This is a genomic window from Aeromonas sp. 602396, from assembly GCF_049173735.1.
Classification (GTDB): domain Bacteria; phylum Pseudomonadota; class Gammaproteobacteria; order Enterobacterales; family Aeromonadaceae; genus Aeromonas; species Aeromonas veronii_A.
On sequence record NZ_JAAKSD010000002.1, the window covers coordinates 173,015 to 403,700 of the forward strand.

Sequence of the window (230,686 nt, forward strand, 5' to 3'; positions counted from 1 at the left end):
CCGGCCTGGAGGTTGACGCTCTTGGGCATGGCTTGAGGCAGCTTGCTCATCGCCTGTGCATAGGCAAGGTCGAATCCGTCCGGTGCCGTACCATCCAGAGCAAGGGCAAAAGGGTAGTCGGTCAGGATGCAGACGTTACTGCAGGTTGAAAGGCGTAACGTGCCGGTCAGCGCCTTGCGGTTGCCATGGCCAAGGCTGATGGGAAAGGTTACGGCCTGCTGATACCCCTGGGTCGACATGCCGCTGACCGCGAATCGCTCTGGCACTGGCCAGTGCCATTGTTGAGTGAGTTTGGGATCATCCCAGAGAATTTCAGGGGCAATTCCCCCTTCACCCGGGTTTTGCCAATAGGTTTTCCAGCCGGACTCGAGTGCCAGACTGAGCAGCACCCGGGGCTGTGCCGGATCCCGGCTATCTGCTTGCAGCCGGATTTGTGCGTGATCGTTGCGGGGGCTGGTGAGCCAGCCGGTATCGCTGGCCAATCCGATGGATTGCCACAGCAGGCTGCCCAGCAAGAGGGCAGTCTTGAAGATGTTTGACATGGTGTTGTCTCTTGAAAATGAAAGTCAGGGTTGTTTAAGCCGCGACTGACTCATTCTCGCCAGACACAAAGGGTGAGATGAAGCCGCCGTTCTGGCGGGGAGATATTTCTGGGTGGGGGGAGGGGGGGCGAGCAACGGGGCAGTGGTGCCAGCAGGGCGATCAGGAATGCGATGGCAAAGAAGAGCTGTTCGGCGCATTGCACGCTGGCGGCACTGAGCCACTTGCCGTTGAGCTGGCAACTGCCGGGTTGCGGCGTTGCTGCGCGGCCATCCTCATCGACATCGACATCGATGGCGGAGGATGGGACGGTCAGCATATGGCAGCCAGCGGCTATCTCCAGCTGAGCCAGCCTGGTCAGCGGCTGGAGTGCACAATTGAGCAGCAGAATGCAGACCAGCAGCAGGAGTCTTGTCGCCACGCGTTGTCGCAAAATCATGTTGCTCCTGCCCTCTTGGAATGGGGCACATCCTATCGATCAATGACAGCCCGGGCAAGCCGGTCGGATGAAGCCCCGTTTCTTGCAACCGGTGAGTCGCCACGTTTGCCCTCGTAGCTGGCCGAGTACCGAGCGTGCTGGCCAGATCAGTCTGCCAATGCTCCGGACAAGGGGGGAGTCGTTCAGCTGCCAATCGCCGATAATGCCCCGCGCATTCCGGCGGTCAGGGCCAACAGCCCCCTCGAGCCCTGAATGGAAATGGGTATATGGGATCCATGCCGCGACGAGGAAGGCCGGGTTGGAGATGGTTCATTTGGTGCAAGATCATCTCTTTAGGTCGTCAAAAATTGAAAGCGTTTTCAGAAATCCTTTTCAATTGTGATCCGCTTCAAAGCTTTTTAATACGTCAACCTCTAGCATTGGCCCCACGAATTAGGGGCTAGCGCTCCCGATTTTCCCGCTGTGGGAGGTAACCGGATGATCCGGCTATTTCCTTCGTTACTTTCGACGGTCATCATGGATGGCCGTTTTTTTTTGAGTTATTTCACGGTAAAGGGTCGAGCCGCTGGCGCTTTACCGTTAAAATTCCGCTTTTGCACTTGCCCGTGAGTCTTGATGTCTGCGTCCACCCTCTCTTCGGATAGTTATGCCCTGCTCGCCACCCTGCAATTGCAGCGCGTTGCCAGTACCCGTTTGCTGCAAGAACAACTGGCGATAGGCCATGCCCTGATCGATAAACTGACCCGACTGCAGGATGCTGGGCTGGTCAGATTGCGCGGGGAGCAGCAGTGGAGCCTGACCGCCGAGGGGACGCTGGCGCTGATCCTGGGGGTGCGTGCCGGTCTTTGCCCGGCGCCGGACTGGAGCCGGGTGCCCTCATTGACCGGGCAGGATCTCACCCATGCGGTGGTGCGCGAGCTCTGCCGCGGCAAGGCGGGGGAGATCCCGACCTATTTCTCGGCCAGCGATCTGCTGACCCTGCTCGATACCCCGGACGCTCACCAGTTGCTGGCGGGCTCCAGCCCCGCCTGGCAGCAACTGTTGCTGGAGCACTTCTCGCTGCAACTCTTGCTCGATGCCCCCTATGAAGAGCGCTGGCCGCTGGCCAATGCGCTGGTGCGCTGCGCTCCCGAGGTGCAGGCCCGGGCCAAAGCGTTCGAGGCGGAGTGGCGCTGGCTCTGCGGGGATGGCGAGAGCACATCGCCAACCGGCGAGGACCAGGATGCCGCCCCCGGCTGGCCAGCCCTGCAGGCACTGGCCCAGCAGAGCCAGAGCGGCCCGCTTGGCGAGCGGCTGCTCACCGCGCTGGGCCAGTGGCAGGCAACCGATGAGGGCGAGGCGGGCCAGTGGCCCCGTTCATTCAGCGCCCTGCTCTGGCTTGGCTGGTTGCAGCAGGCCGATCCCGTCATCGCCAGCGAACAGCGCAAGAAGTGGCAGCGCAGCCTGACTGGTCAGTTCCCCCTGCTTGCCGACCTGCTCAGCCAGTGGGCGGGGGATCGCCACGGTCAGGCGGTCGGCCTGTTCGATACTTTGCAACTGCCGGTAGAGGAGCTCCACTGGGGCTATCTCTGGCTCGATCTCTGCGCGCTGGCCCGTCACGGTGCCCAGAGCCCGCAGGTGGCCATGTTGCACAAGTGGGATCTCTCCCATCTGCTCGATGCCGAGCCCCATCATCGCCTTATGGCATTTTGTCAGGATCTGCTGCGTATCTTGTTGGGCGAGGCGGCCAAAGGGGCGCCCTTGTGCCAACTGCGCGGCAGTGAGGAGAGTGCGCAAGAGGGCTGTGACGAGCAGGATGATGACGGGGACGAGGATAAAACCGCGGCCTCTGCCAGCTGGCTCAACTGGTTGCAGGGGCTGGGACGCTCCAGTGGCGTACGCAAGCCGCAGGAGCGGTTGGTGTGGCTGCTCCATGCTGACGGCCCCGAGCTGGAGTGCAAGATCCAGAAACTCAGTACCAAGGGGGAGTGGACGGCGGGCCGCCGGGTCGATCCGGCCTTGCTCTCCACCCAGTATGCCGCCATGCTCGACGAGCATGACTGGGCAGTGGTGCGCACCCTGCCGCGGGTGATGGGACGCTTGCCCCGGGATGTCTGGGCGCCGCTGGCCGATCACCCCCGCCTGTTCAACGCCAAGGGGCAGAAGCTGCAGCTCGCCATCACGGCGCCGCTGCTGCAGATTATCGCGACCGAAGAGGGGATGAGTGCCTTGCTGATCCCAGATGCAGCCGCCCGCGGGGCCCATATCATGCCGCTGGCGCAGGATCTGTGGCAGCTGATCCTCACCCCGCAGCCGCTGCTCGACCGCTTGCCTGCGCTCGAATCCATCCCGCTGCTGCCCGCCGAGGGGCTGGCCGAGCTGCAACGCACCCTGGACGCTATTCCCGAGCTGCCCTGGCACAGTCAGGTTGCGGGGCTTAGCGGCAACGCCGAACTGGCTCCCTGGCCGGGCATTCCTTCGGTGCAACTGGATTGGCAGGATGGCCAGCTGTCGGTCAAGCTGGTGACCCGCTTTGAGGATCTGCCGCCCCAGCCCCTTGGCAAGGGGGAGGCGATCGTGCGGCAGGGGATCAAGGCGTACCACTATTGGCAGCGGGATCTCGCGGCCGAGAAGCTGCAGGCCCAGCTACTGCGCAATCAACTCCCCATCGGCCTGCCCGGCAGCGAGTGGCTGCTGCAGGGGGAACAGGCGCTGGCGCTGGTCAATGCCCTGCCCGAGCTGGTGGATACCGGTGTGGTCATTCACTGGCATCAGGACAGCGCTCGCCTCAAGAGCCTTGATGAAGCTGCTCTGAGCCTGCGCATCGAGCGGCGGCAGGACTGGTTCCAGGTCGAAGGGGCACTGGCGCTTGATGAGCACCAGATCCTCGATCTGCGCCTTATTCTGCGCCAGATGACCCCGGGGCAGCGCACCGTTCAGCTCGACGAGAAGACCAGCCTGATGCTGAGCGACAAGCTGGTGGAGCGGCTCACCATGCTGGGGGCCATGCTCGATGAAGAGCAGCGCATCAACAACAAGCTGGCCTATCCCCTGACTCGCCTGCTCTCGGTCATTACCACCGAAGGGGATGCGGCGTGGCAATCCCTGCAGCAGGAGTGGCAGCAGGAGGTCGATTGCCCGGACGAGCTGCTTACCTCCCTGCGGGACTATCAGAAAGAGGGGGTGCGCTGGATGGCGACCCTGGCCCATCACGGCTTTGGTGCCTGTCTGGCCGATGACATGGGTCTGGGCAAGACGCTGCAGGCGCTGATTGTGTTGCGCATGCGCCAGCACCTTGGCCCTGCGCTGGTGGTGGTGCCCAAGTCAGTGGTCACCAACTGGCAGGAGGAGGTGGCCCGTTTCGCCCCCGAGCTTGATGTGGTGGTGTTCGAGAACCCGGCCGAGCGGGAGGGGATTATTCGCGAGGCCAAGGCCGGTCAGGTGATCCTCATCAACTACGGCATGCTCGGCAGCCTGGCGGAGGCGCTCAAGTCCCGCCGATGGTCTTCCATGGTGCTCGATGAGGCGCAGCAGATCAAAAATGCCGGTACCCAGCGCGCCAAGCTGCTGTTCCAGCTCGACGGCGATTTTCGCCTCGCCCTCTCCGGCACTCCCATCGAGAACAATCTGGGGGAGCTGTGGAGCCTCTTCACCTTTATCAACCCGGGGCTGCTCGGCAGCCTTGGCGAGTTCAAGCGTCGTTTTGGCAAGGCGGTCAAGGATCCCCAGCACATGGCGCTGCTGCGTGCAGTGATCAGCCCCTTTATCCTGCGTCGTCTCAAGCAACAGGTGCTGACCGAGCTGCCGGACAAGACCGAGATCATCCACCACATCAGCCTCTCCCCCGAAGAGCGCCAGCTCTACGAGGCGACCCGGCGGGAAGTGGTGCAGCAGGTGCAAAGCGCCGATGGCCGCGCCTTGATGCATGTGCTGAGTGGCCTGACCCGGCTGCGCCGCCTCTGCTGCTCGCCGGAGCTGGTGATGCCCGAGTGGTCGCAGACCAGCAGCAAGCTGGACGAGGCGATGGCCCTGCTGGAAGAGGCGATCGACGGCGGTCATCGGGTGCTGGTGTTCAGCCAGTTCGTCGACCTGCTGAGTCTGTTGCGGGCCCGCATCGAGCAGAAATCTTGGGATTATTGTTATCTGGATGGCGGCTGTTCGGCCAAGGCGCGGCAGGACTCCATCCTGCGTTTTCGCCACGAGGAGGTGCCGCTGTTCCTCATCAGCCTCAAGGCGGGGGGGACCGGCCTCAACCTCACCCAGGCCGATACCGTGCTGCACCTCGATCCCTGGTGGAACCCGGCGGTGGAAGATCAGGCGAGCGATCGGGCGCACCGGATGGGTCAGACCCAGCCGGTGACCGTGTACCGGCTGGTGTGCGAGCAGACGGTGGAGGAGAAGATTGTCGCCCTGCACGACGAGAAGCGGGCGCTGGCCGATGGCCTGCTGAGCGGCCAGTCCGAGGTGCGCGGGCTGGATGTGGAGAGTCTGCGGGCCCTGCTGATGGGCTGATTGGCGACGCCGCCTTTCATATCGGCTATCGATACAGAAAAGGGGAGAACATCCAGAGATGTTCTCCCCTTTCTTATTTGGGATGCAGATGCGGAATTCGTTGTTTATCGCGGCAAGGCGGCCCGGTTATCCCAGATCCAGTCACCCCTGATAGAGATAGAGGTGCAGCCGCTCGATGATGGGCTCGCCGCCAATCTTGCGATCTCGCCGCGCCTGCCGGCTCTTGGGGGGATAGTTGCCCAGATGGGTGACTGCAGGCGGGGTATCCGAACAGAGCAAAAGTGGCAGGCTCGCCTTGATCTGCTGCTTGCGCGGGGTGCGCTCCAGCCAGAGCAGGTTGATCATCGGGTGGGTCTTGACCGGGCGGCGGATCCGCAGCTCGGCATCGGCGGGCAGACGGCGAATGTCGTAGACCTCCTGATCCACCATCTTGCTCCACTCCTCGTTGTTGGAGAGGGCCGGTATGTAGCGGCGGCTGCGCTCCAGCATCTCAAGCACCTGCTCGCGACTGAGGCGATTGATGGTCTGCTTGTCGGCCCAGGTAAAGCCGAGGGATTGCAGCTCTCCCGCCAGCAGGGTCAGTTTGCGGTAGACCTGCAAGGTGATCACCCCTGGCAGAGCGGTATGTACCAGCTCGAACTTCTCGTCCCGTCCCCCCGCCTGCTGCACCAGCGCCTTGAAATCGAGCTTCTGCTGGTTGGTTTGGTCGATCAGCGGTTGCAGCAAGGAGGCTGCGGCGGCAGGAAAGCGCAACCAGCCGGGCAGCCGGTGAGTCGCCTTGGTGGAGCAGCCGGGGCGGGCGCAGTGATCCCGATAGGCGGCGAGGGTGGCCGCCAACGCGGTTTCACCGTTGAGATAGCCCACCTCAATTTGCTCGATCGGGTCGTGCTCTTCCCCCTGTGCAACCGGGGGGAGTGGATATACATGGGCCTCCTGCAGCTCGAGCTGGCCGAGCAGGGTGGCCAGCTGATCCAGAGAGGCTTCAATGGCGGCCATCTGTTGACGCAGGGCGGCGGTCGGGGTAAAGGTATCCATCGATGATCCTGTGGTCTGACCCGCTGTTGACGACATCAGGTATGACATTGCTGCGGGTAGCAAAACTACTGTATAAATAAACATACCAGCATGCGGTTGGAGTGCCAAGAGGCACTTTGAGGAGGGGGCAATGTGCGCCTCTGAATGGGGATGTGGTAATGGTTTTATTTATGTTTCAGGGTGTTAAATAAAGATCACTGTAAGATCATTAAATTAACAATCACGTGTAGCTCCGCTGTTGCCAGCTGTTCACACCTTGTCCATCCCTGCATATGTAAAGCAGTAAAATGCATATATAGATGGGTGCCATGCAGCACAATATGCTGTGCGACTCTGCTGGCCAACTGTTAAAATAATTATTTGTTTAAAATCAAAGCGTTAAAATTAAATCCTGCCGTTTTTAGACATTAGATTTACTAATGTAACGTATCAAAATTCGTCAATTGAGTCGGCCCTGCTCCCTGACTAAGCTTTGCGCATCAAATAAAGCCCAGTGCGTAAACAAATATTCAGAGGAGCCACATCATGGCCAACATGGCTTATACCGAAACCGGTTACCAGCATTCCAGCCAATTGAATCTGGTTGCTCGCGTTAAAATGACCGTTCTGACCTGGCTGGAACGCAGCCGCAGCCGTCGCCAGCTCTCCGAGCTGCCCGAGTACCTGCTCAAAGACATCGGCCTGAACGAAGCTGACCGTTATCAAGAGACCACCAAGCCGTTCTGGCGTGGTTGATCTACCGGGCATGGATGCCTTGTTTTTCTGCTGAGTCGTTTGCTGTTCTTCCCCTGTGGGGACCAACTGCCAGGTCTGTTATTGTCTGTTTTATCTCCCCCCGTTTTCCCCCTGTTATTTGTTGATCCTTTTTCCTCTCCTCTTTATTCCACATCGCTACTGTCATTGCTGTCATCGTTCGATTGTTATCACACTTGTATCGTTAATGTTTGAATTTGTTTAAAAATGATTTTAAGCCACGATGCCTTGCGTATAATCCGGCCATAGTATTACAGAGCGAGAGGGTGAGACGGATGATTCCCCAGCACGATTTTTTGGCCTTGACCCGCAGCCATGAGTGGCAGCTTGAGCCCTTTGAATTTGCCCTGCCCGATGGTGCGCGGGTCTGCGTCTGGGATACGGGCGTGCTTTGTCTGGAGCCTGCCAGCGGCGCGGGCGGCCAGCCGGGAGGGCGCAAGGATATCGTCCTCTCCTGCGGTATTCACGGCAACGAGACCGCTCCCATCGAGATCTGCAACCAGCTGCTGAGTCGTCTGCTCTCAGGCGAGCTGAGCGCCCGTCATCGGGTGCTGTTCCTGTTTGGCAATCCGGCGGCGATGAATCTGGGGCTGCGGGAGGTGGAGGAGAACATGAACCGGCTCTTCTCCGGAGCACACAGCAAGGGGGAGGGGCTCTGCAATCGGGAGCGGATCCGCGCCATGCGCCTCGAGCAGTATGTTAGCCGCTTCTTTGCCGATCCGGCTCGTCCCCGTTACCACTACGATCTGCACACCGCCATTCGCGGTTCGCGCCACGAGAAGTTCGCCGTCTACCCCTTTCCCCACGAGCGGCCCCACTGCCGCGAGCAGGTGCAGTTCCTCGGCGCCTGCGGGGTGCGCACCATTCTGCTCTCCGCCAGCCCGACCACGACCTTCAGCTACTACAGCTCCCGCCAGCATGGGGCCCATGCCTTTACGGTGGAGCTGGGCAAGGTACGGCCATTTGGTGAGAACGATATGACCCGCTTTATCGAAACCCGGCAGGCACTGCAGGAGCTGGTCACTCAGGATGAAGTGGCACTGGAGCCGTGGCGGGCGGACGATTTCACCCTGTTTGCCATCGATCGGGTGATCACCAAAAAATCGGAGCAGTTTCGCTTTCTATTCGCCAGCGATGTGGACAACTTCACCGAATTTCCGCAAGGGTTCGTGTTGGCCGAGGATGGTGAGCTGCGCTACACGGTCGAGAAGCCGCGTGAGGCGGTGGTCTTCCCCAATGCCAACGTGGCGATCGGTCAACGCACCGTGCTGATGGTGGTGCCGACAAGGCTCTGGGAATAGCGGTGATAGCTTAGCCTGCAGAGCGGTGAGACATCCGCAGGTGGCGCCAAGCCATTGTTTTAGTCGGCGGCTCAGACACAGCGGTTAGCCGCAGTAATAAAAAACGGGGCCAGTCAGATGACTAGCCCCGTTTTTTATCGGGTTCAAGCGGTGAGGCTTAGGTGTTGTTCTTCACAAACAGAGTCAGCTCCTGACCGGGCTTGAGGTAATCCCCTTTATCCAGCTGGTTCCAGCGCATCACATCGTTGATGGCCACCTGGAAGCGAGCCGCGATGGAGGAGATGGAGTCGCCACGACGAACCTGATACACCATCGATTTGTCGCTCTTCTTCCCTTGCTTGGGATAGACCACCAGCTTCATGCCTGGCTTGAGCGCCGACTTGGCATTCAGACCATTCCACTTGGCGAGCTCTTCGTGGGAGACACCGTGCGCCTGGCTGATGCTCCACAGGTTGTCACCCGAGCGCACCTTGTAACTGACCTTGGCCTTCTGGCTGCTGCCACGGCTTGCCAGCTGCTGCGGTTTGCTGGCGGAGCTGGCCTTGCTGCTGACCTGACCATGGGTCGGGATCACCAGTTGTTGACCGCGACGCAGGTTGTTGCTGCGCAGATTGTTGGCCAGTTTCAGCTCGCTCACGCTGACGCCGTGATTCTGGGCGATGCGCGACAGAGTATCGCCACTGGTGACCTGATAGGAGCGGGTACGAATACGCTCGCTCTTGGGCAGATCAGCTAGTGCCAGCTCCAGGGTATCGGCATACTCCACCGGTACCAGCAGGCGGTAAGGGCCACGGGGCGACATCACGCCACGGCTCAGGGCTGGATTGACCTCCTTGAGCTGTGACGTGCGCAGACCTGCCAGTTGGGCGGCCACGTTCAGATCAATCTGACTGCCAGTCTCAACCACACGCAGCTTAGGCTCGTTGGCGAGCACCGGCAACTGGATATTGTACTTGTCCGCATTGCTGATCATGTCAGCCATGGCGAGGATCTTAGGCACATACATCCGGGTTTCGCGCGGCAGATCGAGCGACCAGTAGTCGGTCGGCTTGCCTGCGCGCTGATTACGCTGGATGGCGTTGCGCACCCGGCCTTCACCGGCATTGTAGGCGGCCAGCGTTTGCAGCCAGTCACCGTCAAAGAAGCGGTTCAGGTATTCCAGATAGTCGAGCGCCGCATTGGTGGAGGCCAGCACATCGCGCCGTCCATCATACCAGTTGTCGTGGCGCAGACCGAAGTTTCTGCCTGTCGCTGGCACAAACTGCCAGAGTCCGACGGCATTGCTGCGGGATCGGGCATGAGGATCAAACATGCTCTCGATCATCGGGACAGTAATAAGCTCCATTGGCAGCTCACGCCGTTCAATCTCCTCTACCATCAGATAGAGGTAGGGTTCAGCCCGGCTGGCAATGGTCGCCAGATGCTTATCATTGCGCAACAGCCACTCACGTTGCTGGCGGATGCGCGGGTTGTCCGGAGTTTCCAGTTGCATATCATCGCTGATACGCACCCACAGATTGTCCGTCTCTTCCATTTCATCCAGTTGTTCATCGCCAAACAGGAAATGGGAAGAGTGTTTTTTATGCGCTTTTTTCTTGACCTGGGGGGACTTGATCGGCTCGATTGCCGTTAGCGCCCGGTCATCCTGATGGCTCAGGTTTTGGCAGCCGCTGAGCAACAGCGCTGCCAATAAGGCCGTTCGTACCTTCATCTCGTTCCGGTCATTTTTGGGAAAAACAGCCCGCATCATAAGGGGCAATGGCCCCCTGATCAAGGTTTGTTCAAAAAACGTCCTTCCACTGACGCAAGATGGTGAAGGTATCTACCGGATTTTCCACGCATTTTAGCCCCTTCTTTTCAGCAGAAAATTTTACCGAATCGAGCTCGCAGCGCAGAAAAACATTAAACTTGCGTTCATCCTCCAGCCGGGTGGGCAGGCTTGGCAGCCCTTGTTGCCGCAGTTTGCTGATCAGTCCGATCTGATCACGGATCGCCGGATTGTCCGGTTCAACTGCATAGGCAAAGCGCAGGTTGGAGAGTGTGTACTCATGGGCGCAGTAGATCAGGGTCTCGTCGGGCAGGGCGGCAAGGCGCTGTAACGAGTGGTACATCTGTTCCGGCGTCCCTTCAAACAGGCGGCCACAACCGGCCGAGAAGAGGGTATCGCCACAAAAGAGCATGCCGTTACCATAGTAAGCGATATGGCCACGGGTGTGCCCGGGCACATGGATTACCTCGAGGGCGAGGCCGTGCCAGTTGATCTGATCACCATCTTCGAGCCACTGGCCATGATGATCCGGCATGGGGTCAAGTTTGGGGCCATACAGTCTCGCGTGGGGGAAGTGCTCGAGCAATGTGCTGACGCCTCCCACATGGTCATGATGGTGGTGGGTGAGCAAGATGGCATCAAGCACGAGATCCAGTGCCGAGAGCCGCTCCAGCACGGGGGCGGCATCGCCCGGATCGACAACCAGACAGTGATTTTCGTGTCTAATCAACCAGATGTAATTGTCATTAAAGGCTGGAACTGTGATCACTGGATACATGAGTCTGCTTCTCTTTAGGGAGGGTATCTTATATAACAGGATGGCGTTCGAAACCGCGAGTTGAACCCTATTATGCAGGTGGCACGTACCGAACAACAAATCGAGATCCCGACCAGCTGGTCAGCGCTGCCTATGGGTGACTGGGTGGCGGCCGAGATCCAGGAGCGGCTCGACAGATGGTGCCCCAACTTGTTCGGGTATCACTTGCTCAAGGTCGGAGCCCTGAGCGCCGAGCTCTCCTGCAAATGTTCATCCATTCGTCATCAGGTGGGTGTCGCGCCTGAGGGACGACTGCTGGACATCTATGGCGATCCCCTCGAGCTGCCGGTGCGAACCGGCAGCGTCGATGCCTGTCTGCTGGCTCACTGCCTCGATTTCTCCGCCGATCCCCATCAGGTATTGCGTGAAGCCGAAAGGGTGCTGACCGATGATGGCTGGCTCATCATCAGTGGTTACAATCCGGTGAGTCTGGTGGGAGTTGGCCACTGTATCCCTTTTTTACGGCGCAAGTTGCCCTGGTCTGCTCGGATGTTTACCCCTGGGCGGGTGACGGACTGGCTGCATCTATTGGGGTGTGAAGTGATGTTTGACGAGCGTTTCGGTTACTCGTTTATGGGTAAACAGAGCTGGCACAGCTGGTGGCGGGAGAGTATCGGGCGGGATTATTGCAAGGCGTTTGCGTCGGTATACGTGATTGCTGCCCGTAAACGGCGTTTTCCACTGATCCCGGTGCGGCGGCGCTGGCAACTGCCAAAGTCCCTCGCCACACCGGGCATGGCCCGTCAGGGCTGGTAACCGGTATCCTCGGCCAGATCCTTGCCGCAGGCGGCATCTCTGGCCAACTCGTCGCACCGTTCGTTCTCCGGATGGCCGGAGTGGCCCTTTACCCAGAGCCACTCAATCTGGTGGCGACCCACTTCTGCATCCAACTCCTTCCAGAGATCGACGTTCTTGACCGGTTGACGATTGGCGGTCATCCACCCCTTCTTTTTCCAGCCGATGATCCACTGGGTGATCCCCTGGCGCACATATTGGCTATCGGTGGTGAGGCGCACCTTGCAGGGCTCGTTGAGGGTTCGAAGCCCCATGATGGCTGCCATCAGCTCCATCCGGTTATTGGTGGTCAACTTGAATCCGGCGGAAATTTCCTTGCGGTGCTTGCCGTAGACCATCACGGCCCCGTAACCACCCGGGCCCGGATTGCCGAGGCAGGAGCCGTCGGTATAGACATCAATCTGTTTTAACATGAGCAATCAATCTGTTTTAACATGAGGCTTGGGGTAAACTAGCGAGTAAGTAAAGCCGAAGTTTGACATAGATTGGATCATGAACACACCCCAACTGAATCGCCAGATCATTCTGGATACTGAAACCACAGGTATGAATACGGCGGGCGGCCCTGTCTATCTGGGGCACCGCATTATCGAAATCGGCTGTGTGGAGGTGATCAACCGCAAGCTGACCGGTAACCACTATCACGTCTATATCAAGCCTGATCGTCTGGTCGACCCGGAAGCGATCCAGGTGCACGGTATCACCGACGAGTTTCTGCGTGACAAACCGTCGTTCAGCCAGATCGCCGACGAGTTCCTCGAGTTCATCCGCGGCGCCGAACTGATCGCCCACAACGCGCCGTTTGACGTGAGCTTCATGGACTACGAGTTCAGCAAGCTCGGACTCAACTTCAAAACGGCGGATATCTGCACCATCACAGATACCCTGGCGATGGCGCGGGATCTCTTCCCCGGCAAGCGCAACAACCTGGATGTGCTGTGCGATCGTTACGGTATCGACAACTCCCACCGTACCCTGCACGGGGCTTTGCTCGATGCGGAGATCCTGGCGGACGTCTACCTGCTGATGACCGGCGGCCAGACCAAACTCAATCTGGCCACCGAAAGCAACGAAAACGAAAGCAATCAGGACACCAGTATTCGTCGGTTAGAGAGCAACCGACCCGCCCTCAAGGTGGTGCGTGCCAGTGCCGAGGTTCAGGCCCTGCACGAGGCGAGACTGGATCTGGTACAGAAAAAGGGAGGAAGTTGTCTGTGGCGGCAATGAGCAAGTGGTGTGCCGGTCTGCTGTTGTTGCTCTCGCTGGGGGCGATGGCGACCGAGGTATTTGCCCCTTCCGATATTCCGCTGCTGGATAACCGCTTTCGCATCGATTACGGCGTGAAGGAGATCACCTTCATCATCAAGCGCAAGCCGGGCACCCCGTCCGTGATCCTGGTTCGCCCCGATGGCAGCAAGCTTTACGTGGGCAAGGTCAAACCCGCAGATGTGGGTTGGCTGGCGCTGCCGGAGCATGATCTCATTACCCTGCGCAATCCCATGCCGGGCCCCTGGCAGGCGATTGGCGAGGTGGATCCCGACAACCGGGTGCGCATTCTCTCCGATATCCGGCTCGATATCGCCGCCCTGCCGATGCAGCTCTATCAGGGGGAGGTGGTCAAGCTCAAGGCGTGGTTGCTGATCAATGGTCAGCCGCCGAAAGATAAATACTATCTCTCTGATCTTGGCATGACCGTCAAGCTGCAATCGTTCAGCGATGCCGATAAGAAAGAGGTCGTGCTGGATCAAGTACTTGGCCACTATCGCGATGATGGCAAGGGGCTCGACGAAGTGCCGGGCGATGGCATCATGACGGCGGAAGTGACGCTGCATGATATTCCCGGTGGCAAGTACCGCGCCATGTTCAGCACGGGCAATCAGGTTTTTGTCCGTGCCCGTTATCAGGATGTTCTGCTTTACCCCTATCCGTTCAGCTATAACTTGTCGCCGCCTTCGGATGAGCTGGGTGCCAAGCTCTCACTGCTAATCGACCGTGATGAGCTGGATCCCGCCTCCGTGGTGGTCAAGGGGAGTGTGACCAGCAATGTGGGCGGCCTCTACGAGTTCAGCGAGACCGCCAGCGACCCCAAGCTTGATATCGATCTCTCCAACATCAAGGAGGTCGGTCAGCATGAGGTGAAAGCAACCCTCTATGGCACCACTCGCCTCGGCCGTGAGCTGAAAATCGAGTTGCCGGTGAAAACCTTCAATGTCTTCCCGCCACCGCCGCCTCCTGTAGAGGTGATGTCGGCCGCCGCTCAGGCCTCCAGCGCCGAGTCTACCGAAGAGCAGCCTGAAGAGGGAATGGGGTGGCTACTTTGGGTTCTGGTTGGGGGTGGGGTACTACTGGTGTTGCTGGGAGGCGCAGGTTTTGTGGTGATGCAAAAACGGCGTGCTTTTAAACGTGCGCTAGCAGCAGCTCAGGCTGAAAATCAACAAAACGGCCAACCGGCAGCCAAGCTAGATCTCAACTTGCCAGAGCAGTAGCCCAGACTCGGGAAAAACGATACACCAGAGAGAAGAAACCGCCCTCGATAAGCAGGGCGGTTTTTTTAGCTCGACCCCTTAGGATAAGGGATTGGCAGCAATCAGTGATCGCCGATATAGACATCCTTGTTCTGCTCGCGGATTTCGAGGAACTTGTCCAGATTGGCCATCATCAGCTCGACCAACTGGGGGTCGAAATGCTGCCCCTTCTCCTCTTCAATCAGGGCCAGCACCTTGTCCAGCGGCCATGCTTTCTTGTAGCAGCGATCCGAACCCAGGGCATCGAACACATCGGCCAGTGCCACGATCCGTCCTTCCAGTGGGATATCGGCCCCCTTCAAACCGCGGGGATAACCGCTGCCATTCCACTTCTCATGGTGATTGCCTGCTATGGTGGCGCCAATCTGGAACAACGCCAGATCGCTGCCGGAGAGCATATCCTGACCGAGTTGGGCATGAGTTTTCATGATCTCCCACTCTTCCGGGGTCAGCTTGCCCGGTTTGTGCAAAATGGCATCGGGAATCCCCACCTTGCCAATGTCGTGCAGTGGTGAGGCCCGTTTAACCAGCTCGCTCTGCTCTTCGCTCATCCCCAGCAGATGGCAGAAAAGCTCGGTGTAGAGCGCGACCCGTTTGACGTGTAACCCTGACTCCTTGGAGCGGGTTTCGACCAGTTCGCCGATGCGATAGATGATCTCCCGCTGGTTGTCGGCGATCACCTCGTTGAGCCGGATATTTTCCAGTGCCACTATGATGTTTTCGGTAAACAGGGTCAGCAGGCTGGTATCGATCTGACTGAGCTGGCGAGTGGTCTCGATATGAAACAACAGGTGGTGGCGCGGGTTTTGGCAGTAGAGCACCATCTGGTTGGTGTTGTAGATATTGCAGCCCCGGGTCATGGCCTGACGCAGTATCTCGGGTGCCTCTGTCAACCGCACCGGGGGATGACCTGGCAGCAGGGGCTCCAGCAGTTGATCCTTCACTTCGTAGGCATATTGTTTTACATCGTAAATCTGGGTCTCTCCCAGATGGAGCAGGGCGCTCAGCTGCTCTTGGGCGCCTTCGACAAACTGACGCAGCGCCCGTTTCTCAAAGATCCCCTTGGAGGCTTCGATGACTTTTTCCAGCCCTTGCCGGTTGCTTTCCAGGGTGCGGATATCCCGATAGGAGCGCAGGCTGGCCCGCAGCAGGGTGCGCAGCTTCTGGGAGGTGAGCTCGGTTTTATCCTTGTAGTCGTTGATGTCGTAGTTGGTCACCACGTCATCTTCCGGCGCTTGGCCGGGTTGGCCGGTACGCAGCACGATGCGTACCATCTTGTTTTGCTGCTCTTCACGGACATATTTGACAACATCAAGACCGGCGTGATCGACCTCCATCACCACGTCCAGCAGCAGCAGTGCAACATCCGGGGTGGTGGCCAGCAATTTTTTTGCCTCTGCAGCCGAATAGGCATGCAGAAACTCGATGGGACGATTGTCAAACTCGAATTTGTTTAAAGTGATCTTGGTGATGCGATGCACTTCCGGTTCATCGTCAACAATCATCACCCTCCAGCCTGCTTGCTGCGCGTCGGGGAGGGAGAGCTCGTCATCATCAATAATCAGGATCTGGTCATCCATCATACAATCCTGTTTGGCATCCTGTGCTTACATTAACTGCTTCACTAAGGATAGGAAACTTATTGAGAAATAAAATTTGATCTCGAAAAACTATGGTCGAAATAGGCAAATGGAACCCTGCGTGACAGTGTTGTTGTCCGGCTGCTTTCTTCGTCCAATCATGGGACTAGCGTGCATAAGCCCGTTTCTCTGTTCGGGGGCTGATGGTAGTGATTAGTGATGTTTGAGCCGGATAGACGAGAAATAATCGCATTTGATAGTGATTCCCATTTGTGTGTAGCATAGGCAACACACTCAACGAGGAGCCTCATTGTGTCCCCATCTCTGCCTCCCAATCGTCCCCGTCTGCTGACTGTCAAAGCCATTACCCAGATCACCCCTCATTTGCGTCGTATCACCTTTGGTGGCAGCGAACTGGCTGACTATCCCTTCACCTGCGGTGGGGCCCATATCAAGGTGATGCTGGCCCAGCCCCATCAGGTAGAGCCGGTGCTGCCTGCAATGACCCCGAGCGGCCCGCGCTGGAGTGACCCGGCTGACAAGCCGGTGATCCGCACCTACACCATCCGCGCGTTTCGCCGTGATGAGCAGGAAATTGATATCGACTTCGTGCTGCACGGTGACGGCGGGCCCGCCAGCGCCTTTGCTACCCATGCCAAGCCGGGAGAGAAGGTAATCCTCTCCGGGCCGGGTGGTCCCAACCCTATGCTGCAACCGGCCGATCACTACTGTCTGGTAGGGGATCTCACCGCCTTGCCCGCCATCATGGCGATGTGCGAGGTGATGCCTGCCGATGCCAGAGGGGAAATTGCGATTCTGGTGCCGGATCAGGCCGATGCTCAGCCGTTGACGCTGCCGGTCGGGGTGCGCTGTCACTGGTTTGTCGGCGAGCCCGAGTCCAGCGGCCTGCTGGAGCATGTGATTGCTCTGCCGCTGGTGCGCGATGGTGGCTTCTTCTGGCTGGGTGGGGAAGAGGCGCTGGTGCTGCCGCTGCGCCGCCATTTTCGCTCTGTGCTCGAGGTGGATCGCCAGTCGCTCTACGCCGTGCCGTACTGGCGCCGGGGCAAGAGTGAAGAGGCCTATCACCAGACTCGCCACGATGTGATGGATAATTAAGCGGATGCGAAAGAATACCTGATTCACTCTTGCAAATAAAAATGATTTGCATTTAGTATTGCGCCGTCCCGATGTCAGTCGGTACGGCGCTTTTGTTATTGATGGCTGCGAGTGGCATAGCACAACGCAGGGCCTGCCGTAATGCACTGATGTTCGGGGTGATGGGGCATGGACGACTGTTCATGCCAATGAACTCCATCACTTTGCACCGGGTCTGGCGAGGTCAGACAGGGATGTCGGTGGTGTTGGCCTTGGTTGTTTTATGTGGAGTGTTGATGATGCGTACATCATCCCGACGATTTGCAGTGCATCCGCTGGTGTTGTCCCTTTTTGCCCTGCCAGTTCTGGCCCAAGGGACTGCGCCTGTCACCGTTCATGAAACTATGGTGGTGACGGCGAGTAAAACCCGGCACAGCGAGCTGACCGCCCCGGCCAGCGTCTCTGTGGTGACTCGGGCCGAGCTCGACAAGCTCAATGTCAATGACCTCACCGGCGCTCTGAAACAGTTGCCGGGGGTCAATATCAGCCCTGCTACCAGCTACGGCCGCAGCGAGATCAAGTTGCGCGGGCTGGAGGGGGATTACACCCTGTTGCTGGTCAATGGCCGGCGTATCAGCTCCCGCGATGCTCTTACCTCCGGTTATGGCAATGATTTCGATCTCTCTGCCATCCCCATGGCGGCCATCGAGCGTATCGAAGTGATCCGTGGCCCCATCTCCTCCCTCTACGGTGCCGATGCGCTGGGTGGGGTGGTCAATGTCATCTTGCGCCAACCCGGGGAGAAGACCGAAGCGGCTGCCACCTATACCTTCAGCGACCCCACCGATGGTCACGGCGGGGATATCAACAAGGCGAGTGCCTATGTGGGCGGGGCACTGATCGACAACAAACTGCTGGCCAACCTGGTGGTGGAAGGGAACCACCGGGACGCCTGGCAGAGCGAGCAGAGCATCAACCCCAAGGCCGATGCCATCGAGCAGCGTGAAAAGCTGGGGATCCTCTCCAACGTCAAATGGCTGATCGACGATCGTCAGGATCTGGATGTGGGGATGAACTACGCCAAAGACGATCGGGAGGCCCACTGGAACAACTACGGCCAGACGCCGCGCAATATCCAGCAGATGGAGCGACTGGGGCTCAATGCCACCCATGTCGGCCGTTGGGATCAGTTCGACAGCCGGGTCGGCTATGCCTTCGAGCAGGTTGATCTCTTTGATGACTCCGAACTGATGACGGCGCTGAGCAAGACCAGCGGCGATGTGAGCCAGACCAACCACACCTTTGATGGCCAGCTGAGCGGCAATCTGGGCAGCCACCTGCTGACCAGCGGTGCCGAGTACCGCATCACCGAACTCAAGCATAATGTCAACCTCAAGGGGGGCGATGTCAGCGTCAACCAGAGCGCGCTCTATCTGCAGGATGAGTTTGGCTTTGGCGATCTGGCGTTGACCCTGAGTGGCCGAGTCGATCACCACGAGACCTATGGCACCGAGTTCAGCCCCCGCGGTTATGCCCTCTACAGCCTGACTGACAACTGGGTGGTCAAGGGCGGCATTGGCAAGGCATTCAAGGCGCCGACCATTGCCCAGTCCAACCCGGATTATGCCGTAGCCGCCTGTCGCGGTCGCTGCGCCGTAGTGGGCAACCCGGATCTGAAGCCGGAAACCGCCGTCAGCTACGAGCTGGGCACCGCCTATGATGGTTCGTTCTGGGGCGCCGGGGTTACCGCCTTCCACAACGATATCAAGGACAAGATCCAGAGCGAGGCATGGACCTCCACCTGGCGTCCGGCGGTGATGACCTATCAGAACGTCAGCAAGGCCCGCATCAAGGGGGTGGAGCTGAGCGGCTGGTTTGATATCACCGATGCCCTGACCCTCTCCAGCAACGTCACCCTGATCGACGCGGAGGACAAGACCAGCGGCAAGGATCTCTATCGGACGCCGGAGCATACCGGCAACGCCAAGCTGGAGTGGCAGGTCGTCGAGAGCCTGAGTACCCAGCTCGGCTGGAACTACACCGGCAGCCAGATCCTTCCGGTTCCGCGCATGAGCGGCACCACCTATGAGACCACCGCCGGATTCCACACCCTGGATATCGGGGCAGTCTGGAACGCCACTCGGGCACTGGATCTGAAGTTCGGGCTCAACAACCTGACCAATACCAAGCGTGACTGGGTTGCCACCGAGGCCGATCAGATCCTCGACGGGCGCACTGTCTATGCCGGTGTGGCCTACAAGATGTAGTGGCTGAGCGGGAGCCCGCACTGGCGGGCTTCCGCTGTTGCCACGGTATCACCTCGGATGACGGCTTTTGTGTCAACAAGATGGCATTGCAATCATAAGGAGTTAAAGGGTGTTTAGAGACCAGACCTCGCTGTTCTGGCTGGGATTATTCCTCCTGTTCATACTGCTTTCTCTCTCGCTCGCCACCGGTGCGGGTGTTTATGGTGCCCGCGAGGTGTTCGGCTACCTGATGGGTGACGCGCCTTGGGCGAGTGACGAGAAGCTCGCCATGGTGCTCAATACCTTGCGACTGCCGCGCACCCTCTGCGCCATGGTGGTCGGCGCCTCTTTATCTCTGGCGGCCTCCTTGTTGCAGAGCGCGACCCGCAATCCGCTGGCGGAGCCCGGTCTGCTCGGGGTCAACGCCGGGGCCGTCTTTGCGCTGGTGGTGGGGCTCACCTGGTTCGGGGTGGAGTCCGCCTACGGCTATCTGCTCTGGGCCGGCCTCGGCGCGCTGCTCGGCAACGTGATTGTGCTGGGGCTAGGCATGATGATTGGCCGCTCCAACCCCCTCAAGCTCATTCTGGTCGGGGTGGCGCTCTCCGCCACCTTCGGCGGGCTCTCCAGCTTTCTGCTGCTCTCCAACAAGATGGTGCTGGATCAGTACCGCTTCTGGAACCTCGGCTCCCTGTCGGCGGCCAATCTCGATGCCATCATAGCCGTACAGCCCTTCGTGCTGGGGGCGTTTGTCATCACCCTGCTGCTCTGTCGCCAGCTGACCCTGATGCAGATGGGGGACAGTCAGGCCCAGGCGCTGGGGATCCGCCCAAACCGGGTGCGAATTGGCGTGCTGCTGGCCGCCACCCTGTTTACCGCCAGTGCCATCGCCATCGCCGGCCCTATCGGCTTTGTCGGCTTTCTGGCCGCCTACTGTGGCCGATTGGTGGAGCCGGTGAAGCTGTCGGTGCAGGTCTGTTTCTCCGCCCTGTTCGGCATGCTGTTTCTGCTGTTGGCCGACATTCTGGCGCGCTGGCTGATCCAGCCGTTCGAGCTGCCCAACGGGGTCATTCTGGCCCTGATCGGTGCACCTGTGCTGATCGCCATCGTCCACCGCGGGGGCTTTCGTACCCTGCTGACCGTCAAGTGAGGGGTTGATGCGCATACCTACCGATATGCTCTGCCTGCGGGCCGGTAACCGCTCTTTGCTGCTCCATCTGCCGAGCTGGCGCTGGCTGGCTCTGCTGGCCATGGCGTTGCTGGCCCTGGCTCTGCTGGCCCTGAGCGTTGGCGGCGGCAAGCTCGGCTTTGCCGGGGTGGTCAACACCCTGATGGGGGAGGGGACGCGGCTTGAGCAGCTCACCCTGTTCAAGATCCGGCTGCCGCGCATCCTTGGGGTGGTGGTGGCGGGGGCTGCAATGGGGCTCTCAGGCTGTCTGGTGCAGACGCTGGTGCGCAACCGGCTGGCCACACCCGACTTGGTGGGGGTCAACAACGGCGCCTCTCTGGCCATCATCATCTTCTCCCTCTATCTGACCGTGGGCAGCTGGCCCTGGTGGGCGGCCCCCATCGGCGCCATCTTCGCGGCGCTGGTGCTCTATGCCCTCTGCCGCAAACCGGGTGAGCAGGGCTATCTGTTCGTGGTGATCGGTATCGGCCTCTCCGAGCTGTTCGAGGCGCTCGGCCAGTTTGTGATGTCCACTCAGGCCCTGCTGCACCTGAGCTCCCTCTATTTGTGGAATATGGGCAGCTTTATCGCCGTGGGTTACAGCACCATCACCCCCATCGCCATCCTGTTGCTGCTGCTCTGCCCGTGGATCGTCTATCTCTCCCGCTCGCTGGCGGTGCTGCGCTTTGGCCCCGAGATGGCCAGAGGGCTTGGCGTCAACGGCGATCGGGTGCAATTGGGCATTCTGGCCCAGGCCATTCTGGTGGCGGCGCTCGGCACCGCCATCGGCGGCCCCGTGGTCTTTATCGCCATGGCGGCCCCCATTCTTGCCTCCTGGCTGGTAAAAGACCGGGTGGTGCCGCTCTGGCTGGCGGCACTCAGCGGCGCCCTGCTGCTGCTTGCCAGTGATACCCTGGTTCGGGGGCTGGCCAGCCCCCACGAGGTGGCGACCGGTATCATGACCCGCATTCTCGGTGGCCTGTTGCTGCTGTTTCTTCTCGTTAACGATCGCCAGAGGGCTGACTGATGACGCTCACCGTAAATCGCCTCCACTTCGCCTATCAGCAGACTCCCATCCTGCGGGACATCTCCTTCAGCGTGCCGAGGGGCAAGCTGGTGGGGATCGTCGGCCCCAACGGCTGCGGCAAATCGACCCTGCTCAAGCTGCTATCTGGCCAGATGAAAGCCCAACGCGGCGAGATCCTGCTCAAAGGCAAGCCGCTTGCCAGCTACCCCATGAAGGGGCTGGCGCGGGAGCTCGCCTATCTGCCCCAGCGGCCCACCCTGCCTGCCGGCATTCTGGTGGAGCAGCTGGTGCAGTATGGCCGTCACCCTCATCAGGGCTGGTTCAATCAGTGGGGTGAGGAGGATGCCCGCATGGTGCGTATTGCCTGCGAGCGAATGCAGCTTGAGGGGATCTGGCAGCAGAGCGCTGCGTCCCTCTCCGGCGGGCAGGCACAGCGGGCGTGGCTGGCGATGATCCTGGCGCAGGACAGCGACATGGTGCTGCTCGACGAGCCCACCAGCGCCCTCGATATCGGTCACCAGACCGAGGTGATGGAGGCGATCCATCGCATCACCGCCGAGGGCAAAACCGTGCTGCTGGTGATCCACGATCTGGCGATGGCGGCCCGCTACTGTGACGAGCTGATCGCCATCGGCGAGGGGACCGTTGCCGCCATGGGCCCGGCCCGGGAGGTGGTGACCAAGTCCTTGATCGACCGGCTCTACCAGACCAGTGTCGACATTCTGCATGCCCCCGGCGACGGGGCGCCCATTATCGTGCCCCGTCGCCACGAACATGGCCGTGCCCTGCGTTCGGCGAGTTGAGTCATATGGGCCTGCTCTGTGGGCCCACCGAGTGTATTCACGCGGCCGATTATCCGGGCCGTGCAACGAGAAGGAGTGAAATGATGAAGCGTTTTGCCGCCCTGGCAGCAGCCATCCTGATGCTGGCCGCGCCGCAGGTTCAGGCGCAGGAGATGCGTGAAGTGACCGATGCGTTTGGCCAGAAGGTGCAGGTGCCAGCCCAGCCAATGCGGGTGGTGGTGCTGAGCGAGCTCGAACTCGACAGCACCCTGACCCTGGGGCTGACCCCCATCGGCGCCGTCAATGGCCGTGGTCAACCCACCTTGCCCCGCTATTTGCTGAACAAGGCGGGCATGGGTATCCAGGTGATCGGCGATCTCGACAGCCCCAATCTGGAGTCGCTGATTGCGCTGGAGCCCGACCTTATCCTGACCGGCCAGACCCGTCCCGAGCTGCTGACCTTGCTGGGGGAGATCGCGCCGACCGTGGTGACCAGCAAGTGGGGTGAACCGTGGCAGGATAGCTTCCGCCGCACCGCTCACACCCTCAACCGCGACCAGCAAGGGGATACTTTCTTGCTGCAGTATGCCGAGCGGTTGACTCAGGCCCGCAGCAAGCTGGCCAAGCATCAGGGGGAGAGCATCAGCATAGTGCGCTGGAACCCCAAGGGGCCGAGCTTTATGTATCAGGGCACCTTTGCCAGCAGCGTAGTGGAGTCGATGGGGCTGGTACGCCCAAGCAAGCAGCAGGGGACTGGCGCACCCCACTCACCGGCGCTGAGTCTGGAGTCCCTCAACCTGCTGGATGCTGACTGGCTGGTGGTCGGCACTCTGAGCGCCAGCGGTGATGCGGTGGATGCCATGCGTCAGGCGGAGCAGACCCCGGCGTTCCAGCAACTGCCGGTGATCAAGGCCAAGCGCTTTGGCGCCGTTGACGGGTCGCTCTGGACCTCCAGCGGCGGCCCGCAGGCGGCCCTTAAGGTGATCGAGGATGTGGAGCAGTTGCTGGCAACCCGCAGCTGAACGAGCGCGTTATCTGAGGGATGAAATCTGTGCGAATGAACCACAGATAGAGTATCTATCTGTGGTTCATTAATGTGGATGTTAATTTCTTTTATTGGCTCATTCGCAAAAGAGTGCTTTCGTTTATTGATTAATGTGTGAATTGCTGCACGTTCTGGGTACGAGCCTCGCGGTATGGCTTTTGTCGCCCCCGTTTTTCCGTATGGTATGAGCGTTTATTGGGTCAAGGGTTAATTGCTGCTTGTTCCCGTTAAGTGCTTGCTACCAAAGAGGAATCTAAATGAACGAGAGTCGACGTAGAGTCACCCTGGGGCTGTTGAGTACCCCCCTGGTCGCCACCCTCACCGGCTGCAACAGCAGCAATGACAGCCAGGGGAGTGCGGCGGATTTTCGCACCACCCTGACCGACCGGCTGAGCGCCGAGCTGCACGACGAGCAGACGGCCCGCCAGCTGGCCCCCTTCATCGAGGAGGCCTGCTTCAACATGACCCCGTCCCGGGTCGCCATCGACCAGGCCCACTGCGTCATCGCCTTTGCCTTCGGCAACCGCCCCAACGCCTCGGGCAACCCGGATGAACTGGCCGAGCCCGGCCCCATGAACGAGGCTCTGGCTGCCTGCTGTGCGGCCCTCTATCGGCAAAAGCCAGTGCCCATGTACGTGCAATGGGAGATTGCCCGCTTCCTCGACTCGGCCCGCTATTCGGACATTCCAGCCCGGGATGTCATCTCCATCGAGCCTTACTGGGATAATGAAGGCAAGCTGGTCTACCTCAGCACGGACGGCGTGGTGGAGGCCATCGTCAGGGATTATGCCGGCGGAGATGCCGCCGCCCTTGGCACGGCGGCCGTTATCGGTCACCGCGACCACGTCAAGCGCTGCATCATCACCTGCCGTGCCCGCAAGGTGGCGAGCCATGCCCCGGAGGGGATCGAACTGCCCGTCTGGTACGACGAGCAATCCGATCAACCCTGGACCCGTCGCCGCGACCTCTATGTGCTGCAGGATATCTCGGTTCAGTTGATGGGGGTGGCGCAGGCCAACATAGCCCAAGCCTATCCGAACGGCTGAGGAGGCCGCTCGGCGGATGGTGCAATAACAGAAAACGGCGGGATGATCCCGCCGTTTTTTTTTTGAAATGACTCTGATTACTGTTTCTGGATAGTGGTTACGGTTAGCTTGCCGTCCGGGTTCTCGGCGTGAAAGCGCACCGCATCCCCCACCTTCAGATCCTTGAGCAGGGCCGGATCGGCCACCCGAAAGACCATGGTCATCGCCGGCATCTTGAGGTTGTCGATCGCCTCGTGCTTGATACCGACCTTGCCGTTGGCCGCGTCGATGCGGCTGATGACCCCCTGGGTCATCGCCATCTCGCCCATCTCGTTCATGCCTTCCATCTGGCTCATCTGGCCCATGTCGTGGCCTGCATGGTTCATCATCTCTTCGGCTTGCAGGTTGGTGTGGGTGGCAAGGCCAAGCAGCAGGGTCAGGGTCAGCGTCTTGTAGTTCATGGTGTTTCCTCGTCGTTGATTCAGATTCTTGGTTGTCAAAAAGGGCGCTGCCACCGGGTTAGCCGGCGGGTTGGTGCTCGGTCGCGCCCAGGTGCCGGCTGCGCCACAGGTAGTAGGCGGCGGGCAGCACCAAGAGGGTCAGCACCAGCGCGCTCACCATGCCGCCGATCATGGGGGCGGCGATGCGCTGCATCACCTCGGATCCGGTGCCGTGGCTCCACATGATGGGCAAGAGGCCAGCGATGATGGTGACCACCGTCATCATCTTGGGGCGCAGGCGCAGGGCGGCGCCGTGGATCACCGCCCGGTGCAGACCCGCCTTGTCCGGCTTGCCACTGGCCACCAGGTCATCCCAGGCATGGTTGAGGTAGACCAGCATCAAGACGCCGGTCTCTACCGCCACCCCCGCCAGAGCGATAAAGCCCACCCCGACCGCCACCGAGAGGTTGAAGTCGAGCAGCCAGAGGGTCCAGATCCCCCCCACCACCGCCAGCGGCAAGGTGGTGAGAATGAGCAGCACCTCCTGAACGCGGCGAAACGCCAGATAGAGCAGCAGCACGATAATGGCGACCGTCAGCGGCACCACGTAGGCGAGGCGCGCCTTGGCCCGTTCCATGTACTCGTATTGGCCAGACCAGGTGAGGGCGTAGCCCGCCGGCAGCACCAGCTGCTTGCCCACCTCGGCTTTGGCCTCATCGACGAAGGAGCCGATATCGCGGCCGCGAATATCGACGTAGACCCAGCCGTTGAGCCGCGCGTTTTCACTGCGCAGCATGGGGGCTTCATCGCTGATGTAGACCTGGGCTACATCCGCCAGCGCGATGCGAGCGCCACTTGGCGTGACCACCGGCAGCAGCTCCAAGCTGGCTACAGAATCGCGATAGCTCTGGGGGTAGCGCAGGTTGATGGGATAGCGTTCGCGCCCCTCGATGGTTTGGCCCACCTCCATGCCGCCCACTGCGGTGGCGAGCACCGCCTGTACATCGGCGATGTTGAGGCCATAGCGGGCCGCTTTGAGCCGGTCGATATCTACCTTGACGTAGCGGCCACCCGCCACCCGCTCGGCGTAGACCGATGAGGCGCCCTCTACCTTGCCAACGATCTGTTCGAGCTGTTGGCCGAGTTGCTGGATCACCTTGAGATCCGGCCCCGCTATCTTGATGCCGACCGGGGTCTTGATACCGGTGGCAAGCATGTCGATGCGGGTCTTGATGGGGGGCACCCAGGCGTTGGTGAGGCCGGGGAAGCGGATGAGGGAGTCGAGCTCCTCTTTCAGCTTCTCCGGGGTCATGCCGGGGCGCCACTGATCCCGGGGCTTGAGCTGGATGCTGGTCTCCATCATCACCAGATCGGCAGGGTCGGTGGCGGTTTCGGCGCGCCCCGCCTTGCCGAACACGTTCTGCACCTCGGGTACGGTACGAATGAGCTTGTCGGTCTGCTGCAAAATCTCCCGCGCCTTGCCCACCGAGATATTGGCTGCGGTGGTGGGCATATACATGATGTCCCCCTCGTCCAGCGGCGGAATGAACTCGGAGCCCAGGTACTTGAGCGGCCAGAAGCCCGCCACCGTGACCACGGCGGCGATGGCCAGGGTGGTTTTCGGGCGGGCCAAGACGGCTTTGAGCAGCGGCACATAGCCCTGGCTTAGCCAGCGGTTCAGCGGGTTGGCTTGCTCCGCCAGCACCTTGCCACGGATGAAGTAACCCATGATCACCGGCACCAGCGTGATGGCGAGCGCGGCAGCCGCCGCCATGGCATAGGTCTTGGTGAAGGCGAGGGGGTGGAACATCCGCCCCTCCTGCGCCTCCAGCGCAAACACCGGCAGGAAGCTGATGGTGATGATCAGCAGGGAGAAGAAGATGGCAGGCCCCACTTCGATGCTCGCCTCTGTGATGATGCGCCAGCGGTTCTTGTCGGTGAGCGCCTCCTGCTCCATGTGTTTGTGGACGTTCTCGATCATCACGATGGCGCCATCCACCATGGCGCCGATGGCGATGGCGATGCCCCCCAGCGACATGATGTTGGCGTTGATCCCCTGCAGGTGCATCACGATAAAGGCCACCAGAATGGCGATGGGCAGGGTAATGACCACCACCAGTGACGAGCGCAGGTGGAACAGGAAGGCGAGGCAGACCAGCACCACCACGGCGAACTCCTCCAGCAGCTTGCCGGAGAGGTTATCGATGGCGCGCTGGATAAGGTCGGAGCGATCGTAGACGGTGACCACCTCCACCCCCTCCGGCAGGCTGCTCTTCAGCTGAGCGAGCCGCGCCTTGACCCCGTCGATGGTGTGCTGAGCATTCTCGCCATAGCGCATGACGATAATGCCGCCCACCACTTCCCCTTCGCCATTGAGCTCGGCCAGGCCGCGCCGGCTCTGGGGCCCGGTGACCACATCCGCCACGTCGCCCAGCAGCAGCGGGGCGCCGCGCACATTGGTGCCGAGCGGGATCTGCTTCAGATCCTCGACGCTCTTGAGATAGCCGTTGGAGCGCACCATGTACTCCGCTTCCGCCATCTCGATGACGGAGGCGCCGGTCTCCTGATTGCCCTGCTTGATGGCGGTCTCGATAAGGGAGAGCGGGATGCCGTAGGCGCGCAGTTTGTCCGGGTCGACCCGCACCTGATACTGGCGCACCATGCCGCCCACGGTGGCAACTTCGGAGACCCCGTCCACCGTCTGCAACTCGTACTTGAGGAACCAGTTCTGCAGCGAGGTGAGCTGGCTGAGGTCATGCTTGCCGGTTCTGTCCACCAACGCGTACTGATAGACCCAGCCCACCCCGGTGGCATCGGGGCCGAGCTGGGGACGGGCGGAGGCGGGCAGGTTGGGGGCGACCTGGCTCAAATACTCCAGCACCCGGGCACGGGCCCAGTAGAGGTCGGTGTTGTCGTCAAACAGCACATAGACGAAGGAGTCGCCGAAGAAGGAGTAGCCGCGCACCGTGGTGGCCCCCGGCACCGCCAGCATGGCGGTGGTGAGCGGGTAGGTCACCTGATCCTCCACCACCTGGGGCGCCTGGCCTGGATAGGAGGTCTTGATGATCACCTGCACGTCGGAGAGATCCGGCAGGGCGTCCACCGGGGTTTGCTTGACCGACCAGAGCCCCCAGGCGGTGAGCATGAGGGTCAATAGCAGCACCAGAAAGCGGTTGCCCACGGACCAGCGAATAATCGAGGGGATCATGGTTGGGCTCCTTGCTCATTGGGTGCAGAGAGCGGAGAGCGGTTGCCTGTCAGGCAGCGAATGATGGAAGGGATCATGATTTCTTCTCCACCTCGGGCATCGCCATCTGATGCTGGCTATGGTCCATGTCTTCCATCTTCTCCATCTCATCTGCCGCAGGCTTGGCGGTGTCACCGCTTGCCGGCGTTTGCTGCTGATGGATGGTGGTGATGCGGTACTCATCCCCCTCCTGCATCACCTGCAGATGGAGGGGCTGTCCCTCGACCAGCTTGCTGATGTCGACTCCTTCGGCGACGGTAAATTCCATCTCCATGGCGGGCCACTGCCACTCGGGGATGGGTTGGTGGGAGACCATCAGGGTACGGTTGGACAGATCGATGCTTTCAACCTCGCCCTGGGTCCATACCTGGGCAGGGCGCACTGCCGTCATACGCTGGAAGTCTGAATCGATGGCCGACTCGGAGTCGAGCAGGAACTGGGCCGAGCTGACGATGTTATCCCCCGCCTCTACCCCTTCCTTGATGGCCACCTTGTCGCCAAACTGGGGACCCAGAGTGACGGCCACCGACTTGAAGCTGCCATCCCCCAGCGCCAGCACCAGCCGGTCCTGGCTGCCGGTACGGATCACCGCTTCGCTCGGCACCACCGGTTGCGGCTCTCCCTTGCCCGCCTGAATCGTCACCTTGGCGAACATATTGGGTTTCAAAAACTCGTCCGGGTTGGCGAAGCGCAGGCGCACCTTGAGGGTACGGGTGGTGGCATCCAGAGTCGGGTAGAGGTAATCGACCCGGCCCTGCCAGTGGCGGCCGGGGGCGTAGTCGAGGGTCATGGTGACCGGATCCCCCACCTTCAGCTGGGCGGCCTGGCGCTCGAACACCTCGGCACTCACCCACACCTGCTTGAGGGTGCTGATGTTAAAGAGGGCCGCGGCGGGCTCCACATACTGGCCTTCGCGCACCTTCAGCTCGGAGACATAACCGCTGCTGGGGGCATAGATACGCACCGTCTCCTGCACCTGACGGGTGCGCTTGAGGGCCGCTATCTGATCTGCCGGTACCTGCAGGGACTTGAGCTTGCCTTCGGCGGCGCGCAGCAGCAGCGGGTTGGCAGTGTTGAGGGCCAGCAGGTATTCGTGCTGGGCGTTGACCAGATCCGGGGCGTAGAGCTCGTAAATAAGGCTCCCCTTGCTCACCTGCTGCCCTTCGCTCTTGATGGCGAGGGTGCGGATCCAGCCCGCCATGCGGGCGTTGACCGCCTCCAGCTTGTCCTCGTCATAGCCGACGTAGCCCACCGTCTCGATCTGCTGGTGGATAGGGAGCTTCTCCACCTTGGCAAGCCGCACCCCCAGGTTCTGCTGGATCTCGGGGCTGATGGTGACGGTGCCCGGTGAGCCGCCCTGTTTTTCCTCATAGACGGGGATAAAGTCCATCCCCATGTTGTCCTTGGCCGGGGCATTGCGCTTGTCGCGCGGATCCATGGGGTTGACCCAGTAGAGCGGCGTCTTCTCCTTGGCCACGGTGCTAGCAGTGGTCTGTTTGGCAGCCCAGTAGCCGCCACCGGCGCCGAGGGCCAGCAGCAGGGCTGATACCAGCAGTTTCTGGCTCATCGCACACCCCCACTTAGTGGCAGGGTGGCAAAGTTCTTGGCGGCGATAAGGCCGGTAACAGGGACAAGTGACATCATATCTCTTCTCTTGTGCAGGCCGCCGGATCGGAGATGGACAAGGCATCACCTAAGGGATTGGCGGCAAACGGGGCGCAGCTGTATCAGCGCGCACGGCTCCCAGTGAGCGGGCCGGTTTGGCCGGGGCACAGGGTCAGGCAAGGCGGCAGGAGACGGGCAAGCCGAGGCTTGCCGCTGCCGCAAGAGAAGATCTTTCTAGTGTCGCAGCACCGACAACATCAGGTGTCGGCGCGGCCAGGAGGGGGGATGGGTACCGCGTGATCGCAGGAAGGGATCCCGCAACCAGTTATCAAGCAGTGCAGTTGCGAAGTTACTGCCAAGTAGCAGGGGGAAGATCAGCAGGGCGACCAATACACCCAGCAGAGCTATCGCGCCGAAGGAGAGGGCATTGACGCCGGTCTGCATCTGGCACTCATCGCCCATGGCCGACCCCTCGTCTCCCTGATGGCAGGAGAGGGCCATGGTATCGCTCGGGTGAGACATTGCGGGCATCGCATGAGAGCTCTCGCCATCCGCCATCGCCATGGATGAATCCAACATCACCATTGGCAGGGGGCTGCTTTGGGTCGTCTCGGAGGAGAGGGGAGAACCATGCCAGCTGATGCAGAGAGTCAGATTGCACACGAGCAGCAGCGCCAGCAATAGCCGGGCTAGCAGGGCAGAGGGCAATCTTGTCGCAAGCTGGGTGAGTGACAATCCGGTCATCCTTCAGGATCTGGTATCCAGACTCTAAACCTTGCTTCTGGGAGAAGGTCAAGGCGAGGGCTGGCGCTGTTGTTGCAGATAGATGTCGCTGTATTTCTCCAGCAGCTGATCTATCCACTGCCTCATGCCCGGCGCTTGCAGCATGGGTTCCAGCTGTTCGAGGGTGCCAAGATGGGGAGATTGTAGTGAAACAGAAATATAGAGCTCACCGCGCTGCAGTGGCCACTGCAGATCAACCATTCCGCTGCTCGGGTAATTTTCGCTCAAAAACAGGCGACCGGAAGAGCGGCCATAGGGAACGAAGTCGACCCGGTCACTGGCCAGCAGGCCAAATACCTGCTTGAGGGAGTTGACCCTGTAGATGCGGGTATTTGCTTGCAAAAAATCATCCATTTCGCTGCCAAGGCTGACGCCTATCATCATGGCTCCCCGCAGTCCGGTCAGATCCTCCCGTCGCTGCAGCAAGCGGCTGCCGGGTTGGCGCACGAACACCGCCATGTCATTGATGGCCATGGGCGTTCGGGTAAAGCGGGAGTAGTGTGCTCTCTCTTCGTTGCGCAGCGCACAGATATTGATGTCGACCTCTCCTTTCGCCACTTTCTGCTGACAGCGGGCCCAGGGGCCCACATAGGAGAGATCCACATTGAAACCCAACCGTTGATAGAGGGTACTGACTACTTCGGCACAAACGCCGATGATCTTGCCATCGCTCAGCCAGTTCCAGGGGGGATAATCGTGATGACCACAGGCGGAGAGGGTAGTGGTCGTCAAGGTCGTCGCGAGCCAGAGCTGAGCCAGCATATCCGGATCCTGTGCAAAAAAGTCTCGATGTGTGTCATTGAAGCACACCGCAGACAAAAAAATACCCCCGCACGGGCGGGGGTAGTTTGTTATCGGTGGAACGCCCGTGGAGAGCGTTACGGCTTGGCGCGCTTTTCCGACCCTTTCATGATGAGGCGGAAGAAGAGCGGGATAAAGAAGATGGCGATAAAGGTGGCCGCCAGCATGCCGCCGATCACCGGCCAGCCGAGAGCGTGACGGCTTGCGGCACCAGCGCCGCTGGAGGTGACCAGCGGCACACAGCCGAGGATGAAGGCCAGCGAGGTCATCACGATGGGACGGAAACGCAGGCGCGCCGCCTCCAGTGCCGACTCGATGAGGCTCATCCCCTCTTCGTGCTTCATCACCGCGAACTCCACAATCAGTATGGCGTTCTTGGCGGCAAGACCCACCAGGGTCACCAGCCCGATCTGGAAGTAGACGTTGTTGGTGAGTCCTACCAGCCAGGTGGCCAGCAGGGCGCCGAACAGGGCGAACGGTACGGCTGTGATCACCGCAAACGGCAGGCTCCAGCGTTCGTACTGGGCTGCCAGGATGAGGAAGATCATCACAATACCGAAGCCGAACGCCATGCCTGCGCTACCGGCAGAGGCCTTCTCCTGATAGGCGGAACCGGTCCACTCCAGCTTGGCATCGTTGCCAAGGGTACTGTTGGCCACCTCTTCCAGTGCGGCGATCGCCTGACCCGAACTGTAGCCGGGTGCCGGCTGTGCCATGATCTTGGCTGCCTGGAAGATGTTGAAACGCTCTACCAGCTCGGGGCCAGTGGCATCACGGACCGTCACCAGGCTGCTGAGCGGGATCATCTCGCCGGTGTTGGAGCGCACGTAGACGTTGCGGATATCGCTCTTCTTGGCGCGGTAGTCCGCTTCGGACTGCAACTGTACCCGGTAGGTTCGGCCAAACTGGTTGAAGTCGTTGACATAGACCTGACCGAAGGTGGCCTGCATGGTGTCGAACACCGCATTGATCGGCAGCCCCAGCGCCTTGGCTTTCTCGCGATCCAGGTCGAGATAGACCTGCGGCACATTGGCACGGAATGTGGTTGTGACACTGGCAAACTCGGGGCGCTCCTTGGCGGCGGCGAGGAAGCGCTGTACTTCGCCCGAAAACTCCTGGGCACTGCCGGAACCCCGGTTTTGCAGGTAGCCTTCCAGTCCGCCGGTGGTGGACATTCCCTGGATGGGGGGCGGGTTGAAGGAGGCAACAAAGCCGTCAGCCAGCCCCATCAGGCTCATCCCCTGCAGAGTTTTGGCCAGCTCGAAGGAGTCCTGGCCTGTCCCCTTGCGCTCGCTCCAGTCCTTCAGGGTAATGAAGGTGAGACCGCTGTTGCTGATGATGGCGTTGGAGAGGATGTCGAAGCCCGAGAAAGTGATCACATCCTTCACATTGGGATTGGCCATGGCGAGCTTGTCGAACTGATCCGCCACTGCCTGTGTCCGGCTCATGGCGGCGGCATCCGGCAGCATGACGGCGGAGATGAGGTAGCCCTGATCTTCGTTCGGTACCAGCTCGCCCGGCACTTTCAGGAAGAGACCGTAGATGGAGAGCAGCAGTACGGCGATGATGGCAAAAGCGACCCCCACCCGACGGTTCAGGAAGGCCACACCCCGTACATAGCCGCGGGTCAGCTGGTCAAATTTATCGTTGAACCAGACGAAGAAACGGGCCGGTTTGTGATGTCCCTCTTTCAGCAACACGGCGCACAAGGCCGGAGAGAGAGTCAGAGCCACCAGACCGGAGATGGCCACCGAGACCGCGACCGTGATGGCGAACTGCTTGTACATCACCCCTGTCATGCCACCCATAAAGGCGACCGGCAGGAACACGGCGCAAAGCACCAGCACGATGGCGACCACCGGACCTGAGACCTCCTGCATGGCGAGGATGGCAGCCTCTTTGGGCGAACATTTCTTCTCGCTCATGATCCGCTCGACGTTCTCGAGCACCACGATGGCGTCATCCACCACGATACCGATGGCGAGCACCATGCCGAACAGGGTCAGCAGGTTGATGGAGAAACCGAGCACCAGCATGCCGGCGAAGGTCCCGATGAGCGACACTGGCACCGCGATACAGGGGATCAGGGTGGCGCGGAAGTTCTGCAGGAACAGGTAGACTACCACGAACACCAGCACGATCGCCTCGAACAGGGTGTGTACCACCTCTTCGATGGAGATCTTCACAAACTCTGTGGTGTCGTAGGGGATCTGGTACTCGATATCCTGCGGAAAGCGCTCCTTGAGCCGCTCCATGGTGGTGTGCACCGCATCGGCGACTGCTACGGCGTTGGCACCGGGCTGCAGATAGGTAGCGATACCGATGGCCGGTTTGCCGTTGGCGCGGGCCACCAGATCATAATCCTTGCCCCCCAGCTCGACCCGGGCGACATCGCGGACCCGGATCTTGGAGCCATCGGGCATGGAGCGAACTATGATGTTCTGGAACTCTTTCACATCTTCAAGGCGACCCTTGGTCTGCACCGTGTAGGTGAAGTCGATGGGGGTCGAGGTGGGCTGAGCGCCGATCTTGCCTGCCGCAAACTGGGTGTTCTGCTCGCGGATGGCGCTAATCACATCACTCGGGGTGAGTTCGAGCTGGGCCAGTCGATCCGGCCGCAACCAGATGCGCATCGCATAGTCGGTACCGCCAAACAGAGTGGTATCACCGATGCCGGGAATCCGCTTGAGCTCGTCGATGATGTTGAGCAGGGCATAGTTTGACAGATAGGTGGTATCAAACGAGCCGTTCGGCGACTGGAGGGTGACCACCTGCAGGATGGAGGTCGATTTCTTCTTGACCGTTACCCCCTGCTTTTTCACCTCTTCCGGCAGCTGGGCCATGGCGGCCGATACCCGGTTGTTGACGTTGATGGTGGCCTGATCCGGATCTGTGCCGATCTCGAAGTAGACGTTGAGGTTCATCTGGCCGTTGGAGGCCGAACCCGATTGCATATAGATCATCCGCTCGACGCCGTTGATCTGCTGCTCCAGCGGTGCGGCGACAGTCTGGGAGATCACCTCCGGAGTGGCCCCCGGATAGAAAGCGGTCACCGAGACCACCGGCGGGGTGATCTGGGGGTACTGCTCGATGGGAAGCGAGCGCATTGCCGCCAATCCGCCCAGCACGATAATGATGGAAATCACGCTGGCGAAGATGGGACGCTCGATAAAAAACCTGGAAAACATACGAGCTCCTTACTTGGCCGCTGAGTGGCTGACCATCTTGGCGGTGATGGCTTTCATCTCGTCGGCAGAGACAGGTTTCACCACGCTGCCGGGGCGAGCCTTCATCAAGCCTTCGACGATGTAACGGTCACCGGCATTGAGGCCGCTGTCGATCAGCACCCCCTCGGAGACCACCGGGCCCAGTTTGACCGGACGGGGGATCACCTTGTTCTCGGCATCGACCACCATCACCATGCGGTCAGCCTGGGACTGGACGATAGCGCGGGGCGGCACCACTATGGCATTCTTGCGGGTGCCCAGATCGATGGTCATACGGACAAACTGGCCGGGCAGCAGCACGCCGTCCTTGTTATCGAAGATGGCGCGGGCACGGATGGTGCCGGTCTGGGGATCGACCCGGTTGTCGGAGAAGTTGAGCTTGCCCGCTTGTGGGTAGACAGAACCATCGGCCAGGCGGATATGGGTGCGCCAGTTGGTGGCGTCCTTGGCTTCAATGGTCCCTCTCTTGACCGAGTTCTCGAAATCGAGGCGATCCTGCTCCGAGTAGGAGAAGTTGACGTAGAGCGGATCAAACTGGGTGATGGTAGTGAGCAGGCCGTTGTCGCCACTGGTGGAGATAAGGCTCCCCTCGGACTGGGAGCTCTTGCTCGCCATGCCGTTGATGGGGGCAGTGACCTTGGTATAGCTGAGGTTGAGCTCGGCCTCCTTCACCTTGGCCTGAGCGGCCTGATGGCTGGCGATGGCCGCTTCATAGTTGGCGATGGTGTCGTCATAGTCCTTGCGGCTTACCACCTGGCGCTTGAAGAGGGGAATGATGCGATCCCGATCGGCGCGAGCCTTGTTGAGTCTGGCCTGCTCCTGGGCCAGGGTGCCTTTGGCCTGCTCCAGCGCCACCTTGTAGGGCTCGGGGTCGATCAGGAACAGTTGCTGGCCGGCGGTAACCGGTTGGCCTTCTACATAAGTGCGCTTGAGCAGGATGCCACTGACCCGGGAGCGCACATCGATCTCGCGAAAACCGGCGGTCTCTCCCACCATCTCGGTGGTGAGCGGCACATCGGTCAGCTTGACCTCGGCGACCACCACAGGGACGGCGGGCATGCTCTGTGCCGTCTGGGTCGTCTCGCCGCCACAGGCGCTCAGACCACTGATCAGCGCCAGGGTCAGCAAGCTGCGTTTGTAAACCTCTCTTCCTGCATTGGGCACCTTCATCATCACACTCCTGTTGGATCGATTTCGGCTGCTGCGTTCAGCATGTTTCTCCATACACATCATTAACTTCATGATTAAAAAAACAACTTATTTATGATTGGAATGGGAGATGATAGGGCGGCAACCTTGAACACAACCTTCTCAAAGTGGCAATTAGGGTTGCCGATTGACGAAAAAAGTCTGACTTTTCCGATTTGGGCGGGGGGCTTCGGGGATGTTCATCCCGGGCCCGGGCTCTTCGTAACCGTATCACGCCAGCCACTCCTTGCTGCAAAAAATAAGGTGCCATAAGGCACCTTGTCTGGATGAGGTTTTTACGCCCTTTTATCGCAGGCAACCGCGAGCCGCTTCACAGTTTACGAATTCGTCGCGGCTCATCGGTTAATCTTGCGCCGTGTCAGGCGAAGCAGGCCCAGATGGGGGCGTGGTCGGAGGGTTTCTCGATGCCGCGCAGCTCGTAGTCGATACCAGTCTCGGTCACGCTGTCCTTGAGGGCGTCCGAGGCCATGATGAGGTCGATGCGCAGGCCGCGGTTCTCGTCAAAGCCCTTGGAGCGGTAGTCAAACCAGGAGAAACGCTCGCACTCGGTGGGATTGGCGGCGCGGAAGGTGTCGGTCAGGCCGAACCCTTTCAGTCGCTCCATCCATTCGCGCTCGATGGGCAGGAAGGAGCACTTGCCATCCCGCAGCCAGCGTTTGCGGTTCGCCTCGCCGATGCCGATGTCGAGATCGGTGGGGGAGATATTCATATCCCCGATCAGCACCAGCTGGTCGTCCGGGGTGTGGTTGATCTCGAGGTAGTGCTGCAGATCCTCGTAGAACTTCTGCTTGGCCGGGAACTTGGTCTCGTGATCCTGACTTTCACCCTGCGGGAAGTAGCCGTTCATCACCTTGATGAGAGAGCCGTCTTCACGTTCGAAGGTGGCCATGATCATCCGGCGCTGGGCCTCTTCATCATCGGTGGGGAAGCCTTTCTCCACCTTGACCGGCTTCTGCTTGCTCATGATGGCCACCCCGTAGTGGGCCTTCTGGCCGTGAAACTCCACGTGATAGCCCATGGCCTCCACATCGGCCAGCGGGAAGGCTTCATCGTGCACCTTGATCTCCTGCAGGCCGATCACATCGGGTTGGTGCTTGTCGATGATGGCTTGCAGCTGGTGCAGGCGGGCGCGCAGGCCGTTGATATTGAAAGAGATGATCTTCATGTCCGGGATGCTCATGTCATTTTTATAAGTGGCTATTGGACTAGGAATCGGCGGTGGATGCAAGTTCGGGGCGCGGGTCAGCACCAGTGGCCGACCCGCTTGGCAGGGAGAGGCGTCAGCGGGTCATCTTTTTGACGAATACCACCACAAACAGCGCCAGCGTGAAGCTGCCGGTAAAGGCTTCGAAGGCGGCAAAGATCCTGGAGAGCCCGACCGGAGTGAAGTCGCCGTACCCCAACGTGGTGAAGGTGACCACGCTGTAGTAGAGGCATTCGAGCAGGAAGATGGCGTTCTCTTCAAGGGGCGCCTCTGGTCGATAGATAAGGTAGTTACCCGCGAAGTTGAGGCCGCAGAAGAAGTAAAAAATGCTGCAGATAAAGATGAGCAGCAGAGAGAAGAGCACCACCCTCATCGGGGCCTCGCCATAGCCGCAGAAGAGATCGACCACCCAGGAGGTAAAACGCTGGGTCGACCAGAACGGCAGTTGCAGGCGGCGCATGGTGAGCTCCTGCTGGATATAGTTGCCGGACATGGTGAAGATCCCCTGCGCCTCGGAGGCTTTGCGCAGATCCCGGTAGGTCTCTTCCGCCTCCTTGAACCAGATGCGCGCCTGTTTGGGATCCCGTTCGCGGCGCCCCTTGCGATCCTGCATCACCCGTTTGCCGGTCTGCATGTTGTCGAGCCGGGTGTTGTGCCAGCGGATGCCGAGCAGGTTGACGTCATCGAGGGTGGCGCACTGGAGGTTGGCATCACTGAGATCGGCTTTCATCAGGCTGCCGCCCTTCATGCGCAGGCCGTAGAGGTGACCACCGCGCAGGTTGGCGCGATAGAGGTTGCACTGCTCCAGCAAAAATCCCTGATCGGACTCCTTGTTGACCAGATTGAGGCCCGCCAGATTGGCCCGTGACAGCTGCAGGCCGTGGCAGAGTCCGCCAGCGCGAACGTACTGTTCAAGCGCCTCGGCGGTGTGGGCTTCCTGATGGGTATGGTGGGGATCATGCCAGTGGCAGAGATCGTGCTCGCCAGCCTCTTCACTGCAGTGGCGGCCATCGGCCACCAGATAACGACACATCGCCATCTTCGTTTCCCTCGCATTGCCGAACTGGTTTCAGCATAGGCGGGGAAAAGGGGGCACGGCGGCGTCTTAGCTGAACTGGTTGAACTCCTGGCGCAGCTTGCGAAAACGCTCCTGCTGGGCCGGGTTGAGGGGGATGCCGTCGAGCACCTCCAGGGTCTCCTTGCATTCGGCACCAAACTCCGGGCTCTTGCGGTTTTTCTGCATCAGTTGCAGCAACACCTGGATCTTGTTGAGGGCGGCACCGGTATTGGCGGGCGCGCGGCGCAGGGCCTCGCGGAAGTGACCGAGTGCCTGTTCAAGCTCCCCGGCCTGATAGGCCTTGATCCCCAGATCGTTGAGCTGCTGGTAGCGCTGACGCCGCTCCAGTACCGTCTTGTCATCCCGGGTTGCCTGAATACAGGTGGTGAGCAGCCGGTCTTCGTCCTCCGCCAGCAGGCTCTGCAGGCTCTCGGCGTACTCAAACTCGCCGAGCTGGTAGAGGGCGAGGATGGTTTCGCCAAGCAGGGCGGGGGGCATGGTGGCCGGTTCGTCGAGCCAGTTCTGGTTGGCGCGATAGAGCATCTTCTTGCCCTTGAGCAGCTCGCCCAGCGCGATCTGTACCCGAGCCTGACAGATCTGCTCGAACACCGGGTAGTTGAACTCCGACATCATCAGCGAATCGCGGATGCGCGACAGGGCAGAATTGACCTGCTTTTGCAGGTTGGCGATGTGGTAGCTGTCGTTGCTGTTGAGGGCGTAGAGGGTCAGGGTCTGGATATAGGCCCCCAGATAGTGGGGGGTGCGGTGAATGGAGTTGCGGGACAGGTCGATCAGCGACAGCAACACATCCTTGGCCTGGGCATAGTCGTGGCGCAGCAGGCACACCTCCGCCAGTCGGCGGGAGAGTTGCACCGACTGGGGGGAGATGTCCACCGCCCGCCTGAGCTCCTGCTGCGCCTGCTCGTCATTGCCGAGGGCGAGTTGGGATTCCGCCAGCCAGAGGTGAGCTTCCACCATCAGCGGGGTATTTTTGAGGGTCGCCTGCAGATGGCTGACCGCCTCTTCATGGAGCCCCAGAGTGTTGCACGCCTTGCCCAGCGTCAGGCGGGCCCAGCTGTTCTCCTGGCCGGCCAGCAGCTGGCGCATCAAGGCGCGAGCCTCCTGTGCTTCACCCAACTTGAGGTGGGTATCGGCCTGCAAGCAGCGGCAGTAGTTGGCAAAACGGGGCACCGCATCGGCTCGCTCGGCACAGGCGGTAATGAGAGCCTGGAAGTTGTTGTCGGCCAGGGCGGTGAATACCGGTGCCAGGGCATGACGCCGGGCGAGGGCGCGTCTGAGGCGAAACGAGAACTGCTCCTGGGAGAAGGGCTTCATCAGGTACTCGTCGGGCTCGGCCTCCAGCGCACTCAGCACCATGGCGCGGGAGCTGTCGCTGCTCACCATTATCACCACGCTCTGGGGCGGGATCAGGCTCTGGTCACGCAGACTCTCCAGCAACTGGCGGCCATTTTCGCCGACCCCGAGATCGTAATCGATGAGATAGATGTCGAAGCTGCCCTTCTGGCAGCGACGCCGTGCATCCTCGGCGGTATTGGAGTAGGTAATGTTGCTGATACCCAGATTGATCAGCATCGCCTTCATCATCACCTGAAACGAGCGCTGCTCATTGACCATCAGAATGCGTTGGGGCTTGGCAGGGCTCTTCTTTTCTGACGCGTTTTCCGGTGTCTGCATTGTTCTGGGTCGAGGCGCTACGGGTTGATGGGAGAAAGTGTGCCACCAAAGCGTGTCAAGTGGCAATCAATGTGCTTTTGTCACGCAACTTTCAGTTTCCATGTCACGCTCTGTGCCTGGTGGCCAGGGCGATGTGGTTGATCCATATCAAATAAAGCTCAGATGGGGTGGCAGCACGCGGCACACTTTTTAGACTGATAGAGGGGGCAAAGACAAGCCTCGGTCACATATAGGCCCCATCAGGCAGGTATCAGGGCCTGCCTCTGTCAGTCCATGAATCACGGAGGGATCAGAGATGAGTTTGCTACCAAGCCGTACCAGTCTGTTCGATGACCTGTTTCGCGATATGGCGTCCGGCTTCTATATTCGCCCCTTGCACGGGGACCCCTTGCCGAGCCAGATCAGGCTGGATTTGAAGGAGAGTGATGGCAACTATGTGCTGCAAGCCGAGTTGCCGGGGGTTGCCAAAGAGGACATCCATGTGGATATCCATGGTAAACAGGTGACGCTGAAAGCGGAGATCCGCCAGTTTGACAGCCAGAACAAGGATGAGCGAACACTGCGCAGTGAACGCTATTTTGGCAGTGTTTCACGCACTCTGGAGTTGCCGGTCGAGGTGGCGCTGGACAAGGTCAGCGCCAGGTTCGAGAACGGTATCCTCACGTTGCAACTGCCCAAGCAGGTGGAAACGCCAGCCCCTCACCGGGTGACCATCGAATAGCCCGTGACAAGTTCATCATCAACCGTAATGAGAAGGCCCCGTTATCGGGGCCTTCTGTTTATCAGTGCTTTTCTGTCGGTTGCTTCGCCAGATAGTGGGCGAATTGGGGCGTGTACTTGGCCTTGAACCCCTGTTCGGTCTTGATGATGAGATAGACCGCCAGCTTGTGCTGTTTGGCAAATGCCATACCCGCTTCGGGCCCCATCACCATCAGCGCGGTATCGAGGGCGTCAGCCTCAAGCGCGGTCGGGGTGATCACGCTGGCGGAGACCAGCTTGTGGGTGACCGGCTGGCCGGTGGCAGGATCGATGATATGGGAGTAACGCTGGCCATCCAGCTCGTAGTAGTTGCGATAGCTGCCTGCGGTGCTGAGCGCCATACCGTTGGGGATGACGATATCGGAAAACGCTCCCGGCTGATCGGAAGGTTCGACGATGGCCACTCTCCACGGTGAACCCTTGCTGTTGTGGCCCTTGCTGCGCACTGCACCGGCCACTTCGATCAGGTAGTTGTGTACCCCCTTGCTCTCGAGCAGGGCGGCGATTTCATCCGATGCCGCCCCTTCGCCCAGAGTGGATAGGTCGAGATAGAGATCCGGGATCGTTTTTTCGAGCAGGAAGTGATCCCCTTGCGGGGTCAGGGTCAGCTTGTCGATGCCCACCTTGTGGCGGGCGGCGGCGATGGCCGCCTCATCGGGTCGCTTGACCGGCCGTTTGTCCGGGCCAAAGCCCCACAGATTGACCAGAGGCCCCACGGTCACATCCAGCTTGCCGTTGGTCAGTTTACCGGCATCCATCCCCTGTTGGACTATGATGGCCATGGCGGGCGGGATGGCGAACGGGATATTGGCGGGCCCCTGATTGAAACGGGAGATGAGCGAACCCGGATCGTAGGTGGAGATCTCCTTGTTCATCCGGGCCAGCAGGCTCTCAACATCGCTTTTGAGGGCGGGCTCCCCACCCGGGTAGCTATCGCTCAGGGTTACCACATAGTAGGTGCCCATGGTCTTGCCCTGAATACGGGTCTGGGCTGGCGGGGTAGGCTGGCAGCCGGTCAGCGCCAGCAGCAGGGTTAGCAGCAGGCCGCGCAGGGCCGCCACGGGGGTCATCGCAATCATCCGGCGCTCTCATCTGGAGAAGGTTCATATCGGGGCGCTAGCTTAGCCAAGGGGCGCTCGCCGGGCGAGCCCTGATAGGGGCAATCGGGGGGAAAAGGGCAGAAAAAATTAAACATTTTTGAACCTGTGGCTGGAGCGGGTCGTATCGTCCATCCGTGAGGGAGATAGTGGCGAGTAGAGCACCGTCTGGTGACCTAGCCCGCAGCTTTGGCCAAAACCCATCGCCGATTGAAAACAATTGAGTAAAATGAAGGTCGATTTAGACGGCATCTTTGCGAAGCGTTCACCGTATCCGCCAAGTCGTTGCCATCCATTGCCAATCAAAGGAGAAGATGATGAAAAAGGCGATTACCCTGCTGTTTCTGAGTACTCTGGCTGCCCCGGTTCTGGCGGATGAGTGTGCACTGGTCATCGAAGGCAATGATGCCATGCAGTACAATCTCAAAGAGATGAGCGTTCCGGCCACCTGCAAAGAGGTGACGGTCACTCTGAACCATACCGGCAAGCTGCCTGTGACCGCCATGGGCCATAACTGGGTGCTGTCCAGCACCGCAGACTATCAGACTGTGGCGACGGCGGGGATGAGCGCCGGGGCCGAGAACGGCTATCTGCCCAAGGATGATCCCCGCGTGCTGGCGCATACCAAGCTGATCGGCGGTGGCGAGAGCAGCAGCGTCACCTTCAAGACCGACGGTCTGGCGGGCAAGGATCTCACCTTCTTCTGCTCCTTCCCCGGCCACTTCGCCATGATGAAGGGCTCCTTCAAGGTCAACTAAGGTGCTGAGCGGCATCGAGCCGGTTGCCTCAATAGAAAAAGCCGGGATTTCCCGGCTTTTTCATATCTGTCGCTTGTTGTGGCGTGGCATGACTGCGTACAGCCGACTTTCGCGTTATTTGGCCTGCAGGGTAAAGAAGGCGATGGTGGTCTTCTTCTGGCATTCGAAGTGAATGCTCTCTTCACCGGTCACCACCAGCGTCTCGTTGATGGCCACCTCTTTGCCCTGCACGGTCAGCTGGCCGCTCAGCAGGTGACAGAGGTAGGTCTTCCCAGGCTCGAGGGTCAGGGTCAGCGGGAAGGGGAGGTTCAGCACCCGCACGTTGGCGCTGATGCGAGCCGGATGGTAGATAAGCCCCAGATCGGTCACCTCTTTTTTCAGCAACTCGCAGTGGGTCTCCTCGTCGCCGCTAAAGTGCGCCGCCTCGAAGGTGGCGTAGGGGTGGCCGTTGAGCACAAAGCCAGCCCCGCTTACCGGCAGCAAAATGCGCTGATAGCCGGGAAAGGGGGAGAAGGAGCCCGCGCTCTTGATGGGGGCCGAGCTCAGTCGATAGTCAAAGTCGAGTTTGGCAAGGCTGCTCCCCTTGGGGGAGATGAGGATCTGGCTGGTTGTGCCCTGCTGGTTTTTCCAGGGCATCTTCTGGTGGTCAGACTCTTTAATCAGGGTGATCACGGGCACTTCCTCACGATAAAAAACGCAGGGAGCCGGGGACATCAACCCCGGCTCCCTGATAGAGATTGGCGATGGTAAAGGCGATCAGCCCTGACCATCCAGTGCGGCCAGCCGCGCTTCCATGGCGGCGAGACGACTCTTGAGCTCGCTCACCTCCTGCTCCAGCTCGCTCAGGCGGTCGGCGGCAGGGGAGGCATAGGCAGCCGCAGGAGCGGCATTCATCATCGCCTGAATATCCACCTCACCGCTGAACAGGTGGGCGTAGCGGGATTCGCGCTTGCCCGGCTCGCGCGGCAGCTTGACCACGTAGGGGCCACGCTCGATGAGTTGGGTCAGCACCGCATCCACCTCGGTGACATCATCGAAACTGCAGAGGCGGTTGGTGCGCGAGCGCAGCTCCCCCGGTGTTTGCGGGCCGCGCAGCAGCAGCTCGCAGATGATGCCGAGCTCCTGGGCATCGAATTTCAGTTCACCAAACTCGGTGTTGCAGAATCTGTGCTGGTAGCGGGGGACCCGGGCATTGAAACCGGCAGTGTTGACTACCAGGCGTCGGCGGATCAGCTCGTCCACCACGGCGCGGATATCGAGCTCGGCCAGATCCAGTACCGGCTCGCGGTTGCTCTTCTGGTTGCAGGCGTTGACCAGCGCATTGAGGGAGAGGGGATATTGATCCGGGGTGCAGATCTCTTTTTCAATCAGACACCCGATGACACGGGCCTCCAGTGGGCCAAGTACTAACTCCATTTCCTACTCCCTAGCAAATCGCGATATCAAGAGCCCCCTATCTTAGTCATGCCCCGCACCGCGTCCAGTTTTGCGCGCCATTTTTGCGAGCTAATCAGAGGGTTGGCGAAAGGCTCGCCAACGCCGGAGGTCTCTGTTTTTAGCGCTGCCCCTGATAGAAGCGCGCCTTGTCGGCATACATGGCGTCATCCGCCACCCGGCTCAGCTCCGCCAGCGGGGTCTGGTCGCTGCTGCTCCAGCCGATGGCAAAACGCAGCGGGAAGCTATGCTCCCCATGTTGCACGATGGCGTGCTGCTGGCTTGCTTCCAACCTGCCTGCCAGCTGCTGGCAGGCGAGGTGATCCGCCTCTGCCAGCAGCACGAATTCGTCTCCTCCCATTCTGAATATGCTCTCATTCTGTCGGCACAGCGTGCGCAGTAGTCGTGCCATCTGGATCAGCAGGGCGTCGCCCGCCTCGTGCCCATACTGGTCGTTGGTGCGCTTGAGGCCGTTGAGGTCGAGCATGAAGAGGGCGAGGTGACGCTCCGGATGGCGCGCCAGCACAGCCTGATAGTGATGGAACATCTCTTCGAACGCCTGGCGGTTGGGCAGGCCGGTGAGGTTGTCGGTGCGGGCGACCCGTGCCAGTTCATCGGTAAAGAGTCGCCCCTCGATGCCCACCGCCAGTTGCTTGGCAAACAGCCGCAAGATAGCCCTGTCCTCCGACTCCAGCCCTTCGGCGCTCACCATCAGATAGCCAAACAGCACGCCACTCTGGCTGCCGGGCAGGGTCATGATCTTCCAGAGTGCGTTATCCCACTGGCATTCGGAGTGTTTGACCTCCTCATCCATCAGTTGGGTCAGCTTCTCCTGCAGGGCATCCCGCAAGGGAGCATCGACCCCCTGGGTCAGGGAGTAGTGGGGCTGGCCATCGCGGCGGATCACCAGCCCCCAGCGGTGACCGGGATAGAGCTGGGAGAGCTGCAACAGGGCGGAGCTGGCCAGCTCGGCAATATCGATATCCAGCTGCTGGTGCAGACCGAACTGCAACCAGGATTGCAGGATATGGCGGCTGCGCTCCTCCCGGCTCAGGGCCGAGCGCAGGGCGGTCGTTTGCGAGGCAACCTCTTGCTCCAGTTCGTCGTTGAAGCCGAGCAGCCGCTGGTTGAAGGCCTCTTTCTCGCTATTGGCCTGCTGCAGCTGTTCATTTTGTTGATAGAGCGCCCGCACCTGATCCGAGATGGTGCTGGCCATCTCCTGTAGCAACTGGCGCACCTCGTCGTACTCCACAAAGCGCAGCGGTGCCTGCCGTTGCTGGTAGTTGCCCTTGCCATAGCTGCGCACCAGCGCGGCCAGCGAGCGCAGCGGTCGGGTTAGCCAGCGGGTGAGCCAGACGCAGCCGATGGCCACCAGCAGCAACATAACGGCGATGCTGACGGTCAGCAACTGCTGGGATTTATTGAGCTCGCTGACCCTGTCATTGCTGTAGCTGTAGAGGATGATGGTGGGGGTGATCTCCTGCTCCAGCTGGGGCCAGCCAATGGCCAGGGGCTGCGCCATCTTGCTTGGCTCCCTGTCATCCATGGCGTTGGCGCTCTGGTGAGCCCCTTCGTAGAGACGGTTCTCGCCCTGGGAGATCACCAGATATTCGCTCCCCTTGAGATAGGGTTCCAGCAACTGGGCCATCTGCCGCCAGGGGAGAATGGCCATCACGAAGCCGGAAGGGGTCTGCATCACCCCTGCGCGCTGGTGGTTGCGATAGATGGGGGCTACCAGCGCCAGCCCGCCGCTGCGGTTTTGCTCCATGTCGTCGACCAGCACGGGATCATCGACGGGCAGCAGCAGATGCTTGCCCTGTTTTGCCTCGCGGGTCTTGCCCCAGGCCATCAGCTGCGGCATCAGGTTGCTCGACTCGAGGTGGGAGGCCTGGCCATTGATGTACTCCACCACCAACCCCTTGTCATCGATGAGGTAGGCCGAGGTGAGCAGGCTGTTGGATTTGACAAAGGTGGCCAGCGCCAGCCGGGCATGGCTGGAGAAGAGAAAGTTGTCGAGGGCCTGGTGGAGTACCCGATCCTGGCTGAGCTGATTGAGCTGGGTGCCGATCAGCTCGCTGCGAAAGCGGGCCTCGCGGGTCATGCTGGTGAGGGCTCGCTCCAGCTGCGACTGCTCGCTCTGGGCGATGATCTGGTGCTGGCGGATCAGCAGCACAGTGCTGGCCAGCAGTGCCGGCAGCAGGGCGACGGTGAACAGGATGATGATGAGGGTCGGGCCGAGCCGAAAGGTGCGATGTTTCATGGTGTTTTGACCTGCCGGTACTGCTGATCGGCCAGCTGCTGCATATAGTGGGCGGTGTCGGCGGCACGGATCCCCTCTTTAAAGCGCTCGAACCCTTTCTCCATCGCTTGCCAGGCGATGGACATGGCGCTGTCGGAGGGCATGGGGGTACTGAGGGTGAACTGTTCCAGCAGCACTTTTTCCTGAGGCGTGGGACGGCGGCTGATGGCGGTAAAAGCCTGCTGATTGACCGGCAGCAGCGCCCCCTGATGATAGATGAACTGCTGAATATCCTGACGCTGGATAAAGGCCATCAGTGCCTTGATGACGGGTTTCCGATCCTCATCATCCATCGCCCAGCGGGAGGCTCCCATCACGTAGGCGCCGCTCATGGAGTGCATGGGATGGCTTTGCCAGCGGGGCAGTAGGGCAACGCCCAGCTTATCCCCCATGTTCTTCACCAGATCGTTGAAGGCCCAGTCCCCATTGATGAGGTAGGCGCTCTTGCCCTCATTGAAGCGGGCGAGGGCGGTGTCATAGTCGCACTCGGGATCGACCCACTGTTCGCTGGCGACGGTGCGGTAGGCCTCCAGTGCCTGCACCATGGCCGGGCTGTCGAGGGTGATGCGCCCTTCGGTCACCGGCGAGCCGCCAAAGGTGTGTAAAAAGGCGGCGAAGTAGTACATGTCGTGATAGGGCCAGCTGACGGGGTCGACCCCCTTGGCCTTTAGGGTCGGGGTGATAGCTGTCAGTTGCTGCCATTGGGTCACCGGAGTCGAGACCAGCGCCTTGTTGTAAAACAGCATCAGATGGTTGCCCTGCATCATGGGCATGCCCCAGCGTTGCCTATCCAGGGTGACATAACGCAAGGCACTGGCCATCAATGAGGGGGAAAACCACTCGGCCGGGAGGGGGGCGAGGGTCATCTGGCGATAGAGGCCGATAAAATCGGAGGGGATCAGCATCAGATCGGGCAGTCCCCTGGCCTGAGCTGCCAGCAGGAGATCCGCCTTGATCTTGCCCGGCTCAATCTGGGTGACCCGTACTCTGTGGTTCCCCTCCTGATTGAAGCGGGCGATCACGTCGTCGATCACGTAACCAGCCTGCTGGGAGTGCCACAGCTCCAGTTCAGGCTCCTGAGCCTGCAGGGGGTGGCTCAATGCGAACAGGCAAAGCAGCAAGAGATGATAAAAAGATCGTTTTCTGCTCATGTTATCATCACCGTTATTCCCTGAATTCCAAGGAAAAAATGTAACAAACTACCGGCAAGATCGGTAGGCTCGGGTGTCAACTAATTGACTGAAACAACAAAAAGCCCGGCGCGTGGGCCGGGCTGGGGGATAAATTGCTTATCCGCATATTCTTCGAGGCATCTATTGTGGATGTTGTTTGAGGATGTCGTATATCTCCTCTTTCAGTTTGAGTTTCTGTTTTTTCAGATCTCTCACCTCGGCGCTATAGTCGCTGGCGTGATGCTTTTCCAACTTTCTAATCTCCGCATCCAGGTCGTTGTGCAAGTCAAACTTCTTCTGGAAATGGACATCACTGCTCTTCAGTTTCGAGATGAGTTCTCTGTACTCTGGGAACATGTAATGGAGCCTCCTTGGTTTCGTTTGATTGTGCCTGTAAGACCAAAGCTACCCCTTAGTGCCGGGGATAAATGTGATCCTGATCGGATTTGGGGGCAATGATTTAGGGTATTCGGCGGGATATTTATAACTTGTTGAATCAAAACAAGATAAGTGATTTATCAATCTGAATGGTGAGCCAAACTGTGCGACAAGTCACAACAGGGGCAGTGTTGGCGTGAGGGTGCAGGATCAAAAAAGGGGCCGAGTGGCCCCTTTTTATGGATGCAGGCAACGTTACTCTTTATCTTCGTCCGCCTGCTCTTTTTTCTTTTTCTTCTCGGGCCGCGGCTTGCCATCGCGGTGGATCACCTTGCCCGCCTCAAAGCCAATCTGGGCCGCCAGCTCCTCCAGATCCGCCGACTTGGCCTGATCCCCGATGGCGTAGCGATAGTTGGCGATGGAGAGCTTTTCGGCCACCGGCGTGCCCGGGACGATAGGCTCGCGCCAGCCCTGGCCGATGTGGGCCACCAGGGTGCCGTTCATCAACAGCTCGCCGACGATCTCCTGGGCCGGATTGCCCTTGCCGTAGGTGAGACCCTGCGGGTGCTTCTTGCCGACCAGCGGCTCGTTGCTGGCGGGGATCAGCTTGGTGCGGATCAGCCACTTGGGATTTTTGGTGTTGCCCACCGCCTTGCCGGTCTGGTACTCGTTGATCTTGATGGTCTTGATCATCTGGGCCATGAAATCCTTGGTCAGCGCCTTCTGGGCCTCGCTGCTCTCATCGATAACGATAGGGGCCACATACCAGGTCATGGTGGCTTGAGTCTTGGGGGCTGCAGACGCGGTTTGCGCCATGGCCAGAGGGCTGAGCAGCAGGGCAGTCAGCAAGAGTCCGATTTTCTTCATTCTGATTCCGCTTATGTTTCAACTAGGATTTTGTTTTGCCAGCGACGACTGCGCCAGCGCCAGAACATGGCCAGACCGCGAACCCACTCGTCGCAGGCGAGCGCCAGCCAGATGCCTACCAGTCCATAGCCCTGCATGATACCAAGGAAATAGGAAAGGGGTACGGCAATTCCCCACATGGAGAGCAGTGCCATGTAGAGGGGGAAGCGGGCATCACCCGTCGCGCGCAGGGCGTTGATCACCACCAGATTGAAGGTGCGGCCTGGCTCGAGGATGAGGCTGATGAGAAAGAGCTGTGCCACCTGGGTGATGATGTCGGGGTCATCGGTAAAGAGGCTGATGATGGTTCGGCCATTAAGCGCCGCCGCCACGGCGATGACGCAGGTGACCGCGAGCCCGAGCTTGAGGCTCTTGAGCAGCTGTTGATAGGCACGGTCGAACTGTCTGGCGCCCGCCAGATGGCCGATGATGATCTCGTTGCCAAGGCCGATGGAGAGGCCAAACAGCAGGATGAACAGGCAGATCTGGAAGAAGTAGGACTGGGTTGCCAGCGCCTTGTCCCCCAGCAGGCCGACAAAAGCGGTCACTACCATGAACTGCAGCATCCAGGAGAGGTTCTCGCCGGCGGCAGGCAGGCCGATATGGAGCACCTTGCCCAGCATCTCCCGGCTGGGGTGAACGATGTCGCGGATCTTGAGGTGAATGCCGGTTTTGCGGGCCACCAGCCAGACCAGCATCACCACGCCAACCAGACGCCCGGCCACGGTGCTGATGGCAACCCCCGCCACGCCCATCTGGGGCAGGCCGAACCAGCCGTAGAGCAGCAGCAGGTTGCCGACGAAGGTGATGAGGTTGACGATCAGGGTCACATACATCGCCTGACGGGTGTGGCCGTGAGCGCGCAGGGTGGCTGCCAGACAGAGGGCTGCCGCTTCCGGCAACAGGCAGAGACCGATGATCTGCAAGTAAAGCGTCCCGTCGCTCATCAGGTTGGCAGGCAGGTTCATCAGCGCCAGCATGGTGCTGGCCCCCGCCATCACGCCAATGGCGGCCACCAGACCGATCAGCAGGTTGAAGCCGATGGCGGTGTGGATCACCACCCGACTCTTCTCCCGATCGCCCGCCCCCAGATACTGGGTGATCACCACGCTGGTACCGATACTGACGAAGCTGAACAATGTGATGGCGAGATCGAACACCTGATTGCCGACCGCCAGCGCGGCCACTCCCTGATAGGAGACGTGACCCACCATGAAGGTGTTGAGGGCACCGGTCAGAAAGTGCAGGGCGAGATCGATAAAGAGCGGCCAGGTCAGCGCAAAGAGCGTGCCCGGGCCTGCGTGGGATTGAGATTGCATGGCATGTCCAACAGCTGGGAGGGCACGGGGGAGTGTCCTCTGGGGGCGCATTTAACACCAAGGCCAAGGCCGGTGCAATCCTTGTGCAGGATTGCACCGGCCAGGGGGTCAGGCCAAGGGATCAGGCAGGCGTGGCGCCCGCCTCCTGTTCGCTTGGCAGGGTGAGGCGCGCCGAGTCGGGCAGGGCATCATCCTGCGGCCAATTCGAGCGGATGGCATCTGTGGTGCTCTCCACCACCGCATCATCCTTGAACACCGGCTCGCGGTAGCAGCGGGTCAGGCGCAGCGCCTGATACATGTCGGGGCAGAGGATGATCCCCTCATCGCCCACCCGTACGCCTGCCTGCTTTAGCCAGTGGGTCATCTGGCCGTGGCGACCCGCCATCACCATATGGATGCCGCGCCGTTTCAGCTCCTTGTGCAGCTCCCCCACCATGCTCATCACGCTGATGTCCTGATGGGTGAAGCAGGCAACCGCATCGATCACCAGACACTTGGGGGCTCGGGGATCCTGTACCAGCAGGGCCAGCACCCGGCGCTTGAAGTAGGGAGCGTTGAAGTAGGTGAGCGGCGAGTTGAAGCGATAGACCAGAATACCCGGGATCGCCTTGGCCTGTTCGTTGTCCCCCAGGGTGCGCACCACCCCCTCGTCATCCATGCCAAGCAGCTGGTCGGTGGGGCGCATCACATTGCGCAGGAACTGGAACAAGCCCAGCAACACGGCGAGGGTGATCCCAGGGATTACCCCCATGGTGAGCACGCTGATAAAGGTGACCAGCGCCAGCCAGAAGGCGGATCGATCGGAGTGGCGCAGGGCCCAGAGACCGCGAAAATCGGTGAGCGACAGAGAGGCCATCACCAGCACCACCCCGAGGGCGGCAGTGGGTATATATTTGAGCGGCGCCGTCAGATAGAAGGTGATGAGGGCGATCACCGCCGCAGCGATGATGGAGACCAGCTGGCTCTTGCCGCCGTTGGCGTCGTTGACCGCAGTGCGCGAATCCGCGCCGCTGATGGCGAAACCCTGAGAGACAGCGGAGGCGAGGTTGGCCATGCCGAGCGCCCGGAACTCCTTGTCTGCGTCGATTTCGTAGCCGTTCTTGGCGGCAAAGCTGCGGGCGGTCAGCATCATGGAGACGAAGCTCACCATGGCGAGGTTAAGGGCGGGCAGCACCAGCTCCCGCATCAGACCGGGGGGAAATTCCGGCATCTGGAATGCGGGCAGGCCGGAGCCCACCGTCCCCAGGGTGGCGATATCAAACTGGCCGAGATTAAAGCCCCACACCAGCGCAGCGGTCACCACCATGGCCACCATGGAGGAGGGCCATGCCGGTTTGTAGCGCTTGGCCAGCAGCAGTGTGAGCAGGGCTACCAGACTCATGGCCAGGGTCGGCAGATGGGTCTGGGTGATATAGGTGGCCCCGCTGGCGATCCGCTCGATGAGGTAACGTTCGCTGAAGGTGAAGCCGAAGATCTTGGAGAGCTGGCCCACCATGATGGTGATAGCCACACCATTGAGCAGCCCCATCAGGATGGGGCGGGAGAGAAAGTCCGCCAGCACTCCCAGCTTGAAGCGGCTGGCAATCAGGCACCAGAAGCCGGTCATGGCGGTCATGGTCATCACCAGTTGCCAGTGACGGGTGGGGTCGCCTGCGGCTAGCGGCGTCACCACGGCGGCGATGACCGCACAGGTGGCGGCATCGGGGCCGACAATCAGCTGGCGGGAGGTGCCAAACAGGGCGTAGACCAGCATGGGCAGGATGCAGGAGTAGAGACCGACGATGGCACCTACCCCGGCAAGCTCGGCATAGGCGATGGCGACGGGCAGCGCCACTGCCGCCACCGAGAGTCCGGCGCGAAGATCTGGCATCAACCAGGCGCGCTGGTAATGCAGCAGGGCGGCGAGGCCCGGTAGCCAGCGTTCGAGAGAGAAGAAATCGCGCATTATTTAACCCATTGAGTTACAACCAGCTTTTCCCCTAGTGTGCCCAAGGTTATCGAAAGATTGCAATCAGGTTATGGCCAGTTTACCTGAAGGTCAGGCCAGATAGCCTGCCAGCGTTTCTCCTTGATGCGCTGGGTAAAAATCTGTTTGTCCTGACGACATCTAGGGTTGGCACTCACTTGCAGCGACCAGTTGATGGCAAAGCCGTAGGGGGCAAGCCACTCGAACTCGCCATCCTGATTCAGGCGCACGCCGATGCAGGTGGGCACTTCGACCCAGTGGCTCAGCGCCTCAAGGCTGCTGGCAAACGGCACCACCAGCTGTCGCGTGTGCATGCGAGCCTGATTGCGCACTTCCCACTGCTGATCCGGCAGCCGCTTTGCCAGCCAGGCTTCATGCGCCGTCTCGGCCAGCCCTTGCGGATCGGTTTTATCGAGATAGATAAGGTCGATATCGTTGAGCGGGGTGGGCACCGCCTTGTGGTGAAGGTGATCCCAGATGAGGTTGCGGATAAAGCCTGCTCCCAGCGCCCAGTCGGGCAGATTGAGCTCGGCCGCGGCTTGCAGGCAGGCCATCCGCTGCGGATCGGCCCGCAGCAGGGCTTCTGTTTTGGCTTGGAATTGCTGTTCGAGGGCGGAGTTCAGAGGTTCAGTTGTTGGCATTGCGGCGTAACCAGACATCAATGTAGCGGCAGCTCGGCACTATAGTGAGCCCCTCCGCCTGAGTCCAGTTGAAGAAGGCACGCGCCAGCTGATCGGCAATCCCCTGCACCCGCAGCTCGGGGGGGACGAAGGTGCTGTAGGCGTCGATGGTCTTGGCATCGAGCCGCCGGTAGCGCAGTCTCGACTCTTTACCCTCCACCATACAGATGAACTGCTGCTGGTTGGCCTGATGGATGATGTCGCTCATGGTGGGCACCTCTGGCATAAAGTTGGGTCTCTCGGCACAACATAACTGTTAGCCAAGGTATAGAACAGATAGTGGATGATGTATCGATTGTTATCAGGATTATTGAGCCAGCTCTTGCTCTCTGGCTTTTATCTTGGCACGAATCGATGTGGCAATAATCAGCAAGTTCGGAAGAGGTAAAAATGGACACGGTAATGTTGAAAGTTACCCGGAAGGTGTTGGCTCAAAGTCAGAACAGCCCAGATCAGCGGCAGATTGCGATTTCTGATGCATCCAACCCTGAACTCAAGGTTCAGTTTGAAACGGCAGGTAAAAATAGAAAAATTCGGCTGTTGTTGGCCAAGAGAATCTCATTGTGGATGGGGGATACGGGGGCTATTTGGTATAGCCACAACCACGCGAGCAAAAAGAACCAAGAGGATTTTGATCAACTCTTTTCATTGTTGGCGCACCATCCTGATGCGCCATTCCAGTTTATTTGTGAGGTTGCGGCCGATTAGCCACTAGGCCCAGGCCCGCTCCAGCAGAGTGAGTAACTGCTCACGGTCGGCGTCCTTGCGATTGAACAGCAGGGCACCGTCGTTGACCGCCAGATCGCGGATCTCGGTCAGTAGCGAGCGATCGCTTACCCCAGCCTCGCTCATGGTGCGCGGCAGCTTGACCGCTTGCCACAAGGTGTCGCGCAGGGTGCGAATGGCTGTGATGGTCGCCTCCGCCCGCTGATGGGCCGGGGTGGCAGCAAAGCGCTCGGCTCCTACCAGCGGCAGCAGCAGCCGGGCCAGCTCGTTATCCACCTCGGGGCGGTTGTAGTCGAGCACGGTGGGCAAAAAGAGGTTCATGCACAGCCCATGGGGCAGATGGCAGCGTGCTCCCAGACTGTGGCCGAGGGCGTGCACCAGCCCCACCATGGAGTTGGAGAATGCCATGCCAGCCAGCGTGGATCCTTCCGCCAGTTGCAGCCGCAGCTGTTTGTTTTGCGGGTCGTGGATGATTTGCGGCAGGGCGCTGGCGATCTTCTCCACTGCCATCAGGGCCAGCGCATCGCTTACCGGGTTCTTGGCGGTACCGATAAAGGCCTCGATAGCGTGGGTCATGGCGTCCATGGCGGTAGCGGCGGTGATATTGAGGGGCAGTCCCTGGGTCAGGCGCGGGTCTAACACCGCCAGCTGGGGCAGCAGGAAGGGGGAGGTGAAGGGCACCTTGCGCCCGCTCGCCTCATCCTTGATCACCGCCACCAGCGTCACTTCTGAGCCTGTGCCCGCCGTGGTGGGCACCACCGCCAGCGGCTTGAGGGGACGGGTCAGGCAACCGGCGCCCGAGTAGTCGAGCAGATGATCCCCCCCCATGGAAGTGAGAATGTTGACCGCCTTGGCGGTGTCGATGACCGAGCCGCCCCCCAGCGCCACCAGACTGTCGCAGTCGAGCTCGCGGTAGCGTTTGGCGATCCGCTCCACCACGGCAGTGGAAGAGTCGGCCGGGATCTCGTCCCAGATGGCGGCAACCGGCAGCTCCCCCTCGGCCAGCACATTAGCCAGCAGGGTGGCAAGGCCGGTGGCATTGACCCCCTTGTCGGTCAGCAGCAGCGGGCGATGGGCACCCAGGCTGGCCAGCTCGCTGGCCAGCTGCTCCAGCGCCTGTTCACCGGCCAGCAGTTTGACCGGGCAGAAAAAATCGTAATAGCGGCTCATTTCAAGGCTCCTTGCGCGTTAGTCGGTCACCAGACCCAGATAGATGTTGCAGGCCCGGCCAAGCTTGTTGGTCGGGGCGGGATAGTGGCGCAGCAGCGGCCGCGCGATAAAGGCGGGCAGGATCAGGGACTGCAACTGCTCAAGTCCCCGCACCAGATGCATGGCAACGGTCAGATCCCCCTCCACCAGCAGCCGGTTTTCGCCAAATGCCTGATTGACCCCGAGCCGAAAGCTCAGGGCGCGAAAGGCGATATTGGGGTGCTTGAAGCGCACCCGCAGCGGATGGATGGTGGCATGGGGGGCGACTGGCGCGCTGGGATACCAGCGCCCACCCTGCTTGTGCATGTTCATGGCGTAGCCGATGCCGCCCACTTCGAGGCGGATTGCCAACCCGTCCGGCAACGGCGCCAATTCGCGGCGTACCGCCTCATCGGTGCGGGCGGCGCGGCAGAGGGTGCGACCCACCACCCAGAGCAGAGTGGTGATCCAGAGGCGGCGGCCAAGGGCTGCCGCAGGTTCAAACGTCCATGTTGGTATGGAATGGCGCATGAGGATTGGCTCCTGAGATGGCTGACCAGAAGAGAGCGAACGCACTGGCTTGCCAGTAGTCGTCCTCTCCCAGCTCCGGTTGATCGACAAACAGTGATGCGCAGGCGAGGAACTGGCCCTGACACACCTCCAGCAACAGTGGCGCGGGAGCCTGCATCAGCTCGCCGCTGGCCTGCCCCTTTGCCAGTAGGGCAGGCAGAAAGCGCAGGGCATCGTTCAGGATCTGGCTGCGGGCCGGTCTGGCCAGCAGCGGAGAGTGAAAGAAGCCCAGCACAAATTTGAGCTCATTGGGGTTAGCCTGCATCCACTCCATCGCCAGCTGCCAGTAGTGGCGGGTCTGGTCGTACAGCGGCAGGGTGGGATCTGCTTCATGGATGGCGCTCCCCATCCGGGTCTTTACATCCTGATAGAGGGCGAGGATCAGCGCCTCCTTGCTCGGAAAGTGGTGGAACAGAGTGCCGTTGGCCACCCCGGCAGCCTTGGCGATACGGGCGGTGGCGGCCCCCTGCAGGCCATCTTCGGCGCAGAGGGCGAGGGCGGCATCCAGGATCTGGCGGCGCTTGTCGGTCATGGTTTGTGGCTGCGGGATAGCCTGGTTCATGGTCATCTCCATCAGCGCAGGAAGAAGGCCATCATCAGCTTCTGGATCCAGCTGTGGTAGGGCGGATGGATCAGGGAGCCGGTGGTGAACTTGCCGCGGGTCAGCACGGTTTTCGCCTTGGAGAAGGTAAGAAACCCCTCGTGGCCGTGGTAGTGGCCCATGCCGGAGGCGCCGATGCCGCCAAACGGCACATCATCGGCAGCCACCTGAAACAGGCTCTCGTTGATCGCCATGCCGCCGGAGTGGGTCTCCCGGGTCACCCGTGCCTGCAACTCGGGATCGAAGCTCATCAGATAGAGGGCCAGCGGGCGGGGCCGCTCGGCAACATAGGCGAGCGCCTCCTCCAGAGTGTCGTAGGGGATAAGCGGTAGCAGCGGCCCGAAGATCTCCTGCTGCATCACCTGACACTGACCCGGCACCCCGGTCAGCAGGTGGGGCACCAGCAGGCGACGCTGATCGTCGCGGGCCGGGCTGCCACAGGGGTGGAGCTGGGCACCCGCCTGCTCGGCTTCATCGAGCCAGCTGACGAGACGTTGATACTGGCGGTCGTTGATGATGGCGCCGTAGTCGGCGCTATTGAGCCCCTGCGGGTAGAGCTTGCTGAAGTGGCGGCGATAGGCGGCGATAAAGTTATCCACCTCGCTACGGGGCAGCAGCACATAGTCGGGGGCGACGCAGATCTGCCCGGCGTTGAGGCTCTTGCCGAAGATCATCCGCTCGACCGCGGTGGCGACCGGCATGTCGGGGGCGATGAGACAGGGGCTCTTGCCGCCCAGCTCAAGGGTGAGGGGGGTGAGCTGGGGCGCGGCGGCGGCCATCACCAGCTTGCCCACCATGGTTGAGCCGGTAAAGAGCAGGTGATCGAACGGCAGCGAGCTGAACGCCGCCGCCATCTGGGCATCCCCTTCGATGATGGCGATCTCGTTTTCGTCAAACACGCTGGTGAGCATGGTGCGCAGCACTGCGTTGGTATGAGGGGTGAACTCGGAGAGTTTCAGCATCGCCCGGTTCCCTGCCGCGATGGCGGTGATGAGGGGGCCAAGGCTCAGCATCACCGGAAAGTTCCACGGCACGATAATGCCGACCACCCCGAGCGGCTGGAAGTGCACCTCTACTTTGGCGGGGGCCAGCAGCAGGCCGGTGTGACGGCGGTGGGGCTGCATCCAGCGTTTGAGCCGCTTCTGGGTGTAGTTGATCTGCATGATGCAGGGCAGCACATCGGCGATCAGGCTGTCGTAGCGGCTGCGCTGACCATAATCTGCCGCCAGCGCCTTGCACAGCGGCCCCTTGTGGGCGAGCAACGCCTGCTTGAGTTTGGTCAGCTGCGCCCGGCGCTCGGCCAGGGTAGGCATGGGATGAGCCAGACTCGCCCGCTTGAGCCTTGCCAGCTGATCTGGCAGGGACAATTTGATGGCGAGGATATCCTCAGGAGTGTGTTGAAGCTGCGCCGCACCCATGTTGTTCTCCGCATGAAAAATGACCGACTGATTAGTCGGTCTAAATCTAGCTGTTTGTTACCGGAATGTAAAGCTGGCAAGCTGTCTGCCGTTCACCACAAGCCAGACGCAAGAGAGAACTGTGTGTCTCCCCACACTTTTGTGGTTTGCTCGTTGGTGGCTTATCTAATAAGGGGTAGTTTTTGGCTATTAACCTACACGGAGAGATCACTATGACCAGGGAACTGAACAGCTTGTTGGCCCGGCTTGAAGATGTGGTTGAGCGGATGCCGGATTGCTTCAACACCTACGAATTCGCCCAGAAGCTGGCACTGCAATATCAGCCGGAGTTCTTTGCCGCGGGCCACTCTCTGGCCGAGCACGAGGGCAAAGTACTGCGGGTGTTGCACCAGAAGATCGCCGAGGCGCTGGCGGGTAGCGAGATGGTGATTGAAGGGGCTCTGCTCCCCTGCATCACCCCCTGGGGGGAGAAGGCGACCTCACCGCGCTGGCATCGCAAGCACTGAGGGTCGTAGTCAGGCAGATCTGTGCCAGACAGCAGATAACGAACAACGATAAAGGGCGCGGCGCTGGCAACAGGGCCGCGCTTTTTTATGCAGATTGTCGCCAGCAACGCCCCCGCTGCCGGGAGCAAAGGCTCGGTCTGTGATCCCATGCCGGGATACGAGACCGTCAGCCGGGTAGACTCTCCCTTTTGCCGAAGGGTTTGTCACCGTAGGAATTTCTCATGACCCATAAAATCATTCTGGATACCGACCCGGGTATCGACGATGCCATGGCCATCCTGTTTGCCGAGGCCCACCCCGCCATCGAGCTGCTCGCCATCACCACAGTTTTTGGTAACGCCACCATCGACAATGGCACCCGCAACGCCCTCTGGCTCAAGCAGAAGTACGGCATGAAGGCGGATGTGGCCAAAGGTGCTGCCGCCCCGCTGCAGCGCGAGCCGGTCGGCCCCACCACCATAGTCCACGGCCCGAGCGGCTTTGGCGACATGGAGGCGGGGGAGGTGACTATCGCTCCGGATCCCCGCCCCGCCTGGCAATATATTGTCGAGGCGGTGAAAGCCGCACCGGGGGAGATCACCCTGGTCACTATCGGCCCGCTGACCAATCTGGCGCTGGCGCTGCAACAGGCGCCCGAGATTGTCTCGCTGGTGAAACAGGTGGTAGTGATGGGCGGAGCCTTTGGCGTCAACGGCCATCGCGGCAACGTCACCCCCTATGCCGAAGCCAATATCCACGACGATCCCGATGCCGCCGACCGGGTCTTTACCGCCGACTGGCCGGTGGTGATCATCGGGCTGGACGTGACCCAGCAGAGCTTCTTCAGCAGCGCCTATCTGGATGAGCTCAGGGACAAGGCGGGGGAGCCGGGCCGCTTCCTGTGGGATGTCAGCCGCTTCTACCTGCGCTTCTACTCCGAGAAGCTGGGGCTCTCCGGTTGCCACGTTCACGATCCGTCCGCCATCGCCTATGTCATTGACCCGACCCTCTTTACCCTGCGGGAGGGGCCGGTGCGGGTGATTACCAGCGGCCCGGCCATCGGCCACACCCTGCAAAAGTTCGATGGCAAACGCCACTCCCACGATGATTGGGCAGCCTATCGTCCGCAGCAGGTCGGGGTGGCGGTGCGCGATGAAGCCTTGCTGGCGCTCTATCGCGAGACGCTGGTGGGCTGGGGCAAGGACTGCTGAGCAAAGAGGCGCTATTGCGCTGACGCGGGGGCTGTGATCGGTGCCAAACAATCGGAGCGCACGGCCGCTTATACTGCCTTATATCAAGAGCTTGGGAGGGATGAAGATGGCCTGGATTTCCTTGATAGTGGCGATTGCGCTGATCTGGTGGTTGATGAAGCTGGGGCGTGGTGCCCTGTTCGAAATCCGCCTTGCCCCCGGCAAGGTGGTGGTCAAGCAGGGCAAGGTGTCACCCGCCTTTATTGAGCATGCCAAGCAGATCCTGCGCCACGACACGGTGCGCGGTCGCATTGTGGGGCAGCGTGATGGCGATGGCGTCAAGCTGATCTTCTCCCGCTCCATCCCCGAGCCGGTGGCCCAGCGTTTTCGTAATATCTTCCCCTATGGCGATTACCGCCAGCCAACGGCGCCACTGCCGGGGCCCAAATCCCGAAAGGGATAAGCACCGGAACCTGGTTCATCAATAGCAAACGGGCCTCCAGTGGAGGCCCGTTTTTATGGCACTTGGCCAAGAGAGAGCTGACAGCCCTTACTCCTTGCCGTTCAGCTCGCGCTGGGTCTTGACCGCCGCCGCCTTGACGGCGGTGCCTTCATTGCCCCAGGAGGCGCGCAGGGTGTTGACCAGCTCGGCGAGCCGCTCATCATCCATGGTCCAGCCATAGCCCGGCATGTGGTAACCCAGATGGCCGTGGGTGACCGGTGTTTCGGCACCGTGCAGCAACACGTTGATCAGGCTCGACGGATCGCTCGCCAGCACGGTGCGGTTGTTCACCAGCGAGGGGATGACGTGGTCATTGCCCTGGCCGTTGACCCCGTGACAGGTGGAGCAGTACATGGCGTAGTCCGCCTTGCCGCTGGCACTGGCGTAGGCGCGGGCCCCTTTCTCCGCCACCGGTTCATCTTTCAGATCGGTGAGATAGGTGGCGATGCTGGCCAGATCGGCGTCGCTGAAATACTGGCTGCTGTGAGTGATCACTTCCCCCATGGGGCCCGCGACCGCTTCATGCTGGCTGCGGCCGGTTTTCAGCAGATCGATCAGCTCCTGCTTGCTGTAACGGCTGCCGCGAATGTCGGGGGCATACCAGCCATCCAGCGCCGCCCCGCTCAGGTAGACGGGATCCGCCTCGGTCAGCGCTTTCTCCTGCATCCCCAATCCGCGTGGGGTGTGGCAGCTGCCGCAGTGACCGGCACCCTGCACCAGATAGGCGCCGCGGTTCCACTCTTCGCTCTTGCCTGCGACCGGGGTGAAGCGGCTGTCATCGTGATAGACCCAGTTCCAGCCCATCAGCGGCCAGCGCATGTTGAGCGGCCAGGGGATGTCGCTCTCCTTGTTGGCGATGGCCAGCGGCTGCACCTCCTTCATCAGGTAGTGATAGAGATCTTCGAGATCCTTATCGCTCATCTTGGCGTAGGCGGTGTAGGGCATGGCCGGATAGAGGCGATGACCATCGCGGGCTACCCCTTCGCGCATCACCTTGATGAACTCCGGCAGGCTGTAGTTGCCGATACCGTGTGCCTTGTCGGGGGTGATGTTGGTGGCAAATACGGTACCGATGGGGGTCGGGAACCCTTTGCCGCCTGCCAGCGGCTTGCTGGTTTCGCTGGTGTGGCAGGCGGCGCAATCGCCGAGCTTGGCCACGTATTCCCCCGCCGACATGGCGGGGGCTGCGTTGGCGGCAAGGGCGGGCAGAGCCAGCAGCAGGGCGCTGGCGGTCAGTGACAGGGCGCGGCTCATTGGGCACCTCCCTTGCTCATGGCAACCAGCTCGTTGACGGCGCGCCACGCTTCGTCGATGGCGGCGTGGGCGTAGGGGCTCCAGCCTGCATCCGAGTTGGCGATGGTGATGTTGCCGATCGGCTGGCGACCCAGTTCAATCCATTTTTCGCACTGCGCTTCGTCATCAAACAGGGTGTTGGTGACATAGGAGTAGCCGTGGGACCAGCGGTTGACCGTGATGGCAAGGATATCCTGCTCATGGTTGAAACCGGCGCTGCCGAGCATCCCCTGCAACTGTTCGCGGATCATCTGTTCATGCTGCTCGAACGGCATGCCGAGGATCATAGCGCGCCCCTTGCGGGACTGTTCGCGGGCCGACAGGCCGCTGCCCGGCAGGGTTGGTACATAGACCATGTGCAGGCACATCGGCTGATCCGGGCTCTTGGGATGCTCATAGCCACCCATGCTGACCGGATAGTCGAGCTTGACCCGGCTGTAAGGGGCTGCCGGGGAGTAGACCTCGTGCACCCCGAGCTTGACGAAGGCTTGCCAGTTTTTGATCACCACTTTGGTGTAGACCAGCGGCGCTTTGACGTTTTGGCGCAGCGCCTCCTTCTGGGGCTCCGGCATCTCGGGCACCATGTAGGGGATCATCATGTTGTAGCCAGCCATGATCGACTGCTTGGCCCGCACCCGGTGCAGTTTCCCCTCCTTGATGTAGGTGACATCCACCACCAGCTTGCCGTCGGCGAGGCGCACGTTTTTGGCCTGCAACGCCGTGCTGCCAAGGCGCAGTTGCACCTTGTGCTCCGGCAGGTCGAGCTTGCCATAGTCAAACTTGGCCAGCACCACATCCTGCATGGTGTGACCCGGCGCCACCTGCGGAATGAGCTTGCGCACCATCAGGCGGGTGAGACCAGCGTTGCCATCGGGGAAGTGGAAGATGTAGGGATCGTCCAGCTCTGCCTGCTCCTCGGCATCCAGCGGCGTCAGATTGAGGCCGTCGAACCCCGGCAAGGCGCAGAGGCGCGCATCGGCGCAGGCGGTGGCGTCGATGCCGACCGCCTGGAAATCGTTGGTGCGCTGCTGGAAGTAAGTGATCGCCCGCTCGCTGAGGCCCACTTTATCGCGCAGGAAGGTGGTGTAGCTGTTGCGGGTCACCCACTCGTCCTGCTGCTCGCGGGTCATGCCGCTCAGGTAGTCGATCTTCGATTCGTGCAGGGCCAACAGGGCGGCCTTGTCGGCATCATCGAGGGGGAAGTCACCGATAAACTCTGCCAGTGGCCGGCCGTTCAGGCGATCGCGGGGGATGTCATCCGCTACGTTGTGGCCCGGATCCCCGTTCACTATCTTGTTGACGCCAAAGTGCTTCTCGTCGAAATAAACGCCGCGGCTCAGCCCCAGATCCGGATAGAAGGTCTGCTGGAAACCGGCGGCCAGCTCGTCGATGTTGACCTCCAGCGCCTTGAGCAGCCCGAGCGCTACCGGGCTGTAGACCGAACGCGGTGATTGCAGGGATTCACTGCCGCCGTAACCCAGACGCAGGCCATCGGGGGTGGTGAACTCGTTGCGCTTGGCGTGGCCGCCGAAGTCATCGTGGTTGTCGAGTAGCAGGATCTTCTTATCCGCGCCGAGCAGTTGCTGATAGAAGCAGGCGGCGGCCAGACCGCTGATCCCGGCGCCGACGATCACCAGATCGTACTCCCCCTCAAGGGGAATATTGGCAAAATCATAGTGCTTGCCGTCACGGGCGATGCTGTGGGCCGGTTCGAAAGAGCCCGGGTGGTTGCCGCGCAGGCCGGTGAGGGCGGGCGGGTAGGCCAGGGTTTTATCCGCCAGCGTGCTGCCGCCTTCGGCAGCCTTGAGCAGATTGATGGGGGCGACGCCTGCCGCAATGGTGATGGCAACGCCGTTGAGAAAATCTCTGCGTGTAATACTCATGGCAATACCTGCTGTATGAAAAATGGAAAAGTACAGAGTGGGGTAGCTGGCCAGTAGCAAGAGGACGCAACCTACCGCCATATTTTTATGGCGTCTATATGGGTTGATAATAACTTATTAAACAGATTGATCAAACGAGTATGGAGTGACATATCTGTTTGGGTTCGAATTGTAAAAAAACAATCCAGCTAAAAAATATCGTGCTGTGTTCTGTTCGTCGCGTTTAATTACGTAAATGATGATGAGTTCAAATTGTCGCAGATCATCAAAGTCGACAGGTGTTTATTATTCATGCTGGAGGATTAATTTTTCGTCATATATACCCATATGCTATGTAAGGTTAGTTGGCGAGATAATGCTCCCTGTCCAATTATAAATTGAGAAGAGAGTGTCATTGATTAATTATGGGAAAAGGCGCCATTAATAGTGATACGGATGCAAAATTAACATTTTTCACATGCTGAGGCCAAGTTTGGCACAATCTTAAGATTAATTTTCCATGTTGTTTACATGTTCCGGTTCTGATCACAATGTTGCCCGTTTTTACAACTTTAGCCTTGCGACCATAAGGACACTGCATGAGACCTTTTGAATTAAAGAGGGGCTTGGGTGCTTTGCTGTTGATCGCATCGGCCAGCTTGCTGACCGGCTGCGACATGGCCTTGATGAATCCCAAAGGGCAGATTGGTCTGGAACAGAAATCACTGATATTAACCGCCTTGGGGCTGATGTTAATTGTGGTGATCCCTGTGATTATTATGGCGGTGGTCTTTGCTCGTAAATACCGGGCATCAAATACCAATGCCAAATATACTCCGGATTGGTCTCACTCCAATAAAATTGAGGCGGTTGTCTGGACCGTACCAGTTATTATCATCGTCATTCTGGCAACCATTACCTGGAAAACTTCCCACGAACTGGATCCCTACAAGCCGCTGGAGTCCACGGTGAAGCCGATCCAGATTGATGTTATTTCCCTCGACTGGAAATGGCTGTTTGTCTACCCAGAATTAGGGATTGCCTCGGTCAATGAATTAGCATTCCCGGTCAATACCCCCGTCAATTTCCGGGTGACTTCAGACACTGTCATGAACTCCTTCTTCATTCCCAAGCTGGGCGGGCAAATTTATGCCATGGCCGGTATGCAGACCAAGTTGCATCTCATTGCCAATGAAGCAGGCGCGTATGACGGTATCTCCAGCAGTTATAGCGGAGCCGGTTTCTCGGGCATGAAGTTCAAGGCGATTGCTACGCAGGATCAGGCCGGTTTTGATACCTGGGTTGCCAAAGTCAAGGCCTCTCCCAAGATGCTGATCACCATGGATGAGTTCAATGCGCTGGCCAAGAAGAGCGAAAACCACCCGGTAGAGTATTTCTCAAGTGCCGATCCGGCCCTTTTCGTCAAGCTGATCAACAAGTTTATGGGTGACATGGGGCATGGCGAGCACAAGGGGATGACCCATAAAGCCCCCTCAGAGCATGGCGCCGCCATGAATCACGATGACATGGCACATATGCAGATGGACCATGCCGCTATGGCGCATGACGGGCAGAAGGAGCATGCCGGACATATGAACGCGCCGTTGGATAACAAGGCTGTGCAAGCAGGATCCGAGGAATAACCGATGTTTGGAAAATTAACACTCGATGCCATTCCGTTCCATGAACCCATCATCATGGTGACGGTAGCCGGTATCATTTTGGGGGGGCTGGCCGTTGCCGGCCTGATCACCTATTTCGGCAAGTGGCAATATCTGTGGAAAGAGTGGCTTACCTCGGTCGACCACAAGCGTCTTGGGGTCATGTATCTGATCCTGGGTATGGTCATGATGCTGCGCGGCTTCGCCGACGCTGTGATGATGCGTACCCAGCAGGTGATGGCTTCGGCTGGTGGTGACGGCATTTTACCGCCGCATCACTACGACCAGATCTTCACCGCCCACGGGGTCATCATGATCTTCTTCGTGGCGATGCCACTGGTGATCGGTCTGATGAATATCGTCGTGCCGCTGCAGATCGGTGCCCGTGATGTGGCTTTTCCCTTCCTCAACAACATCAGCTTCTGGTTCACCGCCGCTGCCGTGGTGTTGATCAACATCTCCCTCGGGGTCGGTGAATTCGCCCAGACCGGCTGGCTGGCCTATCCGCCGCTGTCGGGGCTGGAGTACAGCCCGGGGGTCGGGGTCGACTACTGGATCTGGAGTCTGCAGATCTCGGGGTTGGGCACTTTGCTGACCGGCGTCAACTTCTTCGCCACCATCATCAAGATGCGCGCTCCTGGCATGACCATGATGCGTCTGCCGGTGTTCACCTGGACGGCTTTGTGCTCCAACGTGCTGATCATCGCCTCCTTCCCGATCCTGACCGTTACCATCGCCCTACTCACCGCAGACCGCTATCTGGGTACCCATTTCTTTACCAATGACATGGGTGGCAACATGATGATGTACATCAACCTGATCTGGGCCTGGGGCCACCCCGAGGTTTATATCCTGGTGTTGCCGGTATTCGGGATCTTCTCCGAAGTAGTGGCCACCTTCAGCAAGAAGCGGTTGTTCGGCTACACCTCGCTGGTATGGGCGACCATTGCCATTACCGTGCTCTCCTTCATTGTCTGGTTGCACCACTTCTTCACCATGGGCTCGGGCGCAAACGTGAATGCCTTCTTCGGCATCACCACCATGATCATCTCCATCCCGACCGGGGTGAAGATCTTCAACTGGTTGTTCACCATGTACCGTGGTCGCATCGAGTTCACCTCACCCATGCTGTGGACTGTCGGTTTCATCATCACCTTCACCATAGGTGGCATGACAGGGGTACTGCTCTCGGTGCCGGCGGCCAACTTCGTGTTGCACAACAGCCTGTTCCTCATCGCTCACTTCCATAACGTCATCATTGGTGCCGTGGTATTTGGCTGCTTTGCCGGTATCACCTACTGGTTCCCCAAGGCGTTCGGCTTCACCCTGAACGAAACCTGGGGCAAGCGTGCTTTCTGGTGCTGGATTATCGGCTTCTTTGTTGCCTTCATGCCGCTTTACGTACTGGGCTTCATGGGGATGACCCGCCGCATCAGCCAACAGCTGGATCCGGCCTTCCACCCCTGGCTGGTGGTAGCAGCATGTGGTGCCGGCCTGATTGCCCTTGGTGTCTTGTGCCAGGTGATCCAGCTGGTGGTCAGCATCCGTGACCGCGAGCAGAACCGTGATGTGAGTGGTGACCCCTGGGGTGGCCGGACGCTGGAGTGGGCGACTTCTTCACCGCCGCCCTTCTACAACTTCGCCATCGAGCCGAAGATCACCGGTCTGGATGCCTTCTGGGATGCCAAGCAAAACGGTTCAGCCTATCAGCAGCCCAAGCAGTATGCGCCGATCCACATGCCCAAGAACACCGGGGCAGGGGTGATCATCGCGGGCTTCAGCGCCATCTTTGGCTTTGCCATGATCTGGCATATCTGGTGGATGGCCATCCTTGCCTTTGCCGCCATGATTGGCAGTTGGATCATCCATAGCTTCAACGATGACGTGGACTACTACGTCCAGGTTGACGAGATCACGCGCATCGAAGATCAGCATTTTGCCAACATCAACAAGGGGGCTTAGTGCTATGACCACTGGCGTTTCATATCACATCCACGTTTACGGTGCCCGGAGGGTATGGGCACCCGAAGGTCAGCATTTTGCAAACATTAACAAGGGGGCGTGACGCTATGGCGACCGACGTTCTAAATCACACTCACGAGAGTGCCCATGATCATGGGCACCATGATGCCGGTGCCAACAAGGTGTTTGGTTTCTGGATCTACCTGATGAGTGACTGCATCCTGTTTGCATGTCTGTTTGCAACCTATGCGGTCCTGGTCAACGGCACTGCCGGCGGTCCGAGCGGCAAGGATATCTTCGAACTGCCGTTCGTATTTGCCGAAACCATGCTGCTGCTGTTGAGCTCCATCACCTTCGGTTTTGCCATGTTGGCGATGAACAAGAACCGGATGTCTACCGTCAATGGCTGGTTGCTGGTGACCTTTGTGCTGGGTGCCGGTTTTATCGCGATGGAGATCTACGAGTTCCATCACCTGATCGCAGAAGGTTACGGCCCGGATCGCAGCGCCTTCCTCTCCGCCTTCTTCACCCTGGTCGGTACCCACGGTATCCACGTCACCAGCGGCCTTATCTGGATCATCGTGATGATGGTGCTGGTGGCCAAGAAGGGGCTGACCGATCGCAACCGCTCCCGCCTGATGTGCCTGAGCCTGTTCTGGCACTTCCTCGACGTGGTGTGGATCTGCGTCTTTACCGTGGTCTATCTGATGGGGGCAATGTAAATGAGTCATTCCGTTGATAATCACGGCGCCAGCCACGGCAGCGCCAAGAGCTACCTGATCGGCTTCGTGCTGTCACTGATCCTGACTGCCGTACCGTTCTGGATGGTGATAGACGGCTCCGCCTCCCACACCACCGTGCTGGCCACCGTGGTTGGCATGGCGGTGGTGCAGATCTTTGTCCATCTGGTCTACTTCCTGCACATGAACACCTCGTCCGAGGAGCGCTGGAACCTGGTGGCACTGGTCTTTACCGTGCTCATCATTGCCATCGTGGTCGTGGGTTCCCTGTGGATCATGTACAACCTCAACATCAACATGATGGTCCACTGAGCAGGCTGGCAATGATGAAGCAATACCTGCAAGTGACCAAGCCGGGCATCATCTTCGGCAACCTCATCTCGGTGATCGGGGGATTTCTGCTGGCTTCAAAAGGAAGCCTGGACCTGCCCCTGTTCATGCTGACCATGGTGGGTGTTTCGCTGGTGGTGGCCTCCGGTTGCGTGTTCAACAACTACATCGACCGGGATATCGACTGCATCATGGAGCGCACCAAGAACCGTGCTCTGGTGAAGGGGCTGATCGCCCCCGGCGTATCGCTCTGGTACGCCACCGCGCTTGGCATGGCGGGCATTGCACTGCTCTATTGGGCGGCCAATCCGTTGGCTGCTCTGCTGGCGGTGCTGGGCTTCATTGTCTATGTGGGGGTCTACAGCCTCTACATGAAGCGTCACTCGGTCTACGGCACCCTGGTGGGCAGCCTCTCCGGCGCCGCGCCGCCGGTCATCGGCTACTGTGCGGTGAGCGGTCAGTTCGACTCGGGGGCCTTGATCCTGCTGGCGATCTTCAGCCTGTGGCAGATGCCGCACTCCTATGCGATCGCCATTTTCCGCTTCAAGGATTATCAGGCGGCCAACATTCCGGTGTTGCCGGTGGTGAAGGGAATTTCGGTGGCCAAGCACCACATCACCCTCTACATCCTGGCCTTTATGGTGCCGACCCTGATGCTGTTCCTCGGCGGTTACGCCGGCTACAAGTATCTGGTGGTGGCCACTGCGGTGAGTGTCTGGTGGCTGGGGATGGCGCTGTCGGGTTACAAACAACTGGTTGATGATGCTCTCTGGGCGCGCAAGCTGTTTATGTTTTCCATCGTCACCATTACCTGTCTGAGTGTCATGATGTCGGTAGACTTCCAGCCAGAGGCCGAGCCTGTGGCGCTGGTGAGCATGTTGCTCCGATAGTGTGCGTTGCTTCCGATTGCATGAGATCCAGAGCCGGGAACCTCCCCGGCTCTGTTATTATGGGGCCGCCCATCGGGTACTTTTCCCCTCTGTCGGGTGTGGCATGGCGCGTGTCGGCCACCCCTTGAGTCTTCCTTTTCCCTGACCTATCGAGGCCATCATGAATGATTTCACCATGACGAGGGGCGAGCGCCGTGCCACCTGGGCGCTCGGCTCCGTCTTCTCGTTGCGCATGCTCGGCATGTTTATGGTGCTGCCGGTGCTGACCACCTACGGCATGTCGCTGGCGGGGGCCTCCGAGGCGCTCATCGGCCTGGCCATCGGCATCTACGGCATGACCCAGGCGCTGTTCCAGATCCCGTTCGGTCTGCTCTCCGACAAGGTGGGCCGCAAGCCCCTCATCGTCGGCGGCCTGCTGATGTTTGCCCTCGGCAGCGTGATCGCGGCGCTGACCCACTCCATCTGGGGCGTCATCGCCGGCCGCGCCCTGCAGGGCAGCGGCGCCATCTCGGCCGCCGTGATGGCGCTCTTGTCGGATCTCACCCGCGAGCAGAACCGCACCAAGGCGATGGCCTTCATCGGGGTGAGCTTTGGCATCACCTTCGCCATCGCCATGGTGACCGGCCCCCTCATCACTCATGCGCTGGGACTCTCCGGCCTGTTCTGGCTCATCGCCCTGCTGGCGCTGGGGGGCATTGCCGTCACCCTCTGGCTGGTGCCGACACCGACAACTCATCTGCTCAATCGCGAGTCCGGCATGGTCAGGGGCGGGATGCGCACTGTGCTGACCAATCCGCGCCTGCTCAAACTCAATCTCGGCATTTTGTGCGTGCATACCCTGTTGATGTCGAGCTTCGTGGCGTTGCCGCCGCTGCTGGAGCAAGCGGGTCTGCCTCGGGACAGCCAGTGGCAGGCTTATCTGGTCACCATGCTGATTGCCTTCGTCAGCGTTGTACCCTTCATCATCTATGCCGAGACGCGCAGAAAGATGAAGTTGGTGTTCCAGATCTGCGTGCTGGTGATGCTCAGCGCCGAAGTGGTGCTGTGGCAGGCTGGCCTGCAGCTGTGGGGCCTGCTCGCCGGCCTGCAGCTCTTCTTCATCGGCTTCAACGTGATGGAGGCGTTGCTGCCATCCCTGATCAGCAAGGAGTCGCCACCGGGTTACAAGGGTACGGCCATGGGGATCTACTCCACCAGCCAGTTTATCGGAGTGGCTATCGGTGGCAGCCTGGGGGGCCTGCTCTACAGTCTGGGTGGTGGCGCCCTGGTGTTTGGCGGCTGCTCTGCGCTGGCCCTTGTCTGGCTCGGGGTCTGCCTCACCATGCAGGAGCCCCCCTATGTGAGCAGTCTGCGCATCCTGTTACCGGAAGGGGTGGAGGCGAGTCCTGCACTGGAGCAGAAACTCCGAGCCTGCGACGGGGTGAACGATGTACTGCTGGCACGGAAGGAACGTTCGCTCTATGTGAAGGTGGACAGCAAGCGGGTCAGTCGCCAGGATCTGGAGCTGCTGGTGATCGACGCCGGACACTGATCGCGCTAAGCTCGGTTCGGATCTGCAACTACTTGTTTTTGAAAACAGTCTGGAGGCGCAATGAACTGGTATATCTCGGTCCTCAAGCAATATGCGGTATTTAGCGGACGGGCCCGTCGCACCGAATACTGGATGTTCGTGCTGTGCAACGTCATCGTCATGTTGCTGCTCGGCATGGTGGACAAGCTGATCGGCGGCGATAAGGAGCTGGTAAGCTCGATCTATTCGCTGGCTGTGCTGCTGCCATCTCTGGCGGTGGCGGCCCGTCGTCTACACGATACCGACCGCAGCGCTTGGTGGCTGCTGCTCGGGCTTATCCCCATTATCGGCACCCTGGTGCTTATCTATTTTATGGTTTGCAACGGTCAGCAGGGGCCAAACCGCTTCGGTGATGATCCCAAAGCAGCCCCCTCGCAGGGCTTTATCGTCAGCTAACGGGCGCGGCTTGGCCAATCATCGGTCAATAAAAAGAGAGGGAGGCATCACGCCTCCCTCTCTTTTTCGTGTTGATGGCCGATCAACGTTCAATCAGCGGGGCGGAGCGGTAGCTCCACATGCCGTAGGTGCGCAGGGCGTCGCGGTAGATGCCGAGCAGCTCGCTCTCGCTCGGGGTGGCCAGCTCCTCGAGGGGCTTGTCGGGGTAGCTGACGCTCGCCACCTTGATGTTGGCCGGGCCAATCTGGTCGCAGGCGATTTCCAGCACCGTCTGGCCGCGACGCACATGGCTGGCGGAGCTTACCAGCACCGCATAGTCAATCTGGTGGCGGGCGAGGGCATAGGCGCTGTAGAGGGCGTTATCCACCGTGCTGGTGGCGTAGTTCTCTTCAATCAGGCGGCTGCGGTCGATGCCGTGGTTGGCCAGCCAGTCAGCCATCAGCTTGCCCTCGGTCTGGCGGTTCTGGGGCACGCCGCCGGTCAGGATGAGCAGCGCCTCCGGGTCGGCCTTGGCCAGCGCCAGAGTGGTTTGCAGGCGGCCCAGCAGGATCTTGTCCATGCTGCCGTCGGGATTGAGGGCGTAGCCCAGGGTGACGATGGCGCGTTTGCCCTCCCTGCTGGCCTTGACCTGATCCCCGGTCAGTTCGGTCTGCAGCGGGGCGGCGGTGATCCGCTGCACCCGGGCGATGATCTCCTCCAGATCGGCGGCGCGGCCACTGTTGCGATCCGCCACTTTCGCCAGATAGCTGCGGGAAGCCTCCTTGTTGCCCTTCACCAGCTGCCAGATGGCGAGATAGCTGTTGATGTCGAGATCATCGGGGGCGACGGCCTGCGCCTGCTCCAGCAAGGTGATGGCGCGGCTCAGGTTGCCGTTGTAGATCTGGGCGTTGGCCGCCGAGATGAGCAGGTCGGTGCGGTAGGGCTCGAGCTGGTAGGCGGCCAGCAGCCGCTCGGTCACCAGCTCCATATTGCTCGGCATCTTGGCAGTAAAACCGGCGTGAGAGATCTTGGCTGGCGACTTGTAGATCTGCAGCGCTTCGCCGAGCAGCATGTCCACCGCCTGGCGTTTGCTGACCAGGGTATTGAGGTCGTGATCCATTTGCATCGAGCTCTCGGCCGCTTGCAGGGCGAGGGGCGAGAGCGCCAGCAGGCCGCCGAGGGTGAGGGCAAGAAGGGTCTGTTTCATCAAAAGGTCCTCTGTCGGGCTGAATCGCGCCGTGGGCTCCGGTTTGCGGGCCGATGGGATAAGGCAAATGTGCGTCAATTCAGTCTGTTAGTGCCAAAGAGAGGGCAATATAGCAGTTAACGGTGCGACAAACTGTGAGTCGGGGCGGGTCGTCGGGTGATGCCACACCTGTGGCCGCAAAAGTGGCCGCAACGGATCAGCTGCCATCTGAAAAGGGCAGGGGGAGCGTGACTCCCCCTGCTGGGAGGGGCGCGGGCCCCTTCCTCTATCGCGATTCAAGAGAGATGGGGTGTCAATCCATCTGTTGGCGAGTGTTCGCGGTCAGTTCCACATCGGGGATATGCGGGCTTCCAGCGTCTCTTGCTGCTCTTCGGGCATATCGCTGAAGAAGTTGAGCCGGGTTTGCTCCTCCACCTCACGTACCGAGACCCGGTAGTCGGCGATCTGGCTGATGGGCACCTCTTCCTGCGGCATGATAAAGGCGATGGCCTGCAGTCTGGCCGGGTCCATCACGATCTTGTAGTAGGCGCTCGGGATCGCCACACCCTGACCGATGGACTCTTCAGAGCCGGTAAAGATGGGGCCGGTGATCACCTGCACATCCTTGCGGGAGACCGCCCACTTGTTCACCTTGTCCTCCAGCACGCGCCACGCCTTCTGGTTGAGCACCCCGATCTGCGGTGTCATGTTGCTCAGCAGGAAGCTCTCTTTCATGGTGTTCTTGTTCGATTTCATGTCCCCCGCCGGGGCCTGATGGCCACGGTCGTAGCCCGAGCCCTTGTAGTCGGAGAGGGTGGCGCGGTAGGCGACCGGGATCTCCCTGTCCTCGGCGAAGGCATCCTTGCGGGGCACTGTGCCCTGTGCGCTCTGGGCGGTCATTCGGTAGGAGACCCAGTCCGCCACCTTGTAGTCGTAGTTGTAGCCGACGGCATACCCTTCACGGCAGAGCTTCTGATCCGATTCGGAGGGGAGGCCAAAGCGCACGTGCTGGCCGCATTCCCAGTGGGCGGCCAGCAAGGGGGTGGCAGTGAGGGTGAGGGTAACAGCCAGAACCAATTTATTGATTTTTATCATTTTTGTGATGCTCCAGTTTAGTAGGCGGAGCCATTTGACATGAGATCTGACCAGCGCTTCAATTGCTGTTTTTTTACACGTCACCGTTCTGTGACGGCTCGCCAAGATCCGTGATGTGACTGGTTAATATGTTTTAAATCAGTGGCTTGGTCGGTGGGATGATGTGCGATTGCTCGGCAGGCAACGAAAAGGGGCCCGTGAAGGGCCCCTTGTGATAGGTGGAGTCTGACGGCTATCAGGCGGCGTTTTCCTTGTTGCCCAGCGTGCGGGCCAGCAGACCTTCCGGATTGTGAATCGCCTCCTTGGTCTTCACATCGATGACTTCGATATCGGTGAAGCGTTCACGGTATTTGATGGCCACATCGTGGGCGAAGATGACGTAGCGGGCGTTGGCGACATCCTTGGCGGTGATGCGGTTGATGATGCCGTTGGCGCCCTGGGTCTCGACCTTGATCTTGATCCCCTGCTTGGCGGCGGCTTTCTGCAGGCTCTTGGCGGCCAGGAAGGTGTGGGCCACGCCAGACGGGCAGGCAGTGATGGCCAGTACGTCTGCTTCCCCTTCCGCTTCAATGACTTCGAAGCTGGTTTGGGTGGTGGTTACATCATCTTCTTCGCTCACCGGCTTCTTCAGCAGGTTGACGATGATGGCGGTGGTCAGGGCGCCGAGGATGGTACCCAGGATGTAGCCCATCTTGCCTTCAACAACCGGCAGGACAATCCAGCCACCCCAGGGGGCGTGGTTGATGCTGTGCATCATGAAGCCGGTGATGTTGCCGACGATACCGCCTGCGACGATGGCTGGGATGACACGCATGGGGTCCGCGGCGGCAAACGGGATTGCACCTTCGCTGATACCGATCATGCCCATGATGGCGGCCGCTTTGCCGGATTCACGCTCCTCTTTCTTGTAACGCTTCGGAGACATCAGGGTAGCCAGTGCCATACCGAGCGGCGGCACACAGATGGCGATGCCGACGCCGCCCATCAGCCAGGGCTGGGTGTTGACCTGAGTCTGGGCAAACAGGGTAGCAACCTTGTTGACCGGGCCGCCCATATCGAAGGCGGTCATACCACCCAGAATGGCACCCAGCATCACTTTACCTGAGCCCGCCATGCTGGAGAGCCAGTGGTTCATCCCTTCCATCATGGCGGCGATCGGGGCACCGATCCCCCACATCACGATGCCGCACACCAGAAAGGTACCGATCAACGGATAGATGAAGATGGAACCGAGGGAGGTCATGGAGTCAGGCAGCTTGATCCGTTTGAGCTGATTGACCACGAAACCGGCGATAAAGCCCACCAGAATGGCGCCGAGGAAACCGGTTTGATAGTGCTGAACGGCAATCCAGGAGCCGATCATGCCCGGGGCCAGGCCCGGCTTGTCAGCCAGCGAGTAGGCGATATAGCCACCCAGCACGGCGGTAAACAGGGTCAGACCGGCGATCCCCATGGTTGCCATGTCTTTGAGGAAGCCCGCTTCCGGCACGGCGCCCTTGCCGCTCATCATCACCGACAGTGACAGCAGCACACCGCCCGCCACGATGAAAGGGATCATGTGGGAAGTACCAAACAGCAGGTGCTGCTTCATGGTATTGAGGCGATCCTTGAAGGTGCGCTCTTCGGGTTCAGCCGGTGCAGTGGCAGCCGGTTTGGCGGCTGGGGCCGGTTTTTGCACTTTCGGGCCTTGCTTGAGCAGGGTCAGCGCTTGCTCGACGGTGGTGGCGGCTTTCATCTGCTCGATAAAGCCCGGTTCCAGCAGACGGGTGGAGAGCTCGGCCAGCACTTCGATGTGGTGGTTGGCGCCGCCATCCGGGGAGGCGATCATGAAGATCAGTTGAGTTGGCTTGCCATCTTCGGCGCCGTACTCGATACCCTGACGGCTGACACCGATGGCAATGGCCGGACGACTGACCGCCTTGCTCTTGGCATGGGGCAGGGCGACACCCTGCTCGAAGCCGGTGCAGTCCAGCTGCTCGCGGGCCCAGATATCCTTGACGAATTGCTGTTGATCAGACACGGCGCCATCGCGCGCCAGCATCTGTGCCATCTCGTCGAACAGAGCCTCCTTGCTGGTGGCCTTCAACTCCAGGCAGATGAGTCTGCCGTTGGTCATGGTGGGTAACATCTCACTCTCCTTCCCTGTAAGGGCTAAGTCATGCGTTGCGAATTGGGCTCATTATTGCCCTCAAGGGTAGGGTTGGACAGGCGATGAATGTAGCAATAACTGGATTTTTGTTGCATGGTTTTGCTGGTGTGATCCAGCTCGCAAAGTGTTGACCTTTAACTCAATAGCGGTTTTTGTTTAATTAATGGCAGGATGTGACAGCGGTCAAGGTATGACAGAAAACCCTTGTAATGGGATTTACAGCCATTTTTTGCGGTTTATTGCCCGATTTAAGGCATGTTTGAGAAAAACGGCTTAATGGCTGAACCTGGGCTTCCCACTGGAAAATAAAATGGCCCAGCGCTGATTGGATTTTATCAATCCATCTGGCGTGGGCCGTCGGGTATCACAAAGTGACATTTTCGGATTGCGTGCTGAATGTCACCTCAATACTATCGATCGTTACTTTTGTGGCGGGGTATCGCCCATCACGAAGTGGAGGTTGCCCCCCGGTATAAACTCCTTGTGCTCGAAGAAGAGACCATCCTTGAGCGGTTTGCCATTGATGGTGACCGACTGGACATAGCGGTTCTTGGCGCTGTTGTTATCGGCGATGATGGTGAAGGTTCCCCCCTTGACCGGGATGGTCGCTTTGGCAAATAGCGGGCGGCCAATGGTGTAGACGGGATCTGCCGCATTCACCTGATAGAAGCCAAGTGCTGACATCACATACCAGGCAGACATGGAGCCCACATCCTCGTTGCCTATGATGCCTGCCGGGGTGTTCGAGTACATGGTGTCGAGGATGTAGTCGACCGTCTCCTGAGTTTTCCAAGGTTCCGATGTCCAGTTGTAGAGGTAGGGGATATGGTGGGAGGGTTCATTCCCGAAGGCCACCTGACCCATCATCCCGGTCATGTCAGCGGTCTCCGACCCCTGACTCTCGGCGGCAAAGGTGGCGTCCAGATTCTGCTTGAAGGCCTCTTCTCCGCCCATCGCGGTTTTCAGCCCCTTGATGTCATGGGGCACAAACCAGGTCCACTGCCAGGCGTTGCCCTCGGTATAGTTGCCGGTCTCATGTTCGGTGCCATAGGGATCAAACGGCGTCATGAAGGCGCCATCGATCATCACCGGACGCATGAAACCGGTCACCCCGTACTGGGCGTATTCGGCCGCATTGTGGTCGAAGTAGCGCTGATAGCCGTTAGAACGGGCCAGATAGCGCGCTTCGGCCGCCGGGTTGCCGGCCGCCTTGGCGATCCGGGCGATGGCCCAGTCATAGAAGGCGTTCTCCAGACCGTAGGAGACCGACTCGAGGGTGTAGTCAGCGAAGACGGGCTGACCGTCGATCCGCTGCACTGCCGGGGCAAAGCCGTTCTTTTCGATGTAATCGATGTGGTTGGTCAGGGTCTTGTCCAGCACTGCCTTGTCCCACTCGGTCGCCAGCATGGGGTAGTTGGTATAGGTGGAGGAGTCGATGGCGGCCGTGAGCGCCAGATTTTTCTCCTGCGCAGTGAAGGCATCGGGGTATTTGGTGATGGCGTCGGCAATCACCACCACCGCCGGATAGCCCACCATGGTGCCTGTCTCATCCCCCAGATGCTCCCACTTGGGCAGCAGGCCGCTCTCCAGATACTTCTGGAGCAGGTTCTTGGCATACTGCACGGCGCGGGTGGGTTCGGTGATGGTTTTAAGCGGGTGCAGCGCTCGCTGGGTGTCCCACAGTGAGTAGACCGAGAAGTTGGGCTGATCTTCGCTTGCCTGGCCATAGTGGATGGAGTAGCTGCCTTCCCCCTTGGCCTGCGCCCCTTTGCCCATGCCGCGGTAGTTGCCATCCACATCCTGATGGACGATGGGGGCGATCTTGGTGTGGTAGAGGGCGGTGTAGAAGATCTCGTTTTGCTCCTTGCTGCCCCCCTCGATGGTGAAATTGAGGGCGTTGGCCCACTTCTCGCGGGCGTTGGCGCGGGCCTCGTCAAACGAAACATCCCCTTCGGCCTGGTAGTTGTTCCATGCGCCGGTGGCATCGACCGCCGATAGGGCAACTTTGGCGTTCAGTTGGGCTGAGCCGCCCTCTTCAAATTCGACGTAAGCGGTGACATCCGCTTTGGATTTGGCCTTATGCTCGGCGCTCAAGCCCTCTACCGGCACACCACCAGCGAGGATGTAGACCCCTTTGATCTTCTTGTCGAAGGTCGCATGGAAGAAGATCTTCTGGTTTTTCGCCCAGCCGGAGAAGTGAGTCGCATCTCGCTCGCCGGTGATGGTGTAGCCATCTTCGCTGACGGTGAGTTTGTTGCGCAGCGAACTCGATCCCCAGTCGCTGTTGAGGATCGAGTTCAAATCGATCTTCAGCCGTTGGGGTTGCCCCTGCGGATAGGTGTAGCGGTGAAAGCCCACCCGCTCGGAGGCGGTCAGCTCGGCCTTGATGCCATTCTCGGCGATGCGCACCGCATAGTAGCCAGGCTCGGCCTGCTCGGATTTTTTGTCCATTTTGACCGAGATGGCTTTGCGGTAATCATCGCTTTGCTCGATGTATTTGGATTTATCTTCGGTAAAGGGCAGGAACAGAATATCCCCCAGCCCCCCCATGCCGGTGCCTGAGAGGTGGGTGTGGGAAAATCCGAACAGGGTATCTTTGTCAAAGTGATAGCCGGAGGAGGAGTGCCAGCCTATCAACTCGGTATCCGGCGAGAGTTGCACCATGCCCTCCGGTACCACAGGGCCGGGAAAGGTGTGACCGTTAAAGCCAGTGCCAACGAATGGGTTCACATATTGCAACACATTGGTTGGCGTTGGCTTTTGATCGTCGTTATTGTCGCTGCTGTTATCTGAATCGCAGCCGGATAACATGGCTACTGTGCTGGTCAGGGCAATGGCCAGAATATTTTTCTTGAACATATTGAGCGGCTCCATCGGGTAGAGGGTGAGCAGTCATGATCTATTTTTATGAGACCGGAGCGATCCCTGAGCAATATTGGTGCTCGATGGCATTGATCCCGGCGAGCACTATTATTCCCATGCCATCTGTTTCATCGACAGAGTAAAAAAGTGTCATTCACTAGATTTTTGTGGCAAGGCAGTCTGTTTGTGATCTGCGCATCATCTGATGCAACATCTCATATTTTTTGAGGTGCTTGGTGAGTCGACAAAAAAAGAGGCCCAAAGGAAGCTTTGGGCCTGAACATATATTGATAATGCATGATGGTTATTTATTATCTGAGCGGATCGGTTTTTGCGCCGTCATGATAAATTTCAGTTCACCACCAGCCCGAATATCGCTGTGGCTGAACGTCAGGTTTTCCCCCAACGGTTTGCCATTGATGGTGACCGATTCCACATAGATATTTTGGGGACCATTGTTTTCGGCGATCACGGTGAATTTTCCGCCATCGATATCCATGGTCACCTTGTCAAACAGTGGCCGACCTATGGTGTAGACCGGGAGCCCCGGCGTGACCTGATAGAAGCCCAGCGCACTCATGATGTACCAAGCGGACATTTGCCCCACATCCTCATTGCCAATCAGCCCTGTGGTGGTCGGGTGGAAGAAGCTGCGTACCGCCTGATCCACATACTCCTGGGTTTTCCACGGCTCTCTGGTCCAGTTATAGAGGTAGGGGACATGGTGATCCGGCTCGTTACCCATCACGAACTGGCCGATATAGCCGGTCATATCCCCTTGCGAGGTATCGGCGTTGGAGTTGGCGGTGAAGAGGGCATCCAGATTCTTCCGGAATCCCTCCTCGCCCCCCATCACCTCTTTGAGCCCCTCGATATCGTGGGGAACAAACCAGCTCCACTGCCAGGTGTTGCCTTCGGTAAAGTCCTGCCCCCTGTGCTCGGCCCGATAGGGCCAGAAGATGTCATAACGGCTGCTGTCGTTGGTGTCACAGTTTTGTGGTGGTGTAACGGGATTGCCGTTTTCATCGATGGCGCAGGAGGGGTAATTGTTGACCCAGCTGCCATCGTAATTTTTGGGGCGCATAAAGCCGGTCGCGCCATATTTGCCATATTGCGCCGGGTTGTAGTCAAAATAGGCGCGCCAGGTAGTCGCCCGGGCCAGATAGCGGTTCTCGGCAGATTTGTCGCCAGCCAGTCGGGCCAGCTGGGCGATACACCAGTCATAGTAGGCATTCTCGACACCGTACGAGACGGACTCGTTGACCAGTTCATCGTACTTGTCCTGCGCCATGCCGCCCTCTTCCGGCTTGAGTTTGACGTTGGCGGGGACATAGCCGTGCTGCTCGGCATACTGGCCGTGACGGGTCATCACGGTGAAGCGCTTGTCGCCGTTCCAGGGATCCTGATAGGGCACCCAGCTTTTGGTCAGCGCGAGGTCAAAGTTGGCGGAGACATTGGCCGCCTGCAGCGCCAGCTTTATCTCTTCCTGTGTGAATGCATCCGGGTATTTGACGATGACGTCGGCGATGATGGAGACCGCCGGGTAGCCGACCATCTCGCCGGTATAGTCGGAGTGCAGCTCCCATTTGGGCATGATGCCGCCGGTTTTATATTTGTTGAGCAGATCGTGCACATAGTCGATGGATCGCTCTTTTTCGATGATGGTCTTCAATGGGTGGGCGGCGCGGAAGGTGTCCCACATGGAGTAGACCGAATAGTTGGTAAAGCCCGGCTTGGCCTGATGCACCTTGCCATCCATTCCGCGATATTGACCATCCACATCCTGATAGACGAAGGGGGCGATGTAGGTGCGATAGAGCGAGGTATAAAACATCGTCTTGTCGGCATCGCTGCCACCCTCCAGGGTGAACTTATTGAGCACTTTCGCCCATGCCTGCTTGTTCTCCTGCACCACCTGATCGAAGCGGTAGTCATGTTCATCGGCGCGCAGGTTGGCCATGGCCCCCTCAATGCCGGTGCCCGAGATGGCCATCTTCATGGTGATGGGCCGTTCCCCTTTGGCAAAGTTGAGCTGGGTCACCACATCCCGTACCCGGGGTCTGGTTTCGCCATACCCGATGTAATCGGCCAACCCCACCTCGGTGTCGTTGCTCAATTTGCCATCGACATAGAGGATCTGATCCACAAACGGCTCGGAAAACTCGGCGTAGAAAAAGACCGTCTGCCACTGCCCCCACTCGTTGCTGGTTCTGGCTCCGGCAATGGCGTTGTCGCTCACCCGCTTGAAGTAAATATTGCGGGAGTGGTTACCGTACTGCTCCAGCAGCTCGTGCTGCAGATCAAGCTGGACTTTGCGATCTTCACCCGCCGGATAGCTGTAACGGTGGAAGGCGACCCGCTGGGTGGCAGTGAGTTCGGCCTTGATGCCGGTCTCCACCAGATCCGCTTTGTAATAGCCTACTTCCGACTGTTCGCTCGTCTTGTTGATGGTGACCGGGTCGGTATTGCTGCCGATGAAGGGCAAGAAGGCGAAATCATTGAGATCCCCCTTGCCTGCCCCCGAGATATGGGTGCTGCTGAAGCCGGAAAGCTTGGCCAGATGGTGGTGATAGTCGGAAAGGGATCCCTTGCCATTCCAGTTGGCCGGATTCCAGTTGTCCGGGCCCGGCTGGATCATCCCTTCCGGCATGACCGGGGCCGGATTGACATTGCCCAGCCCATCGGTGCCGATCAGCGGATCGACATATTGCAGCACCTGCAGGGCATTATCGGGACGGCCATTGTCAGTAGTCTCATCATTTGTGTTGCAGCCATAGAGGCCAAGCAGGGCTGTCACCATGATGGCCAGCTTGTGGGGTTTGAACATTGTTGTTCCTCAAATTCCGGAGATGAAAAAGCGGCAAGCCGGGTGGCTTGCCGCTTGTAGAGTTACGGGGTCGGTTGCTGGTTGGTCATCACAAAACGCAGCTCACCACCGGGACGGATCTCGCTGTGGGCGAAGGTGTTGTACTGGTTGAGTGGCTTGCCATTGATGGTGACCTCTTTGACATAGAGGTTGTCCGGGCTGTTGTTCTGCGCTACCACGTTGAACTGACCGTCGGGCAGGTTGATAGTGACCTTGTCAAAGATGGGACGACCGATGGTGTAGGTCGGGTCGCCCGGGGAGATTTGATAGAAGCCCATGGCACTCATGATGTACCAGGCCGACATCTGGCCGACGTCTTCATTGCCGATCAGGCCATCCGGGGTGGTTTTGTAGAACTCCTTATAGACCCGGTCGAGGTACTCCTGCGCTTTCCAGGGCTGGGCGGTGCGATTGTAGAGATAGATGACGTGGTGTGAGGGCTCGTTGCCATGAATGTACTGCCCGATGTAACCGGTCATGTCCTGATGTGCTTCGCCCCCGTTGGGGTCGGCATTGAACAGGTTGTCGAGCTTGTCGTTCAGCCCCTGCTGGCCGCCCATGATCTCGGTCAGCTTGTCGAGATCCTGCATAAATGACCACTGCCACTGCCAGGCGTTGCCCTCGGTGTAGTAGAAGGCATCCGACTTGTAGGGATCGAAATCGGCCGCCGCGTATTTCAGGGCGCACGGGTCACCGTTTTTCAGCTCGGTCGGTACGAAGAAGCCTTTGCCATCGGCATTGCCAGCCTGGGGATCCCAATGTTTGAGCGAGTTGTAGGATCGTGCCTTGAACTCCTGATAGGTAGTCATGTCGCCCGCGGCTTTCGCCATCTCGGCGATGGTCCAGTCGTAGAAAGAGAACTCCAGCGAGTAGGAGACCGAGTTCCAGTTGGGATAACGGACGCACTGCTCTTTCTCGTGATAGCTGAGCTGACCGGCCATCAGCGAGCTCAGGATGTCGTCATGGATCTGCGGGTAATCGGCAGGCCGGTAGTGGGCCGATTTGACCGAGGCTTCCAGTGCCTCTTGCGCATCGATCAGCCCCTTGGTCACCGCATCGGCAAGGATGGCCGCCGAGGGGTAGCCAATCATGGTGCCGGTTTCCGAGCCGTGGCCTTCCCATTTGGGCAGCAGGCCGAACTCCACGTTGGATTTGCGGATCAGATCCTTGGCGTAGAGAGTCGCCTGTGGCGGGTCCATGATGGTCCACATGGGGTGAACGGCGCGGAAGGTATCCCAGGTCGAGTAGATGGAGTAGTTGGGGGTATCGCCAGGTTGCAGGGTGCGCAGGGTGCCTTGCATATCAAGATACTTGCCATCCACATCGTAGAGCTCGATAGGGGCGATCATCATGTGGTAGAGAGCGGTGTAGAAATTGGTCTTCTCGGTCTCCGTCCCCCCTTCGGTTTTGAGTGTTGCCAGCTTTTCGGCCCACGCGTATTCTGCGTCTGACTTCACCTTGGCAAAATCAAAGGTGGGGGCTTCCGCCTCCAGATTCTTCTGTGCTCCTTGCCAGCTCACCGCCGAGATACCGACCCGGATCTCGAGCGGTTGGTCACCCTGGCCAAAATTGAGGTAGGCGGTCAGGTCATCCCCTTGATAGACGCTGTTGGGGCGCATCTCCCGGGTGGGCATCTTGTCCTGCTCGCCCAGCATGGCCCTGGCCACAGGTTGGTTGAATTTGGCGTAGAAGAAGATGTTCTGGCCCTGATGGTTCTGTCCCTGGAACCAGCCAGTGGAGGTTTTGCGGCCACGCAGGGTGTACTCATCCACCACTTCGATTTTGTTTTTCAGCGATTGGCCGTTGTTGTTCAGCAGGGTATGACCCAGATCGAATTTCACATTCCGATCCGCTCCTTTGGCGAAGGTGTAACGGTGCAAACCGACTCGTTTGGTGGTGGTCAGTTCAACCTCAATCTCCCCCTTGTTCAGTCTGGTTTTGTAATAACCGGCGCTGGCGTGCTCATTGGTTTTGTCAAAGGCGTTTATCTGGGCGTCGGCCATCTCGGCGTAGGGCAGTACCAGAATGTCGCCCAGATCGGTGGCACCGGTGCCGGAGAGATGGGTATGGGAGAAGCCGTAGAGCGGAACATCGGTTGCGACGATCTCGCCCGTGAGGTAATTGGAAGAGTCCCAGTAGCCGGAGGCTGAGTGCCAGGGGTTGAGTCCGCTCTCGTGATCGGTGTTGGAGCCAATAAAGGTATCCGGCGAGAGCTGCACCATGCCGGCCGGGCGGGTGGCACCGGGGAAAGTGTGGCCTGATGCGGCGGTGCCTATCATGGGGTCAACGTATTTCAGTACCGACAGATCGACAACCGGAGTTACCGGTTTCTCGATAGCGGTAGACTCGCTCTCACTGTTGCAACCGGCGATGCCACCGGTCAGTGCGGCAATCACCGCAAGAGAAAGAAGATTGCACTTGAACATGGTCATTCCATTTTTGAGTGGTGATGGGGGAGGAAGTCCTCCCCCGAACAGGTGATTAACGGGAACCGGCAGGCAGGTCGCCTTCGTGCAGGAAGGTGCCGATACCTTGCGCGGGCGGCAGATCTTCCGGCTGGCTGCCCCAATTCTGGTTGGGGCTATCGCCCATCACGAATTCAAGCTTGCCGCCACTGAGGATTTCCTCATGGGTGAGGTAGCTGCGATTGAACTCGCTGCCATTGAGGCGAGCGGACTGGATGTAGATGTTGTCGCGGCTGACATTCTGGGCCGTGACGGTGAACTGTTTGCCCGCACCCACATCGAGCGAGGCGGTTTCGAACATGGGGGTGCCAATCTCGTAGATGCCGGAGGAGGCATTGACCGGGAAGAAGCCCAGCGCCCGGAACACGAACCAGGCAGAGAGGGTGCCAAAGTCATCGTTGCCACAGATGCCGTCAGGGGTGTTCTTGTAGCAGACGTTGGTGGCTGCCACGATGGCGGCCTGTCCCTTCCAGGGCTGTCCTACGTAGTTGTAGAGGTAGGGCACATGGATATCGGGCTCGTTGCCCTGCACATGCTGTCCCACGTTGCCGGTGTTGAATACCGGGAACTGGTTATCGCCAGCGTTGCGATCCGGATAGGTACTCCAATACTCGTCCAGCCGTTTGGCAAACAGTTCGCCCCGTTTGGCCTGAGGATTCTGGGTCTGGTCGAAGTGGGTCATCAGATCGACCAGGCCATGAATGTCATGTTGAACGCTGAAGGCGTATTGCCAGCCGTTGGACTCGGCGAATGACCAGTTGAACATGTCGGGGCGCCAATCCTTGCCCACTGCCCGGCCGGTTTTCGGGTCTACCCAACCGGCATCAATGAAGTTGCCAGCGTAGTCGCGGGCCTTGAACCACCCCTTGTACTGCTTGCCGCCAAAGTCAAACTGCGCCTGCCAGTTCTTGGATCGATCGGCAAACTCCTGATAGCGGGGGTCACTTTCGCCAAATACTGCCTTGATCGATTGGGCGATCGCCCAGTCATTCATGGAGTACTCCAGCGAGTAGGATGAGGTCCAGGCATCCTTGAAGGGGGAGTGAGATTCCCAGTCATTGCCCGGCGGTGTGTCATGCAACTGGGCAGGTACATAGCCTTGCTGCTCGTACTCCTTGATCCAGGCGACCCCCTGGCTGGTGGCTGCGCGGGCGTCGGTGATCATGGCGGTCACCAGTCGCTCCTTGATCTCCTGACGTTCCGCATCGCTGAAGCCCAGCGCGATCATCCGTCTGTCCAGCGAGCCTTTGGAGAGTACGTCGTGGATCACCGGCGTGGAGTGCATCCCCATCATCATGCCGGTCTCGTTACCCTTGAAGGTCCACTCCGGCAATCTGCCCTTGCGCAGGTTGCCCAGATCGTCCATCCACTCCTCCTCGGCGTAGGAGAGCATGGAGAGCACCACATCGGCGAGGCGATCCGGCTCCAGCAGTGACGAGAGGGGTTGTACTGCGCGGTAGGTGTCCCACAGGGAGAAGGTGTCGTAACGGGTAAAGTCCGCTTTGCCATCCCGGTTGGCATCGGCGGTGCGAACCGACTCCTTGAGGGTATCGATCTGCTCGCCCCACGGTGTGTTGCCATCCGGATAGGCGTTGCGCCCCTGATGCACCTGGCGGTAGCGTCCGTCCAGATCGGAGTGAATGGTCTGGCCCAGATAGGTGTGGTAGAGCGCGGTATAGAAGGTCTGTTTGTACTCCTCATCCCCACTGACCCGGATCTTGCCCAGCTCCTTTTCCCATTTTTGGGTCGCAGCCTGCCGGACATCGTCAAACGACATATTGGCCACTTCGGTCATGTTGAGTGAGGCGCCAGCGTTGCCATCCCGGCCGATCTCGACGTTGGAGAGGGCTACCTTGGCCTTGACGACCAAGCCCGCCGCCGCGGTATCAAATTCCACATAGGCACGCGCGTACTGATATTTGCCACGGGTCTCGTTGCCGATCTCGGTGGTGCCTTCCGGCAGGTCCAGATAGCGGTTCTGGTCTTTGTCAAAGTAGGCGAAGCGGATGTTTTTGATGGGCTGGTCGAACTCCATCACGAAGAACTCTTTCTGGCTGGGGGCCCAGCCGTCAGAGAAGCGATGGCCCTCGATCCGGTTGTGGGTTTTGTCCCATTTCAGATAGGAGTCGGAGGTGTAGTCCCAGTTGACCTTGAAGCCGAGGTTGACCACGATTTCCGATTTTTTATCTTGCGGGAAGGTGTAGCGATGAACCCCCACCCGATCCGAGGCGGTCAGCTCGGCCTTGATCCCGTAATCCTTCAGATTGACCTTGTAGTAGCCCGCCGTTGCCTCTTCATCCTTGTGGCTGTAGCGGGAGGCCTCCAGATTCAGTGAGGCCGACCCCTCGTTCAGCATGAAATTGGAGCGTGAGTTGATCGGCATCACCAGAATATCGTTGAGATCTCCAGCTCCGGCGCCCGAGAGGTGAGTGTGGGAAAACCCGGCGAGGCGGTTGTCGTGGTAGTAATAGCCGGAGATATATTCCCAGCCATTGGCCCCATTATTGGGCGACAGCTGCACCATGCCATGCGGGGTCGTGGCGCCGGGATAGGTGTTGCCTAAATTACCTGTGCCGATGAATGGATTGACGTAACGGGAGACGTTAGTCTCTTTATTGTTATCGACAGCGGTATCCGAGTCATTTTGACAACCGGATATACCAACCAGGCCAGCCAGTACGGCACACGCGAGCAGGGAACGTTTCAGTTTCATATTTGTCGCCACAGGTTAATGAAAGTAGGGTATCGAACGTATAAAAACAGATAATGCAGAACGCCGGGCCAGCCAATGAATATCTGCCGGATGAGAGAGCCATCTGCATGTATTACCCCGACTGTCACTGGATATAGAGGGTGACGGGGGGAATATCAGCCAGATAAAATGGATCGTGAAAACGATCTGGCCATACAGGCGGAAAAATAAATGCGCAGAAAAATAACAGGCACCCAGAGCCTGATTTAAAAAATCGCCCCTTACACTTATGAAATAAGTGGCTGAGCTGTGTTACATCTGGAATATATAAATGCTCTTAAATGTTTTTCCTGCTGCCTGTAAATTAACGGTTTCTATTATTTCGTTGATTAATATCCTGGGACAGAGGAAAAAAATGGCATTAACTGGATTTTTATGACGTGTGGGGAAGGGTGTGAGCTGGCTCGCATAACTGCAGGGTGGCGTGACCAGGGAGGCTAAATGATATTAATCATTATAAGTCAGCGTGTTATTCTTCGATGTTGAGTTAAATGACCGATTTTGTGAGTCGTACCGGGCTCCACATGGTCAGATGAGCTGAAAAAAAGGGCCCTGCTGGGCCCTTTGAACAGAGGGTGATGAGCCGATGGCCCACCAGGATCAGCGGTTGCTGGCGCGGGCAAAACGCCCTTCAGCCGTCACGCGATAATCGCTGGTGCTGGCGGGTACAAATGCAGATTGCCCTATGGTCAGTGTCAGACGCTCGCCATCCTGGCCAATGAGGGTGATGGGCCCATCGATGGCGAACAGGATCTCGGCATTGCCGGTGGTGAGGGCATGTTCGCCTGCGCCATATACGCTGAAGGTGAAATCCGGTACCGGCACGTCGAAGTGCTGTACTGTGCCTTCCATGCGAGGGGTGAGCAGGATCTGGTCGTCCGGTTTGGCGACACAGCGGGTGCAGGCCAGCAGCTCCGGCACATCCATGTATTTGGGGGTCAGACCGGCACGCAGCACGTTGTCGGAGTTGGCCATGATCTCGAGGCCAGTGCCGTGGATGTAGGCGTGGGGGGTCTGGGCGTCGAGGAACATCGCCTGACCCGGCTCAAGTGTTACCACGTTGAGCAGCAACGGCGAGAAGAGCCCCACATCCCCCGGGTACTGGTTGGCCAGCTTGCTGATGGTGGCGAAAGTCTCTTCATCCTGATGGGCGGCGGCATAGGCCAGCAGGCCAGCCAGCGCCTCGTCCTTGCGATCACCGCTGAGGATCAGCAACTGGTGGAAGAAGTGCTGCAGGCCAGCTTCATCCTGTGACTGGCGAAGCGCCGCGGTCAGGTCGACCAGTGCGGGCAGCGCCATGCGATCGAACAGGGCCAGGATGGCCGGGATGGCGCGAAAGCCGTTCATCGCCTGATAGCGGGTGAGGGCAAAGACCAGCTCCGGCTTGTGGTTCGGATCCTTGTAGTTGCGGTTGCTCGCCTTGATATCGATGCCTGCGGCTTCTTCTTTGGCAAAACCGGCTTCGGCCTGTGCCTTGCTCGGGTGTACCTGAATGGAGAGGGCTTGCTCGGCGCAGAGCACCTTGAACAGGAAGGGGAGTGAGCCGAAACGAGCCTGGGTAGCTTCGCCCAGCATGGCGACGGGGTTGGCGTCAATCAGGCTGGAAAGCTTCACGGTCTCGCCTGCCAGGGTCACTTCGGAGCAGCCATTGGGGTGAGCGCCCATCCACAGTTCAGCTTGTGGTTTGCCTTCGGGATTTTTGATGCCAAACAGCGTGGTCAGGGAGTCACGACTGCCCCAGACATAATCCTGGATCGGGTTGCACATTAGAAAAAACGGCGGGTAGCTCATGGATGGCTCCTTGTATCAGAACGATTTTTGGGGAATTTCAGTCTGGCGCGGACTATAGCATGGCAGGGGCAGCGCACCGCAATCGGTTGCTCTCTGCATCTTGATCAGGATCATTCATGAGTATCATCTTTACCCAGCTGTTGGACGGCTTTCTAAGTGAGGGAGGAGGCTTTGAGAAGGTGTTGTTTGCCTCTGACAAAGGGGTGCCTCCCTGCTTCAGTTATCAGGTCAATTTTCCGCGTCTCGAGCTGGTATTCAGTGGTCACTATCTCAACCAGATCTGGTCCCCGGAAGGGGATGTGCAGTCGGTACAGATGGGGCCGCGGGAGGCGATGTACATTCCCCCCAACGGCTGGAACAAGCCGGATTGGGACAATGACTGTTCCGTGCTCAGCCTGTTGTTCGGCAAGCGTCAGATAGGGTTCAGTCTGGTGAGCAAGCACAAGGGAGACACCGGCTTCTTCGATGTGCAGAAGCACAGTATTCAGGCCGGTGCCGGACGGGCGCTCGATCATATACTGCTCTCCCTCAACACCCTTGCGCAGGAGCCGATAAGGGCACCGATGGACAATCACCTGCTGCAGGCGCTGCTCAGTTACTCACGGCAGTTGCTGGTGGAGTCGGAGAGCGGTCGTCCTCGTGGCTCCGATCTTTTTCACGGCATCTGCATCTACATTCAGGAAAATTTCCACCGCCCCATCAGTCGCGATTGCATCGCCGCCCGCTTCAATCTCTCCCCCAGCCATCTCTCACGCCTGTTCCGCCAGCAGGGGCACATGCGGCTAGCGGACTACATCAGCTGGGTGCGGCTGGAGCGGGCCAAGTTCATGCTGAAAAAGTATCGCTTCCGTCTCGAAGAGGTCGCCAATCGCTGCGGGTTTACCGACGTGAACTACTTCTGCCGGGTGTTCAAACAGAAGACCGGCTTGACCCCTTCCCAGTACCGTTCCCTGAGTCAGCCGCAGGCGGCGGCCAGCGAGCTGGAGGGATAACGGGGCGGGGTCGGCAAGGCGTTGTGACGGAGCACTGGCGGGTGGCTACCTCTTTGGTCTGACATGCTTTCTTGTCGTTTTATTATGAAAATGAATGGGCTAAGATGGCCGCGCGCAACAAACAAGTTGATAACAAACGGAAGTTAGGAGATGCCGATGGAAAGCAAAGTAGTAATCCCGACCCTGGGCCAGAAAATCACAGTCGATGCCAACGGCAAGCTGCAGGTTCCCAACCATCCGATCATTCCGTTTATTGAAGGGGATGGCATCGGTGTTGACGTAACCCCTGCCATGTTGAATGTGGTGAATGCTGCGGTCGAGAAAGCCTACAAGGGCGAGCGCAAGATCGCCTGGATGGAGATCTACACCGGCGAGAAATCGACTCATGTCTATGGCGAAGGTGCCTGGCTGCCGGCCGAAACCCTGGATTTCATTCGCGAATACTGCGTGGCCATCAAGGGCCCGCTGACTACTCCGGTCGGTGGCGGTATCCGCTCCCTCAACGTGGCCCTGCGTCAGGAGCTGGATCTCTACATCTGCCTGCGCCCGGTGCGTTACTACGAGGGCACCCCGAGCCCGGTGAAGCGTCCTGATCTGACCGACATGGTGATCTTCCGCGAGAACGCCGAAGACATCTACGCCGGCATCGAGTGGAAGGCCGACAGCGCCGAAGCGAACAAGGTAATCGCCTTCCTGCAAAACGAGATGGGCGTGAAGAAAATTCGCTTCCCCGAATCCTGCGGGATCGGCATCAAGCCGATGTCCAAGGCCGGTACCGAGCGCCTAGTGCGTGCCGCCATCGAGTATGCCATCGACAACGATCGCGACTCAGTGACCCTGGTGCACAAGGGCAACATCATGAAGTTCACCGAAGGTGCCTTCAAGGATTGGGGTTATGCCCTGGCCCAGAACGAGTACGGTGCCCAGCTGATTGACGGCGGCCCCTGGTGCTCCTTCAAGAACCCGAAAACCGGCAAGACCATCGTCATCAAGGATGTCATCGCCGACGCCTTCCTGCAGCAGATCCTGCTGCGTCCGGCCGAGTATGACGTCATCGCCTGTATGAACCTCAACGGCGACTACATCTCCGACGCGCTGGCCGCTCAGGTAGGCGGTATCGGTATCGCGCCGGGTGCCAACATCGGTGATGGCGTGGCTCTGTTCGAGGCAACTCACGGTACTGCACCGAAATATGCCGGTCAGGACAAGGTCAACCCGGGCTCGCTGATCCTCTCCGCCGAGATGATGCTGCGCCACATGGGCTGGGTCGAAGCGGCCGATCTCATCATCAAGGGGATGGAAGCGGCGATCCGCAACAAGACCGTCACCTATGACTTCGAGCGTCTGATGGAAGGGGCCACCCTGCGCTCCTGTTCCCAGTTTGCTCAGGACATGATCGACCAGATGTAATCTGCTGCTTGCCAGAAACGCAAAACCGGCGCCATGTGCGCCGGTTTTCTTATCGCGAAAGAGTGCAGGGGCTTATTGCGCCTGCTCTACGTGTTGCTGATAGCGTTGCTGCCATTTGCTGGTTTCTGCTTCATCACCCTGGGCCTTCCAGAAGGCGCAGATGGTGTTGGCAAGTTCCGAAGCCATCGCGTGATCTCCGTCACGTCGGCTCATCAGATAATCTCCCAGCCAGCTTTGATATTGTTTCATTACCCGATCTCCTTATCTCATGTGCCCTTGAAGGCGCCCACCTTGACGGGAGCCTGTCGGCTCATCCTGGGGGGAACATCATCAGGCATGATGGTGCAAAGTCACGACCCGGGCAGAGAGCCCGATGGGCAATCTGGCGGCGAACGTGACGCGAGATGTCAAAAAATGAGCGCCATTTTAGCACAAACTGACCAACTTGGGGAAATTGTCGCCATGGATTGCGACAGAACTGCCCATCCCCTTGTTCTCAAAACAGAAAACCCGCCGTGAGGACGCGGTTGGTTTGGATGAAACCCGGGGAAACAGGGTGGGGAACCCTGTTGTGTCCGGTTGCATCGACGAGCTCGACACTTGGTTCTGGATGAGCACTGTCATGGACTCAAGAAATGGTAGAGGGGGCATGCAAAAGGGCGTTATGCGGGAACTGGCTATGCGCGAAGCAATAGGGGGCAGCCTTGCTGCCAACAGATGGCTGGCAGCAAGGTGACGGTCGGGATCAGGTGGTCTTTTCCAGATGGTTCTGGTAAATCTGCTGCCACTTGTCCAGTTCGGTTTCATCTCCCTGTTGTTGCCAGAACTCGCAGATGGAACTCGCCATCTCGCATGCCATGGCGTGGTCGCCGTCACGGCGACTCATCAGGTATTGCCCCAGCCAGTTTTGATACTGTTTCATTGGATGATCTCCTTATCTATTTAACCCTTGATACTGCTGCTGTGAGCCACCCGTCCGGCAGTGCTGTCACAGCCACTTTCGCGGCTTCGCTTATTGTCAATCAGGACAGATAGCGTATGAGAAAAGCGCGAAAGTGCTAAAAATTGGCCACCACCTTATCACAAAATGGTATGAAAGGCAGGTTTTGGGGCCAATTGAGTTTTCAGTGCAGGGGATTATCTCGACCTGGCGACCGGGATTGACGGAGTCCAGCAGTATAACGGGCAGGTGTTTGAACCTTTACTGGGTTACCCGACGGGCTTGCCAATAGCGGCTGTTCCAGTAGACATTGTCGAGTCTCGAACGGATTACACCCTTGCTCGTGGAGGCGTGGATAAACTCGCCGGCACCGGTATAGACCCCCACATGGTACTGCTGCCAGCCGGTTTTGAAGAAGACCAGATCCCCGTGTTGCAGCCGGTAGCGATCCACCGGTTTGCCGATACTGGCCTGGGATTCGGTGGTTCTTGGCAAGTTGACTCCCAGCACCTGATTGTAGGCGAGCTGGGTGAAGGCGGAGCAGTCGAGTCCGGCGCGGTTGGTGCCGCCCATCCGGTAGGGGACGCCACGCCACTGCTGGTAGAAACCGTCAAAGGCACTGCTCTGCTGGCGGGGCGGCGGTGGCTCTGGCGTGCTGGAGCAGGCGGCCAGCAGCAGGGTCAGCAGGGATAGCATCAGCTTGCGGTACATCGGAGAGCTCTCCACAACGGGGTCTACCAATAGATACGTCTGTTAACCGCCACCCCGGACAGAATATGGTGACGGCCGCCAGTGGCGTGACAACTTTTCCATCATAAACAGGGATCTGGCTTGATACCTAGTCCCGCAAGGAGAAAATGCGGCAAGTGAGCGAAAAACGCCAGCCTGCGGCTGGCATTCGGGGTCAGTGGGCGGGATTGATCAGTGGGGTAAGCAATTCGGCCAGCTTATAGAAGGTTTGCACCCGGGTGGTACTGGGACGCCAAACCATGCCGATCTCGCGATAGGATTTTTCCCCCGGCAGGGGAATGGCGACCAGATCCGAATTGGCAAGAATGCCGGCGTCGATGGCCATCTGAGGCAGGAAGGTAGTGCCAAGTCCCGCCTCGACCATCTGCACCAGAGTGTGCAGGCTGGTGGCGGCAAAGGGATTGATCTTGCTCTTGTCCCGCAGACGGCAAGCGCTCACTGCGTGCTCGGTGAGGCAGTGCTCCCGCTCCAGCAGGAAGATGCTCTGGTTTGGCAGCTCCTTGTAGTCGAACGGGGTGTGCAGACCGGCCGCCATGCTGGCGGGCATCACCATGTGGAACGGATCCTGGCCGACGGTCTTGCAGTGAAAACCACCGATCTCGATGGGGAGAGCGAGGATCAGCAAGTCGAGCTGACCTTGTTCCAGCTGCTTGAGCAGATTGCTGGTGGTGTCTTCCCGCAGTAACAATTCGAGGTCAGGATAGGTTTTGCTGCATACTTTCAGCAGTTTGCTGAGCAGGAAGGGGGCGATGGTGGGAATACAGCCCAGACGCACGGTCCCCTGCATCACACCACCCTGGTGTTGACCTAGTTCCATCAGATCTCGCGCATCGGAGAGCAAATTGCGAGCGCGCTCGACGATTTCCATGCCGACCGGGGTCATAATGAAGCTCTTGTGGTCCCGCTCCACCAGTTGCAGGTTCATCATCTCTTCCAGCGTCTGGATCCCGGTACTCAGGGTCGACTGGCTGACATGACAGGCCTTGGCGGCGCGGTTGAAGTTCTTGTGCTCGTCGAGAGCGACCAGATATTGCAGCTGTTTGAGGCTGGGCCAACGTTGCATAGGAAAATCCGATTAATGCTATCTATTTAATTTGATTTAACTAATCTACCACCGGGTCTATAGTTTGTCGCTTGAATTAGACGGACTAGGCTCTTGGTAGCCCAATCCTGACTGGATTGTTCACTTCACTTAAAGAGGAATTGAATATGGTATTGGTAGGCCGTCCCGCACCCGATTTTACCGCCGCAGCCGTTCTGGGTAATGGCGAGATCGTTGATTCGTTCACCCTCTCATCCCACATCAAAGGCAAGGCAGCCGTCCTGTTCTTCTATCCGCTCGACTTCACCTTCGTCTGCCCGTCCGAGCTGATTGCCTTCGATCACCGTCTGGAAGAGTTCAACAAGCGTGGCGTGGAAGTGATCGGTGTTTCCATCGATTCCGAGTTCTCTCACAACGCCTGGCGCAACACCAAGATCGAAGACGGCGGCATCGGCCCAGTCAAGTACCCCTTGGTTGCCGACATCAAGCACGAGATCTGCAAAGCCTATGATGTCGAGCACCCGGAAGCCGGTGTGGCGTTCCGTGGCTCCTTCCTGATCGACAAAAACGGTGTTGTTCGTCACCAGGTAGTCAACGATCTGCCGCTGGGTCGCAACATCGACGAGATGCTGCGCATGGTGGATGCCCTGCAGTTCCACGAAGAGCACGGCGAAGTGTGCCCGGCTCAGTGGGAGAAAGGCAAGAAAGGCATGACCGCCTCCCCGGATGGCGTTGCCAAGTATCTGTCCGAGAACGCCGCTTCCCTGTAATCGGGTCTGCGTGCCGGATAGTGAAAAACCGATGCCCAGGCATCGGTTTTTTTATGGCCGTTGTTTGGCTGTCTGGTTCTGTCCCATTGCTCGGCAGGATTGTCGTTGCCGGCAGCGCGCCGATAAACGGCAGTCATAAAAAAGCGCGCCCTTTGGCGCGCTTTTGACATGGGGGGCGGGACTACTCGTCAAAGATACCGAAGTGTTCTTTGGCAAAGTTGACCCGCTGCGCCACGCTCATCTTGACCTGTCCCAGCTTCTCGATGGTCTTGAGGTTGGGCACCAGGCCACGACCGTTGGCGATTTGAATGGCCAGACCCGGGCGGGCGTTGAGCTCCAGCAGCATGGGGCCGCGGAACTTGTCCAGCACCATATCGGTACCGATATAGCCCAGACCAGACATCTCGTAACAGGAGGCGGCCAGGGTGAGCAGGGTATCCCAGTGGGGTACCTTGAGCTCATAGAGGTCGAGGCCGGTATCCGGATGGTGGCGCAGCGGATTGCCAAACTGCACCGCCCGCAGCGCGCGGCCGGTACGCAGGCACAGACCCACCCCAACGGCGCCCTGGTGCAGGTTCGCCTTGCCATCGGAGGCCGAGGTGGAGAGGCGCATCATCGCCATCACCGGGAAGCCTTTGAAGATGATCACCCGGGCATCGGGCACCCCTTCGAACGAGTAGCCGTCGAATACGTCATCGAAGTTGATAAGGCCTTCGACCAGCGCTACGTCTGGCTTGCCACCAAGCGAATAGAGCCCCGCCAGAATGTTGGAGACATGGCGCTCCAGATCCTGGCCGTTGCAGGCGCTGCCGTTGGGTTTGTAGAAGAGACCATCTTCCTGACGGAGGATCACCAGGATCCCCTTGCCGCCAGAGCCACGGGCCGGCTTGATGCAGAAGCCCGGCCAATCTTTTACCAGCTCGGTGATGCGACCTACATCGTGCTGGGCACGGATGGTGCCGATCAGCTCAGGCACCGTCACGCCTGCATCCAGCGCAATTTGCTTGGTCTGCAGCTTGTCATCCACCAGCGGATAGAGGCTGCGCGGATTGTAGCGGCTGATGTAGGAGTGGTTGCGCTTGTTCATACCGAGGATGCCTGCCTGCGACAGGCTCCACGGAGTAGTGTACTTTTCCCAGAACCACATCTGTTACTTGTCCTTACCCGGGGTGGCGCCAGACTTGATCTCGTCCACCAGCGGCTTGAAGCGCTTCAGCTCGCTCAGCTTGTAGCCGGTGTAGTTACCCATCAACAACACGGTCGCCATCAGTACCAGCTGCAGGCCGAGGAAGTTGAAGGTGAGGTGACGGATCAGTTCGTTGTCCATGGCCAGATAGGCGATGATGGCCACCAGCAGGGAGCCACCGCCCTGACGGAACACCTCTTTCGGGCCCTCTTCTTCCCACAGGATGGACATCCGCTCGATGGTCCAGGAGAGGATGATCATCGGGAAGAAGGTGATCTTCATACCGTCGGTCAGCCCCAGCTTGAAGGCAAAGGCAGAGAAGATACCGATCATCGAGATCACCATGATGATGATGGCCGATATTCGGGCGACCAGCAGCAGGTTGAGCCGTGACAGATAGGAGCGGATCACCAGACCTGTGCCGACGATCAGCAGGAAGCCCACCAGACCGGTGATCAGCTGGGTCTGGATAAAGGCGACGGCGATCAGCACCGGCATAAAGGTACCGGAGGTCTTGATGCCGACAATCACGCGCAAGAACACCACCATCAGCACGCCGATCGGGATCAGCAGCAAGCCCTTGAACAGGGTCTGCTCTTCCAGCGGCAGGCTGTGGATAGAGAAGTTCATCATCTCTGATTTTTCAAACTTCTGGGCCAGCGCCACGCTGACCGGCTGCTCCTGCTCGATCATCGAGAAGCTGACACGGGAGTTGTGACCACCGGTCACATCCAGCAGGGCGCCGGAGTTGTACTCCCACAGCAGCAGGTTGGCCGGACGGCCCTGTTCACCGGTTTGCGGGTTGAACAGCTTGTAGTCGGTCGGGCTGTTGAATACCTGCAGGTAATCCACCAGCTCCTGACGACGGCGGCCATCTTCCAGATTCAGAGCATGCACCACGCGGGTGGGGACGTCAGCATTGTTGAGCAGCTCGGCGATCAGGTTGGCACGGCTCTTGTGCTTTTTCAGCAGCTCGGCGTTCTGCTCCTGCTTCTCGATCTCCTTGATGATCTCGCGAGTCAGGGTGTAGCCGTCGGCGGAGCGCTCCTGGGCACGTTCCAGGATCTGCTTCATGGCGGTGGCGTAGGGCTCGCTCTCGATCTGCTTCTCGATGGCAGGCGGCTGCGGATTGGCGGCCGGTTTGGCATGGGCATCTGCCATCATGTCGACGCGGTAGTAGAGCTCCTGACGGCCGGAGGCGGTGCGGATGGACCACTCGGCGCGGGCATCGCCATCTTTCTCGACAAAGGAGAGGCCGTAGCCGGGGCTGGCGGCGTTCTCGTTCATCAGGGTGAAACCGGGCTGGGTGCCCGGAATGGCCAGGGAGGCGATCACCGGCTCACCGGTCGCCTCAAACTCCAGCTTGGCTTCGATGGACCAGATCTGGCGCTTTTCACCGGGCGTCAGCGGCACATCCAACGCGATATGGTGATAGATCGTCATCCCCAGGCCGACAATGTACAGCAGGGCTACCAGCAAATAGAACGGCTTACGGGAAACCATGGATTATTTCACATCCTTGAGCTTGGGTTTGGGTTGGATATATTCGCGGGCCACATCAACCACGGCGATGTCTTTCAAAAATTCGCGACCCAGCAGCACCGGGAAGGTCATGTCGCTGCGGTCCTTCAGGGTAAATTCGGCTTTCTCGGTCATGTCGCCAATCCGTACCGCCAGACGGACCACCGGACGGCGGTCGAGATCGTCGGCAGAGGCCTGACGCACCCGCACATGGCGTACCAGCGGCGCTTCGATCTGGATCTTGTCATCCACATCCTGATGACTCAGGAAGAAGCGCACCCAGTTTTTGCCATTGCGTTCGAAAATGGTGATCTCCTGGGCACTGATGGAGGAGGTGGTCGCACCGGTATCGACCCGCGCCTGGAAGGCGTCGTTGGCGGCATCAACCCAGATCCACTCCGCTTCACCGACCATCAGCTTGCCATCGATGGTGTGGCCCTGATTGGGGGCCGGGCACTTCTCGGTGGGGATGGCCATCGGCTTGGGCGGCTCGGAGGGGAGGGTGGCGAGCTTGTGGTCTACTTGCTTGACGGACTCTTTCATATTGGTGACATCTGTGTTGAGCTGAACCAGCAGGTGCTGTTGCTGCACATACTGCTTCTGTTGCTGTTCCATGGATGTTTGCAGGCGCTGCTCGCTCTGGCTCAGCTCGCTACGAAGCTCGGCCAGCGTCAGAGCAGGGACCTGAGGCGCTTTTTCCATATTGACACACCCGCCGAGACTAAGCAGGGAGAGCAGGGTCATTCCTTTTAATTTGCTTTTCATGTCATTCATTTAACTGTGCTTCCTGGAATTGGGTCAGTGTAACTTCCTGAATCGCCATCGGCTAGTCTTTGGCCTTGCGGGCAATCAGTACGGCACGTTTCGGCGCCGGGTGTCCTTCTACCGTGAGTGCCGGATTGTCTGGATCCAGATAGTCACTCAGGGATTCATTAATCATCCAGTCGGTACGACGCTGTTCGTCGGTGCTGGTCATATTCTCGTCTACTATCCGCACGTCGGTGAAGCCGCAGCGCTCGACCCACAGCTTGAGGGCGCGGCTTGAGGGAATAAACCAGACGTTGCGCATCTTGCCGTAACGATCGGTGGGTATCAGCACGTCGTTGACCCCGCCATCAATCACTAGCGTCTCCAGCACCAGCTCGCCATCATCTTTCAATTGATTGCGCAGCTGCTCGATGTGCTCGATGGGGGATTTGCGGTGATAGAGCACCCCCATGGAGAAGACGGTGTCAAAGGCACGCAGCTCCGGCAGCTCCTGAATACCGAGCGGCAACAGGTGGGCGCGCTGATCATTGCCCGCGAAGTGGCGAATGGCCTCGAACTGGCAGAGGAACAGCGGGCTAGGGTCGATGCCGACCGCCAGCTTGGCCCCTTCACCCACCATGCGCCAGAGGTGGTAACCGCTGCCGCAACCCACATCCAGCACGTAACGCCCTTCGAGCGGGCTGATATGGGGCAGCACCCGATCCCACTTCCAGTCCGAGCGCCACTCGGTGTCGATATGGATACCGTGCACCGTGAACGGCCCCTTGCGCCAGGGCATGAAGTGGCGCAGCAGGCTCTCGACCTTCTTGCGTTCACCTTCGCCAAGGCTCTCGGCCGAGCCAATCTCGACCCGGCTTTTCAGCTCGATGTTGCCGGGGGAGACCACCGGTAGCTTGTTGAGGGCGCGGTTCCAGCGCGGCAGGTCGCCATGCTGGTTGTCATGTTGCCAGGCGTGCAGCTGGGCGGGCAGGGTATGCAGCCAGTGGCTCAGCCGGTTTTTGGCAATCAGTTGATAGAAATTGGCAAAGTCGATCATGGCTGGGCGTCGCTGGATTTGATGGCAATCATGGAGCCGAAGTTAAAGCACTGGAACCAGAGATCCTGATGGACGAAACCGGCGTCCCGTAGGCGAGCCTGATGCACCGGCAGGCTGTCGGTGCGCATCACGTTCTCAAGGGCGGTGCGTTTCTGGCTGATCTCCAGCTCGCTGTAGCCATTGGCACGCTTGAAGTCGAGGTGCAGATCGATGAGCAGCTCGTTGACCGGTTCATCTTCGAAGCGGAACTTTTCGCTCAGGATCAGGATCCCGCCCGGGCGCAGCCCATCGTGAATGCGCTGGATCAGGGCGGCCCGTTTCTCTGGCTCGACAAATTGCAGGGTGAAATTGAGCACCACCACGGAGGCGTTCTCGATCTCGATGTCGCAGATATCCGCCTCTACCAGCTCCACCGGCACCTCGGATTTGAAACCGGAGAGGTGGGCGCGGGCACGCTCAATCATCGGATGGGAGAGATCCACCGCGGTGATGCGGCAGCCGGGCTGGCTGACATGGCGACGCATCGCCTGGGTCGCGGCGCCCAGTGAGCAGCCGAGATCATAGAGTCGGCTCTCGGGTTGGGCGTAGCGGGCGGCCATCATGCCGATGGCAGAGATGATGTTGCTGTAACCCGGCACCGAGCGCTGGATCATATCGGGAAAAACGTCGACGACCTGTTCGTCAAAACAGAAGTCTCCCAATCGGGCGATCGGGGCGGCAAAAATTTGATCTTTGGTATGCATGCTGGCGCAACCTGACAGTCGGGACATCACCCGGCTGTATTGTTCAATTGAGTCGTTGGGTGACACCCATCAGAGTAGATTTATCACCTGTTTACGAACGGGGTGGCTGGTCGTGAAATCCTTTGGACCTGTCCTGTTCGTACGGGCCATGTTCCGGACCCTTACTTGGGGCGGTAGTGTAGAGGATTGATGGCCGTTTGTCTTGACGCCAGGGCTTGCCACGCCACAAAAAAGCACTTTTTTTGCAGCGAAACGATGGCCGCAGAATGGGTTGGCTAAAAGCGCAGCACTCCCTGCCGTGCGCGATCGTTTTCCCCTGGCCAGGGGGCCATCTCCTGCTCCAGCAAGCGGGTGATCTGGCGGGCCAGCTCAGGTGCCTGGGCGTTGTCGGCAGTATGTATATAGAGGTAGAGATCCTTGCCCTCGGAAAGCCACTGGCGCCAGTGGGGGAGCCAGCTGGGCAGGAAGGGGTGATTGGCCGCCGGATCCGGCAGGCCGATAAAGCGCACCATGGGGGCGTTGGCGGTGGCCAGCAGATGTACCGGCAGGCGTGGCTTCTTGCCTTGGGCATCGACAAGGGCTGGCGTGGTTGCTGGCACCGAGAAGAGTGGCCGGCTGTCGAGCATCACCCGGTTCACTCCCTGTTCCATCAGCAGCCGGTTCAAGGCCCGCTCGGCCTCCCCCTTGGCGAAAAAGTCGGGGTGACGCACCTCGAGGGCGTAGCAAAACGCCCGTGGCAGCCGCTCGATAAAGGCCGCCAGTCTGGCCAGCCCCTCTGGCCCGAAACGGGCGGGCAGCTGCAGGGTGAGCAGCCCCAGCTTGTCGTGCAGCGGGGCGAGCAGGCGAATAAAGTCGGCAACCTGTTTGTCTGCGCTCACCAGATCGCTCTGGTGGCTGATGGTTTGCGGAAACTTGAAGTTGAAACGAAAGTGATCGGGCACCGCATCGGCCCAGCGCTGTACCGTATCGGGGGTCGGCAGGGCGTAGAAGGTGGTATTGCCCTCCACCGAATTGAACACGGTGGCGTAGTGGGCGAGGTGTTCGGCAGGCTTGGCGCCAAGGCCCAGCAACTGGCCGGGCCAGCTGGGGTGGGACCACTGTGGCAGGCCCAAATAGAGGCTCATGATGGCTATTCTCTTCGCTCTTGGTGCATTCGTGCCGATTTTTTGCCCGCTTTTTGCCATCGAGTGCAAAAAACTGGCGAAAGGAGGCTGCTGGCCATTTTACCCAAAAGGGGGTTTTCCTCTATAATGCCAGCCCTTTTGTTTTTCAATTTCTTGTGACCCATGCCTATCTACGAATATCGTTGCGACGTCTGTGGCCATGAATTGGCAAAACTGCAAAAGCTTTCCGATGCCCCCCTGACCGACTGTCCGGCCTGTAGCAAGCCGAATCTGGTCAAGCTGATATCGGCGGCAGGCTTCCGGCTCAAGGGAACCGGATGGTACGAGACTGATTTCAAACCGGGTAAGAAAAAGAATCTGGCCAGCTGTGAGACAGACGGTGCTTGCCAGTCGTGCCCGGCGGCCCAAGGTTAACCGTCTCTCTACAATTTCGAAGGAAGAAGTCCATGCGCTCTATCTATTGCGGACAGGTCAATGAGGCCCATGCTGGGCAGACCATTACATTGTGCGGTTGGGTTCATCGTCGTCGTGATCTCGGCGGTCTGATCTTTATCGATATGCGCGACCGGGAAGGGATCGTTCAGGTGTTCTTCGATCCGGACAAGCCGGATGCGTTCGCCCTGGCCTCCGAGCTGCGCGGCGAGTTCTGCATCCAGGTGACCGGCGTGGTGCGCACCCGTCCCGAGTCCCAGCGCAACAGCGATATGGCCACTGGCGCCATCGAAGTGTTCGCCCACGAGCTCAACATCATCAACCGTGCCGAGCCGCTGCCGCTGGACTTCAATCAGGTCAACAGCGAAGAGATCAGCCTCAAGTATCGCTACCTGGATCTGCGTCGTCCCGAGATGGCCAAGTACCTGAAGACCCGTGCCAAGGCCAGCGCCTTCGTACGCCGCTTCATGGACGAGCACGGCTTCCTCGATATCGAGACCCCGATGCTGACCAAGGCCACCCCGGAAGGTGCCCGTGACTATCTGGTGCCGAGCCGCGTGCACAAGGGCAAGTTCTACGCTCTGCCGCAATCACCCCAGCTGTTTAAGCAGTTGCTGATGATGTCCGGCTTCGATCGCTACTACCAGATCGTCAAGTGCTTCCGTGACGAAGACCTGCGTGCCGACCGCCAGCCGGAATTCACCCAGATCGACGTGGAGACCTCCTTCATGACCGCGCCGCAGGTGCGTGAAGTGATGGAAGAGATGATCCGCAAACTGTGGCTGCACATCCTGAACGTGGATCTGGGCGACTTCCCGATCATGACCTTTGACGAAGCCATGCGTCGCTACGGCTCCGACAAGCCGGACCTGCGTCTGCCAATGGAGCTGGTTGATGTGGCTGATCTGCTGACTGCTGTCGAGTTCGCCGTGTTCGCGGGCCCCGCCAACGATCCGAAAGGCCGTGTGGCTGCCCTGAAAGTCCCGGGCGGTGCCGAGCTCTCTCGCAAGCAGATCGACGAATACACCAAGTTTGTCGGCATCTACGGTGCCAAGGGCCTGGCCTGGATGAAGGTCAACGAAGCCGCCAATGGTATCGAAGGCGTGCAGTCTCCGGTTGCCAAGTTCCTCTCTGACGCCATCGTGCGCGAGATCCTGGCTCGTACCGGCGCAGCCGACGGCGACATCATCTTCTTTGGCGCTGACAGCAAGAAAGTGGTCTGCGATGCCATGGGTGCCCTGCGTCTGAAAGTGGGTCGCGATCTGGGCCTGCTGGAGAACAGCTGGAAACCGCTGTGGGTCATCGACTTCCCGATGTTCGAGGAAGATGGTGAAGGTGGTCTGGCCGCCATGCACCACCCGTTCACCGCGCCGAGCAACATGAGCCCGGCCGAGCTGAAAGCCAACCCTGTTGGTGCTTACGCCAACGCCTACGACATGGTGATCAACGGCTACGAAGTGGGTGGCGGCTCTGTCCGTATCCACAACAGCGAGATGCAATCCACCGTGTTCGATATCCTGGGTATCACCCCGGCCGAGCAGCGCCTGAAATTCGGCTTCCTGCTGGATGCGCTGAAGTACGGCACCCCGCCGCACGCCGGTCTGGCCTTCGGTCTGGACCGTCTCAGCATGCTGCTGACCGGCACCGAAAACATTCGGGATGTCATCGCCTTCCCGAAAACGACCGCGGCCGCCTGTCTGATGACAGACGCCCCCAGCCTTGCCAACGCCGCCCAACTGGGTGAGCTGGCGATTGCAACCACCGTCAAGGGCGACGAGTAAGCCGATACCGGCACCGGAGGCCGCCGCCGTGCGGCCTCTGTGTTTCCCTTGGGTTAGTCATGATCAGTGTTACTGACATTTAAAAAATAACGGAGAGTCTCTATGGCAGGTCACAGTAAATGGGCCAACATCAAACACCGCAAGGCCGCTCAGGACGCCAAGCGTGGCAAGATCTTCACCAAACTGATCCGCGAAATCACTACCTCCGCGCGTCTGGGTGATGCCGATCCGGCCAACAACCCGCGTCTGCGTGCTGCGGTGACTGCCGCCCTGACCAACAACATGACCCGCGACACCATCAACCGTGCCATTCAGCGTGGCGCCGGTGGTGGCGATGGCGAACAGCTCGAGACCATCGTATACGAAGGTTACGGCCCGGCTGGCTCTGCCGTGATGGTAGAGTGCCTGACCGATAACCGTAACCGTACCGTAGCCGAAGTGCGTCACGCCTTCAGCAAGTGCGGTGGCAACCTGGGCACCGACGGCTCCGTTGCCTATCTGTTCAGCAAGAAAGGTCTGCTGACTTTCGTGGGCGTAGACGAAGATGCCCTGATGGATGCCGCGCTGGAAGCGGGCGCCGATGACGTGGTCACCGAAGAGGATGGCACCATCGAGGTGTACACCACCCCGAACGACTTCGGTACCGTGCTGGATGGTCTGGAAGCTGCCGGCTTCAAGGCCCAGAGCGCCGAAGTGACCATGATCCCCTCCACCGAAGCGGAGCTGGATGCAGAGACTGCACCCAAGCTGATGCGTCTGATCGACATGCTGGAAGATCTGGACGACGTGCAAGAGGTTTACCATAACGGCTCCATCTCCGATGAAGTCGCTGCGACCCTCTGATCGCTGAATTGTGCTCTCCCGATGGCAGCCTGATGGCTGCCATTTTTTTATCTTTGCATCGTGGCAACTGCTGATGTGTCGGTTGCGCAACTGGTGCTGCAACTCTCTTCACTGACAGTCTTTCCCGCTTTCTCTGCGCATTATCATTGCTCTATTCATGCCAGTCGGTTGGCCCTGCACGTACGCCAGTCGGCAGTTCTGCTGCGTTGCGTTAGCGAGGCTCTGCTTATCTTGTTTATCACACCTTTAGCTCTTGAGATGGCGTTGACTGCTCACATCTGCCGTCAGGGTAATTCGTTGGGGGTAGGGGATAGGAGGTGATGGGGCGTGCTCTTGTTATCACAGGTGCCCATCAATACAGAGTGACAGGTTGGGATGTTGATAGCGGATTGGCTGGGGCGAGTTGGTTGGTTGGTTGGTTGGGAAGTTAGGCGCTGCACTACCGCAATCGGCTGGAGTGAGGAGCTCTGTGATAAGTGGCAGATAAAAAAAGCCCGCGCAGTGCGCGGGCTTGTTATCTCAGGACTGGTTATCAGGCCTTGGATTTCTTCTTGCCTTCAACCTTGGCTTCAACCGGGGCAGCAGTTACCGGAGCGGCTTCGGTGAACGGACGACCGTAGTAGGAGTCCAGCAGAACCTGCTTCAGCTCGCTGATCAGCGGGTAGCGCGGGTTGGCGCCGGTGCACTGGTCATCGAAAGCTTCGATAGCCAGCTGGTCAACCTTGGCCAGGAAGTCAGCTTCAGTCACGCCAGCTTCGCGGATAGAGGCCGGGATACCCAAGGTCGCCTTCAGCTCGTCCAGCCAAGTCAGCAGCTTCTCGATCTTGGCGGCGGTGCGGTCACCGGCAGCAGTCAGACCCAGGTGGTCAGCGACTTCGGCGTAACGACGACGAGCCTGCGGACGGTCGTACTGGGAGAACGCAGTCTGCTTGGTCGGGTTGTCGTTCGCGTTGTAGCGGATGACGTTGCTGATCAGCAGGGCGTTAGCCAGACCGTGCGGAATGTGGAACTCGGCACCCAGTTTGTGAGCCATGGAGTGGCACACACCCAGGAAGGCGTTGGCGAACGAGATACCGGCGATGGTGGCAGCATTGTGCACCTTCTCACGAGCGATCGGGTCGTTGGCACCGTTCTGGTAGCTGGACGGCAGGTACTCTTTCAGCATTTTCAGGGCTTGCAGCGCCTGGCCGTCGGAGTACTCGTTAGCCAGTACGGAAACATAGGCTTCCATGGCGTGAGTCACGGCATCGATACCACCGAAGGCACACAGGGACTTCGGCATACCCATGACCAGGTTGGCATCAACGATGGCCATGTTCGGGGTCAGCTCGTAGTCAGCCAGCGGATACTTCTGACCAGACACTTCATCGGTTACTACTGCAAACGGAGTGACTTCAGAGCCGGTACCGGAAGTGGTGGTGATACAGACCAGTTCGGCCTTCACGCCCATTTTCGGGAACTTGTAGATACGCTTGCGGATATCCATGAAGCGCATGGCCAGATCTTCGAACGCAGTGTTCGGGTGCTCGTACATCACCCACATGATCTTGGCAGCATCCATCGGTGAACCACCGCCCAGCGCCAGGATAACGTCCGGTTTGAAGGAGTTGGCCATCTCGGCACCCTTGCGAACCACAGCCAAGGTCGGGTCAGCTTCTACTTCGTAGAACACTTCCACTTCCATATTCTGTGCTTTCAGCAGGCTGACCAGTTCATCGGCGTAGCCGTTGTTGAACAGGAAGCGGTCGGTCACGACCATGGCACGCTTTTTACCTTCCAGGTCGCTCAGAGCGATCGGCAGGGAACCACGACGGAAGTAGATGGATTTCGGAAGTTTGTGCCACAGCATGTTTTCTGCCCGTTTTGCGACTGTCTTCTTGTTGATCAGGTGCTTCGGACCCACGTTTTCGGAGATGGAGTTACCGCTCCAGGAGCCGCAACCCAGGGTCAGGGACGGAGCCATTGCGAAGTTGTACAGGTCACCGATACCGCCTTGGGTAGACGGAGTGTTGATCAGGATACGCGCGGTCTTCATCTTGTCGCCGAAGTACTTGATGCGGTCAGCGTTGCGGTCCTGGTCGGTGTACAGACCTGAGGTGTGGCCGATACCACCGATGTTGACCATGTCACAGGCCATATCAACGGCGTTTTCGAAGCTGCTTGCACGGAACATACCGAGCAGCGGGGACAATTTCTCGTGAGCAAACTCATCTTCTGCACACAGCTTGACGCCTTCACCGATCAGGATCTTGGTATCAGCCGGTACAGTCACGCCTGCCATCTCGGCAATCTTGGTGGCTGGCTGGCCAACGATGTTGGCGTTCAGGGCACCGTTGATCAGGATGACTTTACGTACCTTGTCAGCATCTTCTTTGGAGAGCACATGGCCCTTGTGGGATGCAAAGCGCTCTTTAACCTGGTCGTAGATGGCATCAACAACGATGACCGCCTGCTCGGAAGCACAGACCACGCCGTTATCGAAAGTCTTGGACATCAGGATGGAGGCAACGGCACGCTTCACGTCGGCGGTTTCGTCGATAACGATAGGCACGTTACCAGCACCTACACCGATCGCAGGCTTACCGGAAGAGTAGGCTGCTTTCACCATGCCCGGGCCACCGGTGGCCAGGATCAGGTTGATGTCTTCGTGCTTCATCAGGGCGTTAGAGAGCTCAACGGACGGTTGGTCGATCCAGCCGATGATGTCTTTCGGTGCACCAGCGGCAACAGCTGCATCCAGTACCAGCTTGGCTGCGGTATTGGTGGAGTTTTTGGCGCGGGGGTGCGGGGAGAAGATAATGGCGTTGCGGGTCTTGAGCGCGATCATGGATTTGAAGATCGCAGTAGAGGTCGGGTTGGTGGTCGGAACGATACCACAGATGATACCTACCGGCTCGGCGATGGTGATGGTACCCATCTGATCATCTTCGCTCAGAATGCCGCAGGTCTTCTCGTCTTTGTACTTGTTGTAGATGTATTCGGAGGCGAAGTGGTTCTTGATAACCTTGTCTTCGATGATACCCATACCGGATTCTTCCACGGCCATCTGGGCCAGGGGGATACGGGCGTTGTTGGCGGCCAGGGCGGCGGCACGGAAGATCTTGTCTACCTGCTCTTGAGAGAAGCTGGCGAATTCACGCTGGGCTTCCTTAACGCGGGCGACCAGTGCATCCAGTTCAGCCAAATTGGTTACTGCCATGTTTATCTCCTGATTATTTGAAAACTGTTTAGTAAGACGTTGGCAATGCCCGGCAATTATAGTCGCCCTGTCAAGACGGTATCGTTGCAACAGCTTTTTCACATGCCTTACTAAATCGCTTTCTGAGTCGATTATAGAGCGGGGCTGACTCAGAAAAACTTGATCTGGATCATGTGTAACAAAAGAACAAAAGAAATTTTATTTCACAATCCTTGTTTGACTGATGTTATCGGAATGTGCATCAAAGGGAAAGGTGAGAGACTTGTTAATGCAGAGCAATAAACCACATTTATCAAGTGGTTAATTGCACTAGGCCATAGTATTACAGAGCTATTTTGGCGGTATAGGTTAGCAAATATGAGTGAATTGGTTTCAAAATCACCGACAAACGCACTTTATTCCAGCGTTTGTTGCAAAAATGATTGTTGTTTTAATCCATGACTAATCCGCTTTATTCCCCAAGGGGGCTATTTCTGCCCCCTTTCCCGGTTTTTGCATTGTGGCTCTCTTGCCGAGTCAATGAAGTAATGTCTGGCCTGAAATAGTGGGAAGGCAAAGCCTGGATCCTCTCGAGTCGCTTGGTCATTCGGTCAGTCACCGTCGGACTCTCTGGTCATGATTAAGCAGGCTTGCGCTCACTTTTCTAACGCGTGTCGGGCGGTAGAAAGGGCTTTTGGCATCGGTTTATGCCAGTTAGCGCGGATGCATTAGATGAACTAACTAAAAAACCCTCAAAATGGTGAGATTATTTGATTGGTGCCCGCTCTGGCTATGATGTAAATTTACGCACGAAATTAATGGACTGGCCCGCTGGGCCCGAAACTCTATTGGAAGGCGCCTATGGCAGCAATTGACGTCTCGTTGTATCTGAAGTTTTTTGTCGGTTTGTTCGCAATTATCAATCCGCTTGGTTTGTTGCCGGTGTTTGTCAGCCTGACCAGCCACCATACCCAGGCCGAGCGGATGAAAACCAATACCACCGCCAATATCGCGGTGATGGTGATCCTGCTGGTCTCCATGTATATGGGGCAGCTGATCCTCGATGGGTTTGGCATCTCGCTGGCATCGTTCCGGATCGCCGGTGGGTCGCTGATTACCCTGATTGCTTGGTCGATGCTGCAGGGCAAGCTGGGCGAGGTGAAGCACAACAAACAGGAAAAGGGCGAACTGGCGGTGCGCGAGTCTATCGCCGTGGTGCCGTTGGCGCTGCCGCTGATGGCGGGCCCCGGTGCTATCTCCTCGGTGATTGTCTATGCCAGCCAGAGCCACTGGCAGCAGCTGCTCGGCATGTCAGTGGTTGTCGTGGTCTTCTCTTTCTGCTCCTGGCTCATCTTCCGCGCCGCCCCGCTGCTGTTCAAGATCATGGGCAACACCGGTATCAACGTGGTGACCCGTATCATGGGTCTTATCATGATGTCGCTGGGTATCGAGATCATGGTGGCCGGCATCAAGGGGGTTTTCCCCAGCCTGATGTGAGCCAGCTCCGCTTTATGAAAGCCGGTCCTCGTGACCGGCTTTTTATTGGTTGCTTTTTGCACGGTCTTTTCTAGAATCGGTCGTTTGTGTGAAAAATGAGCGCTTTGCTGGTGTTTTAATACTGAAAAAGCGCATGCCAGCTGGTTTTTTGACCAGAAAATGACGATTACCCTGACAATATCTGTTGCATTATCGGAATTGGCAGGGAATTATGCTGGGAGCGGGTTTTAACCCCGTCACTTTAAAAAACGCATGGAATGTTCTTGTTGGAGTAGGGAAATGACTCATAAAAAAACAATTATTAACACATTGCTGGTGGCTGCACTGTTTGGTGGCGTCAATGTGGCTCAGGCTGCCGATGTCCCGGCGGGAACCAAGCTGGCTGAAGTCCAGCAACTGGTAAAAGGCAACGGTTCCGAGCCTGCGACCTTGGACCCACAGAAAGTTGAAGGAACGCCTGAGTCTGCAATTTTGCGCGACCTCTTTGAAGGTCTCGTGACATCCGGTTCGAAAGGGGAAGTTGTTCCTGGTGTCGCAGAGTCTTGGGAAACCAAGGATAACAAGCACTACGTCTTCCACCTGCGCAAAGATGCCAAGTGGTCCAACGGTGAACCTGTCACCGCACATGATTTTGTATATGCCTTCCAGCGTGCAGTTGACCCCAAGACAGCCTCTCCTTACTCCTGGTATCTGGAGATGCCAACTATTGCCAATGCTACAGAGATCATTGCTGGCAAGAAGCCGGCTGATACGCTGGGCGTGAAGGCGACCGACGACTACACCTTCGAAGTGCAGCTCGAGAAGGCTATCCCTTATTTCGTAACCATGCTCTCTCACACCACCACCTACCCGGTACCGAAGAAGGTCATCGAGAAGTATGGTGAAAAATGGACCCAGCCGGGCAATATGGTAGGTAATGGTGCCTACGTATTGAAGGAGTGGGTTGTTAATGAGCGAATTGGCTTGGAGCGTAATAAAAACTACTGGAATGATGCGAAAACGGTGATCAACAAGGTTACCTATCTTCCGATCCAGTCCACCAACGCGGAGCTAAATCGCTTCTTGGCTGGTGAAATTGATATGACATGGAACGTGCCTATCGAACGTTTCAAGCAACTCAAGAAAGATTACCCGGCTGATTTGAAGGTTGAAGGTCTGGTTTCTACTTATTACTACCAGTTCAACATCAAGAAAAAGCCGTTTGATGACGTGCGAGTGCGAACTGCTCTTTCTTATGCGGTCAATCGTGACGTGATTGCAGATAAAGTCATGGGGCAAGGGCAAAAACCCGCATATGGGTTGACGCCTGACTATGTCGATGGTTTTAAACCGGTTGCCCCAGAGTGGTCAAAAATGACCCAGGCCGAGCGTGATGCCAAGGCCAAGGCGCTGCTTGAAGAGGCAGGTTTCGATGCCAGCAAGCCGTTGAAGTTCGAGCTGCTCTACAACACCGATGACAACCACAAGAAAGTGGCTGTGGCCGTTGCTTCCATGTGGAAAAAACTGGGTGCAGAGGTCAGTTTAGTGAACCAGGAGTGGAAAACTTACCTGGAAACCAAGAAGCAGGGCCAGTTTGACGTGGGTCGTGCCGGCTGGAGCGCCGACTACAACGAAGCCTCATCCATGCTGGATCTGATGCAGACCACTCACGGCAACAACGATGGCAAGTACTCCAATCCAGCGTTTGACAAGTTGATGACCGACTCTCGTGATCAGGTTGATGCGGACGCTCGCAACAAGCTCTATGTCCAGGCGGAAGAGATCCTGGCCAAGGACATGCCGATCATCCCGATATACCAATATGTTCAACCTCGGATGGTCAAAGCTTATGTTGGGGGTTACCCAAGCAACCCGCTGGATAACCTCTACAGCAAAGATATGTACATCATTGCTCACTGATTTAAAGCAACAAGTCGCATAACAAGCAGGGCCCGCCGGACGGCGGGCCTTTATTACAATCGCGACCCTTTGGAAGCAGTACAGGACAGGAAATGTCTATGTTGAAATTCATTTTTAAACGGCTATTGGAAGCGATCCCGACTCTGTTGGTCTTGATCACTGTCTCTTTCTTCATGATGCGTTTCGCCCCGGGTAACCCCTTTACCAGCGAACGTTCACTTCCCCCTGAAGTGATGGCCAATATCGAGGCCAAATATGGGCTCGACAAACCCATTGGCATGCAATATCTCACCTACCTGGGCAACCTGGTGCAGGGTGATTTGGGTCCCTCTTTCAAATACAAGGATTTCACCGTCAATGATCTGGTGAGCCAGGCGTTGCCTGTATCCGCCAAGATCGGGACCACGGCCTTCTTCTTCGCCGTGTTGCTGGGGGTCACCTTCGGCACCATAGCGGCACTGAAACAGAACACCATCATCGATTATCTGCTGATGTCGTCGGCTATGGCCGGGGTGGTGATCCCGGGCTTTGTGCTGGCGCCCTTGCTGGTGCTGTTTTTCAGTATTCATCTGGGCTGGTTCCCTGCCGGTGGCTGGCAGGGCGGTGGCATCCAGTTTATGGTGCTGCCGGTGTTCGGCATGATGATGTACTACATCTCCGCCATCTCGCGGATCATGCGGGGCAGCATGATCGAGACCATGAACTCCAACTTCATCCGTACCGCCCGTGCCAAGGGCTTGCCGCTGCGCCACATCATCCTGAAACACGCGCTGCGTCCGGCCATGCTGCCGGTGGTCTCCTATCTGGGCCCGGCCTTTGTCGGCATCATCACAGGTTCCGTGGTGATCGAGACCATCTTCGGCCTGCCGGGGATCGGTCAGCTGTTCGTCAACGGTGCCCTTAACCGTGATTACTCCATGGTGCTCGGTCTGACCATTCTGGTCGGCGCCCTCACCATCACCTTTAACGCAGTGGTCGATATTCTCTACGCCTTTATCGATCCCAAGATCCGTTACTAATTCGGGAGTTCATCATGGTTGTTTCAACTGAAAAACGCGATGCCGTCGAGGCGTTCGCGCAAAAAGTGGAAGTGGTGGAGGGACGCTCCCTGTGGAAGGATGCCCGTCGCCGTTTCCTGCGCAACAAGGCGGCCCTGACCAGCCTGATCATTCTGACCATCATCGGTCTGGCGGTCATCTTTGGCCCCCATTTGTCCCAATACACCTTTGACGATCCGGACTGGGGCGCCATGCAGTCGCCGCCCGATATGGAAGCGGGTCACTACTTCGGTACCGACAGCCTGGGGCGCGATCTGTTCGTGCGCACTCTGCTGGGTGGCCGGATTTCCCTGATGGTCGGCATCATGGGCGCCATGGTGGCGGTCATCATCGGCACCCTGTATGGCGCGGCCTCCGGCTTTATCGGCGGGCGGGTCGACAGCCTGATGATGCGGGTACTGGAGATCCTCAACGCCTTCCCCTTCATGTTCTTTGTCATCATGCTGGTCACCTTCTTTGGCCGCAATCTGGCACTCATCTTTATCGCTATCGGGGCGGTGAGCTGGCTCGACATGGCGCGTATCGTGCGCGGCCAGACTCTCAGCCTCAAGAGCAAGGAGTTTATCGAGGCGGCCCACGTCTGTGGCGTCTCCAAGTGGAAGATCATCACCCGTCACATCGTACCGAACGTACTCGGTATCGTGGCCGTTTACGCCACCTTGCTGGTGCCGGGGATGATCATGTTTGAATCCTTCCTGAGTTTCCTGGGCCTTGGGGTTCAGGAACCGATGACCAGCTGGGGTGCCCTGCTGGATGAAGGCTCCAAGTCGATGGAAGTGGCCATCTGGCAACTGCTGTTCCCCGCCTGCTTTATGGTGGTGACCCTGTTTTGCTTCAACTTCCTCGGGGATGGTCTGCGTGACGCCCTCGATCCGAAAGATCGTTAATCGAGTATCGGATCGACAGGAAAGCATCACGAAAGATCGATAAGGAGTTTTTATATGAAGTTACTGGATGTGAAAGATCTGCGGGTCGAGTTCAAGACCCCGGACGGCAATGTAGTGGCGGTCAACGACCTCAATTTTTCTCTCTCTGCGGGTGAAACCCTGGGGATCGTCGGCGAGTCCGGCTCCGGCAAATCCCAGACGGCCTTTGCCATCATGGGGCTGCTGGCCAAAAACGGCATTATTACCGGTTCCGCCAAGTTTCAGGGTGAGGAGATCCTCAACCTGCCGGAGTCCAAGCTCAACAAGATCCGTTCCGAGAAGATCGCCATGATCTTCCAGGACCCCATGACCTCGCTCAACCCCTACATGAAGGTGCAGGATCAGCTGATGGAAGTGCTGATGTTGCATAAGGGCGTCAGCAAGGCGGAAGCGTTCGAAGAGTCGGTACGGATGCTCGATGCGGTGAAAATTCCCGAAGCACGCAAGCGGATGGGCATGTATCCCCACGAGTTCTCGGGTGGCATGCGCCAGCGGGTGATGATCGCCATGGCGCTGCTCTGCCGGCCGCAACTGCTGATCGCCGACGAGCCGACCACCGCACTTGACGTGACCGTACAGGCCCAGATCATGACTCTGATGAACGAGCTCAAGCGCGAGTTCAACACCGCCATCATCATGATCACCCATGACCTTGGCGTGGTCGCCGGTATCTGCAACAAGGTGCTGGTGATGTATGCCGGTCGTACCATGGAGTACGGCAAGGTAGACGATATCTTCTATCGCCCGAGCCACCCCTACACCGAAGGCTTGCTGCGCGCCATTCCTCGTCTCGATACCGAAGGGGAAGTGCTGCCCACCATCCCGGGCAATCCGCCCAACCTGCTGCGTCTGCCCACCGGTTGCCCCTTCCAGGAGCGTTGCCACCGGGTCAGCGAGATTTGCGGCCAGCAGTCACCGATCCTGACCCCCTTCAACGACGGTCGGGAGCGAGCCTGTCACTGGGTTTCGGATGCAATGAACAAGGGGGCCAACTAAATGGGTGCCGATAAGAAATTGCTGTTGGAAGTGTCTGACCTCAAGGTCCACTTCAGTATCAAGAGTGGCAAGGCGTGGCCATGGGCCAAGCCATCCGATTTGAAGGCGGTCGATGGTGTTACCCTGCGCCTCTACGAAGGGGAAACCCTCGGTGTGGTGGGGGAGTCCGGCTGCGGCAAGTCCACCTTTGCCCGCGCCATCATCGGTCTGGTACCGGCCACCGATGGCAAGGTGGTGTGGCTGGGTGACGATCTCACCAAGCTCGATCAGAATGCCCTGCGCGAGAAGCGCAAAGAGATCCAGATGATCTTCCAGGACCCGCTGGCTTCTCTGAACCCGCGCATGACCATTGGCGACATCATCGCCGAGCCGCTCATCACCTTCTACCCCAACCTGCCGCGGGAAGAGGTGAAGGAGAAGGTACGCGCCATGATGAGCAAGGTGGGGCTGTTGCCCAACCTGGTCAACCGCTATCCGCACGAGTTTTCTGGCGGCCAGTGCCAGCGGATCGGTATCGCCCGGGCGCTGATCCTCGAGCCCAAGATGATCATCTGCGATGAGCCGGTGTCGGCGCTTGACGTATCCATTCAGGCGCAGGTGGTCAACCTGCTCAAATCCCTGCAAAAGGAGATGGGGCTGTCGCTTATCTTCATCGCCCACGACCTGTCGGTGGTCAAGCATATCTCCGACCGGGTGCTGGTGATGTATCTGGGCAACGCCGTCGAGCTGGGGACCCGCAAGGAGATCTTTGCCAATCCGCTGCACCCCTACACCAAGGCGCTGATGTCTGCTGTGCCGATCCCGGACCCTGAGCTGGAGCGCAACAAGGTGATCCAGATCCTGGAAGGGGACTTGCCATCGCCGATGAATCCGCCGTCCGGTTGCGTGTTCCGCACCCGCTGCCCGGTGGCTGGCCCCGAGTGCGCCAAGACCCGCCCCGTGCTGGAGGGGAACTTCGATCACGCGGTCTCCTGCCTCAAGGTCGACCCGCTCTGATGGGGATGTGTTGAACCTGCTTGCGGGGCTCCTTGATGGGGCCCCGATTTATTTTTGACGGCAGTGAAGATGCCTCTTGGCGTTATCTTTTACCGCTGCTACTATCCGCGCAACAAGGGGAGTAACTTCTCGCCGGTTTGTCGTCATTACGGTGCACCCATATCCTGCAGTGCACCCGGCAGCCGGGCAGTCGATGCAAATCAGCTGTAAGTGAGACCTTGCCGAGAGGCAAGGTGTATCTGCTCCAAACGCAAACCCACGCCTCTCGGTCGTGGGTTTTGTCGTTTTTGGGAGAAGTGAAAATGGGTGAATGGTGGATGTGGACCGGTTTCTTCAGCATAGTGCTGGTCCTGTTATGGATAGACATACGCTTTGTCGGTGGCGGCAAGTCACACAAGGTGTCCCTCAAAGAGGCGGGTGTCTGGTCCCTCATCTGGGTCAGCGTGGCGCTGCTCTTCAACCTGGCCATCTGGCTCTGGCTGGATCACAGCGCGGGCCGTGAGATTGCCAACCAGAAGGGACTGGAGTTCCTCACTGGCTACCTCATCGAGAAAGCGCTGGCAGTGGACAACGTATTCGTCTGGCTGATGCTGTTCGGTTACTTTGCCATTCCGGCCGAGCTGCAGCGCCGGGTGCTGCTCTATGGAGTACTGGGTGCCATCGTGATGCGTGCCGGTATGGTGTTCGCGGGTAGCTGGCTCATCGAGCAGTTCCACTGGATCCTCTATCTGTTCGGCGCCTTCCTGCTGCTGACCGGTGCCAAGATGCTGTGGGCGGCCGACAAGGAGCCGGACTTGGCCAACAATCCGCTGCTAGGCTGGATGCGCCGTCGTTTCAAGGTGACCGAGACCCTGGAAGGGGAGAAGTTCTTCGTCTGGCGTGACGGTGTGCGCTATGCCACCCCGCTGCTGCTCATTCTGGTGTTGGTGGAGGTGAGCGATCTCATCTTCGCGGTGGACAGTATCCCGGCCATCTTCGCGGTGACCACGGATCCCTTCATCGTGCTGACCTCCAACATCTTCGCCATCATGGGTCTGCGTGCCATGTACTTCCTGCTGGCGGGTGTGGCTGATCGCTTCGCCCTGCTCAAATACGGTCTGGCGCTGATCCTGATGTTTATCGGGGTCAAGATGCTGCTGCTGGATATCTTCAAGATCCCGACCGGCATAGCACTGGGCGTAGTCGCGTTGATCCTGCTGGCATCCATGGGGCTGAGTCTGTTTGTGACCCGAAAAAAGGCCGCTTAAACGCAACATCATTTAATACCAAACAACAAGGGCTCCCGCGGGAGCCCTTTTTCATATCGCGTGATCAGCGTTTGATCTTCTTGGGGTTGGTGTAGCCCCAGATGGTGTACATGTCCGCCAGCAGGGCGCCGTTGTACTCCTCCAGATCCGCCTGTTTCACTTCGGCTTCACCCTGACGGCCAAACAGCACCACCTCGTCACCGGGTTTCACCCCTTTCAGATCCGTCACATCCACCATGATGGTGTTCATGGAAGTCTTGCCGACCACCGGCACCTTCTGACCCTGGATCAGCACATAGGCTTTGTTGCTGAGGGCGCGGCGATAGCCATCGGAGTAGCCCAGCGGCAGGTTGGCGAGCCAGGAGTCACGCTTGAGAGTAAAGGTGCGGTCATAACCGACGGTGTTACCCGCTGCATAGTGGTTGACCGAGGCGACCTGGGTCTTGAATGCCATCACCCGCTTGTATTCGGTGTGGGAGGGGATGGAGTCACCGTAGAGCAGGCCGCCCGGGCGCACCATGTCGAAGTAGGCGTCCGGCACAGCCAGGGTGGCGAAGGAGTTGGCGGCGTGGATGGTGATCTTGCTGCGATCCAGCTTGCCCGCTTCCAGCAGCCACTGGGAGTCCAGTTTGAACTGGGCCAGTCCCATCTTGACGTCCTCTTTCTCCTCAACCGGGAAGTGGGTCATGATGCCGACCGGGGTGATCCCCTTTAGCTTGAGCATGGCCAGCGCATCCTGCTTGGCATCGGCCAGGCGCAGGTCGATGCCGTTGCGGCTCATGCCGGCTGAGTTGAGCGCGATATGCACCGGAATGGTGGTGTGGTGGCGCTGGGCGATATCGGCGATACCCTGGGCACTCACCAGACTGCCGATCAGCTCCTCCATCTTGTAGGGCAGGGCCTGCTCTACTTCATCCGGGGTGGCAGCACGCACCCGCATCAGACGGCCGGTAAAGCCCTTCTCGCGGGCGACGCGCGCCTCTTCGTTGCTGGCGATGCCGATGCAGGGGATATTGGCCTTGACCACGGAGGGGACCAGCAGGTCGATGCCATGACCGTAAGCGTCGGCCTTCATGATGGCGCAGATCTGCGGGCCCTTGTCACCGAGACGATCCTTGAGGGTCTGGATATTGTGCTCAAAGGCGCCCAGATCCACTTCCAACCAGGCGTTGCTGGCGGTTTGCTCCTGGCCGTTGCGATGATCTGTCGCAAGGGGCAGATAGGGAGCCGCAACGGCTTGGCCCGCGAGCAGGCCGAAGATCAGGGTAGCCAGCAGAGTTTTCTTGTGCATGGTGATTCCTTTTTGTTGTTCGCGTTGGATAGTTTGGACGGGGTCGGCCACATTGGTGGTGGTTTAACCACAACTTATTGTTATTATTATGATCTTTGTCACTCTCAACAGGCGCTGACTGGTTGGGAGTCTACCGCAACACGGGTTCGGCCGACACTCGTCAGGGGAATAAAATGGTCAATCTTGAGTTACGTTTGCCACCACCGCTGATCTTCCTGCTCTGTGCAGGGGCCATGTGGTGGCTAAGAGGGGAGAGCCAGCCCGGTATCTGGGCAATGACACTGATGGCTGTGCTGGTCGTGGCGGGGGCCATCATGGGCTTTGGGGCCCTGCAACGGTTTCGTCACCACCAGACCACGGTCAGCCCCACCAAACCGCAGCACACCAGCCGTCTGGTGACCTGTGGCGTCTATCGTGTCAGCCGCAATCCCATGTATCTGGGCTTGCTCTGCTGGCTGGCCGCCTGGGGCTGTTATCTCGGCGGGATGTGGGTCTGGGTTGGGCCAATCGTGCTGGTGGCCTGGTTAACTCGCTTTCAGATCATGCCGGAGGAGCGGCTGCTAAGCGCCCGCTTTGGTGACGAGTATGTGGCGTATTGCCAGCGCGTTCGCCGTTGGTGTTAAGTGGTCTGGAAGACACTTTGCGAAAGTGTGAGAGGGAGATAATGCCCCCGTGCCTGTTGAGGCACGGGAGGGAGCGATCAGAAGAGATCGTCCTTTTCATCCTTTGTTGGCTCCAGACTCCAGCCGGTGGCATCACTGCTGCTGGCTATCTGTCCCTTCTCCTTCCACAGCTTGATCTTGAGGCGCAGGTTGTTGGCCGAATCGGCGTTTTTCACGGCCTCCTCCTCGTCGATTACGCCTTCTACTACCAGATCAAACAGGGCACTGTCGAAGGTGACCATGCCGAGGGCCTTTGACTTTTCCATCACCTCTTTGAGGCCGCCAAATTCGCCGCGCTTGATCATGTCGCGGATAGTGTGGGTGCCGAGCATGATCTCCACTGCGGCCCGGCGGCCGCCATCGGTGGTTTTCACCAGCCGCTGGGAGACAAAGGCCTTGAGGTTGTTGCCCAGATCGTTGAGCAGCTGTGGGCGGCGCTCTTCCGGGAAGAAGTTGATGATGCGATCCAGCGCCTGGTTGGCATTGTTGGCGTGCAGGGTGGAGATGGCAAGGTGGCCGGTTTCGGAGAAGGCCAGCGCATGCTCCATGGTCTCGCGATCGCGGATCTCGCCGATAAGAATGACATCTGGCGCCTGACGCAGGGTGTTTTTCAGGGCCGCATGGAAGCTGCGGGTATCCACGCCCACTTCCCGCTGGTTGATGATGCTCTTGCGATGGCGATGCACGAACTCCACCGGATCCTCGATGGTGATGATGTGGCCGCCGCTGTTGCGGTTGCGATGGTCGATGAGGGCCGCGAGCGAGGTGGACTTGCCCGAGCCGGTACCGCCGACAAACAGCACCAGGCCACGTTTCTCCATGATGGTGTCGAGCAGCACAGGCGGGAGTTTGAGATCTTCAAAGCGGGGGATGTCGGTCTTGATGTTGCGCGCCACCAGAGAGACTTCGTTGCGCTGCTTGAAGATGTTGACCCGAAAGCGGCCGATCTGGGGCAGGGAGATGGCGAGGTTCATCTCCAACTCCTTCTCGAACTGCTGCTTCTGCTCGCCATCCATGATCTCGGCGGCGATCCGCGCCACTTCACCCGGTTCCAGCGGCGTTTCGTTGAGGGGGCGCAGGCCGCCGTTAAATTTGGCGCAGGGGGGCGCGCCGGTCGACAGATAGAGGTCTGAGCCATCCTGCTTGGCCAGGATCTGTAACATGTCTCGCAATTCCATTTTTTTGCCTCGTCGATCAATGAGATGCCATGAGCGGGATGATATTGAGTGTACAGCCTCAGGCGCCGGTCAGTTTCTCGCGAAAGACAAAAAAGACCGCACCGAGAATGCAGAGCCCTGCCCAGAGATAGTCCCATTTCAGTTCTTCTTTGAGATAGAAGATAGAGAAGGGGACGAATACGGTGAGTGTGATCACTTCTTGCAGGATTTTCAGTTGGCCCACGCTCATCACCGTATGGCCGATGCGGTTGGCGGGCACTTGTAGCAGGTATTCGAACAGAGCGATACCCCAGCTCACCAGGGCGGCAATGATCCAGGGTTTATGGTTCATGCTCTTGAGGTGAGCGTACCAGGCGAAGGTCATAAAGACGTTGCTGCAGAGCAGCAGACCGATACTGGTGAAAATCGGGTTCATAGGGTTCTCCTTGAAAATCCGGCGCATTTTATCCCTGAACCACGGGTTTTCATACGTGGTGCGGGAGGGTATTTTTAACCAACAGGATAAGCCGTGCGAGGTATGCGACGGGATGGGCAAGTTATGCGGGATTGTGTTGTTACTGTTATTTGCCATGCCGGTGTGTGCGACCCCGACGCTGACGGTGGCCACTGATCTGTGGCCGCCATTTCGCATCCTGCAAGCGGATGGCCGGTTGCAGGGGCTCGACATGGACATCCTGCGCCGGTTGCAACAGGCGAGCGGCATTGAGTTGCAGGTACGGCGGATGCCGTGGGGCAGGGCGCTCAAGCAGATGCAAACCGGTCAGGTCGATCTGATGATTGGCCTCGCCTATACCGCCGAGCGGGCGCAGTTCATCGACTATCTGCAGCCTGCCTACTACAAGTGCTGGCCCGCGTTTTATGGTCAGCCGATCAATGTGGCCCGGATCCACCAATACCGCGATCTGCAGGGGGTGAAGGTGGGCTATGTGCTCAACTCCGCCTACTTTGAGCCCTTCAACTCTGACAGTCGCCTCGACAAGCACGGAGTACCCACCGAAGATCAGCTGCTGCGCATGGTGCAGCGCGGTCACCTGCCGCTGATGATTGGCACCGACTGTCAGGTGGACTATGCCCTGAGTCAGGGAAATGCCAGCCGGATAGGCAAGGCGGACTACCGCCCCGCCACGCCGGTGACCCTCTATCTGGGGATGAGCAAGCACTCACCTCATCAGTCGTTGCGCCAGCCCTTGCTGGTAGCGCTGCAAAATCTGGTGGCCAGCGGCGAGATAAGCGTGATGGCAAAGCGTTACCAGCCTTGACCTTGGGTGGCAAGCCACTGTTATCATGCCCTTTTCCTGCTTCCCCCAGGCGCTGCGACAGGGCCGGGGGAAAGCCTTGTTATTCGGGGATCTTCCTTGTACCTCTCCCTTATCGCCCGCCAGCAGCGCTGGCAGCGGCGCTGGCTCTGTGGCCTGACGCTGCTGACCCTGCTGCTGTTTCTCTTATCCCTCGTCTGGGGCGAGTTTGTGCTGCTGCCCTGGCAGCCCCTTGGCGATCTCGAACAGCGCATCCTGCTGGAGCTGCGTCTGCCGCGCGCCTTGCTGGCCCTCTTGGCTGGTGCAGCGCTTGCCTGTGGCGGTGCCGTGCTGCAGGTGATGCTGCACAACCCGGTGGCGGAGCCCGGGCTGCTTGGTGTTTCAAGCGGGGCAGGACTGGCTGCCATGGTAGCGATGGCGGTAGCCAAATCCCTCGGTGTCTATCTGCCCGGCTGGGGGCTGTCACTGGCGGCCTTCGGTGGCGCCTTGCTGGTGACCATGCTGCTCATTCGGCTGGCGCGCCGGGCGCGTCTCGGCCATGCCCGCTTGCTATTGTTTGGGGTGGCCATCGGCATTCTCACCAATGCCGCCATGACCTGGTTGATGTACTTTGCCGATGATGGCTCCTTGCGTGAATTCATGTTCTGGATGATGGGCAGCCTCTCTTACGGCAGCCAGCAGTTCGGCTGGTGGTGGCTGGTGCTGCCGCTCACCCTGGGCTGGCTCTGCTGGCAGGGCAAGGCGCTGCAACAGTTGTTGTTGGGGGAGACCCAGGCCCGCCTGATGGGGATGGATGTCGACAAGATGCGGGTGCGGCTGGTGCTGGCGGTCTGTCTGCTGACCGGTGTGGCGGTGTCGTTGTGTGGTGTCATCGGTTTTGTCGGGTTGGTGGTGCCCCATCTGCTGCGGCTCTGCGGTGGCAGCGATCAGAGCTTTCTGCTGCCTGCCTCGGCGCTTGGCGGCGGGGCCCTGCTGCTGGCGGCCGATCTGGTTGCTCGATCCACCCTGAGCGCGGGGGAGTTGCCTATCGGCGTCATCACCGCCTCGGTGGGGGCACCGCTCTTTATCTACCTGCTATTGAGGCAAACTGCCGATGGTGCTGCATGAATATCTGCATGATTTGGTCGGGGCACGCAGTCTCCTTATTTACCCGTTGTTGAGGCAAGATGCCGATGTCACCCGCTGATCCCATGCCGGTTTCTTCTGGTGCTACTGCGCCGCTGCTGGAGGCGCGCGCACTCGCCATTGCCGGACGGCTCTCTCCCCTCGATCTTCGCTGGCATGGCGGCCAGCTGGTGGCGCTGCTTGGCCCCAATGGCAGTGGCAAGTCGACCCTGCTCGGGGCGCTGGCGGGGATTTTACCCGCCGATGGCACAGTGCTGCTGGGGGGGGTGGTGCTTACTGACCTGAGTTGGCCCGAGCTTGCCAAGCAGCGTGCCATGCTACCCCAGCGTCAGCCCCAGCTGTTTCATATTCCGGTGTTTCAGGTGTTGAGCCTTGGGCTCGATGAGGCGGTTGCGCCCGCCAGACAGAATGAGGCGATAAACGCACTGTGCGAGGCATTGGAGCTGGAAGCCTTGCTGGCTCGTGATTTCAGCCGGTTGTCGGGCGGTGAACAGCAGCGGGTGCTGATTGCCCGCACCCTGCTGCAGGTGTGGCCGAGCCTCAATCCGACCGGCAAGGTGCTGCTGCTGGACGAGCCGCTGGCGGGGCTCGACCTGCATCACCAGCTGGCGCTATTGCGTTTGCTGAAAACCCTGGCCGGGCAGGGATTGCTGGTGGTGCTCGCCATCCACGATATCAATCTGGCCATCGACTGGGCGGACCGCATTCTCTGCCTGCAAGGGGGCGCGGTGGTGCGCGAAGGGGGTGTCGAGCTGGTGGATGAGGCATTGCTGGCGCAGGTATTCCAGATCCGCACCGATCGTATCGAAGCGGCGGGTCGGGTCTGGTTTATGCCCAGTTTGTGAGAAACAAGAAAGGCCCTTGGCGTCAGCCGAGGGCCTTTTTGAAGAATACGACTCGCTCCGTTTCGGCAAAGCCGAGTCGCTGGTGCATCTGCTGCGAGGCAAGATTGTCGATGGCGGCATCGGAGGCCAGTTCCCGGCAACCCAGCTCGCGGCCCCACTGCGCCACCTGAGCGATCAAGGCTTGGGCCACCCCACGCTGGCGCGAGGCCGGTTGCACATAGACCCCTTCCAGATACATCACAGGGCTGCTGTTGCAGCCATTCACGTAATCGTGGCGCAGGGCTGCATCGGCAAAGCCTACCGCCTGACTCTGCTCATCCAGCGCCAGAAAGGCGTTGAGATGTGCATTGGCCAACATCTCAACCCCTTCCTGCAGGTGGGCCGAAAGTGCGTGATGCGGCCACAGCTGCTGGCGCAGGGTTGCCCACTGCGCCAGCAGCGTCTCATCGAGGGGGACTATCTGCCAGCCGATATTTGTCATCGGGGCTCAGGCTTGCCGCTTGGCAAGGCGCACCTGCGCAGCCTCTGCCAGCATCGCCAGCAGGGTTTCGGTGTCGCTCCATGACAGGCAGGCATCGGTGATGCTCTGGCCGAAGGTGGCGGCGCAGCCGTTCTCCACATCCTGACGCCCTTCCACCAGGAAGCTTTCTGCCATGATGCCGGCGATGCCGGTACGGCCGCGGCGCAGTTGATCGCAGATATCTTGCGCCACCAGCAGCTGACGGCGGTGATCCTTCATGCTGTTGCCGTGGCTGAAATCGACCACCAGACGCTCCGGCAGGCCCACATCGGCCAACGCTTCACACGCTTCATCGACACTGGCGGTGTCGTAGTTGGGGCGGTGGCCGCCACGCAGGATCACATGACCAAAGGGGTTGCCGGCGGTGCGGTAGATGGTCATCTTGCCGTCCTTGTCCGGCGAATAGAAGATGTGGCTGTGGCGGGCGGCGCGCACCGCATCGATGGCGATGCGGGTATTGCCGTCGGTGCCGTTCTTGAAGCCAACCGGGCAGGAGAGGGCCGAAGCCATCTCGCGGTGTACCTGGGATTCGGTGGTGCGTGCGCCGATGGCGCCCCAGGTGATGAGGTCGGCAATATACTGGCCAGTCACCATATCGAGGAATTCGGTGGCGGTTGGCATGCCGATCTCGTTGATGTCGACCAGCAGTTTGCGCGCCAGTTTCAGCCCTTCGTTGACGTCGAAACTGCCATCGAGGCGCGGATCGTTGATCAGTCCCTTCCAGCCGACGATGGTGCGCGGCTTCTCGAAATAGGTGCGCATCACGATGCAGAGGCTCTCTTTATACTGCTCGCGCAGGGCGTTGAGGCGCTGGGCATACTCGCGAGCAGCAGCGGGATCATGGATGGAACAGGGGCCGACGATGACCAGCAGGCGCTGATCGTCTCCAGCCAGAATGGCTTCCACTTCGCGACGGGCATCCAGCAGATTCTGGGCAATGGTATCGGTGATCGGAAACGCGTGTGCGAGCTCGCTCGGAGTGATCAGTGACTCCAGGCGACGGGTGCGCAATTCATCTGTGTGAATGGACATACAACTCAAGTCTCGAGTGGGTGGTGTCAGCCGCAAGGGGCGAAAAAGCAAAGAGATAAAATAAAGCAAAAGTCCCCTGATTGAAACCTTGGGGGGCTCTGATAGGATGTGAGGCCAAAATCGATTCCAAATGAGGTAGATAGCGTGGCAAAGCCAGGGGCAACCGGGGTCACCCGCATCATCAACGCAACCGGTTACAGCATGAAGGGGCTCAAGTCAGCCTGGATTAACGAGGCGGCGTTTCGGCAGGAGCTGATGCTGATCCTGCTGCTGATGCCGCTGGCCTTCTGGCTGGGGGATTCTCTCAACCAGATCCTGCTGCTTATCGTCATCAGCTGGCTGGTGGTGATCGTCGAGATCCTCAACTCCGCCATTGAAGCTGTGGTAGACAGGGTTGGCTCCGAGCATCACGAGCTCTCCGGTCGTGCCAAGGATCTGGGCTCCGCCGCCGTCTTTATTGCGCTGGCCCTGAACGCTCTGGTATGGGGCGCGCTGGTAGGCCGCAATCTGTTGGGGTGGTGGTAAGCCACCATGCTGTTTTGAGGTTCTGCTTCATAAAAAAGCCCGTCATCACGACGGGCTTTTTGCTGCGCAGATAAGGGTCTATCAGTGGAGGATGCGGGCGCGGATGGTGCCGTTGATCTCCTTGAGCTTGGCGAGCGCCTTCTCGCTGTGCTCGGTCTCCACGTCGATCACCACGTAACCGATATGGCTGCTGGTCTGCAGGTATTGACCGGCGATGTTGATCCCCTCTTCGGCGAAGATCTGGTTGATCTGGTTCATCACACCCGGCTGGTTGCGGTGAATGTGCAGCAGGCGGCTGGAGCCCTTGTGGCCCGGCAGCGACACTTCCGGGAAGTTGACGGCGGAGAGGGTGGAGCCGTTGTCGGAGTATTTGACCAGCTTGTTGGCCACTTCCAGCCCGATGTTCTCCTGCGCTTCATGGGTGGTGCCACCGATGTGCGGGGTCAGGATGACGTTTTCCAGCCCACGCAGCGGGCTTTGGAACTCTTCGTCATTGGACTTGGGCTCGACCGGGAAGACGTCGATGGCAGCGCCGGCGATATGCCCGCTCTTGATGACGTCAGCCAGCGCATCGATATCCACCACGGTACCGCGGGCGGCGTTGATGAAGATGGCGCCCGGTTTCATCATCCGCAGCTGCTCGGCACCGATCATGTTCTTGGTGGAGGCGGTCTCCGGCACATGCAGGCTGATGACGTCAGACATATTGAGCAGCTCGACCATGCTTGGCACCTGAATGGCGTTACCCAGCGAGAGCTTGTTCTCGATATCGTAGTAATAAACCTTCATGCCGATGCTCTCGGCGATGATGCCAAGCTGGGTTCCGATGTGGCCGTAGCCGATGATGCCGAGCTTCTTGCCGCGCGCTTCCACCGAGCGGTTGGCCAGTTTTTCCCACACGCCGCGATGGCACTTGGCGTTTTTCTCTGGGATGCCGCGCAGCAGCAGCAGGATCTCACCCAGAACCAGCTCGGCGACCGAACGGGTGTTGGAGAAGGGGGCGTTGAAGACCGGAATACCGCGGATCTGGGCCGCTTCCAGCTCGACCTGGTTGGTACCGATGCAGAAGCAGCCGATGGCGACCAGCTTGTTGGCGGCGTCGAGGACTTTCTCGGTGATCTGGGTGCGGGAGCGCAGCCCGATGAAATGGACGTCGCGGATCTGCTCGATCAGCTCCTCTTCGGAGAGCGAGGTCTTGAGATACTCCACACTGGTGTAACCTGCGGCACGAAAGGTCTCTACGGTGTTGGGATGAACCCCCTCCAGCAGCAGAACCTTGATTTTATCCTTGTCCAACGAAAACTTGGCAGTCATGACGATCCCTCTGTATGTGCAAACGTAAGTGCAGATTTGGTGTGCGAAGAAAACCGTAAAGTAGCAAAAACGTTTGGGAGAGGGAATATTTGTGACGAAAGTCAAATTCTTTGAAGTTATCAACGAATGTTGTAAACATCCGTATGCAACTTGTTGAGGGATAAATAAAAACGGCGCCATCAGGCGCCGTCATTTATTCACAGTGCAATGTTTGGGTCATATCCCATCCCGGGGCTCAATCAACGCCGCTGCTGCGTCAGAGGTGGCAGAGTGGCGCTGGCGGGCGAGGGAGGATGCCGCTGCACTGTGCTGCCGGTGTCGGGATTACTGGGTAATCACGCCGTCCGGCGTACCGATCAGGACCACATCGGCGCCGCGGGCGGCGAACAGGCCGTTGGTGACCACGCCAACAATGGCGTTCAGTCGCACTTCCAACGCCTTGGCGTCGGTAATGGCCATGCCTTTCACATCCAGAATGTGGTTGCCGTTGTCGGTGACCACCCCTTCACGCCACACCGGGTTGCCACCCAGTTTGCGAATTTCGCGGGCCACGTATTCGCGGGCCATCGGGATCACTTCCACCGGCAGCGGGAACTGGCCCAGCACGTCGACGGTCTTGGTGTTGTCGATGATGCAGATGAACTTGTCAGCGACGGCGGCAACGATCTTCTCGCGGGTCAGGGCTGCGCCACCGCCCTTGATCATGTCGCGGGTTGCGTTGATCTCGTCGGCGCCATCCACATAGACGGAGAGGGCGTCGATCTCGTTGAGATCAAATACGGTGATGCCGAAGCCCTTGAGGCGCTCGGTAGAGGCCACGGAGCTGGATACCGCCCCCTTGATCTCGTCCTTCATGGTCGCCAGCGCGTCGATAAAGTGGTTGACGGTAGAGCCGGTGCCCACCCCGACGATGGTGCCGGGAACCACATACTTGAGCGCAGCCCAACCGGCCGCCTTCTTCATTTCATCTTGAGTCATGATCGTTCCTTAAGAAAAAAGCGGGCGCATTATATCCAACCCGGTACCCCGTCGCGACCTTGTTGCTCACGTTCCGGGGCAAAAAGAGGGACTTTGTAAATCGTTTGCCTGTTTATTCTGCGTTTGCGCGCACAAAGCAGGGGCTGCCTGCCAAAAACAGCCTATTCAAAGCGCCAGCAGTGGCTCGGGGTGATGATCTGGGGCAGCGGCACATCCCACTCCTCTTGCGGGACCGCATCTACCTGCTGGCAGTCGTGGGCAATGCCGAGCGGCTTGGGCCCCAGCTTGTGCTCATGCCAGATGGCGAGAGTGCGATCGTAGTAGCCGCCCCCCATGCCAAGGCGATTACCCTGAGCATCAAAGGCGACCAGCGGGGTGCAGATAAGATCGAGCGTGCTGTGGGGCACCACCTGCAGGATATCCAGCTCCGGCTCTTCGATGCCGTAGCGGTTGCGCACCATGGGGCTGGTGGCGGTATAGCGCAAAAAGAGCAGGTGACCCGGAGTAAAGGGGTGGAGCACCGGCAGGTAGACCTCTTTGTGCTGGGCCCACAGCCAATGGATGGTGGGCAAGGGGTTGATCTCCCCATCATTGGCCAGATAGAGGGCAATGCGTTTGGCGGCGAGGATCTCGGGGTGTTGCTTGAACTGGGCCAGCAGCTGTTGGGCCGCCGCTTGCTGCTCGGCCGGACTCAGATTTTTGCGGCGTTGACGAACCAGTTGGCGCAGGGATTGACGTTCGGGTTGGGACTCATGCATGGGGAACCTCTGGTATAGCTGCGCATCGATGGCTTGAACGCGCTCTACCTTAGCACATTCACTCTTGACGTTAAGGGGGGCAGGGGAACTCTCGCCCCGGACGGCTTATGCCCGGAACGGTGGGATAAATGCTGGCTGAGCCGTTAGTGAGTCAACAAGGGCCAGGGGGTGGCCCCTGTTGACAGCATGTCGGCGCGCCAGCCTCTGGTCTGTTACTTGTCAGCTTTGCCGCGCATCTGGTGCTTCACAAACACGGCAATGAGTGCTGCTACAGCGAGTGCCATCGGGTAGAAACTCATGCTCACTACCGCCAGCGGTGACAGGGCGAAGATGGATCCCAGAAGCAGCGCCTGTGCGCCCCAAGGGATCAGACCCTGTACCACGCAGGAGAAAATATCGAGCATGGAGGCGGCGCGGCGCGGGGTGACACCGTGGTGTTCGGCCAGATCCCGGGCTACCTTGCTGGCGACGATAATAGCCACCGTGTTGTTGGCGGTGCAGAGGTTGGTGAGGCTCACCACCCCGGCGATGCCGAGCTCGGCGGCTTTCTCGTTCTGTTCACCATTGTGCTCGCGAGTGAAACGGGCAATCAGGGCGCTGATGCGCTCACTGATCCAGGCCAGACCACCCTGACGCTCCATCAGGGCGCCGAGACCGCCGATCAGCATGGAGAGCAGGAAGATCTCCTGCATGCCGGTAAAGCCCTGATAGATATCCTTGCTGAACTGACCGATGGCGTAGCCGTTGATCATGCCCACCACTCCGGCGGCCAGAATACCGATTCCCAGCACCACAAACACATTCACTCCGGCGAGCGCCAGCCCCAGGATCAGCAGATAAGGCATCACCTTGAACAGCTCGATGGCGCTGCCGCTGGCCGGGGATTCACCCACTGAGCCCAGGGTCAGATAGAGCAGGATCACTGCGATGGCAGCTGGGGCCGCAATCTTGAAGTTTTCGCGGAACTTGTCCTTCATCTCGCATCCCTGGCTGCGGGTTGCTGCTATGGTGGTGTCGGAGATGATGGAGAGGTTATCGCCAAACATGGCGCCGGAGAGAATGGTGCCTGCCATCAGCACAGGATCAATACCGGCTGCCTGCGCTACGCCAAGGGCCACCGGCGCCACGGCACCTATGGTGCCCATGGAGGTACCCATGGCGGTGGCAATAAAGGCAGAGATGAGGAACAGCCCGGGCAGCAGTGCCCAGCCGGGGATGAGGGAGAGACCCAGCGCCACAGTGGCATCAACGCCGCCGGTGGCCTTGGCCACGCTGGCAAAGGCCCCTGCCAGCAGATAGATAAGGCACATCGCCATGATATTGCTGTGGCCAACCCCCTTGAAGAAGGTCTCCAGATTGCTGTTGAAGCTCTCTTTGCCAAGCAGCAGGGCGAGCATCACCGCAGGCAAGGCTGCAACCGGAGCGGGCAGCTGATAGAAGGCGAACTCGACCCCCTGCAGGGTCAGCCAGGTACCGGTACCGATAAAGAGTGCGAGAAAAACCAGAAGTGGCAGCAAGGCCCTGGCACTGGGTTGAGTCTGGATCATGTGTTCCTCTGAAATTGAACAATGACCTCCTGTCATAAACTGCTTTGTACCTGTATCGGATAGGGATAGGGGGAAAACAGGGCGGGCATCCTGCCGCATTGGGGTGCCCACAGTAGTGAGTCAACCTCGCTTGGTCAAGATAGACGTCCAGATGGATAAGTGTTTTTGTTTGATGATTCTGGTGTTGTTGAGATATCCAAAGAATATTCGGAAAAAGAAGTTGGCGCTGTTTATTGTTCATTTCCGTTCTGACGCAGTCCGCGGGTATCGCGTGCCTTTAATAAGGAAAGAGGTAAACGATAAGATCTCTGCATGCCATCTTGGGGATTTCTCCCGCTGCCAAACGTCAGCCGCACCTCTCTCTATCTCTACGTGAGCATGGTGCGGATATTTCCAGAACTCGTGGACACAAGACCTGGGCTGTGTGGTTACTGTGTCAGTTTCTCCACCGCCTGAACGGCTGTCGCGAGAGCATCCTGTTCCAGCGTCAGCGGAATGTGGCCAATTCCGGGCAGCAGGGTGACAGGCCAGAAGATGCCGAGACGTCTTAACTCAGGTTCAAGTTGATCTGTTTGAAAGGCTTCGTCATTTGCACCCGCGATCACGGCGCAGGGGCGTTGCACATTGCGCAAATTCTGCTGATAGTCGCGCTCTGGCTGAAAGTTCGAGGCAAGGTTGAAGGAGTCGGAGGGGGTCAGCAGGGATTTCGCCTCATCATTAAGGGCAAAGTTCAGCACGGTCAGATGGTTGAGTGCGGAAATATGGAAACCGTTGAGGATGCTCAGGGCGATGAGGCGAGGCAAGCCGACACGCACCCAGCCACCGCTGTTGGGCCGGTAGTTGGCGGCGGTGGGGCCGAGATAGGGGGAGAGCAGCAGATAACTCTCGAACAGGGTTTGTCGCGTACTGCCAGCAACACGCAGGACAAAGCCACCCCCTGACGAGAAGCCGACGAGTGTTGCAGGCTTGTCGGGGGCTACCGACTTGATGAAATCTTCCAGATCGTCCTCAAGCTGACCGATGTAGGAAATGGTGCCTTTGTTGCCCGATGCGCCATGGCCGCGAATGTCGAGGGCGTAGGCGTCGTATCCCGCTTGCGAAAAGGCGCTCGCCATCTTGTGCATGCTCTGGCTGCTGGCAGAAGAGCCGTGAACCAGTACCACGCTGCCCTTGACCTTGTTGTTCTCTGCGTGCTCCTCTGCGCCATAGTGCCGATAGGCCAGCTGCGTGCCGTCACGCGCCGGGTATCTTGAGAGAGGTGGCATGTTGCTCCAGCCACTCCCCTTGAAAGGGTCGTTGATGCTGGCCATCGCCGGTGCCGGACTCGGCCCGCCAAACAGCAGAGCCGCGGCCAGCATGACCAAGGTCAGTGATATCAACCCCACAGCAAACAGCAATCCTGCGCTCATCTTTGCACCTCATTTGATATCGACACGGGTGTTGCCCTGATTTTGCTTATGCTGGCATTTCACTCGTTCGAACCTATCAGATGGCACCCGGTCTGCCAAATGATGGAGTGAGACGATGAAAACGGCCTGTGACCAAAAGGAAGTTCTTGGCCAGCCGGTGGATGGGGCCGTTGACGAGTGCTGCAAGGAGTGGTGGCATCATGGCTTTTCAAACCCGGCGCAGGCTGGTAAAACGGTCTCTTTCCATAATTAAAAGAGATGAGAGGGTGGAGATGGACAATCCGATCCGTGTGGCTGTGATGGGCTGTAATGGTCGTATGGGCAAGGTGCTGCTGGAGGCCATCACCAACACCGATGGCGTGGTGGTTGGTGCTGCGCTGGAGCGGCCGGGCTCGGCGGTGATCGGTCTTGATGCCGGTGAGCTCAATGGGCTGGGCCATCTGGGTGTGGCCATCAGTGACAGTCTTGACAAGGTGCGTGACGAGTTTGATCTTATCATCGACTTCACCCGCCCCGAGGTGACCCTGGCCAATCTGGCCTTTGCGCTGGCCCACCACAAGCAGATGGTGATCGGCACCACCGGTTTTGACGATGCAGGCAAGGCTGCTCTGAAAGAGGCTGGCAAGCAGATCGGTATCGTGTTCGCCTCCAACTACTCGGTCGGGGTCAACCTGGTGTTCAAGCTGCTGGAGCAGGCCGCCAAGGTGATGGGGGATTACACCGACATCGAGATCATCGAGGGCCACCATCGCCACAAGGTGGATGCGCCATCCGGTACTGCCCTCTCCATGGGGGAAGTGGTCGCCAAAACCCTGGGCCGGGATCTCAAGGAGTGCGCCGTCTATGGTCGCGAGGGGATCACTGGCGAGCGGGATCGCAACACTATCGGCTTTGCCACCATTCGCGCCGGCGATCTGGTGGGGGAGCATACCGTCATGTTTGCCGATATCGGCGAGCGGGTGGAGATCAGCCACAAGGCCTCCAGTCGCCTGACCTTCGCCAACGGTGCTGTGCGAGCGGGCAAGTGGCTTGGTCAGCAGGGGGCCGGTCTTTATGACATGCAGGATGTGCTCAATCTCAAGTGATGCCTCTGAGCGGCACTTTCGTATTACTGCTACCCAGTGAAAAACCCCGGCTTGCCGGGGTTTTTGCTGTCAGTTAGCCAGAGTTTGTATAAAAAAACACACTGCCTGCAATTTTTATCTGAATGCCTTATAAATCACACTATTGCGTTATCCACCAGATTTTTCCTTCCTGAATGTCATCACCAGGTAACAGATTTGAGCATCTTTATGGCGGGTAAAGCCATTTTTTTACACGGACCGGAAAAGACTAAAAATTCAAACACAGAAAAACGTTTTCCATTTTTCATGCTCACTCTTGTCATCATAAAAGCGTTAAATTTGTCATTAATGTTTTTTTTTGTAAAAATAAACGCCATTGTTTTAATTGGGTTTTTTGTTTGTTTTTGTCGTTATCTCTGGCTTGGTGGCATCTTTTGGTGGTGGTTTTTCCTTTTCTTTCGTGGGAGGGGGTTGCAAAGCGACCAAGTGCATAGATAATGGGTAATGTTGCTTTTTTATTGAATTTAGATGCATTTCATCTGAGAAAAGACGTTGAAATGCCACTTTTTTTAAGTAGAATGCGCCCAATTTGCCAGAAATCTGCCGGGTTCGAGTCCTGTCCAAGACCGGAACCGAGCCCGCAACACCCAGGTAAATTGCTGAATTTAAAGCTAAATAACTGGAGGTTGTCTTGAATCACACTGCATTGCTAGTGCTGGAAGATGGAACTGTGTTCAAAGGCGTGTCGATAGGCGCCGAGGGATGTTCCGTTGGTGAAGTGGTTTTCAATACGTCGATGACGGGCTATCAGGAAATCCTCACCGATCCCTCTTATTCCCGTCAGATAGTCACCCTCACTTACCCCCATATAGGCAACACCGGCACTAACAGCGAAGATGAAGAGTCCAGTCAGATCCATGCTCAGGGATTGATCATCCGGGACCTTCCGATACTTGCCTCCAATTTCCGCAATCAGCAATCCCTCTCCGAATACCTCAAGTCTCACAACATCGTTGGCATCGCCGACATCGACACCCGTAAACTGACCCGCATCCTGCGCGAGAAAGGCGCTCAGGCTGGCTGCATTCTGGCAGGCAAACAGGTCGATGAAGCCTATGCCCTCGAACAGGCCCGCGCCTTCCCCGGTCTGAAGGGGATGGATCTGGCCAAAGAGGTCACGGTTGGTGAAGCGTACAACTGGACCGAAGGGAGCTGGCAGCTTGGCAAGGGGCATGTCACCCCGGATGCCGACCAGCTGAAATACCACGTGGTAGCCTATGACTTTGGCGTCAAGCGCAACATCCTGCGGATGCTGGTTGACCGTGGCTGCCGCCTGACCGTGGTGCCTGCCAAGACCCCGGCCGCCGAGGTACTGGCGATGAACCCGGATGGCATCTTCCTCTCCAACGGCCCCGGCGACCCCGAGCCGTGCGACTACGCCATCGAGGCCATCAAGGCTTTCCTTAATACCAACACGCCGGTATTCGGCATCTGTCTGGGTCACCAGCTGCTGGGTCTGGCCTCCGGTGCCAAGACCGTCAAGATGAAGTTTGGCCACCACGGCGCCAACCATCCGGTGAAGAGCCTCGATGACAACACCGTCATGATCACCGCTCAGAACCACGGCTTTGCGGTAGACGAGAACAGCCTGCCGGATTGCCTGCGCGCCACCCACGTCTCCCTGTTCGATGGTTCCCTGCAAGGTATCCATCGCACCGACCGTCCGGCCTTCAGCTTCCAGGGGCACCCCGAAGCGAGCCCGGGCCCGCACGACTGTGCCGGTCTTTTTGACCACTTTATTGAATTGATTAAGCAGTATCGCGCCTAAGAAATAGAGGAAAGAGTTTCATGCCAAAACGTAACGACCTTCAGAGCATCCTGATCCTCGGCGCCGGCCCCATCGTCATCGGCCAAGCCTGCGAATTTGACTACTCCGGCGCCCAGGCGTGCAAAGCCCTGCGCGAGGAGGGCTACCGCGTCATTCTGGTCAACTCCAACCCGGCCACCATCATGACCGACCCGGAGATGGCAGACGCCACCTACATCGAGCCCATCACCTGGGAAGTGGTGCGCGAAATCATCAAGAAAGAGCGCCCGGACGCCATCCTGCCCACCATGGGCGGCCAGACCGCGCTCAACTGCGCACTGGCGCTGGAGAAGCATGGCGTGCTGGCCGAGTTCGGTGTCGAGATGATCGGTGCCACCGCCGACGCCATCGACAAGGCCGAAGATCGCTCCCGCTTTGACAAGGCGATGCGCAGCATCGGCCTGGAGTGCCCGCGTGCCGGCATCGCCCACAACATGGAAGAGGCGTGGGGCGTGCAGCAGATGGTCGGTTTCCCCTGCATCATCCGTCCCTCCTTTACCATGGGTGGCTCGGGTGGCGGCATCGCCTACAACACCGAAGAGTTCGTCGAGATCTGCGAGCGCGGTCTGGATCTCTCCCCGACCAAAGAACTGCTCATCGACGAGTCGCTGATCGGCTGGAAAGAGTACGAGATGGAAGTGGTGCGGGATCGCAACGACAACTGCATCATCGTCTGCGCCATCGAAAACTTCGACCCCATGGGTATCCACACCGGTGATTCCATCACGGTCGCGCCAGCCCAGACGCTGACCGACAAGGAGTACCAGCTGATGCGCAACGCCTCCATGGCGGTGCTGCGCGAGATCGGTGTCGAAACCGGCGGCTCCAACGTCCAGTTCGGCATCAACCCGAAAGATGGTCGCATGGTCATCATCGAGATGAACCCGCGGGTGTCGCGCTCTTCTGCGCTGGCCTCCAAGGCGACCGGTTTCCCCATCGCCAAGATCGCCGCCAAGCTCGCCATCGGTTACACCCTCGACGAGCTGATGAACGACATCACCGGCGGTCGCACTCCGGCCTCCTTCGAGCCGGCCATCGACTACGTGGTCACCAAGGTACCGCGCTTCAACTTCGAAAAATTCGCCGGTGCCAACGACCGTCTGACGACCCAGATGAAGTCGGTCGGTGAAGTGATGGCCATCGGCCGCAACTTCCAGGAGTCCCTGCACAAGGCGCTGCGCAGCCTCGAGACCGGCAAAACCGGCTTCGACCCCATGGTTGACCTCAATGCCCCGGACTCCCTGACCCGCATCCGTCACGAGCTGCAGGATGCAGGTAGCGACCGTATCTTCTACATCGCCGATGCATTCCGCGCCGGTCTCTCCATGGATGGCATCTTCAAGCTGACCAAGATTGACCCCTGGTTCCTGGTACAGATTGAAGACCTGGTGAAACTGGAAGAAGAGGTGAAAGAGCGCGGCATGGCCGGTCTCGATGCCGACTTCCTGCGTGCCCTCAAGCGCAAAGGCTTTGCCGATGCCCGTCTGGCCAAGATCCTCGGTGTGGCCGAAGGGGAAGTGCGCAAACTGCGTGCCCGCCACAACATCTTCCCGGTCTACAAGCGGGTCGATACCTGCGCCGCCGAGTTCGCCACCAACACCGCCTACATGTACTCCAGCTATGACGAGGAGTGCGAAGCGGCCCCGAGCAACCGCGACAAGATCATGATCATCGGCGGCGGCCCGAACCGTATCGGTCAGGGTATCGAGTTTGACTACTGCTGCGTGCACGCGGCGCTGGCCCTGCGCGAAGATGGTTACGAGACCATCATGGTCAACTGCAACCCGGAGACCGTCTCGACCGATTATGACACCTCGGATCGCCTCTACTTCGAGCCGGTGACCCTGGAAGATGTGCTGGAAATCGTGCGCATCGAAAAACCCAAGGGCGTGATTGTCCAGTACGGTGGCCAGACCCCGCTGAAACTGGCCCGTGCACTGGAAGCCAACGGCGTGCCGATCATCGGTACCAGCCCGGATGCCATCGACCGCGCCGAAGACCGCGAGCGCTTCCAGTCTGCCGTCGAGCGCCTCGGCCTCAAGCAGCCGGAAAACGGCACCGTCACCGCACTGGAGCAGGCCGTGCTGCTGGCCGAACGTATCACCTACCCGCTGGTGGTTCGCCCCTCCTACGTGCTGGGTGGCCGCGCCATGGAAATCGTCTATGACGAGCAGGATCTGCGTCGCTACTTCGCCGAGGCGGTAAGCGTCTCCAACGAATCGCCGGTACTGCTGGACCGCTTCCTGGACGATGCCACCGAGCTGGACGTGGATGCCATCTGCGACGGCACCGATGTGGTCATCGGCGGCATCATGGAGCACATCGAGCAGGCCGGTATCCACTCCGGTGACTCCGGTTGCTCCCTGCCTCCTTACACCTTGTCCAAGAAAATTCAGGACGAGATCCGCGAGCAGGTGCGCAAGCTGGCGCTGGAGCTCGGCGTTATCGGCCTGATGAACGTGCAGTTCGCGGTCAAGGGCGATGACATCTACCTCATCGAGGTGAACCCGCGCGCCGCCCGTACCGTGCCGTTCGTATCCAAGGCGACCGGTGCCCCGCTGGCCAAGATTGCCGCCCGTGTGATGGCCGGTCAGTCGCTGCAAGAACAGGGCTTTACCAAAGAGATCATCCCGCCCTACTACTCGGTGAAAGAAGTAGTACTGCCGTTCGCCAAGTTCCCGGGAGTTGACCCGCTGCTGGGGCCGGAGATGCGCTCTACCGGTGAGGTTATGGGAGTGGGCAGCAGCTTTGCCGAGGCCTATGCCAAGGCGCAGCTGGGTGCCAACCACGCCGTACCGAAAGAGGGTCGTGCCCTCTTGTCAGTGCGTCACAGCGACAAGGCGCAGGTGGTCGACTTGGCCGCCAAGCTGCTGGAGCTGGGCTACGAGCTGGATGCCACTCACGGCACCGCGGTCGCGCTGGGTGAAGCGAGCATCAACCCGCGCCTGGTCAACAAGGTGCACGAAGGTCGCCCGCACATTCTGGATCGCATCAAGAATGGCGAGTACACCTACATCGTCAACACCGCCGAAGGGCGGGTGGCGATCCAGGACTCCAAGCAACTGCGTCGCGCCGCCTTGCAGAACAAGGTGGCGTATACCACCACCATGAATGAGGCGTTTGCCACCTGCATGGCCATCAGTGTGGATGCCACCGCCAACGTCAACTCGGTGCAGGAGCTGCACGAGCGGGTGAACAACCGCTAATACTTTGCAAGCGAGCCATGCTCGCTCCGCATAGATGACAAGCCCCCGCCAGCAATGGCGGGGGCTTTTTTATAACGACGGGTTTGGCGCTACGGGGGCCAAATTCATGGGGGGAAGAGCGGGGCTACCGTAAATCAGGCTGCGGCTTGCGACTGCGTGGATGGGGCAGGGCATGCCACAGCTTGCGGGCCGTGACCAGAAAGGGGCGCAGGATCAGCGCGCCCAGGCGACTGTAGCGCACATTGTCTTTCGGGCCGACCCCGAAGGTAAGGGACTCAGGCTGGTGGTTGGTGACGTAAAGAGTGCCGAACCACCAATCCCACAGCGACAGGTTGATCCCGAAGTTGTGGTTGAAGTGGCGGGGATCCCGGCTGTGGTGGATCTGATGCTGGGCCGGGCTGTTGAAGATATGCTCCAGCCGCGGGCCAAACGACAGCCAGATATGGCTATGGCGCAAATTGGCGGCCAGCGAGTTGAAGATCAGCACCAGATAGCCCACCCCAAACAGGGTGTAGGGGCGCACGGAGCCGCCGCACAGCCAGTAGAAAGCACCGGAGTAGAGGGCGAGCGCGCTCCCCTTGAGCAGGTTTTCAGCGAGCTTCTCCACCAGATGAATGCGGCTGGCGGTCGGCGGCACCAGCACTGTGGCACTGTGGTGCACCTTGTGAAACTCCCACAGCCAGCGGCTGTGAAAGACACGGTGCAGCCAGTAGTGGACGAAATCGCTGACCAGAAATACCCCGAGGCCGTAAAGCATCATCAGCCAGCTCGCCTCGGCCAGACGGGGACGTTCACCCCACAGGCGGGTGAGCGCGGAGGGATGCAGCCAGATGGCTCGGCCGCCGAGAAAACCGGCGAAACTGCCTGCTGCGGTGCCTTGTTGGTGCCGGTGCACACGGTAGAGGAGGTAGGCAATAAGACCGGATATCAGCAGGAAGGGGAGCCCAAGCCGCCCGTTGAAATCAAGCAGTCCGGTCAGGCAGTGCCAGATCGGAGTGAGCAGCCACTGCTGCACGTAAGCAAAGAGATGGGCGAGCGTATCCATAGGGTCCATACCGTGAGCATCCTGGCGGCGGCATTCTAAATGTAAACAACTCTCGATAAAAGCCCATAGCTGTTGTCGGGTCATACCTGTTATCTGGTCATATATGGGGGCGCTCCTGTTGCGGCAACCCCTGTCTGGTCCGAGGAAGGGGCGAGGCGATGGGACTTTAGCCTTGTGGATCAATTCTCTACAATGAGCCATCATGTGTGCGCCCGCCGCCGGGCGGGTTTGCCTCCAGCCTCAGTACCGGATATCCGATGACGCTCTCTCTCTTTTCTATTTCCCCCGCCATGCGTACGCTGGCGCTGCTGCTCCCCTTGCTGCTGGCCGGTTGTGCCAGCGATCCCGCTTCTGTCCCGGCGCCTGGCGACACAACTGGCGCGACAGTGCCCGCCAAAAAGGCGACCCTGCCAGCCATGCAGCCGCGCAAGCCGGCGGACATGAAGAGCCGCATCGTGAGGTTTCTGCCTCGCCATGTGGTCGACAAGCAGGGGTGGGCCAATGATGTGGTGACGGCGCTCACTACCCAGGGGGTGACAGTCAACGATCACAACGTCTGTACCGTGCTGGCGGTAGCGGAGCAGGAGGCGACCTATCAGGCCGACCCCGTGGTGCCGGGCCTTGGCAAGATCGCCTGGAAGGAGATCAACTCGCGGGCGGCCAAGCTGCTGATCCCCGAGTTTATGGTGCGGGCCGCGCTCTCCATCAACTCGCCGACCGGCAAGAGCTATGCCGAGCGCATCGATGCGCTTCGCACCGAGCGGGAGATGAGCGAAATTTTCGAGGACATGATCAGCATGCTGCCGATGGGCAAGACCCTGTTTGGCAACATGAACCCGGTGCATACCGGCGGCCCGATGCAGGTGAGCATCGCCTTTGCCGAGGCCAATACCCGCGGTTACCCCTATCCGGTCAAGGAGTCCATCCGCCACGAAGTCTTTACCCGTCGCGGTGGTATCTGGTTTGGTACCAAACATATCTTCGGCTATGAGGCGGAGTACCCCGATACCCTCTACCGTTTCGCCGACTTCAACGCCGGTTGGTATGCCAGTCGCAACGCCGCTTTTCAGGCCGCCGTCAGCCGTTTGAGCGGTACCACGCTGGCTCTGGATGGCGATCTGATCCGCTATGACTCCGACCTGCCGGGCAAGACGGAACTCGCGGTCTATACCATTGCCAGCCGGATCAACATGAGTCAGCAGGCGATCCATCAGAGCCTGAAACTCGGCGATACCGCCGAATTTGGCCAGAGCGACCTCTATCATCGCGTGTTCACGCTGGCAGACCAGAAAGCGGGCAAGCGGTTGCCCCGCGCCATCCTGCCGGGCATTCAGCTGAAAAGCCCCAAGATCACCCGCAACCTCACCACCGCCTGGTTTGCCAAGCGGGTGGATGACAGGGAGCAGCGCTGCGTGCGGCAGATGGCGACCATTCGCTAAGAAACACAACAAGGGCGGCCAATTGGCCGCCCTTGTTGTTTCCGATGTTTACCGCTCTTCAGCTTGCCGCGTGATTATCTGCCGGCATTTCGGGTAAGCGCTGCATCCCCAGAACTGTTCCCCCTTGTTGCTGCCACGACGTGCGGTGCGAAGCACCATGGCGTTGCCGCATTTCGGGCAACGCTGCTGGGCGTGACTCGTGTCATGAAGGATGGGGAGCTCCTCTTTTACCATGCTGACGTTATTGCTTGGGGAAGAGGGAATGGCAGGTTGGTTGTGGCGCGCCTTTAGCTGCGCCACATGCTGTTTATGGGTCTGCCAATTGGCGGCCAGTCGTCCCCGCTGGATGGTGTCGATCACTCTGGTGACTTCGGCAGAGGTCAACACCTGCGTGGTTTTACTCTTGATATAGCGAATAAGCCCGCGGTTCATCACGTTATCCGGCATGGGGGTTTTAAAGGTGCAGTCGCCAGTAAAGTAGATAATCGAATGGAGCTGATGATCAGCAAGACCCAGCAAGGATTTGAGCGTCATCAGGTGCAGATAGTTTTGGCGCAGGGGATTTTGAAAGGTATGTCTGCGGCGATAGAGCTGCTGGGTCCAGCTCTTGTGGGCTGGATTGCCAAATATCCACCCCTTGATGTTCTTGGTTTCGATCACAAATAGCCCGAAGCGCGAGATGATCACATGGTCGATCTGGGTAGTGCCCTGCGGGGTTGGCAGCGTCACATCCTTGAGCAGGTGGTACTCCCGCTGGTCGAGAAAAAGCCGGATGCCCAAGTTGATAAATGCCTCCCCAACCATCCCCTTGAACCTGGGCGTTTTGATCAGGGTGGCAATCAACAACAGGGGCAGCAGATACCAGAACTGGCCCAGTAGAATCGCAATAACGGGTGTGAAGTCCATTTCAACGCTGTCGTCTGATGTGCAATGGCAACATGTTAACAGTGGGTTCAACAAGCGTGTGTGATCTATGCCACTACTACTCTGCCAGCGCCTGCATTGTTCTGTTTGTTACCCGGTGACGAGATAGTTCAATCGCAAAACCAGATTGAATTGAACTTTTTTATTCGGTTTTTTAAGTGACTGGTGGGGGGTAGGCTAGTCTCTACTGCGAAGCGAAGGGTTTCGCCGTCATTATGACCACAATGAGGATCTGATAGATGGACAAACACGCTAGCGGGGCCGGTCAGTGCCCCTTTGCCCACGGTGCCAATACCTCTGCCAGCCAGGAGCATCAAGTCTGGTGGCCCAATGCCCTTAACCTCGACATCCTGCACCAGCATGACAGCAAGACCAATCCGATGGATGAGATTTTCGATTATGCCGATGCCTTCAACAGCCTCGATTACGATGCCCTCAAAGCCGATCTGCATGCCCTGATGACCGACAGCCAGCCCTGGTGGCCGGCAGACTGGGGTCACTATGGCGGCCTGATGATCCGCATGGCCTGGCACTCCGCCGGCAGCTATCGCGCTACCGACGGACGCGGCGGTGCCAACACCGGCAACCAGCGCTTCGCTCCCCTCAACAGCTGGCCAGACAACGGCAACCTCGACAAGGCGCGCCGTCTGCTGTGGCCGATCAAACAGAAGTACGGCAACAAGATCTCCTGGGCTGACCTGATGATCCTGGCGGGCAACGTCGCCTATGAATCCATGGGGCTCAAGACCTTCGGCTTTGCCGGTGGCCGCGAGGATATCTGGCATCCGGAAAAAGATGTCTATTGGGGCTCCGAGAAGGAGTGGCTGGCACCGAGCGGTAGCGAAGGGAGCCGTTACAGCGGCGAACGGGATCTGGAGAACCCGCTGGCCGCGGTGATGATGGGGCTGATTTACGTCAACCCGGAAGGGGTGGATGGCAATCCCGATCCCCTGAAAACCGCCCACGACATGCGCGTCACCTTTGCCCGTATGGGGATGAATGACGAAGAGACCGTCGCCCTCACCGCCGGTGGCCACACCGTCGGCAAGGCCCACGGCAACGGCAGCGCAGCCAAACTGGGACCAGCCCCCGAAGGGGCGGATGTGCACGAACAGGGGCTTGGCTGGATCAACCACGAGAGCCGCGGTATCGGCCGTGATACGGTGACCAGCGGGATCGAAGGTGCCTGGACCAGCAACCCGACCCGCTGGGACAACGGCTACTTCAAGATGCTGCTGGGCCACGACTGGTGGCTCAAGAAGAGCCCGGCCGGTGCTTGGCAGTGGGAGCCCGTCGCCATCAAGGAGGAAGATCGTCCGGTGGACGTGGAAGACCCCTCTATCCGCTGCAACCCCATCATGACCGATGCGGACATGGCGCTGCGTTTTGACCCCGTCTATCGGGAGATCTCCGAGCGCTTTGCCGCGGATCAAGCGCTCTTCTCCGACGCCTTTGCCCGCGCCTGGTTCAAGCTTACCCACCGCGACATGGGGCCGCGCAGCCGCTATCTGGGGCCAGAAGTGCCGAGCGAAGTCATGGTGTGGCAGGATCCGGTTCCGGCGGTGGATTACCAGCTCTCTGACAAAGAGGTTAGTGAGATCAAGGCCAAACTGCTGGCCTGCGGCGTGGCGCCAACCGATTTGATCGCCACCGCATGGGACAGTGCCCGCACCTTCCGCGGCTCCGATTATCGCGGTGGTGCCAACGGTGCTCGCATCCGTCTCGCACCGATGAAAGAGTGGGAAGGCAACGAGCCCGCTCGCCTCGAGAAGGTGCTCAACGCCCTGATCGCCCTGCAGGCCTCCCTGAGCAAGCCGGTCAGCATCGCCGACCTGATTGTGCTGGGTGGCAGCGCAGCGGTGGAGCAGGCGGCCAAACTGGCTGGCGTCGATATCGTCGTTCCCTTTGCGCCGGGCCGCGGCGATGCCAGCGCCGAACAGACCGATGCTGAGTCGTTCGCCTTCCTCGAGCCGGTTCACGATGGTTTCCGCAACTGGCAGAAGGGGCACTACAAGGTGCAGCCGGAGGAGATGCTGCTCGACCGTGCCCAGTTGCTGGGGCTTACCGCCCGCGAGATGACTGTGCTGGTCGGCGGTATGCGGGTGCTTGGCACCAACCATGGCGGGTCGGCCCACGGCGTCTTTACCGACCGGGTCGGTGTGCTCAGCAACGACTTCTTCGTCAACCTGACCGACATGGCCTATAGCTGGCAGCCGACTGGCCGCAACAGTTACCAGATCGTGGATCGCCAGAGTGGTGCGGTGAAGTGGACTGCTACCCGGGTTGATCTGGTGTTTGGCTCCAACTCGGTGCTGCGTGCCTACGCCGAGGTCTATGCCCAGCAAGATGGCAAGGAGAAGTTCGTCCGAGACTTCGTCAAGGCCTGGGTCAAGGTGATGAACAATGACCGTTTCGATCTGAAATAAGTCACTTCAACCCCAATGAGAACGCCAGCCGCAAGGCTGGCGTTTTTTATGGTGGCGGTGATAGCTGCATGATGCGACTCGGAGGATGCCCCTCTGGCAGCCCGGGTTAGAAGCTCATGGCCAGCCCGATGGAATAACCGCTGGTGTTGTGGCTGAACATGTAGCGGGCAACCAGCCGGGTACGGGTGACAATGATGTCGTACTTGCTGCTGTCCAGCTCCAGACCGGCGCCGATGGAGTTGAGGGAGTCAAAGCCAAGCAACCCCCGTTGCTCCCCCAGATATGCGGTATGAGCCCCCTCCAGTACATAGCGCACCGGTCTGTCGAGCAGGGTCCAGTGGAACAGCGGGGCGCGGCGGCGCAGATAGAGGCCGAGGTTCTCCGCCTCGGCGTGACCACGGACGCTGGTCGAGGTGCCGCCAAAGCTCTGCAGGTGCTGATAGGAGTAGCGCAGTTCGGCATCTATGTCCTGGGCCGGTGAAAAGAGTTCGTAATCGAGCATCAGCGAGCCACCCAGCCCGTACATATTGAGCTGACCCCCATCGAGAAAGTCCAGCGAGTAGCCCTTGGTACGATCCAGCAGCCAGTTGCCGATCCGCAGGTCGCTGGCCATGGTACCGAGCGAGACGTTGGCTATGGGGCGCAGCACCCAGTGGCCGCCACGCGGATCTTTGTGAAGGGTGACATCCCAGCCGATCCCGCCCGAAGCGGTCAGGCTATTCCACTTGGTCGGTATGGTGCGACTCTCGGTACCATTGCTTATCACAAACTGGGGGTCGTAGCGGCTGTAGCCCAGCGCCCCCTCCAGATAGATGGGCACGGCTTCGCTCAGGGTTGCGCCGCCTCCCAGTTGCCCCATGTTGAGCGCAGAAGATTGGCCAGTGCTGCTGCCGATGTCCAGGTTGCTGGCGGTGATGTCCGGCACCACGCTGAAAGTCATCAGCGAGATCACCGCATTGGCCCGTTTTTGCGCCCAGTCTTCCTCCTGATCGTCAAGGTTGTTACTGGCCGCGAGTGACGCCATGGGCAGGGTCGCCGCGAAGAGGGCGCAACCCAGACGGTAAAGCGGGCAGAGCGGGTGTTTCATGGCTGGATTCCCCAAACAAGCGACCTCCTGTCGCCCTGATCTACTGTAGCGAGTTTCTCTCTGGCTGTCTCGACCTGACCATTGGGCTGGGCTATGGGGTGCTGCGTGGCCATCTACAGAAAATGGTTGATGCAGCTCATGGTTCTGGCCAATGGCAGATGTCGTCAGCGGCATAAGCGAGCAGGCCGGATATAATCAACGCGTTGATAAAAATGACAGGAGTGCGGGATGAACAGACTCGGATTGGCCGGCAAGATGTTGCTGGCAATTTGCCTGCCGTTATTGGCGCTGCTGTTTTTCGCCAGCCACTACGCATACGACAGATATCGGGTGACCCATGAGATGACGCAAGCCCTGCAGCAGCTGGCTGTGGTCGAACGCAGCGCCCAGTTGGTGCACGAGCTGCAAAAGGAGCGTGGCATGTCGGCGGGGTTTATCGGCTCTGAAGGGCGCAAATTTGCAGATGCCCTGCCACGTCAGCGGCAACAGGTTGATGAAGCCATTCATCGCTTTCAGGGGTTGGAGAGGGGGGTTGCCCACGAGCAGGTGGATCTGGCTTTGCGCGAGTTGATGGGGATCCGCAATCAGGTGGACAAACTGGCCATAGAGGCCCCGCGTCAGGTCGCCTTTTATAGCCAGTTGATTGCTTCTCTGCTCAAGGTCGTGGATGAGATTAGTCTGCGTAGCCAGGATGCCGCTATTGCCTTGCAGACCAATGCCTACGCCGCATTTTTGCAAAACAAGGAGCGTATGGGGATGGAGCGGGCGACCCTCAGCAATGTCTTTGCCAAAGGGAGTTTCACCCCGGCTACCTTGCAGCAATTTATGTCCCTGCTCGCTGCCCAGCAGAGCTATCTGGAGCGTTTTCGCGCCGTGGCAAGCGAGCCGCAGCGACGCCTGCTTGAGCAAATTGAGAAGAGTCCGGTGATGGCAGAGGTCGCGAAATATGAGCAGCTCGCCCTGGGCAAGATGACCGAGGGGAGCTTTGGCGTCGATCCGGAGCGCTGGTTTGCCGTGAGCACCGAGAAGATCGACCAGCTCAAACAGGGCGAAGATCAGCTCTTCCAGCAGTTGTTCGAACGGGTTGAGCAGATGCAGGGAGAGAGTCAGCGCAACTTCTGGTGGGGGGCTATGGCGGTTCTGTGCTGCCTGCTGTTGACTACCCTCATCAGTTGGAAGGTGCTGCGGGATGTGCATCTGGGCTTCGTCGCTCTGCATCGCACCTTTTCACGGCTCGTCAATGACAATGATCTGACGGTGAGGGTCAACTGGCAATCGGGTGACGAGCTTGGGGCATTGGCGCGGGATCTCAACCACTTTCTGCAGCATCTGGAAGGCTTGTTGCTGGAGGTGCGCCGCTCCTGTGAGATATTGACCCGTAGTGCCAGCAACTCCAGCGAGGTGATTGCCGAAGTGAATGAAGGTGTGGTGCGTGGCGTCGGTCAGGTTGAACTGGTTGCCACCGCCGCAACGGAAATGGCTTCGACGGTGGCCGAAATTGCTCGCAATGCGACCCAGACCTCACTGGCGACCCAGCAGGCCATTGGCCGTGCCCGGCAGGGGGACAAGGAGGTGGATCAGACTATCGCCGCCATCGAGCAGGTGGCTGGCACCCTCGACGAGACCCGGCTGTTGGTCAACAACCTGCATCAGGATACCGAGTCCGCCGTCGAGGCACTCAACCTCATCAAGCAGATCTCCGATCGCACCAATCTGTTGGCCCTCAATGCCGCCATTGAGGCAGCCCGTGCCGGTGAGTCGGGGCGCGGCTTTGCCGTGGTCGCCGATGAGGTTCGTTCACTGGCTGCCCGTACCCAGCAGGCGGCAGATGATATCGAACAGATGCTCTCCCGTTTGCGGGCTGGAGCCCTTCAGGCGGTGGTGGCCATGCAGTCGGGCAGCGAGCAGGCGGGCCTCAGTGTCAGTGAAGCGCAGCGGGCGGGTCACGAGCTGACCGACATCGTCAATGAGGTGCGCAAGGTGAGTGACATGACGGCGCAGGTGGCTACCGCAACCGAGCAGCAGCGCTACGTAACGGACGATATCCAGCACAACGTAATGACCATCCGCGAAGTGTACGAGGCCCATCGCCAGCACTCGGTCACCCTGCAGCAGAATAGTGTCGAACTGGATCAGTTGGCACGGGAGCTGGCTGGACGAATTGCCAGCTTCAAGTTGCTGGAGAGAGCCTCTCCCCACTGATCCATTTGCGCTAAAGCTTGTCCCTCCCTGGCCGATACCCCTTGTGAGATCGTGTGGAGGACAAGCAATTGAACGCTTGGGTGTTGGGGTTGGTCAGCATATCCGTGAGTATGCAGTTACAGGCTGGGGTCACCGAATTTGGTGCCGGTCTGGATCAATCCGTCTGGCGTTTGACCTCCGATACCCAGATTGAGTGTCGCCTCGAGCATCCTATTCCCAACTGGGGAACGGGGGCTTTTGTCAGTCGTGCCGGTCGCAAGATCAACCTCGACTTTGAGCTCAAGGGCAAGCGGCCGCAGGCCCAGACCCAGACGGTGAGTCTTGGCATCATGCCGCCGGTATGGCGCCCGGGAATAGCCGGGCGAGAAGTGAGTCAACTGCGTTTCTATCAGCAGTTCGATGGGCTGGTGGAGGGGCAAACCGCCTGGACCATGCTCGACGAGCTGGAGGGGGGGCGGATGCCGACCTTCCAGTATCGGGACTGGTATCGCCAGAACCGCGCGGTGCGAGTGTCCCTCTCGTCGGTTAACTTTCGGGTGAAATATCAGGCCTTTATCGACTGTCTGAGTGGGCTCTTGCCCTACAGCTTCAATGACATCGCCTTTAGCGTGCTCACCTACGACAAAAACAGCGATCAGCTCTCCATCCCCTCCAAGCGGCGGCTGGCGATGATCAGCGAGTTTATCAAGGCGGACAAGAGTATCGACGTAGTGGTGATCGATGCTTACAGCGATAGCTATGGCGGCCGCTGGCCGAACCTGAAACTCTCCGAGAAGCGGGCCGATGCCATCAAGAAGGTGTTTGTCGATTTGGGGATCGAGCCCGGCAAGATCTCGGTGGAGGGGCATGGTGAGAAGCAGCACGTTGCCTCCAACGAAACCGAACAGGGACGTGCCAAGAACCGGCGGGTGGTGATCAGCATGGGGCGCAATGGCGAGATCTAGCGCTGTCCCCGGCAAAGAGGCATAAAAAAGAGCGCATCTGCGCTCTTTTTTGATCCTGCCATTCGGCAGCGGAATCGGGCAGCTTAGAAGCTGTCACCGAGGCCAGTACCGGCATCTTTCTTGGCGATCAGTTCAATCTTGTAACCGTCCGGATCTTCGACGAAGGCGATCACGGTAGTGCCGCCTTTAACCGGGCCCGGCTCGCGGGTGATCTTGGCACCGGCGGCGCGCAGGGCGTCGCAAGTGGCATAGATGTCGTCCGCTTCCAGCGCGATGTGGCCGTAAGCAGAGCCCAGTTCGTACTCGCTCACCCCCCAGTTGTAGGTCAGCTCGATCACCGCTTCATCCTTCTCGTCACCGTAGCCGACGAAGGCCAGGGTGTACTTGTACTCGCTGTTCTCGCTCTTGCGCAGCAGCTTCATGCCAAGGACACGGGTGTAGAAGTCGATGGAGCGTTGCAGATCGCCGACACGCAGCATGGTATGCAGAATTCTCATTGCTCAGTTCTCCGGGTTGGTGATGTGTACTGCTTTCAATCTCGGTTGCGAGGCTATCAGCTTTCTGGATAGACCTTCTCTTTGTACTCGCAGAGGTCCTCGATGATACAGGAACCACTGCAGCGGATGTTTGCGAGCGAGACAGGTAGGACGGTTGTAGCGCCCAGTCATTCAGCTCTCTGGATAGACCTTCTCTTTGTACTCGCACAAGTCCTCGATGATACAGGAACCACAACGGGGCTTGCGAGCCAGACAGGTGTAACGCCCGTGCAGGATCAGCCAGTGGTGGACATCCAGCTTGAACTCGGCGGGCACCACTTTAAGCAGCTTCTCCTCCACCTGATCCACGTTCTTGCCTACCGCAAAGCCAGTGCGGTTCGATACCCGGAAGATATGGGTATCGACGGCGATGGTGGGCCAGCCAAAGGCGGTGTTGAGCACCACGTTGGCGGTCTTGCGACCGACGCCCGGCAGGGCTTCCAGCGCTTCGCGGTTCTCCGGCACCTCGCCTCCGTGGCGCTCCAGCAAGATGGCGCAGGTCTTGATGACGTTCTCGGCCTTGGTGTTGAAGAGGCCAATGGTCTTGATGTACTCCTTGAGCCCGTCCACCCCGAGATCCAGCATCGCTTGCGGGGTGTTGGCCACCGGATAGAGCTTGTCGGTCGCCTTGTTGACGCTGACATCGGTCGCCTGCGCCGAGAGCAGCACGGCGATCAGGAGTTCAAACGGCGAGTTGAAGTTGAGCTCTGTGGTGGGGTGGGGGTTGTTTGCCCGCAGCCGCTCGAGGATCTCTCTGCGTTTCTGGTTGTTCATGGCTTGCGTCCGATCATAGCTCGGTCGCCCGGACGCGGGCCGGGGCAACGTTGCAGTGGGCCACTGTGGCTGCTTGTTTGCGGTCCCGCCAGTCGTTGATGGCGTTCTTGGCGGCGATCAGCAGTCCCAGCCCGATAAAGCCGCCCGGCGGTAAAATTGCCAGCAGCAGGCTGGCATCGGCGTGGAACAGCTCGATGCGCAGGGATTTGGCCCACTCGCCCAGCAGCAGCTCGGCGCCATCAAACAGGGTGCCCATGCCGATGATCTCGCGCATGCCGCCCAGTACCAGCAGCACCAGAGTAAAGCCAAGGCCCATCATCAGGCCATCGAGGGCCGCCAGCAGCGGCGGGTTCTTGGAGGCATAGGCCTCGGCGCGGCCGATGATGACGCAGTTGGTGACGATGAGGGCGATAAAGATGCCGAGCGCCTGATAGAGGCCGTAGGTGTAGGCGTTCATCAGCAATTGCACGCTGGTCACCAGCGAGGCGATGATCATCACATAGACCGGGATGCGAATATCCTTCGGCACCCAGTTGCGCACCAGCGAGACGGCGAGGTTGGAGCAGACCAGCACCGCCATGGTGGCAAGGCCCAGCCCCAGCGCATTGGTAAAGGTGGAGGAGACGGCGAGGGTCGGGCAGAGCCCCAGCACCTGCACCAGCGAGGGGTTGTTCTTCCACAGCCCCTGACTCATCAGCTCCTTGAGCTCGCCCTTGCGGCTTTCCAGCTCGGCAATCGGGGTTGCGCCCGTTTCAATCTGTTCCATCTGGTTCATGATGGCTCGACTCCGTTAGTTCGCCGCCGGACAAGCCGGGGCGTTGCTGAGCAGTTCGGGTTGCTCCTGCTGCAGTTTCAGCAGGTTCTTCACCGCCTTGACCACGGCTCGCGGGGTGATGGTGGCGCCGGTAAAGGCATCGAACTCGCCGCCATCCTTCTTCACCGCCCACTGGGGCTCGTTGTCATGGGTCAGGAATTTTCCGGCAAAGCTGTTGATCCAGTCCGATTTCTTCAGCTCGATCTTGTCACCGAGACCCGGGGTCTCGTTGTGAGCGAGCACTCGCACGGCGGTGATTGTGCCCTTGGCATCAAAGCCCGCCACGATGCGGATCGCCCCGCTGTAGCCATCCGGTGCGATCGCCTCCAGCGCATAGCCGGTCACCACGCCATTTTTGCTGGCGGTATAGAGGGCTTGCGGCTGATCGCTGCCGAGATACTTCCTGCTGGTCACCTGCTTGCAGCTGGCCACCAGATCGTTGTCATAGCTCCCCTCCGGCAGCAATACCGAGAGGGTCTGCTGTTTCTCCAGCTGCTGCTGGTGGGCGATTTTATCCTTGGTCAACTCGTTGGTCAGTACCACCAGCGCGGTACAGCCGAGCGCGAACATCGCCAGAATAAGGCCGTTCTTGCGCATGCTCTTTAACATGTCCGGGCTCCGTCAGCTGTGATGGGGAAAGAGGGCAGAAACATCATTGGCGACGGGCTCCATACACTTTCGGGCGAGTCAGGCTGTCAATAAAGGGTACGCAAAGGTTGGCCAGCAGCACGGCGAAGGCGAACGCATCCGGATAGCCGCCAAAGCGGCGAATGATGTAGACCAGCACCCCGATCAGCACGCCATAGACCAGTCGGCCGCGCGGTGTGGTGCAGGCGCTGACCGGATCGGTGGCGATAAAGAAGGCCCCCAGCATGGTGGCGCCGCTAAAGAGATGGAACATGGGCGTGGCAGTCGCATCCGGGCTCACCAGATAGCCGATGGTGGAGGCCGCCAGCAGGGCACCGAGAATCGCGGTCGGAATGCGCCAGTTGATCACCTTCTGCTGCAGCAGGAACAGGCCGCCCAGCAGATAGCCGAGGTTGACCCAGCTCCAGCCGATGCCGCCCCAACCCTCAAACAGCGGGCCGCTCAGGATCTCGCCGGTGGTGAGCCCCTGAGTCAGGCCGGTTTTCAGGGTATCGAGGGGAGTCGCCATGGTGAGACCATCCACCCCCTGCTTGAGCTGGGCCATGCTGTAGCCGTCGAGACTAAAGCCGGTGAAGATGACCGACGCCGCATCACCAAAGCCGAGGCTGTAGGCGCGCACGCTCTCCGGCGGCAGCCAGCTGGTCATCTGCACCGGGAAGGAGACCAGCAGCAGCACATAGGCGACCATGGCCGGGTTGAACAGGTTCTGACCCAGTCCGCCGTAAAGGTGTTTGGCAACAATGATGGCAAAGGCCGTGCCCACCACCAGCATCCACCACGGCAGCAGCGGCGGCAGGGAGAGACCAATCAGCACGGCGGTGAGCGCCGCACTGCCATCCATCAGGGCAGGCTTGATGGCGCGGCCACGGAGCTTGAGCACCAGCGCCTCGCACAGCAGCGCAGTGACCAGCGCCAGCAGGATCTGGATAAAGGAGCCCCAGCCGAAGAACCAGGTCTGGGCCAGCAAGCCCGGCACACAGGCCAGGATCACCAGCAGCATCAGGGTTCGGGTCTGTTTGCGGTTATGGGCAAACGGCGCAGTCGCAATATTGAACATGAGTCTGTCGATTACCTTGTGGTTGTTCGGTCGGCTGACGGGGCATCTTCAGCGGCGGTCCCGGCGGCTCTGGCTGCCTCGGCCGCCAGCTTCTTCGCCTTGGCGCGGGCCACGGCGGCTGCAATGGCCGCTTTTTTCGGATCAACCGGGGCGTCAACCGCTGGAGCACTCGCTTCAGGAGTCTCTGCTACGGCAAGTGGTTGCTCACTGCTGGCCGCATCGCTTTGCATCGGCTCGGCCGGTGCGCGCTCACCCTCAGCTCCGGCTCTATCTACCTGAGTACCGGCACTCTCTACCTCTGCACTGATACGCTCGCTCTGCTGGGCCAGCTTTTTGGCCTTGGCCCGGGCGATGGCTGCGGCGATAGCGGCCTTCTTGGGATCGACCGCTTCACTTGCAGCCGTATCGCTGTGGCTGGTGGTTACTTCGCTCTTGGCTAGCGCCACGTCAAGGGTCTCCGCGCTTGCTGATAGCTCACCTTGCGTACCCTCAGCACCGGCACTTTCGCCCTGCTGGGCCAGCTTTTTGGCCTTGGCACGGGCAATGGCAGCGGCGATAGCTGCCTTCTTGGGATCAACCGCTTCGCTGACAGCAGATGGCGCATCACTTTGGGTTGCAGCGGATTCGCTGGTGCCAGCATTTGCGGTCAGGTTGCCCTCAGCGCTGTCGCCCTGCTGCGCCAGCTTTTTGGCCTTGGCACGAGCGATGGCAGCAGCAATTGCAGCTTTCTTGGGATCTGCGGGTGCATCGCTTTGGGTGTCAGCGTCGGTTGTTGCGCTGTTGGCTGCGCTTACCGGCTCGCCACTGGCCTCGGCCTTTTTGGCTTTGGCACGGGCAATGGCGGCGGCAATTGCTGCCTTTTTCGGATCAACCTCTGCTTTTTGCTGATCAGCATCTACCGCAGGCGCAGCAACGGCTTCGGCAGCCACAGGCTCGGCGCTATCGCCAGCCTGAGCGGCTTTCTTGGCCTTGGCGCGCGCCAGTGCGGCGGCGATGGCTGCTTTCTTTGGATCGCTGGCGGGGTCAACCGCCTCGGCGGGTTGCGCCGCAGCGGCTGTTTCGCTGTTTGCGCTCTCTGCCAGCTTGGCGGCGCGGCGCGCTTCCGCTTCCCGTTTGCGGGCTTCGCGGGCGGCAATCACGGCGCTGTTGTCGGGCAAGCCCTCGGCGGTGGCGGCAATGGCAGTGATGGGGGCATCCTGCTTGGCCTTGATACGGGCCAGTGCGGCGGCTACCGGATCTTCGCCGCCTGCGGTCGTCATGGTTTGACGGCGCTGGGCGGCGGCTTCGGCGTGGCGCGCTTCGCGGGCTGCTTTCTCACGCTCGAAACGGGCCTGCTTGGCCTCGAAACGCTGCTTGGCGCGCTCGGCTTTTTCGGCCTCGGCACGGGCTTCGCGAATGTCGTCTTTGGCGATCTTGTAGTATTGCACCAGCGGGATCTCGCTCGGGCAGACCCAGGCACAGGCGCCGCACTCGATGCAGTCCATCAGGTTGAGCTTTTCGGCCTTGTCATACTCCTTGGCCCGGCTGTACCAGTAGAGCTCTTGCGGCAGCAGGGTGGCCGGGCAGGCATCGGCACAGGCGCTGCAACGGATGCAGGGCTGCTCCGGGCCGGGGGCGGGCAGCTCGGCCTGCGTCGGCGCCAGCAGGCAGTTGGTAGCCTTGACCACAGGCACCATGGCGTGGGGTAGGGTAAAGCCCATCATGGGGCCTCCCATGATCACCCGCTGCTCCGCTTCCGGTTGCAGCTCGAAACGCTGCAACAGCCAGCGCACCGGCGTACCCAGGCGCACCCAGGCGTTGCCGGGTTTCTTGAAGCTGTCGCCGGTGAGGGTGACGATCCGCTCGATCAGCGGTTCGCCGTCGATAATGGCGCGCTTGATGGCAAACACGGTGGCGACGTTGAGCACCATGATGCCGATATCGACCGCGCGGCCGCCTTTGGGCACCTGACGTCCGGTGAGCAGTTCGATGGTCTGCTTGGCACCGCCCGAGGGGTACTTGGTCGGCACCGTCTTGACCAGCACATCTTCATCGGTGGCGTAGCGGGTCAGCTGCTCGATCGCCTCGGGCTTGTTGTCTTCTACCCCGATCAGGGTGAGTTTCGGTTTGAGCAGGTGCTTGAGCACCCGGATGCCATCCATGATCTCGTCGGCGTACTGCTGCATCAACCGATCGTCGGTGGTGATATAGGGTTCGCACTCCAGCCCGTTGACGATCAGGATCTCGGTGAGCTGGCCGCGGCCGTCGAGTTTGCTGTGGGTCGGGAACACGGCGCCGCCAAGGCCTGCCACCCCTGCTTGCTGGATGCGTTCGAGCAGCTCGCCCCGCTCCAGATTCCAGTAATCGGCTTTGCCATTGCGCTCGCCCCACTCATCTTCGCCATCGGGGGTGAGAATGACACAGAGATCGCCGAGCCCGGAGGGGTGGGCAACCGTGTGGTTGCCAATCTCGGTGATGGTGCCGGAGGTAGAGGCATGGACGGGGACGACCCGCCCCTTGGCATAACGGGTCAGCGGCTGCCCTTTTTTGACCTTGTCGCCCACCTGCACCAGCAGATCGCCGGCGGGGCCTGCGTGCTGGCGCAGCGGAATGATGAGGCGCGGCGGCAGACCGGCGTCTACCACCAGGCTCTGGCTTGATTGCAGCTTGTTGTCGGCGGGGTGAATGCCACCGTGAAAGTCCCAGAGCGTGCCGGCTTTGATACGTTCGAGTAAGGAATGCATGGTTGCTCCGCTGTTTATTCCACTATCTTGACCGGAATCTTGCCCGGAACATGCACGTTATTGAGATCCCACTTCCAGTTATCGACCGTGGTGGGCAACGGGATCATCTCGATGCAGTCGGTCGGGCAGGGATCGACACAGAGATCGCAACCGGTGCACTCGTTGGCAATCACGGTATGCATCGCCTTGGTGGCGCCGACGATGGCATCCACCGGGCAGGCCTGAATGCACTTGGTGCAGCCGATGCACTGATCTTCGTGGATAAAGGCAACCTTTTTGACCGGCACGGCGGCCTCGTCACTGCCCCCCAGCGGTTGGGGCTCTACCCCCATCAGATCGGCAATCTTGCGCATGGTGGCCTCGCCACCGGGTACGCACTTGTTGATCTGATCGCCGTTGGCGAGCGCCTCGGCGTAGGGTTTGCAGCCGGGATAGCCGCACTGGCCACACTGGGTCTGGGGCAGCAGGGCATCGAGCTGGTCGACGATGGGGTCTGCTTCCACATGAAACTTGACGGCGGCAAAGCCCAGGATAATCCCGAACGCCAGCGCCAGCAGGGTGAGCACCAGAATGGCAAAGAGAATATGGATCATGGTTATATCTTGATAAGGCCGGTAAAGCCCATAAAGGCCAGCGACATCAGACCGGCGGTGATCATGGCAATCGACACCCCGCGAAACGGCGCGGGCACATCGGCGGCGACCAGACGCTCGCGCATGGCGGCAAACAGGATCAACACCAGCGAGAAGCCGGTGGCGGCGCCAAAGCCGTAGATCACGCTCTGGATAAAGTCGTGTCGCTCATTGATGCTGAGCAGCGCCACCCCGAGCACCGCACAGTTGGTGGTGATGAGGGGCAGGAAGATCCCCAGCAGGCGATAGAGGGTCGGGCTGCTCTTGCGCACCACCATCTCGGTAAACTGCACCACCACGGCGATCACCAGAATAAAGGCAAGGGTGCGCAGATAGGCGATATCCAGCGGCAGCAGGATATAGTGCTCCACCAGATAGGAGCTGGCACTGGCGAGAGTCATCACGAAGGTGGTCGCCAGCCCCATGCCGATGGCGGTTTCCAGCTTGCCGGAGACCCCCATAAAGGGGCAGAGGCCGAGGAATTTCACCAGCACGAAGTTGTTAACCAGCACGGTGCCGATCAATAAAAGCAGGTACTCAGTCATCAATTACCGTCACTGAAAGTCGGGTTATCGGGGTTTGAAGGCGGGCGGTATTATCTGACGTTAGGGCCAGTTAAACAACCGCAAGGCCGCATGGTTATTATGCAACTGGATAATTTAGCCGGGGTTTTGGGCGAGAATCCGGTGGGTTTTGCACCATATCCCCACCGGGTAAGAAGCCTTACTAACCAACAGCCAGTTTGGCGGCCTCTTTCCACATAAATGGCGGCATCGGAGTAGTGAGACGCCATTTAATGTTCATCGGTTGGCTGCCAGTGTGGGATACGTACTCCACCTCACCAAAGTTCACAAAGCCAAGGGTGCGGCCAAATTCATCTTTGCTCTGCTCGCGGACGAACAAAAACAAGCGCTTACCTTCTGCTCTGTGGTTGATGTAACTCAGCCCCTTACCCCGTTCTGGGCGAGCGCTGTTTTGGCTCTGCCAATGAAACAGCGACTCGTTGATGGCGTAGTCGTGATAACGGGTAGTGGGGGAGAAGTGCTGTTCCGTTTTGTTCAAGGTCACGAACAGCAACTCGATATTTTGCTCTGCGATGAGATAGACCCCTTCACGAGCCGTGGGTTGGTGGGCGAAGGTGGTCGCGCCAAAGCCAACCAGCACCTGCTCTCTGGCATAGCGAGCATGCAGTTGCAGCGGATTACCGGGAAGGTTTGGCATGGCGCTTTGTTCGTGTTGCACCCGGTTGATCAGCATGGGCAACAGATCTGCCAGCTCGGCCCTTAATTCAGGTTGATTGAGTTGTTTCAGGCTGTGCGCCAAGGAGCTAAAGCCAGCAGTGGGGCCGCTTTGTTGCCAGAAGTCGTAATGGCACATCAAGGCCATGCGTGCATCGTGCTCGGCCGTTAAGGTAAAGGCGTCTGCCACCAAGGTTTGTAAGAAGTTCAAGTAATGGAGCGCATCGCAGCCCAATAGCCGGGTTTTGATGGCCCGGGTGTAGAGAGTCGACAACTTCTCATCACTTATTTCAGAAATGGTATGGTTGCTAGCCTGTTTGACCAAGGCGCTCCAATTGCCGCGCTTGTAGATCTCCTCAAGGCTGATATGAGGGTAGAACTTCAAAAAATTCGCCAGCGTCAGCGGTAAATCGCAATCTTGTGAGAAACGGCGGATCAGGCCCATGAGGCGCGAGGTATTGAGGGTCGCCCTCTTGATATTGCTCAGAATGAACTCTTGGGTCTGTTTTGAGAGCTCGATGCGGCAACCCAATGGGGCGTGAGGGAAGCCCTGTTTGATCTCGTGGCTGATCGCCTTATTGGTTTTACCCACCAGAGCCCGGAATTTCTGGGCAAAGTCATACTCAGCACGGGCATTGCCAACAAAGTCCAACACGGTGCAGCACTCTTTATCGCTCGCCAGCCGCAGGCCCCGCCCTAATTGCTGTAAAAAGATGGTGAGGCTTTCCGTTGGTCGTAAAAACAGCAAGGTATCGACTTCTGGGATATCAACCCCTTCGTTGAAGATATCCACCACGCAGAGAATATTGATAACGCCGGTACGCAAATCTTGTTGTTTGCTATACCGTTCTTCTCGGTTATCGCTGGTGAGAATATCAGCCTTGATGCCCTTCAATAAAAAGGACTTGCGCATAAAATCGGCATGTTCACGGCTCACACAAAATGCCAGTGCTTTGATCTTGGTAATATCCGTGACGATCTCATTGAGGCTCTGGACGATTTTCTGTACCCGCTGCTGATTGTGGGTATAGATATTGGTGAGCTCAGTGATGTCATAACGGCCATTTTTCCAAGCCACTTGGCGCAAGTCAGTATCATCATCGATACCAAAATATTGGAACGGACAGAGATGGCGACGATTGATAGCCTCGGGCAAGCGTATCTCTGCTGCGATGACACCACAAAAGTCGGCAAGAATATCACTGCCATCATGGCGCTCTGGCGTTGCGGTTAATCCCAACAGAATGTGAGGTTCAAAGGCGGCGAGCAGACCGCGATAACTGGCCGCCGCAATATGGTGAACCTCATCGATGACGATGTAATCGAAATAGTCTGGGCTAAGACGTAAATTAGCCAGCTGGTTATTCAAGGATTGCACCGAGGCAAATAGCTGACGGTAGTGGGTTGGCACGGCGCCGCCGACTAAGAGTTCGCCAAAATTGGATTGCTTGAGCACTCCGCGGTATGAGGCCAATGCTTGGCGCAAGATCTCCTCTTTGTGGGCGACAAACAGAAACTTGGCGTCGGGTTTGGTTTTCAGAAAACGCGCAAAATCAAAAGCGGAGATCAGGGTTTTCCCTGTACCGGTGGCCGCAACCACCAAGTTACGGAAGCGCTGGTGTAAAGCGCGCTCCATCGCCAATTGTTCAAGGATCTCCAGTTGATGGGGAAACGGCGTGATATCAAAGAAATAGGCAGGACCATTTTTGTCCCCATCCCCACGGGCCTCTTGCAGTGCATGCTGCAATTTTGTACGGCTTTCGAGCTTGCCATCAAACAGTTCAAAATCATCGGATTCCCAATAGGTTTCAAAGGTACTCAGGGATTTCTCGATAATATGCGGGATCTCTTGCGAGGTGATTTTTAGGTTCCACTCCAAGCCGCTAGTGAGGGCAGAGTGAGAGAGATTGGAGGAACCTATATAGCCGGTATGAAAGCCGGTATTTCGGCAAAATAGATAACTTTTGGCATGCAACCGCTCGCGCTGGGTGTTATAGCTGAGTTTGACTTCGGTATTTGGGAGGCTGGCTAAAAATTCAACTGCCTTGGCGTCGGTCGCCCCCATATAAGAGGTAGTAATTACTTTTAATTGGCGGCCGCTGCGAGTGAACTCTTCCAGCTCATGACGGAAAATACGAATACCTGCCCATTTGATAAATGAGACCAGCCAGCAGATGCTATCTGCCGATAATATCTCCCGTTTAATCTCCGATTCCATCGACAAACCCGCATTGCTGCCACAAAACAGTTCGCTCTGAGTGAGACCTGTCAGAGGGAAAATATCCTCGGCATATTGCTTTAAATTGGCGGAGATGGGGTTATCCAACTGGTAAAGCGCGGTCAGAATTTTCCCCTGACTATCGATGAGGTTCTCGCCAATAAAGTCTGGGTCTTGGGTGCGATCCTTTAGCCAAAGCAATAACTGGTTAGCCAGCTCGATCTGCCGTTGCAACTGATCCTCTCCAGTTACCGAGCCCACCGCATATTCCAAAACCCGGCTCAGAAATCTGGATAACCAAACTGCCGCTTCGGCAGGTTCAAGTTGGCGTTCCCCTACGTAAAAGCGCTCGCGGTCGAGTCGAGATGTCAGCAGTTGAGTAATGAGCTGTTCATAAATACCGCATTGTTGCATCACGCACGAGCCTCGAACATTGTCTATAGAAGAAAGAGATAATATCATTTTTTTCATCTAAATCAGCATGTTATTATCGGTGGCATGTTTGGTTATGGAGCCCGTATTATTAATTTTTTCACGTGGCTCACAGATTCAAGATGTGGCAGCATTTTTTTCTTACCCCATGCTGGGCTTTATTACTGCCACTATCTGCAGTGACTGAGGAGTACAGATGTTCAAGAAACCGGTAGCGGTTGAACTGGAGGCCATCAATCAGGAAGGTGAGATACAGGTGGTGCGTGACAGCGGTCTGACCGTTCAAGGCTATAGCGTTTACCTGCGAGTCGAAGAGAGCAACGGCTGTGCCTTGGCAACCTGTGTGGCAGACTACGACACCATCGGCCCTGCCTACGAACTGGCGGAGCGGTTGAGTCAGGCGCTGGCCATCCCGCTTATTGTGATGACTCCAGAAGCATTAATGCCAGTGAAGAGTTAGCCGAACGTGACAACAGCAGCCACTGCAACGCCCAACTGAACACCCCTTAAAAATTACATCATCATTTGCGCCCTCTTTGCGCGCCAAGGCACACATGGGCTTCCCCTTGCCGGGTATGATGGGGTTGCCCGCCGTGGCGGCAGCAGTCGGATGCTTGCGGGCATATGCCGGTCACATCAGCCAGATCACCACCAGGAGGTAACCATGATCAGCCATATCGACCATCTGGTATTGACGGTCAGTGATATCGAACGGGCCGTGGCGTTTTACAGTTCGGTGCTCAATATGGAGGCCATCACCTTCGGTGCCGGGCGCCGGGCGGTAGGGTTTGGCAACCAGAAGATCAATCTGCAACTGCTGGGGCAGGAGCCGCGCAATCGGGCGCAGGTGGGGTCGGGGGATGTCTGCCTTATCACCCGCTGGCCGCTGGAGCAGGTGATGGCCCAGCTTGCCTGCCACGGGGTGGAGATTGTCGAGGGGCCGGTGACCAAAAGCGGCGCCTGCGGGCCGATAGAATCAATCTACTTCCTCGACCCTGACCAGAACCTGATTGAGGTCAGCATCTATCCCTGAGCCCACCAAGCCATCACTCCCATTGCCATCATCAATAGAAAGGGGCCGTCACTTGACGGCTCCTTTCTCGTATCGCTATCGAGCCAAGCACGTCGGCCGCTTGGCCGATGTGGCAGAGACGCCCTAGAAAGGCGCGCTGCTCTCGTCGCTCTCCTGTAAAAACTGCTCCACTTCTGCCTGATAGGCCGCATCAGGTTGACCGCTGCTGGCAGGGGGTACGGCAGCAGACGGGGCCACGGGAGGGGCGGTGAGGGTCTCCATCACCCGCTGCTGCAGATAGGGGTAGAAGGGGTTGGAGGAGGTGCGGGTGAGGGCGCCGGGGTTGACGATCAGCACGCCGCGCTCGCCACGCAGGGCCAGACCGCCGAGGTTGATGCCGTATTGCTTCCGCTGCTCCGGGCGCGCTGCCATGCCATAGAGGGGGTCGTCCATCGGGAAGGGGAGCGCCACATGGGAGAGGGAGTAGATCTCCTTGGGATAGTCGATGCCCAGCGGGCGGAGCTGCTCAGGCTGATCGGCGCTGGCCAGCGTTCTGGCCTGGGTTGCGGGGGAGGCGGGGTCGACATTGCCCACCACGGTGAGGCGATAGTGCCCGGGGGCGTTTGGCAGCAAGCGGTGCAGCGCCAGCTCGGAGGCCGAGCTCATCAGCGGGCCAAACAGAGTGCTGCGGTTGATATCAAACAGCACCAGTTCGCTGCCGTTGGCCGGCAGGTAGTGGTAGAGATCGGCAATGATAGAGCGGGTGCTGACGGTGTAGTCCATCACCGACTGGAAGGTGAGGGCGGGGGGAAACGCCGCCAGCTCGCCACTGGCGGCCAGCTGGCGTACCTGCTGCTGGATGGCGTGGGTCAGGCGATAGGACTGGCGCGCGCCGTTGACCGGGAACGAGTTGTATTTGAACGGGTTGAACTCCGGCATGGTGTCGAGCCAGGCGGCGTTGGCAAAGGCGGGCAGCAGGGCAGGCACAGCCTTGAGCCCGGCGAAGCGGGCAAAGCGGGTCACCCCGATCATCGGGGAGATCAGCACCAGCCGATCCGGTTTTGCCAGCGCACCGCTCGGGTCGGCCAGCGCATCGAGCGCATATTTCACCGCCAGCGCGCCACCGTTGGAAAAGCCCACCAGATGCAGCTGCCGCTTGCCCGGTACCAGCAATCTGGCCTCCCGCACCGCCAGTCGGGTAGCGGCCAGCCAGGTCTCCCAATCCACATCCACGAGGCCAGCGGGCACGGTGCCGTGGCCGGGGATCCTCAGCCCCAGCGCGATAAAGCCCTGCTGCTGATAGCGACTGGCCAGATGGCGCAGGCTGTAGGGGGAGTCGGTCAGGCCGTGCAGCAGCACCGCCACCCCTTTTACTTCCCCCTCGGGGCGCAGCAGGTAGGAGCGGTTCCAGTTTTGCTGAAAGCGGGCGGGATTGATGGGGGCGTCCTGATAGTAGCGATTGCTGGCCAGTTGCTGCTCCGGCGGCGTCTTGGCGACTACCTCGGTGGCCACCATCTCGAACAGCTCTGCTTCGCGGGCCAGATAGGCTTGCCAGTCGCTGCGATCGAGCTCATCGGCGCTGAGTTCGGGGGGCACCACTGTGTGCCACAGCTGCAGCGGCGCTGCCTGCCAGGCGAAGTAGGCGATCACCGCCCACGCGGTCAGCAACAGCAGCAACAGCAGCAACAGGGTTAGCAGAGCACGGCGAACAAGGCGGCGAGTGTGAGCCAGCATGGTGCAATCCTTGGCGATAGGGGGGGCCGCCTCTGGGCGGGCAAGTTTGGCGCAGCACATTGGGTGCTGCCAACCGGCTTAAAGCCTAATGGAAACAAGGTGATATGTATAGTTGATGGCGTTCGTCCGCGCTGGCTGTGGGCGCCTGATCCCGCCGTTGGCATCAGGCTGGCCGTTCGAAGGTTGCATCGCGGGCCATCTGGCGGCGTGAACTTATCCGCAGATGCCCGCTTGGGTGCTGCGAACTTGCAACTATCTGCCCCTGAAAGGGGGCAATTATGCTACTGTAGCGGCGTTTTTTGATGGATAAGCTGGCATTGGCCTTTTTTGAAGATGGAATGGTATGCAGAACTTTGACGTAGTGAATTGGCTGATGCAGCAGACAGCCTCCCCGGCGCAGCCGGAACAGGCGATGGCACAACCGGGCGTGGCCCAGACCCTGTGGCAGGTGACCCATGCTGGCTAACGAATCCATGCGCCTGAACAAATACATCAGCGAGAGCGGTATCTGCTCGCGCCGCGAGGCCGACCGCTTTATCGAGCAGGGCCATGTCTTTATCAACGGCAAGCGCGCCGGGATTGGCGATCAAGTGCAGGTTGGCGATCTGGTCAAGGTGAACGGTCAGGTGATCGAGCCGCGCGAGGCGGACAGTCTGGTGCTGATCGCCCTCAACAAGCCGGTGGGCATCGTCAGTACCACAGAGGCGGGCGAGAAGGACAACATCGTCGATTTCGTCAACCACAGCACCCGGGTCTTCCCCATCGGGCGGCTCGACAAGGATTCGCAGGGGCTGATTTTCCTCACCAACCACGGCGATCTGGTCAACAAGATCCTGCGGGCGGGCAACGATCACGAGAAAGAGTATCTGGTGACCGTTGACAAGCCGGTGACCGACGAGTTTGTGCGCGGCATGGCGGCCGGAGTGCCGATCCTTGGTACTGTGACCAAGAAGTGCAAGGTGAAGAAAGAGGCACCGTTTGTCTTTCGCATCACCCTGGTGCAGGGGCTGAATCGCCAGATCCGCCGGATGTGCGAGCACTTCGGTTTTGAAGTGACCAAGCTGGAGCGCATCCGCATCATGAACGTCAGCCTCAAGGGGCTGCCAGTGGGCGAGTGGCGCGATCTCACCGACGACGAGCTGATCGATCTGTTCAAGCTGATTGAGGACTCCTCCTCCGAGGTGAAACCGGCCAAAGGCGACAAACCCAAGGCGGCCAAGGCCCCTGCGGCGAAAAGCGCCAAGCCGGGGCAGGGCAAGAAGCCGCGCCGCGATGACGATCACGAGATTGGCGGGCGTCCCAATGTGCCGGGCCCGGAAGCCTTCGAGAAGAAGCTGCCGGTGGGCAAGGGTGGCGCGGGCAAAGGTGCCGCCAACAAGGGCAGTGCTGGCAAAGGGGCACCCAAGGGTGGCAAACCGGCCGCTGGCAAGCCGCGCACCGCTAACACCGGACGGCAGAAGAAGGGGCGCTGAGTTGTCCCTCTGAGTGGCGTCAGCCTCGTCTTGTGATCCTCAACACGGTTATCTCCAACACACCGGCCTCAGGCCGGTGTGTTGCTTTGGGCAGCAGAGCTGGTTGGGAGGGGCGCCGAGATGGTCGGCTCGCTGGCGGTCGGTAACCGCATGACGCGGGGGTAGTGGCGCGGGTCGAGGCGCAGTACTAGCAGGCTCATCAGCAGCAGGCCCCCCAGTTGCCACTGCCAGGCGGCAGCGAAGTCGCCCACATAGTGATAGAGCCGCGCCGCCACCCAGGGGCCGGTGGCCGCCAGCATAAAGCCAAACCCCTGCATCAGGGCGCTCAGGGTGCCCGCGCGGCGCGGGTCTGGCTGGTGATCGAGCGCAATCACCATGATAAGCGAAAAACTGCCGCCAAGACCGGCACCGCACAGCATGCACCAGAGAATGGGGGCACTGGCTGGCGCCAGCCAGAGGCCGGCAAATCCCGCCAGCTGCATGGCGATGGCAAGGCCCATCCACGGCCGCCGGTCCATCTTGCGTGCCGCCAGCAGCGGCAAGCCGAGGCCGCTGGCGGTCTGCGCTAGTGCCAACCAGGCGACCAGCTCACCCGCCTGTGCGGCGCTCCACCCTTGCGCCATATAGGCGGGGGCCAGCCAGGCTACCACGATGCCGTAGCCACTGTTGATGATGCCAAAGCAGATGATCAGCAACCAGCTGCGGGGCAGGGTGATCAGCCGCTGTTCGCCGTGGAGAATGGCGACCGCGGCGGCCCGTGGCAGACGCACTTTCCACCTTAGCCAGACGAGGGCCAGCAGCACCGGCAGGCTCCAGAGCGCCAGCGCCCGCGACCAGTCGAGGCTCGCCGCCAGCCTTGGGGTGAGGCTGGCCCCCAGCGCCCCGCCCCCCATCATGCAGGCAGAGAAGATCCCCATCACCAGCGGCACCTTGTGGGCGAAGGCCTGCTTGATAAGGGCGGGCAGTACCCCCTGCACCAGTGCTGACCCCAATCCACAAAGCGCCGCGCTGGCGATCAGCAGGGCGCCGCTCTGGGCATCGAAGCGCATGGCGCTGCCAATGCCGAGCAGCAGCAGGGCCGCCCCCAATAGTTGGCACGCACTGGCGCGCCGACGCAGGCTGGGAGTGAGCAGCACGCCAATCCCGATGAGCCAGAGCGGCAGCAGGGTAAGCCAGGCGAGGGTGTCCATCCCCAGCGACAGGGCGCGGCCAATCTCGCCGCTCAGCGGGCCGATGGCGGTAAGAAAGGGGCGCAGATTCAGGCCAGTCAGGATCACCAGCACCAGCAGGGCAAACTGCTGGCGGCGCGCCTCTGCCGGGAGTTTGCTTGTCCTCTTATTCATGTTCAGGCTCTGCTTGCTGGGGTTGTTGCAATTGGGGGCCATAGAGTTCGGCGGCCGTAATGCTGACGGCCAGTTTGACCAGCGGCAGAGGTGGCGGTGCCAGCGGCAGTCCCAGCGTTTGATAGGCGGCAGTGCTGTCAAAGCCGAACGGGGCCGCATCGGCGTTATCAAAGGCGTAATAGACGGCGGCTATACCGTTCATCACCAGCGCGCCGAGGCACATGGGGCAGGGGTGACCGCTGGCATAGACGATGCTGCCCGCGAGCGGCGCGCTCTGGCTTGCCTTGCGCAGCGCCTCCAGCTCGGCGTGACGGGTGGGATCGCCATCCAGATGAATGCCGTTGACCGCGCTCGCCACCAGCTGGTCATCGCGCACCAGCAGGGCGGCGAAGGGGCGACCGCCCTGCCGGTGATTTGCTCTGGCCAGTTGCACCGCCTGCTCCAGCCATTGTCGGTGAGTCTGGAGTGAGGTTGATGGGGTGAGCGAGCGAAGAGGGGTAGACGCTACAAGAGGCTGTGACATGATGAAAAACCCTGATTTGACAGAACAAATGCCAGCCTAGCGGCGAAAAAAGTCATTTGGAAATTAAATGATAGAATGAGTTTCAGTGGTTTTGTAAATGGAGTGCCCCATGCTGGATCCCCTGTTGCTGCGCAGTTTTGTCGCCATTATCGACACCGGCAGTTTTACCCGCGCCGGTGAACGGGTTCATCTGAACCAATCCACCATCAGCCAGCAGATCCGCCGCCTTGAGCAGCAGCTCGGCTGCCCGCTGCTCGATCGCGCTGGCCGAAGGGTGGTGGCGACGGCGGAGGGGGAAAAATTGCTGGGGCTGGCCCGCCGCATTCTGGCGCTGCTGGCGCAGGCCGAAGAACAAGTGACGGAAGGGAGCGTGGCGCTCAGCCTCGGGGTGCCGGAGGATTTCGCCGCCGGTGCCATCACCCCGGTACTGGCCGCCTTTGCCCGCGATTACCCCGAGGTGCGGCTGGAGGTGGAGAGCGGCCTGAGCCACGAGATCTGGCAGCGCTTCGAGGCGGGAGAGCTGGATCTGGCGCTGGTCAAGCAGGTGCGTGGACAGGGCTCGCCGCTCGCCAGCTGGCGTGAGCCGCTGGTGTGGGTCGACAGCCGCGACTGGCCCGCCCGGGAACGGGATCCGCTGCCGCTGGTGGTGTTCCCGAGCGAAGGGCTCTATCGGCGCCAGATGACCGAGGCGCTCGATGGTCTGGGGCGGCGTTGGCGTATCGCCTATGTCAGCGCCAGCCTCGCCAGTTTGCAGGGGGCGGTGAGCGCGGGGATCGGGGTGAGCTTGCTGCCCAAACGGCTGATGCCCGCCGATCAGCTGGCCCTGACCCAGTGGCCCAAGGTGGCGCCGGTGGAGCTGGCGCTCCATGCCGGGGGAAGCGGGAGCGAGCCGCTCACCCGCTTGAGTGCGGCCCTAATCGCCCTCTGTGACGAGGTGATGGGGCCGCAGTGAGTGGCTATGTGGGGGAAAAACTTCTGTGGGGAAAAACTGGCGTCGGAAAGATAAGGCGGAAAAAGTGCGGGGAGGGATCAGTGATCCTTCCCCTCCGCCAGCTTGCGCTCGTAGTCATTTTTTACGATGGCCAGCGCCGCCAGCACCAGCTCGGGGGCCAGCTCATTGGTCTCCAGCAGTTCGATAAGATCCACCGCGAGTTTTACCTCGGGCGGGGCAGTTTCCAGTGACATGGGCAGGGTTCCGGTTGCGGGAAGAGGGGGGATTATACAGGGGCGCCGCCGTAGGCAGAAAGCGCCCGGTGTATCGGGCTATGAGGCATGAAGGTCAGAGGTGCTGGCGCATCTCCTTGTCGATCTCCTCGCGCAGGGCAATCAGCTTTTTGGCGTACTGCTGCAACTGCAGATCGCTCTCGCTCATCGGCTGCCACTGGGGCACCGGGGTCGGTTTGCCCCGCTCGTCCATCGCCACAAAGATGATGATGCAGTGGGTGGTTTTGTGGCGCTCGGTGTCGGTGGGGTGGCGGCTGTAGACATCCACCGCCAGATGCATGCTGGTGGTGCCGGTGTGGATCACCTGAGCGTGCACCTCTACCAGCTGGCCAATCTGGATGGGGCGCAAAAAGCGGATCCCCCCCACATAGACGGTCACCGCATAGCCGCCGCACCAGCCGGCGGCGCAGGCATAGCCCGCCTGATCGATCCACTTCATCACCATGCCGCCATGCACCTTGCCGCCGAAGTTGACGTCAGAGGGTTCGGCCAAAAATTGCAGGGTCAGTTCACGGGGGGGGATCATGCTCTCTCCTTGGTTCGGGGTCATTGACGGTAGCTCTTGCGGTAGGCGTCAGCCTGTTGGCAGGGGGGCAGGTTGTTGAGGTCGGGCCGCTTGTTGCCCTCGCGCTGGCCGAAGCTGGCGAACTCCTGCTGACACGTGTCGGCCTTGCCGCCCTCCTTGATGCAGGCGTCGATCCGCTGTTGCTTGCCCTGCTCGACCAGTTGCTGCTGAGCTTGCTGGCAGGCGGCATCCAGCTTGGCCTGCTGGGCTGAGCGATCCAGCTCGCTGGCGGCACTGGCAGTGCCGCACAACAGCAGAACCACGAAAGGGGTGATGATGCGCATCCTGATGCTCCTTGTTGACCTGTTTCAGGTATACCGCGAATGGCGGCAGGATGCACAGGGGGGCGGCGCAATAATGGGGCCCATTCACTCTTGGTTCATGACGCCAGCGCCAGCATGGGGCGAACAATAGCGAGGTGTCACGATGAAACAGATGCTGGAACAGTTACTGGGGGCTGGCAAAGGCTGGCTCAACGAAGGCGGCGACAAGCGCAAGGGGCAGATGCAGGGAGCGCTGGCCGGTGGCGCGCTCGGTATGCTGCTGGGCAATAAAAAAGTGCGCAAATATGGCGGCAAGGCCGCTGCCGTGGGCGGCGCGGCAGCCCTTGGCGGGCTGGCCTACAAGCTCTATCAGGATTGGCAGGCCCAGCAGGCGGCACCCGCCCAGCCTACCCATCCCGTCAGTACCCTGGAAGGCAATGCGCTGGACGCCCGCGCGGCCCTCTTGGTGCGCGCCATGGTGGCGGCAGCCCGTGCCGATGGCCATATCGACGGCGCCGAGCGCCAGAAAATTCAGGAGTACCTGACCGAACAGGGTCAGAGCGATGTGGCCCGCTGGATTGACGCCGAGCTGGCCCGTCCCCTCGATCCTCACGCGCTGGCGCGGGAAGTGACCGACATGGAGCTGGCCACCGAGGTCTATCTCGCCTCCCTGCTTGCCATCGAGGTGGATCACTTTATGGAGCGCGGTTATCTCGACGAGCTGGCGCGCGCCCTCAAGCTCGATGACAACCTCAAGGGAAGCATCGAGCGGCAGGTGGCTCAGCTTAACGCCCCCGCCTGATATCCCTCACCGCCATGGATTGCCGATAACGCCCCGTTCATGGGGCGTTGTTGTTTCTGCTGCCCGTCAAAAGATGCGGATGAGCCTATTTGGATTGCTGAGCACAGCCCCTAAGATGGCGCAGGACCATCACCATTTTTGCAAGGAGCAACCGTTGGAAATACGCAAGGCAACAGCACTGGATATCGACGCCATTGTCGAGCTGAATCGGCAGATAGGAGAGATCCACCATCAGCACTATCCCGAGGTGTTCTGCCCGCCGTCACCAGAGGAGCGGGCATTTTTGCTCGATGCCATTGCCGCAGAAGGGCGTCTGTTCTGCGTTGCCGAGCAGGATGGCAGGGTGGTGGGCTTTTTGACGGCGCGGATCGACATCAATGACTCTGTGCCGTTTCTCACCCGTGCGCCGATCTGCCGCATCGGCTCCGTGGTGGTGGATGAGCAGCACCGCTCCCATGGGATTGGCAAGGCGCTGATCGCCCATTGCGATGAGTGGGCCAAGGCCCGTGATGCTCAGCAAATCCGGCTGGAGGTGATGGCCTTCAACGAGCGCGCCCAAGCCCTCTACGAGGCGCTGGGCTTCAAGGTGCAGTCGCAGATCATGGCCAGATGATCAGTTTTTGATGGCGAGCCAAGGCGCGTCACTCCTCAACCACAAAGGCCCGTTACGGGCCTTTGTTCGTTTCGTCAGCGGCTCTTTGCCACGTTACTTTTCACCGAGTTGTGCGGCAATCAGCGCGGCCAGTCGGGTGAGGGCCTGCTCCAGCTGTTCGCTCCAGGGATGGGAGCTGTTGAGGCGCAGGCAGTGGTTGTGTTGCCCCTGACTGGAAAAGAGCGCGCCGGGGGCCACTGAAAAACCGCTGCCCAGAGCCTTGGCGTGCAGGGCGCGGCTGTCGAGGCGGGGCGGAAACTCCAACCAGAGAAAGTAGCCGCCATCGGGGGAGGAGATCCGCACCTCGTCCGGAAGCAAGCGCTGCAGGGTCGCTCGCATCTGCTGCTGGCGCTGGGCCAGGGTGTGGCGCAGACGGCGAAAGTGGGCATCGACCCCGCCCTGGCGCAGCATCTCGGCCAGCGCCAGCTGGCTCGGCACATTGGTGGAGAGGGTGGACATCAGTTGCAGCCGCTGCACCCGCTCGGCATGGGGTCCCGCCACCACCCAGCCGACCCGAAAACCCGGCGCCAGGCATTTGGAAAAGGAGCTGCAGAGCAGGCTGTCGCCACGCTGATCCCAGTGGCGGATCGGCTTGGGGCGCTCGCGGCCAAAGTAGACCTCCGCATAGACGTCATCCTCCACCAGCGGCACCCCATGGCTGTTGAGCAGTTCCATCAGCCGCGCTTTGTGACTATCCGGCATGGTGTGGCCCAGCGGGTGCTGCACATTGCCCATCAGCCAGCACGCCTTGACCGGAATGCGGGTGAGGGCGTCGGCCAGCAGGTCGAGGTCGATGCCTACCCCCGGAATGACCGGGATCTCCACCGCCTTGAGTTTCAGCCGCTCGATGGCCTGCAGGGCGCCATAGAAGGTGGGGGACTCCACCACCACCCAGTCACCGGGCTCGGTCAGCACCTGCAGGCTGAGGGAGAGCGCCTCCATGGCGCCTGTGGTGATGATGATCTCCTGCGGATTGACCGCCACCCCGTCACTGGCGTAGCGCTGGGCGATGGCGCGGCGCAGCGCTTCGTTGCCGGGGGGCAGGTCGGCCACCGTGCTGAAGGGATCTAGCTTGCGCATGCAGCTGGCCAGCGCACGCCCGAGCTGGGGATGGGGGAACAGGGTAGGGTCTGCTACCGACATGCCAAGGGGCACCAGATCCCGCGATTTGCTCGCCTGCAACACCTCGAACACCAGATCGTTGATATCCACCGAGCCGCTGTAGTGGGTCTGGCTCGGGGTGTGCTGCACGACCTGTGGTGAGGCGGCTTTGACGTAGTAGCCGGACTGGGGGCGGGCGAGGATCCGCCCCTGACTTTCGAGCAGTTGATAGGCCTGCAACACCGTCATGGGGCTGAGCCCGTGGGTCTTGCAGCTCTGGCGAATGGAGGGGATGCGCTCCCCCGGTTGCCAGATGCCATCGTCAATCTGGCTTTGCAGGCGGTCGGCCAACTGCTGGTAAAGGGACATGATCTGGATCAACTGTTATAGGTGTAATTCAATATAACTGCATCTGTTATAGGTGTCATGCTCCGTGATGTACTTGTCACGCACGAAACGTGCAAGGCAAATACAACAAAAGAGAGTGACGCATGATCAATCCGGATGACGTGGTCAGCCTGTCTCGCCTGCAATTTGGCGCCACGGCCCTGTTCCACTTCCTGTTTGTGCCCCTCACGCTGGGGCTGTCCTGGATCCTGGTGATCGCCGAGTCGGCTTATGTGATGACCGGCAAGGTGATCTATCAGGACATCACCCGCTTCTGGGGCAAACTGTTTGGCATCAACTTCGTCATGGGGGTCACCACGGGGATCACCATGGAGTTTCAGTTCGGCACCAACTGGGCTTACTACTCCCACTATGTGGGGGACATCTTCGGTACCCCGCTGGCCATCGAGGGGCTGATGGCCTTCTTTCTCGAATCGACCCTGGTGGGGCTCTTCTTCTTCGGTTGGGACAAGCTCTCCCGCGGCAAGCACCTGCTGGTGACCATGCTGGTGGCGCTCGGCTCCAATCTCTCGGCGCTCTGGATCCTGATCGGCAACGGCTGGATGCAAAACCCGGTGGGGGCCGAGTTCAACCTGCTGACCCAGCGCATGGAGCTGGTGGATATCGCCGCCGTGCTGTTCAACCCGGTGGCGCAGGTGAAGTTCGTTCACACCGTCGCGGCGGGCTATGTGGCGGCCTCCATGTTTGTGATGGGGGTGAGCAGCTGGTATCTGCTGCGCAAGACCGAGGTGCAGTTTGCCCTGCGCTCTTTTGCCATCGCCTCCGGCTTCGGACTGGCGGCCATCCTCTCGGTCATAGTGCTCGGGGATGAGTCGGGCTATCGCACCGGCGAGGTGCAGAAGGTGAAGCTCGCCGCCATCGAGGCGGAGTGGGAGACCGAGCCGGCACCAGCTTCCTTTACCCTGTTCGGCTTCCCGGATCAGCAGGCGCAGACCACCCATGCCGCCATCAAGATCCCGTATCTGATGGGGATCATCGCCACCCGCTCCATCGACGAGGCGGTGACCGGCCTCAAGGATATCAAGGTGCAGAACGAGGCGCGCATTCGCAGCGGCATGGTGGCGGCAGAGGCCCTCGACCAGATCCGTCGGGGCGATGACAGCCCGGCCAACCGCGCTCGCTTCGAGCAGCACGGCAAGGATCTCGGCTACGGCATGCTCCTGACCCCCTATGCCAGCAATATCGCCAAGGCCGGTGAGGCAGAGATTGCCAAGGCGGTCGATGACTCCATCCCGCCGGTGGCACCGCTGTTCTGGGGCTTTCGGGTGATGGTGGGGCTTGGCGTCACCATGCTGGGGCTGATGGTAGTGAGCTTTGTCCAGCTCTGCCGCAACCGGCTGCAAGACTCACCGCGCCTGCTCAAGACCCTGCTCTGGAGCATTCCGCTGCCCTGGATTGCCATCGAGGCGGGCTGGCTGGTGGCCGAGCTTGGCCGTCAACCCTGGACCATCAGCGACGTGCTGCCGGTCTCGGCCTCGGTCTCTTTGCTTCAGCCGGGCCAACTCTGGTTCAGCCTCATCGCCATCTGTTCCATCTACACCCTGTTGCTGGTGGTGGAGCTGTTCCTGTTGCGCCATGTGATCCGCAAGGGGCCCGCCATTCTCCATACCGGCCGCTACAGCGGTGAACAACCCGAACTTGCGAGGATCGCCTGATGGATTACGCAACCCTGAAACTCATCTGGTGGGCGCTGGTGCTCTTCATGATGGTCGGTTTTATCGTGATGGATGGCTTCGATCTCGGCATCGCCATGCTGCTGCCGGTGGTGTCGAAAGATGACGATGACCGCCGTCTGGTGATCAACAGCGTGGGGCCGGTGTGGGAGGGTAATCAGGTGTGGCTGATTGCCGGTGCCGGTGCCCTGTTCGCCGCCTGGCCGCTGGTTTATGCCGCCGCCTTCTCGGGGCTTTACATCCCCATGGTGGTGCTGCTGCTCGGGCTATTTTTGCGTCCGGTCGGCTTTGACTATCGCAGCAAGCTGGCCGATCCGGTGTGGCGCCGCTGGTGGGATCGGGCGCTGGTGGCCGGTGGCCTGATACCGGCGCTCATCCTCGGTGCGGCTATCGGTCTGGTGATGGAGGGGCTGCCGTTTCGCTTCGACACGGCGCTGCGTCTGCACTATGGCGCGTTCGACTTCCACTGGGGCTGGCTGCTCTCGGTGCTGGCCACCGCCATCAGCCTGTTGCTGCTGCACGGCGCCGGTTTTCTGCAAGCCAAGGTGACCGGCACCCCTGCGCTGCGCGCACGGGGGATCGCCATCCTGCTGGCCCCGCTGGTGAGCCTCTGCTACCTGCTGGCCGGCTGGCATCTGGTGGATCTGCAAGGGTTTCAGCTGACCGGTGTCGGCACACAACCCTTTGACCCGAATGCTGCCATCAGCCCGCTGATGAAGGGGGTGATCCCCCACGCCGGAGGCTGGCTGCGCAACTACTTTGACTATCCGCTGCTGTGGCTGGTGCCGATCATCGGGGCGCTGGCGCCGCTGGTGAGCGGGATTGCCTCCTGGCTGGAGCGGGGCCGGATTGCGCTGCTGGCCAGCGCCATTGCCTGCGCCGCCATGCTCTGCTCGGTGGCCATCGCCCTGTTCCCCTTCGTGCTGCCCTCATCCCTCGATGCGGTCAGCAGCCTGACCCTGTGGGACAGCACCTCCAGCTACAGGACCCTGGCCATCATGTTCGGCCTCGTGCTGGTGCTGATGCCGATCAACCTGGGCTACACCGGCTGGGTCTATCGGGTGGTGCGCGGCAAGCTCGACCGTGCCCGCATCAAGCGCGACAGCCATCAACTCTACTGACCTCAAGGGATCTGCTATGTGGTACTTCACCTGGATTTTGGGCCTCGGATTCGCCCTGCTGCTGGGCCTGTGCAACCTGCTCTGGCTGGAAGCGCGCTGGCAGGCGGACGAACGGGACGGTAACTGACGGCGGGGGCTCGCGCCCCGCCACGGCCGGTGGTGGGCGTTCACACGTCGCCATCGGCCCCTCTCTCCCCCTCTTTAAACGACACAAACGACACACTTTCAACCGACAACCAACCGACAGGTAATTGTGATGAAACAGAGATTGAAAGCGGTGGCGCTGGCCATCGGGTGCGCGCTCACCGTCGCCCCGGCCTGTGCCGAACCGGTACAACTGACGCCACTGGATAAAACCTTCACCCTGCAGGTGCTCGGCAGTGGTGGCCCCATCTCCGACGACCTTCGCGCCTCCTCCAGCGAGGTGATCTGGTGGAAGGGGAAATCCCGCATCCTGATCGATGCCGGTGGCGGCGTCTACCTGCGCTTCGGCCAGGCGGGGGCCAAGCTCGAAGAGGTCGATTTTATCGGCATCACCCACTTTCACACCGACCATGTGACCGACCTGCCCGCCCTGCTCAAGGGGGCCTACTTCTTCGAGCGCAGCGATCCGCTGGATCTGGCGGGGCCAGAGGCGGGGTCGGCCTTCCCCAGCATGAGCGGCTACTTTGATGCCCTCTTCAACAAAGACAAGGGCGCTTATGCCTACCTGAGCGGCTTCAAGGATGGCACCGATGGCCTCTTCCCCATCACCTTGCACGATGTGCCCTACCAGAGCCCGCAGCCCCACACCGTCTATCAGCAGGATGGCTTGACCATCACCGCGCTCGGCATCCCCCACGGTGACGTGCCCTGTCTGGCCTATCGCATCGAGAGCGCCGAGGGGACCATCGTTATCTCGGCGGATCAGAACGGCAGCAACCCGGCCTTTGTGCCGTTTGCCAAGGGGGCCGACATTCTGGTGATGCCGCTCGCCATCCACGAGGGGGCCGACCCGGTTTCGGCTTCGCTTCATGCCAAGCCATCGGTGGTGGCCAAAATTGCCGCCGAGGTGAACCCCAAGCTGCTGGTGCTCAACCACTGGATGGGGGTCGGCCTCAATCACAAGAAAGAGGCGATGGCCATCGTCAAACAGCAGTTCCACGGTCAGATCGTGGCCGCCCGCGATCTCTCCAGTTACCCCGTTTCATCCGTCAAGGAGTCCGCCCATGAGTAACTCAAGCAGCAACAAAACCACTGGCAAACTGACCCTCTCCATCGCCATGACCAGCCTGATTGCCCTGACCCCGGGACTGGCGCTGGCGGCCACCCCGAGCGATGCGCCGGTCAAGGCCGCCCCCAGCGAACAGCATGGCGGCAAGTGCGCGGCGGGCAAGTGCGGCACCGAGAAGCGCTTTGAAAAACAAGCCCTCGACAGCGATCCGCAAGGCCGGCTGGTGCGCGCCCGCGACGGCAAGTGTGGCGTGGCGGGCGAGGGGATTGATGACGACAGATCCGGTTCCAACAGCGGCAGCAAGATGACGGAGGGGGTATGCGGCCAATAAGCTCCCGTAGTCGGGGGATCGGGCTGCGCCAGGAGCATCTGGATGCGCTCTGCTCCGGCCCCGTGCGCCCCGGCATCGACTTTCTCGAGCTGGCGCCGGAGAACTGGATGGCCATCGGCGGCGCCAGGCGGGCGCAGCTGCATCAGCTGGCCGAGCGTTACCCGCTGGTGGCCCACGGCCTCAGCCTCTCCCTCGGCGATTGCCAGCCCCTCAATCGCACCCTGCTCAGCCAGATCCGTACCTTTCTGGACGAGTTCGGCATCGGGATCTACAGCGAGCACCTGAGCTTTTCCCGCGACCAGCAGGGTTATCTCTACGAGCTTTTACCTGTGCCGCGCCAGTGGGAGAACATCCCCTATCTGGCAGAGCGGATCGCGCAGGTGCAGGATGCGCTGGCCCGCCCGCTGGTGCTGGAAAATATCTCCTACTACCACGGCTATGACCACGAGATGCCGGAGGAGGATTTTCTCGCCGAGCTGGTGGCGCGCAGCGGCTGCGAGCTGCTGCTCGATATCAACAACGTCTTTGTGAACAGCCGCAACCACGGTTACTGCCCCAAGCGGATGATTGCCGGGCTGCCGAGCAATGCGATCCGCTATTTCCATATCGCCGGTCATCTGGAAGAGGCGGATGGCACCTTGCTGGATACCCATGGTCGTCCGGTCTGTGAGGCGGTGGTAGCGCTGGCCCGTTATACGGTGCAGACCCACGGCCTGCGCCCCCTGCTGCTGGAGCGGGATCACCATCTGCCACCGCTGGCAGAGCTGGAGGCCGAGCTGGCGCGGGTGCACGGCGCCTGTTGCGAGGCGATAGACCGTCAGGTGCGGGAGGTGCGTTATGGATAGACGGTTATCCCTGATCACTGCGCCTAAAACGGCGCCGCAGCGGATGCAGCAGCAGACCGCCTGGCTGGCGAGCCGGGTGCGGCTGCCGCAGGATGGCATCGCCAGCCACTATGCCCGCAGCGTGCGCGCCAATGTGGAGTCGGTGCTGGAGAGCGCTTTTCCGCTCACCCACGCTCACTGGGCACCGGTGGACAGGTGGCAACTAGTGGAGGGCTTTGTCATCGCGCACGGCGCCGAGGCCCCCGAGTTTCACCATATCGCCACCGAGTTTGTCCGCTATGTGCAGCATCGCCACGGCGAGGGCTCTCTCAACTGGCCCAGGCAGCGGTTGGCGCTGCTGGAGTACGAGTGGGCCTGCCTCTGTGTCGAGATTGATGAAGGGGTAGTGCCGCAAGTTATATCGGGGGTTGAGGTGACGCCGGAGAGTTCGCTTGTGCTCAACCCTACCCTGCAACTGCTTGAACTCCCCTTTGCCATTCGTCGCAGCGGCGTGGTGCCGACCCGGCAGGGCAACCACTTCTATGGCCTGTTTCGCAGCCCGGAGCATCAGGTGGTGACCCAGCGGCTGCGCGAATGGGATGTGGCGCTGATCCAGTTGCTGCAACAGCAGCCGGGGATCACTCAAGCCGCGTTCAAGCAACAGGTGCAACAGGTTCGCCGTGATTTTGATCTGACAGGGTGGGCACGCCATTTTCACCGGCTGGGTCTGTTGACCTTGTCCGTTGGCGAGCGCCAGTCCGGCACCCCCTTGCCCCCATTTAGCAAACACCAAGGAGAATTCCCATGAACAACACCCTGATCCAGTGGTACGAGCGGGCGGTGGCCCAGTGCAAGCGGCTCGATTTTCTGGCCCTGCTGGCCATTCGCCTCTATCTCATTCCGGTCATCTATGTGGGGGCCCACTCCAAGGTGATGGGCTTTGCCGGCACGGTCGCCTGGTTTGGTGCGCCAGTCTCGGAAGGGGGGCTCAACCTGCCGTTCCCGACCCTGCTCGCCTTTCTGGCGGCGGGCACCGAGGTGCTGGGCTGCATCTGCATTGCCCTTGGCCTCTTTACCCGCATCATGGCCATTCCCACCATCTTCCTGATGAGCGTGGCGAGCGCCATGGTGCACTGGAAGCACGGCTGGGATGCCATCGCCACCGGCAGCATGGAGGCCACTGTGCGCCTCAGCGGCTTTATCGAGTGGCTGGCCGCCAACTTCCCCGGTCGCTACAACTACATCACCGAGCTCGGGGATCCCGTGATGCTCAACAACGGGATGGAGTTTGCCGCCACCTACTTCGTGATGCTGCTGGTGCTGCTGGTTTACGGCGGGGGCCGCTACGTCAGCCTCGACTACTGGCTCAAGCGTGCCGTGACCGGCAAAGCAGGCGTGCAACAGGCGGCATAAGGCTTGCCCACGGATAACAAAAACCATAACGACAGAGCGTGAAAAACAGCGAGCGGCCGGGGGCCGCTCGCTGTTTTTGTGCTTTGGGGGGGAGAGTGTCAGCTGCGTCAGCCGTTACTGGTAGCGGCCAACCGCGATGGGGGACTCCTGCTCAATCTGGCCAAGGCGCTCGGCCCACTGGGCGAGCCAGGCTTCCCGCTCTTCTTGCGAGACCCGCACCGGGGCATAGCAGATATGGGGGCGCAGCACGTCAAAGCCGACAAATTGCAGGATCCCGCGCTGGATGGGGCGCAGCACCCCGTCAATATCGCCGTTGAAGCCGTCGGGCAGATAAGTCTCGGCGGGACCACCGGTGGTGAGGCTCAGCAGGGCCCGCTTGCCGCGAAACTTGCCGCTCTCGTAGATATGGCCTTGACCATAGACCCGCCCCATGGCAAAGACCCGATCCACCCACCCCTTGAGAATGGCGGGCAGGCCAAACCACCAGAGCGGGAACTGGAAGATCAGCAGATCGGCCGCCTCCAGCTTTTGCATCTCCTGCTCCAGCTGCGGGGCGAAGCTGCCCTGCTCGGTGGCAGCCAGCTCTTCGAGTTGCAGCTTGAGAAAATCGGGATCGCTGGCGGCAGTGAAGTTGCGCCGATCCGAGACGGGATCAAAGCCCATGGCATAGAGATCGCTGGTCATCACTGTGTGACCCGCCTGCTCCAGCGCCCTGATGGCGTGGCAGAAGAGGGCTCCGCTGAAACTTTTCGGTTCAGGATGGGCATAGACAATAAGCACCTTCATAACAGACTCCGTGGCAAATGATGCGAGGGTGACAGGCTTGGTTACTGAAACAGTTGCTGAAATAGTTGCCAGCTTAACGCTGTGTCACAGCATAGAAGCCTGCCGCGCCGATTGCAGCAGGCGCCACGCTCTTGCGTGACGCCTGCTGGCGCAGCTTATGCCTGACAGGCGGCGAGCCGGAGGGCTTCGCGGCGCTCGCTGACATGGGTCAGCCCGTAGGCCAGCAGCACGATAAGGGCGCCGATCCAGGGGGTGTGCATCAGGCCGAGGTGCTCCACCACCAGGCCACCGACGACGGAGCCCAGCGCGATGCCAACGTTGAAGGCGGCGATATTGAGGCCGGAGGCCACATCCACCGCCTTGGGGGTGTGCAGCTCGGCCTGTTTGACCACCAGCACCTGCAGACCCGGCACGTTGCCGAAGGCAAAGGCGCCCCACACCAGCACGGTCAGCACGGCCAGCACCGGATGGGGGGCGGTGAAGGTGAGGGCCAGCAGCACCAGCGCCAGACCGGCAAACAGCAGCTTGAGCGCCGGCAGGGGACCCATCTTGTCGGCCAGCTTGCCACCCCAGATATTGCCGATGGCGACCGATACCCCGTACACCAGCAGGATCAGGCTCACCGCACCGGCGCTAAAGCCGCTCACCTGCTGCAGGATGGGGGCGAGGAAGGTGAAAGCGGTGAAGGCGCCGCCATAACCGAGGGCGGTCTTGGCGTAGACCAGCAGCAGCGGCTTCTTGGTCAGTACCGAGAGTTGCTCGCGGATGGTCGAGGCTGCTCCCTTGGGCAGGTTGCCCGGGATCAGCAGCAGGCTACCCACCATGGCGATGAGGCCCAGCAGGCTTACCACCAGAAAGGTTTCACGCCAGCCAAAGACCTGACCAATCCAGGTGCCGAGCGGTACGCCTGTCACCAGCGCCACGGTAAGGCCGCTGAACATGATGGCGATGGCGCTCGCTGCCTTCTCTTTGGCCACAAGACCCGTGGCGATGGTGCTGCCTACCGAAAAGAAGACCCCGTGCGCCAATCCGGTCAGGATGCGGGCCACAATCAGGCTCTCGTAACCGGGGGCCTGCCAGGCCAGCAGGTTGCCGGCGGTAAAGAGCGCCATCAGCCCTACCAGCAGCCACTTGCGCGGCACCTTGCCGGTCAGCGCTGTGAGCACGGGGGCGCCGATGGCTACGCCAAGGGCATAGAGGCTGACCAGAAGGCCCGCCGAGGGAAGCGAGACATTGAGCTGCTCGGCAATGGTGGGGATAAGCCCCACGATCACAAATTCGGTGGTGCCTATCGCAAAGGCACTCAGGGTAAGGGCAAATAACGCCAGTGGCATAACAACTCCTTGGTTAGGGACTCCCGACGGGAGAATGGCGCCAGTATGCCGATGGGTTTTGTTGGCAAAAATGACGGTGACATCAAATTACTTTTGCCAAATCAGCAGCAATGGCGATGAGTAGGAGGGGAATGGGAGAGACAAGAGTGGCCGCAAAGAGGGGGGAAGAGAGATGAGATCGAAGTGACTGGAAAGCAGAGACAAAGCGTGTTGAGCGAGTAGGGTATAAAGAGGAAACGGGGGCGGGGGTAATGGAAGGAGACAGGGTTGGCTGAACCTGCTGTGCGTGGGGGAATGAGCAACGAGTGAGATGAAAGGGCAAAAAAAGCGGGAGGCATGATACCTCCCGATTTTGCTGAAAAATGTCGTTGAGCGTTATTTGCACCCTTCTCCCGTCGGGAGAGGGGATAATTCGCAGTTGCAATAGGCTCGTGAGAGTTGCCGGTATCCGCCGTCGAAGCAAGAGAGCCCATGTCTCCCTTCCCGTTTAATCCCAATCTGGTGCAAAGTCCGGGTTGGCGCAGCGCTCACCCCGATCCAGCGTGGCGATGGCGGCCATCTCCTCGCTGCTCAAGGCGATATCGAGAGCGGCCAGATTGGCAGCCTGATTCTCCCGCTTGGTGGAGCTCGGGATCACTGTCATGTCCTGCGCCAGCAGCCAGGCCAGCGACACCTGTGCAGCCGATACCCCGTGGCGTTTGCCAATCTCCATCAGCAGCGGCTCGCTCAGCACCTTGCCATAGGCGAGCGGCATATAGGCGGTGACGGCGATACCGTTAGCTTTGCAGAACTCGACCACCTTGCGGTTTTGCAGCAGGGGATGAACCTCGATCTGCTGGTGGGCGATGGCCCCAGGCCCCAAAATCTCGATAGCCTGTTTGAGCTGGGCCACGGTGAAGTTGGAGACCCCGATCTCCCGGGTCAGGCCCCGGGCCTTGGCCTCGGTCAACTGCTCCAGATAGACTGCCATCGGCACCTCATCCTTGGGGGAGGGCCAGTGGATCAGCGCCAGATCCAGATAGTCAGTGCCCAGTTTTTCCAGGCTTACCTCCAGGCTCGGGAGCACCTTGCCCGGGCCAAACTCGCTGGTCCACACCTTGGTGGTCAGGTAGATCTCGTGGCGGGCAACAGTGCTGCGGGTCAGCACGGCGCCGACTTCGGCTTCGTTGTCATAGATCTGGGCGGTATCGATATGGCGATAGCCCAGCTCCAGACCGTTGGTCAGGGTGGCAAGCAGCGGCTCGCCCTTCAGGCGGAAGGTGCCCAGACCCATGGGTGGCATATTGATCATCTCGTTCCTCAATGGGGTGGTGGTTGGCCCTTGATGGGCTGAACAGAAACAGGCTCTAGGGCCAGTCAGGCGCCCAGTGGCTGATAGCGGCGAATGGTGCTGCTGGCAAACCAGGGCTCGGCCTTGGCGACAAATTCGGTAAAGTGGGGTTGGCCCTGATGGGCGGTGAGGGCCGCTTCGCTCTCCCACACTTCGTAGAGCATCCAGCTGTGGGGATTGTCCAAGTCTTGGTGCAACTGATAGCGCTGGCAGCCCGCCTCTTGCAGCGTGGCCGCAATCAGCGGCTCAAGGGCGGCGCGAAACTGGGCGGCGAATTCGGGTTTGGCTTCAAGCTGGGCAATCACAATCACGGGTGATGACATCTGAACCTCCTTGGCAAAAACGAAGGGTCAGTATGCCTGTCGTGACTTGCTGGAAACAGGGCGCTGGTCGCAAAACAGTATTGAGGGGAGAGCAGCAATGGGGTAATCCAGGACATATAAGAGGAATACGCTAATGACCTCATTACACGAATCAACAATTTATTTTTTTAGTTTCTAAGTTTCGACCTATTCTGATTGCAAGCGTCAGGATCTTATGTGCTTCTACATAAGCTTCGATTGTAGGTGATTTGCTGAATGTTCCATCCATCTTAACATCTTGAACTATTGCATCTACTAAATGATGAAAGTTAATAATTTGCTTCGATGTTTCATGATCTACCACGCCCAAATGTTTACAGTTTTCTTGATATACTCTGGAATAATGAGGCGGGATATCGGAGGCTAATATGTATGTATCATCTGGATTTTCTTTTAAATGAGCAATGGCGTTATTGATACTGTCAAGAAACCCTCTTGTTTCTATTAAATTAAGTAATGCGGATATTTCGGTAATCAGAGATCTTGTAATTTGTAATGAAAACATTTTCTCTTTTTTACGTTCAATTATGCTAGAAGTAATAATTGAACTGAGCGAACCCAAAACTGCACCGCCAAGGGCTGCAATAACTGGAATCCATTCGTTCGATCCTTTACTTCCAATAGCCTTGATTGATTCAGTTACAAGATTAATTTCTTCTGGGCTCATAGAACACCTTTTATAAAATTGCCATATAGATGGCATGATATTCTACTGTAATTACCTTCAAAATAACACCTTGAAATTTTGATGCAATCTGACAGCCATCTGCATCTGCAATAGAATGTAATAATATTTGTTGGGAACTGTGTCTTAAATGCCATGATTAAGTCAAGAACACGTAATATGAAATGAACACTTCACCTGTTTTTTTCAAAAAAACGGTTCGGTGTTTTCTTTTATAAACCTTTCGGATATGTAGTAGAGAACGATATTATGAATAATATGGATGTAGATTGTTTCACTTCGTCCAGTATTATCAGGCGCTAAATAGCTGTTCCGAATAATAGATCACTGCACTCGTACAGCTTCTACAAGTGACATTGAGCACGCATCGTGCGCTAAGCCTTGTCACTTCAGGCTTTCTCGCCAGATTGCACAAATGCCTTACGCCACAAGGCTTCCGGCAAGATGGAGCACTATTAGGATCAGTTATTTAGCTTGCACCGACCAGACCGCAAACTCATTGCCGCTGGGTTCAACGAAGTGGAAACGGCGTCCACCGGGGAAGTCGAATAGTGGGCGATTGATGGTGCCACCGTGTTGGCTTACCTTGGCTTGGGTCGTTTCAATATCGGCGCTGTAGTCGGGGCCGTAACCGACAAACTGCCAGCCAAATACGGCCTGAAAGAATGCTTTGGTCGCGGCGAGATCCCTGGCCGCAAACTCCACATAGTTCAATTTTTCATGGGCTTTCATGCAGTTCGTCTCCCTCATCATCAGCATCGCTGGGTTCAGCAAGTTGTTCCCACGGGGTCAGTTTAAGCTGCTTGCGCCGTAGCCAGAGCCAAGATGCCATGGTCAGGCCGCAGAATCCCGCAAACAGGGCTGTTTGGCGCAGGGCAAACAGCGGATCTATCCCCATGGGGTGCCAACTGAAAAACCACATCGCCATGCCCCATACCAGACCAATGCCTACCCCGAATAGCAGAACGTTGGTTAGCCAACCCTCATAGTGAGGCGGTTTGACGGGATAACCGAACCTGCGCAGCAGTCTGCACAGCGGTGGATTGTAGTTGGCATGCCATACCCCTTTGTTAGCCAGCTCCTGATGGGCGGCGGCCAGCCGTTCTTCAAATGTCATGGTATTCATCCTTGTGAAATAAGTGGTGCCATACGGTGCTTTTCTGGCTGCATTGTACTGACAAATCGCGGGCATGATGTGGGCTCGCGGTCACGTTCTTTCTCTGTAGAAAAAAAGAACTGGCCTCACCGCACGCTTGCCAATCCACAGCGGCTGCGCCTATAAAGGCCCATTACTCTTGTCCGGATAACAGCAATGAAGACCCATTCTGATGAACTGACCCTGTTTGTGGCGGTGGTGGAGGCGGGCAGTTTTCGCCAGGCGGCGGAGAACCTCGGCATGGACAACTCGGTGGTGAGCCGTGGCATCAAGCGGCTGGAGGAGAAGCTCTCAACCGTGCTGCTCAATCGCACCACCCGCCGGGTCAGCCTGACCGAGGAGGGGAGCTGGTTCTATCAGCGGGCGGTGAAGATCCTGACCGAGATGAGCGAGGCGGAGGGGCATCTGCTGATGCGCCGGGAGCAGCCGGAGGGGATCTTGCGGGTCGATGCGGCCACTCCCTTTATCCTGCACCGGCTGGTGCCGATCATCGGCGAGTTTCGTCGTCGTTATCCTGCCATCGAGTTGCAGCTGCACAGCTCGGAGGGCTTTATCAATCTGATGGAGCGGCGGGTGGACATGGCTATCCGCATCGGCGAGCTGACCGACTCCTCCCTGCGTGCGCTGCCGCTGGGCCGTTCGCGGTTGCGGCTGCTGGCCTCTCCCGCCTATTTGAGCGAGCGCGGCACCCCGCGCCAACCGGCGGATCTGCTGAGCGGTCACGAGTTGCTTGGCTTTTTGCATCCCGATCACCTCAACCACTGGCCGCTGCTCAGTGCCGAGCAGGGTGATCGCTTTGCCATCACCCCCAGTCTGCGTGCCAGCAGCGGCGAAACTTTGCGTCAGCTAGCGCTGGCGGGGCAGGGGATTGTTTGTCTGTCGGATTTCATGACTGGGCCGGATCGGGAGAGCGGCGCGCTGGTGGAGGTGCTGGCCCGCAGCAACAGTGGCGCCTCGCGACCCATCAACGCGGTCTTCTACTCTGATGCCCAGCGGGATATCCGATTGCGGGTCTGGCTCGATTTTCTTAAAGAGCAGCTTGGCAGCCATACCCTGTAGTTCAGGTTGGTTTGTGCGGTTTGTTTGAACGGTTCGTCGCTGCGGTTTGCTTGGCGAAGAACAAGCCGCACCCTCGTTGCGGCCCATCAGCATTAGCCTGGCGGCAGATAAACAGACGGCCGACTTGAGGGTCGGCCGCCGGTTCGGGAAGGTGTGTGAGGTGAAGCGCAGTTAGCGGGGGGGGTTGCCCCATACCCAGCTGAGCAAGGCGCCGCCGATCACCGGCGGAATGGCCAGCAGCAGGGTCCACTGCCAGGAGAGGCCGCCGACGGTGGCGGCCAGTACGATGCAGGTGAGCACCACCAGTTGGGCCACCATCATCAGGAAGGTGCCTTCGCGGGGGGTCAGGGTCTCTTTTTGAGTGGCGACGTGGGCTACGGGCGCTTGATTGGTGGTGGGTTTCATGGCGATATCCCTCTGTTGAGTCTGATATCACTAAGCAATGGCCGTTCCACATTTTTTCATGTTAATTATCAATGACTTGCAAGTCTTGTCGTCATTCCCGTTTCGAGAGCGCAGGCAAAATGATTTGCAAAATGAAAACGCCACCCTGAGGTGGCGTCTTGGTTATTGAGAGGGAGAGGGGGAAGCGCCGGGCCTAGCCAATCCGGTATTGGCGGATCTGCTCGTCGATGGCTTTGGCCAGTTCGAACAGTTCGCGGCTGGCGGCATTGCTCTCCTCTGCGTGTTCACGCTGATGCTCGGCCACCATGGCGAGCTCGTCAAGCGCAGCTCTGGCTTGCCCCATCTGTTGATCCTGAACTTGTGCCAGCGCGCTGATTTCGTTGAGTTCCCTTGCTGTCTGGTTAATTTGGCTGGTGGCATCGACCAGCACCTCTCTGGCTTGATGCATCCGGCTATAGCCCTCTTCGCTCAGGGTGTGGGAGCCTGCCATCGAGCTGCTGGCCTGCCGGGTACCCTCCTGCAGACGCAAGATAAGATCCTGCACATCCTTGGTTGCGGTCTGGGTGCGCACCGCCAGTTGGCGCACCTCGTCGGCCACCACCGCAAAGCCCCGCCCCATATCCCCTGCCCGGGCAGCCTCGATAGCGGCATTGAGGGCCAGCAGGTTGGTCTGGTTCGAGACATCGCGGATGAGGTTCATGATCTGGGTGATGTTGTTGCTGTCCTTGACCACCTCTTCAAGCAGTGCGGACGAGGTGCCGATGCTGCTGCGCAAAGTATCGAGACGATCGGCACTCTGGATCACATCCTGTTCGACACTGAGCATGTGTTCAGCGATGCGCCGGGTCACGTCGCTGACCCCCTCGGAACGGCTGGCGATCTGCTCGGCATTGCTGCCGATAGCAGCGACTACATTGGTCAGTTCTTGGATGCTCCTTGCCTGCTGGCACGCTTCTCCCGCCAGTGCCTGCGCCTGATGAAGGGTTTGCGAGGATTGGGCGGAGAGGGCACTCCCCGATTGTTGGAAGCGGGAGAAGCTCTGGTTAAGACTCTGGATCAGCCGGTTGAAGCTCTGGGCCATCTGGCCCAGCTCCGACTCGTCGGAGAAGTCGAGGCGGGTCGCCAGATCCCGATCGGCGGTGATGTGGTGCATGCCATCGGCAGCCTGACGAATCGGGCGACTGATGGAGTGAGCCAACCAGGCGGAGGCCAGCATCGCCAGAGTGCCGATGGCGAGCGACACCATGATGATTAGCTGGCGTGACTCATGTAATCCCTCTTCCAACTCGGCGCTGTTGATCTCGCCAATCAGCAGCCGGTTGAGGGTGGGGATGTAGCGTACAGCAAGAAGGTAGGTTTCTCCCTCCAGCGTCAGTGCCTCAACTGCCACCTGTTCCCCAGCCTTGGGGATAAGCCGTTTGACGGTATCGAGAAAGGATTGTTGATGGTGAGCGGCATCTTTTTGCTCCAGTGCGGGGTGGATCTCGATATTGCCTTCCATGTCCGCCAGATAGACCTGACCGCTCTTGCCGATCCGATAGCTGCTGATGAGCTTGCTCAGGGTGCTCATGTCGATGGAGGTACCGGTCACCGCCAGGGTATTGCCCTCGTGGGTGACGGCGGTGTTGATATAGAGGGAGGCTCGCTGGTTGAAATCGGAGATGTCGAGGTTCAGTTCGTAAGGTTGATTGCGCTGGAGAAAACCGTAAAACCACTCATCTTTCGGGTCTGACTCGCTCAGCGCTTTCTGGGCGGTGGGGCCGTCACTGAAGTTGAGCAAGGTGTTGGTCTGGCGAGGGGCAATAAAGACGTTACCGCCGAGACGTCGTTGCAGAGCCTGAAAGTAGCGCTCCATCTCGGGCCACTCAGCTTCTGGCATGCCAGCGGTCAGCCAGTCGATGACGAAGCTGTTGCTGGCGAGCGCTTGCGCCTCGGTCAGGTGCTGGGTCAGCTGGGCGGTCAGCTGGTTGGCAATGCGGTCCACACTGCTTGGCAGCTCATAGCGTTCGACCCGCTGCTGTGCCTGCGTGTGGGATATCTGCTCGAGGATCAGGGTGATGCAACTGATGGCGATAACCATCAGTATCGCTACGCCGGAGAGGATCCGGGTGCGGATCCCGAGCCCTGACCAGAGTGAGTGCAGTGTAAAACGGTGTATCGCCCTCTCCATATTTCTCTCCTCCATAAAGAAAGGCCGCATATGCGACCCAGATGATGATTATAGATAGAGAACTCAATTGTGTTGTGACGGTTGGTGAGAACAAGATTCACCAGATAAAAACAGGGGGAGCAACGGGAGGGGAGGGCCGGCAAGGGGTAGACAAAAAGAGGCCGACGTGATGGTCGGCCTCCTTGGTGTTTATCTCAACGGAATGTCGGGAGCCCGATCAATCCTCTTCAGCCCAACGGCGTGAACGCTCAACCGCTTTTTTCCAGCCGTTGTAGCGCTTGGCGCGATCGTCTCTGTCCATCTGCGGGATGAACTCGCGGTCCACGCTGAACTTGTCTTCCAGCTCGTCGGAGCTCTTCCAGAAGCCGACTGCCAGACCCGCTAGGAAGGCAGCGCCCATGGCGGTGGTCTCGATGCGGGTCGGACGTACCACCGGGGTGTGCATCATGTCAGCCTGGAACTGCATCAGGAAGTCGTTGGCCACGGCGCCGCCGTCTACCTTGAGGGCAGCCAGCTTGATGCCGGAGTCTTGCTGCATGGCATCCAGCACATCGCGGCTCTGATAGGCGATGGATTCCAGCGCGGCACGGATGATGTGGTTGCGGTTGGCGCCACGGGTCAGGCCGACCATGGTGCCGCGAGCATAGGGATCCCAGTAGGGCGCGCCTAGGCCGACGAAGGCCGGTACCAGATAGACGCCGTTGGTGTCACCCACCTTGGAGGCGAAGTAGTCGGTATCGCGGGCATCGTGAATGATCTTCAGCTCGTCACGCAGCCACTGGATGGTGGCGCCGCCCATAAACACCGCACCTTCCAGCGCGTAGTTCACTTCCCCTTTCGGGCCGATGGCAACGGTAGTCAGCAGGCCGTTGCTGGAGCGAACCGGCTCGGTGCCGGTGTTCATCAGCATGAAGCAGCCGGTGCCGTAGGTGTTCTTGGCCATCCCTTTTTCAAAGCAGAGCTGGCCGAACAGGGCAGACTGCTGGTCACCGGCGATACCGGCGATGGGGATGCGGGAGCCGCCACCACGGGTGGTGTAGCCGTACACTTCGGAAGAGGGTTTCACTTCCGGCAGCATGGACATGGGGATGCCCAGCTCGTCCAGCATCTTCTGATCCCACTTCAGCTCGCGGATGTTGTAGAGCATGGTACGGGAGGCGTTGGTCGGGTCGGTGACGTGCACTTCGCCATTGGTCATCTTCCAGACCAGCCAGGTGTCGATGGTGCCAAACAGCAGCTCGCCGTTCATCGCCTTCTCGCGGGCACCTTCCACGTTGTCGAGGATCCACTTCACCTTGGTACCGGAGAAGTAGGCATCCAGCACCAGGCCGGTGTTCTCGCGAACATACTCTTCCAGACCGCGTGCTTTGAGCTCTTCGCAGATGGCGGCGGTGCGGCGGCACTGCCAGACGATGGCGTTGTAGATGGGCTTGCCGGTGGCCTTTTCCCATACCACTGTGGTTTCACGCTGGTTGGTGATACCGATGGCGGCGATCTCTTCGCTGCGAAGGCCAGTCTTGGCCAGCACTTCGGTAAAGACAGAGGATTGGGTCGCCCAGATCTCCATCGGGTCGTGCTCTACCCAGCCCGCTTTCGGGTAGTGCTGGGTGAATTCGCGCTGGGAGGTACCGACAATATTGGCATCCTGATCAAACACGATGGCGCGGGAAGAGGTGGTTCCCTGGTCCAGAGCGACGACATATTTCTTTTCAGCAGACATGATGTTCTCCACGTTTCTATTTTCCACGTTTTTATACGTTGGAGGGGGCCGCTCTTATGCGGCAGCCTCTTCTTTGGCGGTTTGGGTCGCTTGCTCGGTGGTGACGACACGGTTGCCCGGGACGCAGGGAGCCAGCACTTTGACATACAGAGCGGTACCAATCTGGGCGCCAACGATGGGGCCAAGGATCGGAACCCAGAAGTAGGGGTTGTCACGACCACCGGTCAGGGCAACATCACCCCAGCCAGCAAAGAACGCGAACAGTTTCGGACCAAAGTCACGGGCCGGGTTCATGGCAAAACCGGTTAACGGGCCAAGGGAGGCACCGATCACCGCGATCAGGATACCGATCAGCAGGGCGGCAGCGAAACCCTTGGGGGCGCCGTTGTTGTTGTCACCCAGCGCCATGATGCCCAGCATCAGGACAGCGGTGATCACCAGCTCGACGGCAAAAGCTTGCATATTGGTCAGTAGGGCATTGGGGTAGGTGGAGAAGATCCCGGCGGTGCCGAGGCTCTCGACGCTGCCGCGCACCACGTTATGGGTCACTTCCCACTGGGTGAAAAGGTTACCATAAAGGAAGTAGACAAGGGCGGCGAAGCAGAAGGCACCGGCCATCTGGGCGATGATGTAGGGCACCACCTTGCGCTTGTCGAAACCGCAGAAGGTCATCAGCGCCAGGGTTACAGCCGGGTTCAGGTGAGCACCTGAAATGCCGCCGGTCACATAGATGGCGATGGCCACACCCAGACCCCAGGTAATGGAGATTTCCCACTGCCCGAAGTTGGCGCCTGCCAGCACCAGTGCCGCCACACATCCGACGCCGAAAAATATCAGCAGGCCGGTTCCGATAAACTCGGCGATGCACTCACCAAGCAGGGTATTGGGTCTTTGTATGCTCATACTTTTATTCCTTATATCCACCCGTAGAGGTTTGATGTTCCGTTCTATCTTTTTGTGTCTATCCGTTGCTGCCGAAAACGTTTCCTTGTTGTTTTTGCGTCTTGCGCAAACGATATGCTCGTTTGCGCTCGTTATCGGTCGTGACAGAAAATAACCCTTCCCGCTAATTTCACCATCCCCCCTCCATAGGAAATGTGGACAAGATCCCACTCATTGCTAAGAAAATGTGACGTAAAGCATCTTGATAACAGCCGCTTACCACTTAGGGGGTAGCTTGCAACCCTTGCCACACAAGGGCTGGCGCTTGCTGAGCAATTTCTCATTTGGAGCTTTTATTTGTAATAAAACTGCAATATTTGAGCATGCATCACAGATTAAATGAGCGCATATGAGCACAATTGGCTCGCTTGCGAATCGGTGGACTCACATGATTCGTCGGAATGGTCAGGGCATCCTCAACCGCCCATAACAACAATAAGGAAGCAGAACATGCTTAGTCTCTTCAGGCCTGCGGCGCACATCGACAGGCTCCCGGCTGACAAGGTCGACCCCTTCTACAAACGCATGCGTTGGCAGGTGTTTTTCGGGATCTTCTTCGGTTACGCCGGCTACTATCTGGTACGGAAAAACTTCAGTCTGGCGATGCCCTATCTGATCGAGCAGGGCTTCTCCCGTGGTGATCTCGGTTTCGCGCTCTCCGGGGTCTCCATCGCTTACGGTTTGTCCAAGTTCCTGATGGGGAACGTCTCTGACCGTTCCAACGCCCGTTACTTCCTCTCCGCCGGTCTGCTGCTCTCGGCTGCCATCATGTTCATGATGGGTACCATGCACTGGGCCACCTCCAGCATTGCCATCATGTTCGTGCTGTTGTTCCTGAACGGTTGGGCACAGGGCATGGGCTGGCCGCCCTGCGGTCGCACCATGGTGCATTGGTGGTCACAGAAAGAGCGCGGCGAAGTGGTTGCGGTCTGGAACGTGGCGCACAACGTGGGTGGCGGCATGATTGGCCCGCTGTTTATCCTCGGGATGGGTTGGTTCAACGACTGGCGCAGTGCCTTCTATGTGCCTGCGGCAGCGGCGGCCGCCATCGCAGTGATCGCCTTCTTCGTGATGCGTGATACCCCGCAATCGGTCGGTCTGCCTCCTATCGAGGAGTACAAGAACGACTATCCGAAGGATTACAACGAGAGCCACGAGCAGGAGTTCTCCGCCAAGGAGATCTTCGTCAAGTACGTGCTGCACAACAAACTGCTGTGGTACATCGCGATCGCCAACGCCTTCGTTTACCTCATTCGTTACGGTGTGCTGGACTGGGCGCCAACCTACCTGAAAGAGGCCAAGCACTTCACCGTCGACAACTCCTCCTGGGCTTACTTCCTCTACGAGTGGGCCGGTATTCCGGGCACCCTGCTGTGTGGCTGGATCTCTGACAAGATGTTCCAGGGCCGCCGTGCCCCGGCCGGTATCCTGTTCATGGTGCTGGTGACCCTGGCTGTACTGGTTTACTGGTTCAACCCGGCCGGCAACCCGACCATCGACATGATGGCGCTGGTGGCTATCGGCTTCCTGATCTACGGCCCTGTCATGCTGATTGGCCTCTATGCTCTTGAGCTGGCACCGAAGAAAGCAGCCGGTACTGCGGCAGGTTTCACCGGTCTGTTCGGTTATCTGGGCGGCGCGGTCGCGGCCAACGCCATGCTGGGTTATACCGTTGACCACTTCGGTTGGGATGGCGGCTTCATGGTGCTGACCGTCTCCTGCGTGCTCTCCATCATTCTGCTGGCGATGACCCTCAAGCATGAGAACATTGCCGTTGCGGCCAAGAAAGCGGCTGCCCATAAGGCATAAAACGTGATCCTCAGCTTATTGATCCCAAAGGGGATCAGGTAAACTGCCAAAAGGCCCCGCATCTGCCGGGGCCTTTTTTTGTCTCATCATCGGAGTGCAAGCGTGAAGCAAACCCAACGACATCTGGAGATCCTGGACGTCCTGACGCGGCAGGGATTTGTCTCGACCGACGATCTGGTGACCCACTTTGACGTCAGCCCCCAGACCATTCGCCGGGATCTGAACGATCTCGCCGAACAGAACAAGATCCGGCGCCATCATGGCGGTGCCTCCCTGCATTCGAGTACCGTCAATACCGCCTACAGCGCCCGTAAAGTGATGCAACTCAAGGAGAAAGAGCGCATCGCCCGCGAGGTCGCGGCCAATATTCCCGACGGTTCATCGCTCTTTATCGACATAGGTACCACCACCGAGGCCATTGCCCGTGCCCTGCTCGATCACCGCGAGCTGCGTATCGTCACCAACAACCTCAACGTGGCCAGCATTCTGACGGCCAAGGATGACTTCACCGTCATCATTGCCGGTGGCGAGATCCGCAACCGCGATGGCGGCATCGTGGGGGAGGCGACCCGCGATTTTATCGGTCAGTTTCGCATGGACTATGGTGTCATCGGGATTTCGGGCATCGACAACGACGGCTCCCTGCTCGATTTCGACTATCACGAGGTGAAGATTGCCCAGGCCATCATCGCTCACTCCCGTCAGGTGTTCCTGGCCGCCGACCACACCAAGTTCGGTCGCAATGCCATGGTCAATCTGGGCAATCTCAGCCAGATCCACGCCCTCTTTACCGATCAGGAGCCACCGGAGAAGCTGACGCGATTGATGGCGCAACACCAGATCGCCTGCCACATCTGCTGACGGCTGAAGAGGCCAAGGCTGTGCCGGTCGCCCGTTCGGGCGGCCTCCTTTCTTTTTCTGTCCCCCATCCCTGCACCCATCTCACCCCTTTATAGGTATTGCAAAAACCACTATTCAATCTGGTTTTTTTGGCTATTAACCCGCCGATGTTGGCCCGACGCCATTTGCTCCGCTGACCTGTCCTCTTTGCCACCTCTAGCGGGCTGTGGCGATCACACTTTCATCATAAAATGTTCGTTTGTTGTATTTTCATGTTCTAAAATGAGCGAAATCAAACATTGCTGTTATAGCAATCATAAAAATGAAAGTAGGTGAACATGAGCGAACATTATGATCTGGTCGTCGTCGGTGGCGGCATCAACGGGGTCGGCATCGCAGCCGATGCGGCAGGACGGGGTCTGAAGGTTGCCCTGTTTGAGGCGCAAGATCTCGCCTCTGCCACCTCGTCCAACTCCAGCAAGTTGATCCACGGCGGTTTGCGCTATCTCGAGCATTACGAATTCCGGCTGGTGAAAGAGGCATTGGCGGAGCGTGAGGTGCTGCTCGATATGGCGCCTCACATTGCGCGTCCCATGCGTTTTCGCCTGCCGCACCGTCCACACCTGCGTCCGGCCTGGATGATCCGCGCCGGTTTGTTCCTCTATGACAATCTGGCCAAGCGCGACAAGCTCAAGGGGAGCTGTGGCGTGCGCTTCCTGCCGCAAGATGGGTTGACCGCAGGGATCAATAAGGGGTTTGAATACTCGGACGCCTGGGTCGACGACGCCCGGTTGGTGGTGCTCAATGCCATGATGGCCCGTGACAAGGGGGCCGACGTGCAGACCCGCACCCGCTGCATCAAGGCGGTGCGCGGATCCAAACACTGGACGCTCACTTTGGAGCGGGAAGGGGGCGAGCAGTTCACCGTCACCTGCCGTGGTCTGGTCAATGCGGCGGGCCCCTGGGTCAAGACCTTCTATGACGAGAGCCTGCACGAGAAATCCCCCCGCGGCATTCGCCTTATTAAAGGCAGCCACATGATAGTGCCGCGCATCCACGAGCGCGAAGAGGCCTATATCCTGCAAAACGAAGATAACCGTATCGTCTTCGTCATCCCTTATCAGCAGGACTACTCCCTCATCGGCACCACGGATGTGGAGCACCACGGCAGCCCGCGGGAAGCGAAGATCAGCGAGGCTGAAATTACCTACCTGTGCAAGGTGGTCAACGCCCACTTCACTCGCCAAATTGCGCCGCAAGATGTGATCTGGACCTATGCCGGGGTGCGTCCGCTCTGTGATGACGAGTCAGACTCGCCGCAAGCGGTGACTCGTGACTACACCCTCGAACTGTCTGGCGAGTCTGACGGTGCGCCGCTCTTGTCGGTGTTTGGCGGCAAGCTCACCACCTATCGCAAGCTGGCGCAGGCCGCCTGCAACAAGCTCAAGCCCTGGTTTAGCCAGATGGGGGATGACTGGACGGCGACCAGCCGGCTGCCAGGTGGCGAGTTTGACTGCTCGGTACGCGAGCTGGCCCGCGCCTTTGCGCTGGAGTTTGACTGGCTCGATGATCGCAGCGCCCTGCGCATTGCCGAGGCCTATGGTGCCCATGCCCGTCTTTGGCTGAAAGAGGATCGCGGCATTCACTTCGGTGGCGGCCTCTACGAGTCGGAAGTGCGCTATCTCATCGAACGGGAGTGGGCCTGTTCACTGGACGATATCCTCTGGCGCCGCAGCAAGCTGGGGCTGCGCCTGAACGACTCAGAGCAGCAGATGCTGCAGATCTGGCTCGACCAATACCATCAGGCTCTGCGCAAGGCGAGCTGATGAGTGACGGTGGGCAGTGCGCTGCTGCCCACCGTTTTCCACCGTAAATATGAAACAAACCTCTGATAGAACAATTACCTACACACAATAATAAAGAGCATCACATATGAAAAAACTCGCCGTTTCCCTCATCGCCTTGAGCCTTGGGGCATCCCTCTCATTACCCGTGTTGGCTGCCGATGAAGGCAAGGTGGTGATCGCCCACCGTGGCGCTTCCGGCTACCTGCCCGAGCATACCCTGGAGTCCAAGGCGCTGGCCTATGGCATGGGGGCCGACTATCTGGAGCAGGATCTGGTGATGACCAAGGATGACCAGCTGGTGGTGATGCACGATCACTTCCTCGATGGTATCACCGATGTGGCGGCGCGCTTCCCTGGTCGTGCCCGTCCGGACGGCCGTTACTATGTGGTGGATTTCACCCTGGATGAGGTGCGTTCCCTGCGTATGACCGAGCCATTCCAGCTGGTGGATGGCAAGCAGGTGCCGGTCTATCCGGCCCGCTTCCCGCTCTGGAAGTCAGACTTCAAGATCCACACCTTCCAGGAGGAGATCGAGATGATCCAGGGGCTCAACAAGAGCACCGGCAAGAACATCGGGATCTACCCGGAGATCAAGGCGCCCTGGCTGTTCCGTCACGAAGGCAAGGATATCTCCAAGGCGGTGCTGAAGGTGCTCAAGGAGTACGGCTACACCGGGAAGGACGACAAGGTCTATCTGCAGTGCTTCGATGCCGATGAACTCAAGCGCATCAACAGCGAACTGATGCCCGCCATGGGTATGGATCTGAAACTGGTGCAGCTGATGGCCGAGACCGACTGGAACGAGACCATGGTCTATGACGCCAAGGGCAAGGCGACTCCCTACAACTATGACTGGATGTTCAAGCCGGGGGCGATGAAAACCATCGCCAGCTATGCCGAAGGGATTGGCCCGTGGAAGCCGATGATCGTCACCGAGCCGGGCACTTTGGGCAAGCCGGTCTTCACCGGCATGGTAAAAGAAGCCCATGCGGCGGGCCTGAAAGTTCACCCCTATACCTTCCGTCAGGATGAGGGGCAGATCCCGGCCTATGCCAAGGACTTCACCGACCTACTTAATATCTTCCTCTATCAGGCCGATGTGGATGGGGTGTTCAGCGACTTCCCCGACAAGGCGGTGGCCGTCATCAAGGCCCATCAAGAGGCGGCCAAATAGCACTCTGGCGCCATTTGAATGCAAAGCGAGGCCAATTGGCCTCGCTTTTTGTTTCAGGTTCCCGTAACGGGAGTGTGCGCCCTGTCAGAAAATAGCCAGATCACGTCATGGTGTGCCGGATCTGCATCATTTTACGCAGTTTTTACGTAGCAGATCGCTGGCATGAAATCGGCAGAGCGGTTAGTCTAGCGGCGTTGAACCAACCCCATGAGGTACAGATGAAAACCGTATTGCGTTTTAGCCTGCTGGGCGCCTTGTTGCTGGGTGGCCATGCCTTCGCCGCCGAGCCGAAAAAATTTGATATCAGCATGTTCCCAGCCGCTGACGTGAATCAGGAACGTGTGGTGATCCGCCTGCCTGAAGTCGAGAAAGAAGCCGACATGATGGTCGAGCTGCAGGTCGGCAAAAAGATGATGGTTGATTGCAACGTACCGCGTTTTGCAGGCAACCTGGAACAGCACAGCGTCAAAGGTTGGGGCTACAACTACCTGAAACTGGGCAAAGTATCCGACCCCATCAGCACCCTGATGATGTGCCCGGATAACCAGCAGAAAGAGACCTTCGTCCAGATCTACGGTCAGGGCTTCTTCGTGAACTACAACTCAAAACTGCCGTTCGTGATCTACGTGCCGCAGGAGTATGAAGTGCGCTACCGTCTGTGGCGTGCCGACAACCTGGCCCAACCGGCCATGATTGAGTAAGCATGTTTGAACCAAAGGTTCAGCTGGTTCACCTGATGTGATAAATAAAGCGCCGTATGGCGCTTTATTTTTGCCTGCACAGTCCAAAAAGTGACGTGCAAATTGGCTGCACGTTTACATAAGTTTATTATTTATCAACCTTTTTTGTGTGTTATGCCACAAAATCGGCGTCAGCGATGGGGCAAAGTGACTTCGATAAAAAAAATTTATTAACATAGTGAGAAAATTGATTTTGCACTCGGCGATGGCCTGATGATACTTGCCCGCAAAGGTCAAACTAACCAGAAAAAAGAGCACTATGAGCTTCGAATCAGACAAGCGTTTCAACGACTTCAAACATTTTCCCCGTGGCCTGCGTCGCAGTGGCGAATTCACTGTGGCCGAAGCGGACAGTCTGGAAAAGTATGGTACCGCCATGCTGGCACTCTACCAGGGCAACCTTGCACCCCGTGACGATGTCGAGTCCGCCTTCGTCGAGCAGGTCAAATCCGGCGAAGCCGGTGCCAACCCCCATGCCAAGGTGTGGTTCAAGTACCTCAAGGTGATCGGTCCCAAGCGCGTTCATCGCCTCTGCACCGTCGTTGGCGGCGCCAGCGAAGAGAGCAGCGGTGGCGGCAGCTTTGATGTCGGTGGTGGCAGCGGTGGTGGCAGTGACGAGTCCATCGATTAATGGATACCGAGCTGCTTCGGACCTTTATCGAGGTGAGCAAGACCCGGCATTTTGGCCGGGCTGCTGAAAATCTCTACCTGACCCAGTCGGCGGTGAGTTTCCGGATCCGCCAGCTCGAGCAGCAACTGGGTGTCAGTCTGTTTGCCCGTCATCGCAACAACATCCGCCTGACAGCCTCCGGTGAACGTCTGCTGCCCTACGCAGACGCTATCTTGCACACCCTTGGTCGTGCCAAGCAGGATGTGGCGCTCTCGCCGGGATTCAGCCAGCAGTTGGCCATCGGCGCGCCTGCTGTGTTCTGGGAGCTCGATTTCAACGACTGGCTCAATCACATCTATGCATTGGCGCCCGGTTTGGCGGTACGGCTGGAAACAGCCTCCCGCGAGCACCTCTGCCGCCAGTTGCTGGAGCGCTCCCTCGATCTGGCCCTGCTCTCCGAGCCCACCAAGATCGATGAGATTGCCCTGCATCCCATCGGTGAGCTGGTGTTCGAGCTGGTGAGTCGGGATCCGGCCGCCAATGCCGACAACCTGATGCAGATGCCGCACATCCACCTCGACTGGGGCACCAGCTTCGAGCCGCAACCCAGCCGTTTGCAGAGCCTGCAAAAGACCCCGGTGCTGCACTCCAGCTCCGCCAGCATGGCGTTGCAGTTCGTGCTGGCCAACGGTGGTGCTGCCTACCTGCCACGGCGGATGGTCAGCCCCTTCCTCGAGAAGGGGGCGCTCCATCTGGTGAAGGGGGGCCAGCCGCTGAGCCGTCCGCTCTATCTCGCCTATCTGGAGAAATCCGATCGCCGGGAGCTGATCGATCAGCTGCTGACCCTGCCACTGGGTTGGCACGATGCCGAACTGCGCCTCAACGTTGAGTAAGCGTCGAGTGTTATCCAAGGAAGAGCCCACCCCACGGTGGGCTCTTCTGTTTGGGGAAAATTGCAGGGAGCGAGGTCACGTAATTGGCGCGGGAGGCTTGGCGTCATCGGCCTGTAACGGTACCTTTTCAGGCTGTTTATCCGATTGAGCACTGACAGGGATGGATTGTAATTGATCGACTTTAGTCACCCCGAATGGCGGGCACTGGCGCAGCAGTTGCTGAGCCACTCACCTGTGGTGATCCGTGGCCGCCAGTGGCAACCGCTGGTGGGCCTGCTCAAGGATAACCAGCTGCTGCTCGCTCATGGCAGCCACAGCTATGAGCTCACCCCGGCCGGACGGCGCTATCTCACCCGCGAGCTGATGCTGGCCGAGATCGCAACTGCCCCCCCCGAGCCCGAGGAGTGGTTGCATGCTCAGGGCTGGCAATTGGGGGAGCTGGTCAACGAACGGGTGCTGGCGGCGCTCTATCGCAAGAGCGAAGTGAACTTCACCCCCAACGAGCAGATTGATTTCGAGGACAAGGGGATCCGGCTCTGTGCCGATCAGCTGTTGCGCTTGCGCGCCGCCCAGCCGTTCAGCCTCTTTTTCAGCGGCGGCACCCTGATCGACGCCGCCCCCTGGTTGCAGGCGCTGGGGGAGGTGGCGCTGCCCGAGCGCACCCTGGCGGGTCTTGGCAAGATCCTCTGGGGGGAGGGGAGTATCGAGCGGGTGATCACCACAGATAGCGTCGGCGCCTTTGCCGAGTTGCCCCTTGATGCTGGCACCTTGCTGGTGTGGGCTCCCCCATCGGCTCCTCTAGCCTTGCAGCAGGTAGTTGCCGCCTTGCCCCCCAATGTGTTGTGGAGTCATCTCACCGCCCTCGACCCTGCCGGGGTGGATAGGCTGCAGGCGTTGGCCCAGCGCTTGGGCCGTCCGGCCAGCTGGTGGCTGCCTCGTGATCTGGCCCCCATTCTCAGTGCGTATGCCCAACCTTTGACTGAGGCTAGGCACTGGGAGCCGAGCCGGATCCCCAAGTCATTGTTAGCAGTTTGTAGCGGTTTGGTTGAGTCCAATGGTGGCTTGTCGGCCGAGGTGTGCGCGCTGGCGCCAGCGTGGCATGCCGTTGGTTGAAATTGGCCTGAAAGCGAGCCAAAAAGCGGTTTTCCCCCATTGAACGCGGTGATATAAAGAGTTGACGAAGCGCTCGCCAGATGAGCGCTTTTGTTTATCAAGCCGCTTTGCCACCCAACGAACTCAACGGAATACAGGGAATACCATGTTTGAAAAGGTTGTTGCCGCCCCAGCGGATCCGATCCTGGGCCTGACCGAAGCCTTCCGTGCTGACTCTCGCAGCCACAAGATCAATCTGGGCGTAGGGATCTACAAGGACGAGTCCGGTGCCACCCCCATTCTTCACTGCGTCAAGAAAGCCGAGCAGAAGCTGCTGACCGACGAGAAGACCAAGAACTACCTCGGTATTGAAGGCAATATCGAATATGGCCGTATCGTGCAGCAACTGCTGTTCGGGCAGCATTCTGCGCTGGTTGCCAGCGGTCGTGCCAAGACCGCCCAAGCGCCGGGCGGTACCGGTGCCCTGCGTATCGCGGCCGAATTTGTGGTGCGCAACGGTCTGGCCAAGACCATCTGGATCTCCGATCCCACTTGGGCCAACCACGTCAGCGTATTCCAGGCCGCGGGCCTGACCGTCAAGTGGTACAAGTACTACGACGCCGCCACCAAGGGGCTCGACTTTGCCGCCATGCAGGCTTCGCTGGCCGAAGTGCAGCCGGGTGAGCTGGTGCTGCTGCACGGTTGCTGCCACAACCCGACCGGTATCGATCCCACTGCAGAACAGTGGCGCGCGCTGGCCAAACAAAGTGCTGCCGCCGGCTGGTTGCCGCTGTTTGACTTCGCCTATCAGGGTTTTGCCCGTGGTATCGAAGAGGATGCCGAAGGCCTGCGTATCTTCGCCGAATGCCATGACGAGCTGCTGGTGGCGAGCTCTTTCTCCAAGAACTTCGGCCTCTACAACGAGCGGGTCGGTGCCTTCACGCTGGTCAGCGCGACCAAGGAGATCGCCGATGTGGCCTTCACCCAGGTCAAGACAGTGATCCGTGCCAACTACTCCAACCCGCCGTCACATGGCGCCGCTGTGGTCACCGCCGTGGTGAGCGATCCGGCTCTCTATGCCGAGTGGGTCGAAGAAGTGGCCGCCATGCGGGTGCGGATTCGCGAGATGCGTGAGCTGCTGGTCGAGAAGCTGGCTGCCCTCGGTGTGAGCCAGGATTTCAGCTTTATCCGCGAGCAGAACGGCATGTTCTCCTTCTCCGGTCTCACCAAGGATCAGGTGGAGCGCCTCAAGAGCGAATTTGCCATCTACATCGTCGGCTCAGGCCGGATCAGCGTAGCCGGTATTACCCGCGCCAATATAGATCCCCTGTGCGAGGCCATTGCCAAGGTGCTGTAATCGCATTGCCTTGTGCTCTGGCACTATGCGGCACTATGCCATGAAAAAGCCCGTCACCTTGGTGACGGGCTTTTTTGATCGCCAACGGCTGATCGTCAAACGATGGGAAGGGGAGCTCACTGGTGGCGGGCACCTTGCCACAGTTTGCGCAGTTGCAGCAGCAGCGCGGTCAGGGCGCCGCCACTCAGGGCGGTGAGTACCGCCAGCAGCAGGCTGCCGAGCAGGAAGGGGGGCACCAGGGTGGCAGCCTCCTGCTCCAGCCAGTGGAGGGTCCAGCTGAGGTGGAAAGGCTCCGGCGTCTGGTGCAGTACCAGACAACCGGTGCGATAGGCGTAGAGATACATGAACGGCAGGGTCAGCGGATTGTTGAACCAGACCGCCAGCAGCGCCAGTGGCAGGTTGAGGCTGAATGCCAGCGCCAGACCGACTGCGATGAGCGAGTGCATCGGGATTGGGAACCAGCAGGCGAAGATCCCGGCCGCCACCGCGCCACTCAGGGCGCGAGTGCCCCCTTGCCAGAGGGCTGGGGCAAGCAGTCGCTCACCAAACAGGGCAAACCACTTCTGTTGGCGCAGGGTATCGGGATCTAGCTTGAAGCGGGCAAACCAGCGACTCAGCATGGGCGGGCCATCTTGCGTTTTTGCCACTGGCGCACCGTGCTGATCCGCCAGAAGGTGCGGATCAGGGTGTAACCGATAAGAGAACTGAGCAGGGCCAGGATGAGCGAGCCCAGCAACAGCGGCGGTGCCACTGTGCCCAGTACCGAGACCAGCCACTCCCAGGTGAATTCAATCTCTATCTGCTGCGCCGAATGTCCCAGCAGCTGGCAACCTACCAGATAGGCACCATAGAGCAGGGGCGGCATGGTAAAGGGGTTGGAGAGCCAGACCAGCGCCACCGAGAGCGGCAGATTGACCCGGCACAGGATGGCGCCACCGGCGGCCAGCAGCATCTGGCAGGGGAGCGGCACCCAGGCCATGAAGAGGCCCACCGCAAATGCCCCGGCTGCAGAGCGACGGTTGAGGTGCCAGAGGTTGGCATCGAGCAGCAGTTTGCCGAACAGCCGCAGGTGCTTGTGTTCTTTCAGGGTTTGCTGATCGGGCATCCAGCGTTTAATGAGTCGTTTGGGCATATTGAAACCTTGCTAAATACTTGCTCCATGGATCTGCGTCTGTTGTCGTTTGCCCTGGGGGCAAGCTCCTCACTGCTCTGGCCATGGTTACCTTCACTCGCATGGGGGGGCCTGTTGCTGTCCCTGCTGATCCCCCTTGCATATTGCCGTGCCTGGCGGTGGCTGTTTCTCCTGCTCGGCATCCTCTGGATGCAGGCCAATCTTGCCTATCGGCTGGCCTGGCTGGAGCGGCTGGGCGATCAGACGAGCCACATGATAACCGCAGAGCTGCAAAGTGCAGAGCCCGAGGGGGATAAATTTGTCCGGCTGCTGCTGCGGGTGAGCATCCTCGACGAACAACCGGTGACACCTGAGCCCCTGATCCGGGTCAATGCCTATCAGGCATTGCCCGCCATGACGGTAGGCAGCCGGATCACCCTGGTGACCTCGTTGAAACCGGCTCACGGTCTGGCCAACGAGGCGGGGCTGGATGGGCGGCGTCTGCTGCTGGGCAAGGGGATCACCGCCACTGGCAATCTGCGTCGGGTGATAGATATTCAACAGGCACCTGCGGGTTGGCGTGAACGTTGGTTGGGGGCAGCGACCGAGAGTTGGCGTCCACTTGACTATGCCCCCTTGCTGGCGGCGCTCGCTTTTGGCGAGCAGAGCGGCATCACGGATGCCCAGTGGGAGCTGTTTCGCGGCAGTGGTCTGACCCATATCATCGCCATTTCAGGGCAACACATTGCGCTGGTGGCGGTGCTCGGGTGGTGGTTGGGCAGGCTGTTTGGCCTGCGTGGCGCCATCATCACCTCCCTGCTGTTTGCCGCCGTCTACAGCGCGTTGGCCGGGTTTGCGGTGGCCACCGAGCGGGCCCTGATCATGGTGCTGGTGTGGAGTGTATTGCGCTGGAGCCGGCGAGAGTGGCCGGCCTGGCGCATCTGGCTGTGGGCCTTTGTGGTATTGACCCTCTGGGATCCCTTCGCCCTCTATTCGGCCGGCTTCTGGCTCTCGTTTCTGGCGGTGGCCATCTTGCTGCTGGTGGGATATGTACACGACAAGCCGGGGCTCTGGCAGATCCAGCTCTGGCTGCTGCTTGGTCTGCTGCCGCTGCAACTGGCATTGTTCGAGGGGATAGCGCCTCTTGCCATGGTGATCAACCTGTTGGCGGTACCGCTCTTTTGTATCGCCATCATCCCGCTGGCCCTGATCAGTGTGCTGCTGGCGCCGCTCTCCACCTCGCTTGCCTATGTCCTGTTCTGGCTGGCGGATCTGGGGCTCGGGTGGGTGCTGACGATCCTGAATTGGCTGGCCGATCAACTGCAACTGTGGTGGCCACTACCCGGCTGGTGGCTGCCGCTCTGCACCCTGCTGTTGCTGCTCTGGTTCGCCGCAAAGTGGCGCCCGGCACGCTGGCTCTGGTTACCGGGCACCCTTGCGCTGGTGTTGGCGTGCTGGCCAGCTCCCGCCCGCTGGCAACTGCGGGTGCTGGATGTGGGACAGGGGCTGGCGGTGCTGATCAGCAAGGGGGAGCGTGCCATCCTCTATGACACCGGCGATCGTTATCCCGGAGGCTACAACATGGCGGACGCGGTGATCCTGCCCCAGCTAAGCCATCTGGGGATCCGGGTCATCGATCGCCTCATCATCAGCCACAAGGATCGGGACCATGCCGGCAATCGCAAGCGACTGCTCAGCGCCATGCCGGTGCGTCACGAGTTCTCCTCTTACCCCTTCAGTGAGGGAACCACCCTGTGCCAGCGTGGGCAACAGTGGCGCTGGCAGGGGCTCTCGTTTGTGGTGCTCTGGCCCGAATACCCAGGCGGTGGGCGTAACAACGATGGCTGCGTGGTACGCATCAGCGATGGCGAGCGCAGCATATTGCTGAGCGCCGATATCGAACGGCAGGCCGAACAACGACTGGTGGCGCTGGAGGGGGAGGGGTTGGCCAGCACCTTGCTGGTGAGCCCCCATCATGGCAGTCGCACCTCCTCCACACCCTCGTTTGTCGCGGCGGTGGCGGCAAAGGATGTGATCCACAGCGCCGGTTTTATGAATCAGTGGGGCTTTCCCCGTCCCGATGTAGTAGCCCGCTATCGGGATGCCCGCCAGTGGATCACCGGTCAGCAAGGGGCGATGCTGGTCGAACCCACCGCAGAGGGCTTGAGCGTCACCGCCGAGCGAGATCTGGGGCCTTGGTACCGGCGCAGTGGCGAGTGGTGGCGACCGCGAGTGTGGTTTGAGCAATAATCGGCCATTTCTGCCGTGTAGGAATGCGATATAGGTGGCGGCGCTTGGTGTAAGCCTGCGCTTTGGCTAGAATAGCCCGTCATTTCCATTACTAACGGCTATTCATGCAACAAGAAACCTCACAAGAGAGCTGGCCAGTATTCAAGCGCCTGCTCGGTTATGTCCGTGATCGCAAGCTGGGCCTGGTCGGTGGCATCATCGGGATGCTGGGCTACGCCGCCGTGGATACCACCTTTGTCTACTCCATCAAGCCGCTGATCGATCAGGGCATCAATGGCAACGACAGCACCGTTTTGAAATGGATGCCCTTCTTCGTCCTCGGCATCGTGGCCCTGCGCGGTGTCGCCAACTTTCTCTCCAACTACTGCATGGCCTGGGTCGGCAACCACGTCGTGATGCGTCTGCAACAGCAGGTGTTCAATCACATGGTGGCGATGCCGATGAGCTTCTTCGACCGTCAGAACACCGGTCATCTGCTCTCCAAGGTGACCTATGACGCCAGTCAGGTCTCCTCGGCGGCGAGCACCACGCTGGTGACCCTGGTGCGGGAAGGGGCGACCGTGGTCGGTCTGCTCGGCCTGATGTTCTGGCACTCCTGGCAGCTGTCGGTGATTTTCCTGGTGGTTGGCCCGCTGGTGGGGGTCATCATCGGCCTTATCAGCCGCCGTTTCCGCCAGATCAGCCGTCACATCCAGCAGGCGGTAGGGGATATCACCACCTCCACCGAGCAGATGCTCAAAGGGCACAAAGAGGTGTTGATGTTTGGTGGCCAGAAGGTGGAAGAGAAACGCTTCTTCCAGGTCAGCAACAACATGCGCCAGCAAACCATGAAGATGGTCGCGGCTGATGCCATCGGCAGCCCTGTGGTGCAGATGGTTGCCTCCATCGCGCTGGCTGCCTTCCTCTATGTAGCTACCATCGACAGTGTGCGCAGCGAGCTGACTGCCGGTACGTTTACCGTCATGATCACCTCCATGATGATGCTGCTCAAGCCGCTGAAAAGCCTGACCGACGTCAACAACCAGTTTCAGCGCGCCATCACTGCCTGCCACAGCCTGTTTGGCCTGCTCGACAGCGAGCCTGAGCAGGATACCGGCACCCGTACTCTGGAGCGTGCTCGCGGCGAGATCGAGTTTCGCAACGTCACTTTCACCTACCCGACCAAGGACACCCCGGCGCTGCACAACGTCAGCTTCAAGGTGGAGGCGGGTAAGTCGGTGGCGCTGGTGGGCCGTTCCGGCTCTGGCAAGAGTACCATTGCCAGCCTGCTGACCCGCTTCTACGACATCGATCAGGGCGAGATCCTGCTGGATGGCATCAACATCCGCGAATACAAGTTGAGCGAGCTGCGCAAGCAGTACGCGCTGGTCTCCCAGCATGTCCACCTGTTCAACGACTCGGTGGCCAACAACATCGCCTACGCCGCGGAAGACAAATACAGCCGCGACCAGATCGTGCAGGCTGCCCGCATCGCTCATGCCGACGAATTCGTCAGCAAGATGAGCAACGGGTATGACACTGTGGTTGGCGAGAACGGTGCATCCCTCTCCGGTGGTCAGCGTCAGCGTGTTGCCATTGCGCGCGCCCTGCTGCGCGATGCGCCGGTTCTGCTGCTGGATGAGGCCACCTCGGCCCTCGATACCGAATCCGAGCGCCACATTCAGGCGGCTATCGACGAGCTTTGCAAAGCGCGTACCTCGCTGGTGATCGCCCACCGTCTCTCCACCATCGAGAAGGCGGACGAGATCCTGGTGATCGACGAAGGCCATATCGTCGAGCGCGGGAACCACGAAGCATTGATGGAGCAGCGCGGCACCTATGCCCAGCTGCGCGCTATTCAGTTTGGCAACGCGGGAAGCAAGGCCTGATGCTGGAACGGCTCTGGTATCGCAAAAGTGGCTGGCGCTGGTTGCTGGCCCCCTTTGCCCTGCTGTTCGCCATCATCAGCGGCACCCGCCGCTACGCCTATCGTCATGGCTGGCGCAAGGGGTATCGCTCCTCCTTGCCGGTCATTGTTGTGGGCAATATTTCGGTGGGGGGCAACGGCAAGACGCCAGTGGTGGTCTGGCTGGTGGAGCAGTTGCAAGCCCGCGGCTATCGCCCCGGGGTGGTGAGCCGTGGTTATGGCGGCAAGGCGCCCCATTACCCCTATCGGCTGGATGAGACCAGCACCACGGCGCAGGCCGGAGATGAGCCGGTGCTGATTGCCCGGCGCTGCGGCTGCCCCGTGGTGGTTGCCCCGAAACGGGCCGACGCGGTACGACTGCTGGAGCAGAGCGGTGAGGTGGATATCATCATCACCGACGATGGTCTGCAGCACTATGCGCTGGCCCGCGACATCGAGCTGGTGGTGGTGGACGGAGCGCGCCGTTTCGGCAACGCCTGCTTGCTGCCGATGGGGCCGCTGCGCGAGCCGATCACTCGGCTCAAACGGGTGGACGCCATCATCTGCAACGGCGGCGAGCCGGGCAAGGGGGAGTACCCCATGCAACTGGTCGCCGACACCCCGCGACGGGTGCGCGACGATGCACCGCTTGCCGCCCCCTTGTCGGGGCCGGTTGATGCGCTGGCGGGGATCGGTCATCCACCCCGCTTCTTTGCCACCCTAGAAGGGCTCGGCTATCAGCTGGATCAGCAGGCCGCCTACGGCGATCATCACCCCTTCGATCGGGATGAGCTGGTGGGGCGCTTTGCCAGCAAGCCGCTGCTGATGACCGAGAAGGATGCGGTCAAGTGCCGCCCGTTTGCCCTCGATAACTGGTGGTATCTGCCGGTCAGTGCCGAGTTGCCCGCCTCCCTGCTCGATGCCCTGCTGCACAAGCTGGGGGCGAAGGCAAAGGGTGCGACCAAGGCGCAAGATTAATCTCCCTTGCCTGAGCGAGGGAGAAGTGGACCAATAGCGGTCCCGTATGGAATATCTGGTTGCTCGACATCCATCGCTGGCGTGATGAAGCCGCCAGCGCGACATCGTTGAAGGAGTATCGTTTTGGCTTTGGACATCAAGTTGCTCGACATCATCGCCTGCCCGGTCTGCAAGGGTAAGCTGCACTACAACAAAGCAGTTCATGAGCTGGTCTGCCGCTTTGACAAGCTGGCCTATCCGCTGGAGGAGGGGATCCCGGTGCTGCTGGAGAACCGTGCCCGTCCGCTCAACAGCGATGAGCTGCCGTCATGAGTTTCGTCGTCGTCATTCCTGCCCGCTATGCGTCAACCCGTCTGCCGGGCAAGCCGCTGGCGGATATCCATGGCAAGCCCATGGTGCAGCACGTGGTGGAGAAAGCCCTGCAATCGGGTGCCGATCGGGTGATCGTCGCCACCGATGACGAGCGGGTGCAGCAGGCACTGCTGAGCACCAGCGTCGAGGTGTGCATGACCTCACCGGATCATCAGTCCGGCACCGAGCGTCTGGCCGAGGTGTGCCGTCACTACGGCTTTGCCGCCGATACCATCATCGTCAATGTGCAGGGGGATGAGCCGCTCATTCCGCCCGCCATCATTCGTCAGGTGGCAGACAATCTGGCTGCCGCCACGGCGCCGATGGCGACCCTGTCGGTGCCGATCAAGGATGCCGAAGAGGCGTTCAACCCGAACGCAGTGAAAGTGGTGACTGACAAGGATGGCTACGCCCTCTATTTCAGTCGCGCCAGCATTCCCTGGGATCGGGATCGCTTTGCCAAGAGCCATGAGCAGATTGGCGACCACTACCAGCGTCATATCGGTATCTACGCCTATCGCGCCGGATTTATCCAACGTTACGTAGACTGGGCACCGAGCGTGCTGGAGCAGGTCGAGGCACTGGAGCAACTGCGGGTGCTCTGGTACGGGGAGAAGATCCACGTCGCCCAGGCCTTTGAAGCGCCGCCGGTCGGGGTGGATACCCAGGCCGATCTGGAGAAGGTGCGCGCCTTTTTGGCCAAGTGATGGCCACAGCACTAACGTCATGAAAAACGGTGTCGCAAGGCACCGTTTTTTGTTTTGAAAATTTATATAATTATTTGATTTTAAACGCTAAACATGGGTTTTCTCAAACTTTTGGCGTGCATGGTTTGCCAAAGCGACGAGTTTGGTTATGATGCAAGACGCCCTGTTAACCCTAACCGGGCGGCTAAAACGAGATAAAACGGGGTGTTTGGGTGATAAATGTATTCCTGGTCGATGATCATGAGCTGGTGCGTACAGGGATAAGACGCATTCTTGAAGATGTGCGCGGGATCAAGGTGGTAGGCGAGGCACAGAGCGGCGAGACCGCAGTCACTTTCTGTCGCCAACACCATCCGGACGTGATCCTGATGGACATGAACATGCCGGGTATTGGTGGTCTGGAAGCGACCCGCAAAATTCTGCGGATCCGCCCCGATGTGCGCATCATAGTGCTGACAATTCATTCAGAAAATCCGTTCCCCACCAAGGTGATGCAGGCCGGCGCCGCCGGTTACCTTACCAAGGGGGCTGCCCCTGACGAGATGATCCAGGCGATCCGGTTGGTGCACTCCGGTCAGCGCTACATCTCCCCGGAGATTGCCCAGCAGATGGCCCTCAGCCAGTTTGCCTCCGCTGACGAGAATCCCTTCAAGTCCCTCTCCGAGCGCGAGCTGCAGATCATGATGATGATCACCAAGGGGCAGAAGGTGACCGATATCTCCGAGCAGCTCAACCTGAGCCCGAAGACGGTCAACAGCTACCGCTATCGGCTGTTCAGCAAGCTGGGGATCAACGGTGACGTGGAACTGACCCATCTGGCCATTCGCTATGGCATGCTGGATGCCGATACCCTCTAATCGGGTGGCGTGTGGTCACAAAGGCGGCGCGTGCCGCCTTTTTGCTTTTCTGCCCTTTTGCTTTTCAGGCGGCGGGGGCAGTATGCTCTGCCCGTCAATTTTTGCCTTTGTGTGAGCCGAGTAGCTGATGACCCTCTCTCCCGAACCTCTCTTCGATAGCAAGGCGTTTCTGAGCGCCGTCACCCATCAAAGTGGCGTCTACCGCATGTATGACAGCGGTGGCACCGTGATCTATGTGGGCAAGGCCAAGGATCTGAAAAAGCGGCTCGCCTCCTACTTTCGCACCAACGTCGACAGCATCAAGACCCGCACCCTGGTGCGACAGATCGCCGATATCCAGGTCACCGTCACCCACACCGAGACCGAGGCGCTGATCCTCGAGCACAATCTCATCAAGCAGTACCAGCCCCGTTACAACGTGCTGCTGAGGGACGACAAATCCTACCCCTGGATCATCATCACCGCGCACCAGCATCCGCGTATCGGCGTCCATCGCGGTGCCCGCAAGATCAAAGGAGAGTACTTCGGCCCGTACCCCTCTGGCGGCGCGGTGCGCGAGAGTTTGCATCTGATGCAGAAAATATTTCCGGTACGCCAGTGCGAGGATGCGGTCTATGCCAACCGCACCCGTCCCTGTCTGCTCTATCAGCTCAAGCGTTGCGCTGGCCCTTGCGTACCCGGGTTGGTGAGCGAAGCCGAATATGCCCAGCAGGTGGAGCTGGCCAAGCTGTTTCTGGCGGGCAAGAACCAGCAGGTAATAGGCGAGCTGGTGGGCAAGATGGAGTCCGCCAGCGGCGATCTGCGCTTTGAAGAGGCAGCCCGCTATCGGGATCAGATCCTGGCGCTGCGCCGGGTCACCGAGCAGCAGTCGGTGAGCGGCAACGTGCTGGACGAGCTGGATGTGGTGGGGGTCGCCTTCGAGCAAGGCGCTGCCTGCATCCACGTGCTCTTTATCCGTCAGGGCAAGGTGCTGGGCTCGCGCAGCTACTTCCCGAAAGTGCCGGCTGACACCCCGCTCGACGAGGTGGTGCAATCCTTCCTGCTGCAGTTCTATCTGTCGGGGCAGGGGGGGCGGCAGATCCCGAGTGAGGTGCTGCTCGATGTGGCGTTGGAGGATGAGAGCGTCATCGCCGAGACCCTGAGCCAGACCGCAGGCTACAAGGTGCGGGTGGTGAGCCGAACCCGCGCTGAACGGGCCCGCTTTATCAAGCTTGCCTCCATCAATGCCGAGACGGCGCTGCGATCGCGGCTGGCTCACAAGAGCACCATTACTGCTCGCTACGATCAGTTGGAAGAGCTGCTGGAGCTGGAGCGCCCCATCGCCCGCATGGAGTGTTTCGATATCTCCCACACCATGGGGGAGCGCACCGTGGCCTCTTGCGTGGTGTTTAACCGGGAGGGGCCGCTCTCATCGGAATATCGTCGTTTTAATATCGACGGTATCACTGGCGGTGATGACTACGCGGCGATGGAGCAGGCGCTGGAGCGCCGCTTTGGCAAGCAGCAGGAGCCGGACAAGGTGCCGGACGTGCTATTTATCGACGGCGGCCTTGGCCAGTTACGCCGGGCCGAAGAGATCCTGGCTCGTCAGCTGGAGTTTCTCGGCGGCAAATATCCGCTGCTGGTGGGGATTGCCAAGGGGGTCACCCGCAAGGCGGGGTTGGAAACTCTCATCATGGGGGAGAGTCACGAAGAGTTGCATTTACCGGCAGATATGCCCGCTTTGCACCTTATTCAGCATATTCGCGATGAATCCCACCGTTTTGCCATTACCGGCCACCGGGCCAGACGGGCCAAGGCCCGCACCAGCAGTAGTCTGGAGGATATTCCGGGGGTGGGGCCGAAACGGCGGCAGGCACTGCTCAAATATCTGGGCGGCCTGCAGGAGGTCAAAAAGGCGAGCGTGGATGAACTGGCCAAGGTACCCGGCATCAGTCAGGAGCTGGCCCAGACCATCCACGATGGCTTGCACAGCGCCTGAGCAGGGTTAGCAGCATGGCAAAATCGCTAACTCCTTGATGCACAAGAGCCGTGACGCGGGGGGGCCGTAAATGCCATAATGGCCCCCGCATTTTGAGAAGATTGATGGATTAAAAAGACCAAGACGGGCGCCAGTGCGGTTGCATCGCAAATCGGCTTTGGCGCACTATGTAGCGACGTACAAGAAGTGGCTGAAAATAATGACAAACATACCTAACCTGTTGACGTTTTTCCGGATTTTGCTCATTCCCGTCTTCGTCATCCTGTTCTATCTGCCTTATCAATGGTCCTATCTGGCTGCCGCCATCGTCTTTATTCTGGCCGCTGCCACCGACTGGTTTGATGGCTATCTGGCTCGCAAGCTCAATCAGTCCACCGCCTTTGGCGCCTTCCTCGACCCGGTTGCCGACAAGATCATGGTCGCCGCCGCACTGGTGGTTATCGTCGAACACTACAACACCATCTGGGTGACCATCCCCGCCATGACCATGATTGGCCGCGAGATCATCATCTCCGCCCTGCGTGAGTGGATGGCCGAGCTAGGCAAACGCTCCTCGGTGGCGGTCAGCTGGATTGGCAAGTGGAAGACCATGATCCAGATGGTGTCGCTCACCGGTCTTATCTGGCAATACAACGTCTGGATGGTGTGGCTCGCCTATGTGATGCTCTATGTCGCCACCGTGCTCACCTTCTGGTCGATGTTCCAGTACATGAAGGCCGCCTGGGGCGATTTGACCCACCACGCCAACCTGTGAGTCACTTGCGCCGCAAGGTGAGGTTTCCACTGATTTGAGGCAGGAAACGGCCAAAGGCGCTAAAACCGTTCAAAAAGGGCAAAAAATGCCCGAACGATCAGGTAATTAAATATTTCTGGTTGACTGGGCGAGGAACATCGCTAAAATGCGTCCTCGTAGTCAGGCAGTCAGCCAGACCAATGCGGGAATAGCTCAGTTGGTAGAGCACGACCTTGCCAAGGTCGGGGTCGCGAGTTCGAGTCTCGTTTCCCGCTCCAAATTCAGACAATAGAGAGCCAACTCTCTTTTGCATGGCGCGTTAGCAAAGCGGTTATGCAGCGGATTGCAAATCCGTTTAGTCCGGTTCGACTCCGGAACGTGCCTCCATATTGACAAGCCCGCCACGCGAGCTTGATACCGATTGCGGTGCCCGAGTGGTGAAATCGGTAGACACAAGGGATTTAAAATCCCTCGACGTTCGCGTCGTGCCGGTTCGATTCCGGCCTCGGGCACCATTAAAATCAAAGAGTTACGAAAGGCCACTAGAAATAGTGGCCTTTTTCTTTTTCCTAAATGGCGCCAAAATGGCGACAGCGATTGTGTCGAGTCCACTGCTTCATAACAACAAAGCCTGCTGAAGGCAGGCTTTTATAGGGGTCTGTATATAGCCGAGGGATTTACCTCGTGGGGCAGGGTATGGCCGCTTACTTCCACCACTCCTTACCCGGTAAGTTATTCCATTCTCCAACCGGGTATTCATGGCCATGAAAGCGCTGCGTGGTGCCTAATGTTCTCTGACTGGTGGTCTGAGAGGCTCCGTCCTGCTCTACGGTCCCTGTTTTCGCTTTGGTTACTACTCTCAGATCATTTAGCCCGTTAGATATCCCTGACAGGACTTGGAGGAAAGCCCTCATCACTTTGGTCTGCTGCGCTTGCGATGCTCCCTCGTTCTGTTTTTATGATTATCTGGTTCGTAGGAGAGTAATTAACCGTGAGTGCATGCAACAGTGCCGTTAGTTGCGCCGTTTGTTCAAAGAGAGCCGGGATTCCGCAGGCAGTCGCGCCTTGATGTCGATGATGCGAACGCTGGGGTATCAGATTGGCCGATTCAAAGTCCGTAACCTGATGAAGGAATCCGGGTTGGCATCCAAACAGCCGGGCGCACACCGTTATAAGGTGCCCGGTCTGCACGACCGGATATTCCCGATCTGCTGGCCCGCAAATTTGATGTCCAGCAACTCAATCAGGTGTGGCTATATCACCTAGGTTTGGGCAGGGGCTAGTTGGCATTATCTGGCTGTGATGCTCGACCTGCATACCCAGCGAGTTGTGGGCTGGACGATCTCTGGTAAGCCTGATGTAGATCTGGCCATCAAAGCTCTGGAGATGCCCTATCAGCAGCGGGCTTGTCAATCAGGGTGTGCTGTTTCACTCCGACCAGGGCAGCCAATAGGGCAGTCGGGCATTTCGGCAACGACAGTGGCGCTATCGCATGGCCTGGAGCATGAATCATGGTGGTAACTGCTGGGATAACGTCCCGATGGAGTTGCTGTTCAGAAGCTTGAAGTCACAGTGGCTCCCAGCAACGGGATACCTGAACCTGCGGGAAGCGAAGCTGGATATCAGCTATTACCTGATGGATTGCTAGGCGTTGTTGCCCAAATCGATGCAGCTTGAATGGAACTAGCTGAGGACTCGGTGATCTGCTCATCACCATCCTCTTCAAGTTTGCATCATGGGCATTTCGCTGCACCCCATCACCAACTGGCCTAAATACAACAAGTCTTTGATTCACCGTGGTTCACCCACCTTCTGGGTTGATGCCGAGGCCATGAGCAACTGGTTTCACCACGACTATCACGGACGGCAAGGCCGCAGCCAGTTCTACACCAACCAGACCATCTGTACCTTCCTGATGCTCAAGGGAATTTTCAACTTCACCCCGCGGGCCACTCGGGGACTACTCGACTCCCTGCTCGAGTTGAGGAATCTGGCGTTGTGCGCACCGGACTATAGCTGTGTCTGCAAGCGAGCCCGTATGGTGAAAGTGGCTTATCGCTCCCCCCAAGGGGACGCGTTACCGACTTGGTTATCGACTCAACCGGGCTGAAGGTGTTTGGTGAAGGTGAGTGAAAGGTCAGCAAACACTGCGCCGAAAAACGGCGAGTGTGGCGCAAGTTGCATCTGGCGGTAGATCCGGTGAGCCACGATATCGTGGCGGCGGAAGTCTCGCTGGGACATGTTTATGCGGATGGCGCCGACGACAGTAAAGCCAGCCATCAGCTTATCTAGCGCACAGGGGGCGACAGCCTGTATCCTGACTAGCGAAAGCACGGCGTTATGGAAAAGGGACACCCGAGAAATGATGCTGTGTTGTGATGCGCAAGGAAGGGCTAGCGGACTGGAAGAAGATATCGGGGTATCACCGTCGCTCGCTGGCCGAGACGGTGATGTATCGGTTCAAGCAGTTGTTGGCGGGGAAAATCAGTCTGCGTAACTAAACGGCCAAGTGGGAGACGTCATGGCGTATGTAAGCGCCATAAACAAACTCAATACCCTGGGTCTACCTGTCAGAAAACCCCGAGTGTTGCGGTCACCAGGGGCTGGGGAAGTCATGACTTGCTGGGGGATTTGGGCAACAACGCCGATTACTACAACTGGCGGCATCCACATCAACACAATTACGGGGTCACGCCAGCAAAAGCCGAGGATCCGCCTAATCAAGAGTCCGGATTTAGTTGACCACTACAGACTGTGCTTGAGTTCATGTTACAATTTGTCAATCTTTCACTATCTACGTCAACCATATGCAAAACCAGAAAAGCAATAGGATTGATTTCGCAAACACTCTAAGAGGCTTTGCTGCATTAGCTGTAGTTATTTCACATTACTATGGCGTTTTTTGGTCAAGCCGTGCAGCTGTAGAGGTGTTAACAAATGCGCCAATGCTTCCCTTTGAAACGCATGCAATTCCTATTTATGTTTCATTATTAAACGCCTTTTCATTATTTAATTGGGGGGCATATGGTGTAGCATTATTTTTTATCATTAGTGGCTTCGTAATTCCATTTTCTTTGCAAAAAACAAGTTGGTTTGGTTTTACTATCAATCGAATGCTGCGAATTGTGCCAACATATATTGTAGGTTTTAGTATTACGTTGGTTGCCATTTTAATTAGCTCGCATTATTTTTCAAGGGAGTGGCCATTCACTACTCAAGAGGTATTGATTCATTACATACCTGGTATTAGAGATGTCTTATGGTCAAGAGGTATTGATGGAATAGTGTGGACGCTAGAGATAGAAATGAAGTTTTATTTTGTCTGTGCGTTATTGATTGTGCTATTTCGAAAGCAATCAACCATGGTTTTTTTAGCCCCGATATTTATCTTCATAGCATCGATTGTTATTAATAAGTATATTCCCGGTTGGGGTAATACGGATGCAAGGTTGTGGCAATTGGCAATGACCTTTATGACAGTGTCGCAATATATTATATATATGTTCATTGGGGTGGTGTTTCACTATGTCCAACGTGGTCGTATTGAAAGAGACAAAGCATATCTTTTAATTGGAGTGATTTTTTGCCTTTTCTGTTTGCAATGGTATATTGGCCCCGCAGCTGCCGGAATAACGGTAGCATGGAGCTATGCATTTGCATTGTTGACCTTCATTTTTGCATTTACGTATCAGGATTTTTTCAGGTCAAACAAGTTCTTCGATTTCCTGGCAGATATAAGCTACCCACTTTATGTGATACATGGTGTCGCTGGCTATGTAGCGCTTAGAATCTTACTCGATCTTGGCATGAAAGCTTGGGTTTCACTGTTGATTGTGACTGGTGGGTGCATATTTTTATCTTGGGTTTTACATAAGCTAGTGGAAAAGCCATCCCAACGAGTTGGTAAAAAATTGGCTGGCTACTTTATTATCAAAAAAAATGACTGTAGAGTTAATAATGAAGTGGCCGTTAGTCATTTAAATTAAGTCTATTAAGCTGCTGTACAGATCTAGTTATCACCTGACACCGGCCTCAAGCCGGTGTCTTGTTTACGCTACTTTAGAGCGCACTTCCTTCGGTATCAATTTCAGACCCTTCTTGAACATGCTGTAGGGCGTCAGTCCCTCCATCATCCTGCCCTGATGCGGCCGCTGGGTGTTGTAGTGCGCTAGGTAGCTACCCAGGTCTGTCTGCATCTGCTCTACCGACTCATACCAGGTCGTCCTCCCCTTGATACGGAAGTGTTCATCCAGCAGTGTGCGATGCAGCCGTTCGATAAAGCCGTTGCTCTGCGGCCTGCGTACCTTGGTTGTCCGGTGCTCAATCCCCTCCAGTTGCAGGAACAGCTCGTAGGGATGATGGTCTGGGCGCCCACAGAACTCGCGCCCGTTATCCGACAGGATGGTATAGACCCGTGCCTCGTGGGCCTCGAAAAACGACTGTACCGTTTCATTGAGCACATAGACCGAGGTCACCGGCAGCTTGCTGGTGTAGAGCCGTCCCCAGGCGTGGCGGCTGTAGCAGTCCAGCACGGTTTGCAGATACACCTGCCAACCCCTTGGATCGCGCCGACGAAGAAGGTGCCGACAGCCACCAGTTCTCCGGTGTAGTGGACCTCAATCTGACGTTCTCGAAACTCTGGGCTGAGACGCTCGAACAGGCGAAGTTACTCGTCATTGAGCTCTTTGGCGAGCTCTGGCAGGCTGAGTTTTTCTCGTTGCAGGTCTACGGTGACTCCAGATAACACAGTAGGGGGCACTGTTTTGTTATCCGGTTTGAAGCCATATGACCACTCCCTTTTGTGGACAACTGTCAGGTGAATACCAACTCCATACAGCCAGGGAGTGGCACCAGAGTCGGCTAGCCATGCACCAGCGCGGCGGCGGCCACCTTGTGACGGGCAATAAGCTGCTCGATATCCAGCCCCTCGATGGCACCGTCCACCACCCGCCACTTGCCACCCACCATCACCCGATCGGCCCGCTCGGCGCCGCACAAGATCAGGGCCGCGATGGGGTCGTGACTGCCGCTAAAGCGCAGGTCGTCGAGCTTGAACAGCGCCAGATCTGCCTGCATGCCGGGCAGCAGCTCACCGAGATCGCTGCGCCCGAGCAGCCGGGCCGAGCCTACGGTCGCCCACTCCAGCACCTTGCGCGGAGTGATGCGCTCGGCGCCGTAGCGCAGCCGCTGCAGATAGAGGGCCTGACGGGCCTCCTGCATCAGGTTCGAGGCATCGTTGGAGGCCGAGCCATCCACCCCGAGCCCCACCGGCGCACCGGCTGCCTCCAGATCCAGGGTCGGGCAGATGCCGGAGGCGAGCCGCATATTGGAGACCGGACAGTGGCACACCCCGGTGCCCGCCGCCCCCAGCCGAGCAATCTCGTCCGGATTGAAGTGAATGCCGTGGGCCAGCCAGGTGCGATCGCCAAGCCAGCCCACCTTCTCCAGATAATCGACGGTGCGCAGGCCAAAGCGAGCAAGGCAGAACGCCTCCTCATCCAGCGTCTCCGCCAGATGGGTGTGCAGCCGCACATCGAGCTCGGCCGCCAGTCTGGCGCTCTCCACCATGATCTCCTCGGTCACCGAGAAGGGGGAGCAAGGGGCCAGCGCAATCTGGATCTGCGCCCCGGCGCCGCGCTCGTGATACTGGCGCACCAGCCGCAGACTGTCATCGAGGATCTGCTGCTGCCCCTGCACCGTGTGGCGCGGCGGCAAGCCCCCCTCATCTTCGCCAAGGCTCATGGAGCCGCGGGTCAGCATGGCGCGCATCCCCAGCTCACGCACCGCCGCCACCTGAATATCGATGGACTCCTCCATCCCGCGCGGGAAGAGGTAGTGGTGATCCGCCGCCGTGGTGCAACCGGAGAGCAACAACTCCGCCATCGCCACCTTGCTCGCCAGCGCCAGAGCGTCGGGCGTCAATCTGGCCCAGACCGGATAGAGAGTCTTGAGCCAGGGGAAGAGCGGCTGATTGACCACCGGCCCCCAGGCGCGGGTCAGGGTCTGGTAGAAGTGGTGGTGGGTATTGATAAGGCCCGGCAGCACCACATGGTCGCGAGCATCGAACAGCTGTTCGCACGGTCGGGCAGGCTGTTGGCCTGCCGCCAGCACCTCGCTTATCAGACCGTTTTCAATCACCAGCCCGCCGCGGCCATCGACCGTTTCGGGGGTAAAGGTGGCAAGGGGGTTTTTAATCCAGATACGGGTAGCGGACATGGCCGACTCCTCCATCAGTGACACATAGGGGTGAGCCAGCTCAGTTATACCCTGTCTGCTGATCCAGAGGCGGCGGTCAGCGACCGCGGCCAACCCAGTCTAGACATACGGCGCAAAAAGTCTGTGATCGCCGTTTTGAATCAAGGTGATAGCGACGGATTACCCAAGGCGACCATCCACACAAGGTTTACCCCGCAATTAATCAACCAGTGATTAACAAAAGCTTGTGCCAGCGCAGAAAAACCTCTGGTTTCTGATAGTTGCGTGATGGCCGCCATAGTTAAGCGCTCAATGAATCCGTAAGATATTTGGCGGCGCCTGTTGGCCCCTTTTCCCAAACCAAGGTCAACGGCGCAATGTGGCAGCGACAGTCAGGGGCGGTAGCGTCCTTAACGGAGACCAGCCGGTCTCCCGCCCCTGCGCCAGGGTAACCGTCCCCTCTCCCCCTGCGGGTGAGCGGTAGGGTGCAATAAGCGCAGCGCATTGCACCAAGGTAACCATCCCCTCTCCCCTTGCGGGAGAGGGCTAGGGTGAGGGGTCGCCAACCCCGTTGGCATGACTTCGCCAGCAGGCTCGGTAGGGTCGATTAGCGAAGCGTAATCGTCCGCGGTAACTCTCTCCTTGCGGGAGAAGCGTAGGGTGCAATAAGCGCAGCGCATTGCACCAAGGTAACCGTCCCCTCTCCCCTTGCGGGAGAGGGCTAGGGTGAGGGGTCACCAACCCCGTTGGCATGACTTCGCCAGCAGGGTCGGTAGGGTCGATTAGCGTAATCGTCCGTGCTAACCGCTCCCCTTGCAGGTGAAGCCCATGGCGCAATCCGCAAAGCCTGACGCTGCAAGCAAACCCGCGTCGAATAGAGGTGCAATTCACTTCGTTCATTGCACCCTACGATAATGGCCAAACGGGCTCACCCCGGCGAACAACAGGGGGCAACAGCCAACCCGCAGCCCCGAGGCCGGTAAACAGACGTAGGGTGCGCCAAGCGCAGCGCATTGCACCGCGCTAACACTCCCCAGCCTATTCGGGGCACAGATCGGGCGGGTGGTTAGCTCGCAGCCACCCCCTCGCCCACCCCATGGCGAGAGCTAATTGTTGCACCTATGCAACAAGCGCCATCGACATAGTTGCATAGGTGAAAAAATAATGGCGGGTATAACGGCAAGCGGTGCCCATCCCTATCGGGAAACGGTTTTATATTGAAGGCCCGATAGTGAGTACTTCACCGTAATAACACCTTATTTCTCGAACGTCCGATTACGCTTAGCTAATCGAACCCACGGCCCTAATAAAACCACTCTATGTCGAAAGAACCATTATCAAGGAATATAAATTGAAGTTAATACACATATATGTAGAATCATATAAACACCTAAAGAATATTAATATTAGATTACATGGTGGATTCAAATGCGAGCATGTGGGCGGCGTTCTATCAATAGCAAGTTCACCAACCATAGATACCTATTATAAAGGTTCATCATTTCAAGCCATCATAGGCAAAAATGGTGTAGGAAAAACAAGTATTTTGGATTTAATTTCTTCTGACGGAACAGATCCAAATCAGCAACTATTCATGGTCTGGTATAACGATAAAAATGAATATGAGATCCATACTAGATACTATGCACCCAAAGATGTAAATGCCGATAAAAAATATAAAATTTTACATGAATATTTAGATGGCAATGTGCGCATTGCGAAAATAAATAACATTTCCGAGCCATTTTCATCATTAAATAAAAACATGGGCACTGTATCAACGCTTACTCCATCTATTTATAAAAGCACAAAAGCCAATAGACGTTATCAAAATAAAATATTGTCTAACTTTTTCTCATCATCTAGATATTATCAAAATGAATTAAGACCAAAATATAAAATCACACTATACAAACTGGACAGCCAAAAACTATCAAAAATCTTTTATAATATTGAAAGAGATAAGGCAACACACAAAATATTAAATGAATTACTCTTGAAGAAAAATTTAAACATTCATGACATAAAGAACACATTTATATCTTATGAGAATGATAATGGTATTTCAGTTAGAAATAACTTTATTCTAAGCATCAGCTCACAAATTGCAAAAAATAATCCCCAGTTAATTAATGGCAGTCAAGTTCAAATTGCAGCGATACTTCTAGCACATATATTCTCAACTCATGGCATTAGTTTAACAAGCATTGACCTATGGGAGAGAGAGTACATTGATAACATAGATAAATGGAGTGATGATGTCGGTAGATCAAATTCATTTCGACCAGAAAAAGAAAATACATATTTGACGCTAAAAAATAATATCACAGCAATAGATAATATTATTGTAAACCTGAGCAACTATGATAATAAAAATTATCATAACATTGATGAGTTTCCAGACAGAACGACTTTTATACACTCCGAGCCAAACCAGATTCAATATATAATGGAAGGTCTGGAACGTTCTAAATATCACTTGAATGATGCCTTTGAATACGGTTGGGATGGTTTGAGCTCTGGAGAACTTGCAAAAGCACTGCTGCTTGCAAATATATTCAGATATATTCAAAAGACTAAGGGTGTGACTAACCATATAATTTTAATGGACGAGATTGACATCTATCTACATCCAGAATGGCAACGAAAAATAATAAGTGAGATAATATCATTAATATCTACAGAGTCAGTTGCAGAGAAGTTTCAATTTATTATTACCAGCCACTCCCCCATAGTAATCAGTGATTTACTTCCAGAAAACATTGTTAGTTTGAGCAAGCGAGATAATGGTGTTGTTTTCATTAGTGACTCACCTGGCTATGCAACACAGATCACAGATCTATATCTTCAAGGTCTGCATATTTCGTCTACTTATGGTGAAATAACGAATGACACACTAACTAGATTACTTAACAAAAACACACGAACTCAAGATGACATAGACATTATATCTAGAATATCGAGCAACAACATTAGAAGTCTTTTGGAGCGGATATGATACATATTAATGCCAATCTAAACCGTAATCTCATAAATGAGATCGAGCAACATGTTAGACTTAATGTTATCCCTCATGTCAGAGCATTTTCCGAACAGATACCAGAAAATCATAGGAATATATTTAACGAGTTATTTAGCAATGACAACATCATGTCTTTAATTAATGCATCTCCAACTGAATTAGAGAATATTGCAGATCACGTTTATACGACACTGCCGCAGCTTGCAGAACGATACCACCCTTATAGATACTACTCGCAAATAAATGAAAATCTAACTGGCATAGAAGATATTGACGTCAGAGGAAATGAAGAACTTATTATTTTAAAAGCTACTCGGGTTCTTGGCGAAATTACTAATCTTAATCAAGGCAATCAAGAAAACCCATTCAGCTATGTCAAAGATAACTTATCAGCAAATGCTCTTGGGAAAAAACTCACTGCTCTTAAAAGGGTACAAAACTTTAAGAGGTCACGATATAAAATAACTAAAAAATATATAGAAAATTTGTCACCATGGCTTCAATCCCCATTTAGTATGTTTGACTATGACACTTTCAGAGGTATATTTAACGAGAGAATTATTGAATCTTACAATCTAACACCATGTCCATTCTGTGCATATGATTCTGTTGAAATTGTTAGAACTGCAAGAAAAACTTATATTCCAGCACTGGATCATTTCCTACCAAAATCAAAATATCCATTTCTAGCATTATCAATTAATAACTTACTTCCATCATGCTATCGCTGCAACTCTTCTTTCAAAAAAGAATCTGATATGCTTGAACACTTCCACCCTAAGAGAGATTCAGTGGAGCAAATAGATATATTTCAATTCAGTGTATTACCTGACACTCCATTCAACTCACCAGAATCGTCAAGAATAACTGTAGGTATTAATAATAATTGCCCTAAGTTATTGAAGAATTCAGTTATTTTTGAACTTGAAGGAGTTTACAATCTAAAAAATATTAAGAAAAAATTCTTGGATATGAGGGAACGTATTGAACTATATAAAAGTATGGGTGGTACACACATTGATGATATTTTAAGTAACCCAGAAAGAATCCGCTTACTATTAAATGTTGATTTAAATGCTAGCCCTCAAGATATTCCATTGCAAAAATTTAAAATTGAAGCTCTAAAAAGCTTGCGTCCTTAATCTAACAAGCCATGCGAATACGACTTTTTTAGTATCTCTATTTCCCCAGGGGCGAGGGGATCAGACCGAAGGATGCCGAGGCTTCGGCAAACCCAAAAAAAACCGCAGCCTTGAGCTGCGGTTTTTATTTACATTCCCCAAACACGCTTCTATTCCAACCAAAACCCTATTTCCCCAACCCCTTGCACTGCTCTCCCCCTGCGGCGGGATAGGCGGTGAGCGTCTCATAGAGAGCGGCGCGCAGGCTGCCGGATTGGCAGAAATCGCAGCTGCCGCCAGCGTCGATATCGGTGATGCGGGCGCCCTGCGGCCCATCCAGTACCAGATAGGTGCTGACAAAACGGTAGGTGCCGCTGGGGGCGTCGAGCGGGGTGCCCGGCTCGCCAAAGGTGAAGCGCACCTTGACCTCGCTGCGATCCCGGCTGCCGGCGATGGCGCGCGAGGAGAGGATCTCCGAGCCCAGCAGGTTATCCCAGGCGTTGGGCAGGAAGGGGTTACCCTCGACAAAGGGGGGCTTCTCGTCGGGGGCCTCGCGAGTGGCTATTTCGCGCGCCTTTGAGGCGGCATTGAGCAGGCAGAGCAGCTCGGGGGAGACGATAGTGGGCAGCGCGCCGCCAAGATCGCTCTGATAGAGGCCACTCGGTTTGACTTGGCGCTCCCAGTCGAGAAACTGGGCCACCTTGGCCTTGGCGCGGGCACTGGCGGCCGGATCGAGTTTGCCGCTGGTGGTGGTGCCCGCATGGGCCGGGGCGATCAGGGCCGCCGCAGAGAGGGCCAGTGCCAGCACGGGCCAGCTGGATATCTTCATGGTGCCATCTTCCTTATGTTTGCTTGCATGGGCCGCGCCCTGAACAAAGCGCCGGGCCCTGAAAAAAAGAGCGCAGCCCAAGGGCTGCGCTCTGCGTCAGGTCGTCAACCGGCAGCCCTTAGGCACGGCGCCAGCTGGTCTTGCCGGCGCTGTCTTCCAGCACGATGCCCATCTCGGTGAGACGGTTGCGGGCGGCATCGGCAGCCGCCCAGTTCTTGTCGGCACGGGCCTGATTGCGCTCGGCGATCAGGCGCTCGATCTCGGCAACCTCTTCATCCGCTTCGTCACCCTTCAAGAAAGCCTCGGGGTCTTGCTGCAGGATGCCGAGCACGGCGCCCAGCTCGCGCAGACGGGCACCGAGGCCAGCGGCAACAGTGATGTCTTCCGCTTTCTGGCGGTTGATCTCGCGCACCAGATCGAACAGGGCGGAGTAGGCTTCCGGGGTGTTGAAGTCGTCGTCCATCGCTTCCTTGAAGCGCGCCACCTGCTCGTCACCACCGGCAGCGGCGGCCACCGGCAGATCGCGCAGGGCGGTGTACATCCGCTCCAGCGCGGCGCGGGCTTGCTTCAGGTTATCTTCCGAGTAGTTGAGCTGGCTGCGGTAGTGGCCAGACATCAGGAAGTAACGGACGGTTTCGGCGTCGTAGTGGGCCAGTACGTCGCGGATGGTGAAGAAGTTGCCAAGGGATTTGGACATCTTCTCTTTATCCACCATCACCATGCCGCTGTGCATCCAGGTGTTGACGTAATCGCCACCGTGGGCGCAGCAGGACTGGGCGATCTCGTTCTCGTGGTGCGGGAACTGCAGATCGGAGCCACCGCCGTGGATGTCGAAGTGGTTGCCAAGGTGCTTGGAGTTCATGGCGGAGCACTCGATGTGCCAGCCAGGACGGCCCGGGCCCCAGGGGCTTTCCCAGGTCGGTTCGCCCGGCTTGGACATCTTCCACAGCACGAAGTCCAAGGGGTTGCGCTTGGCATCGACCACGTCAACGCGGGCACCGGCTTGCAGCTGCTCCAGATCCTGACCGGAGAGCTTGCCGTAGTTGGCGTAGGAGTCGACGATAAACATCACATCGCCGTTATCCGCCACGTAGGCGTGCTCTTTTTCCAGCAGGGATTGCACCAGCTCGATGATCTCTTCGATGTGCTGGGTGGCGCGCGGTTCGATATCCGGGCGCACCATGCCGAGGGCGTCGAAGTCGGCGTGCATGTCGCCGATCAGACGCTCGGTCAGCTCGTCGCAGGTGACGCGGGTTTCAGCGGCACGCTTGATGATCTTGTCATCCACGTCGGTGATGTTGCGCACGTAGGTGAGGTCATAACCGGCGTAACGCAGGTAGCGAGCGACCACATCAAAGGCGACGAAGGTGCGGCCGTGGCCGATATGACAGTGATCGTAGATGGTGACACCACACACATACATGCCCACCTTGCCCGGGTGGATAGGTTTGAATTCTTCTTTTTGACGAGTGAGTGTGTTGTATATCTTCAGCATCTTCTAACCACTGCCTGTGAGTAAAATGGTTGGTCATAATACCCCGTTCAGGGGCAGAAAACGAGGCAGAAAACGTGGCCAATCCCGCCTGCCAGCACGGTTACGGCGCCAGAGAGACTATGCCGCCAGCCCCTGATGGGCTAGAATTGCCACCACTTTATGCCATACACCTGCGGGCACTTCGTCGTCCGCATCAAATGAAAGGACATATCATGGTCACTCTGCACACCAATCACGGCGACATCACCCTCACCCTGAACGCTGAAAAAGCCCCGGAAACCGTGGCCAACTTCCTGCAATACTGCCGTGACGGTCACTACGACAACACCATTTTCCACCGCGTCATCGACGGCTTCATGATCCAGGGCGGCGGCTATGCCCCGGGCTTTGAAGAGAAAGACACTCGCGCTCCCATCAAGAACGAAGCGGCCAACGGTCTCTCCAACAAGATCGGCACCATCGCCATGGCCCGCACCATGGAGCCGCACTCTGCCAGCGCCCAGTTCTTCATCAACGTGAACAACAACGACTTCCTCGACTTCAAATCCGCTACCACCCAGGGTTTCGGCTACTGCGTATTCGGTGAAGTGACTGCCGGTATGGACGTGGTCAACAAGATCAAGGGCGTCAAGACCGGTAACTACGGCCGCATCCACCAAGACGTGCCGGTAGAAGACGTGGTGATCACCAAGGTGACCCTTGCTGACTGATCTCTGCCGACTCGGCACTGACAAAACTGCGGCCCCGGCCGCAGTTTTTCCATCTGCCTCCTCCACTGCCAGCCCAAACTGGCGCCGCCTCGACTATCTGGCCCACGGAAACCCGCGCCAGCGCTCGGCCCATGTCCTGCTCACCGCCGGTGTGTGGGATGAGCTGGCAGCGCAGTGCGCCGATCTGGCGCTGGTGAGCACGCTGGCCATCGGCCTCGATCGGCCCGGCAGCGATCTCGATATTCTCTGCCAGCATGCTGATCCCGCCGAGTTTGCCGCTACTTTTGCAGAGCAAGGCTGGCAGGCGAGCGACAAAGGCGACAATGTCTGGCTGCTGGAGCGCACCTTTTCCTGCCTCGAGCAGAAGAGTATCGATAGCGATTGCTACAAGAGCGATGCCTGCTGGCTACTGGAGCTCTATGTCACCCCAGCTCCCATCGAGATGCAGAACGGCTGGCGCCACCTCACCTTGATGGCGGCCCTGCTAGAGCGTTTTGGTGATGCCTTCTACCGTGACGTGCTACGTCTGCGCCTTGAAGAGGGGCTAAAAGGGGAGGCGGCCATGTGCCGGTTGCTGGGGCTGGAGGGCGCTCCTTATGAAGCGCTGCTGACGCTGGAGGGATGCAATCTGGCCGAGCTGTCATGGCAGCCGCCATCCCGTGACGATATCCATACCTCAACTAGCGCGATGGCGCCCGCAGCACACGATCCGTCCCCTGTTGTGTCTACTATCTCTGCCACCCCTGTTTGCCCTGTTTCGACCGAGAGCCCGATCCCCACATCATGAGCACCCTCTTTATCAGTGACATTCACCTCTCTGCCCAGCGGCCCGATATGACCGCGGCACTGGTGCGCTTTCTCGAGCACGACGCCCCCGGCGCCGATGCCCTCTATGTGCTGGGGGATCTCTTCGAATTCTGGATTGGCGATGATGACCCCAATCCGCTCCATCAACAGATGGCCGATGCCTTTTTGGCCCTGAGCCAGCAGAACGTGCCCATCTACTTTATCCACGGCAACCGTGACTTTCTGCTGGGGCAGCAGTTTGCCAAGCGCGCGGGGATGACCCTGCTGGGTGACCCCTGCGTCATCGACCTCTATGGGGAGCGGGTAGTGCTCAGCCACGGCGATCTGCTCTGCACCCTGGATGAGGGGTATCAGAAGTTTCGCCGCATCACCCAGCTGAAATGGCTGCGCTGGCTCTTTTTACGGCTGCCGCTTGCCCGCCGTCAGGCCATCGCCTGCAAGATGCGCGGCCAAAGCCAGATGGAAAATGCCCACAAGAGCCAGATCATCATGGATGTAACGCCCGCGGCGGTGGACGACACCCTGCGCGCCCACGACTGCCGGATGATGATCCACGGCCACACCCACAGACCCGCCATCCACGACTTCATCCTCGATGGCCACCCCGCGCGGCGTATCGTGCTGGGGGACTGGTTCGAGCAAGGCTCGGTGCTGGTCTGTCGCCCCGGCGAGCAGCAGCTGGAGATGCGGGCGCTGGCAACGATCGACCCCGCCGCTCATCCATCCCTCTGACATCCCCCCTGCGAGGGTTGCAGGCAAAACCTGCGGCCCAGCATCCCCTGTTAACCCGGTGAAGCGACTCATTACGGTGAGCTCAGGCTGGTATGGCCTGTGCTGATGGGGGGCTCGCCCCATCCCTATCGGTTCTGCTGCACCAGCAACACCAAATACGGCAAATGCCGGCCAAAAAAACATCCAAGATGCTGAAAATAAAGCAAAATGACCATTCAATCAGCGTTGAAATAAGCAAGGCAGCTCATTAGACTACCGACTCCCCTACCCGTCGTAACACAAGGAACGTATCAGACAATGAAAAAGACGGTTCTCACTCCCTTACTGGCGCTGTTGATCACAGGCTGTGGCGGCGGTGATGGCGAACAGGAAGAGACCCCTATCCGCCCCCCTGTCACCCCCAACTATTTCGAGGCATCCAGCCAGAGCAGCGCGGGCGGACAGTTGAACCCCACCAGCCTGCGGTTGGCGGCGGGTGAACAGGGGAGCTTCTCGGTACAGGCTGACAGCGGTTACCTCCTGACCGGGATAAGCGGATGTGATGGCACCCTGGACGGCCTCACCTATACCACTGGCCCCATGAGCAGCGATTGCCAGATCTCGGCCAGCTTCACGCAGGAGAGTGCCGCCGTCTATTTCAACGCCACCACCCAAGCTTCTCAGGGGGGCGCACTCAGCCCCGACGCCCTGCGTCTGAACGCCGGTGAACAGGGCCGTTTCACCGTGCAGCCCGAGAGTGGCTTCGTGCTGGCGCAGATCGCAGGATGTGAGGGCACACTGACGGGCAACACCTATACCACAGCACCCATGCGCGCCGATTGTCAGATCTCGGCTCGCTTTATCAGCGATGCCGCCAATGCGATTGCCCGGGAAGATCATACCCTTGCCAGCGAGCAATCCCTGATCGCCCATGCCCGTGCGGCGATTGCCGACAGTGAGACGCACCGCACTGAGCTGGTTCGCAGCCTCTATCACGGAATGGCAAAGATCAGCTGGAACCCGAGCCACGACTCCATCACCTTTTCCAGCTTCCAACCGGAGAGCACGGTGACCCTGCTCCCCTCCAACATCAATGGCAAGGGGGAGAGCGAGATCCGGGGGCTGGTGATGGTCTCAGAGCAAGCCGATTACCGTCAGGCAGCCATGGGGGCGAACCTGTTTTCCGTTGACCGCACAGCGCAGAGCGAGGCGCTGCTCAAGGGGCTGATTGGCTGGCTGACCCGGGGCAAGGATAGCGATGGCCTGCGCATCCTCACCGCCCAGATGCCAAGCCGCACCGATAGCTGGTATTTTCCCCATAACGAAGGCGTGCGGGACTGGCTCAAGGCGATCTATCCCGACAAGCACAGCATCAACCCGGCCAATACCTGCGATTATCAGGCGTTGAGTGACTGCATCGATACCATGGCGCCGGAGCTTATCGTGATCAGCGATATCGACCGCCAGGGGCTGGGGTATCAGGGGATCGCACAGGGGATTGCCAAGGCCAAAGCGGCCGGGATCCCGCTGCTGCTCTCCAACTATCGGCGCGATGCCAGCCCGCTGCTAAGCCCCCTCTATCTCGATATGGGGCTGGTCACCTGGGGCAACTACTGGTCAAAACTCAGAGCCAGCGATCTGGCAGTGAACACCATCATGGCACCCGACGCCCAGCTGATGGCGGTCGATACCCTGCTTGGCAACCTTCAGGATCGCAACTTCACGACCCAGTGGCTCGATAGCTGCGGCGGCAACTTTATCAATTGCGGTGGCTCGGAGAGCTTCAACCAGCAGTTCAAGCTGGGTGCCGACTGGCTGAGAAATGGTGCCATCACCCTCGACAAGGCCGGGATCAGCCCCTTTGCCCGTGAGGGCGCGACACTGCTGCCCGCCACCCTGCTGCTGGCCGACAAATACCGTGCCGCCATCGACTACCCCATCGCCTGGGATGAGCATCAATCCTGGCAGCAGGCGATGTTTGCCGACTGGCTGGTGAGCTATGCCCGCACTCGTACCCCGGCCCAACCCGATCTGGGGGAGTACGTCACCGATCGCAGCAAGGTAGTGAAGGGACAAGCGACTCACTATGCCTATCCCGCAACGCTCACCGACAGTCGGCGCATTGCGGTTCCCTACAGCGGGCAGTGGACCACCACCGGCTGGTATGCCCTGCCGGGACAAACCATCACCCTGAGACGCACCGATAACGCCGATGTGTCTGCTACCGTCCGACTCAACTACCACAGGCCCAACACCAATCGCGCCTATGAGCAGAAGATCTATCGAGCCCCGCTGGAGCTGACCACCGGACGACTGATCTTGGCCAAGGGGGGCAGCGTCACCTTCACCTCTCCTTATGGCGGCCCTATCTATCTCTATCTGGAAGGGGGGGCAGCATCGCTGGCCGTCCAGGTGAGCGCCACGGGCGTCACCCGTCATCCGGCCATCATGGATTTCGGTGATGAGCAGCAGATCCGCGAGTTCAACGAGCGGCTGGAACAAACCGAGCTGCCCCATATCGATCTGCGGGCCGATGGCGCCGAACAGCATCTGCGCCGGGATCGCTTCACCAAGGCGGTGGGTGGCGTCATCCCCGACACCAATGCCCTGCTCGACAGCATCGCCCGGGATCACATCAATGGTGTCTACACCCTGGCGGGCCTGAAAATTCAGGGCAAGGGGCTCGATGAGTCGCTGCCTGCGGATGTTAAAAACGCCTGCGTGGCACTGTTGGGGGAGGGGTGTCTCGATGAATCGCTCCATACCCGCACCATCATCCAGCATGCCAACTATGACCAGAATGCCCATTGCGGCAGCGGTTGCAGCGGCAACCCGTGGGACTCTTCCGGCAGCATCAGCCCGACCGGCTGGCTCGACAATCACGAGCTGGGCCACAACCTGCAGACCAACCGGTTGAACGTGCAGTACGCTGCGGCAGGCGATGCCGACAACTGGAGTGGCTACGGGAGCCGGGCGGGGGAAAACTCCAACAACATCTTCCCTTATGTGGTGAAGTGGCGCGCCCATTATCTGAGGGATGGCAACACGGCGCCCATCAAGGATGGGCACATGAATCACAAGGATCTCTTCTATGTGTTCATGTCTGATGCGGCGCAGGTAAGGGACAGGAGTGGCAACCGCCTCGTGCTCGGGGCCAACTGCAAGGTGCTCGATACCGGCGAGAGTCGCTACGAAGCCCCCTGGAAGAGCAATGCCTACGCCGTCCACAACGGCTATCGCATGGCGTTTTATATCCAGATGGCATTGCGCGCCCACGGTATGATCCTGACTGATGGCACCCGGCTGAACGATGGCTTCACTCTCTTCACCCTGCTCTATCAGCATTCACGGATCTTCGGCGCGGCAGCCGACAGTGAAGTGCAGTGGAATGCCAGCAAGGATAGGCTCGGCTTTAGCCTGTTCCCCTACTCGGGGCATGCGGTCTATGGCGGCAAACGGGTGCGCGACATACCGGGCAATGACTTTATGCTGGTTGCACTCAGTCGGCTCACCGGTTGGGACTGGCGCAATCATTTCGATCTGCTCGGCCTGCGTTACTCAAGCCTCGCGGTCGCTCAGGTGCAGGCCAACCAGCGTTATGGCAGCCTGCCGATGGGGATGTATGTGCTGGAGGATGACCTGCCCCCAGCCAACATGAGCGAAGGCGTCACATTCCTGCCGCTCTCTGAAAGCGACGGATCCACCCTCTGGCCCCGCAACAGTGGCTCGCCAAGCGCCTGCCCAACACCCTGAATCCGGTCATCACGATAACCACAACAAGCGCCCGGCTGGGCGCTTGTTGTTTATCCGGCCTTTGGCCCCATGGTGGATGCCGAGAAGGTTGGGGAGTCTGCGTGGAGAAGAACGAGCCGAAAATGTGTAAGCCTGTGTAAGGACTAAACACATCTCTGGCCCATCCACGCAGCCATGTTACAGCACCGTCATCTGACCGGCATAGAGGATGAAGTAGCGCAGCAGCAAGATCCCCACCAGGCTCAGGCTGCAGACCAGCACCAGGTGGGAGTGCTGGTGCTGGCGAGCTGGCGAGCTGAACAGCCCCAACAGTTGGGGAAGCAGGATGCCTATGCCAATCACGCCAAACCAGAAGACCTGCGACCAGAAGCCGCCGCCTATGGCCGCCCACATCGCTGCCTCCCGCTGGCCGCCACCGAAGTAGAGGCCGGTGAAGAAGCAGACCAGCAAGAAGATCTCGATAGCCACCATGGGACGCTCGAAGCGGTGCACAAAGCTCACCCCCTTGCTATGGCTGCTCTCCTTGAACAGAGTCACCGCCAGCAAGATGGTGGAGGCTACCCCCGAGCTGATACCGGATACCAGAAACAGCGCCGGCAGGATCGGGTTGTTGAGCATGGGGTAGGTCTTGAGCGCCGAGAGCAGGAAGCCGGTATAGGCCCCCAGCAGTACGGCCAGCAACAACAACAGGGGAGTAAGCAGTCGCTCAAGCTGTGCCACCTTGCCTATCAGGGTATCGATGAAGGCGAACCTGTCCGCCAGCAGGTGTCGCCGCAACCCCTCGATCTCGGCTCTGAAGACCACCGCCAGCCAGGCAAACAACACCGTCATATAGACCTGAAACAGCATGACCCCCATCGACATCACGGAATCGAACTGATAGTGGAACATCAGCTTCCAGAAAGTCCAGGGTCGCGCCAGGTGGAAGATGAGGATCAGCAGCCCCAGTATCACGCTGAGCGGGGCCAGAATGGCGGTCGCCCTGATGATGCCGTTCTCGCTGCCGGCCCCGCGCTGGCGCAACAGCACCGAGAGGGTGACTGAACCGGCGGAGATCCCCAGCAGAAAGAGGTAGATGGCGATGGGACCATCCCAGACCAGTGAGTCGAAGTGAAATGCGTTATGCCACATGGTACACACCTCCCGTTTCGCTACTCACCATCTGCAGAGGGATACCGCCATGATGCGGGTTATGTGGACTCATGATTTTATCTCCCCTTTTGGTACCCGATACATCTTGGGTGAGGTGCCGAGGAACTGTTTGTAGCGATAGGTGGTCTCGTGCACCAGCCGCTTGGCGATCGGGCTGTGAGGATCATCCAGATTGCCGAACACCAGCGCCTTGGTCGGGCAGGCTTCGACACAGGCGGGTTGCTTGCCGTTGGCCAGATTGGTTTTGCGGCAAAAGTCGCACTTGTCGGCAGTGCGGGTGACCGGGTTGATAAAGCGGACCTGATAAGGACAGGCTGCCAGACAGTAACGGCAACCGACACAGAGATCGGGGTTGATGTCGACGATGCCATCCTCGGCCCGGATATGGGATGCGCCCGTCGGGCAGACATGCACACAGGGGGCGTTATCACAGTGCTGGCAGGACTTGCGGAAAAACCGGTACTCCTGATCCGGATATTCACCCACAGGGCCGGTACGCAGGATCTGCAGGCGGGCTACCCCTTGTGGCACCTGATTGACTTCCCGGCAGGCATCCATGCAGGCGGTACAACCGATGCAGGCGGTCTCATCGTGGATCATGCCGTAGCGTACCCCCCCGATGGTCATGCTGTTGGCCAGGGCGCGGGGCGACCCCGTCATCAGGATCAAGGCGCTGGCACTCATCCCCACCATAAACTCGCGACGGGTCGTGCTCATGCGCCCTCCTTGGCCGCGGCTTGCTGCCTGGCCTCATGCTGCTTGCTGTGGCAGTCGACGCACAGCTTGATGCGGGCCTTCTCGGGGATGCCGACCATGGGCTCTTTGGCCGGGTGCAACTGGTGGCAGCTGGTGCAGGTCACGCGAGTCGCATGCACGTCGTGGGCCCACAGCGCCTTGCGCAGATCATCGGGCTCATGGCAGCTCATGCAGACGCCGTTTTGTTGGCTGAGCGGGAAGGCATCGTCGCCAAAGCGCATCACGTCGACAATGCCGCCACGCTGTTTGCGGTGCTGGGCTGACGGGTTGCCGTGACAGTTGGTACAGGTCACCGCTTCATTGGTATTGGGGTTGGTGACGCTGGCATGCTTGCCATGCATCCCCTCGTTTCCGTCGTGGCACTTGTCACACTTGGCGAAACGGGCGGCCGCTTTTTTCTCGGCTGCGGCTTTCTTCGCGGCTTTGGCCTGGCGTGCGGCCAGTGCATCGGCGGCACTGCTATCGGCCACAGTGCTGACGGCAGCAGACGCTGGTTCGACGGCGGTCGCTGCGAGGGCAAACTCGCTTGCACCCAGACAGATCGTGGCAAGCAAGGCCCACTGCATTATTTTTTTCATACTGGACTCCGGATCAAAGAGGTTCAGCGGCGTTATCCACCCCCTGACAAGAAAAAGAGCGACAAATACCTCCCAAAATGCCAGAAACGGGCAAGAGTCCCCCACCCACGACAGAGTGGGGGCTTGATCAATGGATAAACCTGACCGCTTTGGTTATTGCTGGCTGGCGTAGTACTCGGCCAACGCCTGGAGATCGGCATCACTCATGGCAATGATGGCGTTATTCATCTTCTCGTCATTGCTGCGCTTGCCGGCCTTGAACTCTTGCAGGGCCATCAGTATGTAACCTTTTGGCTGACCGGAGAGGATGGAGGCTTCATCGTCGGCAACGGAGCCACCTTCGGAGTGACACTTCTTGCAACCAGACTCTTCATGCAGTTTTTGTCCTGCTTTGGCCAGTGCGGCATCGAACGGCTGCTTCATCGGCTGGTAGGGCAGTTCGGCATAGTAAGCTGCCAATTCGTCGATCTGATCGTCGCTAAGACCCTTAACAATGTCGGTCATGTTTCCCTGTTTGCTGGTGTCACCGGTGACATGATTAACGGTCTTAGCAGGGCGGCCATCTAGGTAGCTTCGCATCTGCTCCGCAAGATTAGATTCTGCTATTCCGGCGATTGTCGGAATATCTGTATGTGAGCTGATCCCCTGATTACCGTGACATGCGTTACATGTTTTGGCCATCTCGTCGACCCCGGCAAAGGCTGGCCCAATTGAACCAATCAACAGAGATAACCCCACCACTTCCCATTTCATGCTTCGCTTCATTTTGCACTCCTCTTGACATAAAAATCGCAAAAGACAGCTTATACCGTTTTTTTATTCGAAAAAGTGGGCTTAGTCCCGCTTTTGAGACTTCTGTCAACGTCGAGAGCCACATAAACCTTATAATTCGGGGGGAAATGGTTTTTGACCAAGGTGGGGCTCAAAAGGCTTCAATGTTGCATGTTTTTGGGACTTTTCTGAGACAGCTCATACATGAAATAAAAAATCCGATAAAAAAGGATAAACAAGATGAAATACTGGAAAGCGCTGGTGGCAGCTGCAATGGTGCTCACCCTCTCGGCCTGTGGTGGCGGGGGGGATGGCAGTGACAAGAGTGAGCCACCCACCCCTCCTCCAGGAACCCCTGGATCTCTGATTATCTCGGCGTCGACACCGGTTCTCACCCCGGATGGTCAGCTCTCGGTACAGTTCAACGTGACGGACAAACAGGGCTCGGGTTACGACCTGGGCGCTACGATCCCCTCATTCACCCTCAACAAGGTGATCCCCGGCCGCGATGCCACACGTGAAGACCCGGCCATCTGGAAGAGTTTTATCTACCGTTCCGGCAAAGCCACCAGTGAAAACAGCGGCAAGCTGGAGTCACTGGGCAATGGGCAATATCGCTACACCTTTGCTATTAACCCCACCACAGTGCCGGATCCCTATCCTGCTGATTCACAGAGCAACAATGGCGTGATTAGTTGGGATGAAACGGCGACTCATCGTGTGGGTATCTTTTTTGGTGGCAGTAACAATGTCCCCGTCACCAACTATGTGCTGGACTGGGTGCCGGCTGGGACGCGCGCCGCTTTGACCCGGGATATCGTGGATCAGAGCAGTTGTAACAGTTGTCACATGAAGCAAGCGATCAAACACGCGGATCGCGCTGACCCCAAACTCTGTGTCACCTGTCACAACGAGAGCAATCCGGCCATTGCTACCCGCCGCTCTCTGACGACCATAGTGCACAAGTACCATGGCAATCTGGATAGTACGGATACCAAGACGGTCAGCCACTTCCCGCAAGACTCGCGCAACTGCGATACCTGTCACAAGGACGCCACGCCAGCCACCCTCAATGCCGGTAACTGGCAACATGCCCAGGAAAAAGCGTGTGGTGCCTGTCATGCCGATTCAACCAGCTCCACAGGTTTTGATGCTCACATCACTGGCAAGATAAACAGTGGCGCAGTCTGCACCCAGTGCCATGGCGCTGATCCGGCCAGCAGCAAGTCCCCCTACATGGTCCACCTGGGTTACATGGCCAACGAGGCGATTGGACGCGACAAGCTGCAGTTCACGTTCGATGACGTTCGCTATGCCGCTCCCAATATCGAGATCGAACTGACCGTCACCGTCGACGGTACGCCGGCCGAGAGCGTTAATGACGTGCTGAAATATGTCAAAGATGGCAATCCGGCCATTCTGGTCAATTGGGATCAGGGCCAGGGATTCGAGCTGGCCACCACCAACCCGCAGACTTTCGCCACTGGCAACAAGATCGAGTTCAGCAAGTGTGTCAGCCAGGGCACAGGTCGCTTCCTGTGCAGCAAAGAGACAGGCAACGAGGTCAACGGCACCCTGGCCGCGACCATCGCCGATCTGAGAGTCTGTGTGGCGCGTAAAGCCGATCGCAACGGGGCGTTTGCCGCAGGGGATCTGCTGCCTTGCAGCAGCACTGCCAGCGCACTCTCCCTGATCGCCATCAATCCGGTCAACGCCTACTTCCGTGCCGAAGGGGGCATCGACAGCAGCTATCTGCTCAAGGCCGGTGCGGATCTCGCTTCCTGCAACAGTTGTCACAAGGATCTGGCAGCCCACATGAGCAATCATGCGGCCAAGGATATGAGCCAGTGCACCAGTTGCCACAACGCGACCCGTACCTCGTTCTATGCGGGGGTGCCGGGGGACCTGAAATATCACGTCCACTCCTTCCACGCGCTGGGCGCCAAACATGGGGGAAGTGCTACCTTCCCGGGCGATATCAGCAACTGCGAGTCCTGTCATACCCAGGGGCAATACAACCTGCCCAACCAGCAGAACGCGCGCCCCTCTCTGGTCGCCACCACGGCTGACAACAAACAGCCCAAATACTTCAGCCCGGTGCTG

194 protein-coding genes, 3 tRNA genes and 3 pseudogenes (2 of these 200 cut by a window edge) are annotated in these 230,686 nt (G+C 58.8%); 97 read left to right on the forward strand and 103 right to left on the reverse strand.

From position 1 onward, the window contains the following. Window positions 1-542: the 5' portion of a protein-disulfide reductase DsbD family protein gene (locus G5229_RS04455; protein ID WP_337072820.1), read on the reverse strand. It extends 1,501 nt beyond the left edge of the window; the window shows 542 of its 2,043 coding nt (coding positions 1-542); it begins with the start codon at window positions 540-542; its stop codon lies off the left edge, out of view. Window positions 543-592: 50 nt separating this feature from the next. Further along, on the reverse strand, window positions 593-979 hold the full coding sequence (locus tag G5229_RS04460) for a hypothetical protein (protein ID WP_421208660.1): 387 nt from the start codon (window positions 977-979) through the stop codon (window positions 593-595). A 615-nt stretch (window positions 980-1,594) separates the two neighbouring features. On the opposite strand from G5229_RS04460, the gene G5229_RS04465 reads away from it, so the two are divergent. Continuing rightward, window positions 1,595-5,470, forward strand: coding sequence for an SNF2-related protein (locus tag G5229_RS04465; RefSeq protein ID WP_421208661.1), 3,876 nt, complete (start codon window positions 1,595-1,597; stop codon window positions 5,468-5,470). Window positions 5,471-5,611: 141 nt separating this feature from the next. Here G5229_RS04465 and G5229_RS04470 read toward each other — a convergent pair whose 3' ends face one another. After that, window positions 5,612-6,505, reverse strand: a complete 894-nt coding sequence (locus G5229_RS04470; protein WP_266135552.1) for a DNA replication terminus site-binding protein — start codon at window positions 6,503-6,505, stop codon at window positions 5,612-5,614. A 525-nt stretch (window positions 6,506-7,030) separates the two neighbouring features. Between G5229_RS04470 and G5229_RS04475 the strand changes: the two genes are divergently transcribed. Continuing rightward, entirely contained in the window at window positions 7,031-7,240 is a 210-nt protein-coding gene (locus tag G5229_RS04475; RefSeq protein WP_158112369.1) for a DUF1127 domain-containing protein, read from the forward strand. Window positions 7,241-7,533: 293 nt separating this feature from the next. After that, entirely contained in the window at window positions 7,534-8,559 is a 1,026-nt protein-coding gene (gene astE, locus G5229_RS04480; RefSeq protein WP_421208662.1) for a succinylglutamate desuccinylase, read from the forward strand. Between the two features lie 157 nt (window positions 8,560-8,716). Here the strand turns inward: astE and G5229_RS04485 are convergent, their stop codons facing one another. Both G5229_RS04485 and gloB read right to left on the reverse strand, forming a co-directional pair. Further along, entirely contained in the window at window positions 8,717-10,270 is a 1,554-nt protein-coding gene (locus G5229_RS04485; RefSeq protein WP_216953219.1) for a lytic transglycosylase, read from the reverse strand. A 70-nt stretch (window positions 10,271-10,340) separates the two neighbouring features. Further along, the gene (gene gloB / locus G5229_RS04490; protein WP_042055494.1) at window positions 10,341-11,105 is read right to left on the reverse strand and encodes a hydroxyacylglutathione hydrolase; all 765 of its coding nucleotides are present in this window, start codon (window positions 11,103-11,105) and stop codon (window positions 10,341-10,343) included. Between the two features lie 72 nt (window positions 11,106-11,177). Here gloB and G5229_RS04495 point away from each other — a divergent pair, with 72 nt between their 5' ends. Further along, entirely contained in the window at window positions 11,178-11,900 is a 723-nt protein-coding gene (locus G5229_RS04495; RefSeq protein ID WP_421208664.1) for a methyltransferase domain-containing protein, read from the forward strand. Here the strand turns inward: G5229_RS04495 and rnhA are convergent. Beyond that, a complete protein-coding gene (gene rnhA, locus G5229_RS04500; protein ID WP_005337815.1) occupies window positions 11,888-12,352 on the reverse strand; it encodes a ribonuclease HI in 465 nt (154 codons plus the stop codon). The two genes, G5229_RS04495 and rnhA, sit on opposite strands and share 13 nt — an antisense overlap. Before the next feature lie 79 nt (window positions 12,353-12,431). Here rnhA and dnaQ point away from each other — a divergent pair, with 79 nt between their 5' ends. Both dnaQ and G5229_RS04510 read left to right on the forward strand, forming a co-directional pair. Next, the gene (gene dnaQ, locus G5229_RS04505) at window positions 12,432-13,166 is read left to right on the forward strand and encodes a DNA polymerase III subunit epsilon (RefSeq protein WP_047439188.1); all 735 of its coding nucleotides are present in this window, start codon (window positions 12,432-12,434) and stop codon (window positions 13,164-13,166) included. Further along, window positions 13,163-14,425, forward strand: coding sequence for a TIGR03503 family protein (locus G5229_RS04510; RefSeq protein ID WP_421205315.1), 1,263 nt, complete (start codon window positions 13,163-13,165; stop codon window positions 14,423-14,425). The genes dnaQ and G5229_RS04510 overlap by 4 nt, the downstream gene beginning before the upstream one ends. Window positions 14,426-14,526: 101 nt before the next feature. On the opposite strand, the gene G5229_RS04515 is transcribed toward G5229_RS04510, so the two are convergent. Beyond that, the gene (locus G5229_RS04515; RefSeq protein WP_421208751.1) at window positions 14,527-16,044 is read right to left on the reverse strand and encodes an HD domain-containing phosphohydrolase; all 1,518 of its coding nucleotides are present in this window, start codon (window positions 16,042-16,044) and stop codon (window positions 14,527-14,529) included. Between the two features lie 312 nt (window positions 16,045-16,356). Between G5229_RS04515 and G5229_RS04520 the strand changes: the two genes are divergently transcribed. The 7 genes from G5229_RS04520 (at window position 16,357) to G5229_RS04550 (ending at window position 24,450) form a co-directional block, all read left to right on the forward strand. Continuing rightward, window positions 16,357-17,160, forward strand: a complete 804-nt coding sequence (locus G5229_RS04520; protein WP_069526731.1) for a siderophore-interacting protein — start codon at window positions 16,357-16,359, stop codon at window positions 17,158-17,160. Window positions 17,161-17,438: 278 nt separating this feature from the next. After that, window positions 17,439-19,406, forward strand: a complete 1,968-nt coding sequence (locus tag G5229_RS04525; RefSeq protein WP_421208752.1) for a TonB-dependent receptor domain-containing protein — start codon at window positions 17,439-17,441, stop codon at window positions 19,404-19,406. A 109-nt stretch (window positions 19,407-19,515) separates the two neighbouring features. Beyond that, the gene (locus tag G5229_RS04530) at window positions 19,516-20,532 is read left to right on the forward strand and encodes an iron ABC transporter permease (protein WP_323935895.1); all 1,017 of its coding nucleotides are present in this window, start codon (window positions 19,516-19,518) and stop codon (window positions 20,530-20,532) included. Window positions 20,533-20,539: 7 nt separating this feature from the next. Beyond that, on the forward strand, window positions 20,540-21,577 hold the full coding sequence (locus tag G5229_RS04535) for an iron ABC transporter permease (protein WP_323935896.1): 1,038 nt from the start codon (window positions 20,540-20,542) through the stop codon (window positions 21,575-21,577). After that, entirely contained in the window at window positions 21,577-22,380 is an 804-nt protein-coding gene (locus G5229_RS04540; RefSeq protein ID WP_227342324.1) for an ABC transporter ATP-binding protein, read from the forward strand. Before G5229_RS04535 ends, G5229_RS04540 begins: the two co-directional genes overlap by 1 nt. An 83-nt stretch (window positions 22,381-22,463) precedes the next feature. Further along, on the forward strand, window positions 22,464-23,381 hold the full coding sequence (locus G5229_RS04545) for an ABC transporter substrate-binding protein (RefSeq protein ID WP_100645523.1): 918 nt from the start codon (window positions 22,464-22,466) through the stop codon (window positions 23,379-23,381). A gap of 280 nt (window positions 23,382-23,661) precedes the next feature. Beyond that, window positions 23,662-24,450, forward strand: coding sequence for a hypothetical protein (locus G5229_RS04550; RefSeq protein ID WP_216953224.1), 789 nt, complete (start codon window positions 23,662-23,664; stop codon window positions 24,448-24,450). A gap of 77 nt (window positions 24,451-24,527) precedes the next feature. On the opposite strand, the gene G5229_RS04555 is transcribed toward G5229_RS04550, so the two are convergent. The 10 genes from G5229_RS04555 to G5229_RS04600 form a co-directional block, all read right to left on the reverse strand. After that, window positions 24,528-24,890: a copper-binding protein gene (locus G5229_RS04555; RefSeq protein ID WP_216953225.1), complete on the reverse strand. Its 363-nt coding sequence runs from the start codon at window positions 24,888-24,890 to the stop codon at window positions 24,528-24,530. Window positions 24,891-24,948: 58 nt separating this feature from the next. After that, window positions 24,949-28,077, reverse strand: a complete 3,129-nt coding sequence (locus G5229_RS04560; RefSeq protein WP_421208666.1) for an efflux RND transporter permease subunit — start codon at window positions 28,075-28,077, stop codon at window positions 24,949-24,951. A gap of 73 nt (window positions 28,078-28,150) precedes the next feature. Next, the gene (locus tag G5229_RS04565) at window positions 28,151-29,683 is read right to left on the reverse strand and encodes an efflux RND transporter periplasmic adaptor subunit (RefSeq protein ID WP_421208667.1); all 1,533 of its coding nucleotides are present in this window, start codon (window positions 29,681-29,683) and stop codon (window positions 28,151-28,153) included. Between the two features lie 272 nt (window positions 29,684-29,955). Beyond that, window positions 29,956-30,456, reverse strand: a complete 501-nt coding sequence (locus G5229_RS04570; protein WP_058055875.1) for a hypothetical protein — start codon at window positions 30,454-30,456, stop codon at window positions 29,956-29,958. A gap of 57 nt (window positions 30,457-30,513) precedes the next feature. Next, on the reverse strand, window positions 30,514-31,266 hold the full coding sequence (locus G5229_RS04575) for a substrate-binding periplasmic protein (protein ID WP_058055876.1): 753 nt from the start codon (window positions 31,264-31,266) through the stop codon (window positions 30,514-30,516). Between the two features lie 116 nt (window positions 31,267-31,382). Next, the gene (locus tag G5229_RS04580) at window positions 31,383-34,493 is read right to left on the reverse strand and encodes an efflux RND transporter permease subunit (protein WP_421171806.1); all 3,111 of its coding nucleotides are present in this window, start codon (window positions 34,491-34,493) and stop codon (window positions 31,383-31,385) included. A gap of 9 nt (window positions 34,494-34,502) precedes the next feature. Then, window positions 34,503-35,702, reverse strand: coding sequence for an efflux RND transporter periplasmic adaptor subunit (locus G5229_RS04585; protein ID WP_421208753.1), 1,200 nt, complete (start codon window positions 35,700-35,702; stop codon window positions 34,503-34,505). A 397-nt stretch (window positions 35,703-36,099) separates the two neighbouring features. Continuing rightward, window positions 36,100-36,906 (reverse strand): exodeoxyribonuclease III, encoded by an 807-nt coding sequence (xthA, locus tag G5229_RS04590; RefSeq protein ID WP_416014157.1) that lies wholly within the window; start codon window positions 36,904-36,906, stop codon window positions 36,100-36,102. 115 nt (window positions 36,907-37,021) lie between these two features. Then, on the reverse strand, window positions 37,022-37,984 hold the full coding sequence (locus G5229_RS04595; protein ID WP_201937181.1) for an ion channel: 963 nt from the start codon (window positions 37,982-37,984) through the stop codon (window positions 37,022-37,024). A 66-nt stretch (window positions 37,985-38,050) separates the two neighbouring features. Beyond that, window positions 38,051-39,697, reverse strand: a complete 1,647-nt coding sequence (locus G5229_RS04600; protein WP_421208669.1) for a tetratricopeptide repeat protein — start codon at window positions 39,695-39,697, stop codon at window positions 38,051-38,053. Window positions 39,698-39,992: 295 nt separating this feature from the next. On the opposite strand from G5229_RS04600, the gene G5229_RS04605 reads away from it, so the two are divergent. After that, a complete protein-coding gene (locus G5229_RS04605; protein ID WP_103250619.1) occupies window positions 39,993-40,418 on the forward strand; it encodes an Hsp20/alpha crystallin family protein in 426 nt (141 codons plus the stop codon). A gap of 61 nt (window positions 40,419-40,479) precedes the next feature. Here G5229_RS04605 and G5229_RS04610 read toward each other — a convergent pair whose 3' ends face one another. Further along, the gene (locus G5229_RS04610; RefSeq protein ID WP_421208671.1) at window positions 40,480-41,535 is read right to left on the reverse strand and encodes an FAD:protein FMN transferase; all 1,056 of its coding nucleotides are present in this window, start codon (window positions 41,533-41,535) and stop codon (window positions 40,480-40,482) included. Between the two features lie 335 nt (window positions 41,536-41,870). On the opposite strand from G5229_RS04610, the gene azu reads away from it, so the two are divergent. Further along, window positions 41,871-42,311, forward strand: a complete 441-nt coding sequence (gene azu / locus G5229_RS04615) for an azurin (RefSeq protein WP_227343020.1) — start codon at window positions 41,871-41,873, stop codon at window positions 42,309-42,311. Window positions 42,312-42,425: 114 nt separating this feature from the next. Here the strand turns inward: azu and G5229_RS04620 are convergent, their stop codons facing one another. The 10 genes from G5229_RS04620 to G5229_RS04665 form a co-directional block, all read right to left on the reverse strand. After that, a complete protein-coding gene (locus tag G5229_RS04620; RefSeq protein WP_421208672.1) occupies window positions 42,426-42,983 on the reverse strand; it encodes a HutD family protein in 558 nt (185 codons plus the stop codon). A gap of 84 nt (window positions 42,984-43,067) precedes the next feature. Then, window positions 43,068-43,727, reverse strand: a complete 660-nt coding sequence (locus G5229_RS04625) for a YceH family protein (RefSeq protein ID WP_421208673.1) — start codon at window positions 43,725-43,727, stop codon at window positions 43,068-43,070. Window positions 43,728-43,866: 139 nt separating this feature from the next. Beyond that, window positions 43,867-46,005: a diguanylate cyclase domain-containing protein gene (locus tag G5229_RS04630; protein ID WP_421208675.1), complete on the reverse strand. Its 2,139-nt coding sequence runs from the start codon at window positions 46,003-46,005 to the stop codon at window positions 43,867-43,869. Next, complete coding sequence (locus G5229_RS04635; protein WP_421208677.1) at window positions 46,002-47,195, reverse strand: sugar ABC transporter substrate-binding protein; 1,194 nt, start codon at window positions 47,193-47,195, stop codon at window positions 46,002-46,004. Before G5229_RS04635 ends, G5229_RS04630 begins: the two co-directional genes overlap by 4 nt. A gap of 162 nt (window positions 47,196-47,357) precedes the next feature. After that, window positions 47,358-47,573 carry a YdcH family protein gene (locus tag G5229_RS04640; RefSeq protein ID WP_005337763.1) on the reverse strand — a complete coding sequence of 72 codons (216 nt, stop codon included), beginning with the start codon at window positions 47,571-47,573 and terminating at the stop codon, window positions 47,358-47,360. 276 nt (window positions 47,574-47,849) lie between these two features. Continuing rightward, a complete protein-coding gene (locus tag G5229_RS04645) occupies window positions 47,850-48,461 on the reverse strand; it encodes a hypothetical protein (RefSeq protein ID WP_421208679.1) in 612 nt (203 codons plus the stop codon). A gap of 11 nt (window positions 48,462-48,472) precedes the next feature. Further along, window positions 48,473-49,819 (reverse strand): MATE family efflux transporter, encoded by a 1,347-nt coding sequence (locus G5229_RS04650; RefSeq protein ID WP_330124832.1) that lies wholly within the window; start codon window positions 49,817-49,819, stop codon window positions 48,473-48,475. Between the two features lie 121 nt (window positions 49,820-49,940). Further along, the gene (locus G5229_RS04655; RefSeq protein ID WP_021230679.1) at window positions 49,941-51,764 is read right to left on the reverse strand and encodes a SulP family inorganic anion transporter; all 1,824 of its coding nucleotides are present in this window, start codon (window positions 51,762-51,764) and stop codon (window positions 49,941-49,943) included. 71 nt (window positions 51,765-51,835) lie between these two features. Next, window positions 51,836-52,426, reverse strand: a complete 591-nt coding sequence (locus tag G5229_RS04660) for a nucleotidyltransferase family protein (RefSeq protein ID WP_139433521.1) — start codon at window positions 52,424-52,426, stop codon at window positions 51,836-51,838. After that, window positions 52,413-52,673: a GNAT family N-acetyltransferase gene (locus G5229_RS04665; RefSeq protein WP_005337747.1), complete on the reverse strand. Its 261-nt coding sequence runs from the start codon at window positions 52,671-52,673 to the stop codon at window positions 52,413-52,415. The genes G5229_RS04660 and G5229_RS04665 overlap by 14 nt, the downstream gene beginning before the upstream one ends. 194 nt (window positions 52,674-52,867) lie before the next feature. Between G5229_RS04665 and G5229_RS04670 the strand changes: the two genes are divergently transcribed. Continuing rightward, a complete protein-coding gene (locus G5229_RS04670; protein ID WP_124928964.1) occupies window positions 52,868-53,173 on the forward strand; it encodes a hypothetical protein in 306 nt (101 codons plus the stop codon). A 3-nt stretch (window positions 53,174-53,176) separates the two neighbouring features. Here the strand turns inward: G5229_RS04670 and G5229_RS04675 are convergent, their stop codons facing one another. From G5229_RS04675 to G5229_RS04690, 4 genes are read right to left on the reverse strand one after another with little or no spacing between them, the layout of a single operon-like run. Continuing rightward, window positions 53,177-54,361: an iron-containing alcohol dehydrogenase gene (locus G5229_RS04675; RefSeq protein ID WP_421208683.1), complete on the reverse strand. Its 1,185-nt coding sequence runs from the start codon at window positions 54,359-54,361 to the stop codon at window positions 53,177-53,179. An 18-nt stretch (window positions 54,362-54,379) separates the two neighbouring features. Then, the gene (locus tag G5229_RS04680) at window positions 54,380-54,910 is read right to left on the reverse strand and encodes a hypothetical protein (protein WP_421208685.1); all 531 of its coding nucleotides are present in this window, start codon (window positions 54,908-54,910) and stop codon (window positions 54,380-54,382) included. After that, complete coding sequence (locus G5229_RS04685) at window positions 54,879-55,511, reverse strand: TetR/AcrR family transcriptional regulator (RefSeq protein WP_139401472.1); 633 nt, start codon at window positions 55,509-55,511, stop codon at window positions 54,879-54,881. The genes G5229_RS04680 and G5229_RS04685 overlap by 32 nt, the downstream gene beginning before the upstream one ends. A gap of 11 nt (window positions 55,512-55,522) precedes the next feature. Further along, window positions 55,523-56,968: a coniferyl aldehyde dehydrogenase gene (locus G5229_RS04690; RefSeq protein WP_421208686.1), complete on the reverse strand. Its 1,446-nt coding sequence runs from the start codon at window positions 56,966-56,968 to the stop codon at window positions 55,523-55,525. 212 nt (window positions 56,969-57,180) lie between these two features. Between G5229_RS04690 and G5229_RS04695 the strand changes: the two genes are divergently transcribed. The 3 genes from G5229_RS04695 (at window position 57,181) to G5229_RS04705 (ending at window position 59,106) form a co-directional block, all read left to right on the forward strand. Then, window positions 57,181-57,474, forward strand: a complete 294-nt coding sequence (locus G5229_RS04695; protein ID WP_069555456.1) for a hypothetical protein — start codon at window positions 57,181-57,183, stop codon at window positions 57,472-57,474. A 221-nt stretch (window positions 57,475-57,695) separates the two neighbouring features. Continuing rightward, a complete protein-coding gene (locus tag G5229_RS04700; protein ID WP_421208688.1) occupies window positions 57,696-58,664 on the forward strand; it encodes a nucleoside hydrolase in 969 nt (322 codons plus the stop codon). Between the two features lie 106 nt (window positions 58,665-58,770). Next, window positions 58,771-59,106, forward strand: coding sequence for a DUF3634 family protein (locus G5229_RS04705; protein WP_005353195.1), 336 nt, complete (start codon window positions 58,771-58,773; stop codon window positions 59,104-59,106). An 87-nt stretch (window positions 59,107-59,193) separates the two neighbouring features. Here the strand turns inward: G5229_RS04705 and G5229_RS04710 are convergent, their stop codons facing one another. Both G5229_RS04710 and G5229_RS04715 read right to left on the reverse strand, forming a co-directional pair. Beyond that, window positions 59,194-60,399, reverse strand: a complete 1,206-nt coding sequence (locus G5229_RS04710) for a c-type cytochrome (RefSeq protein WP_201945938.1) — start codon at window positions 60,397-60,399, stop codon at window positions 59,194-59,196. Then, on the reverse strand, window positions 60,396-62,321 hold the full coding sequence (locus G5229_RS04715; protein ID WP_421208690.1) for an NAD(P)-binding protein: 1,926 nt from the start codon (window positions 62,319-62,321) through the stop codon (window positions 60,396-60,398). Before G5229_RS04715 ends, G5229_RS04710 begins: the two co-directional genes overlap by 4 nt. Before the next feature lie 578 nt (window positions 62,322-62,899). Here G5229_RS04715 and cyoA point away from each other — a divergent pair. The 7 genes from cyoA to G5229_RS04750 all read left to right on the forward strand — a co-directional run bounded on the left by cyoA (window position 62,900) and on the right by G5229_RS04750 (window position 69,849). Beyond that, window positions 62,900-63,943 carry a cytochrome o ubiquinol oxidase subunit II gene (cyoA, locus tag G5229_RS04720; RefSeq protein WP_421208691.1) on the forward strand — a complete coding sequence of 348 codons (1,044 nt, stop codon included), beginning with the start codon at window positions 62,900-62,902 and terminating at the stop codon, window positions 63,941-63,943. Between the two features lie 3 nt (window positions 63,944-63,946). After that, on the forward strand, window positions 63,947-65,923 hold the full coding sequence (gene cyoB / locus G5229_RS04725; RefSeq protein WP_421208693.1) for a cytochrome o ubiquinol oxidase subunit I: 1,977 nt from the start codon (window positions 63,947-63,949) through the stop codon (window positions 65,921-65,923). A gap of 107 nt (window positions 65,924-66,030) precedes the next feature. Continuing rightward, window positions 66,031-66,645 carry a cytochrome o ubiquinol oxidase subunit III gene (locus tag G5229_RS04730; protein ID WP_421208695.1) on the forward strand — a complete coding sequence of 205 codons (615 nt, stop codon included), beginning with the start codon at window positions 66,031-66,033 and terminating at the stop codon, window positions 66,643-66,645. Continuing rightward, a complete protein-coding gene (locus tag G5229_RS04735) occupies window positions 66,646-66,975 on the forward strand; it encodes a cytochrome o ubiquinol oxidase subunit IV (RefSeq protein ID WP_216953247.1) in 330 nt (109 codons plus the stop codon). A gap of 11 nt (window positions 66,976-66,986) precedes the next feature. Next, the gene (gene cyoE, locus G5229_RS04740; protein ID WP_216953248.1) at window positions 66,987-67,883 is read left to right on the forward strand and encodes a heme o synthase; all 897 of its coding nucleotides are present in this window, start codon (window positions 66,987-66,989) and stop codon (window positions 67,881-67,883) included. Between the two features lie 160 nt (window positions 67,884-68,043). Then, the gene (locus G5229_RS04745; protein ID WP_216953249.1) at window positions 68,044-69,414 is read left to right on the forward strand and encodes an MFS transporter; all 1,371 of its coding nucleotides are present in this window, start codon (window positions 68,044-68,046) and stop codon (window positions 69,412-69,414) included. 60 nt (window positions 69,415-69,474) lie between these two features. Further along, window positions 69,475-69,849 carry a DUF805 domain-containing protein gene (locus G5229_RS04750; protein ID WP_216953250.1) on the forward strand — a complete coding sequence of 125 codons (375 nt, stop codon included), beginning with the start codon at window positions 69,475-69,477 and terminating at the stop codon, window positions 69,847-69,849. An 82-nt stretch (window positions 69,850-69,931) separates the two neighbouring features. Here G5229_RS04750 and G5229_RS04755 read toward each other — a convergent pair whose 3' ends face one another. From G5229_RS04755 to manA, 8 genes are all read right to left on the reverse strand, one after another. Beyond that, entirely contained in the window at window positions 69,932-71,035 is a 1,104-nt protein-coding gene (locus G5229_RS04755) for a YdcF family protein (protein WP_236316043.1), read from the reverse strand. Between the two features lie 321 nt (window positions 71,036-71,356). Beyond that, on the reverse strand, window positions 71,357-72,109 hold the full coding sequence (locus G5229_RS04760; RefSeq protein ID WP_216953251.1) for a DNA/RNA non-specific endonuclease: 753 nt from the start codon (window positions 72,107-72,109) through the stop codon (window positions 71,357-71,359). Window positions 72,110-72,344: 235 nt separating this feature from the next. Then, window positions 72,345-74,237, reverse strand: coding sequence for a PTS fructose transporter subunit EIIC (locus tag G5229_RS04765; protein ID WP_270904970.1), 1,893 nt, complete (start codon window positions 74,235-74,237; stop codon window positions 72,345-72,347). Window positions 74,238-74,678: 441 nt separating this feature from the next. Next, window positions 74,679-77,117, reverse strand: a complete 2,439-nt coding sequence (locus G5229_RS04770) for a GH92 family glycosyl hydrolase (RefSeq protein WP_337072789.1) — start codon at window positions 77,115-77,117, stop codon at window positions 74,679-74,681. A 307-nt stretch (window positions 77,118-77,424) separates the two neighbouring features. After that, window positions 77,425-79,947, reverse strand: a complete 2,523-nt coding sequence (locus tag G5229_RS04775) for a GH92 family glycosyl hydrolase (protein ID WP_421208699.1) — start codon at window positions 79,945-79,947, stop codon at window positions 77,425-77,427. A gap of 62 nt (window positions 79,948-80,009) precedes the next feature. After that, window positions 80,010-82,412 carry a GH92 family glycosyl hydrolase gene (locus tag G5229_RS04780; protein WP_216953255.1) on the reverse strand — a complete coding sequence of 801 codons (2,403 nt, stop codon included), beginning with the start codon at window positions 82,410-82,412 and terminating at the stop codon, window positions 80,010-80,012. A 55-nt stretch (window positions 82,413-82,467) separates the two neighbouring features. Then, the gene (locus tag G5229_RS04785) at window positions 82,468-85,164 is read right to left on the reverse strand and encodes a GH92 family glycosyl hydrolase (RefSeq protein WP_421208701.1); all 2,697 of its coding nucleotides are present in this window, start codon (window positions 85,162-85,164) and stop codon (window positions 82,468-82,470) included. A gap of 639 nt (window positions 85,165-85,803) precedes the next feature. After that, window positions 85,804-86,994 carry a mannose-6-phosphate isomerase, class I gene (gene manA, locus G5229_RS04790; RefSeq protein ID WP_201991827.1) on the reverse strand — a complete coding sequence of 397 codons (1,191 nt, stop codon included), beginning with the start codon at window positions 86,992-86,994 and terminating at the stop codon, window positions 85,804-85,806. Window positions 86,995-87,110: 116 nt separating this feature from the next. On the opposite strand from manA, the gene G5229_RS04795 reads away from it, so the two are divergent. Both G5229_RS04795 and icd read left to right on the forward strand, forming a co-directional pair. Further along, the gene (locus G5229_RS04795) at window positions 87,111-87,986 is read left to right on the forward strand and encodes a helix-turn-helix transcriptional regulator (protein ID WP_421208703.1); all 876 of its coding nucleotides are present in this window, start codon (window positions 87,111-87,113) and stop codon (window positions 87,984-87,986) included. A 156-nt stretch (window positions 87,987-88,142) separates the two neighbouring features. After that, the gene (icd, locus tag G5229_RS04800; RefSeq protein WP_421208704.1) at window positions 88,143-89,396 is read left to right on the forward strand and encodes an NADP-dependent isocitrate dehydrogenase; all 1,254 of its coding nucleotides are present in this window, start codon (window positions 88,143-88,145) and stop codon (window positions 89,394-89,396) included. A 72-nt stretch (window positions 89,397-89,468) separates the two neighbouring features. Here the strand turns inward: icd and G5229_RS04805 are convergent, their stop codons facing one another. The 4 genes from G5229_RS04805 to G5229_RS04820 form a co-directional block, all read right to left on the reverse strand. Beyond that, window positions 89,469-89,645, reverse strand: coding sequence for a hypothetical protein (locus tag G5229_RS04805; protein WP_005337712.1), 177 nt, complete (start codon window positions 89,643-89,645; stop codon window positions 89,469-89,471). A gap of 496 nt (window positions 89,646-90,141) precedes the next feature. Next, complete coding sequence (locus tag G5229_RS04810; protein ID WP_005347176.1) at window positions 90,142-90,318, reverse strand: hypothetical protein; 177 nt, start codon at window positions 90,316-90,318, stop codon at window positions 90,142-90,144. A 279-nt stretch (window positions 90,319-90,597) separates the two neighbouring features. After that, window positions 90,598-91,047 (reverse strand): C40 family peptidase, encoded by a 450-nt coding sequence (locus G5229_RS04815; RefSeq protein WP_216953259.1) that lies wholly within the window; start codon window positions 91,045-91,047, stop codon window positions 90,598-90,600. A gap of 193 nt (window positions 91,048-91,240) precedes the next feature. Continuing rightward, complete coding sequence (locus tag G5229_RS04820; RefSeq protein ID WP_216953260.1) at window positions 91,241-92,149, reverse strand: hydrogen peroxide-inducible genes activator; 909 nt, start codon at window positions 92,147-92,149, stop codon at window positions 91,241-91,243. A 146-nt stretch (window positions 92,150-92,295) separates the two neighbouring features. Here G5229_RS04820 and G5229_RS04825 point away from each other — a divergent pair, with 146 nt between their 5' ends. Further along, on the forward strand, window positions 92,296-92,898 hold the full coding sequence (locus G5229_RS04825; RefSeq protein WP_216953261.1) for a peroxiredoxin C: 603 nt from the start codon (window positions 92,296-92,298) through the stop codon (window positions 92,896-92,898). A gap of 181 nt (window positions 92,899-93,079) precedes the next feature. Here G5229_RS04825 and G5229_RS04830 read toward each other — a convergent pair whose 3' ends face one another. The 6 genes from G5229_RS04830 to G5229_RS04855 all read right to left on the reverse strand — a co-directional run bounded on the left by G5229_RS04830 (window position 93,080) and on the right by G5229_RS04855 (window position 99,276). Further along, entirely contained in the window at window positions 93,080-94,045 is a 966-nt protein-coding gene (locus G5229_RS04830; protein ID WP_216953262.1) for an alpha-L-glutamate ligase-like protein, read from the reverse strand. A 3-nt stretch (window positions 94,046-94,048) separates the two neighbouring features. Continuing rightward, entirely contained in the window at window positions 94,049-95,587 is a 1,539-nt protein-coding gene (locus G5229_RS04835; protein WP_216953263.1) for an inactive transglutaminase family protein, read from the reverse strand. Between the two features lie 3 nt (window positions 95,588-95,590). After that, the gene (locus G5229_RS04840) at window positions 95,591-96,379 is read right to left on the reverse strand and encodes an ATP-dependent zinc protease (protein ID WP_040067873.1); all 789 of its coding nucleotides are present in this window, start codon (window positions 96,377-96,379) and stop codon (window positions 95,591-95,593) included. Between the two features lie 52 nt (window positions 96,380-96,431). Further along, window positions 96,432-97,409 (reverse strand): tRNA 5-methoxyuridine(34)/uridine 5-oxyacetic acid(34) synthase CmoB, encoded by a 978-nt coding sequence (gene cmoB / locus G5229_RS04845; RefSeq protein WP_421205262.1) that lies wholly within the window; start codon window positions 97,407-97,409, stop codon window positions 96,432-96,434. Next, window positions 97,406-98,152, reverse strand: coding sequence for a carboxy-S-adenosyl-L-methionine synthase CmoA (gene cmoA / locus G5229_RS04850; protein WP_005353159.1), 747 nt, complete (start codon window positions 98,150-98,152; stop codon window positions 97,406-97,408). Before cmoA ends, cmoB begins: the two co-directional genes overlap by 4 nt. Before the next feature lie 275 nt (window positions 98,153-98,427). After that, window positions 98,428-99,276, reverse strand: coding sequence for a DUF72 domain-containing protein (locus tag G5229_RS04855; RefSeq protein WP_421205259.1), 849 nt, complete (start codon window positions 99,274-99,276; stop codon window positions 98,428-98,430). 162 nt (window positions 99,277-99,438) lie between these two features. Here G5229_RS04855 and G5229_RS04860 point away from each other — a divergent pair, with 162 nt between their 5' ends. The 3 genes from G5229_RS04860 to G5229_RS04870 all read left to right on the forward strand — a co-directional run bounded on the left by G5229_RS04860 (window position 99,439) and on the right by G5229_RS04870 (window position 102,332). After that, complete coding sequence (locus G5229_RS04860; RefSeq protein ID WP_005337686.1) at window positions 99,439-99,690, forward strand: FmdB family zinc ribbon protein; 252 nt, start codon at window positions 99,439-99,441, stop codon at window positions 99,688-99,690. Between the two features lie 32 nt (window positions 99,691-99,722). Then, window positions 99,723-101,489 carry an aspartate--tRNA ligase gene (gene aspS, locus G5229_RS04865; RefSeq protein WP_005337684.1) on the forward strand — a complete coding sequence of 589 codons (1,767 nt, stop codon included), beginning with the start codon at window positions 99,723-99,725 and terminating at the stop codon, window positions 101,487-101,489. Between the two features lie 102 nt (window positions 101,490-101,591). Further along, a complete protein-coding gene (locus G5229_RS04870; RefSeq protein ID WP_005337681.1) occupies window positions 101,592-102,332 on the forward strand; it encodes a YebC/PmpR family DNA-binding transcriptional regulator in 741 nt (246 codons plus the stop codon). A gap of 532 nt (window positions 102,333-102,864) precedes the next feature. On the opposite strand, the gene adhE is transcribed toward G5229_RS04870, so the two are convergent. Further along, window positions 102,865-105,531, reverse strand: coding sequence for a bifunctional acetaldehyde-CoA/alcohol dehydrogenase (gene adhE / locus G5229_RS04875; protein ID WP_421208706.1), 2,667 nt, complete (start codon window positions 105,529-105,531; stop codon window positions 102,865-102,867). 840 nt (window positions 105,532-106,371) lie between these two features. On the opposite strand from adhE, the gene G5229_RS04880 reads away from it, so the two are divergent. The 7 genes from G5229_RS04880 to G5229_RS04910 all read left to right on the forward strand — a co-directional run bounded on the left by G5229_RS04880 (window position 106,372) and on the right by G5229_RS04910 (window position 114,129). Then, on the forward strand, window positions 106,372-107,007 hold the full coding sequence (locus tag G5229_RS04880; protein WP_005337678.1) for a YchE family NAAT transporter: 636 nt from the start codon (window positions 106,372-106,374) through the stop codon (window positions 107,005-107,007). A gap of 279 nt (window positions 107,008-107,286) precedes the next feature. Next, complete coding sequence (locus G5229_RS04885) at window positions 107,287-108,906, forward strand: ABC transporter substrate-binding protein (protein ID WP_421208708.1); 1,620 nt, start codon at window positions 107,287-107,289, stop codon at window positions 108,904-108,906. A 98-nt stretch (window positions 108,907-109,004) separates the two neighbouring features. Beyond that, complete coding sequence (gene oppB, locus G5229_RS04890; protein WP_069555437.1) at window positions 109,005-109,925, forward strand: oligopeptide ABC transporter permease OppB; 921 nt, start codon at window positions 109,005-109,007, stop codon at window positions 109,923-109,925. Between the two features lie 14 nt (window positions 109,926-109,939). Next, entirely contained in the window at window positions 109,940-110,851 is a 912-nt protein-coding gene (oppC, locus tag G5229_RS04895; protein WP_005337670.1) for an oligopeptide ABC transporter permease OppC, read from the forward strand. Window positions 110,852-110,905: 54 nt separating this feature from the next. Further along, window positions 110,906-111,886 carry an ABC transporter ATP-binding protein gene (locus G5229_RS04900; protein WP_005337668.1) on the forward strand — a complete coding sequence of 327 codons (981 nt, stop codon included), beginning with the start codon at window positions 110,906-110,908 and terminating at the stop codon, window positions 111,884-111,886. Beyond that, a complete protein-coding gene (gene oppF, locus G5229_RS04905; protein WP_005337666.1) occupies window positions 111,887-112,882 on the forward strand; it encodes a murein tripeptide/oligopeptide ABC transporter ATP binding protein OppF in 996 nt (331 codons plus the stop codon). A 302-nt stretch (window positions 112,883-113,184) separates the two neighbouring features. Continuing rightward, complete coding sequence (locus G5229_RS04910; protein ID WP_005337664.1) at window positions 113,185-114,129, forward strand: TerC family protein; 945 nt, start codon at window positions 113,185-113,187, stop codon at window positions 114,127-114,129. A 64-nt stretch (window positions 114,130-114,193) separates the two neighbouring features. Here G5229_RS04910 and alr read toward each other — a convergent pair whose 3' ends face one another. Continuing rightward, on the reverse strand, window positions 114,194-115,420 hold the full coding sequence (gene alr, locus G5229_RS04915; RefSeq protein WP_042056513.1) for an alanine racemase: 1,227 nt from the start codon (window positions 115,418-115,420) through the stop codon (window positions 114,194-114,196). Between the two features lie 173 nt (window positions 115,421-115,593). On the opposite strand from alr, the gene G5229_RS04920 reads away from it, so the two are divergent. After that, window positions 115,594-116,043, forward strand: a complete 450-nt coding sequence (locus G5229_RS04920) for a methyltransferase family protein (RefSeq protein WP_421208710.1) — start codon at window positions 115,594-115,596, stop codon at window positions 116,041-116,043. A gap of 77 nt (window positions 116,044-116,120) precedes the next feature. On the opposite strand, the gene tapW is transcribed toward G5229_RS04920, so the two are convergent. Both tapW and G5229_RS04930 read right to left on the reverse strand, forming a co-directional pair. Continuing rightward, on the reverse strand, window positions 116,121-117,260 hold the full coding sequence (tapW, locus tag G5229_RS04925; protein ID WP_421208712.1) for a type IVa pilus ATPase TapW: 1,140 nt from the start codon (window positions 117,258-117,260) through the stop codon (window positions 116,121-116,123). A 58-nt stretch (window positions 117,261-117,318) separates the two neighbouring features. Continuing rightward, window positions 117,319-117,675 carry a DMT family protein gene (locus G5229_RS04930; RefSeq protein WP_151287233.1) on the reverse strand — a complete coding sequence of 119 codons (357 nt, stop codon included), beginning with the start codon at window positions 117,673-117,675 and terminating at the stop codon, window positions 117,319-117,321. A gap of 112 nt (window positions 117,676-117,787) precedes the next feature. Between G5229_RS04930 and G5229_RS04935 the strand changes: the two genes are divergently transcribed. The 3 genes from G5229_RS04935 (at window position 117,788) to G5229_RS04945 (ending at window position 120,486) form a co-directional block, all read left to right on the forward strand. Continuing rightward, a complete protein-coding gene (locus tag G5229_RS04935) occupies window positions 117,788-118,519 on the forward strand; it encodes a substrate-binding periplasmic protein (RefSeq protein WP_421208714.1) in 732 nt (243 codons plus the stop codon). Between the two features lie 96 nt (window positions 118,520-118,615). After that, entirely contained in the window at window positions 118,616-119,623 is a 1,008-nt protein-coding gene (btuC, locus tag G5229_RS04940; RefSeq protein WP_421208715.1) for a vitamin B12 ABC transporter permease BtuC, read from the forward strand. 65 nt (window positions 119,624-119,688) lie between these two features. After that, a complete protein-coding gene (locus G5229_RS04945) occupies window positions 119,689-120,486 on the forward strand; it encodes an ATP-binding cassette domain-containing protein (protein WP_421208754.1) in 798 nt (265 codons plus the stop codon). A gap of 22 nt (window positions 120,487-120,508) precedes the next feature. Here G5229_RS04945 and aac(6') read toward each other — a convergent pair whose 3' ends face one another. Both aac(6') and G5229_RS04955 read right to left on the reverse strand, forming a co-directional pair. After that, window positions 120,509-120,967: an aminoglycoside 6'-N-acetyltransferase gene (gene aac(6') / locus G5229_RS04950; RefSeq protein ID WP_047437493.1), complete on the reverse strand. Its 459-nt coding sequence runs from the start codon at window positions 120,965-120,967 to the stop codon at window positions 120,509-120,511. Window positions 120,968-120,973: 6 nt separating this feature from the next. Continuing rightward, a complete protein-coding gene (locus tag G5229_RS04955; RefSeq protein ID WP_216953269.1) occupies window positions 120,974-122,038 on the reverse strand; it encodes a 3-deoxy-7-phosphoheptulonate synthase in 1,065 nt (354 codons plus the stop codon). A gap of 144 nt (window positions 122,039-122,182) precedes the next feature. Between G5229_RS04955 and G5229_RS04960 the strand changes: the two genes are divergently transcribed. Continuing rightward, the gene (locus tag G5229_RS04960; protein ID WP_005337641.1) at window positions 122,183-122,563 is read left to right on the forward strand and encodes a diacylglycerol kinase; all 381 of its coding nucleotides are present in this window, start codon (window positions 122,183-122,185) and stop codon (window positions 122,561-122,563) included. Between the two features lie 81 nt (window positions 122,564-122,644). On the opposite strand, the gene serA is transcribed toward G5229_RS04960, so the two are convergent. The 5 genes from serA to G5229_RS04985 all read right to left on the reverse strand — a co-directional run bounded on the left by serA (window position 122,645) and on the right by G5229_RS04985 (window position 128,569). Continuing rightward, window positions 122,645-123,877 (reverse strand): phosphoglycerate dehydrogenase, encoded by a 1,233-nt coding sequence (serA, locus tag G5229_RS04965; protein WP_005337639.1) that lies wholly within the window; start codon window positions 123,875-123,877, stop codon window positions 122,645-122,647. A 324-nt stretch (window positions 123,878-124,201) separates the two neighbouring features. After that, window positions 124,202-124,855 (reverse strand): ribose-5-phosphate isomerase RpiA, encoded by a 654-nt coding sequence (gene rpiA / locus G5229_RS04970; protein ID WP_421208716.1) that lies wholly within the window; start codon window positions 124,853-124,855, stop codon window positions 124,202-124,204. Window positions 124,856-125,016: 161 nt separating this feature from the next. Next, window positions 125,017-125,613 carry a 5-formyltetrahydrofolate cyclo-ligase gene (locus G5229_RS04975; RefSeq protein ID WP_005337635.1) on the reverse strand — a complete coding sequence of 199 codons (597 nt, stop codon included), beginning with the start codon at window positions 125,611-125,613 and terminating at the stop codon, window positions 125,017-125,019. A gap of 212 nt (window positions 125,614-125,825) precedes the next feature. Then, window positions 125,826-127,160: a Na+/H+ antiporter NhaC family protein gene (locus G5229_RS04980; RefSeq protein WP_106844006.1), complete on the reverse strand. Its 1,335-nt coding sequence runs from the start codon at window positions 127,158-127,160 to the stop codon at window positions 125,826-125,828. A 428-nt stretch (window positions 127,161-127,588) separates the two neighbouring features. After that, the gene (locus G5229_RS04985; RefSeq protein ID WP_421208717.1) at window positions 127,589-128,569 is read right to left on the reverse strand and encodes an alpha/beta hydrolase; all 981 of its coding nucleotides are present in this window, start codon (window positions 128,567-128,569) and stop codon (window positions 127,589-127,591) included. 272 nt (window positions 128,570-128,841) lie between these two features. Here G5229_RS04985 and dapB point away from each other — a divergent pair, with 272 nt between their 5' ends. The 3 genes from dapB (at window position 128,842) to carB (ending at window position 134,706) form a co-directional block, all read left to right on the forward strand. Next, window positions 128,842-129,654 carry a 4-hydroxy-tetrahydrodipicolinate reductase gene (dapB, locus tag G5229_RS04990; protein WP_005347132.1) on the forward strand — a complete coding sequence of 271 codons (813 nt, stop codon included), beginning with the start codon at window positions 128,842-128,844 and terminating at the stop codon, window positions 129,652-129,654. Between the two features lie 670 nt (window positions 129,655-130,324). Further along, the gene (carA, locus tag G5229_RS04995) at window positions 130,325-131,461 is read left to right on the forward strand and encodes a glutamine-hydrolyzing carbamoyl-phosphate synthase small subunit (protein WP_005337628.1); all 1,137 of its coding nucleotides are present in this window, start codon (window positions 130,325-130,327) and stop codon (window positions 131,459-131,461) included. A 20-nt stretch (window positions 131,462-131,481) separates the two neighbouring features. Then, window positions 131,482-134,706 (forward strand): carbamoyl-phosphate synthase large subunit, encoded by a 3,225-nt coding sequence (gene carB / locus G5229_RS05000; RefSeq protein WP_266135090.1) that lies wholly within the window; start codon window positions 131,482-131,484, stop codon window positions 134,704-134,706. Between the two features lie 124 nt (window positions 134,707-134,830). Here the strand turns inward: carB and G5229_RS05005 are convergent, their stop codons facing one another. Next, window positions 134,831-135,751 carry a sterol desaturase family protein gene (locus tag G5229_RS05005; RefSeq protein ID WP_421208755.1) on the reverse strand — a complete coding sequence of 307 codons (921 nt, stop codon included), beginning with the start codon at window positions 135,749-135,751 and terminating at the stop codon, window positions 134,831-134,833. 257 nt (window positions 135,752-136,008) lie between these two features. On the opposite strand from G5229_RS05005, the gene G5229_RS05010 reads away from it, so the two are divergent. Then, on the forward strand, window positions 136,009-137,190 hold the full coding sequence (locus G5229_RS05010) for a DUF1615 domain-containing protein (RefSeq protein ID WP_266135089.1): 1,182 nt from the start codon (window positions 136,009-136,011) through the stop codon (window positions 137,188-137,190). Between the two features lie 48 nt (window positions 137,191-137,238). On the opposite strand, the gene G5229_RS05015 is transcribed toward G5229_RS05010, so the two are convergent. Beyond that, on the reverse strand, window positions 137,239-138,096 hold the full coding sequence (locus tag G5229_RS05015) for an NERD domain-containing protein (RefSeq protein WP_421206484.1): 858 nt from the start codon (window positions 138,094-138,096) through the stop codon (window positions 137,239-137,241). Window positions 138,097-138,353: 257 nt separating this feature from the next. On the opposite strand from G5229_RS05015, the gene katG reads away from it, so the two are divergent. After that, complete coding sequence (katG, locus tag G5229_RS05020; protein WP_421208718.1) at window positions 138,354-140,540, forward strand: catalase/peroxidase HPI; 2,187 nt, start codon at window positions 138,354-138,356, stop codon at window positions 140,538-140,540. 106 nt (window positions 140,541-140,646) lie between these two features. On the opposite strand, the gene G5229_RS05025 is transcribed toward katG, so the two are convergent. After that, window positions 140,647-141,564, reverse strand: a complete 918-nt coding sequence (locus G5229_RS05025) for an autotransporter domain-containing protein (RefSeq protein ID WP_227343024.1) — start codon at window positions 141,562-141,564, stop codon at window positions 140,647-140,649. Between the two features lie 291 nt (window positions 141,565-141,855). Between G5229_RS05025 and G5229_RS05030 the strand changes: the two genes are divergently transcribed. Further along, on the forward strand, window positions 141,856-143,829 hold the full coding sequence (locus tag G5229_RS05030; protein ID WP_216953276.1) for a methyl-accepting chemotaxis protein: 1,974 nt from the start codon (window positions 141,856-141,858) through the stop codon (window positions 143,827-143,829). Window positions 143,830-143,897: 68 nt separating this feature from the next. After that, window positions 143,898-144,773 carry a flagellar protein MotY gene (locus G5229_RS05035; RefSeq protein ID WP_216951135.1) on the forward strand — a complete coding sequence of 292 codons (876 nt, stop codon included), beginning with the start codon at window positions 143,898-143,900 and terminating at the stop codon, window positions 144,771-144,773. A gap of 83 nt (window positions 144,774-144,856) precedes the next feature. Here G5229_RS05035 and gloA read toward each other — a convergent pair whose 3' ends face one another. From gloA to G5229_RS05080, 9 genes are all read right to left on the reverse strand, one after another. Further along, window positions 144,857-145,270, reverse strand: a complete 414-nt coding sequence (gene gloA / locus G5229_RS05040; protein WP_005347113.1) for a lactoylglutathione lyase — start codon at window positions 145,268-145,270, stop codon at window positions 144,857-144,859. 171 nt (window positions 145,271-145,441) lie between these two features. Next, window positions 145,442-146,083 (reverse strand): endonuclease III, encoded by a 642-nt coding sequence (gene nth / locus G5229_RS05045; protein ID WP_005350790.1) that lies wholly within the window; start codon window positions 146,081-146,083, stop codon window positions 145,442-145,444. Window positions 146,084-146,096: 13 nt separating this feature from the next. Continuing rightward, window positions 146,097-146,858 carry an electron transport complex subunit E gene (locus tag G5229_RS05050; RefSeq protein WP_005350792.1) on the reverse strand — a complete coding sequence of 254 codons (762 nt, stop codon included), beginning with the start codon at window positions 146,856-146,858 and terminating at the stop codon, window positions 146,097-146,099. A 15-nt stretch (window positions 146,859-146,873) separates the two neighbouring features. After that, window positions 146,874-147,506, reverse strand: a complete 633-nt coding sequence (gene rsxG, locus G5229_RS05055) for an electron transport complex subunit RsxG (protein WP_005359614.1) — start codon at window positions 147,504-147,506, stop codon at window positions 146,874-146,876. Window positions 147,507-147,549: 43 nt separating this feature from the next. Next, window positions 147,550-148,602: an electron transport complex subunit RsxD gene (gene rsxD, locus G5229_RS05060; RefSeq protein ID WP_005337606.1), complete on the reverse strand. Its 1,053-nt coding sequence runs from the start codon at window positions 148,600-148,602 to the stop codon at window positions 147,550-147,552. Window positions 148,603-148,613: 11 nt separating this feature from the next. Next, entirely contained in the window at window positions 148,614-151,325 is a 2,712-nt protein-coding gene (gene rsxC / locus G5229_RS05065; protein WP_421208719.1) for an electron transport complex subunit RsxC, read from the reverse strand. Between the two features lie 14 nt (window positions 151,326-151,339). Then, entirely contained in the window at window positions 151,340-151,918 is a 579-nt protein-coding gene (gene rsxB / locus G5229_RS05070; protein WP_101315266.1) for an electron transport complex subunit RsxB, read from the reverse strand. 2 nt (window positions 151,919-151,920) lie between these two features. Next, on the reverse strand, window positions 151,921-152,502 hold the full coding sequence (gene rsxA / locus G5229_RS05075) for an electron transport complex subunit RsxA (RefSeq protein WP_005337600.1): 582 nt from the start codon (window positions 152,500-152,502) through the stop codon (window positions 151,921-151,923). A gap of 181 nt (window positions 152,503-152,683) precedes the next feature. Then, the gene (locus tag G5229_RS05080; RefSeq protein WP_421208756.1) at window positions 152,684-155,827 is read right to left on the reverse strand and encodes a DUF3427 domain-containing protein; all 3,144 of its coding nucleotides are present in this window, start codon (window positions 155,825-155,827) and stop codon (window positions 152,684-152,686) included. Between the two features lie 214 nt (window positions 155,828-156,041). On the opposite strand from G5229_RS05080, the gene G5229_RS05085 reads away from it, so the two are divergent. Next, window positions 156,042-156,305, forward strand: coding sequence for a hypothetical protein (locus G5229_RS05085; RefSeq protein ID WP_042056561.1), 264 nt, complete (start codon window positions 156,042-156,044; stop codon window positions 156,303-156,305). Window positions 156,306-156,509: 204 nt separating this feature from the next. Then, window positions 156,510-156,878, forward strand: coding sequence for a VOC family protein (locus tag G5229_RS05090; RefSeq protein WP_005337594.1), 369 nt, complete (start codon window positions 156,510-156,512; stop codon window positions 156,876-156,878). A 123-nt stretch (window positions 156,879-157,001) separates the two neighbouring features. Here G5229_RS05090 and G5229_RS05095 read toward each other — a convergent pair whose 3' ends face one another. Beyond that, window positions 157,002-158,591, reverse strand: coding sequence for an alpha/beta hydrolase (locus G5229_RS05095; protein ID WP_421208720.1), 1,590 nt, complete (start codon window positions 158,589-158,591; stop codon window positions 157,002-157,004). Window positions 158,592-158,934: 343 nt separating this feature from the next. On the opposite strand from G5229_RS05095, the gene G5229_RS05100 reads away from it, so the two are divergent. Together G5229_RS05100 and rluF are read left to right on the forward strand one after the other, a co-directional pair. Continuing rightward, on the forward strand, window positions 158,935-159,057 hold the full coding sequence (locus tag G5229_RS05100) for a hypothetical protein (RefSeq protein ID WP_265177348.1): 123 nt from the start codon (window positions 158,935-158,937) through the stop codon (window positions 159,055-159,057). After that, window positions 159,047-160,063 carry a 23S rRNA pseudouridine(2604) synthase RluF gene (gene rluF / locus G5229_RS05105; protein ID WP_421208721.1) on the forward strand — a complete coding sequence of 339 codons (1,017 nt, stop codon included), beginning with the start codon at window positions 159,047-159,049 and terminating at the stop codon, window positions 160,061-160,063. Before G5229_RS05100 ends, rluF begins: the two co-directional genes overlap by 11 nt. A 68-nt stretch (window positions 160,064-160,131) precedes the next feature. On the opposite strand, the gene G5229_RS05110 is transcribed toward rluF, so the two are convergent. Then, window positions 160,132-161,406, reverse strand: coding sequence for a cyanate transporter (locus tag G5229_RS05110; RefSeq protein WP_421208722.1), 1,275 nt, complete (start codon window positions 161,404-161,406; stop codon window positions 160,132-160,134). Then, complete coding sequence (locus G5229_RS05115; RefSeq protein WP_421208723.1) at window positions 161,399-161,929, reverse strand: nucleoside deaminase; 531 nt, start codon at window positions 161,927-161,929, stop codon at window positions 161,399-161,401. Before G5229_RS05115 ends, G5229_RS05110 begins: the two co-directional genes overlap by 8 nt. A 109-nt stretch (window positions 161,930-162,038) precedes the next feature. On the opposite strand from G5229_RS05115, the gene G5229_RS05120 reads away from it, so the two are divergent. Continuing rightward, window positions 162,039-162,881, forward strand: coding sequence for a LysR family transcriptional regulator (locus tag G5229_RS05120; protein ID WP_421208724.1), 843 nt, complete (start codon window positions 162,039-162,041; stop codon window positions 162,879-162,881). Window positions 162,882-162,958: 77 nt separating this feature from the next. Here the strand turns inward: G5229_RS05120 and rsmS are convergent, their stop codons facing one another. The 3 genes from rsmS to G5229_RS05135 form a co-directional block, all read right to left on the reverse strand. Next, window positions 162,959-163,114: a pleiotropic regulatory protein RsmS gene (gene rsmS / locus G5229_RS05125; protein WP_005337582.1), complete on the reverse strand. Its 156-nt coding sequence runs from the start codon at window positions 163,112-163,114 to the stop codon at window positions 162,959-162,961. Between the two features lie 94 nt (window positions 163,115-163,208). Continuing rightward, on the reverse strand, window positions 163,209-163,679 hold the full coding sequence (locus tag G5229_RS05130; protein WP_421208725.1) for an acyl-CoA thioesterase: 471 nt from the start codon (window positions 163,677-163,679) through the stop codon (window positions 163,209-163,211). 20 nt (window positions 163,680-163,699) lie between these two features. Beyond that, a complete protein-coding gene (locus G5229_RS05135; protein ID WP_216953285.1) occupies window positions 163,700-164,002 on the reverse strand; it encodes a hypothetical protein in 303 nt (100 codons plus the stop codon). A gap of 142 nt (window positions 164,003-164,144) precedes the next feature. Here G5229_RS05135 and G5229_RS05140 point away from each other — a divergent pair, with 142 nt between their 5' ends. Together G5229_RS05140 and G5229_RS05145 are read left to right on the forward strand one after the other, a co-directional pair. Then, window positions 164,145-164,783, forward strand: coding sequence for a tellurite resistance TerB family protein (locus tag G5229_RS05140; RefSeq protein WP_216953286.1), 639 nt, complete (start codon window positions 164,145-164,147; stop codon window positions 164,781-164,783). A 154-nt stretch (window positions 164,784-164,937) separates the two neighbouring features. Beyond that, window positions 164,938-165,396, forward strand: a complete 459-nt coding sequence (locus G5229_RS05145; protein ID WP_421208726.1) for a GNAT family N-acetyltransferase — start codon at window positions 164,938-164,940, stop codon at window positions 165,394-165,396. Between the two features lie 93 nt (window positions 165,397-165,489). Here G5229_RS05145 and G5229_RS05150 read toward each other — a convergent pair whose 3' ends face one another. Further along, window positions 165,490-166,905, reverse strand: a complete 1,416-nt coding sequence (locus G5229_RS05150) for a PLP-dependent aminotransferase family protein (protein WP_337072757.1) — start codon at window positions 166,903-166,905, stop codon at window positions 165,490-165,492. A gap of 122 nt (window positions 166,906-167,027) precedes the next feature. On the opposite strand from G5229_RS05150, the gene G5229_RS05155 reads away from it, so the two are divergent. The 8 genes from G5229_RS05155 (at window position 167,028) to G5229_RS05190 (ending at window position 173,519) form a co-directional block, all read left to right on the forward strand. Continuing rightward, window positions 167,028-168,599, forward strand: coding sequence for a cytochrome ubiquinol oxidase subunit I (locus tag G5229_RS05155; RefSeq protein ID WP_216978458.1), 1,572 nt, complete (start codon window positions 167,028-167,030; stop codon window positions 168,597-168,599). Continuing rightward, window positions 168,599-169,738, forward strand: coding sequence for a cytochrome d ubiquinol oxidase subunit II (gene cydB / locus G5229_RS05160; protein WP_421208727.1), 1,140 nt, complete (start codon window positions 168,599-168,601; stop codon window positions 169,736-169,738). Before G5229_RS05155 ends, cydB begins: the two co-directional genes overlap by 1 nt. A gap of 16 nt (window positions 169,739-169,754) precedes the next feature. Further along, on the forward strand, window positions 169,755-169,865 hold the full coding sequence (gene cydX / locus G5229_RS05165) for a cytochrome bd-I oxidase subunit CydX (RefSeq protein WP_005337572.1): 111 nt from the start codon (window positions 169,755-169,757) through the stop codon (window positions 169,863-169,865). 129 nt (window positions 169,866-169,994) lie between these two features. Continuing rightward, window positions 169,995-170,954 carry an MBL fold metallo-hydrolase gene (locus G5229_RS05170; RefSeq protein ID WP_042081514.1) on the forward strand — a complete coding sequence of 320 codons (960 nt, stop codon included), beginning with the start codon at window positions 169,995-169,997 and terminating at the stop codon, window positions 170,952-170,954. Beyond that, the gene (locus tag G5229_RS05175) at window positions 170,947-171,282 is read left to right on the forward strand and encodes a hypothetical protein (protein WP_201955840.1); all 336 of its coding nucleotides are present in this window, start codon (window positions 170,947-170,949) and stop codon (window positions 171,280-171,282) included. The genes G5229_RS05170 and G5229_RS05175 overlap by 8 nt, the downstream gene beginning before the upstream one ends. Beyond that, entirely contained in the window at window positions 171,270-172,127 is an 858-nt protein-coding gene (locus G5229_RS05180) for a DUF692 domain-containing protein (RefSeq protein ID WP_421208728.1), read from the forward strand. The genes G5229_RS05175 and G5229_RS05180 overlap by 13 nt, the downstream gene beginning before the upstream one ends. Continuing rightward, a complete protein-coding gene (locus G5229_RS05185; protein WP_421208729.1) occupies window positions 172,120-172,914 on the forward strand; it encodes a putative DNA-binding domain-containing protein in 795 nt (264 codons plus the stop codon). Before G5229_RS05180 ends, G5229_RS05185 begins: the two co-directional genes overlap by 8 nt. Beyond that, window positions 172,911-173,519, forward strand: coding sequence for a DoxX family protein (locus G5229_RS05190; protein ID WP_421208730.1), 609 nt, complete (start codon window positions 172,911-172,913; stop codon window positions 173,517-173,519). The genes G5229_RS05185 and G5229_RS05190 overlap by 4 nt, the downstream gene beginning before the upstream one ends. A 114-nt stretch (window positions 173,520-173,633) precedes the next feature. On the opposite strand, the gene G5229_RS05195 is transcribed toward G5229_RS05190, so the two are convergent. From G5229_RS05195 to G5229_RS05225, 7 genes are all read right to left on the reverse strand, one after another. Continuing rightward, entirely contained in the window at window positions 173,634-174,305 is a 672-nt protein-coding gene (locus G5229_RS05195; RefSeq protein ID WP_144715507.1) for an NAD(P)H-dependent oxidoreductase, read from the reverse strand. A gap of 155 nt (window positions 174,306-174,460) precedes the next feature. Continuing rightward, window positions 174,461-175,639, reverse strand: a complete 1,179-nt coding sequence (locus tag G5229_RS05200; RefSeq protein WP_167566564.1) for an MFS transporter — start codon at window positions 175,637-175,639, stop codon at window positions 174,461-174,463. 487 nt (window positions 175,640-176,126) lie between these two features. Continuing rightward, on the reverse strand, window positions 176,127-176,930 hold the full coding sequence (dkgB, locus tag G5229_RS05205; RefSeq protein ID WP_216953294.1) for a 2,5-didehydrogluconate reductase DkgB: 804 nt from the start codon (window positions 176,928-176,930) through the stop codon (window positions 176,127-176,129). A 65-nt stretch (window positions 176,931-176,995) separates the two neighbouring features. After that, complete coding sequence (locus G5229_RS05210; protein ID WP_064336428.1) at window positions 176,996-177,292, reverse strand: putative quinol monooxygenase; 297 nt, start codon at window positions 177,290-177,292, stop codon at window positions 176,996-176,998. Window positions 177,293-177,443: 151 nt separating this feature from the next. Further along, window positions 177,444-177,998, reverse strand: coding sequence for a hypothetical protein (locus G5229_RS05215; RefSeq protein ID WP_421208731.1), 555 nt, complete (start codon window positions 177,996-177,998; stop codon window positions 177,444-177,446). A gap of 483 nt (window positions 177,999-178,481) precedes the next feature. After that, a complete protein-coding gene (locus tag G5229_RS05220) occupies window positions 178,482-178,748 on the reverse strand; it encodes a VOC family protein (RefSeq protein ID WP_216953296.1) in 267 nt (88 codons plus the stop codon). Beyond that, on the reverse strand, window positions 178,735-179,133 hold the full coding sequence (locus tag G5229_RS05225; RefSeq protein WP_216953297.1) for a DUF6404 family protein: 399 nt from the start codon (window positions 179,131-179,133) through the stop codon (window positions 178,735-178,737). The genes G5229_RS05220 and G5229_RS05225 overlap by 14 nt, the downstream gene beginning before the upstream one ends. Before the next feature lie 195 nt (window positions 179,134-179,328). Between G5229_RS05225 and G5229_RS05230 the strand changes: the two genes are divergently transcribed. Continuing rightward, entirely contained in the window at window positions 179,329-180,231 is a 903-nt protein-coding gene (locus tag G5229_RS05230) for a LysR substrate-binding domain-containing protein (RefSeq protein WP_042081961.1), read from the forward strand. Between the two features lie 171 nt (window positions 180,232-180,402). On the opposite strand, the gene G5229_RS05235 is transcribed toward G5229_RS05230, so the two are convergent. The 4 genes from G5229_RS05235 to G5229_RS05250 form a co-directional block, all read right to left on the reverse strand. Further along, window positions 180,403-180,636, reverse strand: a complete 234-nt coding sequence (locus G5229_RS05235; protein ID WP_323912228.1) for a hypothetical protein — start codon at window positions 180,634-180,636, stop codon at window positions 180,403-180,405. 193 nt (window positions 180,637-180,829) lie between these two features. Next, a complete protein-coding gene (locus G5229_RS05240; protein WP_421208732.1) occupies window positions 180,830-182,806 on the reverse strand; it encodes a methyl-accepting chemotaxis protein in 1,977 nt (658 codons plus the stop codon). Between the two features lie 217 nt (window positions 182,807-183,023). Then, window positions 183,024-184,526 carry a glycerol kinase GlpK gene (gene glpK, locus G5229_RS05245; protein WP_266135069.1) on the reverse strand — a complete coding sequence of 501 codons (1,503 nt, stop codon included), beginning with the start codon at window positions 184,524-184,526 and terminating at the stop codon, window positions 183,024-183,026. Window positions 184,527-184,580: 54 nt separating this feature from the next. Next, window positions 184,581-185,429 carry an MIP/aquaporin family protein gene (locus G5229_RS05250; RefSeq protein ID WP_005350866.1) on the reverse strand — a complete coding sequence of 283 codons (849 nt, stop codon included), beginning with the start codon at window positions 185,427-185,429 and terminating at the stop codon, window positions 184,581-184,583. 489 nt (window positions 185,430-185,918) lie between these two features. Here G5229_RS05250 and glpT point away from each other — a divergent pair, with 489 nt between their 5' ends. From glpT to G5229_RS05295, 9 genes are all read left to right on the forward strand, one after another. Next, complete coding sequence (gene glpT / locus G5229_RS05255) at window positions 185,919-187,277, forward strand: glycerol-3-phosphate transporter (protein WP_005337540.1); 1,359 nt, start codon at window positions 185,919-185,921, stop codon at window positions 187,275-187,277. Between the two features lie 102 nt (window positions 187,278-187,379). Continuing rightward, entirely contained in the window at window positions 187,380-188,138 is a 759-nt protein-coding gene (locus G5229_RS05260) for a DeoR/GlpR family transcriptional regulator (protein ID WP_005347045.1), read from the forward strand. Between the two features lie 317 nt (window positions 188,139-188,455). Next, a complete protein-coding gene (glpD, locus tag G5229_RS05265; protein ID WP_421208733.1) occupies window positions 188,456-189,943 on the forward strand; it encodes a glycerol-3-phosphate dehydrogenase in 1,488 nt (495 codons plus the stop codon). Between the two features lie 106 nt (window positions 189,944-190,049). Continuing rightward, on the forward strand, window positions 190,050-191,138 hold the full coding sequence (gene glpQ, locus G5229_RS05270) for a glycerophosphodiester phosphodiesterase (protein ID WP_005337531.1): 1,089 nt from the start codon (window positions 190,050-190,052) through the stop codon (window positions 191,136-191,138). Window positions 191,139-191,356: 218 nt separating this feature from the next. Beyond that, the gene (gene eco / locus G5229_RS05275) at window positions 191,357-191,839 is read left to right on the forward strand and encodes a serine protease inhibitor ecotin (protein WP_005337529.1); all 483 of its coding nucleotides are present in this window, start codon (window positions 191,357-191,359) and stop codon (window positions 191,837-191,839) included. A gap of 298 nt (window positions 191,840-192,137) precedes the next feature. Further along, window positions 192,138-192,509, forward strand: a complete 372-nt coding sequence (locus tag G5229_RS05280; RefSeq protein ID WP_005350885.1) for a DUF413 domain-containing protein — start codon at window positions 192,138-192,140, stop codon at window positions 192,507-192,509. Then, complete coding sequence (hdfR, locus tag G5229_RS05285) at window positions 192,509-193,381, forward strand: HTH-type transcriptional regulator HdfR (protein WP_421208734.1); 873 nt, start codon at window positions 192,509-192,511, stop codon at window positions 193,379-193,381. Before G5229_RS05280 ends, hdfR begins: the two co-directional genes overlap by 1 nt. Window positions 193,382-193,552: 171 nt before the next feature. Next, complete coding sequence (locus tag G5229_RS05290) at window positions 193,553-194,494, forward strand: hypothetical protein (RefSeq protein WP_058055945.1); 942 nt, start codon at window positions 193,553-193,555, stop codon at window positions 194,492-194,494. A 145-nt stretch (window positions 194,495-194,639) separates the two neighbouring features. Continuing rightward, window positions 194,640-195,830 carry an amino acid aminotransferase gene (locus G5229_RS05295; protein ID WP_216978471.1) on the forward strand — a complete coding sequence of 397 codons (1,191 nt, stop codon included), beginning with the start codon at window positions 194,640-194,642 and terminating at the stop codon, window positions 195,828-195,830. 116 nt (window positions 195,831-195,946) lie between these two features. On the opposite strand, the gene G5229_RS05300 is transcribed toward G5229_RS05295, so the two are convergent. Together G5229_RS05300 and G5229_RS05305 are read right to left on the reverse strand one after the other, a co-directional pair. Continuing rightward, window positions 195,947-196,450 carry a DUF2062 domain-containing protein gene (locus G5229_RS05300; protein ID WP_005359699.1) on the reverse strand — a complete coding sequence of 168 codons (504 nt, stop codon included), beginning with the start codon at window positions 196,448-196,450 and terminating at the stop codon, window positions 195,947-195,949. After that, window positions 196,444-196,962, reverse strand: coding sequence for a DUF2062 domain-containing protein (locus tag G5229_RS05305; RefSeq protein ID WP_005350890.1), 519 nt, complete (start codon window positions 196,960-196,962; stop codon window positions 196,444-196,446). Before G5229_RS05305 ends, G5229_RS05300 begins: the two co-directional genes overlap by 7 nt. A 27-nt stretch (window positions 196,963-196,989) precedes the next feature. Between G5229_RS05305 and G5229_RS05310 the strand changes: the two genes are divergently transcribed. The 14 genes and pseudogenes from G5229_RS05310 (at window position 196,990) to G5229_RS05375 (ending at window position 210,669) form a co-directional block, all read left to right on the forward strand. Continuing rightward, a complete protein-coding gene (locus G5229_RS05310) occupies window positions 196,990-199,191 on the forward strand; it encodes a DNA internalization-related competence protein ComEC/Rec2 (protein WP_421208735.1) in 2,202 nt (733 codons plus the stop codon). Window positions 199,192-199,295: 104 nt separating this feature from the next. Next, on the forward strand, window positions 199,296-201,059 hold the full coding sequence (gene msbA / locus G5229_RS05315; protein ID WP_157160501.1) for a lipid A ABC transporter ATP-binding protein/permease MsbA: 1,764 nt from the start codon (window positions 199,296-199,298) through the stop codon (window positions 201,057-201,059). Beyond that, window positions 201,059-202,054, forward strand: coding sequence for a tetraacyldisaccharide 4'-kinase (gene lpxK / locus G5229_RS05320; protein ID WP_421208736.1), 996 nt, complete (start codon window positions 201,059-201,061; stop codon window positions 202,052-202,054). Before msbA ends, lpxK begins: the two co-directional genes overlap by 1 nt. A 123-nt stretch (window positions 202,055-202,177) precedes the next feature. Beyond that, the gene (locus G5229_RS05325) at window positions 202,178-202,366 is read left to right on the forward strand and encodes a Trm112 family protein (RefSeq protein ID WP_005347033.1); all 189 of its coding nucleotides are present in this window, start codon (window positions 202,178-202,180) and stop codon (window positions 202,364-202,366) included. Next, the gene (gene kdsB, locus G5229_RS05330; RefSeq protein WP_421208737.1) at window positions 202,363-203,112 is read left to right on the forward strand and encodes a 3-deoxy-manno-octulosonate cytidylyltransferase; all 750 of its coding nucleotides are present in this window, start codon (window positions 202,363-202,365) and stop codon (window positions 203,110-203,112) included. Before G5229_RS05325 ends, kdsB begins: the two co-directional genes overlap by 4 nt. A 212-nt stretch (window positions 203,113-203,324) precedes the next feature. Beyond that, window positions 203,325-203,969: a UvrY/SirA/GacA family response regulator transcription factor gene (gene uvrY, locus G5229_RS05335; RefSeq protein ID WP_005337448.1), complete on the forward strand. Its 645-nt coding sequence runs from the start codon at window positions 203,325-203,327 to the stop codon at window positions 203,967-203,969. Window positions 203,970-204,096: 127 nt separating this feature from the next. After that, window positions 204,097-205,950 carry an excinuclease ABC subunit UvrC gene (gene uvrC / locus G5229_RS05340; protein ID WP_005337446.1) on the forward strand — a complete coding sequence of 618 codons (1,854 nt, stop codon included), beginning with the start codon at window positions 204,097-204,099 and terminating at the stop codon, window positions 205,948-205,950. 199 nt (window positions 205,951-206,149) lie between these two features. After that, on the forward strand, window positions 206,150-206,704 hold the full coding sequence (gene pgsA, locus G5229_RS05345) for a CDP-diacylglycerol--glycerol-3-phosphate 3-phosphatidyltransferase (RefSeq protein WP_005337443.1): 555 nt from the start codon (window positions 206,150-206,152) through the stop codon (window positions 206,702-206,704). A 181-nt stretch (window positions 206,705-206,885) separates the two neighbouring features. Further along, window positions 206,886-206,961: transfer RNA gene (locus G5229_RS05350), tRNA-Gly, on the forward strand. Between the two features lie 35 nt (window positions 206,962-206,996). After that, window positions 206,997-207,070: transfer RNA gene (locus tag G5229_RS05355), tRNA-Cys, on the forward strand. Window positions 207,071-207,111: 41 nt separating this feature from the next. After that, window positions 207,112-207,198: transfer RNA gene (locus G5229_RS05360), tRNA-Leu, on the forward strand. Between the two features lie 391 nt (window positions 207,199-207,589). Beyond that, window positions 207,590-208,325, forward strand: a pseudogene (locus G5229_RS05365) (IS3 family transposase); the annotation flags it as partial. Window positions 208,326-208,418: 93 nt separating this feature from the next. Further along, a pseudogene (locus tag G5229_RS05370) lies at window positions 208,419-209,270 on the forward strand (IS5 family transposase); the annotation flags it as partial. A 220-nt stretch (window positions 209,271-209,490) separates the two neighbouring features. After that, on the forward strand, window positions 209,491-210,669 hold the full coding sequence (locus G5229_RS05375) for an acyltransferase family protein (protein WP_216953306.1): 1,179 nt from the start codon (window positions 209,491-209,493) through the stop codon (window positions 210,667-210,669). Between the two features lie 63 nt (window positions 210,670-210,732). Here the strand turns inward: G5229_RS05375 and G5229_RS05380 are convergent. After that, window positions 210,733-211,367, reverse strand: a pseudogene (locus G5229_RS05380) (integrase core domain-containing protein); the annotation flags it as partial. A 176-nt stretch (window positions 211,368-211,543) separates the two neighbouring features. Continuing rightward, the gene (locus G5229_RS05385; protein WP_421208738.1) at window positions 211,544-212,899 is read right to left on the reverse strand and encodes an 8-oxoguanine deaminase; all 1,356 of its coding nucleotides are present in this window, start codon (window positions 212,897-212,899) and stop codon (window positions 211,544-211,546) included. Window positions 212,900-214,229: 1,330 nt separating this feature from the next. On the opposite strand from G5229_RS05385, the gene G5229_RS05390 reads away from it, so the two are divergent. Both G5229_RS05390 and G5229_RS05395 read left to right on the forward strand, forming a co-directional pair. Further along, the gene (locus G5229_RS05390; protein WP_421208739.1) at window positions 214,230-215,876 is read left to right on the forward strand and encodes an AAA family ATPase; all 1,647 of its coding nucleotides are present in this window, start codon (window positions 214,230-214,232) and stop codon (window positions 215,874-215,876) included. Then, window positions 215,873-217,042, forward strand: coding sequence for a hypothetical protein (locus G5229_RS05395; RefSeq protein WP_421208740.1), 1,170 nt, complete (start codon window positions 215,873-215,875; stop codon window positions 217,040-217,042). The genes G5229_RS05390 and G5229_RS05395 overlap by 4 nt, the downstream gene beginning before the upstream one ends. 166 nt (window positions 217,043-217,208) lie before the next feature. Here G5229_RS05395 and G5229_RS05400 read toward each other — a convergent pair whose 3' ends face one another. Both G5229_RS05400 and cysS read right to left on the reverse strand, forming a co-directional pair. Continuing rightward, window positions 217,209-217,850 carry a hypothetical protein gene (locus G5229_RS05400; RefSeq protein WP_043849439.1) on the reverse strand — a complete coding sequence of 214 codons (642 nt, stop codon included), beginning with the start codon at window positions 217,848-217,850 and terminating at the stop codon, window positions 217,209-217,211. Window positions 217,851-217,968: 118 nt separating this feature from the next. After that, window positions 217,969-219,345 (reverse strand): cysteine--tRNA ligase, encoded by a 1,377-nt coding sequence (cysS, locus tag G5229_RS05405; RefSeq protein WP_421208741.1) that lies wholly within the window; start codon window positions 219,343-219,345, stop codon window positions 217,969-217,971. Window positions 219,346-219,557: 212 nt separating this feature from the next. On the opposite strand from cysS, the gene G5229_RS05410 reads away from it, so the two are divergent. The 4 genes from G5229_RS05410 (at window position 219,558) to G5229_RS05425 (ending at window position 225,326) form a co-directional block, all read left to right on the forward strand. After that, a complete protein-coding gene (locus tag G5229_RS05410; RefSeq protein ID WP_005337417.1) occupies window positions 219,558-220,055 on the forward strand; it encodes a peptidylprolyl isomerase in 498 nt (165 codons plus the stop codon). Next, window positions 220,045-220,842, forward strand: a complete 798-nt coding sequence (locus G5229_RS05415; RefSeq protein WP_421208742.1) for a DUF4269 domain-containing protein — start codon at window positions 220,045-220,047, stop codon at window positions 220,840-220,842. The genes G5229_RS05410 and G5229_RS05415 overlap by 11 nt, the downstream gene beginning before the upstream one ends. Next, on the forward strand, window positions 220,839-221,594 hold the full coding sequence (gene lpxH, locus G5229_RS05420; RefSeq protein ID WP_421208743.1) for a UDP-2,3-diacylglucosamine diphosphatase: 756 nt from the start codon (window positions 220,839-220,841) through the stop codon (window positions 221,592-221,594). Before G5229_RS05415 ends, lpxH begins: the two co-directional genes overlap by 4 nt. A gap of 297 nt (window positions 221,595-221,891) precedes the next feature. Next, window positions 221,892-225,326, forward strand: coding sequence for an ImpA family metalloprotease (locus tag G5229_RS05425; protein ID WP_421208744.1), 3,435 nt, complete (start codon window positions 221,892-221,894; stop codon window positions 225,324-225,326). A gap of 177 nt (window positions 225,327-225,503) precedes the next feature. Here G5229_RS05425 and nrfD read toward each other — a convergent pair whose 3' ends face one another. The 4 genes from nrfD to pdsA all read right to left on the reverse strand — a co-directional run bounded on the left by nrfD (window position 225,504) and on the right by pdsA (window position 228,577). Continuing rightward, entirely contained in the window at window positions 225,504-226,457 is a 954-nt protein-coding gene (gene nrfD / locus G5229_RS05430; RefSeq protein ID WP_323912213.1) for a cytochrome c nitrite reductase subunit NrfD, read from the reverse strand. A 69-nt stretch (window positions 226,458-226,526) separates the two neighbouring features. Further along, window positions 226,527-227,195 carry an Nrf-like electron transfer protein NetC gene (gene netC / locus G5229_RS05435; RefSeq protein WP_421208745.1) on the reverse strand — a complete coding sequence of 223 codons (669 nt, stop codon included), beginning with the start codon at window positions 227,193-227,195 and terminating at the stop codon, window positions 226,527-226,529. After that, window positions 227,192-227,812, reverse strand: coding sequence for a cytochrome c nitrite reductase pentaheme subunit (gene nrfB, locus G5229_RS05440; protein WP_005346804.1), 621 nt, complete (start codon window positions 227,810-227,812; stop codon window positions 227,192-227,194). The genes netC and nrfB overlap by 4 nt, the downstream gene beginning before the upstream one ends. 153 nt (window positions 227,813-227,965) lie before the next feature. Beyond that, complete coding sequence (gene pdsA, locus G5229_RS05445) at window positions 227,966-228,577, reverse strand: periplasmic diheme shuttle PdsA (protein ID WP_216953317.1); 612 nt, start codon at window positions 228,575-228,577, stop codon at window positions 227,966-227,968. Window positions 228,578-228,823: 246 nt separating this feature from the next. Here pdsA and G5229_RS05450 point away from each other — a divergent pair, with 246 nt between their 5' ends. Next, on the forward strand, window positions 228,824-230,686 hold the 5' portion of the coding sequence (locus tag G5229_RS05450; protein WP_421208746.1) for an OmcA/MtrC family decaheme c-type cytochrome. It continues 222 nt past the right edge of the window; 1,863 of the gene's 2,085 nt are visible here — the first part of the coding sequence; the start codon lies at window positions 228,824-228,826; its stop codon lies off the right edge, out of view.

Bases quoted from the DNA above. Each gene is read 5' to 3' on its own strand.
- G5229_RS04460 (WP_421208660.1), bottom strand. From the start codon at position 979: ATGATTTTGCGACAACGCGTGGCGACAAGACTCCTGCTGCTGGTCTGC.
- G5229_RS04465 (WP_421208661.1), top strand. From the start codon at position 1,595: ATGTCTGCGTCCACCCTCTCTTCGGATAGTTATGCCCTGCTCGCCACC.
- G5229_RS04470 (WP_266135552.1), bottom strand. From the start codon at position 6,505: ATGGATACCTTTACCCCGACCGCCGCCCTGCGTCAACAGATGGCCGCC.
- G5229_RS04475 (WP_158112369.1), top strand. From the start codon at position 7,031: ATGGCCAACATGGCTTATACCGAAACCGGTTACCAGCATTCCAGCCAA.
- astE (WP_421208662.1), top strand. From the start codon at position 7,534: ATGATTCCCCAGCACGATTTTTTGGCCTTGACCCGCAGCCATGAGTGG.
- G5229_RS04485 (WP_216953219.1), bottom strand. From the start codon at position 10,270: ATGAAGGTACGAACGGCCTTATTGGCAGCGCTGTTGCTCAGCGGCTGC.
- gloB (WP_042055494.1), bottom strand. From the start codon at position 11,105: ATGTATCCAGTGATCACAGTTCCAGCCTTTAATGACAATTACATCTGG.
- G5229_RS04495 (WP_421208664.1), top strand. From the start codon at position 11,178: ATGCAGGTGGCACGTACCGAACAACAAATCGAGATCCCGACCAGCTGG.
- rnhA (WP_005337815.1), bottom strand. From the start codon at position 12,352: ATGTTAAAACAGATTGATGTCTATACCGACGGCTCCTGCCTCGGCAAT.
- dnaQ (WP_047439188.1), top strand. From the start codon at position 12,432: ATGAACACACCCCAACTGAATCGCCAGATCATTCTGGATACTGAAACC.
- G5229_RS04510 (WP_421205315.1), top strand. From the start codon at position 13,163: ATGAGCAAGTGGTGTGCCGGTCTGCTGTTGTTGCTCTCGCTGGGGGCG.
- G5229_RS04515 (WP_421208751.1), bottom strand. From the start codon at position 16,044: ATGGATGACCAGATCCTGATTATTGATGATGACGAGCTCTCCCTCCCC.
- G5229_RS04525 (WP_421208752.1), top strand. From the start codon at position 17,439: ATGCGTACATCATCCCGACGATTTGCAGTGCATCCGCTGGTGTTGTCC.
- G5229_RS04535 (WP_323935896.1), top strand. From the start codon at position 20,540: ATGCGCATACCTACCGATATGCTCTGCCTGCGGGCCGGTAACCGCTCT.
- G5229_RS04540 (WP_227342324.1), top strand. From the start codon at position 21,577: ATGACGCTCACCGTAAATCGCCTCCACTTCGCCTATCAGCAGACTCCC.
- G5229_RS04545 (WP_100645523.1), top strand. From the start codon at position 22,464: ATGAAGCGTTTTGCCGCCCTGGCAGCAGCCATCCTGATGCTGGCCGCG.
- G5229_RS04550 (WP_216953224.1), top strand. From the start codon at position 23,662: ATGAACGAGAGTCGACGTAGAGTCACCCTGGGGCTGTTGAGTACCCCC.
- G5229_RS04555 (WP_216953225.1), bottom strand. From the start codon at position 24,890: ATGAACTACAAGACGCTGACCCTGACCCTGCTGCTTGGCCTTGCCACC.
- G5229_RS04560 (WP_421208666.1), bottom strand. From the start codon at position 28,077: ATGATCCCCTCGATTATTCGCTGGTCCGTGGGCAACCGCTTTCTGGTG.
- G5229_RS04565 (WP_421208667.1), bottom strand. From the start codon at position 29,683: ATGAGCCAGAAACTGCTGGTATCAGCCCTGCTGCTGGCCCTCGGCGCC.
- G5229_RS04575 (WP_058055876.1), bottom strand. From the start codon at position 31,266: ATGCTGGCTCAGCTCTGGCTCGCGACGACCTTGACGACCACTACCCTC.
- G5229_RS04580 (WP_421171806.1), bottom strand. From the start codon at position 34,493: ATGTTTTCCAGGTTTTTTATCGAGCGTCCCATCTTCGCCAGCGTGATT.
- G5229_RS04585 (WP_421208753.1), bottom strand. From the start codon at position 35,702: ATGAAGGTGCCCAATGCAGGAAGAGAGGTTTACAAACGCAGCTTGCTG.
- xthA (WP_416014157.1), bottom strand. From the start codon at position 36,906: ATGAAGATCATCTCTTTCAATATCAACGGCCTGCGCGCCCGCCTGCAC.
- G5229_RS04595 (WP_201937181.1), bottom strand. From the start codon at position 37,984: ATGGCGATGTGTCGTTATCTGGTGGCCGATGGCCGCCACTGCAGTGAA.
- G5229_RS04600 (WP_421208669.1), bottom strand. From the start codon at position 39,697: ATGCAGACACCGGAAAACGCGTCAGAAAAGAAGAGCCCTGCCAAGCCC.
- G5229_RS04605 (WP_103250619.1), top strand. From the start codon at position 39,993: ATGAGTTTGCTACCAAGCCGTACCAGTCTGTTCGATGACCTGTTTCGC.
- G5229_RS04610 (WP_421208671.1), bottom strand. From the start codon at position 41,535: ATGATTGCGATGACCCCCGTGGCGGCCCTGCGCGGCCTGCTGCTAACC.
- azu (WP_227343020.1), top strand. From the start codon at position 41,871: ATGAAAAAGGCGATTACCCTGCTGTTTCTGAGTACTCTGGCTGCCCCG.
- G5229_RS04625 (WP_421208673.1), bottom strand. From the start codon at position 43,727: ATGGAGTTAGTACTTGGCCCACTGGAGGCCCGTGTCATCGGGTGTCTG.
- G5229_RS04630 (WP_421208675.1), bottom strand. From the start codon at position 46,005: ATGAAACATCGCACCTTTCGGCTCGGCCCGACCCTCATCATCATCCTG.
- G5229_RS04635 (WP_421208677.1), bottom strand. From the start codon at position 47,195: ATGAGCAGAAAACGATCTTTTTATCATCTCTTGCTGCTTTGCCTGTTC.
- G5229_RS04640 (WP_005337763.1), bottom strand. From the start codon at position 47,573: ATGTTCCCAGAGTACAGAGAACTCATCTCGAAACTGAAGAGCAGTGAT.
- G5229_RS04645 (WP_421208679.1), bottom strand. From the start codon at position 48,461: ATGAAGAAAATCGGACTCTTGCTGACTGCCCTGCTGCTCAGCCCTCTG.
- G5229_RS04650 (WP_330124832.1), bottom strand. From the start codon at position 49,819: ATGCAATCTCAATCCCACGCAGGCCCGGGCACGCTCTTTGCGCTGACC.
- G5229_RS04655 (WP_021230679.1), bottom strand. From the start codon at position 51,764: ATGCGCGATTTCTTCTCTCTCGAACGCTGGCTACCGGGCCTCGCCGCC.
- G5229_RS04660 (WP_139433521.1), bottom strand. From the start codon at position 52,426: ATGCCAACAACTGAACCTCTGAACTCCGCCCTCGAACAGCAATTCCAA.
- G5229_RS04665 (WP_005337747.1), bottom strand. From the start codon at position 52,673: ATGAGCGACATCATCCATCAGGCCAACCAGCAGCAGTTCATCTGTATG.
- G5229_RS04670 (WP_124928964.1), top strand. From the start codon at position 52,868: ATGTTGAAAGTTACCCGGAAGGTGTTGGCTCAAAGTCAGAACAGCCCA.
- G5229_RS04675 (WP_421208683.1), bottom strand. From the start codon at position 54,361: ATGAGCCGCTATTACGATTTTTTCTGCCCGGTCAAACTGCTGGCCGGT.
- G5229_RS04680 (WP_421208685.1), bottom strand. From the start codon at position 54,910: ATGCGCCATTCCATACCAACATGGACGTTTGAACCTGCGGCAGCCCTT.
- G5229_RS04685 (WP_139401472.1), bottom strand. From the start codon at position 55,511: ATGAACCAGGCTATCCCGCAGCCACAAACCATGACCGACAAGCGCCGC.
- G5229_RS04690 (WP_421208686.1), bottom strand. From the start codon at position 56,968: ATGGGTGCGGCGCAGCTTCAACACACTCCTGAGGATATCCTCGCCATC.
- G5229_RS04695 (WP_069555456.1), top strand. From the start codon at position 57,181: ATGACCAGGGAACTGAACAGCTTGTTGGCCCGGCTTGAAGATGTGGTT.
- G5229_RS04700 (WP_421208688.1), top strand. From the start codon at position 57,696: ATGACCCATAAAATCATTCTGGATACCGACCCGGGTATCGACGATGCC.
- G5229_RS04705 (WP_005353195.1), top strand. From the start codon at position 58,771: ATGGCCTGGATTTCCTTGATAGTGGCGATTGCGCTGATCTGGTGGTTG.
- G5229_RS04710 (WP_201945938.1), bottom strand. From the start codon at position 60,399: ATGAGCCGCGCCCTGTCACTGACCGCCAGCGCCCTGCTGCTGGCTCTG.
- G5229_RS04715 (WP_421208690.1), bottom strand. From the start codon at position 62,321: ATGAGTATTACACGCAGAGATTTTCTCAACGGCGTTGCCATCACCATT.
- cyoA (WP_421208691.1), top strand. From the start codon at position 62,900: ATGAGACCTTTTGAATTAAAGAGGGGCTTGGGTGCTTTGCTGTTGATC.
- cyoB (WP_421208693.1), top strand. From the start codon at position 63,947: ATGTTTGGAAAATTAACACTCGATGCCATTCCGTTCCATGAACCCATC.
- G5229_RS04730 (WP_421208695.1), top strand. From the start codon at position 66,031: ATGGCGACCGACGTTCTAAATCACACTCACGAGAGTGCCCATGATCAT.
- G5229_RS04735 (WP_216953247.1), top strand. From the start codon at position 66,646: ATGAGTCATTCCGTTGATAATCACGGCGCCAGCCACGGCAGCGCCAAG.
- cyoE (WP_216953248.1), top strand. From the start codon at position 66,987: ATGATGAAGCAATACCTGCAAGTGACCAAGCCGGGCATCATCTTCGGC.
- G5229_RS04745 (WP_216953249.1), top strand. From the start codon at position 68,044: ATGAATGATTTCACCATGACGAGGGGCGAGCGCCGTGCCACCTGGGCG.
- G5229_RS04750 (WP_216953250.1), top strand. From the start codon at position 69,475: ATGAACTGGTATATCTCGGTCCTCAAGCAATATGCGGTATTTAGCGGA.
- G5229_RS04755 (WP_236316043.1), bottom strand. From the start codon at position 71,035: ATGAAACAGACCCTTCTTGCCCTCACCCTCGGCGGCCTGCTGGCGCTC.
- G5229_RS04760 (WP_216953251.1), bottom strand. From the start codon at position 72,109: ATGATAAAAATCAATAAATTGGTTCTGGCTGTTACCCTCACCCTCACT.
- G5229_RS04765 (WP_270904970.1), bottom strand. From the start codon at position 74,237: ATGTTACCCACCATGACCAACGGCAGACTCATCTGCCTGGAGTTGAAG.
- G5229_RS04770 (WP_337072789.1), bottom strand. From the start codon at position 77,117: ATGTTCAAGAAAAATATTCTGGCCATTGCCCTGACCAGCACAGTAGCC.
- G5229_RS04775 (WP_421208699.1), bottom strand. From the start codon at position 79,947: ATGTTCAAACCCCACAAGCTGGCCATCATGGTGACAGCCCTGCTTGGC.
- G5229_RS04780 (WP_216953255.1), bottom strand. From the start codon at position 82,412: ATGTTCAAGTGCAATCTTCTTTCTCTTGCGGTGATTGCCGCACTGACC.
- G5229_RS04785 (WP_421208701.1), bottom strand. From the start codon at position 85,164: ATGAAACTGAAACGTTCCCTGCTCGCGTGTGCCGTACTGGCTGGCCTG.
- manA (WP_201991827.1), bottom strand. From the start codon at position 86,994: ATGAGCTACCCGCCGTTTTTTCTAATGTGCAACCCGATCCAGGATTAT.
- G5229_RS04795 (WP_421208703.1), top strand. From the start codon at position 87,111: ATGAGTATCATCTTTACCCAGCTGTTGGACGGCTTTCTAAGTGAGGGA.
- icd (WP_421208704.1), top strand. From the start codon at position 88,143: ATGGAAAGCAAAGTAGTAATCCCGACCCTGGGCCAGAAAATCACAGTC.
- G5229_RS04805 (WP_005337712.1), bottom strand. From the start codon at position 89,645: ATGAAACAATATCAAAGCTGGCTGGGAGATTATCTGATGAGCCGACGT.
- G5229_RS04810 (WP_005347176.1), bottom strand. From the start codon at position 90,318: ATGAAACAGTATCAAAACTGGCTGGGGCAATACCTGATGAGTCGCCGT.
- G5229_RS04815 (WP_216953259.1), bottom strand. From the start codon at position 91,047: ATGTACCGCAAGCTGATGCTATCCCTGCTGACCCTGCTGCTGGCCGCC.
- G5229_RS04820 (WP_216953260.1), bottom strand. From the start codon at position 92,149: ATGCAACGTTGGCCCAGCCTCAAACAGCTGCAATATCTGGTCGCTCTC.
- G5229_RS04825 (WP_216953261.1), top strand. From the start codon at position 92,296: ATGGTATTGGTAGGCCGTCCCGCACCCGATTTTACCGCCGCAGCCGTT.
- G5229_RS04830 (WP_216953262.1), bottom strand. From the start codon at position 94,045: ATGTGGTTCTGGGAAAAGTACACTACTCCGTGGAGCCTGTCGCAGGCA.
- G5229_RS04835 (WP_216953263.1), bottom strand. From the start codon at position 95,587: ATGGTTTCCCGTAAGCCGTTCTATTTGCTGGTAGCCCTGCTGTACATT.
- G5229_RS04840 (WP_040067873.1), bottom strand. From the start codon at position 96,379: ATGAATGACATGAAAAGCAAATTAAAAGGAATGACCCTGCTCTCCCTG.
- cmoB (WP_421205262.1), bottom strand. From the start codon at position 97,409: ATGATCGACTTTGCCAATTTCTATCAACTGATTGCCAAAAACCGGCTG.
- cmoA (WP_005353159.1), bottom strand. From the start codon at position 98,152: ATGCATACCAAAGATCAAATTTTTGCCGCCCCGATCGCCCGATTGGGA.
- G5229_RS04855 (WP_421205259.1), bottom strand. From the start codon at position 99,276: ATGAGCCTCTATTTGGGCCTGCCACAGTGGTCCCACCCCAGCTGGCCC.
- G5229_RS04860 (WP_005337686.1), top strand. From the start codon at position 99,439: ATGCCTATCTACGAATATCGTTGCGACGTCTGTGGCCATGAATTGGCA.
- aspS (WP_005337684.1), top strand. From the start codon at position 99,723: ATGCGCTCTATCTATTGCGGACAGGTCAATGAGGCCCATGCTGGGCAG.
- G5229_RS04870 (WP_005337681.1), top strand. From the start codon at position 101,592: ATGGCAGGTCACAGTAAATGGGCCAACATCAAACACCGCAAGGCCGCT.
- adhE (WP_421208706.1), bottom strand. From the start codon at position 105,531: ATGGCAGTAACCAATTTGGCTGAACTGGATGCACTGGTCGCCCGCGTT.
- G5229_RS04880 (WP_005337678.1), top strand. From the start codon at position 106,372: ATGGCAGCAATTGACGTCTCGTTGTATCTGAAGTTTTTTGTCGGTTTG.
- G5229_RS04885 (WP_421208708.1), top strand. From the start codon at position 107,287: ATGACTCATAAAAAAACAATTATTAACACATTGCTGGTGGCTGCACTG.
- oppB (WP_069555437.1), top strand. From the start codon at position 109,005: ATGTTGAAATTCATTTTTAAACGGCTATTGGAAGCGATCCCGACTCTG.
- oppC (WP_005337670.1), top strand. From the start codon at position 109,940: ATGGTTGTTTCAACTGAAAAACGCGATGCCGTCGAGGCGTTCGCGCAA.
- G5229_RS04900 (WP_005337668.1), top strand. From the start codon at position 110,906: ATGAAGTTACTGGATGTGAAAGATCTGCGGGTCGAGTTCAAGACCCCG.
- oppF (WP_005337666.1), top strand. From the start codon at position 111,887: ATGGGTGCCGATAAGAAATTGCTGTTGGAAGTGTCTGACCTCAAGGTC.
- G5229_RS04910 (WP_005337664.1), top strand. From the start codon at position 113,185: ATGGGTGAATGGTGGATGTGGACCGGTTTCTTCAGCATAGTGCTGGTC.
- alr (WP_042056513.1), bottom strand. From the start codon at position 115,420: ATGCACAAGAAAACTCTGCTGGCTACCCTGATCTTCGGCCTGCTCGCG.
- G5229_RS04920 (WP_421208710.1), top strand. From the start codon at position 115,594: ATGGTCAATCTTGAGTTACGTTTGCCACCACCGCTGATCTTCCTGCTC.
- tapW (WP_421208712.1), bottom strand. From the start codon at position 117,260: ATGGAATTGCGAGACATGTTACAGATCCTGGCCAAGCAGGATGGCTCA.
- G5229_RS04930 (WP_151287233.1), bottom strand. From the start codon at position 117,675: ATGAACCCGATTTTCACCAGTATCGGTCTGCTGCTCTGCAGCAACGTC.
- G5229_RS04935 (WP_421208714.1), top strand. From the start codon at position 117,788: ATGGGCAAGTTATGCGGGATTGTGTTGTTACTGTTATTTGCCATGCCG.
- G5229_RS04945 (WP_421208754.1), top strand. From the start codon at position 119,689: ATGTCACCCGCTGATCCCATGCCGGTTTCTTCTGGTGCTACTGCGCCG.
- G5229_RS04955 (WP_216953269.1), bottom strand. From the start codon at position 122,038: ATGTCCATTCACACAGATGAATTGCGCACCCGTCGCCTGGAGTCACTG.
- serA (WP_005337639.1), bottom strand. From the start codon at position 123,877: ATGACTGCCAAGTTTTCGTTGGACAAGGATAAAATCAAGGTTCTGCTG.
- rpiA (WP_421208716.1), bottom strand. From the start codon at position 124,855: ATGACTCAAGATGAAATGAAGAAGGCGGCCGGTTGGGCTGCGCTCAAG.
- G5229_RS04975 (WP_005337635.1), bottom strand. From the start codon at position 125,613: ATGCATGAGTCCCAACCCGAACGTCAATCCCTGCGCCAACTGGTTCGT.
- G5229_RS04980 (WP_106844006.1), bottom strand. From the start codon at position 127,160: ATGATCCAGACTCAACCCAGTGCCAGGGCCTTGCTGCCACTTCTGGTT.
- G5229_RS04985 (WP_421208717.1), bottom strand. From the start codon at position 128,569: ATGAGCGCAGGATTGCTGTTTGCTGTGGGGTTGATATCACTGACCTTG.
- dapB (WP_005347132.1), top strand. From the start codon at position 128,842: ATGGACAATCCGATCCGTGTGGCTGTGATGGGCTGTAATGGTCGTATG.
- carB (WP_266135090.1), top strand. From the start codon at position 131,482: ATGCCAAAACGTAACGACCTTCAGAGCATCCTGATCCTCGGCGCCGGC.
- G5229_RS05005 (WP_421208755.1), bottom strand. From the start codon at position 135,751: ATGGATACGCTCGCCCATCTCTTTGCTTACGTGCAGCAGTGGCTGCTC.
- G5229_RS05010 (WP_266135089.1), top strand. From the start codon at position 136,009: ATGACGCTCTCTCTCTTTTCTATTTCCCCCGCCATGCGTACGCTGGCG.
- G5229_RS05015 (WP_421206484.1), bottom strand. From the start codon at position 138,096: ATGGACTTCACACCCGTTATTGCGATTCTACTGGGCCAGTTCTGGTAT.
- katG (WP_421208718.1), top strand. From the start codon at position 138,354: ATGGACAAACACGCTAGCGGGGCCGGTCAGTGCCCCTTTGCCCACGGT.
- G5229_RS05025 (WP_227343024.1), bottom strand. From the start codon at position 141,564: ATGGCGTCACTCGCGGCCAGTAACAACCTTGACGATCAGGAGGAAGAC.
- G5229_RS05030 (WP_216953276.1), top strand. From the start codon at position 141,856: ATGAACAGACTCGGATTGGCCGGCAAGATGTTGCTGGCAATTTGCCTG.
- gloA (WP_005347113.1), bottom strand. From the start codon at position 145,270: ATGAGAATTCTGCATACCATGCTGCGTGTCGGCGATCTGCAACGCTCC.
- nth (WP_005350790.1), bottom strand. From the start codon at position 146,083: ATGAACAACCAGAAACGCAGAGAGATCCTCGAGCGGCTGCGGGCAAAC.
- G5229_RS05050 (WP_005350792.1), bottom strand. From the start codon at position 146,858: ATGAACCAGATGGAACAGATTGAAACGGGCGCAACCCCGATTGCCGAG.
- rsxG (WP_005359614.1), bottom strand. From the start codon at position 147,506: ATGTTAAAGAGCATGCGCAAGAACGGCCTTATTCTGGCGATGTTCGCG.
- rsxD (WP_005337606.1), bottom strand. From the start codon at position 148,602: ATGTTCAATATTGCGACTGCGCCGTTTGCCCATAACCGCAAACAGACC.
- rsxC (WP_421208719.1), bottom strand. From the start codon at position 151,325: ATGCATTCCTTACTCGAACGTATCAAAGCCGGCACGCTCTGGGACTTT.
- rsxB (WP_101315266.1), bottom strand. From the start codon at position 151,918: ATGATCCATATTCTCTTTGCCATTCTGGTGCTCACCCTGCTGGCGCTG.
- rsxA (WP_005337600.1), bottom strand. From the start codon at position 152,502: ATGACTGAGTACCTGCTTTTATTGATCGGCACCGTGCTGGTTAACAAC.
- G5229_RS05080 (WP_421208756.1), bottom strand. From the start codon at position 155,827: ATGCAACAATGCGGTATTTATGAACAGCTCATTACTCAACTGCTGACA.
- G5229_RS05085 (WP_042056561.1), top strand. From the start codon at position 156,042: ATGTTCAAGAAACCGGTAGCGGTTGAACTGGAGGCCATCAATCAGGAA.
- G5229_RS05090 (WP_005337594.1), top strand. From the start codon at position 156,510: ATGATCAGCCATATCGACCATCTGGTATTGACGGTCAGTGATATCGAA.
- G5229_RS05095 (WP_421208720.1), bottom strand. From the start codon at position 158,591: ATGCTGGCTCACACTCGCCGCCTTGTTCGCCGTGCTCTGCTAACCCTG.
- G5229_RS05100 (WP_265177348.1), top strand. From the start codon at position 158,935: ATGCAGAACTTTGACGTAGTGAATTGGCTGATGCAGCAGACAGCCTCC.
- rluF (WP_421208721.1), top strand. From the start codon at position 159,047: ATGCTGGCTAACGAATCCATGCGCCTGAACAAATACATCAGCGAGAGC.
- G5229_RS05110 (WP_421208722.1), bottom strand. From the start codon at position 161,406: ATGAATAAGAGGACAAGCAAACTCCCGGCAGAGGCGCGCCGCCAGCAG.
- G5229_RS05115 (WP_421208723.1), bottom strand. From the start codon at position 161,929: ATGTCACAGCCTCTTGTAGCGTCTACCCCTCTTCGCTCGCTCACCCCA.
- G5229_RS05120 (WP_421208724.1), top strand. From the start codon at position 162,039: ATGCTGGATCCCCTGTTGCTGCGCAGTTTTGTCGCCATTATCGACACC.
- rsmS (WP_005337582.1), bottom strand. From the start codon at position 163,114: ATGTCACTGGAAACTGCCCCGCCCGAGGTAAAACTCGCGGTGGATCTT.
- G5229_RS05130 (WP_421208725.1), bottom strand. From the start codon at position 163,679: ATGATCCCCCCCCGTGAACTGACCCTGCAATTTTTGGCCGAACCCTCT.
- G5229_RS05135 (WP_216953285.1), bottom strand. From the start codon at position 164,002: ATGCGCATCATCACCCCTTTCGTGGTTCTGCTGTTGTGCGGCACTGCC.
- G5229_RS05140 (WP_216953286.1), top strand. From the start codon at position 164,145: ATGAAACAGATGCTGGAACAGTTACTGGGGGCTGGCAAAGGCTGGCTC.
- G5229_RS05150 (WP_337072757.1), bottom strand. From the start codon at position 166,905: ATGTCCCTTTACCAGCAGTTGGCCGACCGCCTGCAAAGCCAGATTGAC.
- G5229_RS05155 (WP_216978458.1), top strand. From the start codon at position 167,028: ATGATCAATCCGGATGACGTGGTCAGCCTGTCTCGCCTGCAATTTGGC.
- cydB (WP_421208727.1), top strand. From the start codon at position 168,599: ATGGATTACGCAACCCTGAAACTCATCTGGTGGGCGCTGGTGCTCTTC.
- cydX (WP_005337572.1), top strand. From the start codon at position 169,755: ATGTGGTACTTCACCTGGATTTTGGGCCTCGGATTCGCCCTGCTGCTG.
- G5229_RS05170 (WP_042081514.1), top strand. From the start codon at position 169,995: ATGAAACAGAGATTGAAAGCGGTGGCGCTGGCCATCGGGTGCGCGCTC.
- G5229_RS05175 (WP_201955840.1), top strand. From the start codon at position 170,947: ATGAGTAACTCAAGCAGCAACAAAACCACTGGCAAACTGACCCTCTCC.
- G5229_RS05180 (WP_421208728.1), top strand. From the start codon at position 171,270: ATGCGGCCAATAAGCTCCCGTAGTCGGGGGATCGGGCTGCGCCAGGAG.
- G5229_RS05185 (WP_421208729.1), top strand. From the start codon at position 172,120: ATGGATAGACGGTTATCCCTGATCACTGCGCCTAAAACGGCGCCGCAG.
- G5229_RS05190 (WP_421208730.1), top strand. From the start codon at position 172,911: ATGAACAACACCCTGATCCAGTGGTACGAGCGGGCGGTGGCCCAGTGC.
- G5229_RS05195 (WP_144715507.1), bottom strand. From the start codon at position 174,305: ATGAAGGTGCTTATTGTCTATGCCCATCCTGAACCGAAAAGTTTCAGC.
- G5229_RS05200 (WP_167566564.1), bottom strand. From the start codon at position 175,639: ATGCCACTGGCGTTATTTGCCCTTACCCTGAGTGCCTTTGCGATAGGC.
- dkgB (WP_216953294.1), bottom strand. From the start codon at position 176,930: ATGATCAATATGCCACCCATGGGTCTGGGCACCTTCCGCCTGAAGGGC.
- G5229_RS05210 (WP_064336428.1), bottom strand. From the start codon at position 177,292: ATGTCATCACCCGTGATTGTGATTGCCCAGCTTGAAGCCAAACCCGAA.
- G5229_RS05215 (WP_421208731.1), bottom strand. From the start codon at position 177,998: ATGAGCCCAGAAGAAATTAATCTTGTAACTGAATCAATCAAGGCTATT.
- G5229_RS05220 (WP_216953296.1), bottom strand. From the start codon at position 178,748: ATGAAAGCCCATGAAAAATTGAACTATGTGGAGTTTGCGGCCAGGGAT.
- G5229_RS05225 (WP_216953297.1), bottom strand. From the start codon at position 179,133: ATGACATTTGAAGAACGGCTGGCCGCCGCCCATCAGGAGCTGGCTAAC.
- G5229_RS05230 (WP_042081961.1), top strand. From the start codon at position 179,329: ATGAAGACCCATTCTGATGAACTGACCCTGTTTGTGGCGGTGGTGGAG.
- G5229_RS05235 (WP_323912228.1), bottom strand. From the start codon at position 180,636: ATGAAACCCACCACCAATCAAGCGCCCGTAGCCCACGTCGCCACTCAA.
- G5229_RS05240 (WP_421208732.1), bottom strand. From the start codon at position 182,806: ATGGAGAGGGCGATACACCGTTTTACACTGCACTCACTCTGGTCAGGG.
- glpK (WP_266135069.1), bottom strand. From the start codon at position 184,526: ATGTCTGCTGAAAAGAAATATGTCGTCGCTCTGGACCAGGGAACCACC.
- G5229_RS05250 (WP_005350866.1), bottom strand. From the start codon at position 185,429: ATGAGCATACAAAGACCCAATACCCTGCTTGGTGAGTGCATCGCCGAG.
- glpT (WP_005337540.1), top strand. From the start codon at position 185,919: ATGCTTAGTCTCTTCAGGCCTGCGGCGCACATCGACAGGCTCCCGGCT.
- glpD (WP_421208733.1), top strand. From the start codon at position 188,456: ATGAGCGAACATTATGATCTGGTCGTCGTCGGTGGCGGCATCAACGGG.
- glpQ (WP_005337531.1), top strand. From the start codon at position 190,050: ATGAAAAAACTCGCCGTTTCCCTCATCGCCTTGAGCCTTGGGGCATCC.
- eco (WP_005337529.1), top strand. From the start codon at position 191,357: ATGAAAACCGTATTGCGTTTTAGCCTGCTGGGCGCCTTGTTGCTGGGT.
- G5229_RS05280 (WP_005350885.1), top strand. From the start codon at position 192,138: ATGAGCTTCGAATCAGACAAGCGTTTCAACGACTTCAAACATTTTCCC.
- hdfR (WP_421208734.1), top strand. From the start codon at position 192,509: ATGGATACCGAGCTGCTTCGGACCTTTATCGAGGTGAGCAAGACCCGG.
- G5229_RS05295 (WP_216978471.1), top strand. From the start codon at position 194,640: ATGTTTGAAAAGGTTGTTGCCGCCCCAGCGGATCCGATCCTGGGCCTG.
- G5229_RS05300 (WP_005359699.1), bottom strand. From the start codon at position 196,450: ATGCTGAGTCGCTGGTTTGCCCGCTTCAAGCTAGATCCCGATACCCTG.
- G5229_RS05305 (WP_005350890.1), bottom strand. From the start codon at position 196,962: ATGCCCAAACGACTCATTAAACGCTGGATGCCCGATCAGCAAACCCTG.
- G5229_RS05310 (WP_421208735.1), top strand. From the start codon at position 196,990: ATGGATCTGCGTCTGTTGTCGTTTGCCCTGGGGGCAAGCTCCTCACTG.
- msbA (WP_157160501.1), top strand. From the start codon at position 199,296: ATGCAACAAGAAACCTCACAAGAGAGCTGGCCAGTATTCAAGCGCCTG.
- lpxK (WP_421208736.1), top strand. From the start codon at position 201,059: ATGCTGGAACGGCTCTGGTATCGCAAAAGTGGCTGGCGCTGGTTGCTG.
- kdsB (WP_421208737.1), top strand. From the start codon at position 202,363: ATGAGTTTCGTCGTCGTCATTCCTGCCCGCTATGCGTCAACCCGTCTG.
- uvrC (WP_005337446.1), top strand. From the start codon at position 204,097: ATGACCCTCTCTCCCGAACCTCTCTTCGATAGCAAGGCGTTTCTGAGC.
- pgsA (WP_005337443.1), top strand. From the start codon at position 206,150: ATGACAAACATACCTAACCTGTTGACGTTTTTCCGGATTTTGCTCATT.
- G5229_RS05375 (WP_216953306.1), top strand. From the start codon at position 209,491: ATGCAAAACCAGAAAAGCAATAGGATTGATTTCGCAAACACTCTAAGA.
- G5229_RS05385 (WP_421208738.1), bottom strand. From the start codon at position 212,899: ATGTCCGCTACCCGTATCTGGATTAAAAACCCCCTTGCCACCTTTACC.
- G5229_RS05395 (WP_421208740.1), top strand. From the start codon at position 215,873: ATGATACATATTAATGCCAATCTAAACCGTAATCTCATAAATGAGATC.
- G5229_RS05400 (WP_043849439.1), bottom strand. From the start codon at position 217,850: ATGAAGATATCCAGCTGGCCCGTGCTGGCACTGGCCCTCTCTGCGGCG.
- cysS (WP_421208741.1), bottom strand. From the start codon at position 219,345: ATGCTGAAGATATACAACACACTCACTCGTCAAAAAGAAGAATTCAAA.
- G5229_RS05410 (WP_005337417.1), top strand. From the start codon at position 219,558: ATGGTCACTCTGCACACCAATCACGGCGACATCACCCTCACCCTGAAC.
- lpxH (WP_421208743.1), top strand. From the start codon at position 220,839: ATGAGCACCCTCTTTATCAGTGACATTCACCTCTCTGCCCAGCGGCCC.
- G5229_RS05425 (WP_421208744.1), top strand. From the start codon at position 221,892: ATGAAAAAGACGGTTCTCACTCCCTTACTGGCGCTGTTGATCACAGGC.
- nrfD (WP_323912213.1), bottom strand. From the start codon at position 226,457: ATGTGGCATAACGCATTTCACTTCGACTCACTGGTCTGGGATGGTCCC.
- netC (WP_421208745.1), bottom strand. From the start codon at position 227,195: ATGAGCACGACCCGTCGCGAGTTTATGGTGGGGATGAGTGCCAGCGCC.
- nrfB (WP_005346804.1), bottom strand. From the start codon at position 227,812: ATGAAAAAAATAATGCAGTGGGCCTTGCTTGCCACGATCTGTCTGGGT.
- pdsA (WP_216953317.1), bottom strand. From the start codon at position 228,577: ATGAAGCGAAGCATGAAATGGGAAGTGGTGGGGTTATCTCTGTTGATT.